Source organism: Jeotgalibaca ciconiae (assembly GCF_003955755.1).
Classification (GTDB): Bacteria; Bacillota; Bacilli; order Lactobacillales; family Aerococcaceae; genus Jeotgalibaca; species Jeotgalibaca ciconiae.
In genome coordinates this window covers 1,766,029-1,996,714 of record NZ_CP034465.1, presented here as the reverse complement: position 1 = coordinate 1,996,714, position 230,686 = coordinate 1,766,029, and the positions used below count along the sequence as shown (strand labels likewise).

Genomic DNA, 230,686 nt, shown 5'->3' with positions numbered 1-230,686 from the left:
AATTTTTCTACCTTCTGTATATTTTCGGTAGTCTTGAATAACATTGCACACTGATCGATATTTTTTACGATTATCTGCGGCAGCTGCGATTGATAGAATATATTGATAATAAATTTTTGCCACATCTTCAGGGTATGCCGTCACTAATAAATCTGCATAATTTCTTATCTCAAAAATTTTTGTTTGTATATAATTCAAAAGCTCTGGTAAATCATTTTCATGGAGTATTATTTTTAAGTAGATATTATTTCCCCACCCATGATTCTGTTTCTTTGTTTTTTCAATCAGGTAATTATAATCTATTTCACCAAGTTGTTTTAATTCAAAATAATAAGAAAAATCTCCTTCTAACAGCAATTTTTGGGCTAAATCTTTTTGTTTTTCAACAATTCCTAATACTTTAAAAGCTTTATAACGCTCATCTTGCCATTTTTTAACTAATCCTGGGTAGTTTTGGTCTTTCTTTTCTCCTTCTTCGGTAAGTTGAATAACCTCTTGGTATTTTTCTTCCTTCATATATCTTTTTATTAGAATTTCACGCATACTCGTATATTTGAGATTTTTCTTTAAGAAAGTTAGTATTTTACTTTCTGGTAAGAGATCTAGTTTTATTTTAAGAAGTTCATCTTGAACAAAGGAAGAATTATCTAGTGATTCGAGCAATTCCTCAATATTATTTAGTAAATGTTTTTTTGCTGTTTCTATATTTTTAAATTCTAAACATACTACGAGAAGTGCGATGCGATAATCCATCCATCCTTTCAGTGATTCGCCATTTGAGATATTAATGATTTTTTGAAAAAATTTCGTGCGTGTCTCTGTATCGATTTTATGGTTCCGGGCAAGTAGATTTATAAATTCTAGTGTCTCATCTATTAAGAATCCAAGTTCTCCGCTTGAGTCATCACTATTTTCAATTAGCACCGCTGATTCTTCCAGTAACCTTAAACTTATATCCAAGCTTTTTATCGGATTCGCTAAATTCTTCGCTCTTTCTAATACCATAGATAGCTCTTCGACAAGATCGCTCACTTCATAATAAGAAACAAATCCATCATCTCCCATATATTGATAAATAGTTTCTTCGATAAATTCAAAAGATGAATCTGCCTCCTCTTCCGGAGCATACTTCATCGTTAGCTTGCTATCGTAAGTGTCATCTGCATTCACACGGTCCTTAATTATTTCAATCAGTTGTTCTTTCGACAAACTTTGGAGTAGTTCTTCTAGTGAAGGTGCTTCATCTGGCATCGCACATCGCTTCTTGATTTCATAAAAAGCAGCTACTTGATGTTTACAAATTGGTCCCTTGTCATAAGGACAGTCACAGTCAGAAAAGAGAATGGTTCCTTTATTATCGAGTTCCACGAAAACCTGATAAGCATCCGTTCCCTCAACAACTACTATAAACTCATCTCCCTGTTGACTTACTTCCTTTACGAGTCCTCTCTCGTAATAACTGATCCCTCTGTCTACTATAATTGGGTTAATCTTATCTTCAAAATCACTCAGTCTCATTGGGATTGCTCCTTTCGATTTATACAATAATATTTTATCATAAGCATGATTTTAGTTGTCGAAAGTCATTTATTGATCCAGTTTTTCCTACGACACTCTTTTAACGATTTCATCTAGTGAGAAGGCTTTATGCTCCCACTGGATGAAAATAATGACTAATCTCATTTAGTGGGGATCCGGCGCGGTCTTCACTTGACAATATTAGCTGCTTATCTCATCCAGTGGGTACGAACTCTCTCGTCAGTAGATGAAATAACACGAATATGAGCTGTGAAAAGGCAGAAACCGATCTCCTTGTCTATTAAAAAAAGCAGAAATCCTCGCAAGGAATTCTGCTTTTCTACTATAATATATAATTAATGGTCGATTTCCAGTATTTCTCCTGTTTCACCATGGACATCAACTTCGCGATTGTCATTAGAAAATTCTATTTCATACACAGGAACATCTTGTCCGTTGTGTGTCTCTACTTCTAATTCCCATCCATCAAGGATAGCGTCCTCTCCAATTTCTTGAAGGGCAATTTCTACAGCTTCTGTGGGATCAATGATATTATCCAAATTCAGATAGCGATTGTTTTGATCCAGATCGTCTTCATCGCGGTCTACTATTTCTCCGCTTTCGGCATCGATCTCCAATTCATACTCTCGATCACCTAATGCACCGCTAATCTCATAAATCCATCGTCCATGCTCTTTCTCAAATTCAATCTCTTCTATTTGGGCATTCGGATATTCATTCAGATAAATATCAACGGCCTCTTGCATAGAAACATCTACTGTCGTCGAGTCAGCCGCTTGACTATTTTGTTCAGAGCTAGAAGATTCAGTTGTACTTGCACTACTCTCTTGTTGACTAGAAGCGGGAATGCTTTCTGATGAACGACTTTCACTTTCTTCTGCAGTTCCCTGCTGAACATCGCCATTATCATTACCACAGGAGGACAGTACAAAAATAGCCATACCTGACAACATCAGGTTTTTCCAATTTTTCATATTAACCACCTTTCTTCTATCCTTACCATACAAGAAACAAGATTAATCTTCCAACAAAGCGCTTTGGTGAACATTACTAGCTATTTTGAAAAGTAACTCTAAATCGATCAAGTGATTTCTTAAATTTTTTTCGAGCCAAGGCTGGCTTGTCCTGCTTTTTTCATTTGAATATATAAGACATTCAATACAAGACCTACTAAAGCAATCAGGATTGCCACATAGAATGCGTTCGTGAAATTACCATTGTTGGCAGAAGCCATGCTTGTTGCTACTCTAGGTCCGAACAAGGCAGCTGCAGAATAACCACAAAAGACAATACCATAATTGACTCCTTGGTTAAGAGCCCCAAAGTTTTCCATCACAAGTGGAGCAAAGACTCCCATGACACCACCGAAGCAAAGTCCCAGAATAATAATTCCAATCGCAAATCCTAGTGGAGAAGAGACAATTACCAAAAGAACAAAGGCTACGATAATCATGCCAAAGATGATGTTCAAGGTATTATTACGTCCAAGTTTATCAGAGATTGTTCCCCAAACCACACGCCCTGTACAATTGCTGAAAGAATATAAACTAACATAAAAAGCAGAGATAGCGGCGGTCAAACCAAACATTTCTTGGCCGATAACCGCTGCATTTGAAGCGATCATTAAGCCTGAAAAAGCTCCCGTAAATAACATAAAGAAAATCAAGTAGAAGTATGGCGATTGAAGCATCTGTTGCCAATTTTTGCTGCCTGTATTTTTCCCTTCTTGTACAGGCGGTGTCCAGCCTGCTGGTTGATACCCAATTGGTGCAGCTTTAATAAAGAAACTAGCTGCTGCAACAATGACAAGGTAAACAACTCCAAGAATACGGAAGGCAGAAGCAACATCGTATGATTCTATTAAATAATTTCCAATCGGTGCGGCAATAATTGCTGCGCCGCCCATTCCGGCTGTGATTATGCCCGATGCTAAACCTTTCTTATCGGGAAACAATTTAATGGTATTGCTAAGCCCTCCTGAATAAGCCAAACCTTGGCCGATTCCTCCAATTACTCCATATGTAAGATAGAGCATGGCTGGAGTGGTTGCTAATCCGGTCAAGAAAAATCCCAGACCAAATAGCAAACCGCCTAATGTAATGGTTGCTTTAGACCAACCTTTGTCTGTCAAAAAGCCGCCTAAAATCATGGGAATCGGACTGATGGCAGAGTTAATCGTAAATGCCAACATGATCTCCGCCATACTCCATCCCTTTAAAGCACTTAATGGTCCTGCAAATACACTAAAAGCATAGATTGCACCGGTACATAGCAGTACGGCTGTTGAGGCTGCCAATACTTGCCAACGATTTATGTTCTGATTCATGTTTTCCTCCATTTTCAAAGCGAATGCTTGGTTTATTTGTTGGTTCTTTCTTCAACGGCTGCTTTACCGGCGATTCGACCAAAAGTGAAAATATCTGTCAATGAATTCCCGCCTAGACGATTTCCTGCGTGGATTCCACCTGCTACTTCTCCAGCGGCATATAAACCAGCAATTTGTTCTCCTTTTCCATTAAGGACATGCGTTTTTGTATCTATTTTTAATCCACCCATTGTATGATGTACTGCTGGCTTTCTAGGTGTTGCGTAGAAAGGCGCTTTTTCTACTTTTAAGTCAAAAGCACTTTTACCAAAATCAGGATCGTTACCAGCATCCACATAAGAATTATACTTATCGATGGTATCTGTTAGGATGACAGGATCCATAGCCAATTGTTCTGCTAATTCTTCTAATGTATCAGCACGGAATAAAGTACCGTTTTCGACTTGTTTATCAATTTTTTCTTGGGTAGTATTATAGGCAGTCTTTTTGATTTCATCATCAGCAATTAGGTAGAATAACCCGCCATTATCAATGGCTGCTTGAGTCAAAGTATCACGACTTCCGTATTCATTCACAAAACGTTTTCCTTTTTGATTAACCATAACAAAGTTTTGAGGTGGTACTTGCAAACCACTGAATAACGCCCCTGTTTCTGGATCGGAGACCGGCATCATTTGAGAGAATCCCATCCCTACCAAATCTGCTCCTGCGCTTTGGCCAAGAATAATTCCATCACCTGTAATTGCTGGTGAATTAGAAGTCTTGATATCGTCTTCGATTTCAGTCCAATAGGTATTATATTCTTTTAACATTTTCGTATTTGCACCGAATCCGCCTGATGCCAAAATGACTGCATCTGCATGTACGGTTACTTTTTGACCGTTCGACCCTTCTCCGATCACTCCGCTCACACCATCTTCTATAATCAGTTCTTTAACTGCTGTATCGGTAATGATTTGTCCGCCATTCTTTTCCACGAAATTTTGTAAGGCTGAAACAAAAGCATAACCTTCATTTTTTAGCGGTTTATGTCCACGACGCCACAAAGCTCCAACCGGCATCGTCACTTCTTTTTTATCAAACTCTACCCCGATTGATTCCAACCATTTAACGGATTCAAGAGATTTTCCTGTCAATATTTTCACTAAATCATATTGTCCATAAATCATATTTCCTTCTTGGTCCGTACGCTTTCCTCCAAGATAAGTCTGCATCCGGTAGAACAGTTCAGAATCAAACAAGTAGCCTTTTTTTGGCTCATTCTCTGTCAGATAAGCCGTTATTTCTTCTTTTAACTTTTTAAAATCATCAAGGTATTCTGCATCAATTTCACTTTCGTCGATTGCAATCATTTCTTCTAATGTATGACGTTCTCCAGGTATTTCAGAAAAAGCATTTTGCCATTCTGGGTTCGCAGCATTCATAGGGCCGCCTGTACGAACCGTGTTACCACCAACTGCTGGGAACTTTTCCACTACGATTACTTTTTTTCCTTCTTGTAAAATGGTTGCTGCAGCTGTTAAGCCTGCTCCGCCGGCACCGACTACTACTACATCAGTGGTATATTCAATGTCTTCTGTGTCAGTTGCACTCGGAGCTTTTGGACGTTTACGCAAAATATCAGGATTTGCGCCAGCCAGTTTGACTGCTTTCGCAACGCCATCTATAACACCATTACTGGTAACGGAAGCGCCGGATAACACATCCACATTCAACGTTTGACCTTCAATGATTTGTTGAGGAATGCGGGTAAACACCACATCAGCGATTCCTTCCGACTCACCAGATGTATCGATTTCGATATTTTCAATGCGATCTTTTGATAATGTAACCACCATTGGCAAATCGCCATTGTGTCCAGGAGCGGTAACCGTAAAGTCCCCAGCTTCGAATGTTACTTCTTCGGGAACATTCAAAAGATTCGCTACTTTTGTGAAACGTAAAAAGCGCCAGAAACAGCTTTCCAAGAAATCAATCGTACGTTCATCCTTTAAATTTCCGTCCTTATCAAATGCTTGATGAGCACGCCCTAATAAAAATTCAGATCCCGGCATAACCGTTGCGTTCACTCCAGGTGCGTCCAGCACTTGGCGTAGATGAAGCTGCGCTCGCGAAGAACCTTGTACGTCGTAAGAAGCTCCAACAATCATCACTGGTTTCCCGTCAAATGGATGCAAGTTGAAAGACAACCATTCGAGAATACTTTTCAAAGCTGATGGGATAGAATGATTGTGCTCTGGAGTTGCAATAATTACCCCGTCTGCTTCCATAATTTTTGAATTGAATAGTTGAATAACATCACTATCCGTTTGATCTTCTGATTCATTAAACATCGGAACTTCTGTTAATTCCATGATTTCAATTTCCGCTTGTTTCTTAAAATGTTCTTTCATAAATTGCAAAAGCATTCGATTATAGGAAGTTTTAGCATTCGTTCCAACAATTCCAATAAATTTCATTCGTTATTTCCTCCATCCGCAGCCTGTTCCCAAGTAAACTTTTTCTTCTTGCTTGTTGTAAAATCGTGTTCTTCGAGTAATTGATTGGTTAATTTTACAAACATCAAAAATTCTTCAAAGCACTCCGTTAATTCTTGCTTTTTGTCTTCACTAATCATGTTTCCTGATTCATCAAAAGCAGCCAGAGAATTTCCTAGTAAGAACTCAGCGCTTGGCATGATACGAGCTTTCAATTCCGGTGCGTCCAAAATCTGACGTAGATGAGCTTGAGCTCTTGAAGAGCCTAATGAACCATGAGAGGCTCCCACTACCATTACTGGTTTGTCAATTAATGGACGGGTTGTATAAGATAACCACTCCAGGACGCTTTTTAGTGCTGCAGGGATCGTATGGTCATATTCCGGTGTACTAATGATGACACCATCAGCCGCTTCAATTTTATCGGATAATTTTTTTACCTCCGATGGGGCTGTGTGCTCCTTGGGTTCATTAAATGCTGGTAAATCTTTTATTTCACAAATTTCAATGTCAGCTTTTTCGGAAAAAGACTTCTGTATAAACTGCAATAACCTCCGATTAGTTGACTGGTTCGAGTTTGTTCCAACAATTCCGATTAATTTCATTAAAACCGCTCCTCTTATTGTGCGCTATCGCACAATGTAATCTAAAAAAAGATAAGATTGAATGTAGTTTTGGAAAATCTTTTCCGTGAATCTATCCACATAAAGGAATATTATGTTTTCAATCTTTATGATTATGATTGTATCCAAAAAAAGATACTTTGTGAAATATTTATTTAATTATCATTCGATAACTAATTTGTTATAATGAAGCAAAGAAAATAGGAGGATCGTTGGATGACCGAAATGAACTCGCCAGAGATGTTGCAATATTTAAATACCCTACTAAAACAAGGTAATTACACAAAAGCAGCTAAGGAATTGTATATTTCTCAACCTTATTTGACTCAAGTGATTAAAAGGGTCGAAAAAAATCTTGGGATTGCGATTATCAATCGCCAGTCATCCCCTCTCCAATTAACAGAAGCAGGAAGAGAATATTATCGTTATCTCAGTTCGTTAGAAAATGAACAAGATGTTTTTCGTAAACGGATTGCGAAATATTCGTCCACTGAACAAACTGTGATTCGCATCGGTATTCTCTCCAGTTTAGGAACTTATTTATTGCCTTTGTTTCTGCCGGAGTATCTAAAAGAGTATCCGCAAGTACACATCGAATTGCATGAAGAATTTCCTCACTATAACGAGCAAAAAGCTTTAAATGGTGAATTAGATTTTTTTATTGGTCAAAATCCCGAGGCACTATCACCAAATTTAACGATCTATTCACGTGGCAAACATCGCTACTTTGCGATTATTCCAGAATCTGCCAGCGTTTATCAAGAAGGAGAATATTTCTTAAATCCGCAAAGCATTTCTCTAAAAAAACTGCTTCAAGAGAAATTGGTGCTAACAACACATGGTTCTGCGATTCGTCGTCAAGTTGATTATCTGGTGAAAAAGTTGAATATACAGCCGGATATTATCTTGGAAAGTAATAATATCTTTACTGTTGCTGAACTGGCCAAAGAAAATCTTGGAGTTACATTTGTTCCAGAAAGTGTTCCTCTTGGTGAAACAAATAATCGCTTCAATATCTATCCGATGCCCTTAGACTTTATTTCTCTTGATTATTTTATCGCCCACTCTGCAAATAAAACATTGAATTCAGATGAGGAGAAGCTGATTGCAGCCTTTATGGATCATCTGCAGTTTAACTTACATGAGGATGAGTTAGATCAGTGAAGGAATGTGAAAAAGAGACAACACAAACGAATTTCTTACGCTGTGTTGTCTCTTTTTACTGCTTTGAGAAAGTACAGGGCAATTTTCGCTGCTGTACTTTACTTTTTGCCCTTTTTAGAAAGTACAGAGCGATTTTTGCCGCTGTACTTTATTTTTGGGGATAACTAGGTCAAATGCGCTGTCAAAAAAGATGGATGCGATCTACCAATCCTTTTGAGTAGGCTAGTTCTCCTTGCGTAGTAATGACAATCCCTTCAAGATCAGGAATCTGATTGATTTCCGCAATGATTGTCGTGGCCTTTTTCCCAAATAGACGAGTCGTCCAAATTTCTCCATCCAAAGATTGGTCAGAAATAATCGTGATACTGGCAAGATCTGTTTGAATAGGATAACCAGTCTGGCTGTTAAAAATATGGTGATAGGTTCGATTATTCCATTCAAAGCTGCGCTCGTAGATTCCTGAAGTTACTATCGATTGATTTCTAACATCGACTGCTGCTGCATAATTTCCTCTAGGTAAAAACGGATTTTGGATCCCTATTCGCCATTGGTGACTTTGAGTTGGGGTTACTCCATATGTCAGCACATTTCCTCCTAAATCAATAAAAGCTCCTCGAGCTCCCTGCTGTCTGAAAAAAGCAATTATGTTATCTGCAAAGTACCCTTTCGCAAGTGCTCCTAAATCAATGGCCATTCCTTTTTCTTCAAGAAAGACTGTTTGTTCTGTTTCAGAAAGTTGGATTTTCTGCGGATTAATAATTTTCAAAAGTTCTTGAATCTTTGAATCACCTGGATAATGAACATCTTGAAAGCCAATACGCCACGCTTGAATCAGAGGACCAATCGCAATATTTAGCGAACTTCCTTTAATAAGGCTCTGTCTCTTTCCGATAGAAATTAACTCAAACAATTCCTGATCCACATGAACCGGCGATACTCCGGCAGCTCGGTTCACTTTCATCAAATCAGAAGAGGAGTCATTGGCACTGAATCGCTGCTCATAGGAAATGAGTTTTTTTTCAGCCTCATCCAACAAATCCTCATAGTTCTCGTGACTTACCCAAAGTTGGATTTTTGTCCCCATTAATTGGAGTGTTCTTTTTCCTTCCACTATGCTTTCGCTTCCTTTATTTATCTTTTTCTATAGAATAAAGGATTTTCGCACATAAAGATAGAGGAGACCTTTTAGCCGAACACATTACTCGGTGATGTTTTTCAAGTTCAAATTCTTCCATTAAATATAAGAAAAGCGGACAAGTCCGCCTTGGCCTATGAAAAAATAGGAAATTTGACCCTGAATTGTCAGGAGACTTCACGCTTCAGCGGGTTAGTCGAATGATATGCGTTAGCGAGCAGCGAAGCGCGCAATGGGGCAAATTTATCTTTTTTTCACTAGGTCAGGACTTGGGAGCTAGACATTGATGGCTGAACTTATAATCCCCTAGTCTATGAAAAAGCATCAGAAACCAAAGCTTCTGATGCTTCATTTATTTTTCTCTATGTTTACAAAGGACGGTTTAAGTCCTCGTCTTCATCTTCTATACGAACATCTCCTGAAGAGTCGATATCCAATTCTTCTTTACGAACGGTATCAGAAACTTTCTTTTGTTCCGTAACTTTTTCTTTACGAACATCCACTTCTTCTACAACATCCGTATGTTTTTGGACGTTCACTTGTTCTTCCGTAACGGGGATTACTACTTCTTCTGTTCCATCAATATCCGTAATGGTCTCATCTGTTGAATGAGAATCTCTCACTGGATGTCTTTCCACGATTACTTCTTCGTGAGTTACTGGAACATCAATCGTTTCCGTTTCTTCGGTAACATGCTTGCCTAGGCGAACTTCTCCTGTTTGAACTTCTTGAGTACCTACGTCAAGACGTTCTTCTCTCAAACGAATCGTTTCTTCATTTTCGTCTGTAAGATAGTCATCGTCTAAAGGAGGTGCAGGAACTGTTGGATCCATATCCACATCTTCCGTTAACAGTGGATCTGTTGCATTCACATCTACATCCATGTCTTCTGTTAATAAAGGATCCGTAGCTCTTGTATCATCAGTTAAGGTCGTGTCTACAGTTGTATTCCTTGATGCATCCTCATCAATTAAAAGAAGAATGTTCCCTTGTTCGATATCACTTCTATATTCGAACAATGGGTCATCATCTGTATTGTATTCAGGGTCATCATAACGATTGACATCATAGTCATCATCCATCGTAAATGCATCTTTAATTTTTTCCCAGAGTGATCGATCATCGTCGTGTACGTTGTCTCTCATGTCCGTGTCTGTCGTTACTTCTGCATCCATCGTATAAGGAATGGAATTTCTCACACTTTCATTAGCAATGAGAGTGATGCTATTTTTGCTGTAGCCTTGGTCTCTCAACCGCTCTACTGCTCTCAGTGCATCGTCCACCCTTACATAACTTCCTTCTACAATTCTGTTCATAACACTATTTTCCTCCTTCTGATTATGAATATAGGAAACTTCTAGTACTAATTTTAGTATAACAGTAACGAATTTCACCTTCAAATAATAGCCCTTTCACAGCGAAGAAAATTCACTCTGTTTCTCTTTTTTCCACCACAATGTATTCTTTTTCAACAGGTGTCACTTCTACGTCCACTTTTTCTTCCTTCAATGGAATGGTAGTCGTTTTCTCTTCCCACTCTATTTCACCTTTTTTGTTTTTCACTTGATTTCTCTCTGTTACAATTAACTCTTCTTTTTTAATGGGTACTTTTATTTTCTTTATCTCTTTCACCGTTTTCTTTTTGATGATGATTTCTTCGGACTGGTTTTTATCTTCTTTTTTCTTCATTTGAGATCCTCCTTCCTCCGCATCTTGTTGCTTCTATTATAGTGAGTCAGGAGTTTCTATTACAAATGATAGCTTCTCTTTAGGCTAGTAGAAAAGCAGAAAATCTGGCTTGAGAGCTAGACATATTCAAAATTCTATCTGAACGTCTGTTTCTATAAACGCATCAATATTTGCAAACCAAAAATCTCATAGGAAAACACTTAGATTATTGGATCTATTTACCTGATAAAACTCCAAATAGTCATTTTTAGAAAAGCGGACAAGTCTGCCTTGGCCTATGAAAAAATAGGAAATTTGACCCTGAATGAGTAGCGAAGCACGCAATGGGGCAAATTTATCTTTTTTTCACTAGGCCAGGACTTGGGAGCTAGACATTGATGGCTGAACTTATAATTCCCTAGTCTACAAAAAAAAAGAGAATAAGGTTTCCCTTACTCCCTTCTTACCGTTCTAATCAATTGATTTCAAATAAATTTGTCTGCTTTGATAGTCTCCAAATAAATCTGGATCGATAAAAATCCCTTTGTACATCAGCTCGTCTCCGCCGAATACTCTTCCGTCATTCAATTGGTATTTCTTTTGTGTATCTAAACCAGTCAATTTTACTCGTTTACTTGCTTTGTTTGCTTTATCCATGATTTGGAAATACGTATAGATTGCTTCGTTCTGATCCTCGTCTACTACAATCCAAGCTGTATGATTTTTTCCATCAAATGGGCTTAGAATGCGGGAGAATGTCCCGAATTGAATCAGTCTACGATGTTTTTTATAAAACTTGATTTGTTCTTTCACTTCAAGCTTCTCAGCTTCCGATAGAGTTGTGATGTCTAGTTCGTAACCCAGATTCCCTGACATTGCAACATCTCCACGCATCTTAAGGCTCGTCATACGATTGACTTGGTGGTTTGGTATAGCTGACACATGAGATCCCATGGAGCTAATCGGCATAATCAAACTTGTTCCATATTGAATCTCCAAACGAGCAGCCGCGTCTGTATTATCACTTGTCCATGTTTGCGGCATGTAATAAAGCATTCCTGGATCATAACGTCCGCCGCCACCAGAACAGCTTTCGAATAAAATATTTGGATAAGCAGTTACTAATTCTTCCATTAACTCATACAGCCCCAACATATAACGGTGGGTCATTTCTCCCGATACAAGTTCTGTCATATTGCGGTTGTAGTCCCATTTAATGTAATCGATCGGAACTTCATCAAGAATTTTCTTCATTTGTCCAAGGATATTGTCGCGCACTTCTTTTCTGCTGAAATCCAATACATATTGTGTTCTGCCTAGAGAACGCGTCCGGTTCGGTGTGTGGATACACCAATCTGGATGTGCACGATACAATTCACTATCTTCTGAAATCATTTCTGGTTCAAACCACAATCCAAACTTCATTCCTAATTGATGGATTTCATCACTTAATGATTTGAGGCCATTTGGTAATTTTGCCTCATTCACAAACCAGTCTCCTAGCGATCGTTCATCATCATCTCGCTTTCCAAACCAGCCGTCATCTAGTACAAAGAGATCTACTCCTAAATCAGCTGCACTTCCAGCCATTTCCAGAATTTTTTCTTCGGTGAAATCAAAATAGGTTCCTTCCCAGTTGTTAATAAGTACTGGGCGTTCAAGATGTTGATGCTTTCCACGGACCAAATGGTTTTGATACAATTCATGCAGCCCATGAGACATCCCATTAAGCCCTTCATTACTGTATACCATAACAACTTCCGGTGTTTGGAAAACATCTGCCGGATTTAATTGCCATTCAAAGTGCTCCGGGTTAATCCCCATCTGAATGCGCGTTTGAGAATAAGAGTCAACTTCCACATTCCCCATAAATTCTCCGCTATATACAAAATGAATGCCAAACACTTCTCCTGATTGTTCGGTTGTTTCTGGTCTAGCTAACGCTAGGAATGGCTGGTAAGTATGACTGGTTGTTCCGCGTTTGCTGTCGATTTTATGAATACCGCGAACAATTGGTGAACGAACGATTTCTCTTTCTCGTCCCCATGAACCTGGTAATTGAATCAAATCATATTCGGAATCTAGAAAATCAACAGACATACTCAAGGCACGATTCAACTTCAACGCTTCTTGACTTGTATTTTTAAATTGAACCGATCTTGTAAGAATCGGTAAATCTTCAAAGATTGTATACGATAAAATTGCTTCCATACCTGTAATGTCATCCACAAGGGTAATCTCTAGCGTTTCAGCTTGGGACTCTTCAGTTACATAAGTTTGTGGTAATCCTTCAAGTTTTTTCTTGCCTTTTGTGATTTTGTACTCTTTATACTCTAATTGATTCGCTCGGTGGCCCTCTTTATCTGTATAACTATAAGCCGACTCTCGGTTATCGGCTATATCTGTTCCTGGAAATTCCTGTTGTAATACTCCTAAAGAAAATTGTCGATCAGTGACATGAGAAGGATTGGCAAAGAAAGAAGTGTTTTTTTGCGGATAGACCGTTCTAGTATGCACTTCGTTCAGTTTTTGCCCCCAGTATTGATGGGTCAAATATTTTTCTTCTTCAATTGCTAAAACATAACTGATTTTTCTATTTGATAAATGAAAAGTTTGTAGCTCTTCTATGTATTTGATTGCCATGTTTTTTCATCACTCCATTAGTATATTTTAAAGGTTTTGTCTGCTAAATTTGCTTCCAAGACAGCTTTTGAATCGCCATTTGTCCAGGTTATTTTTAGAAGGTGATCGAATGTAGTTTGAACATCCACAGTCCCATCAAAAGCTTTGGACTGATTTCTGAACTTCATCAAATCAAAGAGTTCTTGTACGACAGGACGTTCCAGTTCCTTTTCTATTTCTTCTAAAGAATAGTAATGACGATTGATGTCTCTTCCCTCTTTTGTTTGTTCAAGAAGCTCAATGTCATTTTCGCCTGCAAATAATCCAACATAGTAAACTTGTGGAATACCAGGAGCAAACATCTGGATAGCGCGAGCCAACAAATATGCTTGATCGTCATTCCCCAAGGCTGAATAATATGTACAATTTATTTGATAGATATCCAGGTTATTGTACTCTTCCGAACTGTATACGCGTTTAACATTGGCACCTTTTTCATACAAAGAGTTGACGGTGAACTCCACTTCTTCTTCCGTAAGCAAATCTTTTACATCTACCACACCAATACCGTCATGCGTGTCCAACGTCGTAAATTGTTTTCGCGGGCATGCCTTTAGCCAATGTGCTAAACGTTCGCTTCTGCCGCTGTATAAAGCATGCAAGACAAGCATCGGCAGTGCAAAATCATAAACGGGGTATCCTTTGTCAGCTATTTTTTCTTGGATTGTATAGTGTTCATGAATTTCAGGCAGTAGAACAATTTCATGTTTTTCCAGAATATCACGGCACCAATCTAACAGCTCCCAAATTTCCGGTTCGACAAAGAAGCAATTGGTATCCAGTTTTTTAATGGCGTAGGCAAAAGCATCTAAACGAATAATGGACGCTCCTTGCTGAGCAAGAAATTCTAATGTTTCTCTTACAAATTTACGAGTTGCTTCTGTCCGTACATCTAAATCGATTTGTTCTTCTGAAAATGTACACCAAACTTGGTCGGTTGAACCATCCTTAAAAGTCACGTCGATAAACGGCGCTTTGTCTTTTCGTTTATAGATCAAATCAATATCTCTTTCGGTCGGCCTGTTTTCCGGCCAATAATCAGAATAACGGATAAATAAATCTTTGTAAGGTGATTCCTCTTTCTTCTCGATAAAATCTTTAAAATAGACGGATTCTTTCGAAATATGGTTAATCATAAATTCGTACATGGTATAAAACTCATTACTGATTTCTCGGATATCTTCCCATGTACCAAAGGGTTCATCCACCTTTGTATAATCCATCGGAGCAAATCCTCTATCCCCTGATGAAGGATAAAACGGTAAAATATGAACTCCTCCCACGACCTCTTTTAAATGGGCTTCCAATACATACTTTAAATCTTTTAAATTCGACCCCAGACTGTCGGGGTAAGTGATGAGCATTACTTCATTTTTAATTTTCATTTCTGCACGGACCTTTCTATTTTCCACCTGTATTAGCAATTCCTTCAATAAATTGTTTTTGGAAAATAATATATAGAATAATCATTGGTAAAATGGAAATAACCGAACCCGCCATCAGTTCAGGATAATTCGTCATGAATTGTCCTTGTAAATTAGATAAGCCGGCAGATAGAGTCATTTTATCTTGTGAGATATTGACAATTAATGGCCACATTAGATCTTTGTAGGCAAAAAGAGCAGTAAAGATACCAAGTGATACAAGACCCGATCGCGCAAGCGGCATATAGATTTTCAAGAAAATCTGTCCGATATTTGCACCATCAAGTTTTGCAGCTTCCATCATGTCATCGGGCAGCTGCATAAAGAATTGGCGCAGCAAAAATGTTCCAAATGCCGAGACAATTCCTGGGATAATCAGCGCTGTAACTGAATTCAAGAGACCTAGTTTCTGTACTAGTAAATATTGTGGTGTGATAAAGATTTGAGACGGAATCATCATTTGTGTCAGTACTAACCAGAAAAATAAATTCTTCCCTGGAAATTCTAATTTTGCAACCGAGAAAGCTGCCATAGCACTAAATACGGTTGAAAAGAGAACTCTCCCTGCAATCATGAGTCCTGTATTCCAATAAAATTTAACAAATGGCAGTGCATTCCAAACTCTGGAATAATTTCCCCATTTGAAGTTTTCCGGGAAAATGGCAGGTGGAATCATGGTTGATTCTGCCTGTGTTTTACCTGACGTCAGGAACATCCAAAGGAAAGGAAGAATCATCGCAATTGCACCCACCATTAATGTGAGATGAATAAAAAATTTTGAAGTCTTTTTTGGCTCGTTAAGCATAGCTGTTTCCCCTCCTAGTCATAGTTGACCCATTTTTTCTGAACGATTAACTGGATTGCGGTAATAATCATGATAAAAATAACTAATACAACGACAATTGCTGCGCCGTACCCTCTACTATTTAGCACAAAAGATTCATTATAAAATTTGTAAACTAAGGATTGTACATGTCTAAGAGCTGGATTGGTTACATCAAACATAACAAAGATCAAGTCGAATACTTGGAATGCGCTGATAACGCTTGTGACCAGAACGAAAAAAAGTTGCGGAGTCAGTAAGGGTAATGTGACATAAAAGAATTGTTTCATCGGACCAGCTCCATCGACTGTTGCTGCTTCATAGTAAGATTTGGGAATCTCTTGTAATCCTGCCAGCAGTAAAATCATATTGTAACCAACACTCGACCAGACTCCCACGATAATAAGTGACCAAATCACCACATTCGGATTGGATAACCACTGGATATTTCCAGAAAATCCTATTTTTTCAAGCAGCACATTAATCAAACCGTATTCTGAGTTATACATCCATCTCCATACCATTGCTACAGCAGCTGGAGCGGCAATCATCGGCAAGAAATAAATGGTGCGGTATACTTGGATTCCTTTGATTTTTTTATTGACCAAAACGGCTGCTATGGTTGACAAGATAACCGTGACAGGTACTTGGACAATGCCATAAACGAATGTATTTTGTAAGGAAGCCCAAAATTCCGGATCCCCTAACATCCGTACATAATTTGCCGAGCCAATCCATGTAGAAACGCCAAAAGTACTGACGCTTTGAAAACTCATGATAAATGTTTGAATAACCGGCACGATGTTCAAAACGAGTAAGCCAATTGCTGTAGGGGCAATGAGTGCCCATCCCCAGAATGTCATGTTTCTCTTTTCTCTTTGTTCTTTTTTACTTGTTGTTTTCATTTTTCCGGCATCAGCTATTTCGCTCATAATAAACCCTCCTCATATATGAAGAAACTTCACTCATGATTGCTCATGAGTGGAGCGTCTGTTTCTAATTTTTTAATTTTCAGTTTCCAGTATCGCTTCTACAGATGTACTTAATGTCTCTGCTGCTTCTTCTACTGTTGAAGTTCCGTTAAATACAGGAATCAATGCATCATTTTCAGCCTTTTCCCAACTTGTTGTCAATTTTGAATAAGGTTTTATCACTCGGTAATCCATTTGATCAATGAATGCTTGCATATTGAATTGTGGGAATGCTTCCAAGTATGAAGTTTCTGTCCCTTTGAGTGCCGGAATTGCACTACCATTTTCTCCTTGAATGGTCATCCCTTCTTCAGATGATAAAAACTCCAAGAATCGCAAGGCTTCTTCTGGATGTTTTGTAGATGCTGAAACAGAATTCGCTAGGCCATTAAAGATCGATGCGCGTTCTTTCTCTTGAGGCAGAACTGTTACATCTGCATGCTCATTTGTATATTCATTTGACGCGATTTCTGCTGTCATCCATGTGCCGAACAACGCCATGGCACCGCGTCCTGATTGGAAGTAAGACATATTCGTATTGTCTGCAAATTGGCTAGAGCTTGGCGATACACCATGTTTCACACTCAAGTCAGCGTACCATTGTACAGCTTCAATTGTTGCTTGATCGCGAAAACCAGATTCTGTTTTATCATCCGAAAGAACTTGCCCGCCATTTTGATAAATAAAATTATGGTAGCCTTCTTGACGGTTTAAAGGTGCCAGAATGCCGTAGATTCCTGCCTCTTTGTCAGTCAGTTCTTGTGCTGCTGTAAGTAAATCATCCCACGTCCATGTATCATCTGGATACGCTAGACCTGCTTCATCAAATAATTCTTTGTTGTACCAGAGTCCCACTGTATCGAAATCTTTTGGAACTGCCAGTAATTGGTTGTCAACTGTATATAGTTCAACTAATTCATCCGGATAATCATCAAGTTCCAACGTTTCGTTTGAATTAAATTCTTCCGTCAAGTCCATCAAGACATTTCCTTCTGAGTATTTAGCGATTTCATTTGAATGCATCCAGAACACATCCGGCATGCTGCCCCCTTGAGCGGAAGACTCTAATTTTGTCCAATACTGATCCCAAGGTGTTACTTCCACATCGACATGAATATCAGGGTTTTGCTCATTAAATGCATCAGCGATCGCTGACATTCCTGGTTCTTGTCCTGTGTCCCAAATCATGTAGGTCAGCTCTACTTGCTTGCCGTTTCCTGCATTTCCACCATTTGCCGACTCTTCTCCACCACTTCCACCACAAGCTGCCAAGAATAGCGAGGAAGCCATTGTTAAAGAAAATCCTATTTTTTTCCATTTATTTTTTACCATTTCCATACCCTCTTTTTCTTTTTTTAAGCCTATTAGAAAGCGCTTTACATTTGTTGATATAATCATAACACCCTATGGCCGTTCATTAAATATCTTCAATCCAGTGAAACCCTACAATTTTGTTGATTGACTTTAATGCTGCACAAAAAGTGTAACCTTCAAGCAGCAAAATAGTGCTGAAGGTTACACTTTTTCGAAAATAGACACTTTCATAACTTTTTTCAGCTCTGAAGCTCCCACTTTCCCTAAAAGTGTAACTTTCACCGTTTTAAAAACCCATGAAGGTTACATTTTTTATTCACCCTGAACTTGGTAGCTAGACATGGATGGTGGAAAATTAAGAATGGCCCACTCGATAAAAAAGGACTGATTAGAATCAGCTCCTTTTGTCTTTTATCGTTGTTTTCGTGCTTTTTTGTATTCTTTGGGCGTCATTCCCATTGTTTTTTTGAATATTCGAGTATAACTGAGTGGATTTTTGTATCCTACTTTTTCTGCTACTTCCGCAATGCCACTATCTGTCGTTTCGAGATAGTCCCTACTTTTTTGTATACGATAGGCCATTAAATATTCGTGTAGCGTCTTGCCTGTTGTTTGTTTGAATACAGAAGCTAAATAAGATTCATTCAATGACAGTTCCTTTGAGATATCTCTTATTAAAAAATCAGTATCACTATATTTTTCTCGTATGATTTTTATTGCATTTTCTGTATACACTAAGCGCTTGTTCACTTTATCGAAGGGCTTCTCTTCATTCAACCGAACATGGTCATCATTGGCAAGCAAAGAAAATAGCTCGTATAACTTTCCTTGGAGCTTCAGCCTGGAAATGACCGTGAAGGGGTCCATGGAGGACATTTCTTCGATTACATATTTTGATTCATGAAAACTCTGGATTGAACCGATGGGCATCTCGGGTGTAATCCCAATTGTGGACAAGATTTTTTTTGCAACCTTTCCACTGAAACCAAACCAGATATACTCCCATGGATTTTCTTCATCTGCTTCGTAAAACGTTTGCTCGCCAGGAAAAATCATGAAAAATTGACCAGGTTCTAGAAGATATTTCGAATTTTTCGTGTGGAAAGCCCCCTTTCCATCAAGTACGATATGCAAGAGGAAGTATTCTCGTATCATAGGCCCGTAACTATGCTTCGGTGTGCATCTTTCTCTTCCTTTTGTGACATAATATAAATCGTGATACATATCACTCTTACGAAAAAAATCTTCATCCATCAAGAAATCTCCCTTTCCTCTTTTTAGAATTTTTATATACTTCTATTATAGCAGAGGACGCAAAAACGAGAGTATATTAGTTGTAGCGATTCAATCATTAATCACCCTTTGACATATAAGAAAAGCGGACAAGTCCGCCTTGACCTATGAAAAAATAGGAAATTTGACCCTGAATGAGCAGCGAAGCGCGCAATGGGGCAAATTTATCTTTTTTTCACTAGGTCAGGACTTGGGAGCTAGACATTGATGGCTGAACTTATAATCCCCTAGTCTACATAAAAAGGCTGACCTAAAGGCCAACCCCCTATTTTATATTTTATCATTTTTTCTTTTTCAAATATTAGCAAAACTGAGCTAGTGGTGCCTCAAAAACACCTTGCAGCTTTCTTACTGAATCTTACCCTTTCAGACCGCTTGTAGCATTTGAATCGGTAATGTAGCGTTGAAATACGATAAATACAAGCAACAACGGTATAATCGAAACAACGGATGACGCAATCAAGATCGTCCAATTGATATTTTCTGCACCAACTAAACTTCTTAAAGCAACCTGTATCGTATAATTTTTAGGATTATTCAATACGATTAATGGCCAAATATAGTCATTCCATCTCCATTGAAAGGAAAAAATACTGAGAGTCAGAATCACTGGTTTCGCGATGGGTAGCATAATATTGAAAAAGATACGACCGTCAGAAGCACCGTCCATTCGCGCGGATTCAACTAAATCATCCGGTATCGATACAAAAAATGTTCGGAACATAAAAATGCCTGTAGCTGTATTAATTGAAGGAATAATAATTCCTGCAAGACTGTCATAAAGTCCTAATTTCCGAATTACAATAAAAACAGGATTCATAATTACTTCCGTAGGCAACATCGTTGTTGCAATAATACAAACAAAGAAAAAACTCAGCCATTTCTGATCATATTTTGCAAATGCATACCCACAGGTGGCACTTGCGATAATGGTCAAAAAGGTCGTTACAACTGATGAAATTAGTGTATTTCCAAATAGACGCGGAAAATCTAAGCTGTTCCAAGCGTCGCTATAGTTTCCAGCCGTTGGATTTCTGGGTAAAACGCTTAGAGGATAAGCAAATAATTCTGAGCCGGGCTTAAACGAGCTAAGCACAAACCACACGAGCGGGAATAGGTAAAGTAGAGCTATAATGATCAATGCAGTTGTGAGTAAAACTGTGGATGTTTTATCATGCAGCTTTGAGATGTTATATGTTTTTTTATTCACCTTTATTCCCTCCTATCTTCATTTGTATAAGTCCTAGTATCAAGAGAATAGCGAATAGTACCATTGATGCGGCACTTGCATAGCCTACTCGCATTTTTTCAAAACCGGTTTGATAAATATACTGAACGATAAAAACATTGTCCGTTCCAGGACCACCATCTGTTAATGATTGTACGAGAGCGAATTCTTTCATCGAACCAATTGAAGCCAGTAGAATCACCATAAAGGACGTGGGCTTTATTGCCGGTAATGTAATATTCCAAAATTTCTGCGAACTATTTGCACCATCCATTTCCGCTGCTTCGTACAAAGAGGCAGGAATATTTTTAAGCGCGTTACTAAATTGGAGCATGTTGAAGGCTGTTCCGCCCCAAACAGCAGCCATAATAATAACAGCAAAAGCTGCATTTGCATTTGTGAACCATGGAACGGCTTCGCCGCCTGCGACTGAAATTATATAGTTAATAAATCCGAAATGCTCTCCAAAAAGCCATTTCCAAATAACCCCTGCTATGATCCCCGAGATTGTCCAAGGAAGGAAAATGATTATCTTTCCCAACACTTTCCCTTTTGCGTAATTGCTGTTCAATAATAAGGCAATTGCGAGTGACGATACATAAACAATAGGTACAAGTGTTATTGCATATCGAAAGGTTCGCAGCATTGCTTTATAAAAACTTGGATCTTGGAATAATTCTGTATAGTTTTCAAAACCAATGAAATTTGCTGTGGAGTAACCTTTATAGTCTGTTAATGAATAGTAAAAACCCAATATGGCTGGCAAAAAGAAAAACAAAAAAAATAAAATCATATTTGTTCCCGTAAAAATCAGCGGCCATTTATTTTTCTTTAGTTTAGATTGCATTTAGCTTCCTCCTTCATTTTCGATATCAGGAGTTCCTTCATAAGTTACAGTGGAACTTGTATTTCCTTCATAGATGATAAGCTAGATTCTACCTATCACGTGATAGGTAGAATCTAGCTTGTGCTTTATTTTTCTAGATAGCCTTCGTTGTAATCTTTGATTGTGTTTTCAATAACCGTATCGATATCAATTTCATCATTTAAGTATTGAACAACAGAATCTCTATAGCTGCCTGTTAATCCTGTGTATCCTCTCATTGTCTTTGTTACTTGGTCAGATGTTTGCTTTCCAGAAATTTCATCTGTTGCAGCAATTTCTTGAGTATAGATATCATATGCTTCTTGTCCACCTTCATAATTTACGGCAACATCTTCTAATGCAGGTAAGTAACCAGCATAAGTTGCAAGCTCTGTATAATTTTCAGGTTGATACAACCATTCAATAAAGGCTTTTCCTCCTTCAGAGTTTGAACTGTTTTCGAAACCGACCATGAAGTTTCCGCCCATATTTGTTGCTCTTACATCTTCAAAAGGCATATAGACGGCCTTCCAATTGAAATCAATATTTTCTGAAAAGTCTTTAATTTGCCAGCTGCCTGAAATATAAGCTGGAATCTGTCCACTCTTGAACATTGATGCTGCATCTTCTCCAGCAGTCCAAACTGATTTTGGCATCACTCCGTTATTGTTTAATTCATAGAATTTTTCAAGCGCCGAGATTGTTTCGTCGTCTGTTGTATAAGAAGTTTCGTCTTCATTTAAGAAAAAGTCTTTCCCGCCAAACTGATAAGTAAAAGCACGCAGGCGGTGATCTGAAGCATCCATCACAAATCCAAATCGAGCGTCAGTTTTTTCCATCACTTCTTCAATATCTGCTAAAAACTCATCCCACGTCCAAATCTCATCTTCAGACATCGGATAAGCAACTCCTGCTTCATCAAATAAATCGGTATTAATAAACATTCCTACGGCTGTTACATCAGTTGGTAGTGCTTTTACATTTCCTTCTTCATCTCTAATCGTCATCGATTCAATTGTTTTCGATTCTTCCGCAACATCAGAAAGATCCATTAAATATTCTGACCAATCTGGAACTACTCCCGATACTCTAGCTACATCAGGCGCATCATTCGATTGCACAGCTGTCGAGATTTTGGTTGTCAAATCTGCGTATGGAATGTCCGTTACTTCAACATGGACACCCGTCTCTTCTTCATATTTTTCAGCCATTTTTGAATAGGCATTTCCTTCTGTAACATCTCCTGAAACATACAAGGTTACTTGATCCGAAGAATTTCCTCCTGAATTTCCACATCCTGCCAACGTAAACAAACTAATTGTCATAATTGATGATAGTAGTAATTTCTTTTTCATTTTAAACCCTCCTGGTTAAGTAATTGATTTCTATTTTTGTAACGGCATAACTTCTATTATGAAGAAATTTATTATTTAGTGTTTCTACGTTTTTATCCACCTCACTTTTTATACCGCTTTCATTTTTTATGCTTTTTTTAGTTAAATACTTATAAATCATCTGATTTCGTTATCTGAAAGTACTTCGATAATTGGTAAGATAAATTGGTCAATTCCCATATCACGCGCTTTCTGTAATAATATTTGGGGCTCAGCATCATTTCTCTTCATATATTCCATAAGGACTTTCCCCTTTACTGTTTCATTGATTGAATAACGAGGATTTATCACATCACAGAGGGTGCGATAAATATCTGTTACAGGAATTTTGTTGCCATAAGCGGTCTCCACCATTACAATTTCGTCTTCTCCCACTATATCCCTGCTACGTATGACCTCCACTTGTTCTGGATAAATCGTTATCCTCGGATTATAGGAAGGCTCCACTTTTACCACATATTTTTTTGGGGGTACATCGGTAATGCCATGGTAATACAAAGCTGTTTCATGTCCAAATACAAATCTAGGATACTTTATATAGAAAATATAGGGTAAATCTTCTGGAATACTTTTTTTATTATACAGTCCTGTGGTAATTTTTTTATATCCTAACTGATGAAATAACCTTGCTGAGTGTTTAGTGAGAAATTCCTTCCATATCCTTGTTTTCTCATCTGCTTCGGTGAGTGGCAGTATCTCTTCATACAACGGAAAGTTGCTTATTTTTTTCAAAACGATATCAGGAAAGCTTTTTGTCAAAATATAATCCTCATTGTTAAGTATTTCTTGAAGAACTTGTAAACCATTTAGTCGATCGAATTGTAGATTGAATTCCTTAAGCAAGGAAAGTTGATGTGCATCTGTTACAAAGGTCATTCCCATACGATTTCGAACTTTTTGGACTAGCTGATTTAATAACTCTTCTTCTTCATCGGTCAGGTCTGCGTACCTGATTTCGTTTGTTTTTTCTTCTACCGTCAGCCGAGAAAGTTTCTTCATTCGCTTTGAAATGGACTTGTTTTGCTCTTTCATTTCATTGCTCAAACTTCTCCCTCCTTTCAATTCTGATTTTTTAATGGTAACTTTTATTGCTATTACTGTACCATATATAAAAGAGCTGTGGTACAAATAACCCTTTTATGTATACCATGTCTGCTTCAAAGTAAGAATGACAATGATTTTCGGAGCTTTGTTATTTTGTTACAGTACAATTATTGACAAACAGAGCCATGTTATTTTCCAGTCCCATACTCTAAAAGATGCTGGAGTTCCTGTTTGGAGGAGAATCCAGATGGAAGATTTCTCTTTTTATGAAACAAAAAAGTACTCTTAGGACGATTCGACTATCCTTCGCTCAAAAAACGAGCTGGAGCAGTATTTGCATACTTGCTCCAGCTCGTTCCTACTTCTTAAAATGGATAATCCAGTTTTTTTCTTTCACTGTCGCTTTCTTCCTCTAGAATTCTTTGCTCTTCTGCTTCTTCCCAGCTTGTACCATATGGAAATCCCCATGATGTATATCCAGCAATATAGAAAAAATCTTCATTTGATTCTGAATTAAATTCTAGCTTGGAATCTTTTCTTTTATTCTTTTTTCTCTTCTTAGCCACTCTCGTACCCCCTCATCACTCTCTATTCTCAAAAAAACATCAAAGAATAGCCGTTCCGATGGCATTAGACTATTCACTCTTGTTTGATCACAGCATTACTTGATTCAAGAATCATTTTGTGCCGGAAAATTATCATTCTATTATACCGTTCAATTGAAAAAAGCATCTCCCACAAATAATCATTGAGAAAGATGCATTTTAAATTAGTCTTGTTTTGTCAGAATCTTTGGACCATCTGCAGTGATTGCGATAGTATGTTCGAATTGGCAGCTTAATCCGCCATCTAATGTGCGGGCAGTCCAACCATTTTTGTCCATTTTCGATCTCCATGTGCCGGTATTAACCATCGGCTCAATGGTGATTGTCATGCCTTCTTTTAGTCGTAGACCTTTTCCTGCTTCGCCGTAATGTGGTACAGATGGACCTTCATGCATTGTTGGTCCGATACCGTGTCCAATGAATTCACGGACAACAGAGAAGCCTTCTGCTTCTACGTATGCTTGGATTGCATGGCCGATATCACCAATACGGTTACCTGGAATTGCTTGCTCAATTCCCAAGTACAATGCTTTTTCAGTTACTTCCATCAAGTGATTTACTTGAGGATCTTTAGATTCGCCGACAACGTAACACCAGCATGAATCTGCCATAGCGCCATTGTAGTTAACGACTGTATCAACTTTTAATAAGTCGCCATCTTTCAGAATTTCTTTTTTCCCTGGAAATCCATGACAAATTTCATCATTCAAGCTTGTACATGTCGCAAATTCATAGCCTTCATAGCCAATTTGTTCTGGAATAGCGCCAGCATCTTCGATTCTTTTTTGCACAAAATCATTTATTTCCATTGTGCTTATGCCTGGTTTAATAAAATCTCGCAAAGCAACATGAATATCCGCAAGAATCTTTCCTGCTTCTTCCATTGCTTCAATTTCGCGAGGTGATTTCAATGTAATCATATATTTGAGTTCCTCCAATATTTGTATATTCACTTAACTATTATACCACGCATGCAAATGATGTGGGGAAGAAAACACTTATGTCCTTTTACTCTTTGTAAACTATTTATATTGATTTACAAATGAGAGAGTCTGCTCATAACAAAGTTTCGCTTCTTTCGTACGATAATCAAACTGATATTCATGGTTGATTTGTTCAGGTGAATCTACAAAGAACAGTGAGCTGACTGATACTTGGAGCGATTTCAACTGTTCTTCCAATTCAATGCCTTGTTGTGGAAATGAGAATGCATTTCCATCAGTAATATAGGTAGGCGGAAAGTCTTCTGTTACATGACTGACCAACGACGCTTCTTGTAATTGGGGAGTATCCTGCCAATCTTTTTCGCCAATCAATGACCAGGCCACAGTCTTAACAAAGAAACGGAGAAATTTACTATCCGATTTTTCTTCTACCGTCTGCTTGAGGTTCACCGGCCCACAATAGGATATGGCACCTTTTATTTTCGTCTGTTGAATAGTTTGTTCCATATTCATCTGCTCCGCGTACTTTTTATTTGTTTGAATCGTTACATACTGCAAAGCAATTTGTGCGCCAGCAGAATCTCCACCGAAAAAAATTTGATCTAAGTCTATCATGGAGTATTCGTCTAAACTCTTTTCGATAAAACGATACGCATCATCAATTTGATTAATTTGCCCAGGATATTCTGAATCTGGAGCTAGTTCGTAGTTTAAGGTTATGACTGCCACATTCGCATCGGAAGCAATATTGGTCGCAAATTCAGTCACTCCTGATTTATCACCGCCAACATAACCTCCTCCGTGAACCCAAAAGATTACAGGAACTCTTTCAGTTGCACCTTTGGGATAATAAATATCGAAATTATTTCGTTCATATTGGGAATCATAGTCAATGTCTTCTATAACACTTACCTTCTTACTGCTTTCTTCATATTTTTCTTTGTCCGTTATTTCTATCGGACTATCAAACATTTTGTTGATGAGGTATGCTCCTGGGCGAGGTGAAATCTGAAATACAATAAGAATAAGGATAGCCGTACTTAGTATAATTGCTATTATCCAAGCGAAGATTTTCTTCATCAAATCGTTTGCTCCTTTAGCTGGTATTTTGTATTCAATAACTAATATTATAGCACTGATAAAATGATACTCGCCATGGATACTCATAAAGAAATAGAATTCAACAGTTGCAAGAAGAAAATGGTCTCCAACTGTCGAAAATTGCAAGAAAAGCGGACAAGTCCGCCTTGGCCTATGAAAAAATAGGAAATTTGACCCTGAATGAGCAGCGAAGCGCGCAATGGGGCAAATTTATCTTTTTTTCACTAGGTCAGGACTTGGGAGCTAGACATTGATGGCTGAACTTATAATCCCCTAGTCTACAAGAAAACCTCAGTTGCATGCTAAAAAACAACTACAACTGAGGAAAAAAGTCTGAATTCAACAGTTGCAAATGAATAATCGTTTTCAACTGTTGTTTTTCCTATCCATCTCCTTTATTACACATCTAGAAAAAGTTTCTCCAATCATATTTCCACACCAATCCTTTAATATCCGAGCTGTTAGCTTTTTACCGGGAAAAAGCAACTTAAATTCAGCAATACTTCTCTCTACTCCATCTATCTTTGGCTCAGTCTTCGAACATCCACTGCATTTTAAATAACGATGTTTATTAATCATTTTTGTAGGCTCACATTTGTCACACCAAATCCCCTTCTCAAGAGATTCATAATCATATTTATAATCTGATTTGTATAAATTTGATTCTGGACGGCTGTTTCTTATTAAGTGTGCAATCTTGTAATGGTAATTAGTCAAAGGAGCTGAGGTTTTCGCCATTTTCTCAAAGAACTCTTCTAGTTGGGGTAGAAGCAGGATTGGTACTTCGGGTTGATGACCATATAAAGTAAAGTTTCCATTTATGAAGACAAGTTTCCACTCAGCTGGAATCCGTACTCGATTAGCCCTCAAAATACCATCCAAAATATCAAAGTCATTTTTAGCCCGATTTAATGGATTTCGATCCAGCTTATAGTTATTTTTGATAAAGTCATCTCCCTTATGATGGATAGTTCCTTCAAAGTTTTTAATCTCAAAAAGATATATTCTTGTAGCCATAATTACGATGAAATCGATTTGAGCTGTGCCGCTTTTCTTAAGTAAAACATCATGCAGAACGATCATTGGAAATCCTTTCTGGCTTGTTAGGTCATAAAATTTCCGCTCTCCTTCATAACCCTTTCTAACAACAAAGTATTCCTCTGCCAATGCAGAATTAAATGGCATTCGTTTATACAATATTTCTACGACTTTTAATGACTCTGGTTTTTGCAAGCGCATTTCGTCTCCTCCTTTACTTAATAAATTCGCAAAGGAAGTTTTTTTGTTTATTCACTTTGTATGGTATAAAACAAAAAAGCATCTCATTATCGTGACCACGAAACTAGTTTTAAAAACCAGCCTATGTGGAAACTCATTTGAGATGCTTTCTTCTTACATCGAAATATCATCACTCTTTGTCACTCTCATAAAGATAAGCAGAGATATGACCGTAAAGATTGTTAGTATGGTAGAAAGTGCTGCTGCAATTCCGTAATTTCCACGAATTACTTCTGTATAAATTGCAACAGTCATGGTTCGTGTACGTACATTATATAGAAGGATTGAGGTAGACAATTCAGATAACATCGTGATCCAACTTAGAATTGCCCCTGCAATAATTCCAGATAGCATCATGGGCACGGTAATCTTAAAGAAGGTATTTACTTTTCCACTGCCCAGACTGGACGCTGCTTCCTCAATTGATCGAGGTATTTGCATTAACGATGCAACGGATGATCGAATGGTATAGGGTAAACGACGAACGGACATTGAAATAACCATAATTAACGCAGTTCCGGTAATTGCCAAGAAGCCACTTCCTCCGATACCTGTATTGAAAGAGGTCAGGAATGCGATACCCATTACTGTACCTGGCACGATATAGGGAATCATACTCAGCGAGTCAATGGTTGAAGTAACTACGTTTCTCTTACGCACGGCTAGATACGAAATAAAAATCGCAAAAATGACAACAATCACCATTGCCAACAAGGGAATTCGAATAGTGTTAAAAATCGCTGAACCCATTCGATTAAAGGCTTCTCGGTAGCTGTTTAAGGAATACCCCTCCTGAAATACCATCCCTTGTGTGTTTTTAAAGGAAGTAAAAATAAGATATCCTTGTGGTAATATCGCTAAAAAGACAACCCCATAGCAAACGATATAAACCAATATTTTTCTTAATCCAGTGACTGGTTTTGCGACAACTGGATGAAGTGAACTCATTGTAATCGATTGGCGGTTCGCAATATATCGCTGGCCGATAAAAATCACCAATGCAATAATGATTGCGATAATTGCCAATGCTGATGCGAAGGCCGCATTTCCTCCTACTTCACTCATGAACTCAGAATAGATCAGAACCGGGAAAGTACGATAGCCTTCCCCGATCAACATCGGAGTCCCAAAATCAGAGAAAGCACGCATAAACACAAGTAATGCTCCTGCTAATAAAGTTGGAATAAGCAAGGGTAGAATCACTTTAAAGAAGCGATCAAATCCTGTACTGCCCATATTTTCAGCCGCTTCTAGAATGGAGTTATCGATGCTTTTAAAAGCTCCATTTACATATAAAAAGATTAATGGAAATAGCTGCAAGGTAAATACCAAAGTAATCCCTGTAAATCCATAAATATCCGGCATTGTAAAACCAAATATATTGGAAAAGAAGCGCGTTATTACACCATTTCTCCCCAATAAGAGAATCCAAGAATATGCTCCAATAAAGGGCGCCGACATAGATGCGATAATAATCAGGATTCGTAATAATTTCTTCCCTTTAAATTGGTACATCGCAAAGCAATATGCTAAAACAACTCCAATAACTAATGAAAAAATTGTGGCGGTTAACGATACTTTAAAACTATTTATCAATGTCGTTGAATAGTAACTCTTTGAAAAAAAAGTAATAAAGTTATCAAAACCAAATCCGTTATCAGTAATAAGTGCTTGTATCAACACGTTGCCAACAGGATATACCAGGAAAATTAAATAAGTTGCTAAAATTAATAAGGAAGAGCTATTCCATATATCTAAAGAAAACTTTTTTTCTTTCATCCCGACACCCCCAAAAGATTTCGTGCTCCATCTTTTGTAAAGACATTAATTTTTTGGGTATTAATCTTTAATTTAATGTGGTCACCCGGATTTAAATTCTCGTGAAAGGTTGATTCTTCACTAATTTGAACTCTATTACCCGATTCCAGTTTTAAAAAGTATTCTGTATTTAATCCTAAATAGATACTATCTTGTATTTCTGCAGTAAAATCTTCATCGTTTTCCACACGTATAAATTCTTCCGGACGGATACTGATTCGTACGTTTTGTTCTTGTTCGGAGTTGAGGGATGGAAATGCTAACTGATACCCACTCTTAAATTCAAGATATGCCGTGCCGTTTATATGGATCAGTTTTCCTTCCAGAATATTTGTCCGTCCAATGAAGGTTGCCACGAACTCATTACTTGGACGATGGTATAATTCTTTTGGTTGCCCAATTTGCTGAATAATTCCATCCCGCATCACGGCAATTTTGTCAGAAATAGCCATTGCCTCTTCCTGGTCATGAGTCACATAAACAGTTGTAATCCCTACTTCTCTTTGAATTTCCCGAATTGCCTGACGCATATCGACACGTAATTTTGCATCCAAGTTGCTTAAGGGTTCATCCATCAATAGAACATCTGGATTAATAGCCAAAGCTCTTGCGAGCGCAACCCGTTGTTGTTGCCCTCCACTCAGTTGATCTGGCTTACGATCTTGGTACTCATCAATCTGCATTAATTTTAAATATTTATCAGCATTTTTCTTTACATCTTCTTTAGAAAGCTTTCGTTGCTTTAGTCCAAATTCAACGTTGTCTCGAACCGTTAAGTGCGGGAAAATCGCATAGTTTTGAAAAACCATTCCAATATTCCGTTTACTTGGATCTTTATCATTGATTCTGTTCTCATTAAAGTAAAAATCTCCTCCTTCAATGGAATTGAACCCCGCTATCATACGTAGCAGGGTCGTTTTTCCACAACCTGAAGGACCTAATAAAGTAAACAAAGTGCCATCTGGAATTGTCACCGAAAGATCTGGAATTACTGCATTTCCATGATACTCTTTTCGAGCATGGTTGATTATAATCTCACTCATATGAATGACCGCCTATCTGTTTGATTCAATATCAACGAAGATATCATTGTATTTCGAAACGATTTCGTCCTTATTTTCAATTACATAGTCCATATCCTCTTCAATCGTTTCAATTTCATCAAGTGGTTTCATATTTTCACTTGTCTCAGCATCTTTTCGAACCGGACGATTGGTTGTGGTCGTACCTAACACATTTTGTATTTCTTCTGAAATAACAAAGTCTACGAACAACTTTGCATTTTCTATATTCTGAGCACCTTTGATGACAGCAACACTCGCCGGCAAGAAGACGGTACCTTCTTGTGGATAAATAATTTCAACATTTGCTCCATCATTTAATAATTTCACAGTTGGATCTTCATAAGTGAGGCCTACTGCCATCTCACCATCAGCCACTGCTTTATAAACATTACTTGAACTGGAACTGATTTTCCCATCGATTAGTGTGAATAAATCATGTACGTATTGCCATGCTTCATCACTTTCATAACCGCCCTCTGCGGCTAGCATATTTGTCAATTGAGCAAATGCACTTGAAGAGTTTGCTGGGTCAGCTGTCGAAATTTTTCCTTTTAATTCCTCATTTAATAAATCTTCATATCCTGTGATGTCTATATCCCCAATCAAATCTGGATTGACAATGATAACGCTGCCGTCAATTGTATAGGGTGTATAGAAACCTGATTTATTTTGATATTCTTCTACTAATTGATCGTTTTCTTCTGGAATATACTCTTCAAATAAATCAGTACTTTGAGCATACTGAGAATAGGCTCCCCCGAAAATAACATCTGCAATAGGGGCATTTTTTTCACTTTCTAATTTTGTAAACAACTCTCCTGTCCCCGCTTGGATCAATTCTACTTTAATATCATACATTTCTTCAAATGCGGGTATTGTGGCATTAATCAAGCCTTCCGAGTTTGGAGAATAAATAACTAATGTATCGGAACTTCCTCCTCCAGTGTTATTACCACTGTCACTTGATTCTGTATTCCCGCCAGTTCCACATGCCGCTAACATTAATAAAGAAATACCTGCAACTGAAATCCATTTACCAAACTTTTTCATCTCCACCACTCCTTGTTATTTTCTTTATCGTACCAAATTTGAAATCGCTTTCAAATACCAAAAAATAACACTTTTGGGGAAAATCCTACTCTTTTATCAAATCCATGAATTCACTCGCACTCATATTGATATATTTCTTAAAGACTTTATTGAAGTACTTGTAATCACTAAAACCGCATTCCCCAGCGATTTCATAAAGCTTCAATTTATTCTGTTTCAAATACACAATTGATTTTTGAATTCGGTAACGATTCACATAATCATTAAATGTCATATTCATATAGTCTTTAAAACGATTATGCAAAAGTGTTGAACTATAACCAATTTCCTTAGCCACATCTTGGAATACAAACCGCTTATTAAAGTTTTGATTAACAAATTGAATCATTTCTCGAATCACTTCATCATGAACCAATTGCTTCTCTTTTTCTATTAACTGTATGTTCTTAATATCTGCTGATTTTTCTCGTTCTTGAATAAAACTCTGATTCACTTTACGTTGATATTTCGCTCGGGATATTGCTTCTGCTAATTCTTCCATATCAATGGGTTTTACTATGAATTCACTAACTCCGTACTTAATCGCTTTTTGTGCGTTTGAAAATTCATCATATCCAGAAATAATAATTGTACTATAGAGGTAATCCATGGTTTCTTCCAACATCTCAAAAGCATCTTTCACGGGCATGTTGATGTCCGTAATAACAATATCAGGATTCAGTTCTTTTATTTTCTCTATACCTTGCTGGCCATTATTTGCTTCTCCAACAATCACACAACCTGCTTTTTCATAATTAAATCCATAAATTAAACCTTTTCTTATAATATGTTCATCTTCAACAATCAATATCCGATACATTTCATGCTCCTCCTATTTCAATTTCAACTACTGTATACTCTTCTCTAATTTTCAGTTCAAATTTCGCCTTAGGATACATTAACTGCAACCTTTTTTTACTATTCAACAAACCATGGTGATTTCCCATGGGAAGATTATTTTGTAAAGAATCATTGATTTCCTGAGACTTTCTTTCCTCCAATGCGCTACCATTGTCCATCACCTGAAATTGATAATAGTTATCTTCTATTTTTTTGCTTATGATCGTGATTTGTAGATCTGGACGATTTTGAAAGCCGTATTTCAAGCTATTTTCAATTAAAGGGAGTAAGAATAGTTTTGGTACAGGTAATTTTAATGTCTCTTCGTTGATATCTAAAATATAGCTAAAGTCTTGAAAACGAATTTTACTTATTTCTAAATACTCTATCAAGTACGTCAGGTCCGTCTCAAAGGTAACTTCTGTATTTTCTTCATTGATGCTATAGCGAAGTATTTTAGTTAATCGAAGAATCAATTGATTAGCAATTTCCCTATCAAAAATAATTGATGCGCGAATTACTTCCAATGTATTGTATAAAAAATGAGGATTGAATTGAGCTTCGAGCTTTTTTCGCTCTGCCAGCAGATTTTCTTGCAGCAATGATATATTATTTTGATGAGCATTCGATAATTCTTCCAACATTATATTGATCCGTTTCGAAACAAGTTCAAATTCGTCATTCGTTTGAATCGACAATCGGTGGTTTGGATTTCCCTTCAAAACTTCCATTTCTTTTGTAAGCAACTCTACTGATTTCGCATTTCGCAATGAAATTCGCTTTGAAAAAGAGAGGGCAAAAGCAATTAATAAAAAAGACAATAGGGCTACGATCGAACCGCTTATTTTTAAGAATGAGGGATACATAATACTTCTTTGATACACGGTTAATGATAAATTCGGTGTTAGTGAGCTTCTTTCTGAATAATATAAATCATCGTGATAATTGAATCGGTTTTTGAATACAGTACCCTCTACTTTTTCTAGATTTCCTGAAATAAATAAATTCGAGCTTGATGCAAAAACATTATCAAATTTATCAGATATAATATATTGGTTCTGAAGTTGGTTTAAGTTTGATATTACTTCTTTTCCGTTAATCACTTGAACCGAATATCCTTCTGGTGATAAAGGATTACCAATTGTTGTCATTAATAGAAGATAATGTTCTCGGTCTTTATCAACATACAACCGTTGAACTACTTCTGTTTCCTCATCTATTTTAGGAGTAATAATCGATAAGAAATTCAAAAAAATTCCATCCTTGTTCCATCGACTGTTACTACTAAATTTCAAATTCATCGATTCATCTAAAATCAATAACTCACTTTTTAAATCCTGTTGAGAATTAAAGGTGTAATAATTGGAATAAATATTTGATTCAGATACCGTTTCATTTAAGTAATCTAAATACAGCCTTTTGCTATTTTGAGTAAGTTGCTCTTCGTATTGTTTGATATTTTTACTAATAAAATCCTGTACTACTTGTTCGGTATTATCTAACTGCATATTTATTGAAATTCCATTAAATGCAGACAAAATAAAACTTAGTATTAGAATGATTACAGCAATAAAAATAGCTGAATAAATTAAAATTTCTTTTCGTAGGTTCTCTTGAAACAGCTGTCTTTTCATTTTCATACTCCTAACTAAAACCTAGAGTGTAAACGATTGCATTTCTATTATAGCAAAATAAGTAATAATAGATACTTTACATTCATTCGTTCATTACTTTGAGTGAGAATTTTCTCCACAGAAAAAAGCCAAAATCAATACTGAATGATTTTGGCTTTTCGATTTTCTTATTCTACCAGCTCCACTTGCACAATCGACATACCAGGCAATTGCGGTGGTAAAGACATGGTCGTTGGTGCATTTTCAATTAAGACTACTTCTAAATTGTCGCCTTCTTTTAAGTCTTCGATTTGGATGTCTTCTCCAGTTGTTTTATTTGTTAAAGGAATAGCTTCGTTCATTAATAAAACAACCTCATCGAATCCGGGGATATCTTCTGTTTCAACAGGATTCATGTCTTGAACGAGTATGCGACCTTCATCCACTTCTTTTATCGTTGCTGTATATAGCACGGTATCTTCCTCCTCTGCACTAGTATCCGTATTTGATTGTGTATCCTCTTGCGAATTTGAGACGGAGCATGCTGAGAGAAAGAAAACTCCCAACAAGAATAGCAATATCTTTTTCAATTGATTCATTCCCTTTGTTATCTATTTTATAAATCCATTATACTAAATCGAAGATTAAAATCCTATTCATAACTAAAAATCTCTTCCTGGTAAAAATCACTCGCTTTTTACCAGGAAGAGATACTTTAATTTGGTTTGATATAAGAGGTCGTGGCAAATAGATTTCCGTCAGCATAAATTACTTCAACGGTTACGTTAAATATTTTATGAATTTCCCTATTCGTTTTTTTTATTAAAACAATCGAGAACTCGTGTATGCCCAACTCTGTAAAATCGATGGATTCAAAAATAACTGTCCCATTGCCGTTCTTTTCTCCTTTGACAACTAGTCTATCAGCAGTATCTACTAATTCAAAATCAAATTCTTCAGCTACTAAATTTGATTCAATCAATTCTTCGCTTCGATCTAATTGGATAGAAACTGCTATTGGGTTTGGATTATAGATATTAATAACGGATAATCCATTCTCAAATTTTGTATAGCCAGCAGGTGTATAGTTATTTCCTTTGACATCAACTTCTTGTACTGAATAGATATAGTCTACACCCTCAGGACTTCTTGCGTCTACTTTTTTCCATCTTACCTCAGTTGTCCAGGAAGCTAATGGCTTAATACATAGATTAGGAACTTCTTCCAGTGTCCCATTTTCTCCAGCTTTACGGAATAGTTTAAACCAAATCTCAGGACGATTATTGGGCCAATCATTTTTCCATTCTTTCGTTGCTCTCACAATCATTTTTTTAGCCATTCTTCTTCAATCCTTAAGTTATCTCATTATATAAATACATCTTTTGCTTTTTCATCAATTTTATTCTATCGTTCGAGTCTCAATAAAACAACAACTCATTGCATGTTCAGTTCTCCATAAACTGCACCATTAAGTGCAAGAAAAGCGACAAAAAATCCCTTCTTTGACTCAGTTACTAAAACCAAATCAAAAGAAGGGATTTTTTATTTTCGACTAGTCTCTCTGTTAATTAGTCTTCTTGTTTTTTTCTACTTTTAACAAATAGTGTTCCTAGACCGCTTAATACCAGGATTGAACCTATGATGTAAGATATCATGGATGCTTCTCTACCTGCATATGGTAGTTCTTTATCTTTTGATTCTTCCTTATCAGGTTTTTCCTCAGCTTCTTTTTCAGGAGCTTTTGGTTCTTCTGGTTTTGCAGAGTCAGTCGGTTCTTCCGGGTCAACCGGAACAGTTGGTTCTGAAGGTTCTTCTGGTTCAGCAGGCTCTCCTGGCTCTTCAGGATCGACTGGGTCAACCGGAGCTACAACAAATCCGAAGTCGAGGGTTGGATCATGCTCGCCATTTTTTGTTAAATGACGTGATGTCGCTTCCCATGTTGAAGAGTCAATGGAGATATCCAAGCCTACTTCTTGCAAGGTCGGTACATAGCCTTCCAATACTTTCGCAGATGCCTCACGATCAATTCTCACTGTATAACTGTGGTCAATCGGTAGATTTTCAAAGATATAGAATCCGTTCTCGTCTGTTGTGGTTGGTCCAACAGGATTACTATATACATCCGTTACTGGGTTTCCTTCTTCGTCTTCAATCGTTAGCACGATTCCTTCAAGTGGAATATCTGTTTCATCTTGTAAGCCATCTTTGTTTACATCAATCCATACATAGTCACCGACACTTACTTTGGCAGGTGTATAGGTATTTGTAAGAATAATGTTCCCTTTGTCACTGTCGTTGATAGTTGCTGTATAACTGTCCACTACAGTAACTTCTGAAACTGTATAAACAATGTCTTCGCCATTTGCTTTAGCAGCTAGTTCTGTCCAAATGTGTGTCCACTCATTCGCTTCAGATAATACAACTGGTTCCTCTATTGCTTCACCATCTGCATGTAATTGAACTTTGATACTCTTTGGACGGAATCCAGCTTTGTCATTGTTATCATCCCATGCTTTTGTGACTGTGACACTTGTTTCACCTGGCGTATAGCTGTTTGTAATGTTGTGTCCATTAATTTCTGAGGTATAGTTTTCTACTGAGTTCTCCGTAATAGTATAGAGAATTACTTCACCATTTTCGAATTTAGGCAGATTTGCAAAGCTATAGGCCCATTCTTCTTCAGCAGTCACTGTAACTGAATCGACTGGTAAACCATTCGCTAACAAGTTCACTGTAATCGATTCTGGACGGATACCATCTTGGTTATTCGCATCATCCCAAGTTTTATTTCCTGAAACCGTAATAACTTCTGGAACATGTGTATTTATAATATTCATTCCATCATACTCCACGGTATATCCAGTAACTTCATCTTCAGAAATAGTGTAGACAACTTTTTCACCATTCGCATATACTGGCAAGTCCTCAAATATGTATGACCAATCATCACTATCATCTGCGGTCACTTCAACCGAACGGAACAATTCTCCATCTTTCAATAGATTAACCATAATGGATTCTGGACGAATACCATCTTGGTTGTTTGCATCGTTCCAAACTTTTGTAACTGGAATACTAGTCATTTCTGGTTCGTGAGTGTTTGTAACTGTTATTGTTCCATCTACAATCTCACTAACTGTTGCTTCATATCCTTCTGGAACGTTCGTTTCAATAACCGAGTACTCAATCGCTTCTCCAGAAGCATTCACTGGTAAAGCTGTCCAAGTATGTGTCCATTCATTTTCAGCTTTTAATGTTATTGGCTCGCCAATTTTTTCATTATCTGCTATCAGTTGAACTGTAACATCCTTCGAACGAATACCGTCTTGGTTATTTGCATCATCCCATGCTTTGTTGACCGTCAAGTCGGTCACTGCTGGAGTGTAAGTATTGGTTACGATAATATTTCCATGATTTTCATCATTAATTGCTACTTCATAAGCTGTTGGAACATTTGATTCAACTACTGAATAGTTAATTGAAATGCCTGCTTCATTGAGTGCCAACTCAGACCATGTATGGGTCCAATTGTTTTCAGCATTCAATTCAATAGATTTTCCTACTGCTTCGCCATTTGCTGTAAGTTGAACTTCAATGCTTTCTGGTCTGTTACCGTCTTGGTTATTGCTGTCTTGCCAATTTTTTGTTACCGTTACGGATGTTTCTTCCGGCGTGTAACTATTTGTAATGACAAATCCTTCTGCAACAGTTCCTTCAATCATCGTAGAATAACCTTCCACTGTATCTTCAGTTACTGTGTAATTAATTATTGAGCCATCGTTATAGACTGGCAAGTTTTCAAATGTATGTGTCCACTCATTATCCGCAGATAATTCAATGTTGCCAATTGGATCTCCATCAGCTAATAAGTTAGCTGTAATCGTTTCTGGACGTACGCCATCCTGATTATCAGCATCCTCCCATACTTTTGAAACTGGGATATTTACAACTGCTGGTGTATGAGTATTGGTAATCGTTACGACACCGTCAACAATCTCACTCGTTGTTGCTTCGTATCCAGCTGGAATCTTCGATTCAACGACTGAATATTCAATTGGCTCACCTGTTTCATTCATTGGCAAGTTTGACCACGTATTTGTCCATTCGTTTGAATCATCTAGTTTGATTGTTTTACCAACAGTCTCTCCATCTGCCATCAATTGAACTTCAACTGATTCCGGACGCAGACCATCTTGATTGTTTGCATCATCCCATACTTTGTTCACCGTTACTTCTGTTACAACTGGTGTATAAGTGTTAGTAATGACAATATCTTTTGGATTTTCACTGTTGATATTGACTTCGTATCCTTCAGGAACATCTGACTCAATAATTTCATACTCTATTGCTTCGCCTGCTGCATTAACTGCCAAGTCAGTCCATGTGTGTGTCCAACTATTATCTTCATTCAATTCAACTGGTTCGGCAACAACATCTCCATCTGCTTTTAATTCTACAGTAATGTTTTCCGGACGAATACCATCTTGATTATCTGCATCGTCCCATACTTTAGAAACTTTTATGCTTGTTACTTCTGGTTCATGAACGTTTGTAACGGTAATTGTTCCATCTACAATTTCACTAGCTATAGACGTATAACCTTCAGGAACATTCACTTCAACGAGGCTATATTCAATCGCTTCGCCTGCTGCATTAACTGCTAAATCAGTCCATGTGTAAGACCAATTATTTTCAGCGTTTAATGTAACTGGATCGCCATATTCTTGATTACCAGCTATCAATTGAACCTCAACTGATTCAGAACGGATACCATCTTGATTATCTGCATCATCCCAGACCTTATTGACTGTCAATTCTGTAACAGCTGGTTCATAAGTATTCGTTAGGATGATATTTCCATGGTCTGCAGCATCTACAACTACTTCATAACCATCTACCTCTGTTATTTCTTCCACTGAATAGTCAATAGCCGTTCCCTTTGAATTTAATGCTAAACCTGTCCATGTGGCAGTCCAGTTATTCTCTTCATTCAATACCGCTGTATGGTCTGTAGCTACTCCATCAGCTGTTAATTGAACTTCAATACTTTCTGGTCTGTTACCGTCTTGGTTATTGCCGTCTTGCCAGTTTTTTGTTACCGTTACGGATGTTTCTTCTGGCGTGTAACTATTTGTAATGACAAATCCTTCTACAACGGTTCCTGTAATAGTTGGTGAATAGTTTTCAACTTTATTTTCAGTCACGGTGTAAACAATTTCTTTACCCTCATTATAAACCGGTAGATTTTCAAATGTGTGTGCCCACTCATTATCCGTAGATAGTTCAATGTTGCCAACTGAATTTCCATTGGCTAATAAGTTAGCTATAATCGTTTCTGGGCGTATGCCGTCTTGATTGTTCGCATCGCTCCATACTTTTGAAACTGGAATATTTACAACTGCTGGTGTATGAGTATTGGTAATCGTCACGACACCATCAACAATCTCACTCGTTGTTGCTTCGTATCCATTTGGAACAGTCGATTCAACGACTGAATATTCAATTGGCTCACCTGCTTTATTCACTGGTAAGTCTAACCACGTATGTGTCCATCCAGTTTCTGCAGTAAGTTCTACCGGTTCTCCAATTGATTCTTTGCCTGCCATCAGTTGAACTTCAATTGATTCTGGGCGCAGACCATCTTGATCATCACCATCATCCCATGCTTTGTTGATCGTCAAGCCAGTCACTGCTGGAGTATAAGTATTAGTCACGATTAAGTTCCCATTATCGTCACGATCTACAGTTGATACATATTCTTCTGGGACATTCAACTCAACTACAGAATAATCAATGAGAGTACCGTTACGATAAGCCGGTAAGTTTTCAAATGTATCCGACCAATTGTTATCTTTACTCAAAACTACCGTATTTCCAGTAGGAGAACCATTCTCTATCAGTTCTACTTCAACACTCGTTTTACGAAGACCATCTTGATCATTTCCATCGTCCCATACTTTGGTTACACTGACTTCGATTGGAGTTGCCGTATTTGTTACAGTTAATCCATCCTCAACTTTCGTATAGCCAGTTGGTGTAAATTCATTCCCTTCAGCATCAACTTCTTGCACGGAATAAGTGTAATCGATACCTTCCGGATTTTTTGCATCTACACCGTCCCATACTACTTGAGCAGTACCTGGAGCCAACTCTTTAAGTTCTGCTCCTTGAACTTCTTCAGCAGCATTATCCCCTGCTTGACGGAATAACTTAAACCAGATCGTAGGATGAGGATTTTCTCCTGCCCATATTTTATTCGCTGTTACACTGGTCTTTTGACGCTTATTTTCAACTGATAACACATCGTTGTCAATACGTATTGGATTTTGGAAGTTGCTGTCTGTGATATCCAGCACTGTAGCCCCATCTTCTGCATATCCGAGAATAAAATAGACCGGATCTCCTAAAATATAGTTTGGCAATGTCGTTTTTTCAGTTAAGATATAACGTCCAGATCTTTGTTTCGCTAATTCATAGTAACCATCTGTTAGTGTTTCAAAACTATCTACCAATGTTTGTGTATTATTAGGACCGGCTACCTTGTGCAACTCGAATGTAACGCCATTCAATGATGTACCGTTATCCGCATCTACTTTACTGAATTTCAGAGTTAAGGTGCGGCTTGATCCTCCACCACCAAAGTACCATTTTTCTGAATAAGTACTTTCTGAAACAGTTTCTTCTATGACTTTAAAGTCATGGCCTAAAACTTGAATTCTGTTACTTACCCATCTTGTTCCAATAATATCTTCTCGTAAGGAAGTATTGTACTTGAGTTTATAAGTGTAGTGGATGCCATTTTCAATTTCATTAGGTGTTACTTTGGTTGGCCCGTTAAAGGTGATTGTAAATGCTGGTTTTCCGTCTATCTCAGTTTCTGCGTAGGTGTAGCCATTTTCTGGAACCAATACATCTACCCCATTAATGACAGCATAAACTTCTAGAGCGACCACATATTCTAAATGTTCATCCAGAATATCACGAATCGTTCCATTTTTAATTGGTAACTTATTCGCATTCACGATTGCTTCCCATTTAATTAAATCATCTTCAGGATCTTGTTTTCCCGTTTTTGATGGGTTTTGTTGTTTATGTTCACTAAAGTAACGAGCAGAACTTGAAGCTGAAACTTTCTCTTCATTACTTCCACCTACTCCACCCTTGAAGTTAATTAAATCAACAGTATTGTGGTATCTTGACGGGTCGTTCACGTCATTTGACTGGAAATTGTAAATTACTGTTTCATACGTTAAGCTATGTTCTGCAGCCCCGTTTGGTAATTTCACAGTAAATGTATAATTATTTTCTTCTGGCGTCCCGGTCCATGTAGGCGTTATTGGTTCGCCATTTAATTTCATTGATCCTTCAACATAACGTTGGTCACTTTGAATAGTATCTTCAAAGACCGCATTTATTAAATGAACATAATTCGGTCCATCTGTATTTCCTGTGATTTCCCATGAAATAACAGCTGGCGTTATCTTGCCTTCTTCATCAATGGATACGCCTGTAACTCCTGTTGAAGCTTTTTGAACATTTAACATTGGTTTTGGAATTGTTTTAGAGCCTTCTTCGGTTCCACCTAAGAATTTAATTGTATACTCATTTTTAGCATCTTCCTGGTCTTCAACTGCATTATAGGAAGTACTGTAAGTCAATGAATATTCTACTGGTTCAGTTTGTTTTTCAAATTTTACAACAAACTGACCTTCTGTATAGCTAATCGTATAATCTGTACCTTCAACCAGATGAGTATCGTTATCTATATCTGTGATGACAATTGGATTAACAATTTTACCAGGAGAATAGGTATCCGTTAAAACTAAATTTTGGATAATACGTTTATTCGTATTAAAGCGAATATCCCACTCATTCTTCTTAAGTGTTACTCCGTCTTCTTCGTAGGCAACGGTGGATCCATTTTTGTATGAACCAGGTGTGTTTTTGCCCATATCCACATTTGCTTTGTCTTTTTCTTTGTGTCCTTGCCATTCTAGTTGAACAGTGTTTGTAGAACTGACATCATTTCCAGCTGGTATAGTTGTGTGGTATTCTACAACATATACTTGTGGTAAGGAGTTGTTAATGAACTGAACCTCAAAACCATCAGCTGTACGAGTGAAATGATAATCTATTCCTTCTACTAGCGTAGTATTAGCCGTTGTAATTTTAAAGGGACCTGCCACAATTTCTAATTCAGTTGGCTCAAATGTATCTACCAATTTTGGTGTTTCTAATACAAGTTTATTCGTATTAAATTCAATCTTCCAAGAAATTTCTTGGCGATTTACTCCATTGTCGTCTTTACCGACAACATAATTACCAGTCTTGTTAATCCCCGCAACAGGATGACCAACTTCCACTTCTGGTCCTATACCATTCCCATCCCAATCCCAATCGACTGTGTTGGAAGCATTCTCTTGTTTCAATCCTTCAGCTGTATAGTTGGTGCGATAAGTCAGTGTATAGACTTCTTTTTCTGAAGAACCTTCTAGTTTAAATGTAAATCCTTCTGTAGAAGGCGTCACATAATAATCCTTCCCTTGCGTTAAGGTGGCACCACCAGAATGCGTTAATACAAAAGAATCTTGAACTAATTCTAAGTGTTTATCGTTGAATGTATCGGTAAATTCAAACCCATCAAACACGACTTTGTTGGTATTAAATTGTACTGTCCATTCAATATAGGGAACACCGTCTTCACCATACTGAACTTTTCCTGATTTATTTCCGCCAGGTCTTGTGTCAACTTCTACTATATCTTCTCCAGGAGGTGTATTTGGATTGTTATCATCAATCGTATTTTTAACTTCTCCCACATAATTACCCGGAACGTCAGAAGCAAAGCGAATCACATAGGATTTTCCATTTGAGTTTGGAATATTGATAACCGTGGTGCCGTCTACAGTATCACTTGTAAACTCTTCTATGTTATTCCAACCAGTCGGATTACCATTACCATCAACACCCACTTCGAAAACCTCTACCGTAGAAAGATCCACAGTCCCTGTGTCAATTATATCTGTTAATGTTACTTCGCCTAAACTATGTGAAGCAAAATTATAACGAACTTCCCAATTGATTCTTGTCCTATCATTAGAGTTCACTGCCCCTGATTTAACAATTGGATCAAAATCATTCCCCCACTCTAAATCAATTGAATGGTCAAGTTCTGTTTCATTCCCATCTAAGATAATACGAGCCGTATTATTAATCGTCGTATTACTTTCAACAGTTTCATAATCAATATTCGTTCTATAGCGTATTTCATAAGTATCTTCAATACTACCAAATCCAATAGTGAAACTTGATGCATCAGACGACGAGGTATATTCTGAAGGATCTATTAAAACTGGTTCTCCAGTTACTTCTCCTGTTAAGTAGTTTCTCGGAATACGATAAATTTCAATACTGTCTTCAGCTAAAGTATGTCCTGTACTTAATGTGTCGACCACACTTGTATTTTCATATGACTTAAGGTTGTCATTAAAACGAATGGTCCATTCTGCATATTCAGGTCTGAAGTTTGTTTCTTCATTTTCTGCATTAAACGTATTTCCTGTCTTAACGTCCGCACCTTCCACACCATCTCGCGAACCTACTAACACAGCATGAAATTCTTCTCCATCAACATAAGGCACTTTCACTTCTACCTCACGCTTTTCTTCAAAAATTTCGACATCAATATTCGCTTGTAAATCTAAATGCATAAGTCGGTCATCGATATTCCAATCATCTGTAAATGTAAAAAGAATACGTCCATCAGCTGTCACTTCATAGTTTACTAACGGTCCATTAGTTGGTTGGACACTTCCAGTTCGAGCTGGTACATTCACAACATCAGGTAAACTGATTTCAAAGGTATCTCCTTCGTGAATATCCATATCATGAGGGAATTCAAAATCATAACCGAGATTCATATATTCTATCGTTGTTGGATCTATTTCGACCGTCTCGCCATTACCAACAGAAATTGGTCCTTCAGGGCCGATTAATTCAAATTTAAAGCCGCTAATAAAACTACCTTCTAATTCTGTCAATGGGGCAATATCAAAGAATTCAGCAACTTCTTCAACTTCTTCCGCTTGTTCTTCTTCAATTACCTGATCATCTTCATTTGTTTCTTCTCCATCATTTTCCTGCGCAGGGTCTTCGTCATCCGATTCACCAGAAGCTTCTTCAGAAGAGTCTTCCGCTTCTGTCCCTTCAGCTGCCGCAGTTTCTCCGGCTACTTGTGTTTCGGGAACAGGGGCTTCATATCTTCCAGTAATTCGTAGTGTATTTTTCGCTTGTGGTTGACTTTCAATCGCTTCGTTAAACTGAACAGATAACTTACCTCCAGTAGTTACTTGATAAGTTCCCACCGTAGTGTCCTCTTCTCCAATTAAATTACCCGCTTGTTCTTCGTAGGTAACCGTCTCATTCAATTGGATTTCTTCGGTAGTTTCTGAAGTGATTTCTTTTCCTTCTGCAGACCAATCCACAGTTGCGACAACGGGTCCGGTATAAGTATCAAAATCAACCGGTTGCTCATGTTCATCTAGATAGTTGATTTCAGAAAAAATACTTTCATCGTTGTTAATTGAAACTGCACTAACAACTGCTCCAAACGTATTTAAAAACGTTTGACCAAGTAACATAATAATTGCTATTAAACTAACTCGACGTCTCATTATTTTACTCCTCTCCTTTTTGACCTTTCATTTACACCATCATTCTCCAATAACACTCCTTAGCTCGTAATACCTCCTTTGGTTTTTCCAAACTTTATCCTTAAGCAATGGGTATGCTTTGTTGGCATATAAAAATCCATTTTATGCACAAAGCCCACCATCTTTTATTTGAACTTAAGTTCATGTTATCATTCGAATTCGAAAAGTTCAGCAATTCTTTGATATATAGGAGACTCAGATTTTGCCCTTATCTATGCAAATTCTGAATTTTGAATACGAACATTGCTCTTCCCAATCATTTAAACTTTTGTTTTAGGCGTTAAAAGGATAAACCGTTCGTGTAGTTAAAGGGGTTTCTCAAATTTAGCTATCTAAGAGGAAAAAAATGAATGAGTATATTTCTGTTTCCTATAATAAAATTCAGATACATAACAGAGTGGGTTTTCTTAGCTTTGAGGAGGAGATTTTTTTGAGGGAAATTCTTTCAAAACAACAATTGCGTCACTTAATGCTAATTGAGACACTATATTATATGGATGACTGGGTAAAGTTGAGCGAGTTGTCTCGAAAGCTTCATTGCTCCGACCGAATTTTAAAAGATGATATCGCGTTTTTTCGCGACAAACATACTTCCTTTAACATCGAAACTTCCAGTTATGGAATACGAATTGCCTTTCATGAGAATGTCAGTATCGATTTGATTCATCAGAATCTATTAAAAGAGATGGTTGAGTTTAAAATTCTAGAATACATTTTCTTTCATGAAAACCAAACAATTGACTCTATATCTAATATTTTTTTTGTTAGTAAATCTACTCTTTATCGTATGATTAAACGAATCAATCGATCACTGAAAAAACATTATCATATTGAGTTGGAATCGGGACCTCTTTGTATTGCAGGAGCCGAACGGGATATTCGTTATTTTTATTCCCAATACTTTACTGAGTGCTACGCTAACTTTGAATGGCCATTTGAAACGATCGATGAACCATCGTTTGTGGAATTTTTGTTGGCTTTTACGAAAATCTTACAGATACCAATGGACTATGGCACACTCTGCCATATAAAAATCGTAACAGCAGTTAATTTTATCAGACTGACGAATCATCATTGGGTGTCCAATCGTCAATCGAATAATCTGAATATTTTAAAATTTCTTTCTAAATCTTCAGACTTTAAAAAAATTGCTGTTAATTTTAAAGAACTTTATGGCTTTGATCTAGATTTGCCAGTACTTGAGCAATTATTTGTAGCTTTTGTACAAAAAGATTTCCACTTTGACTATTCTTCCTTAATTAATCAATCTAAGCTGGATGAACACACAAAAAAATCGACTAATTTTTTAGACTGCTTTTTAGATCAACTTGCCAGCTCTTATGGAATTACGTTAACAAATAAAGAATCGCTTATTCTTGATCTGCACAATACTTCTCACTTAGAAAAACAAACAATACAGTCAAATTACATTCTCTTTGATAAAAAGAAACATTTTGTTCAACAGCTACAAAATGAGTATCCTGAATTTTTCAAAAATGTTTATAACGGCATTAAAATGTATCGGAAACATATCAATCAGGAATCGAACGAAATTGTTTTAAATCATTTAGTTTATACCCTTTTTACTCATTGGGAACGGTTATTCTTTGAACTGGAAAAAAGGCAACAGCCCATATATATACTCGTTATTAGCGATTATGATCGACATCATGCAGAGATGATTGTAGAAATGATTGATCTTTACACTTCCAATCAAGTTATCGTAGAACGACACACCGATCTACACCTATCCTGCGACTCCTTGGCTCATTCAAAATATAACATCATCGTTTCGAGTTCATATATTGGGAAGATAGAAAATAAACATATTATTTATATAGAGAGTCTCATGACTACGAAAGTAATCTCAGAAATACAAAGAGTAGTAAAGTTATTGAAAGAGAAAAATTTGCAGGTAAGGAATACTCGCATTGGTTCCCTTGAAAACAAGAGACAGATCACTGAAACTCCCGCAGCCTCGCCTTTTTAACAGATGGGCTGAGAAAAGTTCGTTTTGAAAGAGAAATATACAGAAAAAGGACCTAACACACTATTCGATTAGTGAGTCAGGTCCTGTTTTTATTTTTTCAGAGATTCTACTGCTTTTTTAAATCGTTCTAATCCTGCTTTTAATTTTTCTCTTGAACAGCCTGCATTTAAGCGGAGGAATTGTTTGCCGTTTCCGCCATAAATCTCGCCGTTCATAATAGCCACTCGTCCTACTTTCACAAGTGCTTCTTGCAAATCTTCCATAGAATACGGCAATCCACTGATATCAATCCAAGCTAGATAGGTCGATTCAGGAACCGTAAATTGAACCTCCGGATACTCTTTTTGGAAAAACTCTTTTATATGGTAGAAATTTTCGTCAATATAGAGATTCAATTGCTTGAGCCATTCGCTACCTTCCTCATATGCAGCCATAAGAGAGACAATTCCAAAGATACTCGCTGAGGATAAGCCATCTCGATTTTTCAATAACACCGTAAAGTCATCACGAATATTTTCGTTTGGCAACAATAAGTAAGAACCACCCAAGCCAGGAGTATTGAAGGTTTTGCTGGCGGAAGAACAGAGTGCTATACGGTCGTAGTCTTGTTCAAAAAGAAGTACTGGATAGTGCTGTTTTCCTGGTCGGCGCACATCCATATGAATTTCATCGGAAATCAAGAATACATCATGTTGTTTGCATAATTGGACGATTTTTTCGATTTCCTCATAAGTCCACACTCTCCCTGTTGGATTATGCGGACTGCACAATAGGAAAACACGCGTTTCTGGCAGTGCTATTTTTTCCTCTAAATCTTCAAAGTCTAATTCATACCCTCCATCCTGGTAGCGCAAAGGATTTTCAATTAAAGACCGCCCCGAAGCAGAGATTGTTTTGAAAAAGGCATCATAAGCTGGTGTTTGAATTAACACTCCATCTCCTTCTTCAGAATGCAATTCAATCAATCGAGCTACGCTGTAAATAACGCTGGGACTATATAAAATCCAATCTACCTTTAGCTCTACTTGAAAATGGCGGTGGTACCAATTTTGAATGGCTGCTTTGTAATCCGTATGATTCCATCTTGTATATCCAAATACCTGGTGTTCCATTCTTTTTTGTAAAGCTTTCGTTACTTCTTCTGGAACTTCAAAATCAGTGTCGGATATGCTGAATGGAAGAAGTTCTTTATCCCCAAAGCGATCTTCGATAAAATCCCATTGCGTACAATACGTTCCTCTTCTATCAATTTTTTTGTCGAAATCATACGTTCTCATTTTTTCACTCCTACTAAACCATGTCTTCAAGTTGATTTTTCAAACTTGCTACTTTCGTTCCGATAATAACCTGCACATTTTCATCATCTAGCTTAACGACTCCAAGTGCTCCATTCTTTTTCAGGATTGTTTCATCAACTTGATCCACATCTTTTACCACCATCCGCAAACGGGTCACACAATTATCAAGTGATACAATATTTTCTTTTCCACCAAGCGCAGATAAGATCACTTCTGTATTAAAGCCGCCTTTTTTGGTATAGCTCACTTCTTCTTTTGTATATTCTGTATCCGCAATCTCTCTGCCGGGCGTTTTCAAGTTAAACTTTTCAATCGCAAAGCGGAAAACAGAGTAGTAAATCGCAAACCAAATCAGCCCGACAATCACGACTAGATACCATCTTGTCTCCGTTCCCTGCATCAAACCGAAGATAATAAAGTCTAAAATCCCTCCGTCTGTATTTCCGATTGTCACACCTAGTAAAGCCATTACCATGAAACCTAATCCTGTCATCACAACATGGAATAGATAAAGTAGTGGTGAAACAAACAAGAATAGGAATTCAATCGGCTCCGTAATCCCAGTTACAAAGGTCGCGATGACTCCCGAAATTAAAAGACCTTTTACCGCTGCACGATTTTCAGGTCGCGCTGTGTGATAGATTGCCAAAGCAACTGCTGGAAGTCCAAACATGAAAGTTGGCATTTTTCCTTGTGAAAGGAAAGCAGTTGCCTGTCCGCTGATTTCTGCTCCGCTTTGAAGTTGAGCATAGAAAATATTTAACGCACCTGATACGGTTTCATTTCCAACTAAAGCTGTTCCTCCTGCTTCAGTAAAACGAATCATCGAAACAAGAATATGATGTAAGCCTGTTGGCAGCAGTAGTCGCTCGCCTGCACCAAACAAGAATGGTCCAAAGAATCCTGCATTTTGTATCAGGCTTCCAATTCCATTAATCACCGTACTAAATAACGGCCATATAACAGGGATAATCAGACCAACCACACTCAATACAACAGATGTAACAATGGGTACAAAACGCGCACCACTAAAGAATGCAAAAGCATCACTCAATTGAACAGCGTAGAAACGCTTGTGAAGATCATACACTACAATTCCGGCAATAATCCCTCCAAGCACACCCATCTCGATGGTTTGGATCCCCATTACCATTCCTTGGCCTGCTTCACGAAGATTATCCGCATCCGCTAATGAATTTGTTTCGGTCAAATAAAAATTAATAGACAAGTTCATGATGACATAACCGACAAAACCAGAGAATGCAGCTACTCCTTTTTCACTTCGTGCAAGTCCTAATGGAATTGCCATTGCAAATAACACAGGTAAATAGGTAAATGCAAAACCGCCAATTGTTGACATGAATCGGAAAATGATTTGTAAAATCTCATTTCCTAAAAATGGAAATGCATCAATGGTTGCTGAACTGGTAAAGGAACTCCCTAATCCTAAAAACAGTCCCATGAATGCTAATAGCGCCACTGGCAGCATAAATGTTTTTCCTAAGCCTTGAAGAAATTCCATTGAAAATTTCTTTCTTTTTTTCTCCATCTTTTTTTGCCTCTCCTTCTTTTATAATTACCTTTAGATTACGAGAAGAATCAGCTCTTTACAACCGTTTACATAACGAATGTATTTTCTTTCATTTTTTGTATTCCCTTTCATTGAGGTAATCTAGAATTAATAAATCCAGAAGTAAGTTAAATGGAAAACGAGATGACATATCAATATCGTTTACATAGTAAGAATCTAGTGACGTGCGAATCGTAATCGTTGCTAATTCTTCCAGATGGCTGCTTTCCGTACCAACCATTGCAAGAATCGGAACTTGGTTATTGTATAGAATATTTGCATACTCAAGAACGTGCAAAGTCTCTCCACTTAGGGAAATGATTACGGCTAAGTCATCGGGCTTCAAAGTTTCTGCAACCACACGAAGTTCATCCCAATCAATTCTGGATGTGGCTAGCCGTCCTGCAAATGTGAATTTTCTAGCCGCCTCTTGCGCGATTGGCAGCGAGCTCCCTACGCCAAAAAACTCTAAATGTCTACTTGATTTTATTAACTTCGTGATTTTTTTCAGCGGAATATTTCGTAAGTAATTCAGATTATTCTCCATCTCCAGCTCAAAGCGCTTAATATGCTCATCTGCTGTCTGATTTTCCGTAATGGGCGATGCAACCGGCTTTTTCTTTTGGTAGTCATTCAGTGCGAATTTAAAATCTTGGAATCCAGAATAGCCCAGTTTTTTGAATGTACGGCTGATTGTGGCAGTTGAAACGAACATATCTTTCGACAGCTCTTCCAAGGTATGCGTTTCAACTTTTTCCGGCTGCTTCATGAAATAATCGAGCACCTGCTGCTCTAAATCGCTTAATGTGTTTCTTTGGTTTACGAGTCTTTTGAAAAAAATATCCATATTCTAGCTGTCACTCCTTTGGCTCCATCTCTTGCTTTAACTATACCTTATAGGAAGACTTCTGTGCAAAATGTGTTTGGATTTGGTTGGGATTGGGGAGCTTGTCGTCTAGTTGGGATGCAAATAGAGCTTCACTAGAGGGAATCGTACGAAATAGAAGAATCCGAGAGACTTATCAGGGAAAACAGGGATTTTAACTGCAGGCTTTCCTTGATATCGATCACTTATCAGGGAAAGGTAGCATTTAAAATCGAGCCTTTCCTTGATAAACTACTTTTATCAAGGAAAGACCGCCTATTAATGGATTCTTTTACCTGATAAAATCTATAATCATCCCAAAAGAAAAGCGAAAATGTATGGATTTCTTGTTCACCATTCCATATCTTCTGGATATTCCAATTTTAAACGAATCTCGTCGACTGAACAATTATATTTCTTGGCTGACTCTCTAATTTCGCTTGCGAGTTGCTGGTATTCATCGCTTTGCTCGGCTATTCGCTTTGCATAGACGGAGATATTTTTTAATCTTTTCTCTGCGTCCATATCGCTAAATTTTATATTTAGCAAGTCGATATATTGGGTGAAATAGTGAACGCCGCTCATACTTCTGCGATTCATTGTATTTATCAAGCGGGTGAAAGTGTGCTCCGTTACGGTCTCTTGGATACAGTCCGCTATAGCTGCTTGAAACTCGCGTATCTGTATATAAGTCCGGTCCCAAATTAGTTTGGGATTTGTGAGTAAATTATACATACTTTGATTCTTTGTAATTTTTTTAGCGTAGTGCAGGGAAAAATCATTGAGCGCCCATAAGACGAATAGCATTTCTGGCCATAAGACATAAATTTTTAAATAGATATTTTTATCAGAGGCGATAAAGCCTTGATATTTCTTTATCTCGTCAGTAAGGCCATTCTCAACGAATTGGTATTCCCTGTTTCCCATTAAGGCATGGCGGATATCATAACAAATTCCCAACACACGAATCCTGGCCGAAGAGAAATATTCCTCGTCCTCGACCATCATATGCAGAGCCTCGTATAAATATTCAAAGTCTTTTTGGTCGCCACAAAGAATGACTCCTAAATTATTTGGTGTATTTTCTGCAAACAGCATGGTTTTTCTCCTTTGTATTCTTTTTATTATCACTTTATCTAAACAACAAATCCTGCAAGGGTATGTCTACTCCACAATCTCAAATCCAAACCCTTCAATATGCTGCTTAAGAATTTCTAGGTATTCTTTTGCCAGAGGACTCAGTTCTAGCTTGTGGTGCTTCAGCCAGCCCAGCGTCATGGTGTCTTCTACTTTTAAAGGAATCGCTACTATTTTATCATCGTTCAATTCACTACTGATAATTCCCGAGCTGATTGTGTAGCCGTTGAGTCCTACCATCAAATTAAAAATAGTTGCGCGATCACTTACTTTAATATTCTTTTTTCGGTCTAATGTACTGAGGATTTCTTCTGAAAAGTAAAAAGAGTTCCGCTCGCCCTGTTCATAGGAAAGATAGGGATATTCTTCCAAATCTTCCAGCGTCACATATTTCTTCCCGATTAAAGGATTGTGAGCTCCTACAAAAACATGCGGTTGAGCAACAAATAATGGCGTAAATACTAAATCATTTTCTTTAAATAATTTCTCCAGAACCTGCTTGTTAAAGTTATTCAAGTATAAAACACCTAGTTCGCTTTTAAAAGCAGTTAAGTCTTCCAAAATATTCTGCGTTTCTGTTTCCCGCAAAGTAAATTGATATTCCTCCGTATTTACTCCGCGAATCAGTTCCACAAAAGCATGCACCACAAAGGCATAATGTTGAGCTGAAATCGACAAAGCTTGTTTTCTAGGGCTTTGTTTTTGATATCGCTCTTCTAATAAATGGACATTGTCGAGAATTTGGCGGGCATAAATCATGAACTCTCTTCCATCGTCGGTCAAAGAAACCCCTAGTTTACTGCGAACTAGAATTTGAATACCAATTTCTTTTTCCAGTTCTTTGAGGGCATTGGATAAGCTTGGCTGTGTCAAATAAAGATTTTTTGCTGCTTCATTTATCGAGCCTGTTTTGACAATGGCTTCCAAATACTCCAATTGTTCAATCCGCATGTGACTCCTCCTCTTATTGTATTTACCATTTATCTTACCCTATGTTATAGTCTTTAGCTATCACGAACGATTGTTTATCTCAGTTATCCAAGTCATTTTGAACGTGCTATCTTATTTGATAACAACAAAGGAGGATTCACTATGACTCAAACATCCATTATTGGTTTCCCCAGGTTGGGCGAAAACCGTGAATTAAAATTTGCGACGGAGAAGTATTTCCGAAACGAAATCAATGAAGAAGAATTATTCCGCATTGGAAAAGAGATCCGGCGCAAGCATTTTACACTAGTAAAAAAAGCAGGAATTGATTCTATTCCAAGTAATGATTTTTCCTTTTACGATCAGACCTTGGATGCTGCTTTTCTATTCAATATTCTTCCAAAAGAAGTCGAAAAAAGTGACTTATCTTCCCTAGATAAGTATTTTGCTTTAGCACGTGGTTACCAAGGAGAAAAAGGCGATATTAAAGCTCTCCCGATGAAAAAATGGTTCAATACGAATTATCATTATCTCGTACCAAAATTTGAAAAAGACACCTCTATTCAAATTAGTACGAGCAAAATTTTTGATGAGTTCTTAGAAGCCAAGGATTTGGGAATTGATAGCCGCCCTGTTTTAGTTGGGCCTTTTACTTTGCTTCAACTAAGCGAGTTTGAAGATGGCTTAGCTGCTCGTGACTTTGTCGCTGACTTGGTGAAAGGATACCAAGAAGTGTTTCACAAATTGAATGAAATCGGTGCAGAATGGATTCAATTAGATGAACCTGCTTTGGTAAAAGATGTTGATGAAGCGGAAAAGAAATTATTTGTAGATCTTTATGATTCCTTGCTTGCAGATAAAGCTGGCTTGAAAATCCTCATTCAAACTTACTTTGGTGATGTACGTGACGTGTATCAAGAATTGACTACCTTAGCAGTAGAAGGAATCGGCTTGGACTTTGTGGAAGGTACTAAAAATATCGAGTTGGTTCAAACTGCCTTTCCAGAAGACAAAGTTCTGTATGCAGGAGTCGTTAACGGAAAAAACATTTGGCGAAATGACTATTCGAAAAGCTTGGCCCTATTAGAGAGTTTGGGGCTGGAAAATTATGTCCTGTCTACTTCCTGCTCCTTGCTCCACGTACCATTCACAGTAGAAAAGGAAAGTTTTCCTGAAAAAATCAAGCGGCATTTCTCTTTTGCTAAAGAAAAGTTACAGGAGCTCGTTGAATTAAAAGAAATTCTTGATGGAGAAAGCAGTGCTGCTCTGGCTGAAAATAAAGACTTGTTTGCATCAGAAAGAATTGCGGTAAATACTGCTCTAGGGGAAAAAATCAATCAATTGTCCGAAGATGCCTTTACAAGAAAACCTGATTTTTCAAAAAGAGAGGCTTTGCAAAAGGACATTTTTAATTTGCCGTTACTGCCGACTACAACGATTGGTTCTTTCCCACAAACGAAAGATGTCAAAAAGACGCGTGCTCTTTTCAAACGAAAAGAAATCAGTCAAGATTCCTATAAAGAATTTATCGCAAACCGAACGAATGATTGGTTAGCTTGGCAGGAAGAAATTGGGTTAGATGTTTTGGTTCACGGTGAATTTGAGCGAAACGACATGGTCGAATATTTCGGACAAAACTTGGAAGGTTATCTATTTAGTAAAAATGGCTGGGTACAATCTTACGGCACTCGTGGTGTGAAACCGCCTATCATATGGGGAGATGTTTCAAGAGCGGCACCGATTACGGTGGAATGGTCTGCTTATGCGCAGTCACAAACAGATAAAATCGTAAAAGGAATGTTAACAGGTCCGGTGACCATTTTAAATTGGTCATTCCCTCGAGAGGATCTTTCATTGCGTGAATCTACTTTACAAATTGCTCTGGCGATTCAGGAAGAAGTATTGGACTTAGAAGCAAACGGCATTCGCGTGATTCAGATCGATGAAGCTGCTTTGAGGGAAAAGTTGCCATTAAGAAGAAGTGATTGGAATTCAGAATATTTGGATTGGGCAATCCCTGCCTTTCGATTGGTTCACAGCAAAGTGAAACCCCAAACGCAAATCCACACCCATATGTGCTATAGCGAGTTTACCGATATTATCCCTGCGATTGAGAATATGGATGCGGATGTCATTTCCTTTGAAGCGTCTCGTTCTAATTTGGAAATTTTGGATGAATTACAAAAACAAAACTTTAAAATTCAAGTTGGCCCCGGTGTTTATGATATCCACTCACCACGAATTCCTTCAGTGGAAGAAATTACCGAAACCATTCGAGCAATTTTAGCAAAGGTTCCAAAAGAGAAAGTTTGGATTAATCCGGATTGTGGTTTGAAGACTCGTGGGGAACGTGAAACAAAAGCGAGCCTGGAAAACATGACGCAAGCAGTGAAGGCGATTCGAAAGGAGCTGTAGGCAATGACCGATTCTCAAAGAGGAGGTGGCACTTCCCTATCTTTTGAAGTTTTTCCAGCGAATACCCAAGTTGGTACAAAAAAATTGATTCAGACCTTGAATGAACTACAGGATTTACAGCCGCATTTTATTAGCGTAACTTGCAGTAATAACAAAGCTAATATTGAAGAAACAACCGTCAAAATTGCTGATTATGTAACAAACACATTGAGAATTCCTACCATTGCACACTTACCGGCAGCTTATTTATCCAAGCAACAAGTATCTACCATCCTTGGACAGCTTGAAAAACTAGGAATCCGGCATGTGTTAGCTCTTAGAGGCGATATTGTTGAAGGAATTCCACCTAAAAGAGATTTTTCTTATGCGAGTGATTTGGTTACTTTTATTCAGGAACAAGCACCCTACTTTGACATTTCAGGTGCTTGCTACCCTGAAATTCATCCAGATTCAGACAACCGGATTTCTGATATCAAGCATCTGAGGAAAAAAGTAGAAGCTGGCTGCAGTCAGTTGATTACACAGCTTTTCTTTGATAATGAACAATTTTATCAGTTCAAGGAAGGATGCTCACTGGCAGAGATTGATGCCCCCATTTTGGCTGGAATCATGCCGATTATAAATCGTAAACAGGCTTTACGTCTAATTAAAGTCAGCTCTTCTCAACTACCGAAGAAATTTTTAGCTATTTTAGAAAAATATGAACACAATCCTGTTGCATTGCGTGATGCGGGACTTGCCTACGCCATTGATCAGATTGTCGACTTAGTCACACAAGGCGTGGCTGGCATTCATTTATATACCATGAATCAATCCGATACCGCTCGGCAAATTCATCAAGCAACAAAATCATTGTTTCAAACTACGGAACGCTTAGGCGTATAAAGAGCAAATTATATAAAGCAACAGCCTCCAGCATGATTTGCTAGAAGGCTGTTGCTTTAATTAGGATTTTTTATATACGATAAGTTATTGGGCAATTACATCAATATCCGAAACAGCAGGCTGCTCCGAAACAATTTTAATCAATAATCGATGAGGGATATTGATACTGGTTTCTCCAGGTTCTTGAATCCAACTCATTTTTACCGCTACTTGCTCTGGACTGTTGTCTTCTTTGTTACGTATTCTTTCCTTATCAATCTCGACAATGTTATATTGGCCGGGAGAAGGATAGTAAGTAATCAACTTGTGTTCTTCATTTCCCGTTAGTAAAAATCGGTCGACTTCCTCTCCATCAATTGAGATGACCGCATACACCTCATCTCCCTCTTGATACGGATTCATCACCATAAAAATGATTGAAGGAAGAAATGAGCCAACTATTAATGCCAACACTATTATTAGATCAAACGGACGTAGCATTTTAATATATTTTTTTACAATTTTCATTTTTCTACTCTTTTCCATGATTTTTCAAGTTTCATGCTTTTTCATATATTACATGAAAAAAATGGATTGGTAAAACGAAGAATAAAAATCAGTAAATGAAAAGTTCCGCAAGCCCTTATTGGCTATCTGCATTACTTTTGAAAGTTATTTTCGATTGGCAACTTACATTTTTCAGTTCTCTGTCAATTGAGATTGGTGAGCTTAAAAACATTGGCTCTATAATTCTTGATATGGAAGCCTCCGAAAATGCTTTTGAGAATGAATAGACTTGTTTGCTTTGTTAAGGGCCGGAAGAGGACTGTCCGAATAGTTCAGTTTGTCCCATAGGGCGTATTTTTTGTTTGAAAGGTACCTTTTTGATTTTTATCAGGTAAAAGTACCAATTAAAGTGGACACTTTCCCTGATAAAAATAACTTATCAGGGAAAGTCTTCTTTTTTACACGTCGCTTTCCTTTAACTTACCAACACTATAAATTATAGAGTCCTTTTTTCTTGCAAGAACTCTACAACTGACATTTTAGAATATAAAAAACCGAAATCGAGGTGTAATGAAGAAAACGCCTTAATCTCGGTTTTTATTTTTTAACGCACTATATTTTATCTAAATATGAAGTTCCATGCTGAGGCATCTTCACTCCAAAATACTCAGCAGCTGTCGCAGCAGTATCGGACATATTGTCACGTTCACCAATCTGCTTTCCTTCTATACCTTTTTTATAAATTAATAATGGTACGCGTTCGCGAGTATGTTGGCTATGACCAACAGTAGGATCATTCCCATGATCAGCTGTTACAATTAAAATATCTTCTTCATTCAAAACTGAAATTAATTCAGCGATTCTTTTGTCGCTTACTTCCAACCGATCTGCATAGCGGACCTCATCTTCTGCATGTCCTGCTAAATCTGTTTCCTGAATATTCAAACAGAAAAAACCATGTTTTATTTTTGCAACTTCAGAAATTAGATGGTTAAATAATTCGTCGCTATCAACACCCGGGAACAAATGATTGCTTTTCGTTTGAACGATGTCCGCAACTTTACCGATTAGTACCACTGGAATTCGAGCGTGGTCCAAAATTGTTGGAACTTGTACTTCTGGGTCTATTCCATATCCTAAGTGAATAACTTGATAGCCACTACGATAAACACCTGATTCAGGAGCATCTACTCCAGCGAATTTACTTTGTTTAACCTTTCGAGCATTCAACAAATCATCTACAGTTATATTATTTCCGCCAAATGCGATGACTCTAGATACTTTAACGACTTCACGTACTTTTCGTCCAAGCTTAGTTAATTCTTTAAATGACATCCTATCTAAGCAAGCCGATACATTAAATACTTGACCTAAATCTGTCTCCAAGTTATCTCCAACAGTAGCACATTCATTTACTACTAATATTTTTGGTTCATTATCAGCACCGACTTTTCGCACATGATAATTCTGTTCTACTAAATACTTTTCTACTTCATTAATTACATCATTGAAAGGCTGATTTAATGGAATTGGGGGAGTGGTTCCCATTATTTCTTGGTGGCCTAAAAACGAATCTGCTCCTTGATGACCTAAATTAGCCGTTCCCCAGTTTGCCTTTTCTGAATATTTCAGCCTAGATGTTTCTTTACCAATTGCATTCATTAATCCCAATTCTATTAAAGTGTCTATTTTGATATCCGGTTGTTTTTCGATAATGTGCATGGCAGTGTTACTTCCGATGTCAGCTGGACGAACTTCTGCAACATCTTTCATCGCACCAACGCCAAAACTATCTAAAACAATAACAATAAATCTTCCCACATTTTTCATCCCCTAAGATATTTGCCTTGGCTATCATAGATGCCAACTACTTCTAGGTTTCCTTTTTGAATTCCTTTTACTACTGCAATTTCACTACGAGTAACAAAGATCTGAGTGCGAAACGCCATAATTGCTGTTGCTCCTACAGGCTGCTCACCATCCACTTCCATATAATAATCAATATTTTCATCAGGTAATGGACGTATAATGGATTGCCACTGTCGGATACTATCAGCCAAAAGTACATTTTTCAGGTGTCCTCTCCGATACAATCCCCCGCCATACACATAAGCATTTTTCTGAAAATTATGTGAAACTTCACTGACATATACATAAGCAGGTATTTCCAACATTTTTTTCTCTGCATGCATGGGAGTAGTCCCCGTCAAGGCATGTCCAGGTTCCCCTTGTGTACCACCTATTTGTTTAATGAAAGGAAGTGTATAGCAGGACGTCGTTGAAGGCATATTTAACTCAGTAACTGGAAAACCAGCATTTATCAATATCTCTTTCGCTTTGATAATTGTACGTGCATTATTGGTTTCTTCTAATTTATCTTTTTCAGAATTGTATAAAAAACATGGGAAGGAGGTTACTGCGGCTACTTCCACATGATTCAACTCTTTTAGTTGTGGAAGTAAACTTTTTAATTCCATTAACTCAAAGCCAGCATATTGTCCTGGGTACAGTGCATCTCCTCTATCTACAATTCGTAACATTACTTTTTGTTTTATTCCTAACTCATGTGCTATTCGATTTATTTCCTGCATTTTTTCCAATGAATAAACGGTAATAAATTTCGTACCGTATTTCATAATTTTCTTTAATAAATGTTTAGGGACTTGTACAAGATGACCAACATTTCCCAGCGGAATGTTATTTTCCATCATTACAAGAGCTTCCCGGTAATCAACAACTACCGCTGCACTATACCCTACTTCCATTAAAAGTTTTGCGATTAACGGATTACGTCCAATTTGTTTAAGCATGAAAAAGAGTTCAACACCTTGTTGTTTTGCTTCATTTAGTATTGCCGATGCGTTCTGTTCGATTGCATCCATGTCCAACACATATGTATCCGGTAATATAATCCCTTTTTGATGAAGAGTAATTGCTGTCTTTATTAAATCAGGATTTTGTTCCTGGATTGCTTGCATAAACATTTTCAATCACTCCTAATTATTATTTTGGAGCATGGTTACTAAATGAAGATAAAAATAATCTTTTTCATTTTCTGGGAAAGTTATTGGTGACAAGTCCGTTATTTGCTCCCATAGCTCAACTGCTTGCTGAAATTCAGCTGCTTTTTCAATTTCGTTTTTAATTGTATCGTCGACAAAATCAATCGGTTCTTCCTCTTTTATTTGACGAGAAGTTGCCATTGCTAAATGTGTAATAAACGTATCTGATTCACTTTCTTCCTTGATTATTTCTTTATCTTTTAAGAGAGTTAACGTTTCTTGCATAAAAAGATATGTTTGCTCATCAATGACATTATTTTCCTTTAAAATAACTAATTTTTGCTGTATCATAATTGCCTCCTGATTAATAGCGTGGTGTAATTTCACCGTTTTTTACTTTTTCCTGAATATCTTGTACATTTTTTACCGAAACCATTCTTCTCAAGGTTGAAGGAATTAAACGATTATTTTTTTTGCAAATAATAACTGCTTCACTCATAGCTCGATGGTGTTCTTGAATTTCAATTTCAAGATACTGAACATCTTCATGTCCCTTATCTATGATTTCATCATAATTCCAAACGCCAACATCGATTTGTGATTCGCGAAGGGCGTAAATTAGTTGGTTACTCGGTAATTCGATTTTTTCAATATCGAAATCAGCGATTATCTCTTCTGTTAAAAGAACATGATCTAAGGAGTCCAAATCAATTCCAATTCGTAGTCCATCACGCATTTTCATCTCTAATCCGGTTCGAAAAATCAAAACATGTCGTGATAGATAAGAATTATCTCCAAATGACATGATGGTTTTAATCTCATGTCCTTTTTTAATCTGATATTCCGCTGCAAATCGCGATACCACTGCAAAGTCAAACATTTCTTGTTCAACTGCTCGTATTCTTTCTTCAGAACCACGAATATAAGCCATGTTTAACTTGATGTTTTTTTCTCGAAAGGCCAGATACAAGCCTGTTGCAAATCCTTCATACAAACGAGAATACGGTAGTGGCATTGTTGCAGATAATTGACTCGAAGAAATATAATTTTGCAGAATTTGGTAATTAATTTCTTTTAAATAAGTTCCTAAATGCCCTTTGCTCTCCGTCTTGATTGCTTTCTCTTCTTTTAAGAAATTTAATGCATTCTGCACAGTTCCTCTTGATAGAGAAAGTTCATTTTGAAAATCGCGGATATTGGGCATCCGATCTCCAACTTTTAACTGATAAAGTTCATTTGCGATATTCTCGATCGCTAATCCCTTTTTCTGATAAAATGTTTTATCCATCCGTAACCATCCTCTACTATCAACTACTTCTTCATTGCTTCTTTGAGAATACGTATAATCGTATCCGCTCCGGCACGCATGGGATTTATTCGAATCGTATTTCTTTCTACATCCGGTATTGCAGCTCGAAACGTCCCAGAAACACGATAGAACATTGGTACCATTTCATATTTTGACTCAGCTCCTACTGGGTTAGGGGCTGCTCCAAGTTTTTCTGCCTTATGAAGTACTTCAGCAGCAATCGGTGCATCAAAAGTTACTAAAATTACTTTCGACTGGGCATTTGCAACTCTTGCTTCTTTGACTCCTGTTACTTCTCCCTTATTCAGCCTTTCAGCTACTTCATCCGTTTGTTGAGCCGAAATTGCCAGAGCTACTGGAGCATAAACCATTCCTTTTAAAACATCTAAAGCTTCAAAACCTTGAACTTGTAAACCGCCCGAGTAGTTCTCTTTTCTAAGATTTTCAATATATGAGGTTTTCCCGACAATACAACCAATTCCCTCAGGACCTAATATTTTAAAAGTAGAGAAGCAAGATAGGTCTGCACCTTGTTCGACACCAATCTTTTTAATTTTGAGAACCGCATAATTATCATCCGTAATAATAGGGACATTCGGCGCGTATTCTTTGATTATTTGAATCACTGCTTCACTATCATAAGAGTCATTAGGTTTTTGTCGAGTTAATTGTACCAGAGCACCTTGGAAATTTCCCTGTTTCGCTGCTCTTGTTAATTCATCCTGATCATTAAAATTAACACGTATAACATTAATCCCTAGCATATCAAGAGAAACTTTGGTTGTTGGATAAATGGGTGCATCATGAACAAACAGGTTTCCTGCTCTAGGCAGTGTTGCATGAAGCGCCAATCGGATTGCCGTGGTGCCCGCGCCTCTTACTAACATAGCTGCTTCTGTGTCAAAAAAATTAGCCAGTATTTGCTCAACTTTATGAGTTGTAATAGGCTGATTAAAACCAGGAACTACTCCGAGATCACCACGACCTAATACTTCATGTCCTTCGAATACTGTAGAAATATGATCAATCAACTTAAATTGTTTTTGCATCGCTTGTTCAAGTGTGATGCTCTCTAAAGGATAAGTCTTCACTGAACGATCTCCTCCTTCTTCGCTTGAAAAAATTCTTTCGGATTATTAATCAACATTTTCCCTATAAACTGCTCCGTTATTCCACCTTCTCTTAATAGCGGAATAAATGAATCAAGCAAGAAACTATATCCCAATCCGCCTCTATACTCTAAATGAGACCTACGAGTAATATCCATCGATAAAAATACTCTATCTGTGTATCCTTCTTTTTCAATTGCGGCTAACATCTCTAAACGTGTACGGTCTGACATATAATTTTCTTTACCGACAGTATCGAATTCTACATATACACCCTCTCTTAATAAGTCTAAAACGTATTCCGTGTCTCCGGTTAAATCAACATGTCCAATAACAATACGTGACAGATTTGCACCTTGTTCTTTAAAGAACGCTACCTGTTCTTTCCCAAATGTTCCTAATGTCGTATGTGTTGTAATCGGGACTCCCGTTTGTTTTTGAGCAAGAACTGCTGCTTCAAAAACTTTTCGTTCCCTGTCAGTCATCTCATTTTTACTTGTTCCAATTTCTCCAATTAATTCTGCTTTAATGGAACTTCCATCTATTCCTTCTTCGATGTCTTTTATCATCATCTTTGCTAATTCTTCTACCGTTTTTTCGCTTATGTATTCCGGCAAAAATTTGTCCTGGTACCAACCAGTTGATTGGATAATATTTATGCCAGAAGCTTCTGCAACACGTTTTACATATTCTGGATTACGTTTCATTCCCCGCACGGTTACATCAATAATATTACGTACTCCTTTTTTATAGAGTTTTTGATACTCTTGAATCGTTTCTTCAAAACAATTTAAATTCGTATCTTCCGTTTGTTTTAGAGAAGATAGATCAATTGTTGTATGTTCATGTGCATAGGTTATTCCGTCTACTAAAGGCACTGCCTTTCCCTCATTTCTTTGATAAAAGATAAGGTGCCAAACCTCAATTGGTCTAGCACCACATTCATTTTTTACTAAGCAGCTGGTACAAACAGTCCTAATAAGTAAAGAATATTAACGATAATACCCAATGCTATCGCAGCGACTGGACCAACAGCCATATCAACTAGTGGTTTATTAGCTGTTTTATTTAATAAGTAAACCCCAAACACCCAGAAATAACCAATACCAGGCGCCATTTGCTCGCTTGCCACAGCACCACCGATTAACAAGGCAATCTCTAATACACGGTTCATTGCTGTTCTGATGTGTTCTCCCATCTCACGAACTCCAGGGAATCGATCCAATCCTTTTGCAGCTCCACTTAATAGATTTACTTCAATAAACATAATTACCGCTCCAGCTACAAAAGCTAGAATTGGATTTCCATGTAATAAAATACCCGCAGTATATACGAACGTTGTGCCAGCAGGACTATATACGCCTGTAACGATTGCAGTAGAAAATACAAGTGGTATAAAGCCGATTCCTCGAGCAAACGCGGCAAGAGCAGCTTCACCAAACTTACCTTCACCCAGTAAATTTAATGAAATTGGATCACCCGCTATAATGCTTAAGCTAGTAGCTGCAGATACTAACCCACCTGCAACAGATAATAAAATCCAATTCTTTTTAATTCTTTGAACCCGCTCAACGAAAATACTTACCAGTGTCTGATTTTCATCTGTTTCACCTTTCACCTGTACAGCGTAAACAATCATGAAAATCATTCCTACTAAAAGTGCAATTCCTTCAGCTGATAAAGTGAAAGAAGTTGTTTCGTTAATTTGAAATGTTCCAAAACGTTTCACTAAAAATAGTGCTAAAGTACTCCCTGCTAACGTAATGGCACCTTTTTTAAATCCATGCTGATAGGCAACTGCGACACCCGGAAACACAGCGAATCCTATTACAATCGGATTTCCTACCGCTCCAAGGGCATCCAGTACATTTACCGGCATCATTCCGAATAAATCAACTACAGCTTGTAAACCTAATGTTAACCCTATCCCATATACAGCGCCAATCACGCCTGCTATAATAATTCCTTTTTTACCATCTGGTGTCCACGTACCAATAATATCAGTCATCAACAATAAACTATGTACGAGAATAATGCTTGCTCCAATAGAAACGGGAATACCAAAACCAATAACTAAGCCAAAACTAACTGCAAAACTTGTCGCTGCTAATTCTTTTTTACCAATTTTTTTGTCCAAATATTCCGGAATAACGGGACGTAATCCATCGTTAAATACAGCAATACCAGTATTTGACAACATTGCCGCCAATGCTCCTAAAGCCCCAACAATAAGTAATTGTACAATATCCAATTTTCTTCACTCCTATAAGTTAGTGTGATAATTTCAGTAATTCATCCATAATGATTGGTATAATTTTTTCTTTGTGCTGCGCTGTAAAACCAAATGCTTTCTTGCCATCTGTTACTTGCTGTCTCATTTCTACTTCATCCATAATTTTCCCAGGCATTGAAACAGTTGCACAGTTTTCTCTCCCAATTAACGCAATCGCCATAGCTAATGCTCCGCCGCCACCTGTATTGCACGCTCCAAAATAATAATCTGCGGCTCCGCTTTTCATAGCCATAGCTGCATCCAAATCACTTTTTACTTCTACTTCAAACCTCCCATCTGCATATTTTTCAACTAATTGTGCAACTTCTTTTTTGTCAATCTGTCCTCCAACTACTATTTTCGCCATTTCCTTCATCCTTTCTTATTTTAAATTTTCAATGTACATTTTTTTGTACTTTGAAAAATAAGATAACGTTTTCTTGTTTTCAGTATAGAAGATATTTTTATTCATTGCAAGCGTTTTGTTTTTATGTAATATTTAGCTTGTTATAAAAAAACGTGAGGTGCTAGTCATGCAAACAAATGAAATTGTAGCCGCTGCAAATAAATCCTTTATCGCAATGAAGAATCCCTATGGAAGTATTGAAAAAGTCTTTCCTCGAATACTTGAAAAGTTTACTGCGGATAAACGCTATCGTTATTTAGGTGTTAAAAATAAAATACAAGTTTCTCGAGAATTAGTTAAAACCCTCGAACTTAACGGTGACTATCTACTACATACCATTGATAAAGCTAGCATGGGTGGTCGAGCTATTGATGTGACAATGGTTAATCCCATTAGTGGACGCCCAATGACAGGTTCCTCAAGCGGCACCGCTATTAATGTTTTATTAGGAATCAATGATTTGGGAGTTGGAACTGATGGCGGTGGATCTGTTTTAGCACCAGCTATGGCACTTAATCTATTTGGTTTTATTAGCAATTTAATTGATGAAGATTATCTCCAATCATTTTCTTCTACCTCGACCGATGGTATCTCTTTTTCACCTTCTATTGGATTTATTGCCCGTACTATGAAAGAAATGCTTCATGCAATAAATAGTGTATTGAATTTAGAAAATAGTGAAAGAATACAAAATCCAATAGTAGCCAAGTCAGAAAAGATGTTAGATATATATGGTTCCCGTGATCCTTTAATCAATTATCTTTCCAATGTCTTACCTACTTGTGATTTTTTAGTTTCTGAAGAAGGACCTATAGATGCTGTTGGCTTTGGTGACACTGTGTTCGGACATTTAGGTCAACAAGCTAGAGAAATCCAAAGAGCTTCGAATAAAGGGTTAATTCGAGTAGTAAATATGGTAAATGCCACAGCAATTGTCGTTCCTAAACAAGAATTCGCCTGTGCACATGTACTAATTTGTGAATCGAAGAGAGCAAAAATAAATGCCATGTTGCAATATGCTCAAAAAATTTCCCTTCCACAAGATGAATTACTCAAGAAGTATTTTCAAAAAATTGAAAATTATTTTCCTGATGAGTTTATTTAGAAGGGTCTAAATATACCTGATAGAAATACGGAAGTAGGAACAGCTATCTATTAGTAAAAAGAAACAGGAGAACTGTAGGAAAGTTCCCATGCTTCTTTTCTATATCTAGTTAAAAATCTTCTCCACCAATGCTTCCAAACCTCTTTCAAATGCTTCAAAAGGTGGATGAGTAATACCGGCACCAATCATGCCAATGCCTGCTTCTTTATGTGCAATAGCTGTATTGATGATTGGAAGGATTCCTTTTTCTATTACTTTTCTTACGTCGATTCCCGTCGGCACTCCCATAAAATCATGGATTGGAATGGTTACGTTCGGATTTGTTGTAGTGGTGATTTCCAACATTTCGGTTGAGTAATTTAAGGCTTCTTCTACGGTTCCACCAACTAAAGGTACGATTGCTGGAGCTGTTGCCATCGCAAAACCACCAATCCCATAGGTTTCGGTGATCGCACTATCGCCGATATCCAAACCGGAATCTTCTGGTTTATAACCGGCAAACATTGGTCCAATCACTTGTTGGGCCGGACCAGTGAACCAAGTGTTTCCTGGAACACCACTAATACGAATGCCGAATTCATAACCATTTCGACACATAGTAGTTACGACTGTACTGTTTTCAATTCCATGAGCAGCGTCCAGAGCACATTTACATAACGCCATCCATGTTGGACCTGAAAAATAATCACTACTTGCAACGAAATCAAAAACTTCCTTTTTCACTTCTTTTGAATAATCGGTCAATACAATATACGGGGTCAGTGCCTGTATTAATAGTGTCGTCCCAGCAATATTACGGTTGTGACATTCATCCCCCATATGCAAAGCTTGAGAAAGCAGCAAGCGCAGATCGATTCCTTCCGGATTCAATTTCATTGCGTCTCTCAAAACAGGACCTAATACGTCGCGCATCCAATTTAAACGGTCAATTACGCTCTGGTCGTTTGCTCCCATTCGTAAAATTTTGGATAGCTGTTCGCTCAAGTTCGTGTAGGCAATATTTCCATATTCCTTATTCTCAACAATATGCATAAACATGGAAGCAGAAGTTACACCAGCCATGGACCCGACACAATCATGTTCATGACAGGGCGAGAAGGTTATTTTTCCAGAAGCCGCAATCTCCTCTGCCTCATCTAAATCTTTCGCTAAACCTTCGAACACGATTGCCCCTGTGACGGCTCCTTTCATCGGGCCGCTCATATTTTCCCACTCAACAGGAGGTCCAGCATGGAGAATCGTTGTCTTCGTCATTCCCGGTACTACATTTATCGCTTGGTCAAATCCGATCAACACCGGACGGGACTGAATAATCCTTTTAACGGCTTCTTGATTTGCTGTTTCGATTTTTTTACGTATTTCCGGACGATCAAGTTTTTCTAATAGAGCTATCAAATGGCTGTCGCCTCTTGCCGGCGGAGCCCAGTCTACTTGAATCGCTTTTGCTCCCTGCTTTTGAATATCTTCACTAATAAATTCAATCCCCACCGTTACTGCCTGAAGTTCCTCTTGAAATAATTCATTGATTTTACTCATTTTGTCACCTCTTTCTGAACAAACCCACGCGCCAATAGCCCCGTATTTTGACTGCTACTGGAAATCGTTACGCCGACGTCTTCTAGCTTTTTAATTTGTTCAGTTAGATTCTGCTCGTCTAATTCTGTTCCTAATACATACCCAAGAATTTCCAGATGACGACCTTCTTCCTCCGCAAATGATTTGGCCTCTTCAATCGCAGGCAACATGACACCCACTGGATCTGGATGCGCACCATATCCCAAAACAAAGTCTAATATAATAACGCCGACCTCTGGATCTTTTGCTTCTTGAAGAAACCGATCAATTCTTGTAGATGGATCAATCATCGGATGAGGCTTCCCACTTGTAAACTCATCGGAGCCAAAATCAATAAAGGTATGCTCTTGACTGACATTGTTATTTTTCAGTTGGCGGTTTTGATCCGGATGAATATTGCTGTAGACATTGTCGAAATATTCCATAGCTGCAAACATCGCTTCATCACATAGCGTTCCGCCGCAAAACAATCCGCGGATATACTGTTGCTCTGGTTTTAATTTACCTTTGATTTCTTCAATTAAAGGTAAGTTAAGCGCACGTTTGTTCAGCGTTTCTTCGTCTATTCCTGCTAAGACAACGGCTTGGATGGCAGCTTCTTTGGAACGTTTGGCAAAATAAATACCTGGAACGGTCTCAGTATTTTCTACCTCTCCCAAGAAAAACACCACAACAGGCTTACTGATTTCTCCAGCAAATTTCAAAATTTTCTCGGCGACTTTTTTAGCAGGTGGTTTCGATATGAGCACAATGACATCTGTTTCTTCATCAGCTTCCAATGCTTGGATACCATCCATCATCATAATTCCGCCGACTTCTTCACTTAGATCTCTACCTCCAGTTCCGATTAATTGAGAAATACCACCGCCAAATTCTTGGATACGAACGCTTAGCTCTTGGCTGCCAGTACCTGAGGCACCGACGATACCAATGTTTCCACGATTCACTTTATTGGCAAAGCAAAGCCCAACATTATTAGGGGCAATGCGTGTGTAGACAAACTCTGCAGGAAAACCAACCGTAAAAATCAATAGACCAGCCATCGTGAAATAGTTCGTAAGATTATTAGCCAACAACCCAAAGTAGGCACCCCAATCTCCTTTTTGCCAACCTAACCATTCTTTCATATAAATCCCTCCAATCATTTTTTTTAAGAGAGATAAATTTCTGACTCTTCTTCTCTGTCCTTATCTCATCAAAAGAAAACCCTTACATCATCGGACAGATTATCTGAATATTTTCTATTCCTATTGGTTAATTTAACTAATAGAACTGGCACTATGCATTTTTATAGGTTATTCTATATAGGAAAACGTTTACTACAAGAAGAAAGGAGTACTTATGCTGACTGTAAAACAATTTGTTCAATTAGCTCCCTTTAATGAGATGGAAATCGTTGCTGGACATGCAGGACTGGATAATATTATTTCCAGCGTCAATATTATGGATAACCTGATGCTTTGGATTGGTTTTCAGTAGGAGAGCTACTTTTAACTTCTGGCTATTTCTTCAAGGACAGCATGGAACTTCAAGATCAAATGATGCGAAAATTAGACGTTCTTAACTGCCCTGCTCTTTGTATAAAGCTCACCGCTACTTTGGCACTATTCCTGAGAATATGATTGCACTTTCCAATGAACTTGGCCTCCCTCTTATCAAGTTACCGTATGGTCTTTCCTTTTCTAAAATCATGAGTCGATTAATGGAGGAATTATCGGATAAATTTGATTCATTGAATAAGGAGTCTTTAGATATTCATACACAATTCTTTAATATTTCTTTGCACGGCGGCGGCTTACAACAAATTTCGCTCACTTTAGCCAAACTTTGCAAATCTTCTGTTTTGCTGTTGGACCGTAATTGGGCTCTTTTACATTGGACCAACAATCCCGATAGACCGCACCAGTTAGCAGATTGGATTTCTCTAGAAAAAAATGAGATTCCTTTTTCAGAAGAATTTATCCAAAGTTTTCCGCCTGAATTTGAAAAACTACAAAAACCGATTGTACGCTTGTTCAGTATTGATGAAAATAAGCAAGAGTTTCAATGTACAGTGCTTTCGGTTTATTTTCAATCCAAACATTATGGATTCATTGTTCTTTGGGAACCGTCAGATAAACTTAACGAACATTCTTATATTGCTTTAGAAAATGGCGCCATGGCATTTTCTTTAGAACGCATTCGAAATGATGAAGTAGAACGAGCCCGAAATCGGATTCGCCGTGATCTCTTTGATGAACTGTTACTCGGTAAGATCACTTCCAAAGAAACATTGAGTAATTTGGCCGATCTACATGGCATTAATCTTGATCTTAACTACACTGCTATTGTTTTCCCGATTGTCTTTCTTGAACATAGAAAAGAAAAAGATCTTGTTCTCAGAAATCAACTAGAGAACGTCACCATGAAACAATTACTGAATTATTTTGACCATCTTGCAACAGAGACAAAAGAATCTGAAATTATTTTTAGTCGTAAGAAACACATTATTGTATTGGTGGGAAGTAAAACAAATATGAAAGTAACTTATTTAAAGAAGTACGCAGAATTCATTTTAAAGAAAGTTGAATCCGCTATTCCAACTATTTCTGCAACGGCTTCTATTGGAAAAACAGTCACTCATATCAGTCAAATTAATGAAAGTTTTCATCAAGCACAAGAAACCATGCGCCTTTCAGAAAACAGTCTCTCTACAAAAGAAAATAAAATCGCTCACTTCGATGATTTCATTGTGCAATACTTTTTGGTAAATAATATAAAAAAAGAAGAAATGAATCATTATTTTCAGCAAACTCTCGGAATTCTGTTTCAATATGACCGAAAAAACCAATCTGAATTAATAGAGACACTGGAAAGTTTGATTACTTATCGGTTCAATATTGCCGAAAGTGCGCGTGCATTATTTATTCACCGAAGTACTTTGCTCTATCGAATGGAAAAAATAGAAAGCATTCTCGAGATTGACTTGAAAGACGCAGAAGAAGTACTGAAACTACAGCTTGCATTAAAAATCTATCAACTGCTTGATTTAAAGAATATGTCCCGCTAATTTTTTTAAACAGCTCAAAAAAATAGTCGATTGAATCGTTAAATCCATCAATCGACTATTTATTTAATTTGGAATTGGTCAAAAATTGGCAGGATATCTTGGACGCAGATAAGTAATTCAGCGGGATTCCTCTTTTAAGATATTTATAAAAGAGTTTAATTTAGAAAGACTGACACCTTCATAGTCACCCTGCTCGCTGTAGCGATAAGAAACCTCGTTCCCACTTGTGGTAGGATCCTCATACCACCCTTTAAAAGAAGAATGCACTTGAGAAATTTTTGTTTCTGCTATTATTTTTAGAACGTTCTTCTCATTCACTCCTGCACCCACACAAATTTCTATTTTATCGCCGTACTTCTGTTGTAATTCTGCCAAGAGCTTCATCCCTTGTTCAGCACTCGACTGGAGGCCGCTAGTCAAGATACGATTGACTCCACAGGAAATCAGCGTCTCGATAGCATAGAATGGATCCGCTGTCCGGTCAAAAGCACGATGAAATATTGCTTCAACTTTATTTTTATGACACAACTCAACAAACTTCCTAGTAACTTCTACATCAATCTGCCTATTTACATCCAAAAATCCAAAAACAAGACCATCTGCTTGATGTTTAATCAGGATTTTTGCGTCTTCATACATCGTTGCTTTTTCATAATCATTATAATAAAATCCGCCTCCACGTGGCCGGACCATCGTAACGATGGGAATATTGGTTTGCTTTTTCGATTCAATGAGTGTGCCAATACTTGGTGTGAGACCGCCAAGATGTATGGCGTTATTGAGCTCAATGCGATCTGCTCCTGCTTGATTCGCATAAACACAATCCTCCAAACTTCCTGCACAAACTTCTACTTTTATGTCCTTTCTGATGTATGCACACAAAAAATATGCAAATTCTTATAGAGAAATAGAATAGATTCTTTCTTTTTTCTAGAATAACACAATTGTTTCACCAAATCACCAGCTGCTCCGATTCGGTTTTCAACGATAAAAATACAATTGATGAATGTCGTCCTTTATAGATAAAAATACAAAGATTCTAATAAATAGGCCTCCTCATACTTAACAGCTAGCTTGAATAACTGTCTTTTGATTGTTTGAAGGGAGCCTTTTTGATTACGGTATTTCTCACAATTTCTTATAAACGTTCTTTTCTCTCGAACAGTAGCTTGATCTTTAAAATATCCCCATACATGCTGGGCTGTATTTTCAGCTTCTCCAGGATTGGTTTCTTTTTTTTGTGCCTTTTCGATCAATTCATAAAATTCAATTACAGGATAATCTGCTTTATCTTTTAAGAGCGTTCGAATCATTTGATAGATTGCTGGTGATTTTTCGAGAATAAGATATTTATAGCGAGCCCATTCTCTTTCTAAAAGTACTATATTCTTCCTATCCGTGATGGCATTCTGACATTTAATAGCTGACAGGTTCTTATCTTTTACCTCCAACATAATATCAATCGTCGTGTCTGGGATTTTTTTATAGAACTCCAAGAATGTTTTGAGATAAATCGTGTCGGTATGAGCACCTAATCGCTTGTCTGGAGCTTGTTGCGAATAATGTATTTTTTGTTTGCCGTCTTCTTTTTTCCATGTCTTATTTGCTTCCGTAATCCAATAATTATCATCTTTATTCGTAGGGGAAGGATTAATAGCATTGTGTAAATTATCATAGACAACCGGTATTCCTATTCGTTTTGATAAAGCAAGGACATCTTCAATATGATAGAGGCGGTCATCATTTTCAATAATCAAACGAGCTTTCACACTCTCCGGGAGTCGCTGGAAATTTTGTACAAATCGTTCCATTGCCCCTTCTTTATCTCCGTAAACTCCTCCAACATGAAGAATCAGTTTATGAGAGGAATTTGTTCCCAGGCACGTTAGTATTTTTTCTTGATAAATGAGATCGTCAATCGCTCGATTAACAACCTCTTCACTGGGTGAATTTAATACGGTATATTGACCTGGATGAAATGAAACCCGCATCCCGCTTTCTGCAACTTTTTTCCCGATTCGTTCAAAAGCTTCTTGATGGATTTTATCCCAAGGCAATCTATTAATGGGGCTCGATCCAAAAGGAACTAAACCAGAGCTAATACGGTATAAACGGATATCGTTTAAAATATTATAGTCAATCATTTTTTCTAAGGCACTTAAATTATGAGCCGTTACCTCTGTTAGTTTTTCTTCTGTTGCATTTCGCTGTATGACCGTTTTTATATTAGTATTTGTCAACCCTATGTGTAAACATGCGTAGCCTATACTCACAATCATTCCCCTCTTCTCCGTATGAAAAAAATTCTTGCAACTCTTCATAATTTAGGCCACAAGAATACATTTCCTTAATCTCTTAATCTTAAGACGCCATCTTCCATGACATATACTTTGTCACAGTAGTCAATCAGACGTTCGTCATGGGTCACCATAATGGTAGCTTTGCTTTTATTTTTTGTTTCTCTCGCAAGAATTTCCACTACTTCAAATGCTTTTTCAGTATCTAGACTGGCAGTTGGTTCGTCAGCTAAAATCACAGAAGGGTTATGATACAAAGCTCTCGCGATTGCGACGCGCTGCCTCTCTCCTCCTGATAAATCACTTGGATATTTATCTCGAAGGTCAGTTATTCCGAGTTCCTCAAATAATGTATTAGCAGTTTTTTTGTCATATTTAGATTGGTCTACTTTATTCACTAAACGCATTTGATTTTCAACGGTTAGAAACGGCACTAAATTTGATGCTTGCAGGATAAATCCAATCTCTTCAAAGCGCATTTTACTGCGTTCTTTTTGACTAACTTCACTGAACTTTTGGTCACGAATCATGACCCTTCCTTCTGATGGCGTTTGAAGCCCGCCGATAATTGTCAAAAATGTACTCTTACCGGATCCACTTGGTCCAATAACAGCAACAAATTCACCGGATTTTACAGAGAAGTTGGTTTTTTTCAGAGCTTGAATTTCTTTCGTTCCATCATTAAATTTTTTAGATACGTCTTGTAATTCAATTAATTTCATGATGTCTCCTCCTATCCGATAGCTTCTAATGGGTCAATTTTAGCAACTGCACGCACTGAGAATAATGCCCCCATCACTGCAAAGAATACCAATAGAGCGGTAATTCCTCCTAAAAATAGCAAGTTTGTACGATAAGGAACTGTCGCAGGCAATATAAACGAAGTTCCTACAGTTAATAGTAATCCAATCCCTACTCCAATTGCTGCTAACAGAAACGTTTGAGCAACAACCGATTTAGAAATATAAAAAGTGGATATACCTTGTGCTTTCATTACGCCAAACATACTCGCTTTTTGTAAGGTCAATACATAAATGAATATCCCAATTACAACTGCTGCAATCACAATCAAAAAACCAATCATTAATCCAAATGTCAATACTTGAGCCGTATATCCGGGAATTTCATTAATATAATCTTTAATAGAATAAACTCGCAAGTTATCATTATCAACGGTTATATCATTCAAATCATCTTTTTCACTTTTTGCAATAATGGCGCTGATCCGTCCCTCTTCTGAATCATCTATTTGTTCAAACCGCACTTCCTGATAAGTTCCTACTGTCGTATAAAGTACTGGAGCTACATTGAATTTCGCATCTTCAGTAAACCCAACTACTTTTATCAGTAAATCGGTCCCAGCTAATTGCAGGTTATCGCCGAGTTCTACCCCGTATTCTTCTTGCATACTGATATCGGCAACTACTTCATTATCTTCAGAAAATGCTTCGCCTTCGAGTACTTCCGGCATAATAAAACTATCCGATTCAATTCCGAAGAAAGTAACGCTAATTTTGGCATCTTCAGATGTCGCTCCTTCTTTACGTACAACGTTTGGCGTTTGCCCTAAAATAGCGACCTCCAGAGCATCCACATCATCTGCAGCACTGCGGGGCATCATCGACATATTAATATTGGTATTGGATTCATCTGTCAAAATGATTGCATCTGCTCCCCACTTATCCACACTTGTTCTATTTTCTTGCGCCAGTCCATATGCGAGACCGACCAGAAAAAAAACTAAGTATGAGACGAGTACCATTACGCCAATAATTAATGCAAACCGTGTCTTTGAATACTTAATTTCATTCCACGCTAAAAACATTCTGCTTATCTCCTCTCTTTCATTTTTAATATCCTTTTTTAATCTGCTGAACGTCCCATTCACAATCGAGTAGCTTGCCTTATTATAATACAAGCGGTCAAAAAAAGAGAGGAAAGATGTCTCGCGGGTATGAGGATAGAAAAATTCGGTTGATAACTGGTTATTATCATGCCTAGTTGATAAGAAAAGCGGACAAGTCCGCCTTGACCTATGAAAAAATAGGAAATTTGACCCTGAATTGTCAGGAGACTTCACGCTTCAGCGGGTTAGTCGAATGATATGCGTTAGCGAGCAGCGAAGCGCGCAATGGGCCAAATTTATCTTTTTTTCACTAGGTCAGGACTTGGGAGCTAGACATTGATGGCTGAACTTATAATCCCCTAGTCTATAAAAAAGACGAGACTTTTTATCGTCCCGTCTTGTCGTTAAATTATTTAATTAATTTTGCGATGTCTACATACTCTTTATCAAGAGATTCTGCAACATCTTTGTTTGTTACTTTTCCTTTATAAACGTTGAAACCTGTCATGATGGTCATATCACTTTTTCCTGCAGCTTCATAACCTTCATTAGCAATTTTCACTGCATATGGAAGTGTAACGTTTGTCAGTGCAATAGTAGACGTTCTCGATACTGCGCCTGGCATGTTTGGTACTGCATAGTGAAGGACACCGTGTTTTACGTAAACTGGGTCATCATGAGAAGTTACGTGATCTTCTGTCTCGAAGATTCCACCTTGGTCTACTGCAATATCCACAATAACTGATCCCGGTTGCATACCTGCTACCATTTCACTTGTTACCAATGTTGGTGCTTTGCGTCCTGGAATCAATACAGCTCCTACAACAATGTCTGCATCTTTGATCGCATTCGCAATATTTACCTCATTAGACATTAATGTAATTACGTCAGCACCGTATAGTGCTTCAATTTCGCTCAGTACTTCTGGCTTCACATCTAAAACCGTACAATGTGCACCCATCCCTAAAGCGATTTGCAGTGCATTACGTCCCGAAACGCCACCACCGATGATAACAACTTTACCATTTTTTACACCCGGTACCCCGCCGATCAAGACACCTTTTCCGCCATATTGGCTTTCTAAAAATTGTGAGCCGATTTGAACAGATAAACGTCCAGCAATGACACTCATTGGGTTTAAAAGTGGCAAGTCGCCTGCTTCTCCAACCATCGTTTCATAACCGATTGCAATTGTTCCTGATTCTTCTAATGCCGTTGTTAAGGCTGGTTCATTTGCTAAATGTAAGTATGTGAAAATAATCAAATCTTTCCGGAAATATTGATATTCCGATTCCAAAGGTTCTTTTACTTTAATAATCATTTCTGCAGACCATACTTTTTCTGCAGAAGCTTCGACATTTGCGCCTGCTTCTTGATATTGCTCATCTGTGAATCCGGAACCAACGCCTCCGCCAGATTGCACCATTACTTGGTGGCCGTTTTGAACAAGCAATTCGACTCCTAAAGGTGTAATTCCAACTCGATTTTCGTTGTTTTTAATTTCTTTCGGTATTCCGATTAGCATAAAATATATTCCTCCAAATTTTTGTTTACAACTATCATTAAAATTCAAAAATAAATGACTTTTCGTATACATATTTACTCTAAATTTGTAATACTTTTTCTATACCCAGATAGCTGTTTTTGTCATTTTCTTTTATTATCATACCACTTTTCTGCAATCAATCAAAAGATGATGCATCATTTCTCTATTAAATTCCCATGAGAAATCGGTTCCTTTACTATTATATCACTCTTTAAAAAATTTGGAATTATTTTTCTAAATTTGGAATATTTACGAGTAAACCTGCTCTTTTTTGCTGCAATCGATAGCTAATTTCCGGGATGTTTTTGATTGCAAATTCTGCAACTTTTTCAGCTGAAACCGATTTGCCTTCTTTATCGACTACTTTTACACTGCCTTTTATTGGTTTAGTTCGAAAATGAGTCACATATTCGAACTCTTCTTTCTCCGACCAAATATAAGGAGTCGGCATAAAGCCAGCTGCAAAAATAATATAAAAGCCTTCTGCGGAGTACGGATCAGGAACGGATGTCTCAATTGCATTTATCAAGATTCGGACGTTTTTCAATAATTCTTGTGTACGTGCTGCAACTTCTTCATTTTGACTCATGTCTTCTACTAATCCAGCACGGCGTAAGCGTCGGTACTCTTGAATCGCAAACTGTGTGATTTGAACACTTTCATTGATTACAGGAGGTGTTGCCAAATGATCTGCCTCTGAGTAGCTCACTACATGTAAAAGCGGCGGGCTCTGCTCGTTACGCGGCTCGATATCGTCAATCAGAGCGGATACGGCAGCTAATTGAACGCGTGCCTGATCCAAGTCTGGCGAGAAGTAATCCAACCCGGCTCGCGGCTGTAGTAAAACTTTAAAATTTACATCTTCTAAAGGCTTGATTAATTCCAATGCTGCGCGTGCTTTCGCTAAATCTTGAATTCCCCATGTATAGCGAGGCGTGTTTAACATAATTTGCAAGATAAAGGTTTTGATACCCATTTTCTTTGCCAGCCTTGCAGCTAAATAAGCAGAAAGAACATAGGTTGAATCATCTGCTCCTCGAAAAGAGAAGTGATGCGGTGTATTTGGTTCAAATGGTTTATCTGTTGTTGCAATGTATTTCATTGTTTCGATATGAGCTTGTAAATTTTTATAGACATCATTAGGACCACGGCCGTCCATTTTATTAAACCACCACAAGGATAACGCATGCCAAGCGATATTAAGGTGATTCTCATAGACTTTAGCCATTTCCACCGTCCTCTGCGTACCCGAATATGTTCTTACAAGCATTGGGCTGGCAGCATCGGCAATTTTTTCAAATTCTTCCTTACTATTGACTGGTACACCGCCTCCATTCGGCCTGTCGCCCCAGTCTTCTCCAAAATTCGATTGGGAAAGCTGAGAACTCCCGATCGATAGAATGTCTAAATATTTTGTATCCGCTAAATGAGTACACCAATTCAAGAACTCTTTAACATTCTTTTCTCTGCTGACATTGGATGAAAAAGGTCCGACATGTGCCCGCATTAATGGATGGTAATTGTCGGTCATGGTTGCTTCCACTCTCTTGATGACTGTATCTTTTCGCGTACCAAAATCGGGATATAGCACTCTTTCTACCGGCTTGAAATCTAAATAAGCCTTTTTTCGAATAACTTCTTCTCCGAACTTGAGTAGATTTTCATCGTATTTACTCCCTTCTTTCATTTCAGCAGGAATACGTTCCTCCGGCACACCATACTTTTCCAATGTTTCTTGCGGTGTTTCACTTCCTTGGAATGTCAATACATAATTATTTGACTGTTGGCGGATTAACTTACATGAATGGGGCAAGCCGCCGAAAGATACGCCATTAATCGGCCCGCCTTGCTGAACGAGCATTTGATGGGAGCGAAGCGCATATAAAACATGTCCGACCATATCTACCGCGACGGTCTCATCTAAGCGGTAACTTAAGCCAATATAAGTAATTTTATTTTCCTTTAACCAGCTAATAAGTTTTTCCTGATTGGAGGAATAGCGAATATCGTTGATCACTTGAGAAATTTGAGTATCTCCTGTTTCCACTCGGTAGCCACAATCACGTAACAATTCAGCCGCTGCGTTTACTCCGAGGGTGTGTGCATCCAGTGAAGGCTTTAATAAAGCAAATACTTCGTTATCTTTTATAGTCATATTCCATCCTCCTTTAATTTAAGATACTTCGAAGTGATAGGTCTCTTGCATCAAACACTTCTCGTAAATTGCGACCTTCTTTGCGGAAATCAATATCTAATAAGGCGGACGCAAGATCGATAATAAGACCAATGTGTTTCATTTCAAGTCCTAATTCTTTTCCAACTGCTTCCAAGGGTACCAGACCTGTTGGTATGTCTTCCGTGATATACCGGTGCATCAGATTTTTAGGTCCTAAGATGGTGCGGTATGCTTCATTTTGCTGAATAACTTCATAAAAATTATCGCCTGCTAAATCGTAGGTTCGCTTCATCCATTCTTCGGCAGACTCAATCGGATGGCCTAACAAACGAGCGACTTCTTGTCTTTCACGGTCCATTTTCTCAATAAACACGGCAATTGTGGGACTTATTCCTTCTCGGTAATAACAAAAATCATGTTCGTCACTTTCAACCCATCCTGTATTTAATAAAATGGGAGCGCAGTGCATAATCATCCCCACATTTCCAATGGATGTCTCAATAATCGATTCAGCGGGAATAAACTTACCTCTTAAACAATGAGGCATCTTTTGAACCAATTCTGCATTATCTGTTCCATTTATCGTAGAAATTAAAACGTCATTCTTCAAGGCATACACTTCTACTTCGTTATCACTTGTTTTTCGACAAGTGTATAGAATGGTTTGAGTCTCCGCAATCAGTGGATCTATTGCGGCATTCCTTTGCTTGAATTCATGTCGAAATTCCATGGCACCGAATGTTCTTCCCGGGTTCAATATAATGGTTGTATTTCGCTTTAATGTTTGGGCGAATTGTTTTGCTAGTAACGCATGCGAAAACGCAGGCGTAGTAATAAATACGATTTCAGGGTTCTCTAAAGCTTCTGATAAATCATTGGTTACGCAAGCAATTTCTGCACTTCCTTCGATAATTCCAGAGCAATGAATAACGGGATAGTCTATCAGTATCTCTATATTCTTTTTTGTACGATTCCACAATGTCACTTCATTCCCATATAAAGTTAAATGGGCCGCCATTGCTAACCCTGAATTACCTGCTCCAATAACAGTTACTCTCATGTCCTCACCCTTCCTTTTATAATTATGATAGCGTTTCCATTCCTTCTAATTTAGTTATAGCACATAGACACTAATCCTGTCTAGTTTAGAATAATTAATCTCTGTAAAACGCTGATACATAGATGCTTTCAAGACTAATATCTCTTAGGATTTTTTGAGGAAAAGGAAAAGATACAAGATTTAAGCGTAAGAAAAGCGGACAAGTCCGCCTTGGCCTATGAAAAAATAGGAAATTTGACCCTGAATGAGCAGCGAAGCGCGCAATGGGGCAAATTTATCTTTTTTTCACTAGGTCAGGACTTGGGAGCTAGACATTGATGGCTGAACTTATAATCCCCTAGTCTATAAAAAAAGATATCCTTTTCATCGGATATCCTGTAATAAATTTAGTTCTTTAGTTGTCAATTTCGATAATGTCACCTGTTTCAGCATGAAGGGTTACGTCACGATCATCGGTTCCTTCAAATTCTATTTCGTATTCCGGACGATTTTGATCATCGTCTACATCTAAGTTCCAGCCTTCTAAGGTAGCGTCTTCCGCTACTTCTTGGCGTGCAATATCAATCGCTTCTTGTGGATCCATGATTGAATCGAAATTCAAATAACGATTATCATTATCCACATCATCTTCATCAACATTCATTATCTCTGAATTTACTGCATTGATTTCTACTTCATACTCGCGGTTATCAAAGACACCGGTAATTTCGTAGGTCCATTCGCCCCAATCTTTATCAAAGTCTACTCCTTCAATTTGAGCTTCTGGGTACTCTTGCCAATAGACATCCAACGCTTCATCTAGGGTAATTACATTTACAGTAGAATCGTCTGCACTTGATTCTCCTACGCTTTCGTTCTGATCAATTGGAGGCGCACTTTCAACCGCACTTGAAGTTTCATTTCCTGTGCCAGGATCAACGGGTGGTCCATCTACTTCAGCCGGACTGTTATTACAAGCTGCTAAAGTTAGTGCTGAAAATGCTGTAAAAGTTACTGTTTTCCATATTTTCATCATTTTTACCACCTTTACTTTTTTGAGATAACTCCTGTTATCTTCACTTATAATGGTATCGGAATTGAAAAACGATTACAAATAATACCTCTTTATTTTCGGTAGTTATCCTTCAGTAATTCATCAAAAATTTGAATCGTTCGAGCTGCTTGTATAGTGTTTGCTGGGCTTTTGCCTTTACCAAGTAACTCGTTTATGATTTGTTGGATATAAGCTAAACCAACATGTTCTGGATTTTCAAATTCAACGGCTTGTCCATTGACAATTAAATCCGTAACACCCGTTCCTGAAAAAGACATTTTTCCTTTTGTGCCCGTAACCGTTACTTCATCAAGATAATAATCAGCAACATAACACCAAGTTGCGGTACCCAATACGCCGTTTTTAAAACGGAAGGTTGCAACTGTGGTATCCTCTACTTCATAGAGGCCCCTTCTGTTTTCTGCGAAGCCTTTTACGGAAGAAATTTCACCAAACAAATAGCTTAAATAATCAAGTACATGAACTTGCGTATCAAGCGCTTTTCCACCGCCTGCTTCTGGACGGAGGCGCCAAGGCAAGTTAGTCCTGTCGTAATCCTCAGGTGCCGCTTTAGCAAAATGTCTGCTTTCTATGGTTAATGGAATACCGATTGTGTCTTTTTCCAGCAGTTCTTTTATCTTATTAATTTTATCTAATCCACGACGATAGAAATTGACATATACCGGTAAATTTTTCTCCTTGCCTCGTTTAATAATAGCTTGACATTGTTCATAAGTACTTGCCATCGGTTTTTCGATTAATGGAACTTTTCCAGCTTCTAAAATTTGAATGGCATAATCATAGTGACTTGCTGGCGGCGTTGCAATATAAACCGCATTTATTTCTTGATCTGCCAGCAATTCCTCTACGGTCTCGTAAACTTGACCATGGCCGTGACGTTGAACCCAGTCTTCAGCTTTTTCTTTTGTACGGCTGTAGACTGCTTTCAAACGAGAACCCTCTGCTTTATAAAGTGAAGGTGCTGTCTTTTTTTCCGTCACATCTCCGCAGCCAATCATTCCCCAAACAACTTCTTTCATCATACATCCCTTCTTTCTTTTTCATTTTTAACATTATAGCATTTTACCAACATTTCAATTTGTTTCTTCGTGTATAGATTCAGAAAATTTGGTATACTTTGGGAAAAGGTATAGTAGAAAGAAGGGGCAAAATGACACAGGCTTTAATTGTCTATGCAAGTTTGACAGGAAATACGGAAGAGATTGCTGATATTACAGCGGAATTATTTGAGGAAGCTGGTGTGGATGTTGACGTCGTTGAGTGCGTCCAAGCAGACCCTGCAGATTATGAAGACTATGATTATTGTATCGTAGCAAGTTATACTTATGGAGTCGATGGCGACTTACCGGATGAAATCATGGACTTTTACGAAGAATTAGAGGAATTTGATTTAACGGGAAAAGTCTTTGGTGTTGTAGGTTCGGGCGATACTTTTTATGAAGAATTTTGTACAGCTGTCGATGATTTTGAAGAGCAGTTTGCAAAAACTGGTGCTACAAAAGGTGCAGCAGGAGTAAAAATTGATTTGAATGCTGAAGAAGAAGATGTAGAAAATCTAAAAGCATTTGTTAAAGGAATGGTTGAAACATACGAATCTATGTTAGGTAACTAATACAAGGTGGTGAGTCAGATGGTCTTGATGGAGCAAGGAGGTATGCCTGTGGACTTAGGTATGGAATACGAGACGCTTCTATTGCAACTTGGTTCTCTTTCGCGCAGATATTATCTCGCTGAGGAAGCCTATAATGATCAGCAAGAGCAACTTAATAAGTCAATCGAACAATTAGAAAAGAAGTCAGCTAATTTAGAAAAATTAGAGAAAGAATCCTTTTCGAATTCTGTTTTAAAAATTATCGGCGCATACGAACAGCGCTACCACCGTGAGTCAGAGGAAAAACTAAGCGCCAAACTCGAATTTGATAAAGCTTATGTTTTGAAAATCAATGCTCACCGCCACTTAATTGAATTAGAAGAAGAGATGGCTGAGAAAAAAAATCGCCTTCGAGATGTAAAAGAAAATCTCTTGCGCCGAAATCCTGATTTGGTAAATGTGGTTTCTGAGCGAGAGCAAGATTTAATTTTAGTACAACATGAATATACACAAACAGTTGAAGCAGAAGAAGCTTCCTATCAATTATTGGAAACAATCAGTGATATTTTAACTACATTAGATTCTTCCGAAACAATTAACAGCTGGGAATTGATTACCGAAATTGATGTTTTGCTGAATTTTGTAGACCGTCATCAATTAGATGTAGCAGAAGCAATGATTATTGATTTAGAACGAAAAGTTTATGCGTTGGAGCGAGAACTTCAGGATTTGAATTATATTTATGAAAGCCAATATCGTCAAATCACCGAAGCTCGTCCAGTAATCAGCGACTTTTTTACCACTCTATTTTCAGAGTGGTCCACAAAAAATATTATCGAGAAAAATTTAGAGCAATTGATTTCCCTCCAGGAAAACGTGCTGCATATTGTGGACTTATTAACGGCCCGCAAGAAAGAGTTGGAGCGCCAATTCCTTGCTTGGTCCGAAACAAAAGAAGCTTGATTTTGGATTTTTTTATTCTTTCCTGATACAATGTACTAGTTGGAAAAAAGCATGCATGACTTATTTTAAATGCTTCTAATTATTTTGTTGCGTTTTATATAAATTGTTGTGTACTGTCATTTTATCAGGAGGTATGTATGAAAAAATTATCATTATTGTTTATAGCAAGCTTTACATTGGCGGCTTGTGCAGCCGAAAATAACTCTGACAGCTCAGAAGCTGTGGAATCTATGGAAACGATAGAATCTGAAGTATCAAGTGCTCCAGAATCGGTTGAAACTTCAGAGCATTCTTCTCAAGAATCAGAGACTGCTTCAGAAGATTTGGAGGGTGTCACAGAGGAAGAGTTGGCAAATGCTGAATCTGTTTCCGAATATGATTCATACGAAGAGCTGGTATATCAGGATGTATTCAATCCTGAGCAGTATCAAGGATCCATTGTCACTGACAATCAAGGAAAACGGATTTTTCTATTTAGTGACGGTCAAAATCAAATCTACAAAACCATCTATATCAAACATGATAACCGTCTTAAAATTATTGATCTTCAGAAAGATGATCTAGTTTACAATAAAATAATTCAATAAAAAAGCGGTTAGGCATTCACATTGTGGTGCTTACCCTTTTTTATAGTTCTATATTTCTTAGTGTAGGTAGAATACGCTGATCACCCTCCATTTTTTTCGGACACCACTACAGAAATAATAGAAGTTTTTTTCTTTTAGTATTTTGTTAATATGGTATGATAGAAAATAAGAAAACTTTTTAAAAAAGGAGCATATTACGAATATGGTATTACCAAACTTTGAAGAAAACTTGCAGAAATATGCAAAATTACTCGTTTCAAAAGGAATTAACGTACAAGAGGGCCATACAGTTGTGATCAACATCGATGTGGAGCAAGCTTCATTCGCTCGCCTTCTAGTAAAAGAAGCTTATGCTTTAGGAGCTGAAGAAGTAGTCGTTAAATGGGCTGATGATGTCATTACCCGTGAAAAATATCTACACACACCAGAAGAACGTTTAACAGATATTCCTCAATATAAAATTGATGAGTCTAACGACATGTTAGAACGCAAAGCAAGCCGTTTATCTGTTCGTTCCTCTGATCCAGATGCGTTAAATGGCGTAGATAGTAAAAAATTGGGTGCAGTTATGACTGCAACAAGTAAGGCTTTGATGGCTCAACGAATTGCTACACAAGCAAATAAAGTTTCCTGGACTGTTGCTTCTGCATCAGGTGCTGCTTGGGCTGCAAAAGTTTTCCCTGAATTGGAAACGGAAGAAGAACAAGTAGATGCTTTATGGGATGAAATTTTCAAAACTTGTCGCGTATACGAAGAAAATCCTATCAAAGCATGGGACGATCATGAAACTCGTTTGCGTTCAAAAGCTGACGTTTTGAATGAAGAACAATTTGACGCATTACACTACACTACTCCTGAAGGCACAGATTTAACGGTTGGTATGCCTAAAAATCATATTTGGGATTCTGCTGGTGCTATTAATGCACAAGGTGAAGAATTTGTCGCAAACATGCCTACCGAAGAAGTTTTCTCTGCTCCGGATGGCCGCCGCATTGATGGCGTTGTAAAATCTACAAAACCATTGAGCTATAGCGGAAACATCATTGATGGCATGACCTTTACTTTCAAAGACGGTTCTGTTGTAGAAGTAAGTGCTGAAAAAGGCGAAGATGTTCTGAAAAACTTGGTAGAAGATAATGATGGAGCACGCAGCTTAGGTGAAGTTGCATTAGTTCCACACAAATCTCCTATTTCTCAATCTGGCCTGGTATTCTTCAATACTTTGTTTGATGAAAATGCATCCAATCACTTGGCTCTTGGTTCTGCCTACGCATTCAGTGTTCAAGGCGGTACTGAAATGTCTCAAGAAGAATTAGCTGAAGCTGGTTTAAACCGCTCCAACGTTCACGTTGACTTCATGATTGGTTCTGAAACAATGAATATCGACGGAATCCGTAAAGACGGCAGCAAGATGCCAATCTTCCGCAATGGAGACTGGGCTTTCTAATTTAAAATTCAAACCGCACCCTCTGCTTTTTAGAGTTGGGTGCGGTTTTTTGATAGACTAGGGGATTATAAGTTCAGCCATCAATGTCTAGCTCCCAAGTCCTGACCTAGTGAAAAAAAGATAAATTTGCCCCATTGCGCGCTTCGCTGCTCGCTAACGCATATCATTCGACTAACCCGCTGAAACGTGAAGTCTCCTGACAATTCAGGGTCAAATTTCCTATTTTTTCATAGGCCAAGGCGGACTTGTCCGCTTTTCTTATTGGTTTTATAATTCAATGCTTTTATCAGGTAAAAGCAGTGCTCAAAATCGATTCTTTCCTTGATAAAAATAGTTTATCAGATAAAGGTTCGGCTTTAAGAGCGAGCTTTCCTTGATAAACAAGATATATCAAGGAAAGACAATCATAAAAGAGCCTACTTTCCTTGATAAAAGTTTTCTGTCCTTAAACATAATAAGTTGCTTTATTTTTCCCTATAGCTTGGAAGTTTTTCTTTAAGCAATACTTTATTCTATCTAATTTTATCTCTTCTCCACACCATCTATAAATCTGGCTAGTAGTTATTTTTTCCTCAGAAAATAAAATTCTATACTCTTCTACCGCTTCCAAAATACGCTGTATCATTATTTGTTGGTAGCTGCATTTTCTGCATGTGTATTTTCTTCTTCCGTACTCCAAATCAAACGAAAAACATTTTTTGCAATACAATCCCTTCTTCAAATCTTCAAAGGTATATGGAGGCAGCTCTTTATAAGGGTATTCCAGAACATGCTCTTCATGTAAAACTTGGATGATACGTTCTTGATTCTTTACTTTACAGCAAGTAGATTTTTGTATGTTATCGATGTGTTCGTGAATTTGGCTCGGTAAAATAAAAGATGGAATCTCAGGAAGGTTGTAAAGCGTGAATTCAGAATTGATAAAGATAATATATCCCTCGATTTGTAGATTTATCCCACGTGCTTTAAAAATCTCTCTGAGCCGATTCTTGGTTTTAACTAACTGATTTAAAGGATTATCTGGTTGATATTCTTTTTTGGAAGAAAAAAACTCCTCACCATAAAAATAGGAACCAGAAAATCCTTTAATTTCGTAAATAAAAGCAATATTCTCTTGGATAATCAATGAATCAATTTGAAAATAACGTTGTCCTGATTTAAACGTTAAATCATTAAAAACCATACAGTCATCTACCTTCCCATTGATTAACTTATCGTATAGGCACTCTTTCTCATAACCCTTTCTCAATGAAAAATAATAGTATTTGTCTTCGGGTTTTAGCTTCATCCTGCAGAATAACGACTCCATCATTATTAAATTTGTTGGTCTAGTGCGTTTTTTATAAATCATGTAAATCCCCCTTGTCCTCTCTTGCTAATAACATACGCAAAAATCTGTTTTATCTTTATTTTTCTTTCAGAGAGCCTTGCGGTATAATAAAAATGAATAAAAGGGAGAAAGATGGGTGAAATCAATTGGAAAAAAATACGGCTAGAAAAGCGTTAGAAAATATGAACCCGGATCCAGAAAAAGAATCTCCTCGCCGAAGCTGGATGTATATTTTTATTGGCATTATCTTAATTTTTGGGTTGACTTTTATTTTTCAACAGCTAAACGATTCCCCTAACGAAACGATTGATCCGTATAGTTTTGACCAATTAAAGGACCAAGTCCAAAGTATGCGTCAACAGCTTGATCAATTAGAAAAACAAAATTCTGCTCTTGAAGGACGCATCGAAGAATTGGAATCGTTAATTGAATAATCACCAGAAAGGAACCTTCATACTTTGTAAAGGTTCCTTTTAAATTTATTTTATTAAACGAAACTAGACATTGAACCCATTTTATGAAATAATAAATAATGTTTTGGTCCCGTAGCTCAGTGGATAGAGCACTCGTTTCCTAAACGAGGTGTCGGAAGTTCAATTCTTCTCGGGACTGTATAAAGCTTGCTATAAAAAGGCTACAAGTCTATTAAGGAAAAACTCTAACATCCTCAATTGAGGATGTTTTTTCATAGACTAGGGGATTATAAGTTCAGCCATCAATGTCTAGCTCCCAAGTCCTGACCTAGTGAAAAAAAGATAAATTTGCCCCATTTCGCGCTTCGCTGCTCGCTAACGCATATCATTCGACTAACCCGCTGAAGCGTGAAGTCTCCTGACAATTCAGGGTCAAATTTCCTATTTTTTCATAGGCCAAGGCAGACTTGTCCGCTTTTCTTATGTGTAAAATCTTTCCAAGGGTTTTTGTTTGACACTTTATTTACCATAGTTGTATTATTGTTTCTTAATAACTAATAATAGAGAGGTCGTGAATGAATGCTTCAAATGGAATCCTTTGAAAACGTCATACAAATTACGATTGAAAAAGAAAATAACTTATTTTTAGTAAAAGAAAACGATGGTTTTATACTGATAGATACAACGGTTGCATCAGATCAAATTGAAGAAGTAATTGAATTTATTCAAACTTCTGGGCTTCCTCTAAAGGCAATTGCAATTACGCATAGTCATGATGATCATTTGGATGGTTTTCCACAATTTCAAAAAGCTTTTCCAAATGCACCTGTTTATTTCCCAGAACGGGAGTATCAACTTATTTTGAAAAAAGAGTTGCTGCCTTCTGATAAACAAGTACCATTGAAAGAAGGGATTCCTGATTCACTTCCTTTCACGCCAGATTTGTTACTCAAAAGTGGAGATAAGGTTGGAGAGCTGGAAGTTCTATTTACTCCAGGACATACACCTGGTCATATTTGTTTCTTCCATCCAACACTTCGTTATTTATTAGTTGGTGACGTCTTGCAAACATTAGGAGGAGCTGCAATTTGTGGTGTGCATCGTGATGCATTTCCAAAACCAGCCCGCTTAAATTGGGATTTAGAACAGAGCATTCATGTAGTCGAGGATTTCTTAACATTAAACCCGACCTATGTCGGAACAGGTCATGGCGAAGTGATGCAAGATCCAATGAGCATTCTGCCAAAAACCATTGCAGAAGCAAAATCACTTGTGAACCTGTCTCAACCGCATTAATATAAAATAAATACGAAAGCAGCTACCCTATTTCAGAGTAGCTGCTCTTTTTATTTGACTAACTTTTCAGATCCTTACTCTATCATATGGTAGGTAGTACGTTGATTTTGTCAGGGGATCATAAAGATGAACTTTTTATTTAATTTGTTAATGAGGATCCATATGAAAGAAATAATTCTCAGTCTGTCCGAACCTAACAAGTGCTTTCTGCAACTGAACAATTTAAACATCCTCTACTGTATTATTCCTACTTTTTAAACACTTGTTTAAAAAGTAGGGGCAAGCCAGGATTTGCTTACGACTACATTATACTACCTCTCTTACATTTATGCGACTACTCTTTTTGTGAAAAAAACTTTTAACAAGAAGTTATATTGTTTAAATTTAGAGATATTTACGGTATATTATCATTAATTTGAAATAAAATTCTTGTTTTTTTAATCAATCTCTCATTATTTAAAATATAACTCAATAAAAAAAGATTGTTCTTCTAATTCCCAAATTAGGCAATTTAACACTAGTAAAAACTTTAAAAATCAGATTCATTCTTTTATATAACATTATTTATTGCATTTTTAGTTTAAAAATAAACATTTTAATATAATACGTTTAAAATCATTTGTTTTTTATTTTGCCAAATTGACAATTTTTAAACATAAATGAACTTCGCTTGAGACACTATTCAATTTGTAAACTTTTGTTTAAATTGACAATTTATGATTAAAAAGTCCCAGATTTTCTTAACTTTCCATTATTAAGAAAATCTGGGACTTTTTGTTATTTGATTGTGACTTTATCTGTCCAAGGATGGGCAGATTCGGCCACCGCTTGGTTTAGTTCTTCAATGTTGTTGCGTCCTTCCGTTTCTAACCATTCTTGCACAGCTTCTTTTCCATCGCGTGCATAGATCGCCACGGAATCCTTCCAGGTTGCACGGCCGCATAACACACCATTAAAGGTGGAACCGGCTTCCCTCGCAAAGCGGACAGTATCTTGGAACAACTGAGCGGATACGCCAGCGCTCAGGAAAATGAACGGCAGATGCGTTGCTTCCGATTGGTCTTGGAAGTGTCGCAAGGCTTCCTCACGAGAATATACGGTCTCTCCCTCCGTAAATCCTTCCACATAATTCATGTTGACCGGCACTTCCATCTTCAGTACATCCACGCCGTAGCGTTCTTCGGAGAAGATACGCATTGATTCATTCACTTTATGCGGTTTTACTTGAGCGTATTTTGCAGATTTTACGTCATCGTCAGTGGCATCATAAGTCACGATCTCCAGGAAGAAAGGAATGTCTTCTGCCATGCATTCGGATCCGACGCGTTCCACGAAGGCATGTTTCTGGTCATTGATGTCGTCACTCTCATCCACATCGTAGTAGAGTAGGATTTTCACAGCATCAGCGCCCAGTTCCTTGATGCGTTTGGCAGACCAATTTGGTAACAAGTCCGGCAGGCGTCCCACTTCCGTTGCATCGTAGCCCGTCTTTTCATAGGCGACGATCAGCCCAGCATCTGTAGCGCGTGCTTCCGCGGCTGGAAGGCCATATTCCGGATCCAGCAGGATCGACGAAGCATAAGGGGTCAACCCTTGGGAAATCTCGATTTTAAAATTAAGAATTCCCTCGTCCCCCACCTCTTGCGAACTATTGTCCGCAATCATTTTTTTCAGTGAGCCGCGTTGGTCGATTGCCAACGCATTGATACGCTTGTTCGAATCCGATAGTTTTTCTAGATATTCATATTTTTTCTTTGAAATTTTTAACATAGTTATGCTCCTTATTGTTTTGTTACTTGGACTTGGTCATAATAACCATCAAAAAGATTGGGGTTTACAGAACCTGTACTCTCTTCCATGGTGTTTAACATCCCAGCTGTCATAGCCGATTTGAGTAATTCAGCCGGCAACAGCCGCTCATCGAGCGCTTTCGCAATGCCAGCGACTGTGGCATCCCCCGATCCGACCGGGTTCACTACTTTTATGGCAGGTATTTCTACTAAATAAAAATCCTGTTTATACTTGGCAAAAGCTCCCTTGCTTCCCATTGAAACGATAACCCATTCGCAGTTCTGGTAGCGAGGGGACTGGAGGATTTCTTTCCAGTCTTCCGGGTTGTCGGACAAAGCCTGCCCCTCGATTGCACTTAATTCATCTCGATTCGGCTTGATTGCCGCCAGTTTTATGGTTGGATCATCCAGTATGCTTTGCAGGGTACTTCCCGATGTATCCAAAATTACCAGGATTCCTTGTTGATTTGCTATGGAAATAATTTTTCTATAGACATCGGCTGTCAATCCTTTTGGCAAACTTCCAGAAATACTTAATACAGATACTTTAGAATTTCTCAGCAGCTCTTCAAAATGTTTAAGAAATCCCCTACTCTCCTCTTCTGTTAAATTTGGTCCAGACTCTAGTATCTCTGTTTGTCTGCCCTCATGGAGAATAGCAATACAGTTTCGGGACTCCTGATCTATCTTGTAAAAATCATGTTTGATATCATCCGCTGTAAGCTGGTTGGTAATAAAGGTACCGATCGTTCCACCCAGAACTCCAGTTGCAGTAACATCCATTCCAAGCATATGAGCAACGCGAGTTACATTTAGTCCTTTCCCACCGGCTGTCTTGCTAGCTTGTTCAACACGGTTGACATCATCCAGTAAAAATGAATCCAGTTGATAAGAAATATCGACGGAAGGATTCATGGTTACAGTTAACAACATTTGTTTTCACCACCTCATTTGTAATCCTTTTATTGTATTGCGGCGTATCCGCATCCCCAAAGACTGAATACTCCCTTTTAAAAAGCAGAAGCGAAACTGCTTTGCGTAAAATGTTCGGAAGGGTATGCTCCTCTTTTCATTTTTTCGTTTCACAAGTTCGCTTCTGTTACTGTTGTTGTTAAAAAATTACCAAATTGATGGCCAAATTCCAAAACCGGATCCAATCAATCCTAAGATTAGCAAGAAACCAATTGCCTTTAAAGGTGTCCAATTACGTTTAATAAACATAAAGTATAGTAACAATGTCAATGTTAAAGGTATCAATTGCGGTAAAATACCATCCAGAATTTCTTGAATATTGATCAATACGGGAACTTCATCATATTCATTATAAGTAAGTTCAATTTGACCGCTGGATAATTCGCGAATTTCTGTTCCTTCTGCTAGTTTTGGTTGTCCTTCTTCCATAACTAGCGTGCCGCTTTCATCGTATTCATAAATCTGCTCATCGTAATTCGAGAGCGCATCTTCATCTATGATCATCGTTACTGGAACAGGATCAAAAGTCGTTCCATTTGGAATGTTTACGTTTACAGAAGTTGCTCCGTATAAGCTAGTTAACGATCCAACTACAAAGATTCCCAAAATACTTGCAGCGCGGGTAAATTCCTTTGCATTTGCTGTCAGAACACCGATTGCTTCCGTACCCATTCTGTAAGACCAATGCATCAAGATGTAACGAACCAAAAACTGAGCGACGTTAAAAATGATCAGAAAGATAAATGGTGCAGCAATGTTACCTGTTAAAGCCATATTCGAAGTAATACCTGCCGTAATCGGTACAAGCGTAAACCAGAATAAGGCATCTCCAATACCACCTAACGGACCCATCGCGGCAACCCGTACAGCACGAATCATTGGAATTTCTGATTTGTTTTGTTCAAGTGACAACACAATCCCCATTACGAATGTTACTAAGAATGGATGGGTATTAAAGAACTCCAAGTTATGTGACATCGACGTAGCTAAATCATCTTTATCGTCGTGAATTTTTTCTAGACCAGGAAGAATACCGTACAGCCAGCCTCCAGCCTGCATCCGCTCATAGTTAAAGGAAGCCTGCAAGAACAATGAACGCCAAACCATTTTATTCAAGGTTTTCTTATCAAGTTGAGCGGAAGGTGTTTGATTTTTATATGTATCAGGAATATTAAATGCCATCTTCGTAGTCACCTCCATCTACGTTAACTGAAGCAGTTTTGAATTTGGTCTGAACTTGGAAATCCCAGTAAGCAAAAGCAAAGCCTACTAAAGCAAGTAATAAGAGTGCAGAACCTGACAGCCCTGGAATTCCGGCTACGATGTTTGCTAACGCAAAGCCCATAAAGTAGAAGCCCCACATCTCGCGAGAAACCATTACTTTTAATAAAATTGCGAAACCGACATAACGCATCATTCCACCAGCAGCACTCAAGCCGCCCATTAACCAGTCAGGAATACTTTCAACAACTGTTCTACCAAACGTTGCTCCCCCAACAAAGAATAATGTAACGATGACACCAAAGATAAGTCCGAGTCCAGCCATGGCTGCATAGTTCATCCGTTCGATCTTTTTCGGATCCCCTTCGTGCGCTGCTTTATCGGCATAAGCCATAACAGGTGACATCAATGAAAATATCAAGGTTACGCCATATTGTCCTAATAATGAGAATGGTACAGCTGTTGCTACAGCTACTGTTGGACTTAATCCCAGTGTGATAGCAAGAACGGTTGCCATGATACCACCAATAACAGCATTAGGTGGTTGAGCACCTCCAACCGGCATATTTCCAATCGTCATTAATTGGTAGGTACCCCCTACAATTAGACCAGTCGTAACATCTCCCAAGATTGCTCCGATTACAGGTCCCATTACAATTGGTTGGTATAAAGATTCCAAGAAACTAAATTGGTCAATCGCAGCAATAAAGGTTACTGCGAAGACGAGGATAACTTGAATTATATTTACATCCATTACTTTTTACTCCTCTCGAAAACCAATATTAACTAAATAATTTCGACACATCTTCCTTTTGCATTGAAGGTACGCGTCTGATTTCTAACTCAACGCCCTTCTCTTGCAACTTACGAAAAGCTTCAACATCGGCTTCGTCAACCGCTACGGAAGTAGCAACCTGTCTCTTCCCTTCTGACATGTGCATATTTCCGATGTTGACTTTCTTGATTGGTACACCTCCTTCGACTAGTTTTAAAACGTCAATCGGATTTTCACAAATGATAAAAATCTTTTGACGGTCGGCTGCTTTATCAATTATTTCAATGGTCTTTTCCAATGTGAAGTAACGAGTCGCTACTCCGCTGGGTGCGGCCATATCCATCAGATTCTGTCTCATTTTATCTCCCGCAACTTTATCGTTCGCTACTAAAATCAGATTCGATCCAACAGAAGAATTCCATTGGGTAGCGACTTGTCCGTGGATGAGACGGTTATCAATACGTGTAAGTAATATATTCGGCATAGTAAGTTCCCCTTTCACTTCATAAACACTTATTTTTTAACAATTTCTGAAATCGCATAACGAGATACTGTCATGATGGCACCTGATTTTACTTGGATATCAACTGTATCTTTTTCAACAGATTGAACGAGTCCGTATATACCATTACTGAAAATAACGGCTTGTCCTTTCGCTAATGAGTTATGTAAATCCTCGAAATGCGTTTTTCTAGATGACATTCCTTTTTTGCTTATAAAATAGTAAACGATTACAATCAGGATAATCAAAACAATTAATACAACTGAAGATGCCAGGACCGCTGTCCAAAAAGAACTACTCATTAAATCCCCTCCATTTCATCTTCCTCTGTTGGTTCATCCGATGAAATGTTCAATTGTGGATTTTGGATTCCTTCTTTTCCAGTTTCGATTGCTTTTTTTGCTAACGCTTGGACATCATCTTCAAATGTTCGTAATAAACCAATTTCGATTAACATCGGTAAGTTCGTTCCTGTCAGTACTTCCACATTTTCATATGGTGCCGCTGCTACCATAGCGCTGCGAAAAGGAGTTCCTCCTAACAAGTCACTAAAGATCAGTACCCCTTCTGTTTCTTTTACCAGCGTCTCAATTGCTTGTTGTAAATTATTTTCAAAGCTTTCAAGCGGCTCTTCTTCTTGAAATGCCACAACTTGAAATTGTTCTTGTTTCCCTGCAATCATTTCGACTGCACGTGTCAGGCCCGGTGCAAATTCACCGTGGCCTGTTACGATACATCCAATCATTTAAATACCTCCCTTATTTTTGATAAGCAATTTCTCCGTTTAAATATGTTTTTTCCAACTTTAATTGATTATCTAACACGATGAAATCAGCAGCATATCCTTCTTTAATTTGTCCACATACGTCATCGATACCTACACTTTGTGCCGGCACAATACTTGCCATTTTTATCGCTTCTTCTGGCGTCGCAATTCCCCAATGAACAACATTTTGAACAGCTTCAATCAATTCCAATACACTGCCTGCCAAACTACCACTAGATTTCAAACGAGCAGCACCATCTTTAATAATCACTTCGAACTCTCCGAGTGTAGATTCTCCATCACCGATTCCGCCGCCACGCATACAGTCGGTCACGAACATGGTCTTGTCGCGTCCATGAGCATCCATCACAATTCCTGCAGAAACAGGATGTACATGATGACCATCACAAATCAATTCTGAAAAAGCTTCCTTCAAACTGATTGCCGCTCCAACTACACCCGGTTCTCTATGGTGCAATCCCCGCATTCCATTAAATGTATGTACGAAGATATTCGCTCCATGCTCAACGGCAGCTTTACATTGATCATAAGTTGCATCCGTATGAGCAATGGCAGTATAAACATCGTTCTCTTTTGCGTAATTAATGAATTCCAATGTTCCTTCTCGCTCTGGTGCAATGGCAATTTTTTTGACTTGCCCTTTTGCAAGCTCCTGCCATTTAGCTAATTTTTCAATGGATGGATCACCCATATATTTTGGATTTTGCGCCCCTTTGTACACTTCACTGAAAAATGGTCCTTCTAAGAAAATTCCTTGAATTTTTGCTCCACGAATGGTTGCTGCATTTTCGCCAATGGTTTGACACACATCATTCAATTGTTCAGTAGAAGCAGTCAAGGTCGTAGGCAAGAAAGATGTTACGCCTCCTTGAAGAATTCCTTCTGCAATCACATTTAATCCTTCTACATCATTGTCCATGACATCGTGTCCCTTGAACCCATGAATGTGGGTATCTACCAGCCCCGGTGCGATTTGTTTACCACTATAGTCAATGACTTCTGCGTCTTCGCTTGGCTTTTCTGTCGTAAACCTGCCAAATGTACCATGAGAAATCTCCAAATACCCTGGCCCTTCCGTTTTTTCTGGCAAATAAAATGTATCTGCATAAATATATTTATTCATTTATTCACTTCTTTTCTTAGATTTATGATTTATTCCGGTAAATTTTCGTGGATGATAACGCCCTTCACTACACGATTCACTGTTCCTGTCGGACTAGGATTATCGGGTTTATTTTCCACCTTAAGAGCTGTTAACAAGGAAACAACTTGGCCAAATACAGTGTAAGGCAAGGCTAAGTATGCATCTGGCAGCTCTTGGTACTTCGTATCGAACGAAAAACTCGTTCCTGAAAAGTTGTTCTCTTGAGAAACTTCAATACTATAAACCGTATTGGCAATTTTGTCTGCATTTAACTCTTCCAACATATCCAAGTCATATTGGCGCGTATACTCATCATTTGAAACAAATAGAAATGCGAGTGATTTTTCGTCAATGAATGATTTCGGGCCATGACGGAATCCTAATGATGTGTCAAAAGCAGTTGCTACTTTCCCGGCTGTCAGCTCTAATATTTTCAATTGTACTTCGCGAGATACTCCTGCAAGCGGACCTGATCCAAGATAAATCACACGGTTATAATCTTGGTCGACAACCTCTTGGATTTCTTCTTCACGGTCTAGTATTTGTTTCGCCATCTCAATCATATCTTTAACATGCGCCGCTTTTTTCTCGATTGATAATGGATCAAAAACGAGTGTGGCTGTTAGCGTCATACAAGTAAAGCTCCCTGTCATCGCAAAACCTTGGTCATTAGATTTTTCTGGCATCAACAACAGTAAATTGCTGGAATCTCCCGCCGCTTTTTGTGCCAACTTTCCTTCAGGCGCACAGGTAATTGTGATTTGATAAAAATTATCCACTAATTTTTGACCCAATTGAACACTTGCAAGACTTTCTGGACTATTTCCGCTGCGAGCAAATGACACTAAAAGCGTTGGGATTTCTTTTTTGAAGTAACTCTTTGGGTTTGAAACAATATTTGTGGTTGGAACTGCTTGAAAATCAAATGCCGTTTCATCAGCAACCTCTTTTAAATAAGGTAAAACTGTGTCGCCTACATAAGCAGAACTCCCCGCACCGGTAAAGATAACTCTTGTCCGTGAATGATTTTCTTTTATTTTGTTGATAAAATCTTGAATCCGTTCTGTCTCATTTTGGTAATAATCCAATGCTTCTTGCCATAATTCTGGCTGTTGTTTGATTTCTCTGACCGTTATCTCTGCACCTAATTTTTCTAATTCTTCAGTTGTTAGTTGAAACATCAATAAAAGCCTCCTCTTATTTTTTCACATGACGGATCTTATATGTAAACTGATCGCCACGAGCAACACTTATTGTATATTCAATTATTTTATTATCTTGATTATAGGTTGTTCGATAAATCCGTAAGCAAGCCGAGCCCACAGGAACATCTAATTGATCAGCTTCTTTTTTTTGAGCAACAGATGCAAAAAATTCTTCATCCGCGTATTTAATTTCTTGTTTATATGTCTTTGGATATAGTTCATACAGGGGCATGCTTTCTAACTGTGATAGTGTCAGTCCTTGAAAATAATTTGTCGGTATAAAGGTTGTCTCTACCATCATTTTCATTCCATCCGCACTGCGCAGCCGCCTTAATTTATAAACATCATCTCCTGGATTAATCCCTAAATTATCTGCGATGTAAGGAATTGCGTGAACTGTCTCAAAGCTCACAATATCGGTTGTTGGTTTTTTTCCTAGTTTTTTCATCTGTTCCGTAAAACTATATGATTCAGCTAAGTCCTTCATTTCTTTCCAAAGCCCTGAAACAAAAGTCCCTTTTCCGTGCCGTTTATAAATAAATCCCATCTCTTCCAGTTCATTTAGCGCTGCTCGAACAGTTGTACGACTTACATCGTATTTTACGCAAATTTCTCTCTCAGACAGCATTTTTTCATCGATATCCAAAGTCGTTTTTATATAATCCATCAAAACTGTTACAAGTTGATTATATAAAGGAGTCGAGCTATTTTTTTTTAGCAATCCCTTCACCTCTTTTCTGTATAAGAATGACTTGTTTTCTACTTGTCACTACTTGTCATTACCAGTTCATATATATCTTAATGGTTGCGGTTTCATTTGTCAAAGGTAGACTTTGCGGATTGGAAATATTTAGATAATGATTAGGTTGCAGTAACAATGATTAAGGGGGTTTTTGTTTTATATTGACTTGTTTTATTAGTTTACATTTTATATTTTCTCAAAAAACATCCTTAAGAAAAGCAGTATTTAGTCGAACGCATTTGTCAGGTAAAGTCTTCTTTTTTATACTCCTCTTTCCTTGATAACTATCATTTATCAAGGAAAGAGGGGGATAAAATTTCCTGTTTCCCCTGATAAGCAGTTCCCTTCTTCCATATTAAAAGGTGCTGATGAATCGATTTGATTCACCAACACCATAAATTATAGAACTTTTATAAGAGTAGATAAAAAGCCAAAATTTTCATTTTGGCTTTTTCACGTTTTTCATTTTTATAAAATTGTGTCGCCTTCACCGTAAGAGGTTCTGCCTGCTTCGATGATTGCTTGATTGGAGCTGTCTCCGTTATAAATGGAATTTTTAACTAATACATAGTCACATTTACGGATACCTGCAATGTCTTTCCCACCAGCATATGAAATGGAAGATTGTAAATCTTCATGCATTTCTTGAAGTGTATCAACAATTGTACCGCGGAATGGTGTAAGGATTTTCTTACCTTCCACATTCTTACGTTGTCCTTTTTGATATTCAGAAGCACTTCCGAAATATTCTTTGAATAATTGACCATTAATTTCTTTTACTTCACCAGGCGATTCGGTGTGACCTGCAAAAAGTGAGCCGATCATCACCATAGTTGCACCAAAACGGATTGATTTCGCAATATCTCCATTTGTTCGGATACCACCGTCTGCAATGATTGGTTTACGTGCTGCTTTTGAACACCAGTTAACTGCTGCTAATTGCCAGCCGCCTGTACCAAAGCCTGTTTTAATTTTTGTTGTACATACTTTACCTGGTCCAATTCCAACTTTCGTTGCATCTGCACCAGCATTTTCTAATTCACGAACGCCTTCTGGAGTACCAACATTTCCAGCAATCAGGAAAGTAGATGGCATGATTTTTTTCACATGTTTAATCATTTTGATTACTTGATCTGAATGACCATGTGCCACATCAATGGTTATGTATTCCGGAATTAAGTCTTTTTCAACCAATTCTTCTACAAATCCAAACTCAGCATCTTTAATACCTAAACTGATTGACGCGAATAATCCTTTTCCATGCATTTTTTCGATGAATGGTATACGTGCTGCTTCGTCGAAACGATGCATAATATAGAAGTATCCATTTTCAGCTAGTTTTTCAGCTAGCTCTTCATCGAGAATTGTCTGCATGTTAGCAGGAACCACAGGCATCTTAAAAGTGCGTCCACCTAACTCCACAGAGGTGTCGCATTCTGAACGACTTTGCACGATACTCTTATTGGGTATCAGTTGTACGTCTTCATAATCAAATATTTTCATTTTATAAATTCCTTTCTGTTAGTGCACCACCAGTGATGGCTTTACACAGATATCAGAACCCGAACGATTGAAGTAGTTTAGCTATTCAATGTCCTGTCCCTGTAGTACTTTACACTAAACACCCTCCTTTGTCAAAGTTACTTCCTTTTTTTAGGGATAAAAACACTAAGTTAATTTTTTACTAATTTTTTTACTTAACTATTGTGTTTTTCCTTTACAACGCTTACAATAGAAGAAAATAAAGAAGAGGAGTGTTAATTATGGAACAATTAAAAAATTTAAAAGAAGCATTTCAAGGTCATTTTCAAACAACTGCAACTCATTCATTTTTTTCGCCGGGGAGAATCAACCTAATTGGCGAACATACAGATTATAATGGCGGTCATGTCTTTCCTTGCCCTATTACATTAGGAACTTATGCAGTTGTCGCAAAAAACAATACAGGGAGCGTACGTTTATTTTCCGAAAACTTTCCGGAAACAGGAGTAATCACCTTCCAGTTAGATGATTTGGCTTTTCGTAAAGAAGATTCTTGGGCAAATTATGTCAAAGGTATGGCGAAATATTTAAAAGAAGATGGCCATAAAATCGAAGAAGGACTGGATATTCTAATCGAAGGAAATATTCCAAACGCTTCTGGTCTTTCTTCCTCGGCTTCACTTGAATTATTAGCGGGTATTATTTTCGAAACTATGGCTGATTTAAAGCTGGACCGCTTAGATTTAGTAAAAACTGGAAAAAGAGTGGAAAATGAATTTTTTGGCTTAAATTCAGGTATCATGGATCAGTTTGCTGTGGGAATCGGCGAAAAGGACTATGCCCTCTTGCTGGATACAAATACATTAAAATACGAAAAAATCCCGGTTAAGTTGGATCAGTATGTCATTGTAATTATGAATACGAAAAAACGCCGCGAATTAGTGGATTCAAAATATAACGAACGTTTAGAGGAATGCCAGCAAGCTTTGGCTGAATTACAAACGGTTGTCGACATCAGTTCATTAGGCGAATTGGATGAGGAGACTTTTGAGAAACATAAAAATGTTCTTTCTTCTGATACATTAGTAAGACGAGCTCGACATGCTGTAACAGAGAATCAACGTACTTTAATTGCTGCTGACAAATTGAAAGCTGGCGATTTACAAGCATTTGGAAAATTATTGAATGACTCACACATTTCTTTGCGTGACGATTACGAAGTGACTGGAACGGAATTAGATACATTGGTTGAAGCAGCTTGGGAGCAAGAGGGTCTTTTAGGTGCTCGCATGACGGGGGCTGGCTTTGGTGGATGCGCGATTGCAATTGTTGAACAAACACATACAGATGAATTTATTGCATCTGTTGGAGAAAAATATGAAGCTGCTATTGGTTATCCAGCTGAATTTTATATTGCTGAAATTGGGGACGGTGCTACTGAATTATGAAAATAACAATTGATCAAGCGATTCATGATTTTTTGGAAATTGCGATACAAAAAGGGTATGTGCATCCACTTGATCGAATTCTGAAGCAAAATCAGTTATTAGCGCTTTTGAATATGAACGAGTTTGATACATCAATCACTTCGAGTGAGCCTGCCCTTCTATCTGAAGCAAAAAAACTATTGCCTGTATTTATCGAATATGCTACGAGCAATGATATTATAGAAGACAATCAGACGGAAAAAGAAATATTTAGTGCAAAATTGATGTCTTTATTCACGCCTGATACTTCTATATTAAATCAAACTTTTTGGCAGCATTATACTGGCGTTGGGCCAGAATATGCGACACAGTATTTTTACGAGTTAAGTAAAGATAATGATTATATTCAAACAGAAGCGATTGCTAAAAACATTGAATTTAACTCTTCATCTCCGTATGGAACCTTGGAATTGACAATTAACCTTTCCAAGCCGGAAAAAGATCCAAAGGCAATCGCCGCAGCCAAAACAAGTGCAGCTTCCAGCTATCCAAAATGCCAACTCTGTTTAGAAAATGAAGGCTATGCTGGTCATTTACAACATCCTGCACGTTCAAATCATCGAATTGTACGTTTTCCGTTGAATAATGAAACTTGGGGATTGCAATATTCACCATATGCGTACTATCAAGAGCATTGTATTTTCTTATCAGAAGAACATCGCCCAATGAAGATTAACGGAAGAACTTTTGAAAATCTTTTTTCGATTGTGGAACAGTTTCCTCATTATTTTGTTGGATCAAATGCTGATTTACCAATTGTTGGTGGTTCGATTTTATCCCATGATCATTACCAAGGAGGCAATTATAGCTTCCCTATGGACAAAGCCCCTCTTATCGACACATTTGTTTTAGATGAGTTTTCTGGTGTGGATTTTGGCATTGTGAATTGGCCTTTATCCGTTATTCGCATGACAGCCAATGACAAAACTGCCCTAGAGAGAGCGGCCGTATATATTTTGGAAAAATGGCGCGGGTATAGTGATCCTGATGCGGATATTTTAGCTTTTACAAAAAATATTCCCCATAATACGATCACCCCCATTGCTCGTCGAGATGGAGAGGCGTTCGTATGTGATCTAGTGTTGCGAAATAATCGTACAACAGAAGAACATCCAGATGGGTTGTTCCATCCGCATGCAGATGTGCAACATATTAAGAAAGAAAACATCGGATTAATAGAGGTAATGGGTCTGGCGATTTTACCGCCACGATTGAAAGAAGAACTTGAAGAAGTTGAAAAATATTTACTCGGCGAAGAGAACTCAATCCAACCAATGCATTTAACATGGGCTAGAAAAGTTGCGGAATCAAATACAATTACAAAAGAAACCGTTAAAGAAACTGTAGAAACAGCTGTCGGACACGTTTTCCAGCGTGTATTAGAAGACGCTGGCGTATACAAGCTAACAGATGAAGGTTTAGCTGCATTCAAAAGATTCATTAGCGTGCTATAGCATATAGAAAAATCCTCTTACTCGCTTTTTAAAGTGAGTAGGAGGATTTTTTTAATCTAGATTTATTTAATAAATTCGTTGAGAATCTGCTGCACTTTTTCCAATAAATGATATTGATCAGCCAGAATCCCGCTCCATCAGTGTGGTTGAGAGCGAAACTTTTTTTGAAATCGTTCTTTCTGACTGCATACGATCCAATAATAAATCAATTCCTGTAGCACCAAGCGTTTCAGTTTCTACTTTTACAGTTGTTAGAGATGGATAGATATAGCGGGCAACATTGCTATCATTGAATCCAATGATGCTAACTTTTTCAGGCACTGAGATATTGGAGTCTTGCAGCTCGCGCATTGCGCCAATGGCAATCGAGTCATTTGCAGCAAAAAAAACAGCTGGTAATTCTTTCCCACATTCTTCAATCGCTTGCTTCATCATCTCTTGACCTGATTGAGTGGAAAAACTCCCTGTGTAAAAATACTTTTCATCATATCTTTTCAACAATTGTAAACTTTGGCGGAATAGTCTTTCACGAGGATCTTCTAGTTTGTGTGTGCGATCTTGTGTGTACTCCTGTCCACCTAAAAAGCCAATTGTTTCATAGCCTTTCAAGACAATATAGTCGATGACCGATTGAACAGCATATGCGAAATCTACTACTACACTATCTTCGCCCAAGTTCATTTGATCAGAATCAATAAAACAAAGTGGTTTTTCAAATGTTTTTAAATGATGAACTTGCTTAGAACTAAATTTTCCAATGGCACAAATGCCTTCTATTTCATCATCAATTTTAGCCGGAACTTCATGAAATGCTTTTACGATTTCTAAATTTTGTTCCTCTGCCCTTTTTTCAACAGCTAATCGAATCGATTGATAATATAAGTCGTCCAGCTCTTCTTCAGGACTGTACCATTGAATTAATAATATTTTTCGTTTTATCAATGTCTTCTTTGTTTTTTTATATTGCAATTGATCTGCAATTTTCAAAATTCTTTGACGCGTCTCCTCTCCAACCGACAAAGTCGCATCGTCGTTCAACACTCTCGAAACTGTTGCAGTAGAGACTTTTGCGCGCTCTGCAATATCCTTTAAAGTTGCCATAAAACCCTCTCTTTCTAGCTAGGTAAATATTTACTAATTTTTTATTAGTATACGTTTTATCAGTTGATTCGTCAACAATCCTGTAGACAAAAAATGTGGCTAAGTTAGCCTTGCCCTGTGGAAAACAAGGAATTTTGCTTGGAGAGCAATCCTTATACTATCCTAGTAAAATGCGCCGAATTATTAATGCGACGCGTTTTATGGTTTTTCTGCATGATTTCGTCTAGTAGGAATCTTTCTAGCGTTCACTGGAAGAGAATAACAGTGAATCACATCCAGTGGGTCCTGCTCAAGTCTCCACTAGACGAGAATCGGTATTTATCTCATCGAGTGAGGACCGACCTTACTGCTCACTGGATGGGATTACGGAAATAGCTCCATGTGTTTGAAGATTTCCTGCTTACACTTAGCGATTTTATACTGCGCATTCCTGAGAGACAGGCTTGGACTGCTAAACATTCATAGCTTATAGAATTCTACTCTATAAGAAAAGCGGACAAGTCCGCCTTGACCTATGAAAAAATAGGAAATTTGACCCTGAATTGTCAGGAGACTTCACGCTTCAGCGTGTTAGTCGAATGATATGCGTTAGCGAGCAGCGAAGCGCGCAATGGGGCAAATTTATCTTTTTTTCACTAGGTCAGGACTTGGGAGCTAGACATTGATGGCTGAACTTATAATCCCCTAGTCTATAAGAAAAGCGGACAAGTCCGCCTTGGCCTATGAAAAAATAGGAAATTTGACCCTGAATGAGCAGCGAAGCGCGCAATGGGGCAAATTTATCTTTTTTTCATTAGGTCAGGACTTGGGAGCTAAACATTGATGGCTGAACTTATAATCCCCTAGTCTACAAAAAAGGCCAGGAATATTCTCCCGACCTTTCAAAAATTTATAGTTTTATTTCTTTCTTGCACCTTTATTTTTCTGATCGCGGGTGCGGTTTTTCTTTTTTGCTTTTTTCACTTCTTTTTGTGGTTCAGTCGCAACAAAATTTGGTTTTACTTCTTTAGTTGTTGCTCTTGGTGACCTTTTCACTACTTCCTCATGCTGCTCTTCACTTTTAGGCAATTCCGTAACGACTTTCCCTCCGTACAGGAACACCTCTTTAAAGTCATCTGATTTTGGAACAAACTTTTTCACATCTCGTAAACTACGTTCATTCACTAAGGAAAGAACCGTTCCTTTTTTGCCCATACGTCCTGTTCTACCAGAACGATGCAAGTAAACTTCCTGTGTCAGTGGTAAGTCGTAATTGATCACATAGGGTAAATCCTCGATATCCATTCCGCGAGCGGTAACGTCCGTTGTTAAAAGGAAGGTTGCGCTGCCTTTGCGGAACTCCTCTAAAGATTTTTTCCGTTGATTCGTGCTGAAATCACTATGCATTACACGAACCGGAACTTTTTCAAAGTGCATTTTTTCGGCAAGATAGTCTAATTCCTGAACAGAGTTTACAAACACTAGAGCTTGCATATCTTTCACATGACCCAACCGACGTAGCATTTCTGCTCGTTTTCGGTTTTCAGCAAGAATATAGCGATGCGCTGTCTGGTCCATCATTCTGCCTTCTTTTTCTGCATCCAGATAGAGCGGATCTGTATTGAACCATCTGCTGACATTTTGCACTTCCTCGCTGCTTGTTGCAGAGAAAAAGGCAAGCTGTCGTTGTCCAGGCATTTTTTTTATTAACTCTCGCAATGTGCTCAAGTGTTCTTGATGCAACAGATAATCGGCTTCATCTAAAACAACTGCTTTCACTTGATGCAACTTCAGCTTTCGTTGGGAAGCGAGTTCCATCAACCTGCCAGGAGTCCCCACAATCACTTCAGGTTTTTCTTTTAATTTTTCAATTTGCCGTTTTACGTTAGCTCCTCCGATAATGGTTTGGACCTTCAAATCAAGCAAGGAAGCCCACTCGGTAATCACCCGGCCTACTTGGACTCCTAACTCTTGTGACGGGGTTAAAACAATTAATTGAATCCCTTGACCTTTTTCTACTCTTTCTAATAACGGTAATGCATAAGCTAAAGTTTTTCCTGTTCCAGTCGGAGACAATCCTACGACATCTTTTCCTTCGCGCAAAGGTTCAAATGCATACTCTTGAATAGGCGTAGGCAGTTGAAACCGTAATCCTTTCCAATAGCGTTGGAAGTTTGTGTCCATTTTCTCGATCATCATTTTTTATGACCATCTCCTTTATTTTTCGGTATCTGCGTCAAAAAAGATACCTGCTTGTTTTCTTAATTTTTCAATCCAGTAAGAAACGTCGTGACTTAGTTTTTTCCATGATTGATATTTTTCTTGATTTTCTTTACTTTCCGGATGGTTTATCACTTCCGCAAATGCTCTTGCTTCATCCAGCATCAAGTGTTCCGGTGGTTGAACTGCCAACTGTACATTTTCACTTGCGTCATCATGCAATTCGATGGAAGAAATCACACTTACGCCATCCATCAACAAGGTCTTTTTCCCACTGTGCACTTCAGACTGCGCAAATAAATTGGAAATTTTAGAAACATGTAAAATCGCATCATAATAAGGATAGTGTAAAATGATGGTTCCAGCTCCGTCTACGCCTGTATGAACTTTCTTAGGGAAATACTCCCCTGACTCCGGTTCGCCAAACCAGCTGATTGCTGCATAAATCAAATAAACACCTAAATCCATCAATGCGCCGCCTGAAAAACGCAAGGAAAATATATTTGGTTCCTCCCCTGCCAATACCTGATCATAGCGGGAAGAATACTTTCCGAAATGAAGAATGGCACTATCAATTTCTTCTAGCTTAGCAACCTCATTTTTGATAATTTGAAAATTAGAATCATGAATATGACGTGCTGCTTCAAATAAAAACAAACCTTTTTCTTCAGCTAACTGAAAAGCTTCTTCCCATTCTACCATGTTTGAAAATGCTGGTTTTTCAACAATTACATGCTTACCTTTATGTAGTGCAGCGATGGTTTGAGAAAAATGAAGACTGTTTGGGGATGCAATATAGACGACATCAAAATCCTTGCAGGACAAGAACTCTTCTAAATTATCGAAAAACAATTCTGCCCCATACACATTTCCAAAACTTTCTGCCTTAAAAAGAGTACGACTATAAACAGATTTTATTTGATATTCTTTTGACATGACTAACGCTTTTGCAAATTCATGGGCAATACTGCTGGTACCAACTATTCCTATTCCAAGCATGTTCATTCCTCCATTTATCTCTAAAATGATCTTGCAACTATTCCTTGTCTTCTACATTCTACTACACTTTCTTCATCGTTTAAAAGCTTTCATTTAGAAAAAGTTGTTGATCATGATTTCTTCGAAAAAAAGATTAATTAAAATACGGTACCAGCAATATATACTGGCACCGCAATTCCTTTCTTATAAACCTTTATTATCTGCGAGAACCATGGCGTTTATTTTGATTATTTCCACTTTTATCTTTCGCCACTGCTTTCTTCTCGTCTATATTATTTAAAACAGTGATGTCTTCATCCGTTAGCTCAAAATCAAAAATTTCTAAATTCTCTTTCATCCGTTCATCATGACTTGTTTTGGGAATGGGAACAACATCACGATCAACACACCATTTTAAAGCTATTTGAGCCGGAGTCTTATCATATTTATTCCCAATAGCAGCTAAATGTTTATTCTTGTTCACCTTGCCTGCACCGAGCGGACTGTAACCAACCGTAACGATATTGTTGCGGTAACAAAAATCATCCAAGTCTGCGTTCATATTACTCGGATTTACCGGAATTTGATTGACGGCCGGACGAATTCTACCTTCTTTAATCAACTCATTCAGCTCACCCCGATTAAAGTTTGAAACACCGATACTGCGAACCCTTCCAGAATCAGCTAAATCTTCCAATGCTTTCCATGTATCCAAATTTTTCCCTTCTTCAGAACTCGGCCAATGAATCAGGTACAAATCAATATAATCCAATCCCAATCGATCGAAACTTCGATCAAAAGCATCGGTTGCTTCTTGGTATCCCATCTCATCTTTCCAAGCTTTGGAAACAACAAAAATATCTTCACGAGAAATTCCAGCATTAATCGCTTTATTAATTCCTCGACCAACGCCTTCTTCATTTTTGTACCAACTTGCAGTATCGATCAAACGATAGCCGCGCATTATTGCTTTAAAAACTAATTCTTCTGCATCTCGGTCCGATATTCCTGAAGTTCCAAACCCAATTCCAGGAATCGTGTATCCATCATTAAGCGGCAAACGATCCATCAAACTTTTTACCATAGATTTCACACTCCTTCACTTGTTTCCCTCATTCTACCTTTTTATAAAGGTTAATACAAAGAAAAGTTATGCGCTTTCACCGTTCAGTTACTTTTTGTGAAGTGTGACAAAAACCACTTCAGGACGGTTATTTATCCTAAACGGAAAATGAGACGGACCTGTGCCTCGGCTGATTACTAGTTTTTTCGAAGGATCTTCTGCTAATGCATGGATGCCGCTTGTATGCTTGGGCATCCGCCCTTGACCGGGCGCAAACAAACCACCGACTGATGGTATACGAATTTGCCCGCCATGCGCGTGACCAGAAAAAGTAATATCGGGAGATTTCGTTTTATCTTGATGATATTTTTCGAAATATTCTGGATGATGTGCCAGCAGTAAACGTGTTTGCCCTGCCCAATCTGAACGGATGGTTATTTTTTTCAGTAAATCTCGTCTCTGTTTTTGTATGATTGATTCAGGTTCTGCTGCTCCCATGATAACGATTGGCTTGCGATCTGGTGCCATCACCGTATAAGCTTCATCTTCTAGCAAAGTAACACCGGATTTCCGATAAACATCCGGAATGTACTCAGCTAAAGGAGATTTCAAATCATGATTTCCATGTACTGCGTAAATGGGAGATATCTCGCTTAACTTTTTCAAAAACTGAACCGTCTCTTCCATATGAAATGGATGTGCCGCATCAAACTGATCGCCCGTTAAAAATATAAAATCTGGATTTTCCTCTTTTATTTCACTTACTAATTTTTTTAAATCAACTTGCGTATTGGGTAAATGTAAGTCTGAGAGATGCGCTATTTTTAAACCCTCGTTCTCTCTCGCTAATGCTTCCACTGAAATTCTGTAATATGTTTTTTGCAGCCAAGTGTTCTGTAAATACAAATAACCGGCAAAGCCACCCGCTGTCAGTACACCTTTTATTAATTTTCTTTTAAAGTTCATTATTTTTCCACTCCAAATCTATTTTGGATTTCACTCATGTTTCTTCTTATATTACTGTTAATTGTACTTTTTGAACTTGTTTTCGTCAAAATTTAAACTTTTCTTGAAGTTTTATCCCATATATTGACCAATCCTGTTACTGTTCATCGTTTTTTTATTATGTTATACTTAAGTGTATCAGCATATTTAGTATAATATCATGCTATTTTGAAAGGAGATAAGTTATGGAAATATTTATCGAAAAGGTAAAAGAGGTCTTGCAAGCGGTTTTGCCTATTACGTTTTTAGTAATCATTTTACACCTCACACTCACGCCCCTTCCTGGAATTGAATTTCCTCGCTTCTTAATGGGTGCTTTTATCATTATATTAGGGTTATCGATTTTCTTATTTGGAGTTGACATCGGGATTACTCCAATTGGTAATTTTTTGGGTAGAGGAATCGCTAGAAGCAACAGTTTGAAATTTGTTCTCGTCATGGGGCTGTTTCTAGGTTTCTTTATTTCAATCGCTGAACCAGATTTGATTATATTAGCCAACCAAGTAAGCGAGGTAACTAGTGATGCTATACCGAGCATGGTTCTGCTCGTTGTGGTTTCGATTGGGATTGGAATCTTGATGACCACGGGGTTATTCCGCATTGTTTATCAGTTTCCGCTGAATAAATCATTTACCATTATTTACGGTCTTATTCTTGTTCTCTCCGTTTTTAGTACAACAGATTTATTCGCAATTGCTTTTGACGCTTCCGGTGCAACAACGGGAGCACTCACCGTTCCCTTCATGTTAGCCTTAGCTATGGGGGTTTCTTCCTTAAACCACAATTCAAAAGCGAGTGAAGAAGATAGTTTTGGACTGGTTGGAGTTGCATCAAGTGGTGCTATTCTCGGTGTTTTAGTATTAGGTCTATTCACTGGAGAGAGAGGGTTAACAGGGGAATTGGTTGTAAATGCAACTGAATATACTTCCTGGATCAAACCGTTTACTGACGTTGTTCCTCATCTCGCACTCGAGACCCTTATATCTATCGCTCCAATTTTCGCCATTTTTATTGGTTACCAATTATTAGCGAAGAAAAAACTCTCCGTTCAAGAATTTAAACAAGCTTTGTTGGGGATAGTTTATCTATACATCGGTCTTGTGCTCTTCTTGACAGGTGTAAATGCTGGTTTCTTAAATGTTGGACGACAAATCGGTATGATGATTGGTGATTTAGAAAGCCAAATTCCAGTTCTGGTTGTTGGACTATTATTAGGATTAGTTGTTATATTAGCAGAACCAGCCGTATATGTTCTGACACATCAAATCGAGGATGTAACCCACGGCTCCGTTAAACGCAGCATTGTCCTGATATTTCTTTCCATTGGTGTTGGACTGGCAGTGTTCCTTTCCGTTCTTCGTATTATTGTTCCTGCTATCCAATTGTGGCATTATCTATTGCCTGGTTTTGCTTTATCGATCTGGTTATCCTACAAGGTACCAAGTTTATTCGTCGGCATGGCGTTTGATGCTGGCGGAGTCGCTTCCGGGCCGATGACCGCTACTTTCATCCTTGCATTCATTCAAGGTGTTGCTGAAATCACTCCTGGAGCAAATGTTCTTTTAGATGGCTTTGGAATGATAGCAATGGTTGCCATGATGCCGATTGTTTCGTTACAATTACTTGGAGCACTTTATCAACGTAAATCAAAAAAGGAGGCCGTCTAGATTGAGTGAACAGCCTATTAAAAAACCATATTTTGATATCATCATTGCCATTGTAAATATTGGTAAAGCAAGTAAAGTTTTAGCGGAAGCGAAAAAAATAGGAATTACTGGCGGGACTATCACACTCGGACTGGGTACAGTAAACAGCGGTTTGTTGCGAAAACTCGGGCTGCATGAAGTTCGAAAAGAAGTTCTTATGATGGTAAGTGAACGGAAAAACACAGTCAAAACGATTGATCACATTCATGAAACTTTCCATCTGGATCAACCAAACAAAGGAATTATTTTTTCCACGCCACTTTCAATTGTAGTAGGAACTCATGGTGAGAAATTGGGTCTTCATGAAACAGACCCAATTGAAGAAGCCACTCATGAGCTTTTCATTTCCATTGTGCCAGAAGAGGACGGCGATACTGTGGTCAATGCAGTTAAATCTGCTGGCGGCGCAGGTGGGACTATTCTATACGGTCTCGGTGCCTTTGCTGAAACAGTCATCAAAGTCTTTGGTATTGAAATCAGCTCTGAAAAAGCAGTTGTTCTTAATCTGGTAGATAAAAGTATTGCTGATCAAGTAGAACATGCTCTTGAAGAAAATATCAACTACTCAGATAAGGATTCCGGTCTTTTATTCAGTATAGATGCCCAACATGTTCGCGGCATTTACGAAAGAGATTTATAAACGTTTTTTAGACAGCCCCCTATGCGATGAATTTAATCCATAGGGGGCTGTTTATGCTAAAAATATACTTGTCAATTTTTTTAAAACAGTTTTTTGTATCTGTTTCAATATCATGGTAAAATAAGATTGCATTCATCCTGAAAGCGTGCTATGGTTAAAGACATATAAAAGCTTTGGAGGGGAAATGAAAATGTTTAACTTTAATAAAAAGTTGTTATTAAGCGGTTTGTCTGTTTTTTCAGCATTGACTTTAGCTGCTTGTGGGAATACAAATACAGATACCGACTCTGATGAAACAGTCGGATCCAAAACTACTGATACAGATGTAACAGAGACAGCTTGGGATCGTATTGAAGAGGCCGGTGTATTAAAAGTAGCTACTTCTGGCACTCTTTTCCCAAGTTCGTACCACGGGGATGACAACGAATTAACTGGTTATGAAGTAGAGGTTGTCAAAGAAGTTGCTGATCGTCTCGGTTTAGAAGTTGAATTCATGGAGATGGGTGTAGACGGAATTCTGACAGCTGTTCAAAGTGGTCAAGTTGATGCTGCAGCAAATGGATTTGACATTACAGAAGCTCGTCTAGAAGATTATAATTTCTCCGAACCTTTTAAATACTCTTTTGGCGGACTCGTTGTACGTGAAGAAGATAATTCTGGAATCGAAACCATGGAAGATTGGGAAGGCAAAAAGGCAGCGGGTGGAGCAACAACTGTTTACATGGCTCTAGCAAGACAACTCGGTGCAGAACCCGTAACTTATGATAATGCGACCAATGACGTTTTCTTCCGCGATGTAGCAAGCGGACGTACAGATTTCATTCCAAATGATTTTTATGTTTCAAATACTGCTGTACAATTCTATGCGGACTTAGGTGTAAAAATGTCAGATTTGTATTACAATCCAAGCGAACAAGCAATTGTTCTAAGTAAAGATGATACTTCTGTAAAAGAAAAAATTGATCCGATTTTAGCGGAATTAGCTGAAGAAGGAGTACTTACTGAACTTTCAAAAGAATTCTTCGGAGGAGAAGATGTTTCGAAAGAACTTGATAATGTCGATGATTTACCAGTTATCGAGATTGAAGAACAGTAACGAGCTGAAATTTTAAGGAGGAAGACCGGTGGATGTTACAGATGTAAAATGGGAATATATATTCAATCTTGAAATCGCCATTAATAATTTCGGTTATGTATTTTCAGGTATCGGTTATACATTGCTTATCTCTGGAATGGGTTTTTTATTTGGACTGATCTGGGGATTTGTACTGGCGCTATTACGCACATCGCGCTTCTTCTTTCTTAATAAACTCGCCACTCTCTATATATCATTTATGCGTGGAACGCCCACACTTGTATTATTATTTTTGCTGTATTTTGGCTTTCCTTTTATCGGCGTTTATTTTGACGCAGTACCCGCAGCTATTCTGGGCTTCAGTTTAAGTTCGTCTGCTTATATCGCTGAAATTATTCGTTCGGCTTTAGAAGCAATCGACAAAGGACAGTGGGAAGCTGGCATGTCGCTGGGGCTGCCGCGTGGAAAAGTATTACGCAAAATCATTGTTCCACAGGCTTTGCGAATTGCTGTTCCGCCTCTTTCGAATGTTATTTTAGACTTGGTGAAAAGCTCTGCTTTAGCCGCAATGATCACGGTCCCTGATATTTTTCAAAATGCAAAAATCGTCGGCGGCCGCGAAAATGATTATATGACCATGTATATTCTCGTAGCACTTATTTATTGGGCAATTTGTTCTCTTTATGAAGTGCTTCAAGGAAAATTAGAAAAACAATTTAGCTCATACTAGCATTTTTATGCTATGATGAAAAACGGAACAATTGGATTGTATTATCTCCATTGTTACCCTCACAAAACAGGGCTCGGATAAGTCCATAGCCCTGTTTCTTTTTACCATTAACTTGTGATTGTTTTCACACCTTCTAATCGCAGCAGTTTCTCTTTTACGTCAATCCCTCCACCGTAACCAGTCAGAGCGCCGCGAATGCCAATCACTCGGTGACAAGGAGTTATGATAGAGACGGGATTACGATTATTTGCTCCGCCAACTGCCCGGACTGCTTTTGGATTTCCGATTGCAACAGCGATATCTTTGTAAGAACGTACTTCACCGTAAGGTATATTTCTCAAGGCTTGCCAGACTTTTTCTTGAAATGGAGTGCCGTTTGTATCAAGAGGCAGGTCAAATTCTTTACGTGTTCCTTCAAAGTATTCTTTTAATTGTTGGCTTGCTTTTTCTAGTAATGGGGTTGATTTTTCCTCCATTGTTGCTATTATTGGAGAAAGATTTTCTAAGTCTTTCACATGTTCAACATAAGAAATTCCTTCTCCACTGTCAGAAATAAAGTAGGGACCGATGGTTGTGTCTATAATTTGATAGTACATTTACCTTCCTCCTTCTTTTTTGTTTTATTGTATCATGATTCTGAACGAATTTGATTTAATATAGGAGTTATCATCATGAAAAAAATCTTATTTATCACTATCGGTTCACTCTCTCTTGGATTAGGTTCAATTGGTGTAGTGCTCCCGGTATTGCCGACCACCCCTTTTCTACTACTTAGTGCTTATTGTTTTGCTCGAGGATCACAGCGTTTTGAAATTTGGCTAAAAGGAACAAAACTTTATCAACACTACGTTGCCGATTATATGGAAACCAAAACGATTCCCAAAAAAAGAAAAAGGAAAATCCTTCTCAACATTTACTTGCTGATGGGACTTTCCATTTATCTCGTTCCTTTCTCTATTATGAAATTTTTGCTAAGTTTATTAACTATTTTTATTACCGTCTATTTATTTTGGTTTATTCCTGACACTGTCGATTAATACAGCAAGTCTCCTTTTTTCAAAACTAACTTTTTATTTTCTATCTTCCAAATTTGATTGGCAGTTTTTTCTGTAAAATATTTATCATGCGATGTAAACAGAACTGTTCCCGGATAACTTTGAATGAACCCTTCTAGCGCTTCAATCGTTTGAATATCAATGAAGTTTGTCGGCTCATCTAATACCAGCACATTGGATGGCTTTACAAATAGAACCGCCATCGCAATTCGGGTAGCTTCCCCACCGCTCAAGGCAGCAAGCGGCTTGCTGATTTCTGTTTGCGTGAAGCCTAAATTGTTTAAAATTGCTCGTACAGTATTTTCAGGATATTCCGTTTGCTTCAAAAGATAATCTAAAACAGAATTCTCTTGAGAAAATTTATAATCCATCTGTTGGTACGTTTGAAAAACAACCTTTGGAGATAAAATGATTCCCTCTCCATGATTCAAAATATATTTCAATAGCGTTGATTTTCCTGAGCCATTGTCTCCCGTAATTGCAATTCTTTTCCCCAGTGGAAATTGAAAGTCAACTTTTTCTAGCAACCGTTTATCGCCTGCTTCCAAAGTCACTGATTCACCTCTAATCGGAAACCGATTATGCATTTCTAACTCCTCACTTGTGGGAAAAGAAATAGGCTTTAAATCCCCTTCTAACTCAACATCTCCAAGTTGCTTGATTCTACTTTCCAAAGCTTTAGCGGATTTTTGAACCGCCTTTTGAACAGTATCTTTTTGTTTGGACGATGAAAGACGGTCTGGTTTTATATTCCGTTTTTTATTTTTAGCACTAACAGTATTCATTTTAGCTGCTTGTTTTTTCTTCTGTTCAACTGCTTGTTCCAAGCGGTTTTTTTCTTTGGCAATTTTTTCAGCTTCACGGTTCGCTTCCAACTTCTGCTGTTCTTTTTGTTCAATGTAGTCACTGTAATTGCCTGTATATTCTGTTAATTGTCCGTTATCCACTTCCCAAATTTTGCTGACAAGTTGATCTAGAAAATAACGATCATGGCTGACGATAATCATGGTTCCATAATAGTACTCCAATTCATCAATCAAAAATTGGATACTCTTCTCATCTAGGTGCGTGGTTGGTTCGTCCATTAATAGACCCATTTGATAGTTCGACAAGATTCTGGTCAAACGTAATTTGGTCTCTTCTCCGCCGCTTAAAGATTGATCCGTATTTTGTGGCACTCCCATCCTGCTCATCATTTCAGCATCCAACTCGTCGTTAGCACTGACTTCCCTAAATTCTTCTATCTGCTTAAAGTAATTAAAAGTTACTTTTTGCTTTACGTCTCCATAGTCTGGTTCAATACTGCCGGCAATTAAATTTAAGAGAGTTGTTTTCCCCTGGCCATTTCTCCCGACGATCCCAATCCGCTCATTTTGATAAGCAGCAGCATGCTCAATCGACAAGATGGCCTTATTTCCAAATGACAACGCCATATTTTTTATTTCTAGTGTTAAATTTTCCATTTCTGTTTGCACTCCTTTAATGAGGCCGTGCAATGACAGATTTTGGGTACGCAAAAAAGAGATAGGGTCCCCTATCTCTTTTTGACATTTTTCTGATACGAAAGATTCGAAAAATGGGCAGACTGCTCCCTTTGTCTGTCAAAAACAGGACCTTTTGAATAGATATTAAATTATCGGTTCAAAAGGTTTGTACGCAATCTCATTGATCCCACCATCTTCTTATCTCTCCTTTTTGTTAATGTTTCCATGAGACATAATATCGAAAATTCTTTAAATAGTCAAATTTTCGGTTTTTAATTTCAATGAATCTTCATCCTTTATTCATATTTGTATTTTACAATAGTTGTGAATTAAAAGTATTGGAAGAAGAGGTGATGTAAGTGACAAATGAGGAACTATGCAGAAATCTTTGGCAATTGTTGAAATCAATTCATGAAGCAAAAGAATGGGTTTTTTCCCCCTTTTCTAGAGAATTTGGTATCACCCCATTGCAACTTCAAGCTTTAATTGAGATTCATGCCAACCACGAGATGGCTCTCAATCAGCTTGCCTCTGCTTTGGACATGAACAGCGGTAACACCTCCACAATGTGCAAAAAATTGGAACAAGAAGGTTTTGTTATTCGTCAAAGAAGAGAAGATGATGAACGTTATATTTCATTATTTCTAACTGATAAAGGTAATTCAACTTTAACGATTCTTGATGAACGTTTAGAAAAAAACTACCAACCCATTTTTAGCGAAATTAAAGAGGAAACCTTATTAGATTTTCATAAAGGAGTAAAAGCTTTACAACAAATAGTTGAGCTGATTGATGCTCAAAAAAGAGAGGATTAATTACTATTATGCCCGATAAAGATAAAAAAACTGATAAAAAACTGAATTTCCCATTTTCCAACCAACCAAATAATCGTAAGCCATGGATTTACTATTTTCTAGTTATCTTTTCATTTTTAACAATTTGGAACACACTTCTGTATCCTACGATTGAAAAGCGTCAAGTTGAAGAAGTTCCTTATAGTGAGTTTCTTGAAAAAGTAGATGATGGCAAAGTAAGTGAAGCAAAGATTGAAGCAAACCAGATTGTGTTCGTTGCAACGGATGAGTCTAACGCAAGACAAGTCTACAATACTGGAACAATTAATGATCCAGATTTAATAATTCGCTTAGAAGATAATAACGTCGTGTTCGCTCGGGATATCCCCGTTGAAGCTTCCCCTATTTTATCATTTCTGATTTCTTGGATTTTACCACTTCTCGCTTTTTGGGCGCTAGGTTCCTTCCTTTCTAGACAAATGATGAAACGAATGGGTGGAGGCGTAGGCGGTTCGGGAGGTGCTTTGTCTTTTGGAAAGTCAAATGCAAAAGTGTATGTGAAAGCTGGAGATTCGAAAACATTTGACGATGTCGCTGGACAAGATGAAGCAAAAGAAGCCTTGAGTGAAATTGTTGATTACTTGCATCAGCCTAAAAAATACCAAGCAATCGGGGCGAAAAATCCAAAAGGCGTTCTTTTAGTCGGACCTCCGGGAACTGGTAAAACCTTGCTGGCTCAAGCTGTTGCTGGAGAAGGAAATGTTCCTTTCTTTAGTATTTCTGGTTCCGAGTTCGTCGAAATGTTTGTCGGTCGTGGTGCAGCCAAAGTACGTGATTTATTTAAAGAAGCAAATGAAAAAGCACCTTGTATCGTCTTCATTGATGAGATTGATACCATCGGTAAAAAACGTGATGGCGCTGGATTTAGCGGAAACGATGAACGTGAACAAACCCTGAATCAATTGCTGGCTGAAATGGATGGTTTTGAAGAAAATAAAGGGGTGGTCATTCTTGCTGCCACAAACCGCCCTGAGTCATTGGATGCTGCTCTTTTAAGGCCTGGTCGTTTTGATAGACGTGTACCTGTAGAGCTGCCTGACTTAGCAGGTCGTGAAGCAATCTTAAAGGTTCATGCAAAAAAATATATTCTAGCTAATGACATTGATTTCAATACCATTGCCCGTGCAACAAGTGGTGCGTCTGGTGCAGAAATCGCAAACATCATCAATGAAGCTGCTTTACGTGCCGTTCGTGAAGGACGCAGCAAAGTAAGTCAAATGGATTTAGAAGAATCTGTAGAAACGGTTATCGCCGGCTACCAAAGAAAAGGCGCTGTAATCTCACCAAAAGAGAAAGAAATCGTCTCCTATCATGAAATTGGACATGCCTTAGTTGCTGCAAAACAAATTGATTCAGCTCCTGTCCACAAAATTACAATCATCCCGCGAACTTCTGGTGCATTGGGATACACGATGCAAATCGAAGAAGATGAAAAAAGCCTGATTAGTAAAGAAGAACTATATAATAAATTAGTTACACTGGCAGGAGGACGTGTTGCGGAAGAAATTATTTTTGGCAGCAAATCTACCGGTGCTTCCAATGACATCGAACAAATGACAAAAATTGCCCGCGCTATGATTACAAGATATGGGATGAGTGATACATTTGGTATGATGCAAATTGAGACTCAAACAAATCAATACTTAGGCGGCGATACCACCATGAACGTTTCTGCTGGAACAGCAGAACGCGTTGATCAAGAGGTAATGGACTTACTGCGTTCTGCTCATCAAAAAGCAGACAAGATCCTGAGTGAAAATCTAGACAAATTACACGAACTTTCACACCAGCTACTTGTAAAAGAAACGATTACAGGTCATGAATTCATGGAAATCTTGAATACCTAATTAATCCCTGGTACAGACAATAAAGCATCTCTTCTGAAGTTAAAATTCAGGAGAGATGCTTTTACGTTGTAGAATAAGAATTCGTTAAGCGGCGTTTTGCTAATTGGGAAATAATTTCCAATCAAGTCTGCCTTTTTCTTTGTCTTCTTCAAAACGGATGTTCACAACGCCACCTTTAGGAAACGGCGTACTTTGACCAGTAAGTTCTTTTGTCCAAGCACTCATAGCCGGTTCATGACCTACACACGCAATTACGAACTGAGAATCTTGTTTTTCTAACTCTTGAAGTAATCCTTCTAAATCGCCATTTCCCAAAAAGTCTTTTTCTTTCATTTCTGCAATTCCTAATGCTTCCTTAAAAACATCTGCTGTTTCTTTTGCCCGAATTAACGGGCTGGTCCAAACTTCCAACTGTTTTTTCGGCTCGAGCAATGGAACGACTTTCTTCATGAAGGTTTCAAATTCCCGCTTACCTTCTTCAGTCAACGTGCGATCAAAATCCGACTTGTCTAGCAACTTACTTTCAGCTTTTCCGTGTCGGACTAGTATTAATTCTCCAATCATACGTATTCCTCCTTGCCTTTTTTACAGTATACCATTTCATTAAGATTATTGTGAGATGCTTGCCTTGCCATAAAAACGTATTAGCTTCTCCTACATACTAACATGAAAAAAAATCAGACGAATCCGAGTTCTTTATCAAGGAAAACAAGCTATTTAAATGCAGACTTTCCTTGATAAACATGATTTATCAGAGAAAGGCAGTAATAAAAATCAATACTTTCCCTGATAAACTTCTTTTATCAAGGAAAGTACGCAAATTAATGGATACTTTTATCTGATAAAGCCCCAAATAGGCAATTTGGATAAATCAGACAAATTCTATGTTTTTCCATTTCCCTGAGCGGAAACGGAATTGGATGAGTACCCAACGGACAAATTGATCAATGATGATTGCCAGCCATGCTCCTGTAAGGCCTAGTGCAAAAACTCGTATAAATACGTTGGCAAGCACCACTCGAATTCCTAATACGCCTATAAAAGTAGAGATAAGCGGGAAACGTGTATCGCCAGCCCCTCGAAGCGAACCTGCTACAATCAATTGATTTGCTTGAAACGGTTGAATAATCGCTACCATCCGCAAAGCAGATGAAGCACTTTCTACAATCGCTGGATCTCGGGAATACAAGCTCACGAGGAATTCAGCTCCAAAAAATAAAGCAACTCCCAGGCCGAAGCCTGCCCAGCTTCCTAACAAGGAAGAATGATGTGCGTACTTTTCTGCATCATCTGGACTTTCCGCTCCAAGTGATTTCCCTACCAATGAAGAGGCTGATATCCCAAACGCTTGCCCAATAACAAAGGTAAGCGATAGTATATTCATACCGATTTGATGAGCCGCGAAAATTACGGTACCCAACCCAGAAACAACTTGAACAAACATGATAATCCCGACACGCATGACTAACTGTTCGATAGCAGATGGAAATCCGATCCGAATTAAGTTACCGATTGTCCTTTTTGAAAAATTAAATTTATTTTTAAATGAGAAATCAAGTTCACTTTTTCCTGACATTAGATACCGGGTCATCAACACACTTGCAACAAAGTTAGCAAATGCTGTAGAGATCGCTGCTCCGACGATTCCCAGTTTTGGTAGACCTAGTAGTCCATAAATTAGAATGGCATTTCCTAACACATTTAAAAAGTTCGTACGAATATTAATTCCCATTGGTACTTTTGTCTCGCCTATCCCGCGAAGCGCACCCGTTATCCCAAAGTTGTAGGATTGAAATAAATAACTAATACAAATCACACGGAAATAATTTTTCCCTATTTCAATGGTTGCCGCTTCTGCTCCCATAAATGCCATGATTTGCTCAGCAAAGAGAAAACCAAACAAAGCAATCGGAACAGCAAAAACCATGCTGATAATCATAACATGCTTGGTTACATTTTCCATCTTGTGTTTTTTTCCAGCACCATAATAACGAGCAACAATTGCTGTTCCTCCTACATTTAATGCTTGTACCACCGCTAAGCCAAGTAATAAGGGCTGGTTGGTTACTCCAACTGAGGCAACAGCTGAAGCAGCATATCCTGCGTCCGGAATATTTCCCAGCATCATCATATCGATCATTCCAAAAACAGAACTCAAAACAAGCTCAATCAACACCGGCCAAGCGATATTCATAATATCGTTGTATACGGGTTTCTTGAACTTAAACTTTTTCCTTTTTATATCGCTATCACTAGACATTTTTTAACACGATCCTTTTTATTTCTCTCACTAGACACTAAAACAGTGTACTACAATATTGATAGCTTATCAAACAAGTCTCTTTTCTAAAATAAGTAAATTTCCTTAAAAAAAGAAGCTGGAGCCGAAACACAACTTCTTCTTATTTTTTTACAATTTTGACCAAAATTTCTCTTTATACCGTTGATGTAGCAGAAAGATCACAGCAATTGGTACGATCAATAGACTGACAGACAAAATTTGTTGACCAAGCGGATTCAAAGCATTTAACAAAAAGCCTGCTCCTACAACAACCAAGACTCCAACAATCAATGCAGCAAATATTCGAATGGCGTAAATGAAATTTCCACCGCCTCGGCTAAATAACTCTGTTAAATTCTGCCAATCTAAATTCAATAAGCGATAATCTCTAGCAAAATAATGTTCAGACAGCCCTAGTATCCCGATCGTTAATCCAACAAAAAAGCTGATTGCCAATAGCCAATGAACTTTTGTAAATAGAATTAAAACAAAGGAGACAGCGAATGGCAGCAAAAGCTGGAAAACGTAAGCAAACCAAAACTTAACACGCAGGTACTCTTTCATTGAAAACGGTAATGACTTAATATACAAGAAGTTTTCACGTTCCAAAGAAATAATGACCCCTGCTGTAGACATCGGACCCATCGTCAAATAAGAATAAAGCAATCCAATAATAATAGCTACTCCCCACCATTTACTTGGTTCCAATACTTGGAAAAAATTATTGCCGCTTAACATTGGACCAAGCCAAATAACGGGAAAGATAATATTAGAGCTAATGTATTGCATCATAAGCGTTCCATCTAAAATCAAACTAATATTATACTTCAACAAGGTTCCTTTAACGGTCGGCGCCTTCACTTGTTTTTTAGTAATGGACGACTTTACTTTTTTAGAAGTGATTTGCTGTCCATCTGACTGCCTATAAAGTCCCGGTATGACTGCTTTGGTGACAATAAAAAGAAAAACAAGCAATAAACCTAGCCAGACAGCCATTCCTGTTATTCCTTCAATGCTAAGTGGACTCACCATCATCGAGTAGAACATTCCAAAAAACGGGACCACTCGAACATCTGGTAATATTTGTCCAGGAAGCATTTCAATGCTTGTACTCGATGAATTAGAGATAAACAAGATAGCCGCAATCATCCCCATACTTGAAACACTATACAAAACCGTCGTCATTATTTTCTTATGCTTTTGAAAAAGCGATAGACGACTAATCAGATGCACTAGTACAATTGCGAATAAAAACACGATTGTTGTTAAAAGAGTAAACAAGATTAGCGAATAAACAATATTTCCTAGCAACCCTATTTGTGCATCATGTCCCAGCAATAGAAACAAAGAAAAAACCGGCGCAATATAAGGGATAACATTTAAAACAATGACTGAAAGCTTCGCTAGAAATACTTCACTCGTTTTAAACGGTAAAGGTAAATAGTGAGCCAAGTCTTTGCTTTCATATAATAAATTGTAAATAATATAAAAACTTTGGAGGATGGTCATGACTACGAACATGGTTATATACAACGAAAAATACCCATGATAAACGGTAAAATCCAAGCCACGCAACATCATCGTGTATAATCCCAAGAAAAGAACTAAAATAAAAGAATTTTGCCAAAGCACAGACCGGACTGCCGATTGCATAGTATCCGCTTCCTGAATCGTCTTTTGACGTTTTTTCTCTAACAGTTGTGGATTCGCATAAAGAATATTTACTTTCGCTAATTCGACGATTTGTTTCCAACGCATCTTATACTCCCCTTTCTTCTAGAGGAGTGTCAAATGCAGTTCCTTCCTGTTGTTTGCTTCTATTTCGGCCTGCTAATTTTAGATAAGTCTCTTCCAATGATTCATTTTTATTTTCCAACAACAGCTCTTCTATTGTGCCATCATAGAGTAACTCGCCTTTCTTTAAAATGGCAATGTGGTCACACAATTGTTGGGCTACTTCTAATACATGTGTGGAAAATAAAACAATATTTCCTGCCTCTGCATGCTTCTTCATCAATTCCTTTAAATCAAAAGAAGCTTGGGGATCAAGCCCTGTCATTGGTTCATCTAAAATCCAGATTTCAGGATTTGGTAATAAAGCACCAATAATAAAAGTTTTCTGACGCATCCCATGTGAAAAGGAATCGATTACTTCCGATTGGTGTTCAGTCATGTCAAAAAGATCTGTTAATTCCCTCAAGCGTGTTCTTTTTTCATCTTCAGGAATTTCGTAAGCTACTGAAATAAAATTCCAATATTCAAATGCAGTCAGGCGTAAAAACATATCCGGAGAATCAGGTACATATCCTATCTTCTTCTTAATCGCTAATCGATTCTCAACCAAGTTCTCTCCATCAATCCAAATCTCGCCCTCAGTTGGTTCAATCACACTAACTAAAGACTTGATAGCAGTCGATTTTCCCGCACCATTATGTCCGATTAAACCAAAAATTTCGCCTGGGTGGATTCTCAAACAAACATCTTTTAATGCTTTTTTTATTCCATATTCTTTTGAAACATTTCTAAGCTCAATCATTCTATAAATCGCTCCTCCCTTTCGTCGGTCACTTTCTATAACTGTGAGTCATCAATTGCTTCTAATACATCAGCAATTGCTTTCACTACGTCCGTTAATGATCCCTCTTCAAATGGCGATTTTAAATTTGCAAGTTCCACTAATTCTAAGAAACTCTTCGTTCCGCCAACTTCACAGATTGCTAAATAATCGGACCAGGCATCCACGTCTTGATCGTGAATCGCGCGTTTCCAAAATTGGAAAGCAAGTACTTGTGCTAATGTATAGTCGATATAATAAAATGGTGTATCAAAAATATGTCCTTGACGGAACCAGAAAGTCCCTTGTTCTAAGAATGGACTTTCAGAGTAATCTTTATGCGGATTGTACATTTTCTCTAATTTCCGCCATACAGCTTTTCTTTCCGCTGGTGTCATTTCAGGTTTTTCATATACTTCATGCTGGAAATGGTCCACTAACACGCCGTATGGCAAGAATTGTAGTGCTCCCGCTAAATGACTGAATTTATATTTTTCTGTTTCTTCTTTAAAAAACAGTTCCATCCAAGGATAAGTGAAGAATTCCATACTCATCGAATGGATTTCTGCGCTTTCGCTTGTCGGGAAAACTAATTCAGGCTGTTTAATCCAACGTGATTGGAACACTTGAAAAGCATGCCCTGCTTCATGCGTCAGCACATCAATATCGCCGCTTGTACCATTAAAGTTTGCGAAAATGAAAGGAGAATCATACTCAGGAATAAAAGTACAATAGCCGCCACTCGACTTTCCTTCTTTTGTTTCTAAATCAAGCAACTCATGTTCATACATGTAATCGATAAAATGACCCGTTTCTGATGAAAGTTCGTGATACATTTTTTTGCCCATTTCCATAATGTAAGATGGATCACCTTTTGGCTTCGCATTTCCATTCAAAAACTCTAAACTCAAATCATAATATTGCAAATCATCCACGCCAATACGCTTTGCTTGGCGTTTATATAACTTGTTAACTACCGGAACAACTTCATTTAAGACTTGATTCCGATAGACTTGTACCATTTCGCGATTATAGTCATAACGTTCCATGCGAATATAACCCAACTCAACGAAATCCTTATAGCCTAGTTTTTTAGCAATCTGATCACGAACTTTTACTAATTGGTCATAAATATCATCAATTTTCTCTTCGTTTTCTTTGAAGAAACCAAAATTTGCTTCAAAGGCTTCTTTTCTAACTGCTCGATCAGTTGATTGTTGGTAAGGCCCTAGTTGAGACAAATTCAGCGTTTTTCCATCAAAGTCAATCTGGGCACTTGCAATTAGTTTATTATATGTACTGCCTAATTCGTTTTCTTTCTGTAATAAAGAAATTACTTCCGGGCTAAAGGTTTTCAAACGATATTCAGCCATTTTGAAATATTGTCCGGGAAGAACAGTTTCCAAACTTTCCCGATATTTTGAATCTAAAATAGCTTTGTAGTATTCACTGTTAATTTCTTCAAATAAGGGAGAATATTCATCCCAATAATTGATTTCTTTTTCATAAAATTCGTCTTTCGTATTGATTGTATGGCGAATATAAGCAATTTGTCCTTGCTTATCAGCATCAGAAATTAAGTTTGTCATTTGTGTAACACCACTTACTGCTTCGTCAGCGTCTTGCGCTTCAACAATTTTTCTAATTGCTTGTTGCGCATTCATTTTATAATTATCAAAACTTGGTCGATTGTATTCATATTCAGAAAACTTCATTCGTCGGTCACCTCTTCACATTTTATATAAATAGTATAACATTACTACTATTGAATTTAGCTATTTATTTAAAGTAAATTGCACCCACTTACTCTAAGAAATTTCTTTTGATACACACTATAAACAATAGTGTCAAACAGAAAAGCCTGCTTTCACTATTTCAAAAAAGTGAAAGCAGGCTTTTCTTATATGTTTCGTACGGAGAATAGGGGATTTGAACCCCTGCGCGCCTTACGACGCCTAACGCATTTCGAGTGCGTCCTCTTCAGCCTCTTGAGTAATTCTCCACAGAAAATCATACCACTTTTTTTATTGTTTCGACAAGTCTATTTTTAGTTCTTCGGCTTTTTTTATTACATTTCTTCTGTATGTATCTTTTTGTTTTTGAATACAACTGTGAATGAGTTCATCCAAAGTATTTGTATTTAGAGTAAGTTTTTTCCTATGAATAAAATAAACCGGTTGATCAATATCCATTAAAATAGTCGTCGTGGTTGCTAAAATATCAAAATTGTATTGAGCCAATGTTTCTTTTGTAATCATTTTTTCCTTATGAATTTCAACAGTAATCGCTCTTCCTAACAAAGATGATAATTCTTCTGCGATATTTTTAGCATGGTACAGATGATAATGACTGTAGAGAAGTATTTTACATGGATGAAACTTATAGAATAATGATGATGTCAATCCCTCCCATTTAGAAAGCAGCTGATGTACTAAATTTTCTATTGCCACAGAGGAAGCATCAATTTCTCTATTTCGGCATATTTTTTTAAATTGATTAGCTACACAATTATAAAATAAAGGATAATTATTTTTGAATTCTTCAACTAAAAAATAATCTCGGGGTTTAAAAAGAATGTATCTTTTACCAGCTCTTTGTAAAGAAAAACTAGCATAAAAATCAAGTGCGCTATTAATTTCCACAATCAAATAAGTATTCTCTCTTACAGGAAGTTCAAATAAATAACCAAGCATTTCAAGTAGATTTTTAATTTCAAGATAGTTTTCTTCTTCAACCGTCTCCGGATTATTTTGTTCATCTAGATTTTTTAATTTTAAAAGATATTTCCATGAACGCAATTCATTGAAATAAACTTGTAAATCTTCCGGGGAAGTTTTCGTTTTCACGGCAATTTCTTTTATATACTGGGAATACGTTTGGAACTGTCTATTCTGAGTTGCAGTAGATCGAGAGATGGAAGGTTTTTGTGGATACCCATTAAATGCTCGAGTGATACCTACCGCAAATAAGATTAATAATTGAAAAGAATCCGTTGAATCTGGGTTAGCATTATAATAATTAAAGCCAATACTAAGTATCTCACTTAACAAATCTCGGTTCACTCTTTCAAAAGGCCAATCGTTAATTGTATATCGCTCTTTAAAATAACTCGAATAAAAACTCCTTACTAGTTTCTCTTTTCCTACTACACGAAAAGGATTCATCTCTAACGAAAGTCCATATGAACCCAGTTCATTTTTTATTGTGTTCGTCAATCGACTTAAGGAAGAAGAGCTGATAAAAAGCATTTTTTCAATATCTTTATTAGAAAGTTGTTCATTAAAAAAAATAATTTCCAATAGCTGAAAACCAAGAGACGAGGCTAACAACTTACGTTGAAAAAAATCAATCCCCATGTAGGGTGGCAACTGCAAAGTAATCCCTTCAGGAGAAGAAATTATTTTTCCTTGTTGATTTTCTAGGTTTTTTCGTAAATCATCCAGTTCGTATTTAACTGTTCTTACCGAAGAATTGGTTTCATTTGCTAAAGTATTGATGGTTATTGGCTCATCAGAATTGTATAAAATTTCTATTATTTTATAACTTCTTTGATCTTTTGAAGAAATTAATCCCCACATGAGATATCACCTACCTATTGTTATTCAACATAGTTCATTATAACATTGAATAGTAATAATTTGGATAAAATATAATGACATCATCTAATTGAAAATATAAAAATATTTATAGCACTTACTATAAAACTGCTATGATAAATAGGCAAGAATAGAGATAAAATCTAAAGGGAGAACTTGAATGACCAAAAATTTAAAGTTTGCTGAATAAAACATTTGTTGGCTCTTTGAGTACCAAAATTGCTTTAGGGCACACCCGTTTGTATTTTTGCTAGAAATGAGTGATTTATCACTAGGCCGAGGCATGGGTGCTAGAACTTATACTAGCCTGAGCTAAAATAAAGATGATCAAGCTCATTTTACGGCTTGAACGTCTTTATTTTTTTAGAATAACGATGTTCAACCATAAATTTCCTGCTGAAGATCGTTATTCTTTGAAAATAAAGATGATCGGTCTCAAAATCTTATTTGAACGTCTGTTTCTATAGAAACAGGCTGCCCCAAAAGGTCAGCCTGTTTTTAGGATTTATTATATCTGGATTGATGCCTAAAAAGAAATCCTTTCTAGGATCGGTAGTTCCACGTTCTTCCAGACGTTCAATTTTAATCCCACTTTCCACTCATAAGGTCCATGCGGAAAGTTTGATTCCCTGTTGCATCAAATTGGAAAAGGGCTACTAGATTTGCGTGCTCTCCTTCCGGTGAATCTGCATAGAAATCATATTGATAAATATAATTCGAAGGATTACTTTCAATCACGAAGGAATAGTCTGGAATTTCATAGCTTGCCAAAATTAATTCTAATCCAACAGCTGCAGTTTCTTCCACATACCAAGACTCCATTATTTCAGGAGGAACAATCTCTTCCTCATCTCCAACGTCTTTTTGGTACATTTGATCATATGTTAATTCTTCGGATTCAACTTCTTCTGCCACTTCTGCAACAATGTCCTCATTTAATTCATTATCCACAAGCTCTTCATTTTCGTTTGTAATTATTTCTTTCACTATTTCTTTTTTAGTTTCTTCCGTTTCAACGATTACTTGTTCAGCTGAACTCTCTTCTTCGTAAACATAGTTCGTAATTGTTTCATATACTTCTTCCTGTCCGACAATTGAAGGCATCACAACATTTGAACCAGCAAACAATCCGTTGATTGTTTGACCGGACAAATGGCCGCCAGAAAATACAATTCCAATAAACGCGATAACTGCTGATATTTTTTTCATGCTGTTTCCTCCTATCGGAATATTCATTTATTCTGAAATTTACCATTGGTTCGTGTGAGCCCCCTTTTCTTGTTAAACAGGTTACAGAAACAATCGATTGCAACCGTTTTCATATTTCGGTAATGAGATTTTCCTTAGACTTTCTATCTCTATTATAAGCTATTTAAGTGAATCTGTCATTTACAGAAAATAAGAATCCCAAACACTAGCTTTTTCAGCATAGCGCTTGGAATTCTCTATGTTATTCATTCATCCTTTTGAAGCACCCACGTCATAATTCATCGAGCCTTTTTTAAGAACTCGATCGGACCTGAATATTTTATCCTATTTTATACGAAGTATTTCGTAAAATCTTCTCAATATTTAAGGCTGTCTCTTTCAAGAGGAGAATAGCTTTACTTTGGTCAGTTTTTTGGAGTCGATAGCTTGGTCCTGATAAAGTAACTGAACAATTTACTTTATTTTCATAATCACGAATCGGTACAGCTAACGCGACTACATCAGGAGTATACTCCCCTTCGCTTCTTGCATACCCTTCTTTTCGAATCATTTCCAACTCTTTACGTAAAGCAGCCGGACTCGTCATAGTCTGAGGTGTATATTGCGGCAGCCCTTCTTCGATCAGATCTGCTATAAACTCTTCTGATTGAAATGCTAAAATTGCTCGATAAGAAGCTCCTGGAAAAAGAGGTACGCTTGAGCCAATTTCTGCGCTGAATTTTACTTTATGAGCAGGTTCTTCTGCCATCAAGGTAATTCCTTTATTCCCCCTGCGAACGGTAAAGAAAACTGATTCATCCGTTTCTTCCTTCAGCTGTATTAAAGACGGCCGTACAAGTTCTTCTAAATTTAATGATTCATACATCGTTTGGCCTAATTGCCATAAAACAATACCCAAAGAGTATTCTTTGGATACCGAGTTGTAGGTAAGAAAATCACGTTTATGCAGAGTTTTTAAGATACGATAAATAGTAGCATAATTTTGATCCATAACACTTGCTAACTTTTTACCTGTCCATGAGTTATTCTCATTTGTAAATTTCATTAGTACCTGTAAGGTCAAATCAACTGTTTTCAGCACCTTCTATTCTCCTCTACGCCCCATATTGTATTAAACTTTATAATCATATTCTATCACAAATATAAGAAATCAATAATAGCTCCTGCATATACTTTGGCTGCTAAAATGACCTTATATACTTCCACTCGCTCATTATATCCATGAATTGTAGATAGAACTGCCGGCCCATATTGGAGTACAGGAATATTGTACTCTCGAAAATGACGAGCATCACTGGAGGCCCACTGCATTACACCATACGCCTCATGCTGTGAAATCTCTTGGATATTATTGACTACCGCTTCGCAAACCGGATCAGAAGGAATCGTATAGTTTGCTTCACTACGAATGCCAAAACGAGTTAATTCATATTGAATACCTAATTGATCTAATTCTTGTGTGATATATTGGGTTACTTCTTCTTCTTTCACACCAAATGGCAATCGACAGTCAACTTCAACTTTACAAGATTCAGGAACGACATTGGCTTTTGTCCCTCCTTCAATAACACCAATATTGCAGGAAATCCGATCTAAAATAGATTGAAACGGTTCTTTTTCAGTTTCCACTTCCCGCATGTAACGCTTGGATATTTCTACCAACTCTACTGCTTCTTCAGGAATCTCAACTTCTATATCATAAACTGTTTGAATACGTTCAAGTGCACGCATCATATCTACTATCGCATTTTGACCGATAATCGGCGACAAACTTCCATGCCCCGGTTGCCCAAACACTTCTAACGAGAACCAATAGGATCCTTTTTGTCCTAAGGTAGGATTATAGGGAGAGGAAGGTTCAGCAATTAGACAGCCATCTCCTTTTACCAATCCTTTTTCTAATAGCCACGGAACCCCATACTCTCCTCCAGTTTCTTCATCAGGAACAATGGCAAGAACCACTTCTCCTGGCAATTCAATATTCATTCGCTTCATTAATGCTGTAACAAAGATTAATCCTCCTAGACCTGCCTTCATATCAGAAGCACCGCGCCCTAGTAAAAATCCATCTTTTATTTCTCCGCTGAATGGATCAAAATCCCACTTATCTAAGTTCCCAGCTGGAACAACATCTGTGTGTCCACAATAAATTAATTTTTTCCCTATTGGATTTCCATATCTGGAAATAAGATTGAATTGTTTACTTGCTGCTTCATGCGTTTCCACTTCTAAGCCATATTGATTTAAATAGGTTTCGATAAAATGAGAAATTTCAGTAGAATCTCCAGGCGGGTTCTCACTATTAATCTGTATCAATTTAGAACAGAGCTCCAGTAATTCATCTTGCTTTTCTTCTACTGCCTGAATTACTTTTTTCTTTAATTCAGCTTTTTCTGCTTCATTCATTTATTGCTGCCTCCTTTTTACCTAATGTTTGGAAATGTTTCAAGGTTCCGTAAAGTTCTTGAATTCGTCCAAATTCTTCCACATCATAAAAGGCACAAGAATTGCTGCCGAATCGTTTTCCTACTTCGATTCCAAAACGGACAACCTCTTCCACATCAATCAGGTGACTTGCTCCTGATGCTGATCCTGCAACTGCAACTTCAGTAGTGATCGCTACTCCTACAACGGGCGCGTCTACCGCTACGCATGGTTGCATAATACTATTAATATGGAACAACCCATTACCATATGGCGTGATATCTTGCATGGTTATTGGCATTGTTACAGGAAGGATACCAGCCGTTTGTTGATAAATATCCAACAAATCATTGCTCATTCGTAAAATATACCCTTCCTTTACTGTTGGAGTAATTGCAAAACCACGATGATTCGTCACAACATTGCCTTTTGTTGTATCAATTGTCAATACCGCATCCATTTCATCCGAAACTTCATAGTGGTTCATCGTTAGAATGTCCACAGGAGAACCCATGAATGGCACTGGTTCATGAGGCTGCGTGGGCGCAACCGGGCAAATATGCGTGCTGATAATAATGTCTCCTTTTAGCCGATCTCCTTTTTTAGTCATACTTAATAGTTTTGCTGCGATAGAAACTGCTGCCAACGCGCCATCTCCGTCAGAAACAAATCCAATTACTTCCGGACGAGCACCAATACCGCCTAATCTTCCGATAATTCCTAGTGTTGGCGCCGTCCCTCCACCGCTCTTCCCATTTGTTCCCTTAATTTTAATTTTTATAAAATCAGTGGAACCTTTTTCTCCATAAACCGTTTCGACCGAAATAATTTCATCTGAAGAAATCTTTTCGAGGAATTCCTTGACATCCTTACCATCAACAAATTTATTATCCAGTAATTCATAAGCTTCCATAACGTATTTTAATGACATGGGTCTACTTCCTTCCTAATTCTGACTATTTCTTTTATTATGATGTGCGCTCATATGGGCTATTAATCGGAATAGCTTGCAACAAACTCTTTGTATATGCGTCTTTTGGGTGCGTGTATACTTCTTCAGCTGTTCCCATTTCGACGATTTTTCCTGAATGCATAACCGCAATTCGATCACACATATATCGCACTACGTTCAAATCATGGGATATAAAGATATAAGTCAAACCTAATTCTTTTTGCAGTTTATTTAATAAATTCAGGATTTGGGCTTGGACAGACACATCCAGTGCCGATACCGATTCGTCACAGATGATCACATCCGGCTGCAAAGCTACCGCTCGAGCGATATTGATTCGCTGTAACTGGCCGCCAGAAAATTCATGCGGATATTTATGCTCCGATGAAGTTGGTAAACCGACCATTTCAAGTAAACGATGAACGTTTTCTCGTCGCTCTTTAACTGTATCAATTCCATGAATTACATAAGGCTCCATCAACGAATAACCAATCGTTTTTCTGGGATCTAATGTTCCATATGGACTTTGGAAAATCATTTGAATACCACGGCGAAATTTTTTCATCTCGCTTGGCTTAGCAGCAGTAACTTCTTGCCCATGGAAGAAGATTTGTCCTTCCGTTGGATGAATCAAGCAATTGACTAGTCTGGCAATCGTAGATTTTCCACTTCCTGATTCTCCTACAATTCCTAATGTCTCCCCTTCATAGACATCAAAATCCACTTCATCTACTGCCTTTACATATTCTCGATTTCGTTGAAAAGGATTGGATTTGGGAATTGGATAGTACTTTTTTAAATTTTGAACACGAATAATTTTTTCTTTTTCCATCCGAATCGTCTCCTCCTATCTATACATATGCCGGTTCATCTACCGTAAATTTAGCTACCAGATGTCCTGATTCAACTTCTGTCATTTCCAGTGCTTCCTCTTTTTCCATATCTTGAACAAAGGCACCGTAAGGAATAGTCGGCAGTTCTTTCTCGTTAATCGTTCCCTGATTGATTTGAGAAAGCAACAATCCTTTCGTATATGGATGAACAGGGTTATCATAAATTTGCTTAGCAGTACCGCTCTCTACTACATGCCCTTTAAACATCACGATGACACGGTCACAAGTTTCCCAAACCACTCCTAAATCATGAGTGATCATAATAATGGAAGTCTCATGTTCCTTTTGCAATTTTTTCAAAAGGTTTAGAATCTGAGCTTGAATGGTCACATCTAGAGCGGTAGTAGGCTCATCTGCAATTAATAGCTTAGGATTACAAGCCAAAGCTATCGCAATCATCACTCGCTGCCTCATCCCACCAGAAAATTCATGTGGATACATTTTAATTTTTCGTTTCGGATCTTTGATACCAACTTTTTCGAGTATTTCTAAGGCCAAAATTTTTGCATCGTTTTTGGAAATATTTTTATGCGCTCGAATGGTTTCAATGATCTGGTTCTCAATCGTGTAAACCGGATTAAGAGTCGTTAAAGGATCTTGGAAGATCATAGAAATTTCATTACCACGAATTCTTTGATAATCTTTTTGACTCGCCCCTAAAAGATCTCGACCTTCAAATGTCATTTCTGCTGCTTCTACCTTCGTAGTCTTGGGGAGCAGTCCCATCAATGCTGTCGCAGTAACACTCTTACCGGAGCCGGACTCACCAACGATTCCAACCGTTTCGTTTTTTCCAATCACCAAGTCAATCCCTTTAATCGCATGATAATTTTTCTTTGAACTATCCTGAAAGGTGACGTGTAAATTTTTTACTTTCAATAAATCTGTCATCACTCGTTCCTCCCTCTAGTCATTCAATTTAGGATCCAATGCATCTCGGATACCATCACCTAGAATATTTATTCCCAGTACTGTAATCAGAATTGCTGCACCAGAAAAAGTAGCGATTTCCGGATTTAGGAATAAGAAGTCTTTGCCGTCCTTTAAGATTGCCCCCCACGAAGCGGTAGGTGGCTGAATACCCAATCCCAGAAAACTCAAGGATGCTTCCGAGATAATTGCACCAGCAATGCTCATCGTTCCATGCACTACAAGAGGTGCCATACTGTTCGGTAAAATATGCCGGAATAGTATGTGTCCGTGCCCAGCACCCAGAGAACGCTGCACTTCGATAAATTCTTCTTCTTTCACATTCAGGACTTGACCACGGACAATACGAGTAAATCCTGGGATATTTCCAATCCCGATCGCGAGAATAACATTTTGTAGTCCTTGACCTAGAATAGTCATTAAAAAAATCGCTAAAAGGATAAACGGAAAAGCAGAGAATCCATCCATGATGCGCATAATTATCGTATCAATTACTCCTCCAAAGTAACCGGCAACCAGACCAAAAATCGTACCAATCAACCCGCCAACCACAACCGCTGCCAGACTGACAATGATTGAAATCCTAGCACCATAAACGATTCGACTGAACAAATCTCTTCCATAATTGTCTGTGCCTAATAAATGTCCTGCTTCTCCCGGTTTAAGGAAAGCTTTGACAACATCAATACGATTTGGCTCATGAGTAGCGATTATCGGAGCAAAAATAGCAATTGCTATAATTATCAGAAGAATCAAAAGCCCCAAAATAGCCAGTTTATTTCGCATAAGTTTTTTTAAGAAACCGGGTTTTGTCTCAGTCAAACCAACATTCATTGTTGTTTGTTCCATTATTTAGCGCCTCCCTCATAAGTGATTTTTGGATTCACTACTTTGTATAAAATATCAATCATTAAATTTGTCAGTACATAAATTAAGGCAATGAAAATCACGACTCCTTGAACAACTCCGTAATCCCTGCGATCAATCGCATCTGTAATCAAACGTCCCATACCCGGCCAACTGAAAATTGTCTCAGTTAGTACCGAGCCACCCAATAAACCAGCAACTTGCATTCCTAAAACAGAAAGAATAGGATTCAAAGCATTTTTCAGGGCATGTTTCCAGATTACTACATGTTCTTTCAAACCTTTTGCTCGAGCAGTTCGAATATAGTCTTGTGATAAAACCTCTAACATACTAGAACGTGTTATTCGAGCAAAATTTGCCATAGGAATGGTTGCTAAAGTGATACTTGGCAGAATTAGGTGGCGAAAGAAAACATCTGGCCCTTCGCTCCAATTACCCATACCTGTCGCTGGGAGGATGCCCATGTTTACACTAAACACTAATACAAGCATCACACCTAGCCAAAATACCGGCATTGATACCCCTACCAGAGAAATCACCATTACGATATAATCTGTCATCGTATTTCGCTTGTAGGCAGATATAATGCCGGCAGGAATACCGATGAGCAACGCTATGAGCAGAGCTGATAGCGTTAAGACGATTGTATTAGGAAATCTTTGCATGATTAACTCCGAAACATTCATATTATATGCATAGGAATATCCCAAATCACCGACTAATAGATTCTTTAAATAAGAAGAAAACTGTTCTAAATAAGATTTATCTAACCCCATTTCGATTGTCATTTTTTCAATCTCTTCTATAGAAGCTTGTGGACCTAGTAGTGTAGCTGCAGGATTACCTGGAATTATTCTTGTAACTGCAAAAATAATAATGGCTACGATAAATAAAGTTGGCAGTAAATTCACTATTCTCTTCAAAATATATTTTGGCATAATATTTAATCTCCCTTCTCACATTTACACTATTTGAAATGATTTTACACATTTTGTAATGGGACTAGTTTACCATCAACTTTTCTTAATGTAAATATCATCTTTCTAATTTTATTTTCTTATCTTGCTGTTTACAAATACTACAAAATCAAACAAAATAAGCATTTATATGTTTACACATGCTTTTATTTATGCTACATTTTATTAAATATAAATGAGAGAAACAAAACCCTTCTCATTTCACTATTTGTAAATGTAATTCTTTTATTGTAAAACAGGAGGGAAATAACCATGAAGAAATCTACAAAAATGTTATTGTCACTGTTCGCAAGTGTTTCCTTGCTTGCAGCTTGTGGCGGTAATAATGAAACTGGTGAAAGCAGTGAGCCAACCAATGAATCAACCGTTACACAAGTCGGCGGCACTATCAAAATCGGTTTAGCAGCAAATCCGAATTCGCTTGACCCCACTGCTTATACTGGTCAATATGAATCGAACGTGATTCGACAAATAGGAGATACATTAGTTATATACAGTGATGACTTTTCTGAATTCAAACCTTCACTTGCAACTGAGTGGTCTGTCTCTGAGGATGGCCTTACATATACCTTTAGCTTACGGGATGACGTGAAGTTTCAAGCAGGGGAATATCAAGATGGTCGATCTATGACAGCAGAAGACGTAAAATATAGCTTAGAGCGCTCTGCCTTTGATTCAGCTCTGAATCGCTTGAGTGGTGTGGAATCGGTAGAGGTCTTAGGAGAATATGAAGTCGCTATTCACTTGACTAGTCCTAGTTCTGCTTTAATGGCAATGTTGACCGATTCAGGAAACATCATCGTTCCAAAAGAGGAAGTCGAGGGCTGGGGAGATCAATTCGGACAACATTTGGTAGGTACAGGTCCATTTTCGTTAGATACTATCCAATCTGGTCAACAAATCGATTTGAAACGAAATGAGAATTATTGGGGAGAAGCAGCGAACTTAGATGGAGTAATCTTCAAGGTTATCACAGACGCTAATATGATGATTAACTCCTTACTTTCAGGAGATATTGATTTGGCAACCGATATAAGAGGCCAAAACCGCGAAATCATTGAAAATGCCAATGGTGTCTCATTGACAAGTATTCCAGGCTTTTCTACTACTTATCTTGATATGAATATGATGGAAGGCCCTACAGCAAATGAGAAAGTCCGTGAAGCAATTTATATGGCTACAAATGTAGAAGAAATTGTGAACGGAGTGAACCAATGGGGAGGCGCAGAAGTTTCCTACTCTCCTCTTCCAAAAGCATCTTGGGGATATATGGAGAATGCTGAAGAGTTCGTTCCAGATTACGATCCGGAAGCAGCAAAAGCTTTGTTAGCAGAAACAGAGTATGCTGATGGATTCTCAATCGATATGTACTTATCTGATGCTCGCGTTCCGTATGCAACAATTTTCCAAGACCAAATGAAAACGAATTTGAATATCGATGTACAGATTCATCCACAAGAATGGGGTACTTATAGCGAGACTGTTTCAACAGGACAAGCAAGCATGAACATCGGTGCCTGGTCTTGGTATCCTGATCCGTATTTCTACCTAAACCAAGAGTTCCATTCAAATAGCATTGGTTCGCTCGGTAATGGACGTGGTTATAACAATTCAGAAGTAGATGCCCTTCTTGACTCTGCCTTAAGCGAAACTGACCAAGAAGCAAGAACGGATCTTTATCAACAAGCGTTAGAAATAATCATGGCTGACTATTCTCGGATTGAACTAGAACTATCTGAAACAGCTAATGGTATTTCTGATAAAGTAGTTGGTTACAATGTACTCGCTAATAATTCGATTACTTTAGTAAATAATGAAGGAACGAATGTATCTTTACAAGGTAACTAATTTTTACAAAACTGGATCACGTTCATTCGTGGTCCAGTTTTTCAATACAAGATGGGAGCAAGGAATATGAAAAACTTTAAAGAAGCAAGCAGCCTCTATGACTTAACCACATTATCTTCAACTATCCTTTCAGAAGATGAACAAACTTTATTTTATGTAAAAACGACAATTGACTCAGTTAAAGATGGTTATCAAGCTGCTATTTATGCAAAAAATCTTCAAAATGCTAGTGAAGTTTCCATTGTGGAAGATGGCTTTATTAATAACTGTCCCACCGTCAACGGAACGAAATTATTGTATTTATCGAATAAAACTGGAATAACTCAAGTTCACTTTTATGATTTAGTTAGTAAAGAAAACAGGCAGCTCACTTTTTCCCTCTCTCCTGTTATGCACGTACAATGGATTCAAAACAGCCAATCATTTTTATTTACAACACAGTTGGATAAATCGACAGAGAGCTTCTTTACATGGGATAAAAATTTTGCTGATATTACTACGAATACTGCACCATTTTACCGTATTAGTAATTTAAAATATCAAGCCGATGGCGTGGGATTCATTGATCCAGAAAAGACAACTTATCTTTGCGAACAAACGATTGATAATTTCGATGTAACCGTCATCTCCCCTCAAGCTACAGGTTATGGATTAAGACGTGTTGCTGATTGCAATACAGAAGGAACCATCATTTACTTTGAAAGGAATCTTGTTGAAGGAGACGACTACAACCATGATTCAGGTATTTTTGCTTATGACAGAAATTCGAAGCAAATACAGCATCTTACTCAATCTTTTGACACTGGTATTTTTGGTGAGGGAACCGTATCTCCTGACGGAAACTACTTAGTAATGGTGGGAAACTCTTTGCCTTATGAAACACCCAATCAATTCGGTCTATTTCTTTACGATTTTAAAACAACTTCTTTGAAAAAAATTACGGAAGGTATAGACATTCAATTCGCCGATAATAGCGTCTCTGATTATTATCAAAATGTTCGAAACCCGATTATTCACTGGCATCCTGATTCAAAAAAATTCTATGTGCAAACTTCTGAATATGGAAGCGTAAAGATTTATGAGGTCCTTTTGAATGGTGAAATGTTGAATATTGCCCCAGAACAAGCTGTAGTAAAAGAAGTGGTTATTTCTAAAGTTGGCGTACTGTATGCTCTAATTAGTAAACCAGATCGCCCACTGTTATTAGCTGTATACGAAGATGGGGAATGGAAAGAAATCTCAAATTCTGTTGAAGAAAGTTATCAAGATTATTCGTTTGCAAGTTATCAAGAAATCGAGTATACCGCAGCAGATGGAGGAGTGATTCATGGACTTATGGTCCTTCCAGCTGATTTTCAAGCAGATAAAAAGTATCCGCTCATTTTAAATATCCACGGTGGTCCCTATATGATGCATGCAATGAATTTTTATCATGAAACGCAATACCTTGCAGCAAATGGATATCTGGTTTTATTAGTTAATCCACGTGGAAGCTACGGATATGGACAAGAACATACTTATGGTGTTTATGAAAAATATGGTAAGGGAGACTATACTGATTTGATGACTGCCATTGATGGTGTAATAAATGATCATTCTTTTGTCGATGCTTCTCAATTGTTTGTTACTGGCGGAAGTTATGGCGGTTTCATGACAAATTGGATTATAACGCAGACCAATCGATTCAAAGCGGCTGTATCACAACGGTCCATGTCTAATTTCGTTTCTATGTTCGGAACTAGTGACATCGGTTATTACTTTTACAAGGACGAGACTGGTCACGATATATCTCGACCTGATAAATTGTGGGAGTCCTCTCCCCTTGCCTACGTAGAACAAGTTGAAACCCCATTGCTCTTAATCCATGCGAAAGACGATTTACGTTGCCAATTTGAACAAGCCCAACAATTTTATACAGGATTACGTTATTTCAATAAAACAGCAGAAATGTTGGTTTTCCCTAATTCTGGCCATGAATTATCCCGAACCGGCCGCCCTAGCTACCGAGTTGAACGATTAAAAGCAATTCTAGACTGGTTTGAGCGTTATCGTAGCAAATAGAAAAGTCACGGTTCACTCATCCGAGATATTCCTATGGCAAGTTTTTGCCAATTTCATCTAGTTGTAAGAATCTTGTGACTGCACTGGATGAGAATAATGGCTAATTTCATCCAGTGCAGTCTATGGCAGTCTTCACTAAACAATATTAGCTATTAATTTCATCTAGTCGGACCAAATCCATTGTTCAGTAAATGAAATAAGAGGGAGCCTATAAATCCCTTCATTACATATAAGCACCTTCAAGCTCTTTTTCCAGCCTGAAGGTGCTTATTTTTTAGAATAGGGAACTTCACTCTCTACTGAACGGGGCTGGGAAAAAACTCCCAACCTCTTTCCTATACCCAAATAATTTAGCGTAAATGTGCTCAAAAAGGCAGCCCCGACGTCCACTTCACGAATCATGCTCAGATGGTCTGCAACCATCTTGCGCTTATTCGCTCCAGTGATTCGGGGCTGAACGCCTTTTTTCCCACTCTCATTCAGTCTCAAAATTCCATCTAGATCTCTTTTTTCGTTTTCACTTTATCGCATCAAGCAGGGCTAACAATCGATATCTTCGCCTGCCCGCCACATCTCAATCGTTGTTTTTATAAATTCATCTATATTTGTATTCTTTAAATTGATTGATTTTGTGATCCGAATACAGCCTTTACCATAATTAAATGGCTTCAGCAATGTATGAGCGTTGTCAATTTTATCGATCGTTCCGACATACAAACTCACATAATTCTTTTGTGCATTCAAAGCGAATGGATACTCCTCGTCTTTGCCAAAATTCAACATTTTATAACGAATTGATTCTTCCAATTCTGGTCCATAAGCCAGAATCATTTGTCGTACCTCTAATAATTTTTCTTTTCGCCAATCTTCTTCTAATAGTTCAAGGTATTCTTTCGCATCCTTTGCATCGTATTGCATGAGTTCCCTCCTATAGCTATAGCAGCTTTAAATTCCAATCTTTTTCCTCATCTCGATAATAATAAAACTCACTCAAGATATCACTTTCAAAAACTTCAACCATCTGCTCAAAATCATTTGCTAATGGATAGTTCTTTAAATCCTCTCGGTTAATCCAATAGACTTCCCCTTCGTCGGAAGACGAAATCTCCCCGGAATAGTTTTTCGTTTTGTAAAACATCACTACATAGCGGGCATCTGATTTATCCTGGAATTGCTTCACACCGCATAATTCAGGATACTGAATCTTCAGTCCTGTTTCCTCCCACACTTCTCGAGTAACTGCTTCTACAAAGGATTCCCCTCGTTCCACGTGACCTCCAGGGAAGGTAATGCCTGGCCAATCTTTATTCCTTCGATCTTGTACAAGTATATTTCCTTTTTCATCGTAAATCATACACATATTTGTAAAAATTGCCGCTTCACTTCTTGCCATATTTTTTGTTCGCATCTCCTTGGTACCAATTTGGTATAATTTTTTGCATGTCAGCGTACCATTCTAATACACTTGCTGCTTGTCTTTTCATTGTTTCAACTTCTTTTTGAGAATATGACAGCGCCCATGGAAGAGCGTTTAAGGTATTCGTACAAATATATAATGCCAAGAGTTTAAAAAATTCCATGGGCGGTTTTCCTGAAAAATAACCATCGATTTGTCCCGTCGCGAATAAGGGGCTTACTTCCGCTGTAAAAACGATACGGTTAAACTCTTCCCAAGGATCTCCAAAATCAAAACGATTAAAATCAATCATTGCTAATTCATGATTCGGGGAAATAATCATATTCCCCGTATGGTAATCTCCGTGTTGAAAAGATGATGGTCGATTTTTAATCAAATGACGGTTTGCAGAAATAAATTGAAGGAGTTTTTCGTCTTTCTCGTAACTTAGTTCGCAGGATTGATATTTTTTTATATTTCGGTTAATTTTACGGCTGAAATAATGTTCCCATTTTTCAGTTTCTTTCAAAGCTGGAATGGAATGAATCTTCTTAAGTATTTCTCCTGACTCAAATCCTAGTTGATACTGTTCTTCTCCTGCTAGCTGAGGTAGTACGAGCCCGGCTTCCGTACCTTCCATCCATGTGAATAAAGAGTAGACTTTACCGTCGTATGGAACGAAATCTAATGGATGCGACATTGGAATGCCTAGCGCAGCTACTGTTTTCATATGCTCAAATTCGCTTCTTTTCCGTTCATAGGTATCTGCTTCAGACACGCGCAGTAGTAAGGCTTCCTCATCTTTTGTCTCTATATAGTATTTTGTATCCGAGGACCAGCCTTTATTTATTTCTTCAAATAAAACTGCTGCATCCTCGTCCAGTATCTGCCTTAGCTTCATAAGTACCTCCTAACGAATATATGAATTTGGATGACTGAACATATCAAAGAGAAAATGAATAAAACTTTCAAAATAAGGTACAAATCGACCCTCTTTAATCTTTGAAATAATTTCTTCTTTTGTAGCCCATTTAACATCTTGAACTTCTTCTTGCTGTAATGTTAGTTCCGCTAAATCTAGATTTTCCTCAATAATAAATACATCGTCGAAACCTCTGGTATAATGAATCGTAACGATTGGACGCTTTTTCTGTAAATTCACGATATATCCCAGCTCTTCTTTCAATTCACGTTCTCCTGCCATTTGGCTTGTCTCACCGCTTATTGCTTTCCCGCCGACAGAAAGATCCCATAAATTTGGCCATTGTTTTTTTGATGATTGTCTTTGTTGAATCAGCAGTTGACCATCCGAATTGAAAATACATAGATGAACAATCAAATGGTATTCCCCTTCGCCAAATTCACTTCCACTCACCATGGTTTCACCAGTATGTTTTCGATCTTTATCATATATATCCCAAAGTTCCATTTTTTCACACTCCTACTTTTCAGCTCTTTTTAAAAGTGTATCACATTGATGAATCGGCTGCTCCCTCCCATTTTTCATTCTTTATAAAGTATTTTACCATTGAAAAGAAATTCTCATGAGCACTTTCCTTTCCTTTCTTCCTACTCAAGTTTATTAGCTGTACAAACATTCCAAATAGCAAATTAAATAAGATTATAAGGGTTCTCAATCCCTGGAAAGCGAGTGACAATTTTGAATAAAAAATAACTTTTTAACGATGGACGCTTCTCTCTTTGTAAATGGAAATAATGAAATTCTATTAAAAGTTATCCACCAAAGTCCCAACATCCGAGAAACTCTGCAATTGATAAAAATACCACTCATGTGCGGTTCCAAGATGAAGCCGGTCAAGTGAATCAATTAATTGAGTTCACCGAATCCAATGGTTATGAAACAAGAACTTTTGACTTGGAATTAATAAAAGGAAAAAAGATGTTGCCGTTATTTTCTTGCCAGGCAGCCAGTTTGATTTTGCCTGGTTTCAATTTAAATAGAAAGATCGGAGGCCGGAATATTCCAGTCTCCGATTTTTTCTATTTTTTATGGTAAATCAATTGGATCACTCTCTTATTCAAATGTGTTTATGCAAGAAATTCTAGGAGGTAATAAAACGTTTGATTCTGCTGGAACGGTCCTCTTCTCTCACAAGCCAAATCGCATAGGTAAGAATCACTACTGAACCGATCCAAGCTAATGGATGGCTGAGAACAATTGCTGGGAAACCAAGTAAGCCAGTGAACAACAATGGCACGAACATACGCATAATCATTTCCATAAAGCCAGCTATTGTTGGGGCGACAGCTTTCCCCATTCCTTGCAAGGTATATCGGAAAACAAATAAGAGTGACAAAACCACGTACAACAAGCTTGTCATTTTAAAATAGCGTTCGATGTAGGCGATGCTCTCCCCATTTTCTGCATTAAATAATGCAATCGCTAAATCTTTCCCAAAGAAAAATAACAAACTACCAACTATGACACTATAGATAAGCGAAATCATTGAGCTTGCTCGCACTCCCCTCCAAATTCGCTCTGTGTTTCCGGCACCAAAGTTCTGAGCTGCATAAGTTGCGGTTGCCACACCAAAAGAAACTAATGGCATCGTTGCCATATTTTCAATTTTTGCGCCTATCGCATGTCCTTCTACGGCTGCAGCACCCAATCCATTCAGCTTTAATTGCAAAACAATTGAACCAATCGAAATAATGGATGATTGCATCCCTATCGGAAAACTAATATTCAAATGGAGATTCAACTCTCTTTTATCCATTTTTAAATCATTTCGGTTCAATTTAAATAGCGGAACCTTTCGAGATAAGTAATTTTGACAAAGAATTCCTACAATTAATTGTGATAGGATCGTTGCCAGCGCCACTCCTCTTACTCCTAAGGGAATAACGAGAATAAAGAGAAAGTCAAAAGCGATATTGAAAATTTGAGATAAAACGGTAAAAAATAATAATTGATGGGTATTTCCCATTGAACGAAGTGAGTTCACCAACAAACTGAAGAACATCAATCCGGCTAACCCTAACATCGTTGTAACGAAAAAATCTTTACTGTCTGAAAAAAGTTCCGGCGGAATATTCATGGCAGTCAACAATGGATTTGCGAACAAAATACTTGTGACAGTCAGTATGGTAACCATCGCAAGCGCTATCCAAACACTTGCTACAAAGCTGCTGTGAATACGCTCTTCGTTTCGCGTTCCAAAACGCTGCGCTAAAATAAGCGACAATCCTGAAGCGATTCCCAATATAAATCCTTGCACAAAGAAAGTAAGACTTCCCACTGCTCCTATTGCTCCAAGAGCGCTCAAACCCAGTGTACGTCCGACAATAACCGTATCGACTAAACTATATAATTGCTGAAAAATATTCCCCACTAAAAGAGGAATGGTAAAGTGAACAATCAATTTCAAAGGACTTCCAGTTGTCATATCTCCCATTTATCTTTTCTCCACAGTTCAAATTATGATTGCGGTTCCATTTTACTACATTCTGGCAATTAAGGAAGCCTCTTTTTCGATATTAGACAAATTAATTTATCAATTGAACAAAATGTTCTCTGATGGAAAGTAAGCAAGCATAAATCAGGAATATACCTTCTTAGATTTTTTTCACGTTTAACTATTTTAGCCATTTTTTATAGTAAATATCCTTCCAGGAAAAGTACAGAAGATAGGTGGCTGCTGTACTTTACTTTTTCGTTCGTTTTTTGAATCAGAACCTTTTATAAGTAAGAAAAGCGGACAAGTCCGCCTTGGCCTATGAAAAAATAGGAAATTTGACCCTGAATTGTCAGGAGACTTCACGCTTCAGCGGGTTAGTCGAATGATATGCGTTAGCGAGCAGCGAAGCGCGCAATGGGGCAAATTTATCTTTTTTTCACTAGGTCAGGACTTGGGAGCTAGACATTGATGGCTGAACTTATAATCCCCTAGTCTACCAAAAAAGCACAGGTATCCGGCTGTGCTTTCATTTGTTATTTTTCTAGATACGTGCGCTTCTTCGCTGGTAATGTTTATAAAGCGCTGCGAATCTTCCGCGGTAATTATCCTGCCATGGCTTATCTTTTCCGCAAAAATGGAGAAATACTGTATGATCCAGGGTCCAATCTAGGTCCCATTTTCCTTTGCTGATTACTTCATAGATTGGATGATATCTCGTATCATAATTATAAATTTGATCCGGTATCAGGAGAATTCGACTTCCATATAAGGCATTCAATACATCTTGATCTGGCAGTATTAAAGTGAATCGATTTTCAGAAATAAACTGGAAAATGTCATCTCTTTTTACCTCTTTTCGGATTTTTGTTAAATTCATCAGCAATACGCCTGAATTGAAATAGGCTTCTGAATCATAAGATTTTAGCCGTACTTTATTAATTGCAGTGTTCACTTTTATCAGTTGAAAATGACTGGATGCAGCGTATAAATAGTCATTCATATCCATCGAAAATAAATGTTCAACCTGATTGATGCATAAAATATCTGCATCCACATATAAAATCTTATCAAGTGATTCTGGCAAATATTCATGGGCTAATAAACGGTAGTAGATTGTTTCCGGATAGCGTTCTGACACAGGTGCCTCTTTAAATATCTCTTCTCCAATAATAATAGGATGATAAATAATCTGGAGCTGAGAACAAAACTTCTTTAACTTCTCTGTGTCTTCCAACTTATTTTTTTGCAAAACATACACATCAAAGGAACAATCTGGATTGTTTTCTACAATAGAATAGAGTGTCGTCTTTAATTGACTGGTAAAACGATCGTCAATTGAAAAAAGTAATGAGATTTTCTTCAATTTTATTCGCCCCCTTTTCTCTATTATAATCGTTTTTAATAAGAAAAGCGGACAAGTCCGCCTTGGCCTATGAAAAAATAGGAAATTTGACCCTGAATGAGCAGCGAAGCGCGCAATGGGGCAAATTTATCTTTTTTTCACTAGGTCAGGACTTGGGAGCTAGACATTGATGGCTGAACTTATAATCCCCTAGTCTATAAAAAATGCGTCGGATTAGTGATCCGGCGCATTCCTAAGATGTTTCTGCATAATTTCATCTAGTAGGGAGTTTTCTAGCGCTCACTGAATGAGAATAACAGTGAATCTCATCGAGTGACACATACTCAAGTTCTAACTAGACGGGAATCAGTATTTATCTCATCGAGTGGGGCCCGTCCCCGCTGTTCACTAGATGCGATTACGGAAATGGACCCAAGTATTTTCCGGCTTCCATTAAATCCTGACAAACTCGGCTTGCCCTTCTCGATAAATTACGACTTCATGGACACCATTTTCACGTAATAATTGTTTGCTTTGATCAAAATCCATTTCTAATTCTTCCGCTTTGTGAGCGTCAGAGCCAAGTGTAAACTGGCTGCCGCCTAGCGATTGGTATAACGGGATAATATACTCGTATAAATCATAATTCCCATAACGATACATGCTTTTGGAATTCAATTCAAGAGCCATTTTTTTGTCGATAATTGCCTGCAGTATTTTAATTAATTGTTGCTCGTATTTCTTGAGTTTCTCCACATTGAATTGGTGAATCCGAGTACCATAATCAAAATGAGCTAAAATATGAGCTTCGGGTATATTCACAATCGCTTGATACAATTGATCAAAATACTGTCCGACTGGATCGGTTAAAGCATCTTTTATCTCTTCATCCATGTAGTCATTTTGATTATTGTGATGGCAGCTCAGCAGAATCACATCAAATGGATAGGCTTTGATTTTTTCTTTGATAACTTCTTGCAACTCAGGAACATAACCTACTTCTACTCCTAATCGCAGCGTAACACCATTCTTTTCAGCCAGCTCTTTTTTCATTACAAGCAGCTGTTCAAAATCTGGAACGTCATCCTTAAAGTCCGTTACCGGATTGTTTAAGTCAAAATGATCGGTCAAAACTAATTCTTTCGTTTCAGCCGACAGGTAGTTTTCTGGTAGTTCTTCACAGTCAAAGGATAGATATGAGTGAACATGTTGGTCGTGGATTGTCATTTTCAGCCTCCAGTCTTACCATTTATCGATTTCTTTGCGTACTCGGTATACTTGCTTTTTTCCGTGGCGCTTTGCTAGTTGATTTTTAACATCTTCCAACGAGACACCTTGATACGCCAGTAAAACAAATAGATGATACAGTAAATCACTTGCTTCATCCACCAATTCGTTCGTATCTTGATTCTTTGCAGCGATGATTGTTTCCGTCATTTCTTCCCCGCATTTTTTTAGGATCTTATCAATCCCTTCTTCAACCAGATACTTGGTATAAGATCCTTCTTTCGGATGAGCAATTTTATCCTGTACTGTCTGGAAAAGTGTTTCTAAATTAAAAAATTCTTGCTCAAAGCAACTCTGCCTGCCTAAATGACAAGTTGGACCAGCTGGCGTAACTTCAATCAATAGTGCGTCTTTATCGCAATCCAGACTCATTCGTTCAACATATTGGTAATGTTTACTCGTCTCCCCTTTTTTCCAAAGACGCTTTTTGGTTCTCGAGTAAAACCACACAATATTTTCTTGGATCGTTAACTGGTAAGCTTCTTGATCCATAAAGCCATTCATCAATACTTGCTTTGTATTGTAGTCTTGCAAGATAACCGATACCAGTCCATTTCCTTTTGCAAAATCAGGTTTTTGTTCTGGAACCAAAGGGATGGCAGCTTCTTTTAGTTTCGCCTTCAAATCAGCAATTTGTACCGTTCCATTATGGAATATCGATGCTGCTAAACCAGCGGTTACCGATGTTTCTTCAAATAATTCAATAAAGTCTTCAATCGTTCCAGCGCCGCCACTTGCTACAATAGGAATATCCACCATCTGGCTTGCCTTTTTCAAGAATTCAATATCAAATCCATTTTGAACACCATCACGATCTTTATTCGTAATCAGTAATTCCCCAACACCTAATTTCTCACATTCCAACAGCCAGTCAAAAGCTTTCCATTCCGTCCTTTTTGTACCGCCGTGCGAATATACGTAAAAATCAGCCAGTTCTTCGTCGTATTGAATATCGATTGCAGCGACGATCTTGTTACTGCCATACTTTTCTGTTGCGGCACTTACAAAATTTGGATTTTTAATCGCCGCAGTTCCGATACTTATTTTACTCGCTCCGGCATTCAAAATAGCATCAATATCCTCGAGCGTTTGAATTCCACCACCGACAGTTAGTGGGATGGAAATCGCTTGAACGGTTTCTTTGATGACATCCAGCATCAATTCATGTCCGTCTTGCGTCTTAGAAATATCCAGAAAGACTAATTCATCAGCGCCAGCTTGATCGTAAAATTTTGCCAGCTCAACAGGATTTCCAATATCTTTCAAGTCTACAAAATTAACACCTTTTACAACTCGGCTATCTTTTACATCCAAACATGGAATAATACTTTTTACACTCATTGAATTCCCTCCCAGAATGCCGCTTGATGGCTCGCTTTTCCAACAACTGCTTGTGTGATTCCCTCTTTATCTAGTCGATTGAGATCAGCTTTATCCCGAATCCCTCCACTTGCTATCACGATATGACGAGTCAGTTGGTTGATGTATGCTGTTTTTTCGAAATTCGGCCCTTGGTTCATGCCGTCTTTATTAATATCTGTATAAATAATTCCAGCCAACTCAAGAGACTCGACTTGAGTAAGATAGTCTGTGATTGTAATTCCACTGTTTTCGGTCCATCCGTTAATATAAATATCTTCCTCTTTTGCGTCCATCCCTACAATAATTCGGTTTGGATATTCAGAAACTACTTCTTTCAACCATTCAATATCTGTAATCGCTCGTGTTCCAATAATAAAATAGTCAATCCCTGCTGCATCATATTTGGCTATGGTCTCTTTATTGCGTAATCCACCACCAATTTGCAGAGGTAATTGTGTTTGCTTTTTTAGTTCAGTAATCAAACTTGTTTCGACAGCTTCTTGCTTTAAGGCTCCCATTAAGTCCACAACATGAATTCGACATACTTGTTCGAACTGGCTGTAGAATTGGATGGCTTCTGCCGGCGTTCGTTTCATCATTGTCTTACTTTGGTAATCTCCTTTGGTCAGTCGGACATTCTGCCCGTCAATTAAATCAATTGCAGGGATAATATGAATCATTCAATCACTCCTTTTGAAGAAGGTACACCTGTATCGGTAGCAGTAAGGGCGATTTTCAAACTTTGTCCAAATGCTTTAAAGATTGCTTCAATCTCATGATGGGTGTTGCCGCCTTTTAATAAATCGATATGTAAGGTCGTTCCGCTGTTCATTGCGACCGCATTAAAAAACTCTAGAACTAGTTCTGTATCGAATTCGCCAACTTTTTCTCTTGAAAAATCTGCCTGAAAGTTTAGATGCGGACGTCCCGATAAATCCAACACCACTCGAGCTAAAGATTCATCCATAGGAATATACATGGAGCCATAACGTTTATATGAACCTTTTTCTACATAAATTTCTCGTATTGCTTGCCCTAAAAGGATTCCGACATCTTCCACTGTATGATGGAAGTCTACTTCTAAATCTCCATCAGCTTCGACCGATAAATAGAGCTGAGAATGAAAAGCAAATAAAGTCAGCATATGGTCAAAAAAGCCAATCCCTGTTTGAATAGTTGCTTCCTGGGTCACTTTTTCTTCCGCTACTTCTATTTTTATTGCGGTTTCAAGTGTTTTTCTCTCTTTTTTAATCAACTTATTCACTCCAATCTCTAATGGCTTGTTCGAGTTCTTCGTAATTTTCTAACGGAATAATGGAATAACGCACTGCGTTCGCTAAGAGCGGCTCTCGATATTGTCGGGCTTGAAATCCTTTTTTCAAAAGAAAGTCCGCTAAGCTTACTGCCTTTTCTCCATAGGTAAATAAATAATTCGTTGAAGAAGGATTAACATGGATTAAATGACGAACTTTTTGAAGAGACTTCTCTAGCAATCGTTTTGACTCTAATTGATAGTGAATAAGTTCTTCTAACTGGGTTTCATTACTGAATAATTCATTTGCTAAGTTTAATGATAAAGAATTTACCGGATAAGGATGGTTAAAACGAGTGATTTTTTCAAAGGTTTCCCCTTCCGCCACAGCTACCCCAATCCGAAGGCCCGCTAAACCATAGATTTTACTCAACGTACGTACGATAATGACATGTTCGCCGCTAGGTCGTTGATAATCAGAAGAAAACTCTACATAAGCTTCATCAATCACCAGGTATCCTCCTACTTTGGCCATTGCATCTGCTAATTGCTCGATTTCCTCTTCTTTAAATAATTTACCCGTTGGATTGTGCGGATTGGAAATCAAAAATAAGGAAGGCTCCTTCTCAGAAATTTGCTTGCTAATTTCATTGAAGTCAAAGCTGAAATCTGGCTTACAATCAACTTGGTAAAAGGGAACCGCCACTTGTTCTGTATACACTTGATACATAACAAAATCTGGATTTAAGCTCATTACACCTTTTTCTCCAAAGGTAAAAATAAACTTCTGCAGCCATTCATCCGAGCCATTTGCCAACTCAATCAATTCTGGATCAAAATTGTTTCGAGTTGCATATAATCGTTTAAAACGTTGTAACTCTTTATCGGGATACAAATTAATCAGCGTATTCTTCGTTGCTTTTATGATTTGTTCCTCACTCAAAGGAACGATGGGACTCGTATTTCTGTCCATGCTGACAATCGATTTAGCTTTCATTCCTTCACTTCCGTTCTAATCGCCAATGATTGGTAATGTGCATCCAAGCCTTCCTTCGCCGCGATAATTTTTGCGGGCTCAACAATCGCTTGATAAGTTTCTTTTGTCAAATTGATCACGGCGTGACTTGTCAGGAAGTCATTTACATTGAGACCGTGACTAAAGCGAGCGGTCCGATTTGTCGGTAGCACATGAGAAGGTCCGGCCGCGTAGTCTCCTATTGCTTCTGGAGCGAAATGCCCCTCAAAAACTGCTCCCGCATATTGAATTTCTTGAATGATTTCTTTTGCATCTTTGTGTTGAATGGAAACATGTTCCGGCGCAAGATCATTCAGCACTTTTAACAAGTTCTTGCGTGTATCAGAAATAGCATAATGATTGTTTCGAAGTGACTTTTTAATAATCTCACTGCGAACTTGTTGATCGACAATCTGATCTATTTTCTGTTGTACTCGTTCCAGAAGGTCTTTTGTTTCAGCTAATAAAAATGTACGAGCATTTCCATCATGCTCAGCCTGTGCAAAAATATCCGTCACAACTGCGTCCAATTCAGCGGTTTCATCAATATAGAGAAGGATCTCGCTCGGTCCGGCAATCATATCAATCCCTACTTCACCAAAGACGAGACGTTTTGCTAAAGCAACATAGGCATTTCCAGGACCAACAATTTTATCGACTTTCGGAATGGTCTCTGTTCCATAAGCTAGTGCAGCAATGGCTTGGGCTCCGCCTACTGTATAAACATCTTCAATGCCGCATAAATATAAAGTTGCAAAGGTAATATTCTGCTCTGTAAAAGTTGGTGTGACAACATGGATTTCTTTTACCCCGGCAACCATTGCAGGCACGACAGTCATTAGCACGCTTGAAGGATACAAAGCTGTTCCTCCCGGTATATAAACTCCTACTTTTTCCAGAGGACGATATACATAACGAAATTCGTTTAAATCTTGATCTTGATATTTTATACTCTTTTCATAACTCTCAATTCGTTGCTTGATTGTCTGCAGGGCTTCGCGAACTTCTGGCTCCAACGCTTCATAGCTTTCTTTTAAATAGGAAATTGGCACTTTAAAGTCCGCAATCCTTTGTTGGTCAAATATTTCGGTATAGTTTCGCAAAGCTTCATCTTTTTTTAGACGAACATTTTTTAATATTGCTGCTACATCTTCATAATAATCAAATTCTTCTTGAACTTGTTTTTCTTCAAATAATTTCATAAATTCTTGCGCATTCATTTAATCACTCCAATTTCGTTGAGAAAGTCAAAAATCTCATTTTCTCTCGTATAAAAGGTTTGTTTATTTGTTATTAAACGACCATGGATTTCTAAGATCTTTTCATATTCAATTAAGCCATTGTCGCGAAGTGTGTCCCCTGTTTGAACGATATCCACAATTCCATCTGCAAGACCCAATAACGGTGCTAGTTCAACAGAACCATGTAAGTGAATCAGCTCAACGTCCTGCTTTTTTTCTTTAAAATATTTAGCAGAAATATTGGTGTATTTGGATGCAACAACATTAAAACGTTCAATGCCTGGGGGACCTGCCAAAGCAAAATAACATTCACCAAAAGGAAGTTGAGAGACATTCAGAATATTAAAAGTATCCTCCATAATAATATCGGATCCTACGATGCCAATGTCAGCAATACCGTTCTCGACATAAGTAGGTACATCCGGCCCTTTCGCAAAAATGAACTTCACATTATCAATCTCGATAAAAAGAGAGCGGCTCTCTTCCTTCAATACCGACAAATAATGACGTAAATTTTGTGTATCTAAGTAACGAATAAAATCTTCTAATAAACGTCCTTTACTAAGCGCAACAGTAATCATAGCAAACCTCCATCCGACAGATTTAAGGCAATTCCAAATGCATTGTTGTTGTATTTCCCACCACTCAAAAGAGGATTGACATAATTTAGGAACACTTGAAAATAAAAGCCGTTATAGTATGTTTGGGGTGATCGGAAAGATAAATCCAGCATGAATTTCAAGTCATACTGTTTTATTTTTTCTTTTACCTCTTTGATGAATATCATTTCTTCACAATCTCCGAATTCTTCTTCTACTAAATTAAACTGCTGGCTGACTGGCGCAGTCATTAATTGGTAGATACGGTGATTGCTCCCCAGTACTTTGCTTAATTCTGAAAGATTTTTCTCGTAGATTAATTGGCGTATATCATGATTAAGTTGGTATTTTTCCAGATATAGATCTAGTAAATTATCATTATTCACCACAATCGAGTGAATCTTTTTATCTGTATTTTTTGCGACAAATGATAAATGCAACGCAATACTTCCTAGTATTTCTTCTTGAGAAGGATTGTATAATTCAACGCCTGCTTGATTAAATGAGTGGTAGTCTCGAATCACTTGACCAAAGTAGCCGAATAACCGTTCATCCAGTAAAAAATTTTCATTATAATTCAATAACGTTCGTGTCCAATCACTTCGAATCGAAAAGATTTGTTCATTTCTTTCAAAAATAATATTAGATGGTTGATCGTGTTTATCTTCTAACTGAAAAGGTTCAATCATATTCAAGTCAATCAGATGGTAGCCTTCACGATCAAGTAATTCCATATAATCTTTAACCAGATTGTATTGTTTTAAAATTTTTATATTCGACATTTTCTCACCTCTCGCACTTTACTACTCTATCACTTTACCTTAATAAAGTGTTGGTAATAAAATACCATACCATTCGGAAATAAACAATGTTTTCTTTAGTACTTTATTATGGTAAAGTAAAATTGCGAGAAATTTGAATTTTAAAAAGGAGTTTTTCTTAAGAAATGAATCATTTAAAAGATAAAGAAATGGATGAATTATTTGAAGGAATCTTGAAATTGGAAACAGTGGAAGAATGTTACCAATTTTTTATGGACTTATCTACAGTAAATGAGTTACTTTCAATGAAGCAACGTTTCCATGTAGCAAAATTAATCAGGGATGGAGAGACTTATTCTCATATTCAAGAGGTAACGGGTTCATCCAGTACAACCATTTCACGTGTAAAGCGTTGTTTGGATTACGGTACAGATGGCTACCATTTGATATTAGATCGTATAGGTGATAAAGAAACTAAATAGAATAACTCAATTGGTATAGAAAAAAAGCCTATTTTCACTCCATTTCTTTGGATGAAAATAGGCTTTTTGCTTAATTTTTTTGAAATGCCCTGCCGCTTGTATACGGTAATGATACTATTTGAGCAGTAGATGTGTAAAAGGAGTCACATTTTTCCGACAAGTAGCTATCTACATTTTTAATCTTTTACGCCAACAAGTAGGTTTCCAAATCTAAAGGATGAATGGATTCTTCCCCTTTAAAAATACGCATGTTTCCTCCGGACAACTCATCAATCAAAATAATATCGTTACTGTTTTCCAATCGTCCAAACTCTAATTTAATATCATAGAGTTCTAAATCTTTTGATGCTAATTCTTTCCTGATTCGGTTCGCGATTTGCTGGGTCTTTTCTTTAATAAAGTCGTATTCCCCTTCTTTTAAAATGCCAAGTAGTACTAAAGCATCTTCATTAATAATTGGATCTTGACGCTCATCGTCTTTAATTGTCATCTCCACATAACCATTTAAATCTTCACCCGTCTGAACATATTCCCCATAACGACGAACAAAGCTTCCGTATGCTTTAAAACGACAGATTACTTCTAAACCTTTGCCAAACATTACTGCCTTTTTTACATCCATCGTTTTTGCTTCAAGATTGGATTCTAAATAATGAGTTGGAATTCCTTCCCTTTCCAAAATTTCAAAGAAATACTTGCTAGCAGCAAGCCCAGATCTTCCCGAACCATCGACAATCAAACCAACTTGATTTTCTCCTGGATCAAAAACTCCATCTTTACCCGTCATGTCGTCTTTAAAAAATAAGCGAATTGTGCCGTCTTCCGTTACAAAAACATCTTTTGTTTTCCCTTTGTAAATACGTTCCATTGGACACCTCTTTATTTGTAAGTTTATATGAAGAGAATAACACAAAACATTCGTTTTTTAAACTATTTTTATTGATAACGAATGATTTCCCTCTCTTTATATGCAATAAACACGAACGATGCCAACATAATGATGTGTAAAGTATCTTTTTTCACTCCTTCACTTTTCTTGTTTAAGTTGTGAGTCAATTCTTTTCACTATATACTAGATTTATGGAAATAAAGGAGCGTGGGAATCATGATTAAAACAGCAACGGATGTCTTAGCTTTTTGGTTTGATCCTGAAAATACAGAGTATTTATTTGCAAAAAGTGAAGAATTCGACCATAAAATCTATTCAGAGTTTTACGATACTTGGGAAGCTGCCTGTAACGGTTTATTGTTTGATTGGCGAAAAACATTGGAAGGTCGCTTGGCTGAAATCATTGTTTTAGATCAATTTTCAAGAAATCTGATGCGTGATAACGAACTTGCTTTTTCACAAGATTCTATGGCTTTGGTCTTATCCCAAGAACTAATCAGCCAACCAGGATTTGCTGACCAACTTTCTTCTCAAGAAAAACAATTCGCTTATATGCCATTTATACATTCAGAATCTAAAGCTATTCATGTAATTGCTTTAGATTTATTTGAAAGTTTAGGGAATAAAGAGTCTTTGGAGTATGAAATTATGCATAAGCGCATTATTGATCGTTTCGGTAGATATCCTCATAGAAATCTTGTGTTAGGCCGACAATCAACGGATGAGGAGTTAGCTTTTTTGCAAGAACCAAATAGCAGTTTTTAATACAAGCTCGACTAAAAGCTGTTTCTTTTGCAATGATGGCTAATGATTGTTTAGGACATTTTCTAATATATTATACGAGCATCTTAAGGTCTCTTGATGGCCGTCACTCAGAATCTTGCTAATAGTATTTACTTAAGATAAAGTACAGCGCAGTTTTCGGCGCTGTACTTTCATTTTTTGAAACTATCTTGTCATTCTCTTTTATTGAAAGAATGTTTTTTTAACGTAATTCTGCCTGCATTTCTTGAACGTATTGGAATATTGGGTCCCTCGCCTCTTCGCCATACTTTTCCACTAAGCGAACGATTCCACTTCCGACAATCACTCCATCTGCAATTTTGGCATATTCTTTTACTTGGCCTGGTTTATTGATTCCAAATCCCACTGCTACTGGGATATTGATGACCTCTCTAATCTGATTGATGATAGCTGGAATATCTGTCGTAATTTCACTTCTTACGCCGGTCACCCCCATTGATGAGACAAGATAAATAAAACCTTCAGCATTTTCAGCAATTTTTTTGATACGTTCTTTTGAAGTGGGAGCGATAAGGGTAATAATTTGGATTCCGTACTTTTTTGCAACAACCTTTACTTCCTGCTGTTCTTCAAATGGCAAGTCAGGAATAATGATACCGGAGATTCCAATTTCACTACACTTTTTAAAAAAACGTTCGTAGCCATATACAAAGACCGGATTTAGATAGGTCATAAAAACGAGTGGTACGGTAATTTTCCCTTTTAATGAAGCTACCATATCAAAGACATGATTGAGTCGCACCCCTGAAGACAAAGCCCGCACGCTTGCATTTTCTACGACAGGTCCTTCTGCAATTGGATCGGAGAAAGGAATACCAATTTCAATTAAATCAGCCCCTGCTTCTTGTGCAGCAAGAATATTTTCAGCAGATTTTTCTAAATTTGGATCTCCTGCCATTAAATAAGTAATAAATGCTTTTTTATTTTGAAAAGCTTCTGCAATTTTACTCATAAATTTCCTCTCCTTTGTATCGAGCAATCGCTGCAACATCTTTGTCTCCTCTTCCCGAGAGACAAATTACGATAATTTCATCTTTACTCATCGTCTTTGCTAACTTTTTCGCATAAGCAACCCCATGTGCTGATTCAATTGCCGGGATAATTCCTTCTATTTTTGACAAATATTCAAATGCTTCCACTGCTTCGTCATCGGTAACCGGTACGTACTCTGCTCTGCCTATTTCATGTAAATGCGCATGTTCCGGACCAATTCCGGGATAATCAAGTCCTGCCGAAATGGAATACACTGGTGCAATTTGTCCAAACTCATCTTGGCAAAATAAACTCTTCATACCGTGGAAGATACCCGTTGACCCTTGTGAAATTGTGGCCGCATGCAGATCTGTGTCGACCCCTTTTCCAGCAGCTTCACAGCCAATCAACCGAACGTCAGAATCTTCAATAAAATTGTAAAATGCTCCAATTGCATTCGAGCCGCCACCCACACAAGCAATCACTGCCTTAGGAAGATTCCCTTCGATTGTAAGAATCTGTTCCTTTATTTCTTTACTAATAACACTTTGGAAATCTCTTACAATCATTGGATATGGATGTGGTCCCATCACTGAGCCAAGTACATAATGAGTATCTTCCACTCTACGGGTCCACTCTCTCATGGATTCGTTTACTGCATCTTTCAGTGTCTTTGTTCCTTTGGTTACACTATTAACTTTTGCCCCTAAAAGTTCCATCCTAAAAACATTTAACGCCTGTCGATCCGTATCCTCTTCTCCCATAAAAATCTCACATTCCATATTTAAAAGAGCCGCTGCCGTAGCTGTTGCCACCCCGTGTTGACCGGCTCCTGTTTCTGCAATTAACCGTGTTTTCCCCATCTTTTTAGCTAATAAAGCCTGCCCCAATACATTATTTATCTTATGAGAGCCTGTATGATTCAAATCTTCTCTTTTTAAATAAATTTTTGCGCCCCCTAAGTCATTTGTCATATTCTCCGCATAATAAAGTAAAGATGGTCGTCCTGCATAATTGTTAAGAAGATTTGTTAATTCCTTTTGAAAAGTTTCGTCTTCTTTATAATAGCTGTATGCTTTCTCAACTCTATGTATTTCAGTCATCAATGTTTCCGGGATATATTGCCCACCAAATTCTCCAAATCTTCCGTTACTCATTTCGTTGCCTCCTGAACTAATTTTACAAATCGTTTCATTTTCTCTTGATCTTTTTTCCCAGCTGTTTCCACACCGCTGCTCACATCGACACAGTAAGGATGTAAAGTTGAGACAGCTTGTGTTACATTTTCAGTTGTCAGTCCCCCTGCTAAAAAATAAGGCTTTTCTTGTTCGTTCGATAATAGTTTCCAATCAAACGTTTTTCCGCTCCCTCCACGTTCGACGGTGGCCGTATCAAAAAGCAAGAAATCTGCTTTTTCTGATTGTTTAAAAATCGTTTTTCCAACTGGAATAGCTTTAATAATTGGGTTGGGAAGCCGTTCTTTTAATTGTTGAATAAATCGTTCATCTTCTTCTCCATGAAGCTGAATTACGTCGATTACATTCTGATTGCATAAGTCGACAATATCCTGGATACTTTGATTGACGAATACTCCAACCGCTTGGATTTCTTCGCTTAACTTTCCCTTTAACTGGGCGGCAGTTGCTCGATCAATTTTCCGTTTGGATTTTTCTGCAAAAACAAATCCAATATAGTCTGGCAAGCAAACGTTAGCTGCTGCAACATCTTCCAAAGTCCGCAATCCGCAAATTTTTACTTTGGTCATTCCAACTCTCCTTTTAATTCTTTGAGTTTTGCTTTTTTATCCCTTTCTTTCATAAATGCTTCTCCAATTAAAACAGCGTCCATATGATTTTTTTCTAATACATCTATATCCTCAGCAGTTTGAATACCGCTTTCTGCAATGAATAGCGTCTCTTTTGGCGCTAATTTTCTTAAGCGGACACTATTGTTAATATCTACTTTAAAGGTATGCAAGTCTCGATTGTTTACACCAATCACCCTGCTCCCTGCTTCCAGAGCCATTTGCACTTCCTTTTCATCATGGGCTTCTGTGATAGCGGATAGACCCAGTTCATCAGCAAGTACAATAAATTCTGAAAGTTGTTGGGGGGACAGTATCGAACAAATCAGTAAAATCGCATCAGCGCCCAAGTGTTTTGACTGAACAATTTGATAAGGATCTACAATGAAATCTTTGCGAAGAATAGGTAATGAGACCACTTGACGAATAGCAGTAAGATATTCATTTTTTCCTTGAAAAAAGTCTGGTTCTGTTAAGACAGAAATCGCGGCAGCACCCGCCTCTTCATACTGCTTTGCGATTTGGGTGTAAGGAAATTCTTCCGCAATGACTCCTTTGGATGGGGAAGCTTTTTTTACTTCGCAAATAAAAGATATTTGTGACTCTTTTAAAGCTTTTTCAAAAGCAAAGGATGTGCTCTCCGGCATTTTTTGAGCAAGTAAATCTTCCAGAGGCAATCGTGTTTTTTCTATCTCAACCCGTTTTTTTGTAGCCAAGACAATATCATCTAAAATACTCATACTGAAGCCTCCTGCTGTGTCGCTTTGATAAATTCGTCTAGTTTACTTTTCGCTTTTCCACTATCCAATAATTCTTCTGCCATAACTACGCAATCCCGTAAAGAATGATTTTCTTTGCCCATGTACAAACAACAAGCAGCATTTAAAATAACGATGTCTCGTTTCGGTCCTTTTTCTCCATTTAAAATTCTTAATGCAATTTCCGCGTTTTCTTTTGGATCTCCGCCGATTAAATCTTCCAAACGGCCTCTTTTTAAGCCGAATTGTTCTGGTGTAATAAAATAACTGTTTAATTTACCGTCTGTTACTTCACAAATAGTGGTTGTTCCCGTATTGCTTATTTCATCCAGACCGTCATGTCCATGTACAACCATTGCTCGTTTTACCTGTAAATTATTTAATACGTTTGCCAACGGTTCGACCAAGTTTTCATCATATACACCGAGCAGTTGCATATTTGCGCCAGCTGGATTTGCCAATGGGCCGAGAACATTAAAAATTGTTCGTACACCTAATTGCTTTCGTACATGAGCAACGTGCTTCATTGCGGAGTGATAAGCTGATGCAATCATGAAACACATCCCTGTTTCTTCCAATATTTTTGCACTTTGCTCAGCTGTCAAATTGATGTTCACACCAAGTGCCTCTAACACATCCGCACTGCCGCATTTACTGGAAACACTTCGATTACCGTGTTTGGCTACTGGAACTCCTCCAGCTGCAACAACAAATGATGAAACAGTAGAAATATTAAAGCTGTTCAATCCATCCCCGCCCGTACCCACAATATCCAGTACATCAGTTTTTGATTTTAATTTGGTGCTTTTTTCGCGCATCACTGCAGCACTTGCTGTAATTTCATCGATGGTTTCACCTTTCATTCGCATAGCAGTTAAAAAAGCTCCCATTTGTGCATCAGTAACTTTTCCTTCCATCATTTGATTCATTACATTTCCTGCCAATTCAATTGATAAGTTTTGACCAGAAAAAATTTCAGCTATTGCCTGATTAATCATATCGTTTTCCTCCTATGCGAATAAAGTTCTCAATGATTCGTTCTCCTTGTGGCGTTAAAATTGATTCTGGGTGAAATTGCAAACCATATAAAGGATAATCTCTGTGTTTCACGCCCATCAGTTCGCCTTTGTCTGTTTCTGCAATGACAAGTAGTCCTTCAGGAAGACTTTCGCGTTCTGCAATCAATGAGTGGTATCTTCCGACATCTAGAATCGGCGGTAAGCCACGAAAAATTTGATTGCCGCTAGCAATATGAATCGTGCTTTTTTTGCCATGGACAAGCGGTTCTGCATAGCTTACTTTCCCGCCGTAAGCTTCACAAATTGCTTGGTGTCCGAGGCAAATTCCTAAAATAGGTATTTTATCAGCAAGCTGTTTGATTGTTTCGATGGTTATGCCTGCATCTGCTGGTCGGCCTGGCCCCGGCGAGATTATAATATGAGTGGGATTCAACCTCTCTAATTCAGATACACTCATTTCATCATTTCGAATGACCTTTATACCTTCTTGAGCATATTTTCCAGCGAGTTGATAAAGATTATAAGTAAAACTGTCATAGTTATCGATTAGTACGATCATGCATCATCACTTCCCTTCATATTTCAGTGCAGCCATTATTGCTTTGGCTTTATTTTGTGTTTCTTGAAATTCTTTTTCTGCTACGCTGTCTGCGACAATTCCTGCACCAGATTGGACGAATACTTTATTATTTTTGTGTACAGCCATTCTTATTCCAATACACATTTCCATATCACCCGTGAAATCGATGTAGCCGAGCGCTCCTCCGTATGGTCCTCTTTTTGTTCCTTCTAAAGAATCAATAATCTGACAAGCTCTCACTTTTGGTGCGCCCGATAATGTTCCTGCGGGTAGAGCTGCAGCTAGTGCTTCTAATGGTCCATATGCTTCTTTCACTCGTCCAATAACTTTGGAAGCGATGTGACTGACATGTGAGAATTGTTTAATTTCCCGATATTCCGTTACTTCCACACTACCAAACTCAGCAATTTTTCCAATATCATTTCGGGCAAGGTCTACTAACATGTCGTGCTCGGCTAATTCTTTTTCATCTGTTAAAAGTTCTTGGATAAGCACTGCATCTTCCTCTTCATTCTTTCCTCTTGGAACAGTTCCTGCTAAAGGAAATGAAGATGCGATACCATTGCGAACAGAAATGAGAGTTTCTGGCGACGCACAAGCAATTTCCATATCATCAAAATGAAAATAAACCATATAGGGTGACGGATTGATTGTTCGCAGAACTCGATAAGTTTGAAGCAAAGTACCTGAAAAAGGTGCTGTAAAACGGTTCGACACCACTGCTTGGAAGATGTCTCCTTCAACAATATGCTGCTGAACCTTTTTGATGATAGAAGAAAAACCTTCTTCTGTGAATGTTGGTGTAAATTTGCCACTTTGCTGGATTAACTCATTCGCCGGATCTTGTAATGGTTCTAAAATCATACGTTCCATATCCTTTAAAATCGTTGTTCCAGCGATGTAATTCGCTTCAATGTCTTGGGTATCGATATTGACAATCAAGACAATTTTTTGACGAAAATGATCAAATGCAATGACCCGATCCATTAACATAAAATGGTAATCACGAAACTCCTCAGGATTTTTAGCTTCTATATTCAAACCGGGTTCAAAATACTTGATACAGTCATAAGAGAAATATCCCACTAGCCCGCCTGTAAAAGGAGGCAAATAGTCAATTCGCGGACTTTTATATCCCGCCAGAATCTCTTTTAATTTCTCTATCGGATTCTCGGTTGTGACTGTTTCTTGAGTCGGACTTTTTACCGTAACTTCACCATCTGTACAATGAACTGTCAAAGTAGGATCATAACCCAAGAAAGAATATCTACTCCAATTGTCTTTATTTACAACACTTTCCAATAGATAGTAATGGTTGCTGCGATTTTTAATATTGCGCAACACCTCCATGGATGTACGGACATCCGAAAAGATTTCTAAAGCAATCGGTATAACCGTATTTCCTGGCGCAAGTTCTCTGGCTTCTTTTAAAGTTGGTCTGATCATGATTCTATTCTCCTTTTTATTTATTATTCATTATTTCGTCTAGTGAAGAACTCGATTGTGTCCAGTAGATGAGATTAGCAGTGATTATTGTCCAGTGAAGCTCGGGAGATCTCTTCACTAGATGAAATTGTTCGGTTATTTCTTCTAGTGAAGCTTTTCCTCCTGTTCACTGGATGAGATTAGACAAAAAAACACCCGCCCATGACTAATGAAAGTCAAGGACGGGTGTGTTGATAACATCCGCGGTACCACCTTGTTTTTACAGACAGTGATGCCTGTACGCTCTGCAGGATACGAACATATCCCTCACAACTGACGTATGCGTCACGTCACAGAATACTCGGAAACAAAAATGTTTCTTTTGACTGTGCCCTCGGTGGTCCATTTGATGTACTGCGTTGTGCGAGGCTCTCAGTCCCCCTCGCTCCCTGTAACTGCACGTTACACCGTTATCTCCACTTCTACGGTTTCAAAAAATTATTTGATTTTCACTTATTATACGTGAGATTTTAGAAGAGTCAACCATTTTGTTAAAATTAAATGAGCAAATGATTAAACAAAACTCATCCATCCTCTTTAGCTGTCGACGAAAAGCCAACTCTCATCCAAATTTTTCTGCTTGCGATATTCTTTTCCATGAACATCAATAACTGCATGCCACTCTTTGCATAGTTTCACGGGAACTTGTTCAGCTAGATGGATGAATTCTCTCCTCAGCTGTTCGTAATTCCGATATTCTCCAAAACCCAGCCGAGTGAATAAACGTGTGGCATATGTATCTGCAATAAAAACATTTCGTTCAAAGATATAGAGCAACATGGCATCTGCCGTTTCTGGACCAACCCCTTTAATGCCCAATAATTCCTTCCTAAGACTTTCAGTGGAGAACTCTTTGAATTTTTCAAATTTTCCTCCATGAGCAAGGAACCAATTCATCAATTCTTTTATATACACACTTTTTTGCTTGTAAAATCCTGCTGGCCGTATCAGCTTTTGTAACTCTTCCATTTCTAAATCAAGCAATGCTTCCAGACTCAAAAAAGGAGTGAGATTTACTAATGCTTTTTCTGCATTATTCTGTGTCGTCTGTTGAATCAGAATCATTGATACCCAATCGGCCATTCGATTCTCATCTTCCCACCAATGCTGATAACCGTAGTGTTCCACTAACTTGTTCAATACAAATAGTTTCTCTAAATCTTTTTTCATCTGTCTTAATCATCCTTACTACAATTACTTTTCATCCGTTAGCAGTATCTTTCTCTTATTATTCTAAGAATACTAAAAAAGCCATTCAAAAATGACTTTTTTAGTATTTATTCAAATTATTTCGCGAAAGAAATTTCCTTAATATCTTCGTTCGTTCCAAAAAAATCGGGCAATGCTTGCTCTCTTTTATCAATGACGATATTAGCATCACTGATATTCAATTTTCGTAGGGTTTGAATCATTTTTACTAGGAAAGGATCACTGCCGACAACGTAGTATAGTGCATCTTTTGTTGTAGTTAATTGTTCTATTTTTTGATAAAACTCATTCCTTGAATCGTACCAATAATTTTTGAAGCAATTATTTTCCAACTGGTTCAATTCTGTTTGATAAACAAATTCTCTGGAAGAATCGATATTGATATTTGCCAAAAAAGATAGATTCGGGTTCTTTTGTAACAAGCTTAAAATTAATGGCCTTGCCGTAGCGATTGCTACGCCCGTGGTTAACAATATAATTGGTTTTTCTGGATTTGGCTCTCTTAAATTCGAAACAGTTTTGAAAAGAACAAGTTCATCTCCAATGGTTAGCTGAGCTAATCTTTCTTTGAACTCTGAAGAGATCCTCGTCCTAGTTGTGAAGGCAATTTTGTTTTCATTTGGTAAAGTACAGATGGACATATGTCTCACCCAACCTTTGTTTGGTCGCTCTCCTTCATCAAAACCAACTAAGCCCACATGAGTCATTGCACCTGCTTCCCAAGTAAATCCTTCTGGTCTTTCCAGAATATAGGTTTTTGTTTCCGTGGTTTCCTCTATAATATCGACAATTTTTAGCCTGTATTTTATCATGTCAATCTCCTTTCAACCGTTGAAAATGAGAATTAAGTTAAATTAAAATCATAAATAGATTAAAATAGATTATAACAAATTTTCCAAAAAAAGGAAGTAGTATATTTTTGTTTCAGAAGCAATTAATCCTTATAATAGAATTGATAGACTTTTAATTGTATGGTCAAATTTCAAACATTTAGTAAAGGAAGGATGATATTATGGGATTATTAGTAGACGGAAAATGGCAAGATAAGTGGTATGACACTGAGAGCACGGGAGGACGGTTTGTTCGAAAGGATTCACAATTTCGCAGTTGGGTTACTGCAGATGGAAGTGCTGGTCCTAGCGGTGAAGGCGGGTTTAAAGCAGAACCGAATCGTTATCACCTCTACATATCACTGGCTTGTCCATGGGCAAGCCGTGTAATGATTATGCGTAGTATTAAAGGATTAGAAGATTTGGTTTCTGTTTCAGTTGTTAATCCTTTAATGGCAGAAAACGGTTGGACGTTTGAACCAGATGAAGGAGTGATTCCCGATCCAGTTATGGATGCGGATTATTTGTACCAAATTTACACAAAAGTAGAACCAGATTATAGCGGTCGTGTAACCGTTCCTGTTTTATACGATTTAAAACAAAATAAAATTGTTAATAATGAATCTTCTGAAATTATGCGTATTTTTAACTCTGCTTTTGACGAAATAGGCGCTAAGGAAGGCAATTACTTACCCGAAGAATTACTCACAGAAATCGATGCAATGAATGAAAAAGTATATGATGCTGTCAACAACGGTGTCTATAAAGCTGGTTTTGCTACCAAACAAGAAGTTTACCAGGAAGAAGTAACACAACTATTCGAAGTTTTAGATGAACTGGAAGAACTTTTGGCTGATAAACAATATCTAGTAGGAAATCAAATTACGGAAGCTGATTGGCGTTTGTTTACTACTTTAATCCGCTTTGACAGTGTTTATTATGGGCATTTCAAATGTAATATTAAGCATTTAACTGAATATAACAATTTATGGCGCTATACAAAAGAGCTATATAACGAACCAGGCGTTGCTGAAACAGTTAATTTTAAGCACATTAAAGAACACTATTATCGCAGCCACAAAAATATAAATCCAACGGGTATTGTGCCTGTTGGACCCGAACTCGATTTCTCTTTGGAATAAATAATAGAATGCGGCTTACAAGGTTCCTGCCTCGTAAGCCACATTCTTTTTTTATTATTGTGTATTATTCTAAATCAACTAACTGCAGCCCTTCTTCAGTCAATTCATAAATTTGATCACAAACTTCTTGTAAAAATAATCGGTCATGGGAAATTGTCACAATCGCACCTTCAAAATTCTTGAATAGATTACGAAGTTCCGGTTGAGACAATGGAGAGAAGTTCCTGGTTGGTTCATCTAATAATAATACATTCTGTCCCGATAAATCGATTTTTAAAAGTAACAGTTTTGCTTGCTGTCCACCTGATAAAGAGCGTACGGGATGATGCATTTCATCTGAAGTAAATCGCATGCTTCCAAGATACGTCATCACTTGGGTCAGTTCCTCACTATCTCCTGTTTCGCTGAGAAACTCAATGGGAGTTTCGTCCAAATTCAGATAATCAGCATAGTTCTGCGGCATATAACCCGCTTCAATATCTGTTCTGTTTTTCATTTCTGCCCACAAGCGTTTTAACCAGGTACTTTTTCCAATACCATTTTTACCAATAATTCCGACTTTTTGTGGACCCCTCATCAGTAAATGGATGGAACGCGCCAATACTTTATCGTCTCGCTTCACTTCCTGATTTTCTAAATGAATGATTGTTTTTCCAGCTGGCAGAGCTTTCGTATTCGAAAATTTCACTAAAATCGCATCTTCTTTAATCGGGATATCTTCAAATTCTTCCGATTCCCGTTCAAAGCGTCGTCCCATTGATTTGACAACGTGCATTTTCTTTTTAAGTAATCTACCGCCTCCCGGATTTTGGCGGGAAATCACTTCTTGTTCATGGTGCACACGATTTTCGATTTGGCGGTGCTTTTCCATTTTTTTCTGATATTCCTCGCGCTGCTTACTCGCAACTTCTGTCTGACGAACAAATCTTGCTGACTTTTGCTCGATATAATCTTTGTATGACAAATTTGAAACCGTGGCAACTGGAATCGTTTTATGACGTAATAATTCCAGCTGAATAACTTTAGTGGCGGTTGCTGCCAGGAAAGACTCATCATGGGAAATATAAATAACTGTCAGTGGCGTGGTTCTAATAAAGTTTTCTAACCATTGAAGAGTATCGAGATCTAAATCATTTGATGGCTCATCCAGCAGTAATAAATCCGGATTCGTAGCAAGCTGTTTTAGAAGCTGAACTTTTATTTTTTCTCCGCCGGATAAACTGCCTAACTTCTGCGCACTGGTTAATCGATCTGCATCAAACCCAAGTTGACCAACTAGTTGATAAAGCAAGGTATAATCCATTTCCATGACGTCGTCTTGACCAAAAAAATATTCATCGAGAGTTGTCTCAAAATATGGTGCAGGCAATGTTTGGGGCAAATAAACAGTCCGACTAAACTGATTAATAAGCTCTCCTTCAGCTTTAGTATATGAGTCAATACTTTTATCATCCAATATCCACTTCAATAAAGTTGATTTTCCATTTCCCTCTTCCCCAATAATGGCCACTTTTTCTCCTGGATTAACAGTAAAATTCAAATCTTGAATGATATTTTTTAAATCTGTTAAATGATGCAGTGTTAATTTTTTTACTTGTAACATACATGATTCCCCCTATCTATTTAAACAAAAAAGACCGTCAGCAAGTTTCTGCAGACAGTCATACTGGTTCATTTTAAACAGGCGGAATAAGGGCATATTCCCAGATTGTTCAAATGTTTTATCTAATAAACCGTCACAAAGAAACCTGCCGCTCTGACAGAAACGTTCCTTCTTCAATTACGATTAATTAGATAGTGTACATTCAGGCACAACCTTTCCCTTTTGATGATTTGATTATAACAACATAATACTTCCATTACAACTTAAGCGACATATCATTCAAATGTTTCACTTAAAATCTGTGCTTTCCACTATTTCAACATCAAAAATAGACATATACTCTTTCAAAGCAGCTTTGCTATCCTTTACAACAAAGTCAAATTCAACACCAGTAATCATTTGTTCACTCTTCTAATGTTTTTCAACTGCTTAGACCATTATTAGTGGAAGATATATTTGCCCGTGAGATGAGCATGAATGTAAACTGGTTTTATTCTTTTTCAGCAACCTTGTACCGCAAGACTGTCTTCAAGTTTTCTGGCTTCACTCTCCTGAAATCAGAAAGATAAATTTCTCGGTGTGTTAAAGAAATTCTTTGAAGATTATTTTCTTCTGTAAATTCATCCATTATTTTAAAAGTTTCAGATTCATTACCGTAAGGACCGACATGCAACATTTGAACACACAAGCCATCTTCTATGCTTTCAAATTTTACATCATCAAGATATCGTAATTTCTTCTTGTTTTTGACAGTTTCAAAAGCTCTTTCTACCGTTTCTTCATCCACAAACTCTGGTTGTCGAATCATGATGGTGTAGAGAAGCTCATCTTTGTCCAATGTATCTTGCTTTCTTCCCTCTTCCGTTAAATCCCATATGCCTTCTAATGGATAGACAGTGTATTCGAAATAATCTTCCGGTACATAGACGGTTTTATACATCATCCGAATAGCGTATGCGAGAGGATACAATGTTTCAATTCGTTCAGAAAATTCCGCATCATTCGGATTACCCTTCCCTTTTATTGTAAAAAATTTTTGTTCTGGTATTGTCACGATCTTTGGTTTTCTCTTCGGCATATACAAGGCTTTTTCATGCTTTCGCCATTCGTGCTTCATTTAGAATCTCCTCGTTTCTTCTTCCTTCCCTTATATTCTACTACATTTAAGAAAGGCGGGACAAGCCTACACTGTTTCGAAACGATATTATTTTCTCTCATATTCTATACAAAAAACCCGCAATCGCGGGCATGTTTGTTTTTATAAATATTGTAATAACTTCAGCACACCATCATTCAAGAACGATTCAATTCGCTGATTTTTTAGTAAGAGAACGTCAAGTCAGTAATCGTTGTAAGAACTTGGTAGTATCGTTCACTGAAGTAACGAGCCATCGGTAAGTTTTGATCAAGATAGTTACCGCAATCTCTTGCTGCCGCTCCAGGAATTTCATCATCAAATTCAGCTGTAAATTTGAATGTTTCTTGTAAAAGCTGCAAAAGGTCTGCTCCTTGAACTTTATCCGTTAGAATTAAATAAAAACCGGTACGACATCCCATTGGGCCGAAATAAATCACTTCATCCTTAAACTCAGGATGATTTCTTAAAAAAGTTGCCCCAATATGTTCAATCGTATGAATTTCTGCTGTATTCATAACGGGCTCGAAGTTGGGTGCTGTGAAACGTAAGTCATAAGATTTAATGGTTTGATTCCCTACTTGGTCCTCACGAGATAAGTAAAGTCCTGGTTTTAAATTTAAATGGTCAACGGTAAAACTTGCTATTTTTTCCATGAATTATTCTCTCCTATCATATCTTCTGCTGCTATTAAAAATTGTGCTTCTTTTGACCTCTAAATAGTGCTCTTTTTTTAGAAATTAGTGGCCGAATCATTAATATATATTTCTAATCAAAAAAATACCATCCCTTTGTTTATCATCTAATTGATAAACAAAGGGACGGATATTTTCCGTGTTACCACCCTCATTCATGGTAGTTTCCTAACTACCACCTCAGCGGTTCCACTTTTTTCAAAGTTGAAACCCGGCAATGTAACGGTTGCGTCCGTTTAAGCAGCGTGAACCACTCAAATACTCCGAGCCCATCTTCGCTGCTTCAATCTTCTACCCTTTCTCACCAGCCGGGCTCTCTTTAACAGATCTAGTCAGTTACTCTTCTCTTCATAGTAAATTTTTAAAATTTTTTTGATTAAACTTCAATTAATGATTGATGAAACTTTATCATTGTTTTTTCAGCATGTCAAGAGTTTGAAATATTTGAATTTACCCAAATTACAATGTGGAGAGAGAAATTGTTTAAATTCTATAAATATTCGCCCCATATTTTCTTTTCAATCGATTTTTCTCCTTTTCAGATACGCAAAATAGACGCACGAAACTGTGCGTTTTTTTATAGATTAGGGGATTATAAGTTCAGCCATCAATGTCTAGCTCCCAAGTCCTGGCCTATTGAAAAAAAGATAAATTTGCCCCATTGCGCGCTTCGCTGCTCATTCAGGGTCAAATTTCCTATTTTTTCATAGGCCAAGGCGGACTTGTCCGCTTTTCTAACTATGCAGTTTCTTCATTCAAAGCAATGAAAGCTGGTTGGAACGTTCCTCGATTCTATGAAAGTGACGGATTCCTGCGGAATCAAAGGACAGGATGTTGGACACCCCCGTATAAAACGATAAAGATAGAATTGGATGGTGGCGATATCGTTCTTTGAACGCGCCCTCTCGATAATCATTTTTGCCAGACCATTATTTTTCTCAATCATCATGGAATAATGCCCGATCAGGTAGTTCATGATGTGATACAAAATTTGTAAAGAATTCAGGAACAGGGTTCGAATTTTTTTCCAGTCCAAATTCTTGCTTTTGAACACGGAACAGCTCTTCTATTCGCCAGCGGGTAATGTATTCTTTTAGGACACGCAACACATCGGGCTTTCCCTTTATTTCCAAATTTTTCAGGAGTTTCATCGGTTTTTTTCCATATCCATAGACCATGTACAGAGGCGTATCTTTTAAAACCGGGAGTCTTACCTCTATATGGCTGGCTTTCAGGTCATAGTGTGTTCCTTTTATCGTGGTCGAAAAATTTATTTTCCCTTTTCGGCGGTTGGCAAGATCGGGCACTTTTATTCGTTTGTTTTTATGAAGGAGATAACGGCGGTCATTCAGTCGGGTAATGAAGTGATGCTTCTGATTCTCTATGTATTCGTATATTTTATTACTGTCATAGCCCCGATCTATGACGAGGGTGTACTGTTTTCCGTCAAACAAATGATTTACGTGATTAAAGCCTTTGGCCACCTCGACATTCATACTTTCAAATCCTTCGGCTTTGGCAAAACAAACCGAGTGGTAGAGGGGATGGATCGGTTCTTCCAAAGAACGGGCAATATCGGAAAGAAGCACGCTTTTTGCTTGATAGATTTCTGTCGAATTCATGGTAAAATGATATCAGCTCCTCCTGGATATTTTTGTTTTAGTAGACTTAATCATACTATGTAAAGGAGCTCCCTGAATCCACAGATTTCACTCTGTGGATTCATTAAAAGCCCGAGAAACCCATGTTTTCCACATGTGTATTTCTCAGGCTTTTTCCTTTTCGACCTTGGGTTAAGATTTTTGGGTAAATTCAAATTTGAAATATCAATTTATTTAAATTTCTCATCCAAATCAAGTTTTTATTTTTTCGCATCTATTACAAACATGGAGGCATCTTGATTCATAAAAATGTTCGTTCCATTGTAAAACGTTTTGGATTGAGTCTCTGTAAAACCTATTTCTCTCATTCGAATTGCTAATTTCTCCTGATCGAATCCATTGTGTACCAGACTAGAAACGATCTTATCGTTTTTATCAAAGTCAACGATGATTAAGTGCCCGTCTTCATTTAAAATCTCATAGAGTCTTGACAGAATATGTGCCGTATCTTTTATATGAAGTAGCACTTGCGACATAAAGATATAGTCAGCACGTACATCTATACTTATCTCTTTTTCGAAATCAAAATACAGTGTACTGGCATTTTTAATTTCGAAATCCTTAATCTTTCGGTCCATTTGATGAATCATATTTTGAGATGAATCGACAAAAAGAATGGATTCAAATTCCTCTAGTAAATTTATTCCTACAAGTCCCGTTCCACAACCAAAATCCATCGCTTGTTTATCTTTGCTATTCTCTAAATAGCTACGAATGGCATCCGCTGATTTTCGAGCAATGTTGATTCGTTCTTCCGTGTCGTAGCGACTAGCCATCTTTTCAAAAATATCTGTATTTCCCATTCACTTCACTCCAAAAAAATTATCGTCTCATTTGAGCAGGGATTTTTTTATAATTGGTTGATCTTTTTCCATTTGCGAATTTTAGTTCGAAAATTCGTAAATGGCGCTATCGTATTAATATGCACAAACTTATAAACAGGCCATACTGCTTTAGCTGTCGCTGCATCTGCCCATTGACGTTGATGAGGTTCAAATAATTCTTTTTCACTCATAGCGTCTAGCATGTGAACAATCATCTCCATGTTTTCTTTTAATTGCTTTCTTAATACTCTTAATGATTGGTGAGCATACTGTTGATAAAACCATTGGTACAACTCCCCTAATTGATTCCATTTGAAACCTTCAGTCGGCGTATGAATTTCTTTCCCCTCTTGCTCATCGCTCTCCCATTTGAGAAGCAGAGTTGTCCAACCAACTTGATAAGCTAAATTTTCAGCAGGAGTACGATCGACACCCTCTATGCGAACGTCTTTCATAGCTTCTGGAATTCCAATAAATTCTTGGTCATATTTCATATAAGCTTTATTTATCGCCTCTTTCAAAGCATTCTTTGACTTATAGCTTTTCATAATCCACCCCCTTCTATCAAAAGCTCTGGTTTAAAATAATTGTATAAAATTAACTTCCTTTATTACAAAGGATTTCAATCAATTTTTTAAAAGGTTTTGTTTCATACTTGCCTTTACTGAAGATAATATGATTCACACTTATCAGTTCCAAATCATTGACTTTTATTTCTACTATTTCTCCATTCCGGAGCTCATTTTCAACTTTCTGCCTCGGCAAGACACTGATTCCTAAATTTTGTTTTACTGCTTGAATCAAAGCTTGTGAATTTACGCTTGTCCATACTGGACTGACACTTACATTATGCAATAATAATGCACTATCAAAAACATCTCTAATTGCACTGCCTTCTTCTCTTAGTAAAAATGTTTCAGTGGTTAACTCATCAATATCTATAGGTTTTTCTTTCGCATACTTATGTTGAGGAGAACAAAGCACTAGCAATTCGGATGAAGAAAACCGGAAATTTTTTAATTCTTTGTTATAAACAACCCCTTCAACTAAACCAATGTCTACTTTGTTTTCACTCACCATATTCTCGATTGTCCTAGCATTCTCTACCACGACTCTAGTAGGGGTGTTTTTACAGGCTGTTTTAAACTTAGCCATTGCTTGCGGTAATATAAAATTAGCAATGGTTATACTCGATCCAATCTTGAGGACCGCATTCTCTTCTAAGTTTTTTGTGTTCTTTTCTAAATCATCATATAAGGCTAAGAGTTTTATAGTCTTCACCAAAAAAAGTTTGCCGGTTTCATTTAATTGTATTTTTCTAGAGACCCTGTCAAACAAACGAACACCTAAATAATTTTCCAATTCATTGACAGCAGTCGAAACAGCAGGTTGCGTTATAAATAATTTCTCAGAAGCTTTTGTAATACTTTCTTCCTCACATACAGCCTTAAAAATTCTTAAGTGCCTGATTTTCATATCTATCCCCAATTCATAACTAAACTATAATGTATTTCATAAAAATATGTGATTTTACTTATGTGCCTTCTATATAATATACTAGAAAAAGGCGAATTTCACAAAAAGGAGATGGATTTACTTTGCAATTAAATAAATTAAAAGTATATTTTTTGCTTTTTCGGTTTTCGTTTTCTATTAGTGCATTCACTTTTGGGGGCGGATATGTCGTGATACCGATGATGCGCAAATACTTCGTTAAGGATTTAAAACTGATTAGTGAACAAGAATTATTGGAGATGGCAGCCATTGCTCAATCAACTCCCGGGGCTATTGCTGTTAACATTGCAGTATTAGTCGGCTACCGTATTGCTGGACTGAAAGGAGCAGTAATTACTTGTATCGGAACCATTTTACCTCCCATAATGATTCTATCAATCATTTCATTTTTCTATCAATCTTTTAGGGATAACAACATTATCTCTTCACTCTTAAAAGGGATGGAAGCTGGAGTTGCAGCTACAATTGTTGATTTATTAATTGATATGTGGCAAGGCGTTCTAAAAGAAAAAAACTTATTATTAACATTAATGGCTCCTTTTGCATTTTTAGCTAATTTTGTTTTCAATGTGAATGTGCTGTATATCATTATCTTTTGTTCTGTCCTCTGTTTAGCTCAGTCCTTTATAAAAAACAAGCTGGGAGGTGTTGAAAGTGAATAATATTATCTTTATTTTATTTGTAAACTTCTTAAAAATCGGTTTATTTAGTATCGGCGGTGGGTATGCGATTATCCCCTTCATTCAAGAAGAGGTCGTAAATACTCATAACTGGCTATCACTACAGGAATATACAGATATTATTACCATTTCTCAAATGACACCCGGTCCTCTGGTAGTAAATACCGCCTCATTCGTAGGCATACGTATTGCAGGTGTATTAGGAGCTGTTGCTGCTACGGTAGGAAGCATTTTATCTGGATTTATTATTTCAATCGCTTTATACAATTTTTTTAAGAAGCATAAGGACATTGATAGTATTTCTAATATATTGAAAGGACTACGATCGAGTTCGATTGGGCTTATTGGATCGGCAGCCTCTACGATTATTTTGCTTGCATTTTTTGGAACTCCGTCATTTGATATTAATGAAATGAGCGTCAACATCACTGCGATAATTGTCTTTATGATCGCTCTATTTTTATTAAGGAAGTACAAATTGAATCCCATACTGATTATGGTTCTATCAGGTATCGCTGGCCTACTCTTTTATTGATCGTTACTTTCTTGCGAATAGTTCGGCATGCTAATTAGCTATCAGAAATTAAATTTAGAAAAAGCCAGAACGACTGTCCCAGCTTTTTCTAAATTTATCTGTTTACTCTATTATTTCTTTTACTCTTCCTACAATACCACCTTCAAGCATTACTTTGATGCCGTGATGATGCGTTTGAGAGTTTGTCAGAATTTTTGAAACCACACCTTCTGTTAATTTTCCAGAACGTTGATCTTGTTTCTGAACCACTTTTACCTGTTTTCCAACTTTTATATCATTTCTTTTCGTACCATCCATTTGGTTATCACCCTTTCAAGTCCTTTTTATTATACAGCAAAAACCTCAATCTATGATGTTTAAAGTAAATTATAGATAGTATATAAGAAAAGCGGACAAGTCCGCCTTGGCCTATGAAAAAATAGGAAATTTGACCCTGAATGAGCAGCGAAGCGCGCAATGGGGCAAATTTATCTTTTTTTCACTAGGTCAGGACTTGGGAGCTAGACATTGATGGCTGAACTTATAATCCCCTAGTCTATAAAATAAGCCCTGTAAAATAACTAGTTATTTTACAGAGCCTTTTTATCTTGTTATTGAATATCTATTTACTCTTTTTCAAATTTTTCTAGCTTGAAGTTCTCTACTTGTTCTTGTAAATTCACAGCAATTTTAGATAGATTTCCACTTGCTTCTGAAACTTCTGCTGATGAGCGGAATTGCTCTTGAGCGATTGCGGCTACCTCTTCAGTTGTTGCAGAGTTTTCTTCCGCAATTGCTGACAGATTCTGTACCACTCCAACCAGTTCCTCATTTTTATCCTTAATGTTATTTGAAGATTTTTGTAGTTTTTCTACTACTTCTTTATTTTTTACAATTGCCTCTGCAATATTATCAAATTTTGACATAGTATCTTCAACAATTTTTCCTTGTTGATCTAACATTAACTTTGTTTCTGACATAACTTCAACGCTGTTTGTTGAAGTTTCTTTCAGCTCTTTAATTACTTTTTTAATTACTTCGTTAAATCCTTTTGATTGTTCCGCAAGTTTTTTAATTTGTTGCGCTACAACCGCGAAACCTTTTCCTGCTTCTCCAGCTCGTGCTGCTTCAATTGAGGCATTCAATGCCAGTAGATTAGTTTGCTCGGATATAGATTCGACCATTCTACTTGCTTCTTCAATTTCTTTCGATTTTTGATAGGTTTCTTCAATTGCAGCATTCACTTGTCCGTTGATTAATGTAGTTAAATTAATTAGTTCAATCAATTCTTTTAATACTTCGAATCCTTCATCTTTTGTATTCTCTATATTATTTGTTGAACGGAGCAGTTCTATTAAAATTTCAAAATTTTCATCTACAAAATGGTTGATATTTTCTACATTTTCAGTCGCACTTTGTGTATCGATGGCTTGAGAAGTTGCTCCACCCGCAATATTCTCAATTGCTATTGCGATTTCATTCGCACTTGTCGCAGAATCATCTGCGGTAGAAGTCAGTCTTTTTCCAACGCTTACAACATCTTGAGAGTGCAGTGCGATTTCAGTAATTGTCTTCTTCAAATTTTCTTGCATGCTTTGTAAAGAACGAGCAATTTCACCTAATTCATCATTTTTATTTAAATCTTTTTCAGTCAAAGGGTTGCTATATAAAATCCCCTCAGAAATGTCATTTGCTAGTAAACTGCTGTGCATCGCCGTATCTCCCAGTTTCTTAGAATACAGATAAATCAGCATACTAACGATTAACAAAGCAACAATAGCTACAATTGAAAAAATCTGGATTAAGCCATTTAGAGATGCGTTTATATTCGCTACAGGAACATTAATTCCCATCAGCCAATCTGTTTGTGGTACATAATTGTAATAAAGACGGTAATCTTTTCCGTCACTAGTATAGTTATCATACCCATTTTCACGACTTGTGAGAATATCAGTAATCTTGTTCGAAAGATCTTTATTTGAATCTTCATTAAAATTCATTGTCATTATTTTTGATTCATCTTCAGCTGCCAAATAAATACCTGCTGTGTCGATCACGAAAGCTTGCGCATCAAAATCTAGTTCTGTCTCAGCTATCATTTCTTTAACGGCCGAGATATCTACGTCAACTGTAACAGTACCTAAAATAGACGAGTCTTCTCTGTACATCGGAACAGAAATCGTAACCATGGGAATGCTCGATACAGTATCCAGATATGAATTTGTCCATCCTCCATCCCCTTCCGTTCCGACGATATACCATTCACTTGTATGGATATCGAAGTCGCCTTCCGTATAATCTTTGCTAGCTATTACCTTGCCGTTTTCATTAACCATTGCATACGGAGCGAACTGAGCCATGTTTTTATATGTATTCGGAGCAAACCAAATTCCCATTCCAACTGTCTCAGGATACAATTCTGTGGAATCAATCAATAATCTTTCGAAATCTTCTTCTTCAAAGTCTTCATACATGTTTCCAACTGAACGAGCCACACTTTCAGCTAGAGCTCGTTCTTTTATCAGTATTTTATCAATCTGATTAACCGTTGAGCTTAATTGTAGTTCCATCTGCTCATCAAGAGAGTCAATAATAATATTCCTAGAATAATTAAAGGTCACCAAACTTATTGCAGTGATAGCAATTAGAATAGCAGGAATAATCAATAGCAGTAAATTTGAACTCAATCTTGGCAAAAATCTTTTCTTAGTCATTTCTTTTCTCCTTCTTATAACAATCAACTTGCATCCTCCTATCGTTCTATCGGAATTTTTCCATTATTTTTAAGTTTATATGAAAAATAAGAGGTCATCAGCCTACAAAAAAGACAACTCCCAATACGAGAATTGTCTTCATTAATTTTGCTATTTGTTTAGTAGAAATAAATATTCGCTTTATTTTTGCTCGCCACGTTTCTTATAATCTTTCTGGATTTCCTTATTCCAGCTTGGAGGTATTGAGGACTTTTTACGATATACGGCAACCGCATCGCTCATTACACGAAAGTTTAATTCTACTCCTTGACTATCTCCGTGATAGTTTTGGGCACGGTCGGGAGAAATGCCAAACCGTCCAGCTGCTTTGACAGCATCAATATTTGCACCGAGAAAAATAAACTCCCATTCATGCTTTATCTTTTGCTGTTCAATCAGTGCTTTGACTCTCTCTACTGAATACTCACGGCTAGAATTTTCTTCCCCGTCAGTGATAATGACAAACATGACATTTTCAGAACAGCATTCTTCGTTCATATCCTTTTGAATATGATCAACTTTATAAATTGTCATTCCAATTGCATCCAGTAGCGCTGTTGTACCGCCAACCTGATACTCTTTTGACGTAATTGGGCTGACTTCCTTTATATCGACGCGGTCGTGCAGCAATTCATAGCCATTGTTAAATAGCACCGTCGTGATGCGACAATCTCCTGCAAGCATTTTTTGTTTTTTAAGCATCGCATTGTAACCACCGATCGTATCTTCCTCCAATCCTCCCATCGAACCGCTTTTATCCAATATAAATACTAATTCAGTTTCTTTTTCCATTGAGATATCCTCCTTAAGTTTTCTGATAACTTAAGGATAGCGTATGGAGCTAAATAAATGGTCGCTTTTGAAACGACAAATGATTGATCGCTAAGATCCACCTAATAATGGCAGTCCATAATGAAATAACAGCTCGTTAATTTCAAATACGTCATACTTCTTGTTTATAATAAAATATTCAATAATGACATCAAACTTTTGGCTAGGTGATAGGGCATATCCCGCTCGTTCTAAAAGGTCGTCTGTTTCTTCAAGAGTAAGTTCTAAAGCTATAGCCAATGCAATGGCAGTTCGTTTACTCGGTGTATATCCTTTTCCTGTTCTAATTTTTGAAAAAAGTTTTCTATCAAGATTTGCACATTTATATACTTCAACATCTGATTTCCCTTTTTTATTAATGAGATAAAGGAGTGTCGTAGAGAACGAATCATCCAAATTGTCGAGCAATTCATCTACCCTTGTGGCAGATGATTCAATAGCTTTTTCCTCTAACTGAGACAATTGTGCACTGCTTCGAGTTCGTTCAGCATCAGTGAGCGCTTGATGTTCGATATCAAGAAGTTTTCGTCGAGAAAGTTTGTGTTTTTCAACATAGTTTTCATCAATGTAGCTCGCAACTTCAGTGAGAAGTTTTCTGCTTACAGCAAATGATTCCTTATCAAATATAGTAAGGTATATTTCCATCTCATTTTCAGCCAGAAAGTCCTGTATTGCTGAAGATGCTACTCGCAATGCTTCCTCTTTCGGATAGCCGTAAATCCCACTTGAAATTAGAGGAAACGCAATTGTTTCACATTTATTTTCAAGAGCAAGTTGCAGTGCGTTTAGATAGCTTAAGCGGAGCAGTTTCTCACTTTCCTCCGGATGCTGTTGCTGGTACACAGGACCAATCGCATGAATGATATACTTGGCATAGAGTGAAAAGCCTGGTGTAATGACTGCCTTGCCAGACTCAACAGGTTCAAGCTCATTACAAGCTGCTTGAAGTTTATCCACTCCAGCAGCCATAAATATGGCACCACATACTCCACCTCCCATTTTCAGTCTGCCGTTTGCCGCGTTGACAATCGCATCCACTTTCATTTTTGTGATATCTTGTCGGATAATAGTAAAAGTCAAATCGAAACACCTCTATTCTATAGTAAAATTTTTATCTTTATACATTATTTTAACATTTAGAATTAAAAGGCTCTCTATTTTTTAGTGTTGTTAGAATTATACAAGCCCCTATTGAAATTTCTTTTGAGGCACCAACACTAGAAATGATAGAGCCCATTAAAATCTCCTCAAAAAAGAGCGCCCATTCTACATAAGCACTCTCTTTAAAATCTCCTTATTCAACCTTACTCAACTTATAATATTCCAATGTTTGATAGTCAGCTAAGATGATATTATTATCGTCCATAAAGTTTATCAACAAGGTCAGCTCTGTCTCACTATCATAGGTCTGTCCGTCTATTGTTTCTGTTAAGTAATCAAGTTGGAGTAAAGCATATTCGGTATCATTCTCTGGATGGATAAGCGGAACAACATCCGTCACATCAATTAATAATACATTTTCTTCTTGCATGTTGCTGTCTTTATACCATTTTAATTCGCCTGCATTAAAGTGCAGGTAGCCTGAGTCGCCAGCATCCCATGTCCCATTAAGTACTGTATGAATCTCTTCTTTTGTTTTTGTCGGTTCATGACTGAAATCAGCCATGCCTAAAACTTCTTCTATTCGCTCGTTTGTGAGTGCAACTCTCTCTTGATCATTATATTCTTCTTTTGGAGCTGTTAACTTAAAGGTATAATTATACAACTCAAAACCAGAACGATAATAATACGTTTGATCAACTGATTGCAACTCTTCGCCGTCTGATTCGAAAGTTATTGGTGCTGTTTCAACATGAAACCATTCTCGATTGTTTATCGTTACCCTTTCTTCTTTTACAACTTCGGTAACGCTAAACTCCGTAAGCTCATCATCTTGCAGATAGTAATAAGGTAGGTAATCATAATCAAGCGGAACCAAACGATAACCAACATCTACAGTTGATAGCAGAGATTTTTCATCTGTAAACCAAAAATTATTGCGTATCTGAATTTCATCCCCCATACTAAACTCTTGATTTAATGTGGGTTGCAACAAATCCGACTCAAGAATCGGCATTTCATAGGTCAATGAATTCCCCAAAGTAAAGCTTTCATTTGTATATTCAACTTCATATTCTGTACTACATGCTCCTAAAAAAACAGCTAAGCCAGCCACAAGTAAAATCTTTTTCATAAGCGCCTCCTCTTTATTCATACTATTGTTTCTTATATTATACTGAATTAATAAAAAGGTTTCATTTGATAGGGTCCTGTAGAGCTTAAAAAAATAAAAAACTGTCTTCATGTAACAAAGAGCACTTTGCCTATGATGACAGTTTCCATATTTTTTTACTTTCTTATCACGAATCCGATAGGGGCTGCCATTTACGATGATGATCAAAATGAGCAGCTTCTTTTTGAGCTGATTGGATAATCTCGACAGGATAATCTAAAACTTTAAGCAAGGAAATCGCATTCCTTACTCGTGCAGGTCCTGATTTTAGCAGATAATCAAAAACGACTCCCTCTTCTTTCGTGACACTTTCAGCAAAATGAACATTCTTGCAACTTGTTTTTAATATTTCGGTCAATTCAATATCATGGGTCGCAATAAATGCCAGACTCGGAAAATTCCGAAGCCAATGAACGACACTTGATGAAGCAGCAATCCGTTCAATTGTATTCGTCCCTTTCAGAATCTCATCTATGAAACAATAACACTTCTCATTTGTTTCCACTTGTGTTAACAAACGCTTAATCGACTTGATTTCCGCAATAAAGTAACTATCTCCTTCAAAAATATTATCTTCTACCGCCATAGAAGTTATGACGTGTCCCGGGGCCAAAGAAAAGCTGGAAGCAAGAGCCGTTTGTATGGTCTGAGCAAGGATACAATTAATTGCAACACTTTTGATATAGGTAGACTTTCCAGACGCATTTGAGCCCGTAACCAAAGTATTCTTTTCCCAATGTAATGGATTAGTAACAGGTTCTTCTAAAAGAGGATGATAAATGCTTTCTGCAGTGACACCATCTTCTTGAAATTCCGGCTCACAACTCAACGGCATATAGGTCCGGAAATTTAGGATGGCAACTGCTAGCTCTAACTTCCCTAAAAGCTGCCAAACTTGAATCGCTTTTTTCTGATTTTTCTGCAAGCTGTTCAAAACAAAACTATAAGAAATAAAAGGAAGCATGACTACCATATTTAAATAATCGAATATCAAATCCGCTTCCGTATTGCCTTTTAAACGAAAAGCGAAGCCGAATTGAGGAATAGTTCGGAGTGGCTTTAATGCCTCTTGTAACGGTTTTTGCAAAGGTGTTTCAATCTTTGCTAGTTTGTTTGCAGTCGCAATCATCTGAACGAAATAGCGCATGCTGTTTAATTCCGTTTCAAGAGAAAGTTTTTTTATCATATAATAAATCGGATTTAAGACCGCACTAGCCAATAAAAAAAATCCCCCAGCTAGTTGTCCGAAAAGCAAAAGAAGTACACCGATAAAAGGGAATAAACCTAATGCTAGATAGATATACAAGTTACCTAGTTGATTTTGCGGCTTTGACAGATAGGCTGTTACTAAGTTATTATCTTGCTTTCCTAAACGTGCGAACTGATATTGTACTTTCTCTCTTGTTTGAGGATTTTCCTCATAATATTTTATTACCTTCTCCAACTGTTCATCTTTTTTAAAATGATAATTGCGAAGTTGACAGTATAAAGCCTGAGAGCCTATGCTGGAATAAGTAGCATTGATTGTTTCAAAAACGTCAAATAAATCCAGATCGTTCCAAGTAAGATCATCAATTTCAGAGTCCCATTCAGAAAAGTTTTTTTCAGTTTGCCAAGCTGTTTTCAAGCTTTTCTCCTTATCAAAACGAACTTGGTAGGGAGCTTCCCCCCACTGATTCCGTACTTTCGCTTTCAGTTTCAGGCGGCTGCGTATTTCCATGAAAATAATTACGCAACACACAGCCACTACGATACTTATTACTATATAACGATCCCCCATTGCTAACTCCCTCTATAAACCCTATGAGATTACTTCCTTTAAAATTCCAACTCAACTAAGAGCGGTGTGTGATCTTGACGAATTCCAGAATCAAGCATTTCCGACTTGACTACTTTATCTGCTAGCCGATTGCTTACTAGAGCATAATCAATTCTCCAGCCTGAATTATTAATTTTACTCGTCTTCACTCGCTGTGCCCACCAGGTATATACCCCTTCAATATCTCCATGCAAATGACGGAATGTATCAGTAAATCCCTGGGCTAATAGGTGTGTAAAGCCTTGTCTTTCTTCATCCGTGAATCCCGCAGAGAAATGATTGCGATCGGGATGAGCCAAGTCTATTTCCTCATGAGCAACATTAAAGTCTCCCACTGCCAGTACTGGTTTTGTTTGATCTAATTGGGATAAATATTCTGCGTATTTTTGATCCCAAATTTGGCGGTCTTCTAATCGTCCCAATGTATTTCCAGCATTCGGAGTATATACTTGTGTGACAAACAAATCTTCAAATTCCAAGGTAATGATTCTACCTTCTGCATCCATCGTTGTTGGTGCTCCAATTTCAGGAAAAGTAATTACCGGATTTAGAGCTTTCTTATATAAGAACAACGTCCCCGCATAACTTTTACGAGCAGGTTCAACAGCACTTCTCCAAGCAATCTCGTATTCCCAAGCGTGTTCGGCTAATATCTCTGCATGCTTCTTTGTTAATCCTTTTGCGGTTAGTTTTGTTTCTTGAATCGCAATGATATCGGGATTCAAAGCAAGTATATTCCTTAGTACCTCTCGCGTCAGCAGTGCACGATTTGAATCACTGGTTAAAGCAGCATTTAATGAATCTATATTCCATGAAATTAACTTCATTTCGTTTCGTTCTCCTATCTTTTTCCTTATTTATTCCTGTTTATTAATAGTACACTATTGTACCTTCATTCTTCAATCTAAGATCATTCGTTTCGTTTTTTCATTAATTTTTCGTAAAACACTTCGTTTTTTTGTTTCATCAAACTATTTTTTGGATAAATAAAATATAAGGGACGATTGATTAAAAAATCCTTTATATGTAGATAGCACAATTCACCTTTTTCGACTTCTTCTTTTGCAACTTCTTCATACATGAATGAGACAGCATCTGATTTCTTTAATATATTTTTTATAATTGAAAAACTACTGATTTCATGAATCTTTGAAACGGATAGCAGCGAATCATTTGTTTCATATAAAAAATTTTCGTAAATTTCTCTTGTTCCCGAGCCTTTTTCTCGTAAAAGCAAAGGATATTCATGTATATCGCTTATATTCACTTTGGAATTTTCCAAGGGGTGACCTTTTCTGCTTACGGGAAGAAATTTTGTGTTCTGAAACTCAAAATAATGAAACAACGATTTATCAAATATCCCTTCGATAAATGCACAAGATAATTCATTGTTCAGTAACATATCAATAATCATTTCTGTATTTTTTACAGACACAGAAATGACTTCGTCAGAATCACTTAAATACGCACTCAGATAATCTGGTAAATAGTAATCAGCGATCGACAATGTTGAACCAATCTTAATAGATGTCTCAACTCTCTTTATTTGATCGATTAATTGCTTCTCATTTGCAAGCTGAAAATTTGCATAACTGTATAGTAATTTTCCTTGTTCAGTTAAAGTCACTGTTTTCCCATCGATTATAATCAAACGACATCCATAATGTTCTTCTATTTTCTTTATATGCTGGCTAACAGCAGGTTGGGTTAAATTCAACGCATGAGCTGCTTTTGTATAGTTTTTATATTTAGCCACTTGAACAAATGTGAGTAGTTTTGTATCTAGCATGGAACCCTCCTTAATGTGATTTTTACTCCTTTTACTATAACACACCCTTATCGATGATAACAAATCATAATTGGATTTTATCGTTGTGCCCTTGTAAAATTACATTAGATTTATAAATTATTCTTAGTGGAAGGAGAAATGTATGAAAAAGCTATTAAATTATTTACCTGGTTTTTCTCTTGCTTTATTACTTGCCTTAGTCGCACGGTTCATACAGTCTTTATTGCCTATACCCATTGTTAGTGATTCTTTGATCGCACTATTTCTTGGGATACTTTTAAATAATTTTTGGAAACCTAGTAAAGAAGTAACGGTGGGGTTAACATTTACGTCTAAAAAAATACTTAAATTTTCAATTATATTATTAGGTGCTTCTTTAAGTATTGAAACCATTCTAACTGTTGGACGCTTATCTTTAATTGTCATGCTCTTTACTTTAGTAACCTGTTTTGGAGGAGGATACTTTGTAGGGAAATGGCTTGGTTTGGATTGGAAACTCTCTAACATGATTTCTGCCGGGACAGGAATTTGTGGTGGTTCTGCCATTGCTGCTCTCGCTCCTGCGATTGATGCGGAAGACAAAGATATTGCTTATGCAATGTCTGCAACCTTTCTTTTCGATGTAATTATGATTATCTCATTTCCTATTATGGGACGGGCGTTAGGTTTAAGCGATATCGCATACGGTTTATGGACGGGTACTGCAGTAAACGACACTTCAAGTGTAGTTGCTGCTGGATATGCATTCAGCGAAGCAGCAGGTGATTTTGCTACAATGGTCAAGCTGACTCGCACCCTATCTATTATTCCAACTGTATTGATTTTCTCTTTAATTAACACTTATTCAAATAGAAAAAACTCGGTTACTTTAAAAACAAAAAATGAAAAAGTAAATTTAATTTCTCTCTTTCCCTGGTTTATCATTGCATTTGTGGGTATGTCTGTGATCAATAGTATGGGATTCATTCCTCTTCCGTTCTCTAATGCATTGAAATTATTAAGCAAGTTCTTAATGGTTTCTGCTCTAGCCGCAATCGGTATGAATACAGACTTCAAAGAGATGAGAAAATCTGGTCTTAATCCCATGATTCATGGGTTCATTATTTCTACTCTAGTCGTGATTGTAGCAATCACCGTAGAATTTTTCATGGGAATAGTGTAATAATAAGAATCTCAAGCCAATAGCTACGATTCGTTTAATTTCCCGGAGGCAGAAAAAAACTTATATTACCCTACTCCATAAAAAAACAGATTTGAGTAAATTAAAAATACTCAAATCTGTTTTTTTCATTATACAACGACAAGGTGTTAACTTTTTTATGATAACATTTTGTCCTCAACCAAATACTTTTCCTCAAATTCATTTAACAATCCACGCACTTCATCGGTTGTCTCCGTATCCATTAATTGCAGTCTAAGATCGCTTGCTCCTCGAAACTCACGAACATAAATCTTAAAGAATCGGCGCAATGGTTTAAAGACACGCGGTTCCAGTTGTGAATATTTATCAAATAAATCTAAATGGTATCTAAAAAGATTGAGCAATTCTTTTGGACTATGTTCATTTGCTTCTTTCTCAAAAGCAAATGGATTATGAAACACGCCGCGCCCAATCATAACCCCATCAACACCATACTTTTCAACCAATTCCATACCCGTTTGGTAATTCGGAATGTCACCATTAATCGTCAATAATGTATTTGGTGCAATTTCATCACGGAGTTTCTTTATCTCAGGAATCAATTCCCAATGAGCATCTCCTTGACTCATTTCTACTTTCGTACGTAAATGAATCGACAGGTTTGCAATATCTTGTTTAAATAAGTGCGTCAACCAACCACGCCATTCATTGATTTCTGCATGTCCCAATCTTGTTTTTACACTCACAGGCAATCCTCCTGCTTTTGCTGCTTGAATCAGTTCTGCTGCAACTTCAGGACGGAGAATCAACCCAGACCCCCTGCCATGTTTAAAAACATTAGGCGCCGGGCAGCCCATATTAATATCAATCCCCCGGTAACCCATCTCGGCCATGCCAATACTCATTTGCCTAAAATACTCGGGCTTGTCTCCCCATATATGAGCAACAATCGGCTGTTCATCTTCTGTAAACGTCAAACGCCCACGGACACTTTCTTTTCCATTCGGGTGACAATAACTTTCACTGTTGGTAAACTCTGTAAAAAATACATCTGGGCTTGCTGCTTCACTGATTACATGACGAAACACAACATCTGTCACGTCTTCCATTGGCGCCAAAACAAAAAATGGACGCGGTAATTCTTGCCAAAAATTATCTTTCATGTTCGAATCCTTTCATATCTAATACCTATTTTGTTCAAAATGAAAAAGCAGCATTTACTGCCTGCTTTTCCAAAATAGAATCTATCATCATCTGCTACAACATTTCTTCAATGACTTATATTAGCATAACAAATGGTATTAGAACAGAAATAAGTTTCTTTTTATTGTTCTTTAACTTACTAAACTATTTACCCCAAAGTGCTCTTTACTGGAAAACAAGCTGTCAGCTTCTAAAATAAGTTTTCAATGAAAAAATAGAACATTCCCACTGTATATTGTTTTGTCCTAATCCTCTTTTAAGCATGATCATTTTTTCCATTCATACGCTTAAGCAAGCGATCAACTCTTTCTCTTGTTACAATCCGGTTAATGGCGAGCGCAAAAACCACACCAATTGCCGTATCAATCATTCTGTTGAAAGCATAATCAATATGATTTTCCGGTGTATTAAACATGATGATACAAAGAACAACTCCGCCGGGCTGAACAGCGCCCGGCCAACGAAAAGCAACCGATGACCAAATTAAAATAATTAATCCAAAGAAAACAAGCAGAACTTTAAGATAATAGTTGCCACTAGGGTATATAACATGTTCAAGCCAAAACATACTCATACCAACAAATCCACCAATGATTGTTCCAATAAGACGGTTTCCACCATTTAATCTTGAATCTTCCATATTGTTGCCCATTCCAAAAATGACACCAATGCAAGAAAAAGACGGATTTCTCTCTAATGGCAAATAAATTAGCGCAATAATAGCTGCTGCTAAAGCAGTCTTGATACTTCTCTGCCCTAAACCTGGTATTGCAGTATGAATTGGTTTGTGTTGATTCATCTTTCAGTAAACTTCCTATCTTTTTAGATATTTCAAATTCCGTTTGTTACCTTTATAACATAACATATTCTACAATTTTTAGCTGTTTTTTCTTCAACTATGAAGAAGATACTTTGCTGTAAACCAGTTCTGCAAACTGTCCGTATTGTTTTACCTCTTTTAAATAGAATCGCTTTAATTGTTCACTTTGTGAAAATAATGGTATACCTTCACCCAGTAAGACTGGCGCAATCTGGATGAACATTGAATCTACCATATCATGATCGAGTAGCGGAGCCAAAATGGTATTACCGTCCACAATCCAAATATTTTTGCCTGAGTCGATTTGCTTTATAAAATCAACCACATCGCCGCTCACCGAAATAAAACCCTTTACTGCTAAATCCGGAGCATGCGTAAAGACATAGTTTTTTGTTGTTGGATAAAAATCCTCGACATTCTCCATATCTTTAATTTCATCAAAAGTCCTCTTCCCCATAATTGTAGTATCCATACTCTGATAGAAATGCTCATAATCGGTTTCCTCGACACTACCCGATTGATGAAGCCAGTCTAGCTTGTGATTCTTATCCGCAAGATAGCCATCAATGCTGACGCAACCGTAGAAAAATATAGCCATGCTGTCTGTCTCCTTTGATTAATGAATTTTAATTTTATCCAAATGAAAATTATATCAATAAAAACGTCACCATGCTCTGCTTTTATTACCTAAATCAAAAACAGTCTTCCTACTGAACTGAATTCTAGCAGAAAGACTCGTTTTTTTTATAAATATCTATCTCAATCTCAGACTTGAATTCGGAAGTTTTTCACTTTTCCCCATTAGAGTCTGAAGAAAATTTACGACCTGTATTTTCAACTTCTTTCTTTTCTCTTTCAACGGCTTGCAATGCTTCTGTTTCACTTCCGGTGGTGGACCTAATTGAGAAAGCAACATTCACGATGTGGTCTGATATTCTTTGTAAGAAAAACAGAACAGAATAAATGGTTTTCGATACCTCGACAGGGTACATACCAGAACTTAGATGTACCACATGTTCATTCCGAGTAGAAGATATTAGTTTTTTGATTTCCTTGTGAAGTTTCGCGATTTTTCTAAAGTTTTCTGTTTTACGGGTCGTAAACGCATCAAACCCTAAATCGAACATTTCGGTTATATGCTCATAGATTTGGCTAAGTTCTTCTTTGGTCTGATCTAAAAATTGTACATCACTTTTCTTCATATCGCTGGCTCCATTAAATAAAAGTACCGCGTAATCACCCAGCCGCTCAATATCGTTGGTTACATGGTGCAATCCTCCGATCAGTTTTTCGTCTTCAGCAGATTTAGTAACCGATGAAATTTTTATATAATAACTTGTGAGCTCATTTGTTAAGAAGTTAATACGTTCTTCAACCTCGGCAATTTTTTTACTTTCGCTCATATCTTCATTGACCAAGGAAGCAAAGGATCGATTAAGGTTTTCCTTTGCGAGAGTCGCCATGTCGTACAATTCCTTTAATACTTGTTCAACAGCAATCGCCGGAGTTTTCAAGAAACGCTCATCAATGTATGTCAATTCTTCTTGTTTCTGTTGCTTCTCTTGTATCAATCTTTCCACTAGATTAACTAATGGATCAAGAAAGAAGAGTAAGACTAAGGTGTAAAGCGTATTATAGACCAGGTTAAATGTTGCAAGACTAAATTGAGGTTTTCCTGGGAATAGACTTTCAAATATATTAACAACGGGTGTTCTGAAAAGAATCAGAATAATCGTAAATGCTACGGATCCAATTATACTAGTAAGCAGATGGAATAATGCGATACGTTTGCCTTTAGCGTTCGTGGTCAAGGAAGCCATAATGCCATCGCTACAAGTTCCGATATTTGCTCCCATTATCAGGAAAAATGATTGATCGATATTTTTAATAACCCCTGTAGCTAAGAAAGCGATAAAAACACCAGTTGCGGCAGTGGATGACTGTATGATAGCTGTAAAGAAAATTCCTAATATCACCAGTAAAATAGGATTTTGCATGATTTCATATTTGAATACTTTAGAGAGTTCCATGCTCAGTGTCGAATCTGCTCCACCGATTGCCATTTCCATTACTTCCATCCCAATAAATAGCATTCCAAATCCAATTAAAAATGGTGCAATTTTATTCAGTGTTTCGTTCTCAGTGGAAAAAACAATCATGACACCGACAAACGCAAGCGCAGCAAAAACAGAGCTAATGCTAAAGCCACCTTTACCGATGCCTGAAAGGGCAAATATAAAAGCTGTAAGAGTGGTACCAACTTTTGAGCCCAAAATAAAACCTGCGCCTTGCTTGACAGTTACAATATTCGCATGTGCAAGACCAACCGTCATGATTGAAGTCGCAGAAGAAGACTGAACAAGTGCTGTGGCACCGATTCCGATTCCGTAATTAAAGGTTCTATTTTTATTGATTTTTTTAAAAAGATTTCGTATTCCTGGCCCTGCACTTTGTTCCAAACCGGAGCTCATCTGCTTCATACCAAACATGAATACGGCAACGCCACCTAGCATAAGCAGTAAATTCATTAAAATTTCCATTGTTTTTCTCCCAATTCTTATTTTTTGTCTCTTGCTTTACTTTAAATAGCAGACAACATGCGTAACGGATTTTGAGATGTCTTCATAGTTGTCAAAAATCAGGGATCTAAATTGATATTTATTTGCGGGAACATATCATAACTCTACATCCCTACTAACCTTCCATCAAATAATTCAATGTCACCATCATTATTAACAAACAAGTCAAAAAGTAAAAATTCTACCGCTTGGCTGTATTTCTTAACTTCCAGACACTTCTTCCAATCGGAAAAGCGGCTTCAGAAATCTTGGCAAACAAGATTACAACGAAATTAATATTACCAGACCAGGTAAACGGAATCAATCTATACTTTGTGCGCTTTTATATTCTGAGTAACCTTCTTAGTTTTTCCTAATACTTCTTCTTTGTTTCTTATTCTCTCTCTTCAAGTTTAGGGAGTACGGGATTACTCTAACAAATACTATTATAACCTCCTGTTCTATTCTTAGACTTCATAAGCATGCTGTTACCCAGAAATTGAGCTGTTCTTTCGTATTTACTTTATGGACTGTATCGTAAAAGAGCTGTGCCATTACAGAACTGTCACTCTGTCACTTTAAAAATCATACCTTTTTATATTCTGTTATTTATTTAATTAACTGCATAGTAAATTTTTCTGAAAATCATGTAGTTGGTCCTCAACAGTCTCCATACTATTATCACATTTTTTAAATCATAAAAACGAACTCCAATAAACTGAAGTTCGCTTCTCATAATATTCATTTATTTATTACAGCCATTCTTACTATTTTATTTTCGTCAAAGCCACTACCGTCTCCACGTGCAGAGTCTGCGGGAATAGGTCCACGGGTTGTGCTTGCTTCGCTTCATAACCATTGTCTGCAAATATTCGTAAGTCACGAGATAATGTAGCTGGATTACAACTTACATAGACAATGCGATCTGGATTAACGGTTAGAGCAGCTTCAATAAAGCCTGCATCCAAACCTTTACGTGGTGGATCTACAACAATCACATCTGCCTGGATACCTTCTTCTGCCCATTTCGGCATAACTTCTTCCGCAGCACCAATCTCAAAAGTAACATTTTCAATATTATTTTCTTCTGCATTGCGTTTGGCCATTTCGATTGCATCTGGAACAATTTCCATTGCATATACCTGTTTTGCTTTTTCAGCTAAAGCAAGAGAAATGGTTCCAATTCCACAATAAGCATCGATTACTGTTTCTTCGCCTGTTAATTGAGCTGCATCCAATGCTAATTGATATAACTTTTCCGTTTGAAGCGGATTTACCTGGTAGAATGATTTGGAACTAATTGCGAATTTGTGACCTAATAATGTGTCATGATAAAGGTCTTCACCATGCAAGATAATCGTTTCTTCTCCTAAAATAACATTGCTGCGTTTTGGGTTCACATTTTGAACGATGCTTACTACTTCTGGTAAAGCCTCTAAAATATCGGGAACAATTTTACTTTTTGGAAAGATTTTTGCTGTCCGAGTTACGAGGACGATCATCATTTCTCCTGTATAAGTTCCGCGACGGACCATAATGTGACGGATATTCCCAGTATGTTTCTTCTCATCATAAGCTTTTACGCCATACTCTTGTAAGATATCGCGAACTTTCACGATTGCTTCATCGATTTTAGGATCTTGAATATGGAAATTTTCCATTGGTACTAAATCGTGCGTATTTTTTCGGAAAAAGCCAGTTACTAATTTCCCATCTTTCGCTCGCACTGGAATTTGAGCTTTATTGCGGTAACCCCATGGTTGTTTCATACCAATTGTAGGAAGCACTTCTATGTCTGGTAATTTTGCAATACGTTTGAAATCTTGTATCACCATATTTTGTTTGAATTTTAATTGCGCTTCATAACGCATGTGTTGTAATGGCATCGTTCCTACTTGCGTGCCTAATACATCTGTGGTTGGAATTCGGTCTTCTGAAGATGACAAACGTTCTTCAATCCGCGCGAATCCATAAGATTTTCCAAGTTTTGTTACTTTGACAATTGCCTCTTCACCTGGAAGACCATCAATAACAAATAACGGATAGCTGTCTACTTTTGCTACACCTAATCCTTCTGATGTTAAGTCTTCAAAGGTTACTTTTATTTTTTCATTTTTCGACACGGGTAATGCTTGATTTTCGTTTTTCATATCGTTCTCCCTGCATATGCATTTTTGTTTATTATATCAGAAATAAATAAAATTCCTCTTTATCTGTGTAAATTATTATTCATCAGAGGAGAAGAAGTACCACCGCAGTAAAGATTAACATAGTACCAGATAAAAAACAGCTCTGTGCTGATGCCTTGCTTGATGGAAGTCCACCAACATCTTGTTGATCAATAGCATAAATGGTGGCTCCCCCTACTGCTATCATGACTGACATTGCGATGTACGACCAAGTTTGATAAATCCATGAATAGAGAACAAAATGAATCGTTAGTGATGCACTGAATACAAATGGTATGAGAGTATACTGTTTCTTTGCCTGCATGACAATGATTAAAGGGAGAATCAGCATTTGGCTCATAGCAATTGTGATAATAAGTTGTGTAAAGACTGCTCCTCCTGGCCTTTGAGAAAAAGCTCCCATCCAAAAAGATACTCCAAGTGCGAGTGGCAGAGCAACCGTCCCTTGAAACAACGTAACATATCCTGCTGATTTTTTTGATGCTTTCATCCAGAACAATCCACAAACTAACCACGTGATTCCAAATGAAAAAAGAAAAGCAACTCCAGAGCGATTCAAAAGGGTCAGTTGTTCTAATATCGACAATACATCCTTCGTTTCCAAAAGACCAGCTCCTTTTCATTTTTTGAGTTTGAAGTTTTCTTTTATTATGGTTTATCATAAGCTTTGCGTCAAAAAAATACTCCTTCGAAAAAAACTGTAAAATCCAGCATTTTTTCAAAAGAGTAAAAAACGAGTTTTATATCCCGTCATAAGGAAGACTATTATCCTCAATTTGATCAGGTGATAATTCTTCTAGTGCTTTCATAAAGTTTGCTTGTTTTTCGTGTGATTCAATTGGATCAGCAAACTCCGATATGTTTCCGATAATGGTAATGTGTTGTTGAAGATTGATAAAGGTAGTTGGTTCATCTCCGCCATATTCTCCATCTAAGTTAATCATCAATCTTTGGTCGTCTCGGGCTTCCGCTTTCACATAAGAGGTGTGTGTATATAAAACGTTTGGATGGTTAATATGTTTGCCATTTCTTAAAATGGAACCCAATATCTGTAAAATATCAAAAATATTAGCTGTTTTTACAATGAACAAAGTAAACTTCCCATCGCCTAAAAGTAAATTTGGATCAATCGGTTCAAATCCACCTACCGTATTCGTCAATGCCACAAAATACATGGAAGCCATCCCATCGAAGACACCTTCTTCGTATTCAATCCGCATATGAATGGGTTTTACACTGGGGAGTTTTTCTGCCCCTTTTGCTAAGTATGCTAGATAGCCAAAAACTGTTTTTAAACGAGTCGGAACCTCATAGGTAATATCCGATAAAAAGCCACCAGCACAAATGTTCATGAAATATGTATCATTTGCTTTTCCAATATCCATCGGAATTTCATGTCCTTCTGCAATAATACGTGCAGCTGCTAATAAGTCTGAACGAGGGATTTTCAAAGCGTGTGCATAATCGTTCGTAGTTCCAGCTGGAATAATTCCAACTTTCGGACGATTTTCTAGTTCAGCAATGCCACTAATAACTTCACTGACTGTGCCATCCCCTCCTGCAGCGACAATTAAGTCATATCCCGCTAATGCAGCTCTACGCGCCTCTTTTTTTGCAGAAAAGGGCTCAGGTGTCGTTTGAAAGGCACTCGTTTCATAACCTGCTTCCTCTAATATTTGTAAAATATCCACCAAGTTGCGTTTCACTTGTTCGCGTCCTGCTGATGGATTATAAATCACTCTTGCTCTCACAATTGTATCCCCCAGTTTCCCACATCTTCTTTTCATATTATACAATAGTTTATAGTGGGATATGTTGAAAACTTTCTTTTTAAAAATTTCTTACAGATAGGGCGTTTGTTGCAAAAATCCAAACAACTGATTTTCGTGAGAGTTATGTCCTGTACTTTACTTTTCCAATTCAGTCAGTTCTACTTGAACAGGTACTTTTGTTCCTCCAAATTCTTTTTCAATATAAGTTTGAACTTCTTCGCTGTGGTACAGTTCGCCAAGTTTTAAAATTTCTTCATTGTCGGCGTTTTTCGGTTGAGTAACGAGAATATTAATATTATTTTTTGTATCTTCCCCAACCTCTTCGTAGAATAAGGAATCATTTAACACATTCAAACCGCCTTCTAAGGCAATGGTGTTGCTAATCAATGCAATATCAACATCTGGCAAAATACGCGGGCCAGTTGTGTCATCAATTTCTATAAACTTCAAACTCTTGGGATTTTCAATAATATCTGACATCGTTCCTAAAGCACCAAAATCGTCCGGCAAAGTAATCAGCCCTGTTTTTTGGAGTAAGAGCAGCCCACGAGAAGCGTTGGATGGGTTGTCTGCAATGGCAATCTCTGCTCCATCAGGGAGTTCATCCAAAGATGTATATTTATCTGAATAGACTCCCATCGGCTCCAAGTATGTCGTCGCAAAAGCGGTTAGTTTTTCACCCGATTCAGCATTGAAAGATTCGAGATATGCCAAAGATTGAAATGCATTAACATCCACTTCCTCATCAACGGTGGAGATATTTAATTGTGGTCCACCGTCAATTTCTTCCACTTCAAGCACGATTCCTGCTTCTTTTGCTGCATCTGATTCAGCAATGAATCGCCAGATCTGAGCGTCCGATGCTTGTGATCCGACAACGATTACTTTGTCGTCGCTCTCTTCCCCAGCAACTCCTTCCGACTTCTCTTCGCAAGCAGCCAAAAACAAAGCAGCAACAGCCGTTAAACTTATTATCCATTTTCTTTTCCTCATTTTCTAATTCCTCCCTATTCTTAATGCATGGTCATTCCACCTGTTACGTTAATCGCTTGCCCTGTCATATAGGAAGACAAAGGACTCGCCAAGAAAAGCACCACGCTGGCAACTTCTTCCGATTCAGCTGTTCTTCCTAGTGGAACTTGTGAGCAATCTTCTGCATAAATTTCCTCTGCTGTCATCTGGCGAATCAGACCTCCTTCCACGCGTTCTCTTTTTTTCATCGCGGTTTCGACAATTCCTGGACAAATTGCATTTACTAAAATATTATCTGGCGCTAACTCTTTCGCCATTGTTTTCGTCAATCCGAGTACTGCGTGTTTCGATGCTGCATAGGTTCCCATCGCTGTATAGCCATTCTTCCCAGCTTGGGATGCAATTTGGATGATGCGCCCGCCTTGTCCCCTCTCTTGCATCCACTTCCCTACTTTTTTGGAAGTCAAAAAAACGCCTTTTGCATTTACTTCCATCACCCGGTTCCAGTCTGACACATTGCTCTCAACAACAAAATCCATGGTAGAAATCCCTGCACAATTCACTAAAATATCGACTCCGCCAAAATGATTCAAACTATTTTCCAACCAGCAATCAATCGATGTTTCTTCTGCAAGATTTACGTGAGCAGTTGCCAAAAATTATCTTTTGCTTGAAATTCTTCTGCATAGGCAAAGTCAGCAGAGACAACCTGCGCGCCGGCTTGCAGAAATATTTGAACGATGGCAGCACCAATTCCATTTTTCCCGCCAGTAACAAAAGCTGCTTTTCCGTTCAAATCAATACTAATCACATTGAACACCTCCCGAATTGTATACACAAAAAAAACGCCCTCAAACAAATAATCCAATCGATTATTTGCCTAAGGACGGGAAGTTGTATTGCTTCACGTGGTACCACCTTTGTTCGTGTTGCCTTTGCAGACAACACCTCACCAAGTACTCAAAGAATTACTTCTTTGAAGACTCTGTTACTGTAACGGGTACTCCCGTAGCTGTCTCAAGTCCATGCTATCTGAACATTCAACAACTCCACTCAAAGATCATTTTCCATTTTGCTTTTCTTCCCTCTTTTCAGCTTCCAAGGGTCTCTGGTAAATGCCGGCAAAAACGTACTTTTCTTATCACTGTGTTTTTATTTTACTCATTAAAATCTCATCTTATGAAACTATAACGTTGCAGGAGTGTTTTGTCAAATAATTTTTCATTCTCTCCTTAGAAACTACTTAACATTTCTTTTACATATTGGGTTTTTTTTCTTATAAAAGGCGTCGTCCTTTGTTTTCTGTTTTTTTCAGTATGCCTCACAACATTTTTTACTGGCTTTTCTATCAGATACCCCTTAGTATATATAGTGTAGATTTCAAATAGACAACACTATATATAGTGTTTTTCAATATATGAATGGAGTGATAGAAGTGGCAACAGAAATTTCATCCACTTTGAAAAAAGGTTTCGAAGAATTAAATCAAGATATTGAGAAGTTTGACGCTGTTTTCCCCATTACGGAAGATATGCAGATTACTTATAATGGTGTCGCTCGTTTGGTAATGTTAGACCGTTACTCTTTTAAAGATACAAAAAAAGAAACCTTAAAAGAAGGCGACTTTGTTCTTTTAACAGTAAAAGAAGATCCAAAATATCCTGCTCGTGGAACGGGTACGATTCTTTCTTTAGACTGGGACAAAGGAACTGCTCGTATTTTAGTTTCTGAAGAATATCGACAAAATATTGATACGTTCGGTATGGAAGAAGAAGGTATCGTTAGTCGTTCCATTATCACGCTTGATAAACCACTAGAATTATTCTATGAACAAATCGCCATGCGAAATGCACATGGATTAGCGGAAGTAGAAATTTCTCCTGAGAAGCGATACCAAGCTTTTGTAAAATTCTACGAAGAACAAAAAGTGAAAAATTTTATTCCTGCAGGACGTGTACTATACGGAGCAGGTTCTGGTACAGATGTTACCTACTTTAACTGTTACGTAATGCCTTTCGTTCCTGATTCACGTGGCGGAATCTCTGATCACCGTAAAGAAGTAATGGAAATCATGAGCCGCGGTGGCGGAGTGGGAACAAATGGTTCTACGTTACGCCCAAGACATGCACTTGCTCGAGGGGTTAACGGTCGTTCTTCTGGTTCTGTCTCATGGCTAGATGATATCGCGAAATTAACGCACCTTGTTGAACAAGGTGGTTCTCGCCGTGGAGCTCAAATGATTATGCTTTCTGATTGGCATCCAGACATTGCCGAATTCATTATTTCAAAAATGCAAAATCCGCGCATTTTACGTTATATTATCGAAAATTTTGAAGATGAACAAATTCGTACATTGGCGCATGACAAACTGAAATTCATACCATTTTCAGCGAAAGAAATTAATATGTACACAGGAATCGTGAACTATAAAAACATTGCTGGAAATGGCGGTTTCGATCAATCCGTTATCCGTGATGCAGAAGCAAAACTTCGCGACGGCGGTACTTATTCAGTAAATGACCCTGAATTCCTGACCGGTGCGAACATTTCCGTATGTATTACAGATGATTTTATGGAAGCAGTCAAGAGTGATTCCGATTATGAACTTCGTTTTCCAGATGTAGAGAATTATTCTGCAGAAGAAATGGCATATTATGATAAAGAATGGGCAAATGTTGGAGATGTACGTGAATGGGAAGCGCAAGGGCATGCGGTCCGCACCTACCGTACAATGAAAGCACGTGATTTATGGAAGTTAATTAATATCTGTGCAACTTATGCTGCTGAACCAGGAATTTTCTTTATCGATAATGCAAATAATATGACGAATGCTAAAGCGTATGGACAGAAAGTCGTTGCAACAAACCCTTGTGGCGAACAACCTCTTGCACCATACTCTGTATGTAATTTAGCAGCTGTAAACTTAGCTGAAATGGTTAACAAAGATTTACAAATGGTTGATTTTGCCAAATTAGAAAAAACGGTTCGTATGGGTGTCCATATGCAGGACAACGTGATTGATTCAACTCCGTATTTCTTAGAAGAGAACCGTAAGCAGGCGCTAGGTGAACGTCGCGTAGGTTTAGGAATCATGGGACTTGCAGATATGTTGATTTACTGTGGTGTCCGTTATGGTTCAGAAGAAGGCAATCAATTAATCGACCAAGTATTTGAAACGATCGCAGTTACTGCATACGATGAAAGTATTGAGCTCGCCAAAGAGCGTGGCAGCTTCCCATTCTTAGTCGGAGAAACGGGTAAAGAAACACAACAACTGCGTGAGAAATTTGTAAATACTGGCTATATGAAACGTATGCCAGAACATATTCGTGAAAGTGTCTTGAAATATGGTATCCGTAACTCTCACCTATTGACTGTTGCACCGACTGGTTCTACGGGAACTATGGCAGGAGTATCTACAGGCTTAGAGCCATACTTCAGCTTCTCTTACTTCCGAAGTGGACGTCTCGGTAAATTTATTGAAGTGAAAGCGGAAATCGTTCAAGAGTACTTGGACCGTCATCCGGACGCTGATCCGAATAACTTGCCTGACTTCTTCACTACAGCAATGGAACTTTCTCCAGAAGAGCATGTTGACGTACAAACAACGATTCAACGTTGGGTAGACAGTTCTATTTCGAAAACGGTAAATGCACCAAGGGGATATACTGTTGAACAAGTTGAGAAAATTTATGAACGTCTTTATGATGGAGGAGCAAAAGGCGGCACGGTTTATGTAGATGGAAGCCGTGATAGCCAAGTCCTTACTTTAAAGGCGGAAGAAAATACATTTGATGAAGAAGCAGAACAAGAAAAAGAAGCTGCAAAAGTGAATAAAGACAAAACCTTCCTTGTCGATTCCATTATTGATTTGGAAGCAACGGATGTCACAATTGGAAACGAGATTGGTGATACTTGTCCAATCTGTCGTATCGGTACAGTCGAAGATTTAGGCGGCTGCAATACCTGTAACAACTGTGCAGCTCAGTTGAAGTGCGGTTTATAATGAAAGTTTGGAGCCTGTATATCCCTAGTGGATGTACAGGCTTTTTATGGTAGTTTACGAGTTTTATTGGTGTGAAGATCCCTCTTTTCCGTTTCCAACTATTGATCCTTCACTCATCAGAATTTACGAACTCGTGTTATACTATATTTATCAGATTGTAAAGGATTGGAAAGTATGAGCAGAGAAGAAATAAATCAGAAACTGGCGATTCTACCTGAGTTGCCGGGCTGCTATATTATGCGTAACAAAGAGAATGATATTATTTATATTGGAAAAGCAAAAAACTTACGCAGTCGAGTAAAGTCTTACTTTCATTCAAAACATGAAGGAAAAACAGCTTTACTTGTAGCAGACATTGATCATTTTGAATTTATTGTTACAAAAACAAATAAAGAATCGTTATTATTAGAAATTAGTCTAATCAAACAGTATCAGCCAAAATATAATATAAAACTAAAACAAGGCAGCATGTATCCTTACTTGAAGATTACCAATGAAAGAGATCCGCAATTGGTTATCACTTCAACTGTTGAAGAAGACGGCGGGATTTACTTTGGACCTTATCCAAATGTTTATGCTGCAACAGAAACCCAACAATTTATACAGAAAGTTTATCCACTTAGAAAATGCAGCAAGAATCAAAAACGAGCTTGCCTTTATTACCACATGGGCCAGTGTATTGGTTGCTGCGACCATGAAGTATCGGTGGAAGAGTATGAACAACAAATCAGCAGGATTACCCGTTTCTTGAATGGGGAAGTGAAAGAAATCAAGCAAAACCTCGTGGAAAAAATGGGGAAAGCTGCAAGTGAAATGAATTTTGAACAAGCAGCTGATTACCGCGACCAGATTCGTTATATCGAAGCAACGGTGGAAAAACAAACTATTATGTCTCGTGATTATACAAATCGAGATGTCTTTGCCTTCCATATGGACAAAGGATGGATTTCGATTCAGGTTTTCTTATTACGTCAATCAACTGTAATCAAACGTGAAGCGGCTCTCTTCCCTAGTTACGGTAAACCAGAAGAAGAGCTTGTTTCTTTTATCGTTCAATTCTATCAAGAACAAAATCACATTTTGCCAAAAGAAATTTTAGTTCCTGACGGAGTCGACATCGAATTGCTTTCAGAAACACTAGATAATACAAAAGTGCACGTTCCAAAACGCGGCAACAAAAAGAGTATTTTGGATTTGGCCATTACCAATAGCGAGCTGGCTCTTAATGAAAAATTTATGATGATTGAACGCAATAAAAATAAGACTGTCGGTGCCATCCAAGAATTATCAGAAGCACTAGGAAGTACTTACTTGGAAACAATTGAAGCGTTTGACCACTCCAACATTCAGGGTACAAATCCAGTATCTGCAATGGTTGTTTATAAAGATGGCCAGCCTGACCGAAAATCTTACCGAAAGTATAAAATAAAAACAGTAGAAGGCAGTAACGAATTTGCGACAACGCAAGAAGTTATTCGCCGCCGCTATACACGCTTGCTAAGAGAACAGCGCCCTCTTCCGGATCTCATCTTGATGGATGGCGGAAAAGTCCAGATACGCGCCGCAAAAGAAGTGTTGGAAGATGAGTTGGGTATCTATATTCCAGTAGCTGGAATGGTTAAAAATAATAAGCATAAAACCGCATCACTTATGTTTGGTGATGAAAACGAACTTGTCGAACTGGATCCTAGAAGTCAAGCCTTCCATCTAGTTCAAAGAATTCAAGACGAAGTTCACCGCTTCGCTATTACCTTCCATCGCCAAGTACGTGGGAAAAATAGTTTTTCTTCGCAACTCGATCAAATCGAAGGTGTTGGGCCAAAGACACGAACAAAAGTATTGCGGCACTTTAAAACAATGACGAAAATTCGAGAAGCGAGTGTGGAGGATATTCAAAAACTAGGAATTCCTGAAAAAGTTGCAAGCAGTATCAAAGATGTCTTTCCGAAACAAGAAAAGCGGACAAGTCCGCCTTGGCCTATGAAAAAATAGGAAATTTGACCCTGAATTGTCAGGAGACTTCACGCTTCAGCGGGTTAGTCGAATGATATGCGTTAGCGAGCAGCGAAGCGCGCAATGGGCCAAATTTATCTTTTTTTCACTAGGTCAGGACTTGGGAGCTAGACATTGATGGCTGAACTTATAATCCCCTAGTCTACAAGAAAAAAATCCTTCTTCAGAAAAATAAATTACGTGCTATACTAAATGAAAAGATTTTTGAGAGGTTTAGGAGGAATTTAAATGAAAGTTATTGTTGATAGTGCTTGTGATTTACCATTATCCTATCTTCAAAATCATGAAGTAGATGTTTTGCCATTATCCGTCATCCTGGATGACAAAGAATATATTGATAAGTATGAAATTACGAATGAACAAATTTATTCGTTTATCAAAGAAGGCAAGCACCCGAGTACGAGTCAAGTTGCTTTAGAAAAATTTGACGCTGCATTCCGCAGGTTAGCGGAAAGTAAAGAATGTGGCATTTATATTGCTTTATCAAGTAACCTATCCGGTACTTATCAAGCTGCAGTTCTAGCATATACTCAAGTAAAAGAAGACTACCCTGAATTTGATTTACGTTTAATTGATTCTCAAAATGCTTCTTTAGGAATTGCTTTAATGGTTCGAGAAGCAGTCCAAATGAAAGAGGAGGGATTCACACTTGATGAAATTGAAGAACGGATCCATTTTATGGTAAAACATGTCGTATCGATTTTTACCGTTCAAGATCTAAATTACTTAGCTGAAGGTGGAAGACTTTCAAAATCAAGTGCATTCTTAGGAGGGCTATTAAATATTCATCCCTTGTTAGAAGTAGTCGACGGAAGACTAGAACCACAAGAAAAATTACGAGGTCGAAAAAAAGTACTGAATAAAATGTACAGCCGTTTAGAAGCTGAAGCACAGCAAATTGAAAAACAGACTGTTTTGATTGTCCATACAAATGAAGTTGAAACAGTCAAAGACATGAAAGAATATATTCAAGAAAATATCAAGCCAGCTGAAGTGATCGATTATCCAATCGGAGCGGTTGTTTCTGCACACACAGGTATGGGTACAATTGGGCTTTTCTATATGAATGAATACGAATAATTATAAAAAGGCTCTCTATTTTTAGTATTGGCAGAATTGTAAAAGGATCATCTTGAAATTTCTGACAGAATAGGGATTGCTTATAGCCACGTGGAGAATCCAACGCGGAATAGGGAGAGTTACGCTTCAGCGCTTACTCTCCCTTTGAGACACCAATACTAGAAATGTTAGAGCCTAAAAAACCATGAAGAAAATTTATTCTTCATGGTTTTTTTTACTAGGAAACTGGACGACGTTTGCGGATGTTCTTGGTTTTTCTTTTAAAGGACCTTCATTTTTCTTTCGTAAATGAATCGAAATCATCGTTTCATCTTCTTCTAAGTCATCCACCTCAACCTCAGCGTAAAGTACTTCCTCATTATCTAATAACGTTGCCAAAACCCGATTATCTGCTCTGGGGACATAACCGATAAGATAACCATTCTCTAAGGTGATGGCTATTGCAAAGCGATCATACTCATTCTCTTTTTCTCGTACGAGTTGAAGTATCTTTCCTTTCTTAATCAGTTCTTCAACAATTGATAAATCATGGTAGCTCATCCCCGCAATATAAGTATCCAATAATTTTTTATCAGTCACTGATTTTTCAGTTACAACATTTTTGACCGGGAGCGTTCTTCTTTCTTCCGTGAGCCCCTCACTTTCTTTTTGTAGCAACCGTCTTAATAAGCGGATATTTTTTTTGTTTTCTTCAAATTCAAATAAATCTTCTAACGCATCAAAAACTTCATCTTCGTCCCAATTTTCCTGATACTTTCTGAGTACCTGCAGCGCTAATCTACGAATTTTAGGATGGTAGTAATTTAATGCGTCCAAACACCAATCCATATCAAAAAGTTCTTTTTCCAACATCGTTTTGAGTAAAGTCTCCAGCCAAATGTTTACTTTAAACAAATCTCGCGACTCTTGTTCTGGTCCCTCATCGAACTTAAACGGCAATTCGAATAGCTGATCACTTAGCAAGTTCGATAAGTAGTCGCACACATCACTGAAATAGTGGTTCGCATGATTCGCTAGAAAGAAATCCAACAAATTCAAGCCTAGTGGATTTCGAGAAAGCCTCGTATAGAAGGCAGACATTTCTGGTTTCATTTCTAAAAATTGAAGAACGCTCACTATAAGATAATCTGTTTCTTTTGGTATGGTTAATTCATTTAAAGCAATTTGTTGCCATTTCGCTTTATTCAAAAACACTTCAATCATACGGATCATTTCTTCATAGTCTTTAAAGCGTTTATCCCAATACTCATTAACGTGCTCCGTTTGATCCAGCTGTTTTTCTAAATACGTGTAATCTTGTTTCCAGCTATCAATAATTTGCAACCAAATCATAACCAAGCCTGCTTGTTCAATAAAAGTCGTGGCATGTTCCCTTGCTTCAACTATTTTTCGCATGAACAAAATCATTTCGTCCGATAAATGCTCTTCCTCGTTTGGTTCACGATAAGCGAGTACATATAAAAAATCTTGATAGTTCTCTTTTGTAATCGCTGAATAAAATAAATAATGACGAATATCTGTTTTCTGAAGTGCGATGTTTACATATACACTTGAAAGAAAACCGCTTTTGATTCCCCTGTGGATAACCCATTTTTTTTGTTCCTCTAAGACAGGTTTCAGTAAAAACAAAGCTGCCAGCTTGCCATAACCATCCGTGTGCTGCAATAATTCAAAAATAAAACTGTTTTCTTTAAGAGAAGAATTTTTGATACTTTCCGCAACATAAATCGTAAAGTCACTGTGATAACCAACGATTCGCAAAATTTTTTGTGTTAAGTCATTGAGCGAAAAACCTAGTAACATAATCCCAAGTTTTACTTCTTCCAAATGATGACTGTTTCTCGTTAAACGCATCCCTAAATTATGCAGCTCTTGAACATCAAGCTTATCATGTTCAATTAAAACCTGTAATCGCTCTCGAAGCTCGATAAAAAAGAGTCTCATGGGATATTCTCCCAAAAAATCATTCAGTTTCTTTTTAGAAAGGTCATTCTTTTTTTCTACTACTTCTAGTAATATCTGACAACATTGCAAGGCGATTTCTTCTTTTTGTGTATATGATATCCCTTCTGTCATTAAAATGAACAAGGTGTCTTCTCTTCCGGCAGTCTCTGGATCTTGAAAAGTATACGGAAGGGTTGCGTCCTCTTCTCTTTTCCTTAAAATTTCTTCATAGATGCTCTTTTGCTTTTCCATTTGACCTCACCTTACCTCATTTACGCCATTTGTCTACTTATTATATACATCCATCATATCATAATTATGGTAAACAAAAAATGAGCATCAACAAAAATGTTTTTGCTCATTTTTCACTTTTTATATTTCTAATTCATTTGATTCTCGTTCTACCAGTTCCATGTAAAAAGCAGCGTGAGCAGAGTTTCTTCTTGGTTCAATAATGAATGCACAGACTAATGTAAACACGATCACAGCAACATACGCAAGAAGAAGCCAAGCCAAAAGAGCAAATCCGTAAGACGGTTCATTTCCGCCAACAAACATGAAATAAAGGATTCCACCAATAAAAATCGCGACTGGAATGAAATAGAAAATAAAGTAATAGAAATCCAATTTAAATAATTTCCAGCGATTCCCCCGCATTAATTGTTCACTTTCATCAAGAATCATTTTATTCGGCAAATCACGATGATCGTAGAAAACATATTCTGCCATTGCCCATGAATAACTTTTGAGAATTCCTGGAATAATGAATAATAGTGTCCATAATACAATTAATAATTGCTTTAAAAATGAAAAACCTACTGCTTTTAAAAAGTTTTCTTTAAATGGAAGAAATAAATGTCCTACTGTCATTCTTTCACCATCTTGTATATCTAAAAATCCCCAAGTAAATCCAAGAGCGAGCAGCGCGCTGATGAACGAAACGATTAACGTTACGATTGTCTGCCTCCACTCTCCTCCAGCTGGCATATAAGAACTGGTATAATCAAGCGGGAGCCCTGGGACTCCAAATAATCTACTTAGTAAACTTTGGACCAAAAAACTAAAAAATGAAATTAAAAACATATTTCCAATCGATATTAAATAATTCCCTCTTAAATTTTCTCTTCCAATTAATCGAATCTCTTTGTTACTTCTCACAGTACATTCCTCCTATAATTGACGATTTCCCTTTAGTGAAGCGGTTTTCCGCATTGCGGACAAAAATTTGAGCCAGAAACATACGGTCGTTTACAGTGTGGACAAATTCCTGTTGCTGGTCTGCCAGAATGATATAATTCTAAATCATCTTCTTCAATCCTGACCGGCTCTCTTTTTTCAATAGCTTTTCCTTTTTTATTATCTAGGAGGTAACAAGTATCACAACAAGTCATACGAACCATGTATTTTTTTCCAAAAATAAAAATAGGAATAAAAAATAATCGGAATCGATTTCCTATAATATATATCTCGTATCTTCCAAAATGACCACAATGATTACAAGTAATCGTTTGATTATACTCCAGTTGTTTTCTATATTGACTCACATCAAAAAATAGAAACATGGTTCGTCATCCTTCCCGATTAATTAATGATTAACAGACGTAGTTGCCCAATTTCCTCTTCATTTAATGTAATACCTTTCCCCATCTTTGTGTGATCTGGGCTCCATTCCCGAATATCATATTTCGGCTGGCCTTCATTCCAACTTACTACATTCAATTCTTTTGTCCATCCTTTTTTAGATGTGCTCAGTACACCAATATGAGCGACGATTTCAAATTTTATATCAGCCATATTCTTTCTCTCCTTTTTCTTCTATATTATTTTAATAATCAACGAATTCCTTTCTTTTCTTGAATCAGAATCAAGTGATTCGCTACTCTGTATCCTAAATAAAATATAAATACTGTAAAGACGATTAATAATGGTACATAGATAGCTTCTGGCATATTTTGAAAAAGGCCCGCAAGCAATTAGACCAAAATAAAACACACTATCCATGAGCAAATTTTCCTGGTTCATTAAGTATATAATACCTAAAACAGTAGAGATCCGACAAATATGAAGGGGCAAAGACTCTGAAATATTAATGTTGGTTTCTATAAGATACCATGAATAAAGAACTATTTGTTGTAAAAGGGACAGCCAAAAAATTACGATTCCCATATAAAGAAAATGATCTTTATTAAAAACTTCAATGTATCAAGCCTCCATAGCCCTTCCTCCTTCCATTTCAGTCTATTATTTTTCAAAGAAAATTGCAATTTTTTGTAACAGAAAAAGGCCTGCGCATTTCTGCACAGGGCCTCTCTTTTTCTATTAAAATGGTCCATAATTTGTGTAATACGCAATTACTAAGAAAACAACACCGATTAATAACCAAATCCCCATTAGTGGTCCTAAATACCGTACCCATTTATTGTAAGGTATTTTTGAAATAGACAACTGAGCCATCAACACACCGGAAGTCAGCATAATGGAATCCATAAATCCTGCCCCCAATTGATAAGCCATAACAGCAGTTTGTCGTGTAATACCAACTGCATCAGCTAATGGCACCATAATTGGCATCGTTGCTGCTGCCTGTCCAGAGCCAGATGGAATAATAAAGTTAATAATGATTTGAATAATATACATCGCAATTGCCGCAAATGCTCCTGGCAACCCTTGTACACTATTTGCCAAAAAGTTTACGATTGTATCGATAATCATTCCGTCTTCCATCACAATAACGATTGAGCGTGCTACTCCAACAATTAAAGCTGCAAAAATCATATCTTTTGCACCGGCTACAAATAAATCAGCAATTTTTGAGGGGTTGTATCCATAGGCAAATCCAGCAATAATTCCTGTCGTCATGAAGATTGCTCCAATTTCTTGGATATACCAACCATATTGGATAACACCAAAGGCAATGGTACACATACCAGCTAGAAAGATTAAACCAACAATAATGTGACGTTTATTCATTTCGATAAATGTGTTTTTTTCAACTTCTATTTCCTTTTTATAAGAGGAATAGACTAGACTGTTTGTAGGATCTTCTTTTACTTTTTTTGCATAGCGCATAATGTAAAAAGATGTGATTACCCACAATACAAGGAATAGTGCAATTCTCATTCCTATTCCAGAGAATGTTGGTAATTCTGCAATTCCTTGTGCAATCCCTACTGCGAACGGGTTCATAAATCCAGCACTAAAGCCAATTGCAGCTCCAGATGCAACAATACTCATGCCGACAATCGCATCATAGCCTAACGCAAGTGCTAATGAAATTCCCATGGGGATGAAGACAATTGTTTCTTCGGAAAAACCGAGTGTTGCTCCTGCAATCCCAAAAATCATTAAAAATACTGGAATTACTAAACTTTCTCTTCCTTTTAACTTTTGTGAAGCTTTATAAATCAATGCTTCTACCATTCCTGTTTCATTAATGACAGTAAAAGCACCTCCAATAAGAAAAATAAAGAAGGAAATGTCGGCTGATTCGGATAGTCCCCTAGGAATCGAATTAATAATATCGAAGAATCCCTGCGGTTTCTGATCAACCGAGTGCCAAGATCCCGGTAAAGAAATGGTACGACCACCTTGTTCAATTACTTCAAATTGCCCTGCTGGAATAATCCAAGTCAGCAATGCCATTATTAACATGACCCCTATTAACAATACATACGTATGAGGAATCTGGAATGTTCTTTTTTTCTTTTTCACAATTTACCCACCTAACTATATTTTCATTCCTTTGCAATCATGAAAAGCGAAAAAAGCTAAAAATAAGCACAAAAAATCCCCAATGAGCAAAAGGCTGTTGGGGATTATCCTTCTGCCCTCAATTAGGAAAGCACTCCTTAATAGTCTTTGGGCAAGGCTATCAGGCAGTGTCCGTCTTATTTAAACGGACCCCAACACAGAATTGACTGCATTTCGGCGAAAAACCCTTTCGAAACCTACTATTGTTTTTCGCATCCTCTTTCAAAATTGAACATGATTATCATCTGTACTATATTAACGTGAACAGTATGATAATACAAACAGAAATTGTCCTTTTAATCAATATTTCATTTTCGGGAATTTTTGTTTATTAATTCTACTATTTCTGTTTGTAATAATTCAAATTCTTCAAAGCCAAGTTGAGGGTTATGTTCAGAAAAGTACTGGTACGCTTGGTATACACGAACGAGATATGCTTCTGGAGAGATCGGTAACTGGTTCGCAACTTTCAAGCTCCCTTTTTCATTCATCATAAAGCGATCATTCAATGCATACAATACTTGATTCCAGCAACTGACCGTCCTAAAAAAACAACCATTTACATAATGAACGTCTCCTTTAAGAACCGCTTTTCTCGCAGTATCCATGGAAAATTGCGCTTCAAATAAAAATCTGTCAATGGATGCTTCTTTCATTTTAGAAGGGAGAGGACCTTGGGAATGCAGCTGATTCTTTAATTGGCTTATCGGTCGACTTTCTTTCTCCCACAAAATTTCAGCATAATGAACTTCCGCAGCATAAATGGTATTTACATATCCAAAAGGATGTCCGACTTGGTAATCAATCGTGATCGTACCATTTAAACATTCATTAATTTCTTTTTTTACGCGTTTGGTATCCCGTAAAATTACATCATAAGCATCCCCAGCAATTGTTAGCCATGCGCCTCCGTTTACCCATGGACCCCATTCTCCAGGCAGAAAAAGTACTTTCTCTCCTTCTCTTCTCTGTTCTGAAAGAGTCCTTAAAACCTCCTCGAATTCATCCCAATTTATTGATTCATGATAATACACACCAATATCTGTATCTGAATGAATGTCTGCTTCTCCTCTGCTTTTTGATCCGCCTAAAACAATACCGTCTATCCCATCAACTTCCGAGAGTACACTTATCCATTTTGATACATCCATTCTTCCACCTCAATTATTTTTCTTTAATCATATAGTAGTTTAGTCAACGATGCCAATAATTTCCAAGGGACAGTCTCATACCACTGGACATTGATGGCTGAAAGAAACTTCTTCTGGAAGATTGCTCCAACCATTCTATCAACACTAAATAATACGGAAGACAAAACGACTAATCAAAACTTTTAGAAAGATTTTGATTAGTCGTTTTTTCATTCTGTCAATTGTTGAGCTACCATATCATATAATGGCTCGATTTGTTTTTGGTTAATCCGTTTCATAAAGAATATACAAAATATCAAGGAAACCACTTCGGCAATTGGATAGGCCCACCAAATATTGTTTACATTCCCAGTAAGCGACATTGAATATGCTACTGGTAAAAGAACAAGAATTTGTCTAGTGAGTGAAACGACCAGACTGTATTTTCCATATCCGAAAGCTTGAAATGCCGAACTTAATACAATACTGACTCCTGCAATAATGTAATGAATACTGATAATGCGAAGAGCCGGAATTCCAATTTTAAGCATACCGTCCGAAGCATTAAAGAGTGCTAATAGCGCTTCTGGGAATAACTGAAAAATAACTGTTCCAATGAGCATAATGATTACTGCATACCTGACAGCTAACTTAATCGTATCTTTTATCCGATCTGGTTGCATTGCACCCAAATTATAACCGAGGATGGGAACCATCCCATTATTCATGCCAAAGACAGGCATAAAGACGAAGCTTTGCAGGCGGAAATACACTCCAAAAACAGCTGTCGCAGTTGCTGTAAATGATATTAAAATATTATTCATTGATAAGTTTAATACGGAACCGATCGCCATCATGACAATTGAAGGTATTCCAATTGCATAAATATCTTTGGCAATCTGAATACTCGGACGAAACTTTTTCAATGATAAACGAAGTTCCTTATTAAAATGTATATTAAAATACACCCCTAGTAATGCAGCTAACAACTGCCCAATGACAGTCGCAATTGCAGCCCCCTTTGTTCCCATCGCCGGCAGGCCAAACCATCCAAAAATAAAAATCGGATCCAGAATAATATTGGTAATGGCACCGGTTGCTTGGGAAATCATCGAATAGATTGACAAACCCGTTGACTGAAGCATCCTTTCAAAAGTAACTTGCATATAAAGTCCAAAACTAAATATTGTGACAATGTCCAAGTAATCTTTCCCATGACGCAGAATTTCCGCATTCGAAGTTTGAGCAGTAAAAAAAGCTCTTACTAGGAAAATGCCAAAAAGAAAGAAGAGAAAACTGTGAATAACATTTAAGAATATAGCATTTTCCGCTGTTTGATTGGCTTCTTCAAAACGTTTTTGCCCAAGTCTTCTCGAAACAAGAGCATTCATCCCCACTCCTGAACCAACTGCTAGAGAAATCATAAGTGTTTGAATTGGAAAAGCAAGCGATACTCCCGTCAACGCTTCTTCACTAATTTGTGCTACAAAAATACTATCAACAATATTATATAAAGATTGAACAAGCATCGATATCATCATTGGTACTGACATATTAATCAGCAAACGCTTGATTGGCATCGTACCCATTTTATTTTCTCTTTGACCGTTATTGCTCACAAAATATCTCCTCCATTAAACTTTTACATCTTTATTTTTTTCTTGAACGGGAATTAATATTTGCGTAAGGAAAAAATTTTCATCAACATTCTCATTTAAATAATTTTCTTCTGAAATCCCAGAAGTCTCAAAGGAATGCTCCTCTAACCACTGATCCATTTCTTTATAAACTGATGGAATTTTCCGATAAGGCCCTTGATGATAACAAGAAAGAAAAAGCCCTGCTGACTTTTCAGCTGGCTGTATCTCTTCTTCTCCATCCATCTTCCGATATACTGGAAAGCCAGCTTCCAGATCTACTTCTTTTTTGGAAAAAGAATAATATACGGCATAGAAAGCCCCTGCTGGATATTCATCAATCAATTTTAAATATGCGAAAACTTTGTTTCTTGCTTCATCCATCTCATTTTGTAAATCCTTTAATAAAACCGTTGATCGAACTGTTAAAGAAGGCTGTGTCTCACGTTTGATTAGTTGCCAATTACTAATTCTTCCCATCATAATCCCTTCTTTCTTATGAATTCTTCTTCATTAAAATAAGAATAGCATAATCAAAACGGTTTCACTACTTAATGGCACTCACACCTTATTTTTAATTTCTAACAGAATGAATGCGGTTTTGTTATAATAGTTAAATAGAAAGCAAACAATGAGGTGATCATCTTATGCGAAAATTCTTTAAAAAACTCCTCACAACTCTGCTGGTCATCTCGATATTATTCTATATTATTGACTCGGGATTACTTGTAACGACAATTCTTCCTTATCTTGAAAATTTCTTTCAAGTTGAAGAACCAAATGATGCTGTCTCTGTTTCCGAAGATTCTTCCAGTATGGAACACTTTATCATTAATAATCCTATTTCTCAGCCAGATTCAGTAGATGAAGGACTTATTCGTGATACAATCTTACAATTAACCAACCGATTACGAACCGAACAAAATGTTGGTACTGTACAACAAAATGATACTCTTCAAAGTGCAGCTGATATTCGAGCACAAGAGTCTGCAGAAAGTTTTTCTCATACGAGACCAAATGGGACTGAGTTTCACACAGTGTTAAACGAAGGTGGTCTGGAATATTTCTATTCAATAACTGGTGAAAATCTGGCAATGGCAACTTATCACTTAGATGATCCAGGTATGGCTGAATTTCTTTTTGAAGGTTGGGTTGAAAGCCCTGGGCACTACGAGAATATGATTGAAGCCGGTTTTGAGGAACTTGGGGTAGGCGTTTATTATGATGGTGAAATATTGTATCTTGTTCAGATATTTGGAAGTTCCTATTAATCAAAACTATTTTTACAGGACAAGAAAAGCGGACAAGTCCGCCTTGGCCTATGAAAAAATAGGAAATTTGACCCTGATTTGTCAGGAGACTTCACGCTTCAGCGGGTTAGTCGAATGATATGCGTTAGCGAGCAGCGAAGCGCGCAATGGGGCAAATTTATCTTTTTTTCACTAGGTCAGGACTTGGGAGCTAGACATTGATGGCTGAACTTATAATCCCCTAGTCTATGAACAAAAACAGCAAAGCAGATTTTTATCTGCCTTGCTGTTTTTTCTGGGTAGAACATTCAAAAAAATCGGACTATCTTATTTCGCTTTTTTACATTTTACTTGGTGCTTTAACGCCTAGTAGACGTAAGCTTTCTTGCAAGACTACCGTCGTTGCTTTTACAAGAACAAGACGTGCATTTCTTTGTTCATCTTCAATTAAAATTCTTGTATTGCCATAATATTTATTAAATGCTTGCGATAAATGTAATGAATATTTTGCAATAACGGAAGGTTCGAACTTCTCAAAAGCAGTCAACACGATATCTGGGAAACTATTGATTAATTTAATTACTTCCCAAGCATATTCATCATCCAAACTTAATTTTTCTTCTAGATCCAGCTCTACATCTGCTTTACGTAAAATACTTAGCGCACGCGCATTTGTATATTGAACGTAAGGGCCTGTTTCGCCTTCAAATTGAACGACTTCTTCTAGGACAAAGTCAAAGTTATTCAGACGATCATTTTTCAAATCATGGAAAATGACGGAACCAATACCAACTTGTTTGGCAACTTCTTCTTTATCTTCCAAATTAGGATTCTTTTCATTGATTTGTTCCATTGCTAGATTCGTTGCTTCGTTCAGTACTTCTTCTAGAAGAATAATTTTTCCTTTACGAGTTGAAAGTTTTTTACCACCTTGCGTAATCAACCCAAATGGAATATGATACATATCTTCTGCCCAGTCGTAACCCATTTCTGATAAAACAGCTTTTAATTGTTTAAAATGATTGGATTGTTCATTTCCCACTGCATACAAGGAAAGTGCGAAGTCATAGGTACGTTTGCGGTAGATTGCTGCCGCTAAGTCACGCGTAATATACAAAGTTGCTCCATCACTTTTCTTGATTAAGGCAGGATTTAAATTATACTTTTCTAGATCAACAATAGTAGCGCCACGATCAGTAGTCAACAGATTTTTCTCTTCTAATAATTCAACTACTTCATCCATTTTATCATTATAGAATGCTTCTCCATTGAATGAATCAAATGAAATATCCAACATCTCATAAATCTTCATGAATTCTTTCAAGGATTCTTCACGGAACCATTTCCAAAGCTCACTTGCTTCTTGGTCACCGTCTTCCAACTTTTTAAACCACTCGCGTGCCTCATCTTCAAGTTCTGTTTCTTCTTCAGCAACTTCATGGAATTGAACATATAATTTCAAAAGTTGTGCAATGGGATCAGCTTTTACATCAGCTTCATTGCCCCATTTTTTATAAGCCACGATCAGCTTTCCAAATTGAGTGCCCCAGTCACCTAAGTGATTGATTTTTACGGGTTTATAACCTACTTTTTCGACAATATTTGCTAAGGCATTACCAATTACCGTTGAACGTAAATGTCCCATTGAAATTGGTTTTGCAATATTTGGTGAAGACATATCGATAGGAACATTTTTTCCCTCGCCAATTGAAGCGTCCCCGAATGTATCCTTTTGTGTCGTAATTTCTTTTAAAACAGCGGAACTGATTTCATTTTTATTTAAAAAGAAATTCAAGTACGGTCCTACTGTTTCCGTTTTTTCAATAAAACTGTGATTGATTTTTTCTGCCAATTCATTGGCAATCATTTGTGGAGCTTTACGGAATACTTTCGCCAAAGAAAACGCTGGAAAAGCTACGTCCCCGTGGTCTGCATGTTTGGGATTTTCTAACAAATCGAATATTTGCTCTTCTGTTAAATGCTCCGCTACGTGCTGGTGAATTTCTTTTGCAATTAATAATTTATAATCCATTCTTCTTCTCCTTTGTTATATCTCTATCTAAGTACTTAGAGTTCACATGGTGAACAAAAAAAAGCGTCCTCTTTTGCCCTTGCAAAAGAGAGACGATTATCCGTGGTACCACTCTCGTTTGGCGCAAAATCGTGCTACGCCCTCTTTACCTGTAACGGAGCTACCCGAATAATCCTACTGTTTTCAGATCATTTTCAAAAGAAGTGCGGTTCATTTTTCTTATCGCTGTGGGCTTTCACCATCCCCACTCGCTCATAGCGTAAATGAAAAAGTACTCTCTTCTTCATAGAATCTCTATATCTATCATAATATAGCAAGAAAAGGTGCAATTGTCCATTGATTTTTACCCTATCTAGAAGAAAGTGTTTTGTTTTGAGTCTGCTTTCCTTTTTCAGTACACTATAACTACTAATAAGATTTGGGAGGAAAGATACATGCCTTGGACAGAACAGGATTATCCAAGTAGTTGGAAAAATTTAGATGTGAATACTCGTCGAAAAGCAATCGATATCGCAAATGCCATGCTAGCTGATGGATACAAAGAAGAAAGAGCTATCCCAATCGCTACATCCCAAGCCAAAAAATGGGCAGAAGACGCAACTGCAAAAGAGAAAAAAGAATTAAAAGAGAAAGATTTAACGAAACATGATTCTGATGGTGACAATAAAGGTCCAGAATATATTGAAAAAGACGTTCATGTTCGCTATATTGAAGAGGAAGAACATTGGGAAGTAAAAACAGAAGGTGCAAAACAAGCCTCGGATACTTATGACACTAAAAAAGAAGCAGAAAAACGCGCAAAAGAAATTGCTGAAAAACGAGGGACGAAAGTTGTTTCCCATAAAAAAAATGAATAAGTCTTTACTAGAAAAGCGGACAAGTCCGCCTTGGCCTATGAAAAAATAGGAAATTTGACCCTGAATTGTCAGGAGACTTCACGCTTCAGCGGGTTAGTCGAATGATATGCGTTAGCGAGCAGCGAAGCGCGCAATGGGGCAAATTTATCTTTTTTTCACTAGGTCAGGACTTGGGAGCTAGACATTGATGGCTGAACTTATAATCCCCTAGTCTATTAGAAAAGCGGACAAGTCCGCTTTCCCTATGAAAAAACAGGCAATCCGCCTTAGAGAGCAACGAAGCATGCAATGAGACAAATTTACTAGTCCCGAACCCAGTAGCTAGGCAGTGACGGCAGAACTTGTACTCGCTTAGCCTAAAATAACGATGTTCAAGTTCATTTTACGGCTCGAATGTCTTTGTTTTTCTAGAATAAAGATGTTCAAGGATAAATTTATTGCTGGACGTCGTTATTTCTAAAAAATAAAGATGTCCAGCATCGAAATCCTATTGGAACGTCTGTTTCTATAAAAACATCAAACTTTATAAAGCAGAACTTACGCTACCCTGATTTATGAAAAAACCAATCATTTTCAATTAATGATTGGTTTTTTGTTCGTTAATAAATTGTATAATTTCCTGAACCGTAATCCTTTGTTGCTCTTCAGCAGAAATGAGGGATTCTCCGTCGCCTTTTTGGATACCGTAGTTTCCAAATTGCGCATGATTCCCGCCTGCAATAATGATCTCATCATGATTTTCTGGCAGCTTTGAGCGATATTCTTCAACCTTCTCTTGATTCAATACATGGTCTTCGCTCCCATATAGGGACAAGACTGGTAAATGAGTTTGTGATAAATCAGCAGTTGAATAGGATGCTAATAAGATTAAGCCTGCTAACTCTTCTACCGCATTACTTGCAAAAATTGCAGCCATTGATCCACCTAACGAATGTCCTGCCACATACCACTGTGAAATTTCGGGATGCTCTGCCATGATGGATTCAGCTGCATTAATATCGAATACTGCCAATCCAAAGGGCATATCTGCCAAAAAAACTGCATATCCTTCTTCAGCCAGACTTTGCATCAAAGGTGCATAAGCTTCCTCCTCCACTTTCCCTCCAGGATAAAAAATAATTCCAATTTCAGCTTCTTCATTCTTGGGATAAAATCGAAGCGGATCTCCTTCAAAAACCGTTACTTTTTCATTTGATTCTAAAGCTATCAGAGCTTCATCAGTTGCATCATAGTCGTCATTTATATACCAAGCGAATAAGCCAATAAAAATAAAAAAGATGATGACCATCCCACTCAAGATTTTCTTCCAAACGGCCTTCATTTCTGATCCCTTCCTTCTTTTTTTAATTATGCTTCTTATTATAGTAGAACAACAGATAATAAGAAGTAGAAAGCAAAAAAAACCTAAGACTGTAGATTATCTCAGGATTTTTTTTTCCTCATATTATAAGCAAATGCAACTGTTACAGCAGGATTTGCTTTCTTTGCATCAACAAACACACGTAGTAATGCTTCTCCGTATCTACCTAGATTCTCTTTAATACGATGAGGATTCTGAATAATAATCATCCGCTTCGTAAAGTCGCTTGAGAGGCAGTCCCATAAGGCATCTAAATTCTTCCCATAATAGTCTGGAAGTTCCATTTTTTCTTGCAAAATAACATGTGCCGCTTCCTTATCTATAAAGCTGCTTCCATCTAAAATGATTTTTTTCATGACTGCTACTCCTCTCCATAAAGCTGTTCGAAAGTTTCATAATGATCATCCGTATAAAAAATCAAGCCATCATCAGAAAAAACAATTCGCTCCGCATTTCTGTATCCTCCCTGATAATTAATATCTGCTTCATAATAATCTCTGCCTTCTTTTTCGGGCAAGGCTCCTTCATAATTACCGAAGTAGTCTCCCCCAATTGACATTCCTTCTGCCACTTCCCAAAGGTTCCCTTTACTATTATCCCAACCTAACTCTCTTGCTTTTGATTTCGTTAAATAGTTGGGCGGAAGTTCTTCAAAAATATAGAGGTATTCAGCTACCTCTTCTTTGCTGGAATAAGCTTCTCCCTCCGTTACTTCTTTTTTCACAGTAGTTTCCGGGTAAGATTCTAAGTCCTCAAACTCTACTAAGGAACACGCTGTGAGCATTCCAAAGAGTAAAAACAGCAAAGATGGCAGTGTGATCCATTTTATTAATTTATTCTTTTTCATCATCTATATTCCTTTTACTAGCTTTTTTTTACAAATTTATTCCCACAAGAAGGACAAGTAATGGTTACTTTTCCCCTCCCTTTTGGAATACGTACTTTTTGACCACATTCGGGACATTTATAAAATCGGTGTGTTTTCTTTTGTTTCAATGTATTCTTTTTATTTTGAATGGTTTGCGTCTTCTTTTGGAAAAATTTCAAGAAGCGGTTTTTAAACTTCAAATAAGTTTGATTTTCTTGGTAATAACGTTGCTTGTCTTTTGAAAAAATACGTATATATAAAATGATAATTGCTGAAAAACCCAACCATAGTAATAATTTATTTGAAAATACTACTCCCAAAACTCCAATTATCACTCCGGCTTTTAATAAAAAACGTGAAAGATCGTCCGGGCGGTTTGATTGTTTCATAATATTCCCAATCCATTGAAAAAACTTATTCATATTTGCTTTCCATCCCCTCTAATTCTTGAAGTGAGCTTCCCACTCATTACAGTATAACGCAAAAGTATTAGAAGGAATACTGCACTAAAGTATGATATTTCGGTTTTACAGAAGAAATAAGATGATGTTGGACAGGCGTACACTTTTCTTTCGTATTGCTATTCTATTGTCGGTACAATAGAGAGACACTACTCCCCTCGATTAAACTGCAGGTCCCAATGAAAATGTTTGGCCTAAGTGAATATTCTTTTTGCATTCAAAAACAAAGAAGGTGTTGGTGAATCAAATTGATTCACCAACACCTTCAATTATCGAACTGTTTTTTCGCTCTCTACTTGCTTATTTATTTTGCAACTGCGTGAGTTTCAATTCGCTCTTTTATATAAGTCTGCACTTTATTAATCGGAATACCCAAAGCAATAGCAAACTCACTATAAAGTAAGTCTTCTGCTTTACGTAAATAGTGCTTGTCGGTTTGTCCAAGCTTTTTATTTTTCTTTTCTGCGATATCTTCTTTTACGTTAACCGTTTTAATTAATTGAATGAGTTCTTCACAATCATTTGCTAATAACATTTCTGTATATTTATTTTTTAGGAACGTAGCATTTGTCGGGCCATCAATTTCCGCTTGAATGGAAGGAATTCCTTCGATCAGGGTTTGAGCAGCCTCTTTGGAAATAACGGGTCTCATTGAAACTTTTGTATCGACAGGCGTGTATACTGTTCCACTTCGATAGATTGGTTGTAATACATAATAGACCTTCTCAACATTTGCTCCAGTAATATCAAGCTTTTCAATCGCCTCGATCTTACAGACACCCTCGTTACCATAGACAACATAATCTTCCACTTGATACAATGTAAGTCCCCCTTTTTAAATTATATGAAAAAAACAAACATCTGAATGTCTATTTTTTGCATATCACTATATATATATATTATAACAGAAAAACAAAGAAAATGTAAGGGGTACTAATTCAGCAGCGAAAACAAAGCTTTTTTGTGAAATTGCAAAGGTAAACAAGGTTATTCTTCTTTCTTTTTAATCGATTGCGTTTCAAAGAGTTCCATTTTTTTGAAAACAATTAGATAAATATTTTTATCCTATGGAAATTCAGAACAAGGAATATGAAACAAGTCATCTCTCAGTCCGCAGAACTTATAGTACCTCCTCTATAAGAAAAGCGGACAAGTCCGCCTTGGCCTATGAAAAAATAGGAAATTTGACCCTGAATGAGCAGCGAAGCGCGCAATGGGGCAAATTTATCTTTTTTTCACTAGGTCAGGACTTGGGAGCTAGACATTGATGGCTGAACTTATAATCCCCTAGTCTATAAGAAAAGCGTACAAGTCCGCCTTGACCTATGAAAAAATAGGAAATTTGACCCTGAATGAGCAGCGAAGCGCGCAATGGGGCAAATTTATCTTTTTTTCACTAGGTCAGGACTTGGGAGCTAGACATTGATGGCTGAACTTATAATCCCATAGTCTATAAAAAAAATCCCGATTCTAATAGCAGAACCGAGAATTTTTTATTTACTCCATTTCGTTGGTATCCAACTTATCAATCATATCTATAAATGCATCCCGATGTTCGGATGTATCAATGGGCTCTGCATAGTCTGATCGATTTCCAATAATTTGAATATGTTGTTGATGATTAATAAAGGTCGTTGGAGAATCTCCTCCATACTCGCCATCTAAATTAATCATGATTCGTTGGTTGTCTTTTGATTCTACCTTTACGAAACTTGTTTTAGTATATAGAACTTGCGGATGATTTAGATGTCTTCCTCCATTTAAAACTGCTCCAATAATTTGCAATATTTCAAATACATTTGCAGTTTTTAAAATGAATAAAGAGAATTTTCCATCGCCTAATACAATATCAGGATCCAGCATTTCAAAGCCGCCTGTTGAATTTGTCATCGCAACAAAAAACATGGAGCCCATCCCATCATAAACGCCGCCTTCATACTCAACGCGCATGTGAATGGGCCGTACACTTGGTAGTTTCTCTGCTCCTTTAACAAGATATGCCAGATAACCAAAAATAGTTTTCAATTTTGCGGGAACTTCATAAGTGAGATCAGTCAAGTAACCTCCTGCAGCGATATTAACGAAATATTGACCATTCGCTTGTCCCACATCCATTGGAATGACATGGTCGGCAGCAATCACCTCAGCGGCAGCCAGCAGATCCATTCGAGGTATTTTTAACGCCCGAGCATAGTCATTAGTTGTCCCTGCAGGGATAATACCAATTTTGGGACGTTTCTCTAAAGAAGCAATCCCACTAACAACTTCATTTATCGTTCCATCTCCTCCCGCAGCTACAAGCAAGTCAAAGCCTGCTAATGCAGCTCTTCTTGCTTCATTTTTAGCAGAATGAGGTTCTGGTGTTGTTGCATAGGTACTCGTTTCATATCCAGCTCTTTCTAAAATCCGCAAAATCTCTAACATATTTTTCGTTAGAACTTCTCTTCCTGCAGATGGATTATAAATCACTCTTGCTCGCATATTTATTTCCTCAACTTTCGATAATTCAATACGCAAGTCAGTATAGCACATTTTATTTTTTCTAGCTAAAAAAATCTTAGCAGTAAATTTCTGCCTCCACGCCGTAATGATCACTAACAATCGGACCGGCAACACCATCGAAAATGACTTTATAAGAAGCAACCTTCAATGGTGCGGTTATAAAAATATAATCAATTCGCAATGGTTGTTGGTTTCCTTTCCACCCATCTATACTTTTTTCTACTGTGTAGCTTCCACTTCTCTCTTCAGCCTCTTCATAAGCATCCAGCAGCTGAGGTGCCGTTGTTTTTAAATAATCATACCCTTCCCCTCTCACATCCGCTGCATTATTCAAGTCGCCCATCAAAATAATCGGGCTGCCATCTTGTTCAAGATAAGCGAGTGTCTTGTCCCATTCATAAGCAAATCCAGAGTCTTTTTCATCATTCCACCACGAATAGTGACTACTCAAGACCCGAACTTCCTGGCCTAAGAGTTGAGTTTTTCCGATTAAAATTTGTCGGGTATGGTAGTCTGCAAAATCATCTTCTAGCGAAACCAAAAAATGATCTGCCGCAATCGGAGCTTTCGATAGTATAGCCGCTCCTTCAGCATAACGGCCATAACCAATATGACTGGCTGTCCAAGACCAATAATAGTTTAAGCCCTTTTCTTTCAGTATTTCTATTAAAATATAAGCGAAGTTATCTTGATGAATATCAGCTTGGTCTGCCAGTGGCTGGAAAAAGAAATCGGTTGTCGTTTTTTCTGAATCCAACTCTTGGTTAACTTCTTGCAGGGCAATGATATCATAGTCAACTTCAGCTATTTGATCTGCTAGTTGCTGCAACTTTTTCTCCGCATCTTCTTCCATCCAACTGTGTGTATTCAACGTCATGATTTTAGACATATTATTTTCCTTTCTTTTGACACAAAAAGCTAGGAATAATTTCCCAGCTTCTGTGTTTTATTTTATCTGACTAGCTTTCAAAGTGTCCAATCACTGTTTTGGCAGCTTGCTCGCCCATTTTATTTAATTGGTAAGATTTAAGTTTGTCTGCATTCGTAAAGACAGTAACGATTGTAGTTTCTTTGCCTTCAACCTTAACAGATTCTAAGTCCATCTCCGCCAGCAAACTCCCAGCTTCAACTGTTTGTCCTTCGGTGACATATAACTTGAAAGCCTCATTTTTCAATTCAACAGTGTTTAATCCCATGTGAACCAGTACTTCAACCCCTGCTTCTGTTTGTAAACCAATTGCGTGTTTCGTTGGAAAAATTGAAATGACTTTAGCTGCAACAGGTGAGTAAACTATGCCATCGGTTGGCTCCACTGCAAAGCCATCGCCCATCATTTTACCAGCAAAAACTGGATCATTGACTTTTTCAATTTCTATAACTTCACCCTTTGCAACGTTTAATAAATCTCCTTTAGAAGCCGAAACTATTGATGATTCAACTGTTTCCTCTGTTGCTATTTCAGCTGAGGTATAAGCCGACAAGTCGATACCTGAATCGAGCAAATCTTGAATATCTGATTTCAATACATCCGCTTTTGGACCGTAAACAGCTTGAACGCCCTTGTCTTTGACAAGTAGTCCCATGGCACCCAGTTGTTTCCATTGCTGTTCTTGGGCAACCAATGTGTTTTCTTTAACAGTAACACGTAGACGTGTCATACATGCATCTACATCAACAATATTTTCACTTCCGCCCAACAAAGCAATAATTGAAGCTGCTTGGCTATTAATTGCACCTGGTTCTGTAGTAGCTGCCGGTGTTCCAGCATCCACTTCGTAGTTTCCATTACGCCCCGGCGTTGCAAAATTAAATTTACGGATCATAAAGTTAGCTACAAAGTAAGCCAATACTCCAAATGCGATAACAACAATTATAAAGTAAATCAAATCTGGTCCTAGACCCGCTTTAACCGCCAACGGTGTACGTGTCAGCAATTCAATATTACCAAATGAGTGCAAGCGAAGCGGCAAGATATCCGCCATAGCGAAAGCTGCACCTTGAATCAAAGCGTAAACGATATACAGAGGAGTTGCTGCAAACATAAACATGAACTCAAGCGGTTCTGTTACTCCTGTCAAGAACACAGCTAGTGCTGCTGAAATATACATCGATTTATACGCATTACGTTTGTCAATGTCCACATTTTTGAACATCGCAAGAGACAGTCCCATCAAAATACCTGAAGCACCAATCATTTGACCAACTTTAAAGCGAGCTGGTACCCAACCGTTCATCACATATTCATATTGTGATGCATCAACACCACGTAAATTTACTAAGTCAGTTGCCCAGGCCAACCACAATGGATCTTGGCCAAATACTTGTGTTCCAGCTTGAGCACCAGAAAGAATGGTGTATGTTCCACCCAATTGTGTATAGTTAATTGGAATAGTCAACATATGGTGCAAGCCAAATGGTAGTAACAAACGTTCCAATGTTCCGTATAGGAAAGGCGCTAAAATCGGTGCCGTGTCTTGTGATTGCGCAATCCATAGACCAAAGTTGTTAATTCCAGCTTGAATGTATGGCCAAAATCCTGCCAATACGAGTGAAATAATTGTTGACCATAAAATAACTACAAATGGTACAAAGCGTTTACCATTGAAGAATGATAAGGCATCTGGTAATTTACGGAAATTGTAATATTTGTTATAAGCCATTGCCCCTACAAAACCAGCAATAATCCCTACGAAGACCCCCATATTAAGAGCTGGTGCTTCCAAAACACTGGTGAAGAATCCATTTACCATAATTTTCGTCCCAAATAAAGTATGCGTAAATGCTTCAGAATCATTTAACATATCACTTGTTACGCCAAAAACCGATCCAGTTATACGATTAATTAAAATAAATGCGATACCAGCTGCAAACGTACCGCCAGCACGTTCTTTAGCCCAACTCCCACCTATTGCTAAAGCAAAAAGTAAATGAAGGTTACCAATAACACCCCAACCAATGTTTTCGATAACGCTACCTATTGTCATCAATAAAGATAAATCTTGGTTAATGAGCGGCAATGTTTTACCGATACTAATCATTAATCCAGCTGCTGGCATAACAGCAATAACAACCATCAAGGCTTTTCCAAATTTTTGCCAAAATTCAAAATTAAATATTTTTTTCAAATTCTCTCCTCCTAAAAAATCCGGCAGGTGGCGCAACCGGTTTCGTTAAAATCATTATAAACTCTCTTTCAAACTTTGTAAACCCTTTATAAAAATTCTTTATATTCTTTTTTTTCTATATAAAAATAAGAAAATCATGTATAGGTTGACTACGCAATCGGTTGCGTTTATTATAAGAGCATATAAATCTTTAGGAGGAATAAAATGAACAACATGCAACGTCTATTCCAAGTTGATCCTTGGAAAGTATATACAAACACACTTGATCGAGAAAATATACGTTTACAAGAATCTCTCACAAGTATCGGTAATGGTTACATGGGCATGCGAGGAAACTTTGAAGAATCTTACTCAGGTGATCACCACTCCGGAACTTATTTAGCAGGGATTTGGTACCCAGACAAAACCCGTGTTGGCTGGTGGAAAAACGGTTATCCTGAATATTTTGGGAAAGTAATCAATGCTGTAAACTTCGCAGCTATGGACCTTTATATTAACAACCAAGCAATTGACTTGGCAAAAATGGATCCAGAAGAATTTTATCTAGAATTGGATATGCAAACAGGGATTTTAAACCGCTACTTCACTGTAACGGTTGATGGTGTGACCGTTCGTTTTAACTTCGAACGATTCTTGAGCATTACGAAAAAAGAAATCGGTGCTTTCCGCTTAACGGCCGAAACTTTAGCTGGAAATGGTATATTAAAAGTTGTTTCTAAGCTTGATGGGAATGTTCAGAACGAAGACAGCAACTATGGTGAAATGTTCTGGGAAGAAATCGCTCGTGGTTTTGAAAAAGAAAATGCTTATTTAACAATGCGCACGATTCCAAATCCATTTGGTGTCGATCAATTCACTGTCACTGCAGCTATGTCTAACCGTACAACCGGAAGCAGTGAACAAAAACAAACGGCTTTGGTAACAGAAGAAAGTTTTACTTTCGATTTAATTGCTGGACAAATAACGCAAGTTGATAAGTTCGTTGCGATTGTAACCAGCCGTGATATCGAAGAAGCTAAACAAGTTGCTGGTGCAATGGCTCTCTTGAATGGTTTGACTGAAAGTTATGAAGTATTGAAAAAAGCTCATGCTGATGCTTGGATGGAGCGCTGGAAATTAGCTGACGTTGTGATCGATGGTGACGTCGCGGCTCAGCAAGGAATCCGTTTCAATCTATTTCAATTATTCTCAACTTACTATGGTGAAGATGAGCGCTTAAACATTGGACCAAAAGGTTTCACTGGCGAAAAATATGGAGGCGCAACTTACTGGGATACAGAGGCCTACGCTGTACCACTTTACTTGGCTTTATCTGATCCAAGCGTTACTAAGAATCTACTGAAATACCGTTACAATCAGCTAGATGGTGCAATCCATAATGCTCGTCAACAAGGTCTGGCGGGTGCTTTGTATCCAATGGTGACCTTTACTGGTGTTGAGTGTCATAACGAGTGGGAAATTACCTTTATGGAAATTCATCGTAATGGTGCGATCCCTTACGCAATTTATAACTACACAAACTACACAGGTGATGACAGCTATCTGAAAAAAGAAGGTCTGGAAATCTTACTAGAAATTTCTCGTTTCTGGGCAGACCGCGTTCACTTCTCAAAACGAACCGGTAAATACATGTTGCACGGTGTCACAGGGCCAAACGAATATGAAAACAATGTAAACAACAACTGGTTTACTAATACAATTGCTGCCTGGGTATTACGTTACACAGCTGAAAATTACAGAAAATACGAGGCTGAAGCAACAATCAATATCTCAACCGAAGAATTAGCGAAATGGGAGGATATTGCTGAGAACATGTATTACCCAATCGATCCAGAAACAGGTGTATTCGTTCAACACGATACATTCTTGGATAAAGACTTGATGCCAGTGACTGACTTAAGTGCTGCTGACCTGCCGCTTAACCAAAATTGGTCATGGGACAAAATTTTACGTTCATGCTTCATTAAACAAGCAGACGTCTTGCAAGGTATTTACTACTTCGGTGACCAATATAGTAAAGAAGAAATTCGTAAAAACTTTGAATTCTACGAACCAATGACCGTTCATGAATCTTCTCTATCCCCTTCTATTCATGCTATTTTAGCGGCAGAATTAGGCATGGAAGACAAGGCCGTTGAAATGTACCAACGTACTGCTCGCCTTGACTTAGACAATTATAATAACGATACAGAAGACGGTCTGCATATTACTTCAATGACAGGAAGTTGGTTAGCGATTGTTCAAGGCTTTGCTCAAATGAAAACTTGGAACGAAACACTTTCATTTGCACCATTTGTACCAGCTTCATGGGATAGCTATGCTTTCCACATTAACTATCGCAGACGTTTACTATTGATTACTGCTGATAAAGAAACAGTTTCAATTGAATTGCTAGAAGGAAGCCCGTTGTCTCTTGACTTATATGGCAAAACGGTTAAATTGACAGATAAAATTTCTGTTGCTACAAGGAGGATATAAAGGATGTTTGAAGCGGTCTTATTTGACTTAGACGGTGTTATTACAGATACAGCTGAATACCATTATCAAGCCTGGAAAGCTTTAGCGGATAGATTAGATGTTGAGATTGACCGTACTTTTAATGAGAAACTAAAAGGAGTCAGCCGTGAAGATTCTTTACGCTTAATCCTAGAACATGGTGGACAAACAGAACTCTATAGCGAAGATGAATTCCATGCATTCGCAAAGGATAAAAATGATTTTTACGTTGAATCCATACAAGCTTTTTCAGCAGATGATATTTATCCTGGTATCCTCCCTTTACTAAATGATTTGAAAAAAAATAATATCAAAATCGCTCTTGCTTCAGCAAGCAAAAATGGTCCTTTCCTACTAGAAAGAATGGGATTAACAGATTATTTCGACGCAATCGCAGATCCCGCTGCTGTTAAAAAAGGCAAACCTGCTCCTGACTTATTTTTACTGGCTGCGGAAAAAATTGATGCTGAAATCGAAAACTGCCTTGGTATCGAAGATGCTCAGGCAGGCATCATCGCGATTCAATCAGCTGGTGCCCTTCCAATCGGGGTTGGCTCAGTAGAGGATTTAGGCGAAGGAATCTCACTGGTTTCAGATACAAGCAAGTTATCTTACGCTTATCTTATTGAAGAATGGCAGAAGACAAGAGCTTAATTTAGTAGTATGATGAGATAAAGCTTATGAAGGAGGTAAAAGATGTCGATTACGGTTAAAGATGTGGCTAAAAGAGCCGGTGTAGCAACTTCTACTGTATCTCGGGTCATTAATGACCACCACAGCATTTCGCCTGCCACTAAGAAAAGGGTACGCAAGGTTATGGAAGAAATGGGCTATGTTCCAAATAAAACCGCTCAAAACCTAGGTAAAGGCTCTGCTAACGCAATCGGTGTTATTCTTCCTCCTCTTGATTCAAAAGAGCGGCTAGGGAATCCCTTCTATCTTGAAATCATTGAAGCAATCAATGAAGAAGTTCACCAGCACGGCATGGCTACCGCCATTGCTTCAGCACGAAATTTTGAGAACTTGCTGCATAATGTGCAACAGATGCATTTGCAACGGCAAGTGGACGGTTTTGTTTTGCTCTACTCGGATCAATCAGACCCGATAATTGATTACTTAACGGCTAACCATATTTGTTTTACTCTTATCGGCCAGCCCTATCGCGAAGAAGATAAAATTTCCTATGTCGATAATGATAATCAACTCTTAGGAAAACACGCCACTGATTATCTAATCAAAAATGGCCACAAACTGATTTTATTTGTTACCAACACAACTAAAGAAATCTTGTATTTTGAACGTTACTTTGGCTATCAAAAGGCCCTCATGTTGGCTGGTCTTGAGACCTTTCCAGCTGTTAAATTACAGAATCCTGAAGATTATATGCGATTTGGGGATATTCTAACCGAAACACAAGCAACCGCAGTCGTTGTTATTGATGATATTTTTGCTTTACGTGTTTTGCAACTCGCGCAATTGCATAATTATAAGGTGCCTGACGATTTATCTATAATTAGTTTTAACAACTCTATTTTCGCAACCTTGATGCATCCTTATTTAACAAGTATCGATGTTGCCATTCAAGAGTTAGGCCGTCGAGGTATTCAATCTCTTATTGATCAACTAAAAAATCAAGATCAACAGACAACTGGCGTTCGAATCGTCATCCCACACGAACTAGTGGAAAGAGAAACTGTTCGAGATATTAACGGGAACCAGACATAGAAAGCAGAACTTATCATAACCCAAGCCTATAAGAAAAGCGGACAAGTCCGCCTTGGCCTATGAAAAAATAGGAAATTTGACCCTGAATTGTCAGGAGACTTCACGCTTCAGCGGGTTAGTCGAATGATATGCGTTAGCGAGCAGCGAAGCGCGCAATGGGGCAAATTTATCTTTTTTTCACTAGGTCAGGACTTGGAAGCTAGACATTGATGGCTGAACTTATAATCCCCTAGTCTATAAAAAAAGTCATCCCCAACTCCTTCATGGAAGTTGGGGATGACTTTTTTAGGTTCTATATTTTTTAGTGCAGGTAGATCATGCTCGTCCATTGCAAAAAAAACTCTTTTCAGGAATTTCCACCATAAATGATAGAGTCTTTGTTATTAGCGTTTGTTTAGTTCTTCGGCTAATAATTTGTTTACGATACCAGGGTTTGCTTGTCCCTTCGTTTGTTTCATTATTTGCCCTACCAAGAAACCTTTTGCACGGTCTTTACCAGCTTTAAAGTCGTCGATTGATTGTTGGTTGGCATCCAACACACCATTGATGATTGGTAATAATTGTGCAGGATCAGAAAGTTGAACCATTCCTTCTTTTTCAACAACCTCTTTTGCATCTCCGCCTTTTGTTGCTAAGAGACGGAATACTTTTTTCGCAATTTTCGAACTGATCGTTCCGTCTGCAATTAACTGAATCATTCCAGCAAGATTTTCAGGGGTCAGTTTTGTTTCTTCCAGTTCCATCTTTTCGCTATTCAAATAGGCAGAGACTTCTCCCATCAACCAGTTTGAAGCTTGTTTTGGATCTGCTCCTGCTTCAATAGTAGCTTCAAAGAAATCAGACATTTCTTTTGATAAAGTTAACACCATCGCGTCGTATTCTGGTAAATCATATTCTTCTGTGTAAACGCGACGACGATCTTTTGGCATGGATGGCAATTCTGATTGTACTTTGTCAATCCACTCTTGTGCGATTTCCAATTCAGGAAGATCCGGCTCAGGGAAGTAACGATAGTCACTAGAACCTTCTTTCACACGCATTAGAATTGTTTCGCCGGTTGTTTCGTCAAATCGACGTGTTTCTTGTTGAATAACTCCACCAGAATTTAATACTTTCGCTTGACGTTTTTCTTCATGCGCCAAACCACGACGCACAAAGCTGAATGAGTTCAAATTTTTCAACTCTGCTTTTGTACCAAATTCTTCCTGTCCGTATGGGCGAAGGGAAACATTCGCGTCACAACGCATAGAACCTTCTTCCATTTTTACATCAGAAACACCTGTATACATGACAATTTCACGTAATGCTTCTAAAAAAGCATATGCTTCTTCTGGAGAACGCATGTCTGCTTCAGAGACAATCTCAATCAATGGTGTTCCTTGGCGGTTCAAATCAACATATGAGTAACCATCCGAACCATGGGTATTTTTACCTGCATCTTCTTCTAAATGCACACGTTCAATGCGGATTTTTTTCTTTTTCCCTTCTACTTCAATTTCAATCCAACCATTGTAGCCGATTGGTGTATCTAATTGTGAGATTTGATAAGCTTTGGGATTATCGGGATAAAAATAGTTTTTACGGTCAAAATAGGTGTTACGGTTAATTTCACAATTCAATGCAAGAGCTGCTTTCATACCGAATTCTATAGCGCGTTCGTTAATCACCGGTAAAACACCAGGGTAACCCCAGTCAATCACATTTGTATTTGTGTTTGGTTCTGCCCCAAAATGTGCTGGAGATGGGGAGAACATTTTAGATTCAGTTTTTAATTCAACATGGACTTCCAGTCCGATAACTGTTTCATAATTCATCTCATTTTCCTCCTACAGATTTGGGTATTTTGTATGATAGTCATTTGCTTGTTCAAAAGCATATGCTGCTTGGTATAATTTTTCTTCTTCAAAATAGTTTCCAATCAATTGAATTCCAATTGGCATCCCATTCGCAGCAAAGCCGCCAGGAACTGAAATTGCAGGGAGGCCAGCCAAGTTCGTTGATACAGTCAACAAGTCAGCCATATACATTTCAAGTGGATTATCACTCTTTTCACCTAAACCATAAGCAGTTGTCGTTGTTGTAGGTCCTAAAATGAAATCATACTCGTTAAAGATACGTGCAAAGTCACGTTTAATCAACGTACGAATTTGTCCAGCTTTTTTAAAGTGAGCATCATAATAGCCAGCACTCAAAGAGAATGTTCCCAACATAATACGACGTTTTACTTCAAGTCCAAACCCTTCGGAACGGCTGTTTACATACAGCTCCTCTAACGTATTAGCATTTTCAGAACGATAACCATAACGCACGCCATCAAAACGTTGTAAGTTAGAAGAGGCTTCTGATGAAGCAATGATATAGTAAGCTGGAATTCCATAAGAAAGGGTCGGCAGAGTAACTTCTTCTATAATTGCTCCCATTTCCTCATATTGTTTTGCAGCTTTACGGACTGCTTCTTGAATTTCTGCTGAAACACCTTCTTGGAAGTATTCTTTTGGCAAAGCAACTTTCATTCCGGCAACCTTTCCGTTTAAGTTTGCACTAAATTTCGGTACTTCAAGTTTCACGCTTGTGGAATCTTTTTTATCATATCCACTGATTGCTTCTAATAACAAAGCATTATCTTTAACAGTACGGCTAAATGGACCGATTTGATCCAAACTGGATGCAAATGCAATTAATCCATAACGAGACACACGCCCATAGGTTGGTTTCATACCAACAATTCCATTAAAAGCTGCGGGCTGGCGGATTGAGCCGCCTGTATCTGTTCCCAATGACCCAAGGATTTCTCCTGAAGCAACTGCCGCTGCAGAACCGCCTGATGACCCTCCAGGTACTTTTGTCAGATCCCAAGGATTTTTTGTGGTCTTGAAGTAAGACGTTTCTGAAGAACCGCCCATAGCAAATTCATCCATGTTGAGTTTCCCAACATTTACTGCCCCTGCTTCTTTTAATTTTGAGACAACTGTTGCATCATAAATAGGAACGAAATCTTCTAAGATACGGCTTGCCGCTGTAGTGGTAAGACCATCTGTAACAATGTTATCTTTAATCCCTAGAGGAATTCCGTTCAAGATATTTTCTTCCGTATACCCTTTTGCATCAGCTGCTTCAGCTTGCTTCAATGCTTCTTCTTCGTTTAAAGATAGAAAAGCTTCTACTTTACTATCTGTTTCAGCGATTCTTTTGAAAGTCGCTTTTGTTAATTCTACAGAAGAAAATTCTTTTTTGATTAGTCCTTCATGCAGATTGCTGATTGTTTCGTCAAAAATGTTCATGCGCCTTCCTCCTCGCCATCTAAAATTGCTGGCACTTGAATCATGCCGTCTTCCGCCGTCTTCACATTTTTAAATAATAGTTCGCGATCTGTTCCTTCTTCTGCAACATCTTCGCGCATAATATTTTTTAAAGCATATCCGTGTGTAGTTACAGGAACATCTGTTGTATCCACTTTTTCTAATTGTTCTACCATATCGATAATATCGCTCAATTCTTTTGTGAATTGCGAGGTTTCTTCTGGTTGAAATTCTAACTTTGATAATCTCGCTACGTGGCGTACTTCTTCTTCAGTAATTGCCATTGGTTTCCCCTCTTTCTTTTAACTATATTAATACTCTTAACTACTCTGATATATTTTAGCATAAAAAGACGAAGCTTCTGCTTTAATCTTTCAGCTTTCTAGTCTCTAATCAAAAATATGGAAAGTAAATGTCTGGCTACTTTGCTCTTTGGCGAGAAAAGCCTCCATTCCATCAATCGATTCAATCTTTATTTCAATTTGAGCATTTTGCGGTAAGTACTGTGTCGCCGCATCCGTTATATGCTGAGTGAAAGCAATCATTTCCGTTTCACCGTAAAATTGGGTCATAATATCGATTTCCAAGGAAAGGAGCTGGCTGTTACGATAATTACCTATTCCAGTTACTCCACTTAGATTCGGAAAGAATTCTTGAATTTCATTTTTAAAATTCGCGAAATGAGAAGCATCTTCTGATTCTTCATCCGTAGGGAACAACACCTTGTGATCATTTCTTTCGTTCCATTCTTCCACTCTTCCGCCAGTGGTAGATAATCCTTCATGTGTATAAACTCCCCCTGCCAGGCTGTCTTGTTCGGATTGCACAAAAATCCCTACCACAATAGGTATTTCTTCTAGGCCAGATACAGCACGCAAGCGACTAACAATTTCATTCCCATATTCTTTCGCACGCTCAATCACATCTGCTCGGTCTAATGGTTGTTCATAATTATTAATAAGCTCTTCTTCGTTTTTAACACTATAATAATCCGTTTCATTCATTGCCAAGCCAATTGCGATTCCGCCTAATTCAAAACCTGTTTCGGTTTGTACCATATAGTTCTGTTCTAAAATCTGCGATAAATATATCGGTACGCGTTTACTTGGATCTGTTTCATTATTACCTTCAGGATTTAGACCGTTCGGATTGTCTTCTGATTTTCGACTAATCCATTCTAATGCAGTACTAGCATCAATCACTTGTCCTTCTTGGAAATAATATTGGTCGATTGGAAAGACATTTTTCGAAATGTCTAATAGTTCTGATTCAAAGTCTTTCATGTTTATACTTGAATTTAAATTTAGACTAACTCCCCTGTTTTGACTACTCTGATATTTTCCGTCCACGATAAGCGCGCGGTAATAGTCATTTGATAATTGGTTGGAGGTCGCTTGAACCGGAACAGTATCTTGTGTTGTTTGAGTCGTTGGAGACTCTTGCTCTTCTAATTGCGTACATCCTGATAGAATCAGGAAAGATGCAACAACAAATCCAGCTGTCCAGTTTCTTTTATTGATTTTCACTTGTTTCACTTCTTTCTAAATGCTTCAGCATTTCTTCTTCGCTCCATACTGGGACTCCAAGTGACTGTGCTTTTGTTAACTTGCTGCCTGCCTCATCGCCTGCAACCAACCAATCTGTATTTTTTGATACACTACCGGTTACTTTCCCCCCTAGATTCTGAATCATCTCGGTGGCTTCCTGACGGGTATAATGGTGTAACTTTCCAGTTAATACCACTGTTTTACCCTGCCAAATTGATGGTGTATCAACCTTTTCTGCTTTTCTTCTACCTTTGTAAGTTAAATTGACCCCGTTATTGCGGAAAGCTTCAATTAGTTCATGAACCTCTTCTAACGAGAAGAATGCAACAACACTCTCCGCAATAATCTCGCCAAAACCTTCGATCGATTCAATTTCTTCTTTGGTTGCATCCATTAACCGATCAATCGTTTCAAACTCTTCGGCAAGCATTCTCGCTGCTTTAGAACCTACATTTCGAATCCCGAGCCCGAAAACCAACCGTTCCAACGAGTTTTCTCTACTCGCATCGATAGCCGTTAAAATGTTGGTTGCCGATTTTTCTTTGATTTTATCTAGTTTCAAAAGATCATCCATCGTTAAAGTATACAAATCAGAGAGATCGTTCACCAATCCTTTTTCATACATTTGACTAACGACACGTACCCCTAATCCAGTAATGTTCATTGCATTTCTGGAAACAAAGTGTGACAATCCCTCTTTCATTTGAGCAGGACACTTTGGGTTCAAACAACGTAATGCTACTTCTTCTTCTAAATGAGCCAACTTGCTGTCACAGGCTGGACAAAATTCTGGTATCGCATAAGGTTGACTATCAGAGTGACGCTTTTCTAGAACTACATGAAGAATTTCTGGAATGATGTCACCTGCTTTGTGTATCACTACGGTATCACCGATTCGTACATCTTTTTCTTCTAATAAATCTACATTATGCAAACTTGCTCGCTGTACTGTAGAGCCGGCAATAAATACGGGATCCATGACCGCTGTGGGTGTTACAACTCCAGTTCTCCCAACCGTCCACTCAATATCGCGCAAAATGGTTTCTTTTTCTTCAGCGGGAAATTTATAAGCAATTGCCCAACGTGGAGCTTTTACTGTATAACCTATTTCTTCTTGAGTCGAAAAATCATCTACCTTGATTACGATGCCGTCAATATCATAAGTTAGTTCGGTTCTTTTTTCTGTCATTTCCTCGATAAAAGACCAGACATCTTCCATCGAAGTAAATATGCGGCGTTCAGGGTTCGTTCGCAAACCTATATCCGCTAATTTTTCT

At 37.6% G+C, this 230,686-nt stretch carries 198 protein-coding genes, 2 tRNA genes, 1 riboswitch and 2 other annotated features (2 of these 203 running past the window's edge); of the genes, 39 read left to right on the top strand and 161 right to left on the bottom strand.

Translation table 11 applies throughout. The features are described 5' to 3' along the window. The 5 genes from EJN90_RS09335 to EJN90_RS09315 all read right to left on the bottom strand — a co-directional run. Positions 1 to 1,518, bottom strand: the 5' portion of a protein-coding gene (locus EJN90_RS09335) for an SWIM zinc finger family protein (RefSeq protein ID WP_126110601.1). The gene continues 75 nt to the left of window position 1, outside the view; the window shows 1,518 of its 1,593 coding nt (coding positions 1-1,518); it begins with the start codon at positions 1,516 to 1,518; the stop codon falls past the left edge of the window. Positions 1,519 to 1,874: 356 nt separating this feature from the next. Further along, positions 1,875 to 2,513, bottom strand: a complete 639-nt coding sequence (locus EJN90_RS09330) for a PepSY domain-containing protein (RefSeq protein ID WP_126110599.1) — start codon at positions 2,511 to 2,513, stop codon at positions 1,875 to 1,877. A gap of 119 nt (positions 2,514 to 2,632) precedes the next feature. Next, complete coding sequence (locus EJN90_RS09325; RefSeq protein ID WP_126110597.1) at positions 2,633 to 3,865, bottom strand: L-lactate MFS transporter; 1,233 nt, start codon at positions 3,863 to 3,865, stop codon at positions 2,633 to 2,635. Positions 3,866 to 3,897: 32 nt separating this feature from the next. Next, positions 3,898 to 6,324 carry a flavocytochrome c gene (locus tag EJN90_RS09320; protein ID WP_126110595.1) on the bottom strand — a complete coding sequence of 809 codons (2,427 nt, stop codon included), beginning with the start codon at positions 6,322 to 6,324 and terminating at the stop codon, positions 3,898 to 3,900. After that, on the bottom strand, positions 6,321 to 6,947 hold the full coding sequence (locus EJN90_RS09315) for an NADPH-dependent FMN reductase (RefSeq protein ID WP_126110593.1): 627 nt from the start codon (positions 6,945 to 6,947) through the stop codon (positions 6,321 to 6,323). Before EJN90_RS09315 ends, EJN90_RS09320 begins: the two co-directional genes overlap by 4 nt. A 234-nt stretch (positions 6,948 to 7,181) precedes the next feature. Here EJN90_RS09315 and EJN90_RS09310 point away from each other — a divergent pair, with 234 nt between their 5' ends. After that, complete coding sequence (locus EJN90_RS09310; protein WP_126110591.1) at positions 7,182 to 8,129, top strand: LysR family transcriptional regulator; 948 nt, start codon at positions 7,182 to 7,184, stop codon at positions 8,127 to 8,129. Between the two features lie 181 nt (positions 8,130 to 8,310). Here the strand turns inward: EJN90_RS09310 and EJN90_RS09305 are convergent, their stop codons facing one another. The 25 genes from EJN90_RS09305 to EJN90_RS09185 form a co-directional block, all read right to left on the bottom strand. Beyond that, entirely contained in the window at positions 8,311 to 9,243 is a 933-nt protein-coding gene (locus EJN90_RS09305) for an FAD:protein FMN transferase (protein WP_164544105.1), read from the bottom strand. 389 nt (positions 9,244 to 9,632) lie between these two features. Further along, positions 9,633 to 10,580: a YsnF/AvaK domain-containing protein gene (locus EJN90_RS09300; RefSeq protein WP_126110589.1), complete on the bottom strand. Its 948-nt coding sequence runs from the start codon at positions 10,578 to 10,580 to the stop codon at positions 9,633 to 9,635. Positions 10,581 to 10,692: 112 nt separating this feature from the next. After that, positions 10,693 to 10,953 carry a DUF2382 domain-containing protein gene (locus EJN90_RS09295; RefSeq protein WP_126110587.1) on the bottom strand — a complete coding sequence of 87 codons (261 nt, stop codon included), beginning with the start codon at positions 10,951 to 10,953 and terminating at the stop codon, positions 10,693 to 10,695. 450 nt (positions 10,954 to 11,403) lie between these two features. Further along, positions 11,404 to 13,575: an alpha-galactosidase gene (locus EJN90_RS09290; RefSeq protein WP_126110585.1), complete on the bottom strand. Its 2,172-nt coding sequence runs from the start codon at positions 13,573 to 13,575 to the stop codon at positions 11,404 to 11,406. Positions 13,576 to 13,592: 17 nt separating this feature from the next. Beyond that, the gene (gene gtfA / locus EJN90_RS09285; protein WP_126112406.1) at positions 13,593 to 14,999 is read right to left on the bottom strand and encodes a sucrose phosphorylase; all 1,407 of its coding nucleotides are present in this window, start codon (positions 14,997 to 14,999) and stop codon (positions 13,593 to 13,595) included. Between the two features lie 16 nt (positions 15,000 to 15,015). Further along, a complete protein-coding gene (locus EJN90_RS09280) occupies positions 15,016 to 15,843 on the bottom strand; it encodes a carbohydrate ABC transporter permease (protein WP_126110583.1) in 828 nt (275 codons plus the stop codon). A 14-nt stretch (positions 15,844 to 15,857) separates the two neighbouring features. Continuing rightward, positions 15,858 to 16,766 carry a carbohydrate ABC transporter permease gene (locus EJN90_RS09275; RefSeq protein ID WP_227872619.1) on the bottom strand — a complete coding sequence of 303 codons (909 nt, stop codon included), beginning with the start codon at positions 16,764 to 16,766 and terminating at the stop codon, positions 15,858 to 15,860. Between the two features lie 99 nt (positions 16,767 to 16,865). Further along, positions 16,866 to 18,164, bottom strand: a complete 1,299-nt coding sequence (locus EJN90_RS09270; RefSeq protein WP_126110579.1) for an ABC transporter substrate-binding protein — start codon at positions 18,162 to 18,164, stop codon at positions 16,866 to 16,868. Between the two features lie 393 nt (positions 18,165 to 18,557). After that, the gene (locus tag EJN90_RS09265) at positions 18,558 to 19,400 is read right to left on the bottom strand and encodes an AraC family transcriptional regulator (RefSeq protein WP_126110577.1); all 843 of its coding nucleotides are present in this window, start codon (positions 19,398 to 19,400) and stop codon (positions 18,558 to 18,560) included. Between the two features lie 397 nt (positions 19,401 to 19,797). Then, positions 19,798 to 20,649 carry a carbohydrate ABC transporter permease gene (locus EJN90_RS09260; protein WP_126110575.1) on the bottom strand — a complete coding sequence of 284 codons (852 nt, stop codon included), beginning with the start codon at positions 20,647 to 20,649 and terminating at the stop codon, positions 19,798 to 19,800. Further along, complete coding sequence (locus EJN90_RS09255) at positions 20,642 to 21,514, bottom strand: carbohydrate ABC transporter permease (RefSeq protein WP_126110573.1); 873 nt, start codon at positions 21,512 to 21,514, stop codon at positions 20,642 to 20,644. The genes EJN90_RS09260 and EJN90_RS09255 overlap by 8 nt, the downstream gene beginning before the upstream one ends. Before the next feature lie 125 nt (positions 21,515 to 21,639). Then, a complete protein-coding gene (locus EJN90_RS09250; protein ID WP_126110571.1) occupies positions 21,640 to 22,887 on the bottom strand; it encodes an ABC transporter substrate-binding protein in 1,248 nt (415 codons plus the stop codon). Positions 22,888 to 23,043: 156 nt separating this feature from the next. Further along, the gene (locus EJN90_RS09245) at positions 23,044 to 23,970 is read right to left on the bottom strand and encodes a type IV toxin-antitoxin system AbiEi family antitoxin domain-containing protein (RefSeq protein WP_126110569.1); all 927 of its coding nucleotides are present in this window, start codon (positions 23,968 to 23,970) and stop codon (positions 23,044 to 23,046) included. Between the two features lie 365 nt (positions 23,971 to 24,335). Continuing rightward, positions 24,336 to 24,536 (bottom strand): hypothetical protein, encoded by a 201-nt coding sequence (locus tag EJN90_RS09240; protein ID WP_126110567.1) that lies wholly within the window; start codon positions 24,534 to 24,536, stop codon positions 24,336 to 24,338. A 203-nt stretch (positions 24,537 to 24,739) separates the two neighbouring features. Further along, positions 24,740 to 25,495: a type I methionyl aminopeptidase gene (gene map, locus EJN90_RS09235; RefSeq protein WP_126110565.1), complete on the bottom strand. Its 756-nt coding sequence runs from the start codon at positions 25,493 to 25,495 to the stop codon at positions 24,740 to 24,742. A 102-nt stretch (positions 25,496 to 25,597) separates the two neighbouring features. Then, positions 25,598 to 26,599, bottom strand: a complete 1,002-nt coding sequence (locus EJN90_RS09230; protein ID WP_126110563.1) for an alpha/beta hydrolase — start codon at positions 26,597 to 26,599, stop codon at positions 25,598 to 25,600. A 387-nt stretch (positions 26,600 to 26,986) separates the two neighbouring features. Next, a complete protein-coding gene (locus EJN90_RS09225) occupies positions 26,987 to 27,859 on the bottom strand; it encodes a nuclease-related domain-containing protein (RefSeq protein ID WP_126110561.1) in 873 nt (290 codons plus the stop codon). 153 nt (positions 27,860 to 28,012) lie between these two features. Next, positions 28,013 to 29,677, bottom strand: a complete 1,665-nt coding sequence (locus EJN90_RS09220; RefSeq protein ID WP_126110559.1) for an ABC transporter permease — start codon at positions 29,675 to 29,677, stop codon at positions 28,013 to 28,015. Then, the gene (locus tag EJN90_RS09215) at positions 29,674 to 30,759 is read right to left on the bottom strand and encodes an ABC transporter ATP-binding protein (RefSeq protein WP_126110557.1); all 1,086 of its coding nucleotides are present in this window, start codon (positions 30,757 to 30,759) and stop codon (positions 29,674 to 29,676) included. The genes EJN90_RS09220 and EJN90_RS09215 overlap by 4 nt, the downstream gene beginning before the upstream one ends. Positions 30,760 to 30,771: 12 nt before the next feature. Next, positions 30,772 to 31,830 carry an ABC transporter substrate-binding protein gene (locus tag EJN90_RS09210; protein WP_126110555.1) on the bottom strand — a complete coding sequence of 353 codons (1,059 nt, stop codon included), beginning with the start codon at positions 31,828 to 31,830 and terminating at the stop codon, positions 30,772 to 30,774. A gap of 85 nt (positions 31,831 to 31,915) precedes the next feature. Then, positions 31,916 to 32,689 (bottom strand): response regulator transcription factor, encoded by a 774-nt coding sequence (locus tag EJN90_RS09205; RefSeq protein ID WP_126110553.1) that lies wholly within the window; start codon positions 32,687 to 32,689, stop codon positions 31,916 to 31,918. A 1-nt stretch (position 32,690) separates the two neighbouring features. After that, positions 32,691 to 34,343 (bottom strand): sensor histidine kinase, encoded by a 1,653-nt coding sequence (locus EJN90_RS09200; protein WP_164544051.1) that lies wholly within the window; start codon positions 34,341 to 34,343, stop codon positions 32,691 to 32,693. Between the two features lie 167 nt (positions 34,344 to 34,510). Then, a complete protein-coding gene (locus EJN90_RS09195) occupies positions 34,511 to 34,795 on the bottom strand; it encodes a hypothetical protein (RefSeq protein WP_126110549.1) in 285 nt (94 codons plus the stop codon). A 242-nt stretch (positions 34,796 to 35,037) separates the two neighbouring features. Beyond that, on the bottom strand, positions 35,038 to 35,661 hold the full coding sequence (locus EJN90_RS09190; RefSeq protein ID WP_126110547.1) for a Cna B-type domain-containing protein: 624 nt from the start codon (positions 35,659 to 35,661) through the stop codon (positions 35,038 to 35,040). A gap of 229 nt (positions 35,662 to 35,890) precedes the next feature. Then, the gene (locus EJN90_RS09185) at positions 35,891 to 44,995 is read right to left on the bottom strand and encodes a Cna B-type domain-containing protein (protein WP_126110545.1); all 9,105 of its coding nucleotides are present in this window, start codon (positions 44,993 to 44,995) and stop codon (positions 35,891 to 35,893) included. Positions 44,996 to 45,464: 469 nt separating this feature from the next. On the opposite strand from EJN90_RS09185, the gene EJN90_RS09180 reads away from it, so the two are divergent. Beyond that, positions 45,465 to 47,024, top strand: a complete 1,560-nt coding sequence (locus EJN90_RS09180) for a M protein trans-acting positive regulator PRD domain-containing protein (protein ID WP_164544050.1) — start codon at positions 45,465 to 45,467, stop codon at positions 47,022 to 47,024. Between the two features lie 89 nt (positions 47,025 to 47,113). On the opposite strand, the gene EJN90_RS09175 is transcribed toward EJN90_RS09180, so the two are convergent. The 5 genes from EJN90_RS09175 to EJN90_RS09155 all read right to left on the bottom strand — a co-directional run bounded on the left by EJN90_RS09175 (position 47,114) and on the right by EJN90_RS09155 (position 52,845). Continuing rightward, entirely contained in the window at positions 47,114 to 48,301 is a 1,188-nt protein-coding gene (locus tag EJN90_RS09175; RefSeq protein WP_126110541.1) for a MalY/PatB family protein, read from the bottom strand. A gap of 13 nt (positions 48,302 to 48,314) precedes the next feature. Beyond that, positions 48,315 to 49,871 carry a maltose/glucose-specific PTS transporter subunit IIBC gene (gene malX / locus EJN90_RS09170; RefSeq protein WP_126110539.1) on the bottom strand — a complete coding sequence of 519 codons (1,557 nt, stop codon included), beginning with the start codon at positions 49,869 to 49,871 and terminating at the stop codon, positions 48,315 to 48,317. A 91-nt stretch (positions 49,872 to 49,962) separates the two neighbouring features. Next, positions 49,963 to 50,739 (bottom strand): MurR/RpiR family transcriptional regulator, encoded by a 777-nt coding sequence (locus EJN90_RS09165; protein ID WP_126110537.1) that lies wholly within the window; start codon positions 50,737 to 50,739, stop codon positions 49,963 to 49,965. A 369-nt stretch (positions 50,740 to 51,108) separates the two neighbouring features. Continuing rightward, positions 51,109 to 51,855, bottom strand: coding sequence for a DUF6904 family protein (locus tag EJN90_RS09160; RefSeq protein WP_126110535.1), 747 nt, complete (start codon positions 51,853 to 51,855; stop codon positions 51,109 to 51,111). Positions 51,856 to 51,921: 66 nt separating this feature from the next. Continuing rightward, positions 51,922 to 52,845, bottom strand: a complete 924-nt coding sequence (locus tag EJN90_RS09155; RefSeq protein ID WP_126110533.1) for a LysR family transcriptional regulator — start codon at positions 52,843 to 52,845, stop codon at positions 51,922 to 51,924. A gap of 141 nt (positions 52,846 to 52,986) precedes the next feature. On the opposite strand from EJN90_RS09155, the gene metE reads away from it, so the two are divergent. Further along, positions 52,987 to 55,239: a 5-methyltetrahydropteroyltriglutamate--homocysteine S-methyltransferase gene (gene metE / locus EJN90_RS09150; protein WP_126110531.1), complete on the top strand. Its 2,253-nt coding sequence runs from the start codon at positions 52,987 to 52,989 to the stop codon at positions 55,237 to 55,239. Between the two features lie 3 nt (positions 55,240 to 55,242). Continuing rightward, positions 55,243 to 56,124: a methylenetetrahydrofolate reductase [NAD(P)H] gene (gene metF / locus EJN90_RS09145; RefSeq protein WP_126110529.1), complete on the top strand. Its 882-nt coding sequence runs from the start codon at positions 55,243 to 55,245 to the stop codon at positions 56,122 to 56,124. Positions 56,125 to 56,208: 84 nt separating this feature from the next. Here metF and EJN90_RS09140 read toward each other — a convergent pair whose 3' ends face one another. The 9 genes from EJN90_RS09140 to EJN90_RS09100 all read right to left on the bottom strand — a co-directional run bounded on the left by EJN90_RS09140 (position 56,209) and on the right by EJN90_RS09100 (position 64,669). Beyond that, the gene (locus EJN90_RS09140; RefSeq protein ID WP_126110527.1) at positions 56,209 to 56,631 is read right to left on the bottom strand and encodes a NusG domain II-containing protein; all 423 of its coding nucleotides are present in this window, start codon (positions 56,629 to 56,631) and stop codon (positions 56,209 to 56,211) included. Positions 56,632 to 57,222: 591 nt separating this feature from the next. After that, complete coding sequence (locus EJN90_RS09135; protein WP_126110525.1) at positions 57,223 to 58,431, bottom strand: phosphopentomutase; 1,209 nt, start codon at positions 58,429 to 58,431, stop codon at positions 57,223 to 57,225. Positions 58,432 to 58,436: 5 nt separating this feature from the next. Continuing rightward, positions 58,437 to 59,594 (bottom strand): YhfX family PLP-dependent enzyme, encoded by a 1,158-nt coding sequence (locus EJN90_RS09130; protein ID WP_126110523.1) that lies wholly within the window; start codon positions 59,592 to 59,594, stop codon positions 58,437 to 58,439. A gap of 12 nt (positions 59,595 to 59,606) precedes the next feature. Beyond that, the gene (locus tag EJN90_RS09125) at positions 59,607 to 59,963 is read right to left on the bottom strand and encodes a PRD domain-containing protein (protein ID WP_126110521.1); all 357 of its coding nucleotides are present in this window, start codon (positions 59,961 to 59,963) and stop codon (positions 59,607 to 59,609) included. Between the two features lie 13 nt (positions 59,964 to 59,976). Further along, a complete protein-coding gene (gene yhfZ / locus EJN90_RS09120) occupies positions 59,977 to 60,900 on the bottom strand; it encodes a GntR family transcriptional regulator YhfZ (RefSeq protein WP_126110519.1) in 924 nt (307 codons plus the stop codon). Between the two features lie 23 nt (positions 60,901 to 60,923). Further along, positions 60,924 to 62,012 carry an aminotransferase class V-fold PLP-dependent enzyme gene (locus EJN90_RS09115; RefSeq protein ID WP_227872489.1) on the bottom strand — a complete coding sequence of 363 codons (1,089 nt, stop codon included), beginning with the start codon at positions 62,010 to 62,012 and terminating at the stop codon, positions 60,924 to 60,926. Next, positions 62,009 to 62,908: a phosphotriesterase family protein gene (locus tag EJN90_RS09110; protein ID WP_126110518.1), complete on the bottom strand. Its 900-nt coding sequence runs from the start codon at positions 62,906 to 62,908 to the stop codon at positions 62,009 to 62,011. The genes EJN90_RS09115 and EJN90_RS09110 overlap by 4 nt, the downstream gene beginning before the upstream one ends. Before the next feature lie 74 nt (positions 62,909 to 62,982). Beyond that, positions 62,983 to 64,281 (bottom strand): YhfT family protein, encoded by a 1,299-nt coding sequence (locus tag EJN90_RS09105; protein WP_126110516.1) that lies wholly within the window; start codon positions 64,279 to 64,281, stop codon positions 62,983 to 62,985. A gap of 19 nt (positions 64,282 to 64,300) precedes the next feature. Beyond that, the gene (locus EJN90_RS09100) at positions 64,301 to 64,669 is read right to left on the bottom strand and encodes a DUF2620 domain-containing protein (RefSeq protein WP_126110513.1); all 369 of its coding nucleotides are present in this window, start codon (positions 64,667 to 64,669) and stop codon (positions 64,301 to 64,303) included. Positions 64,670 to 64,835: 166 nt separating this feature from the next. Between EJN90_RS09100 and EJN90_RS09095 the strand changes: the two genes are divergently transcribed. Next, a complete protein-coding gene (locus EJN90_RS09095) occupies positions 64,836 to 65,813 on the top strand; it encodes an amidase family protein (RefSeq protein WP_126110511.1) in 978 nt (325 codons plus the stop codon). Between the two features lie 105 nt (positions 65,814 to 65,918). On the opposite strand, the gene EJN90_RS09090 is transcribed toward EJN90_RS09095, so the two are convergent. Both EJN90_RS09090 and EJN90_RS09085 read right to left on the bottom strand, forming a co-directional pair. Beyond that, on the bottom strand, positions 65,919 to 67,349 hold the full coding sequence (locus tag EJN90_RS09090; RefSeq protein ID WP_126110509.1) for a YlbE family protein: 1,431 nt from the start codon (positions 67,347 to 67,349) through the stop codon (positions 65,919 to 65,921). After that, positions 67,346 to 68,515 (bottom strand): hypothetical protein, encoded by a 1,170-nt coding sequence (locus EJN90_RS09085; RefSeq protein WP_227872488.1) that lies wholly within the window; start codon positions 68,513 to 68,515, stop codon positions 67,346 to 67,348. The genes EJN90_RS09090 and EJN90_RS09085 overlap by 4 nt, the downstream gene beginning before the upstream one ends. A gap of 214 nt (positions 68,516 to 68,729) precedes the next feature. On the opposite strand from EJN90_RS09085, the gene EJN90_RS13890 reads away from it, so the two are divergent. Both EJN90_RS13890 and EJN90_RS09080 read left to right on the top strand, forming a co-directional pair. Beyond that, positions 68,730 to 68,867: a hypothetical protein gene (locus EJN90_RS13890; RefSeq protein WP_164544049.1), complete on the top strand. Its 138-nt coding sequence runs from the start codon at positions 68,730 to 68,732 to the stop codon at positions 68,865 to 68,867. A gap of 223 nt (positions 68,868 to 69,090) precedes the next feature. Next, positions 69,091 to 70,437 (top strand): PucR family transcriptional regulator, encoded by a 1,347-nt coding sequence (locus tag EJN90_RS09080; protein ID WP_164544048.1) that lies wholly within the window; start codon positions 69,091 to 69,093, stop codon positions 70,435 to 70,437. 117 nt (positions 70,438 to 70,554) lie between these two features. Here the strand turns inward: EJN90_RS09080 and EJN90_RS09075 are convergent, their stop codons facing one another. The 9 genes from EJN90_RS09075 to EJN90_RS09035 all read right to left on the bottom strand — a co-directional run bounded on the left by EJN90_RS09075 (position 70,555) and on the right by EJN90_RS09035 (position 81,438). Next, a complete protein-coding gene (locus EJN90_RS09075; RefSeq protein ID WP_227872487.1) occupies positions 70,555 to 71,319 on the bottom strand; it encodes a copper homeostasis protein CutC in 765 nt (254 codons plus the stop codon). A 134-nt stretch (positions 71,320 to 71,453) separates the two neighbouring features. Beyond that, the gene (uvsE, locus tag EJN90_RS09070) at positions 71,454 to 72,716 is read right to left on the bottom strand and encodes a UV DNA damage repair endonuclease UvsE (protein ID WP_227872486.1); all 1,263 of its coding nucleotides are present in this window, start codon (positions 72,714 to 72,716) and stop codon (positions 71,454 to 71,456) included. A gap of 68 nt (positions 72,717 to 72,784) precedes the next feature. After that, entirely contained in the window at positions 72,785 to 73,456 is a 672-nt protein-coding gene (locus EJN90_RS09065; RefSeq protein WP_126110502.1) for an ABC transporter ATP-binding protein, read from the bottom strand. A gap of 11 nt (positions 73,457 to 73,467) precedes the next feature. Continuing rightward, the gene (locus EJN90_RS09060) at positions 73,468 to 74,559 is read right to left on the bottom strand and encodes an ABC transporter permease (protein ID WP_126110500.1); all 1,092 of its coding nucleotides are present in this window, start codon (positions 74,557 to 74,559) and stop codon (positions 73,468 to 73,470) included. A 430-nt stretch (positions 74,560 to 74,989) separates the two neighbouring features. Further along, entirely contained in the window at positions 74,990 to 76,105 is a 1,116-nt protein-coding gene (ald, locus tag EJN90_RS09055) for an alanine dehydrogenase (RefSeq protein ID WP_126110498.1), read from the bottom strand. 247 nt (positions 76,106 to 76,352) lie between these two features. Then, positions 76,353 to 78,281: a cobalamin-binding protein gene (locus EJN90_RS09050; RefSeq protein ID WP_126110496.1), complete on the bottom strand. Its 1,929-nt coding sequence runs from the start codon at positions 78,279 to 78,281 to the stop codon at positions 76,353 to 76,355. Positions 78,282 to 78,294: 13 nt separating this feature from the next. Further along, positions 78,295 to 79,362, bottom strand: a complete 1,068-nt coding sequence (locus EJN90_RS09045; protein ID WP_126110494.1) for an NAD/NADP-dependent octopine/nopaline dehydrogenase family protein — start codon at positions 79,360 to 79,362, stop codon at positions 78,295 to 78,297. A gap of 394 nt (positions 79,363 to 79,756) precedes the next feature. Beyond that, positions 79,757 to 80,377, bottom strand: a complete 621-nt coding sequence (locus EJN90_RS09040; RefSeq protein ID WP_126110492.1) for a PepSY domain-containing protein — start codon at positions 80,375 to 80,377, stop codon at positions 79,757 to 79,759. An 89-nt stretch (positions 80,378 to 80,466) separates the two neighbouring features. Next, entirely contained in the window at positions 80,467 to 81,438 is a 972-nt protein-coding gene (locus EJN90_RS09035; protein WP_126110490.1) for a Gfo/Idh/MocA family protein, read from the bottom strand. 128 nt (positions 81,439 to 81,566) lie between these two features. Here EJN90_RS09035 and EJN90_RS09030 point away from each other — a divergent pair, with 128 nt between their 5' ends. The 4 genes from EJN90_RS09030 (at position 81,567) to EJN90_RS09015 (ending at position 85,004) form a co-directional block, all read left to right on the top strand. Next, positions 81,567 to 82,028, top strand: a complete 462-nt coding sequence (locus EJN90_RS09030; protein WP_126110488.1) for a flavodoxin — start codon at positions 81,567 to 81,569, stop codon at positions 82,026 to 82,028. Between the two features lie 48 nt (positions 82,029 to 82,076). Next, complete coding sequence (locus EJN90_RS09025) at positions 82,077 to 82,970, top strand: hypothetical protein (RefSeq protein WP_126110487.1); 894 nt, start codon at positions 82,077 to 82,079, stop codon at positions 82,968 to 82,970. Between the two features lie 137 nt (positions 82,971 to 83,107). Continuing rightward, on the top strand, positions 83,108 to 83,557 hold the full coding sequence (locus EJN90_RS09020; RefSeq protein WP_126110486.1) for a putative periplasmic lipoprotein: 450 nt from the start codon (positions 83,108 to 83,110) through the stop codon (positions 83,555 to 83,557). A gap of 202 nt (positions 83,558 to 83,759) precedes the next feature. Beyond that, positions 83,760 to 85,004, top strand: a complete 1,245-nt coding sequence (locus tag EJN90_RS09015) for an aminopeptidase (protein ID WP_126110485.1) — start codon at positions 83,760 to 83,762, stop codon at positions 85,002 to 85,004. Between the two features lie 445 nt (positions 85,005 to 85,449). On the opposite strand, the gene EJN90_RS09010 is transcribed toward EJN90_RS09015, so the two are convergent. Continuing rightward, positions 85,450 to 86,355 (bottom strand): nuclease-related domain-containing protein, encoded by a 906-nt coding sequence (locus tag EJN90_RS09010; RefSeq protein WP_126110484.1) that lies wholly within the window; start codon positions 86,353 to 86,355, stop codon positions 85,450 to 85,452. Between the two features lie 125 nt (positions 86,356 to 86,480). On the opposite strand from EJN90_RS09010, the gene EJN90_RS09005 reads away from it, so the two are divergent. From EJN90_RS09005 to EJN90_RS08995, 3 genes are all read left to right on the top strand, one after another. Continuing rightward, complete coding sequence (locus EJN90_RS09005) at positions 86,481 to 86,768, top strand: hypothetical protein (protein WP_126110483.1); 288 nt, start codon at positions 86,481 to 86,483, stop codon at positions 86,766 to 86,768. A 105-nt stretch (positions 86,769 to 86,873) separates the two neighbouring features. Further along, positions 86,874 to 86,946, top strand: a tRNA-Arg gene (locus EJN90_RS09000). Between the two features lie 380 nt (positions 86,947 to 87,326). Then, on the top strand, positions 87,327 to 88,043 hold the full coding sequence (locus tag EJN90_RS08995) for an MBL fold metallo-hydrolase (RefSeq protein ID WP_126110482.1): 717 nt from the start codon (positions 87,327 to 87,329) through the stop codon (positions 88,041 to 88,043). Between the two features lie 777 nt (positions 88,044 to 88,820). Here EJN90_RS08995 and lacD read toward each other — a convergent pair. From lacD to EJN90_RS08940, 11 genes are all read right to left on the bottom strand, one after another. Continuing rightward, positions 88,821 to 89,819 carry a tagatose-bisphosphate aldolase gene (gene lacD / locus EJN90_RS08990; protein ID WP_227872618.1) on the bottom strand — a complete coding sequence of 333 codons (999 nt, stop codon included), beginning with the start codon at positions 89,817 to 89,819 and terminating at the stop codon, positions 88,821 to 88,823. Positions 89,820 to 89,824: 5 nt separating this feature from the next. Next, positions 89,825 to 90,766 (bottom strand): hexose kinase, encoded by a 942-nt coding sequence (locus EJN90_RS08985; RefSeq protein ID WP_126110480.1) that lies wholly within the window; start codon positions 90,764 to 90,766, stop codon positions 89,825 to 89,827. Positions 90,767 to 90,952: 186 nt separating this feature from the next. Then, the gene (locus EJN90_RS08980) at positions 90,953 to 91,987 is read right to left on the bottom strand and encodes a PTS system mannose/fructose/sorbose family transporter subunit IID (RefSeq protein ID WP_126110479.1); all 1,035 of its coding nucleotides are present in this window, start codon (positions 91,985 to 91,987) and stop codon (positions 90,953 to 90,955) included. Then, entirely contained in the window at positions 91,977 to 92,780 is an 804-nt protein-coding gene (locus EJN90_RS08975) for a PTS mannose/fructose/sorbose/N-acetylgalactosamine transporter subunit IIC (RefSeq protein ID WP_126110478.1), read from the bottom strand. Before EJN90_RS08975 ends, EJN90_RS08980 begins: the two co-directional genes overlap by 11 nt. A 28-nt stretch (positions 92,781 to 92,808) precedes the next feature. Next, a complete protein-coding gene (gene agaV / locus EJN90_RS08970; protein ID WP_126110477.1) occupies positions 92,809 to 93,285 on the bottom strand; it encodes a PTS N-acetylgalactosamine transporter subunit IIB in 477 nt (158 codons plus the stop codon). Between the two features lie 29 nt (positions 93,286 to 93,314). Further along, a complete protein-coding gene (yajC, locus tag EJN90_RS08965) occupies positions 93,315 to 93,605 on the bottom strand; it encodes a preprotein translocase subunit YajC (RefSeq protein WP_126110476.1) in 291 nt (96 codons plus the stop codon). Then, positions 93,605 to 94,048, bottom strand: a complete 444-nt coding sequence (gene agaF, locus EJN90_RS08960; RefSeq protein ID WP_126110474.1) for a PTS galactosamine/N-acetylgalactosamine transporter subunit IIA — start codon at positions 94,046 to 94,048, stop codon at positions 93,605 to 93,607. The genes yajC and agaF overlap by 1 nt, the downstream gene beginning before the upstream one ends. 13 nt (positions 94,049 to 94,061) lie before the next feature. Then, entirely contained in the window at positions 94,062 to 95,213 is a 1,152-nt protein-coding gene (gene nagA, locus EJN90_RS08955) for an N-acetylglucosamine-6-phosphate deacetylase (protein ID WP_126110472.1), read from the bottom strand. 29 nt (positions 95,214 to 95,242) lie between these two features. After that, positions 95,243 to 96,415 carry an SIS domain-containing protein gene (locus EJN90_RS08950; protein WP_126110470.1) on the bottom strand — a complete coding sequence of 391 codons (1,173 nt, stop codon included), beginning with the start codon at positions 96,413 to 96,415 and terminating at the stop codon, positions 95,243 to 95,245. Between the two features lie 16 nt (positions 96,416 to 96,431). Then, positions 96,432 to 97,169, bottom strand: coding sequence for a GntR family transcriptional regulator (locus EJN90_RS08945; RefSeq protein WP_322348857.1), 738 nt, complete (start codon positions 97,167 to 97,169; stop codon positions 96,432 to 96,434). A 480-nt stretch (positions 97,170 to 97,649) separates the two neighbouring features. Then, complete coding sequence (locus EJN90_RS08940; protein WP_126110468.1) at positions 97,650 to 98,684, bottom strand: GMP reductase; 1,035 nt, start codon at positions 98,682 to 98,684, stop codon at positions 97,650 to 97,652. A 260-nt stretch (positions 98,685 to 98,944) separates the two neighbouring features. Between EJN90_RS08940 and EJN90_RS08935 the strand changes: the two genes are divergently transcribed. Continuing rightward, positions 98,945 to 100,111 carry a galactokinase gene (locus tag EJN90_RS08935; RefSeq protein ID WP_126110466.1) on the top strand — a complete coding sequence of 389 codons (1,167 nt, stop codon included), beginning with the start codon at positions 98,945 to 98,947 and terminating at the stop codon, positions 100,109 to 100,111. Beyond that, positions 100,108 to 101,604 (top strand): UDP-glucose--hexose-1-phosphate uridylyltransferase, encoded by a 1,497-nt coding sequence (gene galT / locus EJN90_RS08930; protein WP_265415833.1) that lies wholly within the window; start codon positions 100,108 to 100,110, stop codon positions 101,602 to 101,604. The genes EJN90_RS08935 and galT overlap by 4 nt, the downstream gene beginning before the upstream one ends. A gap of 117 nt (positions 101,605 to 101,721) precedes the next feature. Here the strand turns inward: galT and EJN90_RS08925 are convergent, their stop codons facing one another. The 5 genes from EJN90_RS08925 to EJN90_RS08905 all read right to left on the bottom strand — a co-directional run bounded on the left by EJN90_RS08925 (position 101,722) and on the right by EJN90_RS08905 (position 107,911). After that, positions 101,722 to 102,705, bottom strand: coding sequence for a LacI family DNA-binding transcriptional regulator (locus EJN90_RS08925; protein WP_126110464.1), 984 nt, complete (start codon positions 102,703 to 102,705; stop codon positions 101,722 to 101,724). Positions 102,706 to 103,602: 897 nt separating this feature from the next. Then, entirely contained in the window at positions 103,603 to 104,883 is a 1,281-nt protein-coding gene (locus EJN90_RS08920) for a DEAD/DEAH box helicase (RefSeq protein WP_126110462.1), read from the bottom strand. Positions 104,884 to 104,901: 18 nt separating this feature from the next. After that, entirely contained in the window at positions 104,902 to 105,903 is a 1,002-nt protein-coding gene (locus tag EJN90_RS08915; protein WP_126110460.1) for a Gfo/Idh/MocA family protein, read from the bottom strand. Positions 105,904 to 106,099: 196 nt separating this feature from the next. After that, complete coding sequence (locus EJN90_RS08910) at positions 106,100 to 106,966, bottom strand: aldo/keto reductase (RefSeq protein WP_126110458.1); 867 nt, start codon at positions 106,964 to 106,966, stop codon at positions 106,100 to 106,102. Between the two features lie 87 nt (positions 106,967 to 107,053). Then, positions 107,054 to 107,911, bottom strand: coding sequence for a metallophosphoesterase (locus tag EJN90_RS08905; RefSeq protein ID WP_126110456.1), 858 nt, complete (start codon positions 107,909 to 107,911; stop codon positions 107,054 to 107,056). Between the two features lie 224 nt (positions 107,912 to 108,135). Between EJN90_RS08905 and EJN90_RS08900 the strand changes: the two genes are divergently transcribed. From EJN90_RS08900 to EJN90_RS08885, 4 genes are all read left to right on the top strand, one after another. Next, on the top strand, positions 108,136 to 109,617 hold the full coding sequence (locus EJN90_RS08900) for a DUF1538 domain-containing protein (RefSeq protein WP_126110454.1): 1,482 nt from the start codon (positions 108,136 to 108,138) through the stop codon (positions 109,615 to 109,617). 1 nt (position 109,618) lies between these two features. Beyond that, a complete protein-coding gene (locus EJN90_RS08895) occupies positions 109,619 to 110,296 on the top strand; it encodes a P-II family nitrogen regulator (protein ID WP_126110452.1) in 678 nt (225 codons plus the stop codon). 190 nt (positions 110,297 to 110,486) lie between these two features. Further along, entirely contained in the window at positions 110,487 to 111,392 is a 906-nt protein-coding gene (locus EJN90_RS08890; RefSeq protein ID WP_126110450.1) for a transporter substrate-binding domain-containing protein, read from the top strand. A gap of 28 nt (positions 111,393 to 111,420) precedes the next feature. Continuing rightward, positions 111,421 to 112,101 carry an amino acid ABC transporter permease gene (locus EJN90_RS08885; RefSeq protein ID WP_126110448.1) on the top strand — a complete coding sequence of 227 codons (681 nt, stop codon included), beginning with the start codon at positions 111,421 to 111,423 and terminating at the stop codon, positions 112,099 to 112,101. A 107-nt stretch (positions 112,102 to 112,208) separates the two neighbouring features. Here the strand turns inward: EJN90_RS08885 and EJN90_RS08880 are convergent, their stop codons facing one another. Beyond that, entirely contained in the window at positions 112,209 to 112,697 is a 489-nt protein-coding gene (locus tag EJN90_RS08880) for a methylated-DNA--[protein]-cysteine S-methyltransferase (protein WP_126110446.1), read from the bottom strand. Positions 112,698 to 112,772: 75 nt separating this feature from the next. Between EJN90_RS08880 and EJN90_RS08875 the strand changes: the two genes are divergently transcribed. Continuing rightward, a complete protein-coding gene (locus tag EJN90_RS08875) occupies positions 112,773 to 113,138 on the top strand; it encodes a YbaN family protein (protein ID WP_126110444.1) in 366 nt (121 codons plus the stop codon). Here EJN90_RS08875 and abc-f read toward each other — a convergent pair. Beyond that, complete coding sequence (gene abc-f / locus EJN90_RS08870) at positions 113,135 to 114,619, bottom strand: ribosomal protection-like ABC-F family protein (protein WP_126110442.1); 1,485 nt, start codon at positions 114,617 to 114,619, stop codon at positions 113,135 to 113,137. The two genes, EJN90_RS08875 and abc-f, sit on opposite strands and share 4 nt — an antisense overlap. Before the next feature lie 380 nt (positions 114,620 to 114,999). Here abc-f and EJN90_RS08865 point away from each other — a divergent pair, with 380 nt between their 5' ends. Both EJN90_RS08865 and ftsH read left to right on the top strand, forming a co-directional pair. Further along, positions 115,000 to 115,455: a MarR family winged helix-turn-helix transcriptional regulator gene (locus tag EJN90_RS08865; RefSeq protein WP_126110440.1), complete on the top strand. Its 456-nt coding sequence runs from the start codon at positions 115,000 to 115,002 to the stop codon at positions 115,453 to 115,455. A gap of 8 nt (positions 115,456 to 115,463) precedes the next feature. Next, positions 115,464 to 117,341: an ATP-dependent zinc metalloprotease FtsH gene (ftsH, locus tag EJN90_RS08860; RefSeq protein WP_126110438.1), complete on the top strand. Its 1,878-nt coding sequence runs from the start codon at positions 115,464 to 115,466 to the stop codon at positions 117,339 to 117,341. Between the two features lie 99 nt (positions 117,342 to 117,440). Here the strand turns inward: ftsH and EJN90_RS08855 are convergent, their stop codons facing one another. From EJN90_RS08855 to EJN90_RS08785, 15 genes are all read right to left on the bottom strand, one after another. Then, complete coding sequence (locus EJN90_RS08855) at positions 117,441 to 117,905, bottom strand: SixA phosphatase family protein (RefSeq protein WP_126110436.1); 465 nt, start codon at positions 117,903 to 117,905, stop codon at positions 117,441 to 117,443. 307 nt (positions 117,906 to 118,212) lie between these two features. Beyond that, complete coding sequence (locus tag EJN90_RS08850) at positions 118,213 to 119,601, bottom strand: MATE family efflux transporter (protein WP_126110434.1); 1,389 nt, start codon at positions 119,599 to 119,601, stop codon at positions 118,213 to 118,215. 150 nt (positions 119,602 to 119,751) lie between these two features. Then, a complete protein-coding gene (locus EJN90_RS08845; protein ID WP_126110432.1) occupies positions 119,752 to 121,380 on the bottom strand; it encodes a hypothetical protein in 1,629 nt (542 codons plus the stop codon). Position 121,381: 1 nt separating this feature from the next. Further along, entirely contained in the window at positions 121,382 to 122,158 is a 777-nt protein-coding gene (locus EJN90_RS08840; RefSeq protein ID WP_126110430.1) for an ABC transporter ATP-binding protein, read from the bottom strand. 35 nt (positions 122,159 to 122,193) lie between these two features. After that, on the bottom strand, positions 122,194 to 123,891 hold the full coding sequence (locus tag EJN90_RS08835; RefSeq protein WP_126110428.1) for a M3 family oligoendopeptidase: 1,698 nt from the start codon (positions 123,889 to 123,891) through the stop codon (positions 122,194 to 122,196). Between the two features lie 199 nt (positions 123,892 to 124,090). Further along, positions 124,091 to 124,178: transfer RNA gene (locus EJN90_RS08830), tRNA-Ser, on the bottom strand. 22 nt (positions 124,179 to 124,200) lie between these two features. After that, on the bottom strand, positions 124,201 to 125,754 hold the full coding sequence (locus EJN90_RS08825) for a helix-turn-helix domain-containing protein (protein ID WP_126110425.1): 1,554 nt from the start codon (positions 125,752 to 125,754) through the stop codon (positions 124,201 to 124,203). A 600-nt stretch (positions 125,755 to 126,354) separates the two neighbouring features. Next, entirely contained in the window at positions 126,355 to 126,981 is a 627-nt protein-coding gene (locus EJN90_RS08820; protein ID WP_126110423.1) for a hypothetical protein, read from the bottom strand. 319 nt (positions 126,982 to 127,300) lie between these two features. Then, positions 127,301 to 128,062 carry an IclR family transcriptional regulator gene (locus tag EJN90_RS08815; RefSeq protein ID WP_126110421.1) on the bottom strand — a complete coding sequence of 254 codons (762 nt, stop codon included), beginning with the start codon at positions 128,060 to 128,062 and terminating at the stop codon, positions 127,301 to 127,303. A gap of 53 nt (positions 128,063 to 128,115) precedes the next feature. After that, positions 128,116 to 129,387 (bottom strand): M20 family metallopeptidase, encoded by a 1,272-nt coding sequence (locus EJN90_RS08810; RefSeq protein WP_126110419.1) that lies wholly within the window; start codon positions 129,385 to 129,387, stop codon positions 128,116 to 128,118. Then, positions 129,380 to 130,336, bottom strand: a complete 957-nt coding sequence (locus tag EJN90_RS08805) for a DUF1177 domain-containing protein (RefSeq protein ID WP_126110417.1) — start codon at positions 130,334 to 130,336, stop codon at positions 129,380 to 129,382. The genes EJN90_RS08810 and EJN90_RS08805 overlap by 8 nt, the downstream gene beginning before the upstream one ends. Positions 130,337 to 130,373: 37 nt before the next feature. Further along, positions 130,374 to 131,189 carry an ABC transporter ATP-binding protein gene (locus tag EJN90_RS08800; RefSeq protein ID WP_126110415.1) on the bottom strand — a complete coding sequence of 272 codons (816 nt, stop codon included), beginning with the start codon at positions 131,187 to 131,189 and terminating at the stop codon, positions 130,374 to 130,376. Between the two features lie 19 nt (positions 131,190 to 131,208). After that, a complete protein-coding gene (locus EJN90_RS08795) occupies positions 131,209 to 132,141 on the bottom strand; it encodes an ABC transporter ATP-binding protein (protein ID WP_126110413.1) in 933 nt (310 codons plus the stop codon). Positions 132,142 to 132,156: 15 nt separating this feature from the next. Further along, positions 132,157 to 133,029, bottom strand: coding sequence for an ABC transporter permease (locus tag EJN90_RS08790; RefSeq protein ID WP_227872485.1), 873 nt, complete (start codon positions 133,027 to 133,029; stop codon positions 132,157 to 132,159). Beyond that, positions 133,029 to 133,985: an ABC transporter permease gene (locus EJN90_RS08785; protein WP_126110411.1), complete on the bottom strand. Its 957-nt coding sequence runs from the start codon at positions 133,983 to 133,985 to the stop codon at positions 133,029 to 133,031. The genes EJN90_RS08790 and EJN90_RS08785 overlap by 1 nt, the downstream gene beginning before the upstream one ends. A 291-nt stretch (positions 133,986 to 134,276) precedes the next feature. Here EJN90_RS08785 and EJN90_RS08780 point away from each other — a divergent pair, with 291 nt between their 5' ends. Then, positions 134,277 to 135,872 (top strand): ABC transporter substrate-binding protein, encoded by a 1,596-nt coding sequence (locus EJN90_RS08780; RefSeq protein WP_126110409.1) that lies wholly within the window; start codon positions 134,277 to 134,279, stop codon positions 135,870 to 135,872. A gap of 66 nt (positions 135,873 to 135,938) precedes the next feature. Continuing rightward, the gene (locus EJN90_RS08775; protein ID WP_164544046.1) at positions 135,939 to 137,933 is read left to right on the top strand and encodes a S9 family peptidase; all 1,995 of its coding nucleotides are present in this window, start codon (positions 135,939 to 135,941) and stop codon (positions 137,931 to 137,933) included. Between the two features lie 540 nt (positions 137,934 to 138,473). Here the strand turns inward: EJN90_RS08775 and EJN90_RS08770 are convergent. The 14 genes from EJN90_RS08770 to EJN90_RS08705 form a co-directional block, all read right to left on the bottom strand. Beyond that, complete coding sequence (locus EJN90_RS08770) at positions 138,474 to 138,851, bottom strand: iron chaperone (protein ID WP_126110405.1); 378 nt, start codon at positions 138,849 to 138,851, stop codon at positions 138,474 to 138,476. Positions 138,852 to 138,867: 16 nt separating this feature from the next. Next, positions 138,868 to 139,326: an 8-oxo-dGTP diphosphatase gene (locus EJN90_RS08765; protein WP_126110403.1), complete on the bottom strand. Its 459-nt coding sequence runs from the start codon at positions 139,324 to 139,326 to the stop codon at positions 138,868 to 138,870. Next, positions 139,313 to 140,230: an aminoglycoside phosphotransferase family protein gene (locus EJN90_RS08760; RefSeq protein ID WP_126110401.1), complete on the bottom strand. Its 918-nt coding sequence runs from the start codon at positions 140,228 to 140,230 to the stop codon at positions 139,313 to 139,315. The genes EJN90_RS08765 and EJN90_RS08760 overlap by 14 nt, the downstream gene beginning before the upstream one ends. A gap of 9 nt (positions 140,231 to 140,239) precedes the next feature. Next, positions 140,240 to 140,758 carry an NUDIX hydrolase gene (locus tag EJN90_RS08755; protein WP_126110399.1) on the bottom strand — a complete coding sequence of 173 codons (519 nt, stop codon included), beginning with the start codon at positions 140,756 to 140,758 and terminating at the stop codon, positions 140,240 to 140,242. A gap of 634 nt (positions 140,759 to 141,392) precedes the next feature. Then, positions 141,393 to 142,745 carry an MATE family efflux transporter gene (locus EJN90_RS08750; RefSeq protein ID WP_126110397.1) on the bottom strand — a complete coding sequence of 451 codons (1,353 nt, stop codon included), beginning with the start codon at positions 142,743 to 142,745 and terminating at the stop codon, positions 141,393 to 141,395. Between the two features lie 544 nt (positions 142,746 to 143,289). Beyond that, positions 143,290 to 144,117 carry a glycosyltransferase family 8 protein gene (locus EJN90_RS08745; RefSeq protein WP_407657538.1) on the bottom strand — a complete coding sequence of 276 codons (828 nt, stop codon included), beginning with the start codon at positions 144,115 to 144,117 and terminating at the stop codon, positions 143,290 to 143,292. 426 nt (positions 144,118 to 144,543) lie between these two features. Beyond that, the gene (locus EJN90_RS08740) at positions 144,544 to 145,317 is read right to left on the bottom strand and encodes a PHP domain-containing protein (RefSeq protein ID WP_126110393.1); all 774 of its coding nucleotides are present in this window, start codon (positions 145,315 to 145,317) and stop codon (positions 144,544 to 144,546) included. A 15-nt stretch (positions 145,318 to 145,332) separates the two neighbouring features. Then, positions 145,333 to 146,718 (bottom strand): imidazole glycerol phosphate synthase subunit HisF, encoded by a 1,386-nt coding sequence (gene hisF, locus EJN90_RS08735; RefSeq protein WP_126110390.1) that lies wholly within the window; start codon positions 146,716 to 146,718, stop codon positions 145,333 to 145,335. Then, positions 146,715 to 147,419: a 1-(5-phosphoribosyl)-5-[(5-phosphoribosylamino)methylideneamino]imidazole-4-carboxamide isomerase gene (gene hisA, locus EJN90_RS08730; RefSeq protein ID WP_126110388.1), complete on the bottom strand. Its 705-nt coding sequence runs from the start codon at positions 147,417 to 147,419 to the stop codon at positions 146,715 to 146,717. Before hisA ends, hisF begins: the two co-directional genes overlap by 4 nt. Further along, positions 147,416 to 147,994 carry an imidazoleglycerol-phosphate dehydratase HisB gene (gene hisB, locus EJN90_RS08725; RefSeq protein ID WP_126110386.1) on the bottom strand — a complete coding sequence of 193 codons (579 nt, stop codon included), beginning with the start codon at positions 147,992 to 147,994 and terminating at the stop codon, positions 147,416 to 147,418. The genes hisA and hisB overlap by 4 nt, the downstream gene beginning before the upstream one ends. A 1-nt stretch (position 147,995) precedes the next feature. After that, on the bottom strand, positions 147,996 to 148,988 hold the full coding sequence (locus EJN90_RS08720; RefSeq protein ID WP_227872483.1) for a pyridoxal phosphate-dependent aminotransferase: 993 nt from the start codon (positions 148,986 to 148,988) through the stop codon (positions 147,996 to 147,998). Further along, positions 148,985 to 150,226 (bottom strand): histidinol dehydrogenase, encoded by a 1,242-nt coding sequence (hisD, locus tag EJN90_RS08715; protein WP_126110384.1) that lies wholly within the window; start codon positions 150,224 to 150,226, stop codon positions 148,985 to 148,987. The genes EJN90_RS08720 and hisD overlap by 4 nt, the downstream gene beginning before the upstream one ends. Next, on the bottom strand, positions 150,223 to 150,828 hold the full coding sequence (gene hisG / locus EJN90_RS08710) for an ATP phosphoribosyltransferase (RefSeq protein ID WP_126110382.1): 606 nt from the start codon (positions 150,826 to 150,828) through the stop codon (positions 150,223 to 150,225). Before hisG ends, hisD begins: the two co-directional genes overlap by 4 nt. Further along, positions 150,825 to 151,628 carry an ATP phosphoribosyltransferase regulatory subunit gene (locus EJN90_RS08705; RefSeq protein WP_126110380.1) on the bottom strand — a complete coding sequence of 268 codons (804 nt, stop codon included), beginning with the start codon at positions 151,626 to 151,628 and terminating at the stop codon, positions 150,825 to 150,827. Before EJN90_RS08705 ends, hisG begins: the two co-directional genes overlap by 4 nt. Positions 151,629 to 151,792: 164 nt before the next feature. Here EJN90_RS08705 and EJN90_RS08700 point away from each other — a divergent pair, with 164 nt between their 5' ends. Then, complete coding sequence (locus EJN90_RS08700; RefSeq protein WP_126110379.1) at positions 151,793 to 152,089, top strand: YerC/YecD family TrpR-related protein; 297 nt, start codon at positions 151,793 to 151,795, stop codon at positions 152,087 to 152,089. A gap of 184 nt (positions 152,090 to 152,273) precedes the next feature. On the opposite strand, the gene EJN90_RS08695 is transcribed toward EJN90_RS08700, so the two are convergent. Next, a complete protein-coding gene (locus EJN90_RS08695; protein WP_126110377.1) occupies positions 152,274 to 152,957 on the bottom strand; it encodes a phosphoribosylaminoimidazolesuccinocarboxamide synthase in 684 nt (227 codons plus the stop codon). Between the two features lie 237 nt (positions 152,958 to 153,194). Here EJN90_RS08695 and EJN90_RS08690 point away from each other — a divergent pair, with 237 nt between their 5' ends. Then, positions 153,195 to 153,743, top strand: coding sequence for a DUF924 family protein (locus EJN90_RS08690; protein ID WP_126110375.1), 549 nt, complete (start codon positions 153,195 to 153,197; stop codon positions 153,741 to 153,743). Between the two features lie 220 nt (positions 153,744 to 153,963). On the opposite strand, the gene trpA is transcribed toward EJN90_RS08690, so the two are convergent. From trpA to EJN90_RS08645, 9 genes are all read right to left on the bottom strand, one after another. Then, the gene (trpA, locus tag EJN90_RS08685; RefSeq protein WP_126110373.1) at positions 153,964 to 154,734 is read right to left on the bottom strand and encodes a tryptophan synthase subunit alpha; all 771 of its coding nucleotides are present in this window, start codon (positions 154,732 to 154,734) and stop codon (positions 153,964 to 153,966) included. Continuing rightward, positions 154,727 to 155,911, bottom strand: coding sequence for a tryptophan synthase subunit beta (trpB, locus tag EJN90_RS08680; protein ID WP_126110371.1), 1,185 nt, complete (start codon positions 155,909 to 155,911; stop codon positions 154,727 to 154,729). Before trpB ends, trpA begins: the two co-directional genes overlap by 8 nt. Further along, entirely contained in the window at positions 155,908 to 156,519 is a 612-nt protein-coding gene (locus EJN90_RS08675; protein ID WP_126110369.1) for a phosphoribosylanthranilate isomerase, read from the bottom strand. Before EJN90_RS08675 ends, trpB begins: the two co-directional genes overlap by 4 nt. Next, complete coding sequence (gene trpC, locus EJN90_RS08670; RefSeq protein ID WP_126110367.1) at positions 156,516 to 157,298, bottom strand: indole-3-glycerol phosphate synthase TrpC; 783 nt, start codon at positions 157,296 to 157,298, stop codon at positions 156,516 to 156,518. The genes EJN90_RS08675 and trpC overlap by 4 nt, the downstream gene beginning before the upstream one ends. Next, positions 157,295 to 158,314, bottom strand: a complete 1,020-nt coding sequence (gene trpD, locus EJN90_RS08665; protein ID WP_126110365.1) for an anthranilate phosphoribosyltransferase — start codon at positions 158,312 to 158,314, stop codon at positions 157,295 to 157,297. The genes trpC and trpD overlap by 4 nt, the downstream gene beginning before the upstream one ends. Further along, positions 158,307 to 158,894 (bottom strand): anthranilate synthase component II, encoded by a 588-nt coding sequence (locus tag EJN90_RS08660; protein WP_126110363.1) that lies wholly within the window; start codon positions 158,892 to 158,894, stop codon positions 158,307 to 158,309. The genes trpD and EJN90_RS08660 overlap by 8 nt, the downstream gene beginning before the upstream one ends. A gap of 6 nt (positions 158,895 to 158,900) precedes the next feature. Beyond that, on the bottom strand, positions 158,901 to 160,361 hold the full coding sequence (locus EJN90_RS08655; protein ID WP_126110362.1) for an anthranilate synthase component I family protein: 1,461 nt from the start codon (positions 160,359 to 160,361) through the stop codon (positions 158,901 to 158,903). Positions 160,362 to 160,937: 576 nt separating this feature from the next. Continuing rightward, on the bottom strand, positions 160,938 to 161,570 hold the full coding sequence (locus EJN90_RS08650; RefSeq protein WP_126110360.1) for an endonuclease III domain-containing protein: 633 nt from the start codon (positions 161,568 to 161,570) through the stop codon (positions 160,938 to 160,940). 116 nt (positions 161,571 to 161,686) lie between these two features. Continuing rightward, positions 161,687 to 162,421, bottom strand: a complete 735-nt coding sequence (locus EJN90_RS08645) for a ferredoxin--NADP reductase (protein WP_126110358.1) — start codon at positions 162,419 to 162,421, stop codon at positions 161,687 to 161,689. Positions 162,422 to 162,621: 200 nt separating this feature from the next. Between EJN90_RS08645 and EJN90_RS08640 the strand changes: the two genes are divergently transcribed. Further along, positions 162,622 to 163,581, top strand: coding sequence for a glutathione S-transferase family protein (locus EJN90_RS08640; protein WP_126110356.1), 960 nt, complete (start codon positions 162,622 to 162,624; stop codon positions 163,579 to 163,581). A 64-nt stretch (positions 163,582 to 163,645) separates the two neighbouring features. Here the strand turns inward: EJN90_RS08640 and EJN90_RS08635 are convergent, their stop codons facing one another. The 7 genes from EJN90_RS08635 to EJN90_RS08595 all read right to left on the bottom strand — a co-directional run bounded on the left by EJN90_RS08635 (position 163,646) and on the right by EJN90_RS08595 (position 170,975). Next, positions 163,646 to 165,184: an ATP-binding cassette domain-containing protein gene (locus EJN90_RS08635; protein WP_126110354.1), complete on the bottom strand. Its 1,539-nt coding sequence runs from the start codon at positions 165,182 to 165,184 to the stop codon at positions 163,646 to 163,648. A gap of 490 nt (positions 165,185 to 165,674) precedes the next feature. Next, entirely contained in the window at positions 165,675 to 166,301 is a 627-nt protein-coding gene (locus tag EJN90_RS08625; protein WP_126110352.1) for a GyrI-like domain-containing protein, read from the bottom strand. A gap of 203 nt (positions 166,302 to 166,504) precedes the next feature. After that, complete coding sequence (locus EJN90_RS08620) at positions 166,505 to 166,975, bottom strand: S-ribosylhomocysteine lyase (RefSeq protein ID WP_126110350.1); 471 nt, start codon at positions 166,973 to 166,975, stop codon at positions 166,505 to 166,507. Positions 166,976 to 167,952: 977 nt separating this feature from the next. Further along, entirely contained in the window at positions 167,953 to 168,636 is a 684-nt protein-coding gene (locus tag EJN90_RS08610; protein WP_126110346.1) for a transposase, read from the bottom strand. A 239-nt stretch (positions 168,637 to 168,875) separates the two neighbouring features. Next, a complete protein-coding gene (locus EJN90_RS08605; RefSeq protein ID WP_126110344.1) occupies positions 168,876 to 169,478 on the bottom strand; it encodes a class I SAM-dependent methyltransferase in 603 nt (200 codons plus the stop codon). 47 nt (positions 169,479 to 169,525) lie between these two features. Further along, complete coding sequence (locus EJN90_RS08600) at positions 169,526 to 170,047, bottom strand: ClbS/DfsB family four-helix bundle protein (protein WP_126110342.1); 522 nt, start codon at positions 170,045 to 170,047, stop codon at positions 169,526 to 169,528. Between the two features lie 49 nt (positions 170,048 to 170,096). Then, positions 170,097 to 170,975, bottom strand: a complete 879-nt coding sequence (locus EJN90_RS08595) for a LysR substrate-binding domain-containing protein (RefSeq protein ID WP_126110340.1) — start codon at positions 170,973 to 170,975, stop codon at positions 170,097 to 170,099. A 122-nt stretch (positions 170,976 to 171,097) separates the two neighbouring features. Between EJN90_RS08595 and EJN90_RS08590 the strand changes: the two genes are divergently transcribed. Further along, positions 171,098 to 171,676, top strand: coding sequence for a chromate transporter (locus EJN90_RS08590; protein ID WP_126110338.1), 579 nt, complete (start codon positions 171,098 to 171,100; stop codon positions 171,674 to 171,676). Beyond that, positions 171,669 to 172,229, top strand: a complete 561-nt coding sequence (locus EJN90_RS08585; protein ID WP_126110336.1) for a chromate transporter — start codon at positions 171,669 to 171,671, stop codon at positions 172,227 to 172,229. The genes EJN90_RS08590 and EJN90_RS08585 overlap by 8 nt, the downstream gene beginning before the upstream one ends. A 102-nt stretch (positions 172,230 to 172,331) precedes the next feature. Here EJN90_RS08585 and EJN90_RS08580 read toward each other — a convergent pair whose 3' ends face one another. From EJN90_RS08580 to EJN90_RS08545, 8 genes are all read right to left on the bottom strand, one after another. Continuing rightward, positions 172,332 to 172,526: a YwbE family protein gene (locus tag EJN90_RS08580; RefSeq protein WP_126110334.1), complete on the bottom strand. Its 195-nt coding sequence runs from the start codon at positions 172,524 to 172,526 to the stop codon at positions 172,332 to 172,334. Between the two features lie 308 nt (positions 172,527 to 172,834). Further along, positions 172,835 to 174,922, bottom strand: a complete 2,088-nt coding sequence (locus tag EJN90_RS08575; protein WP_126110332.1) for a methyl-accepting chemotaxis protein — start codon at positions 174,920 to 174,922, stop codon at positions 172,835 to 172,837. A 180-nt stretch (positions 174,923 to 175,102) separates the two neighbouring features. Beyond that, the gene (locus EJN90_RS08570) at positions 175,103 to 175,753 is read right to left on the bottom strand and encodes a vWA domain-containing protein (protein WP_126110330.1); all 651 of its coding nucleotides are present in this window, start codon (positions 175,751 to 175,753) and stop codon (positions 175,103 to 175,105) included. A 90-nt stretch (positions 175,754 to 175,843) separates the two neighbouring features. Continuing rightward, positions 175,844 to 176,872 (bottom strand): macro domain-containing protein, encoded by a 1,029-nt coding sequence (locus tag EJN90_RS08565; protein ID WP_126110328.1) that lies wholly within the window; start codon positions 176,870 to 176,872, stop codon positions 175,844 to 175,846. Between the two features lie 214 nt (positions 176,873 to 177,086). Continuing rightward, the gene (locus EJN90_RS08560; RefSeq protein ID WP_126110326.1) at positions 177,087 to 178,025 is read right to left on the bottom strand and encodes a hypothetical protein; all 939 of its coding nucleotides are present in this window, start codon (positions 178,023 to 178,025) and stop codon (positions 177,087 to 177,089) included. 166 nt (positions 178,026 to 178,191) lie between these two features. Beyond that, on the bottom strand, positions 178,192 to 179,844 hold the full coding sequence (locus EJN90_RS08555; RefSeq protein ID WP_126110324.1) for a MutS-related protein: 1,653 nt from the start codon (positions 179,842 to 179,844) through the stop codon (positions 178,192 to 178,194). Between the two features lie 38 nt (positions 179,845 to 179,882). Then, complete coding sequence (locus EJN90_RS08550) at positions 179,883 to 180,710, bottom strand: exodeoxyribonuclease III (protein WP_126110322.1); 828 nt, start codon at positions 180,708 to 180,710, stop codon at positions 179,883 to 179,885. A gap of 83 nt (positions 180,711 to 180,793) precedes the next feature. Next, the gene (locus EJN90_RS08545; protein ID WP_126110320.1) at positions 180,794 to 181,672 is read right to left on the bottom strand and encodes a LysR family transcriptional regulator; all 879 of its coding nucleotides are present in this window, start codon (positions 181,670 to 181,672) and stop codon (positions 180,794 to 180,796) included. 142 nt (positions 181,673 to 181,814) lie between these two features. Here EJN90_RS08545 and EJN90_RS08540 point away from each other — a divergent pair, with 142 nt between their 5' ends. After that, positions 181,815 to 182,834 carry a YeiH family protein gene (locus tag EJN90_RS08540; protein ID WP_126110319.1) on the top strand — a complete coding sequence of 340 codons (1,020 nt, stop codon included), beginning with the start codon at positions 181,815 to 181,817 and terminating at the stop codon, positions 182,832 to 182,834. Positions 182,835 to 182,989: 155 nt separating this feature from the next. Here the strand turns inward: EJN90_RS08540 and EJN90_RS08535 are convergent, their stop codons facing one another. The 10 genes from EJN90_RS08535 to EJN90_RS14030 all read right to left on the bottom strand — a co-directional run bounded on the left by EJN90_RS08535 (position 182,990) and on the right by EJN90_RS14030 (position 193,138). Beyond that, positions 182,990 to 183,976: a tRNA dihydrouridine synthase gene (locus EJN90_RS08535; protein ID WP_126110317.1), complete on the bottom strand. Its 987-nt coding sequence runs from the start codon at positions 183,974 to 183,976 to the stop codon at positions 182,990 to 182,992. A 296-nt stretch (positions 183,977 to 184,272) separates the two neighbouring features. Beyond that, positions 184,273 to 184,815 carry an FUSC family protein gene (locus tag EJN90_RS08530; protein ID WP_126110315.1) on the bottom strand — a complete coding sequence of 181 codons (543 nt, stop codon included), beginning with the start codon at positions 184,813 to 184,815 and terminating at the stop codon, positions 184,273 to 184,275. A 97-nt stretch (positions 184,816 to 184,912) separates the two neighbouring features. Further along, a complete protein-coding gene (locus EJN90_RS08525; protein ID WP_126110313.1) occupies positions 184,913 to 185,434 on the bottom strand; it encodes a dihydrofolate reductase family protein in 522 nt (173 codons plus the stop codon). Positions 185,435 to 185,624: 190 nt separating this feature from the next. Next, positions 185,625 to 187,376 (bottom strand): Na/Pi cotransporter family protein, encoded by a 1,752-nt coding sequence (locus tag EJN90_RS08520; protein ID WP_126110311.1) that lies wholly within the window; start codon positions 187,374 to 187,376, stop codon positions 185,625 to 185,627. 785 nt (positions 187,377 to 188,161) lie between these two features. Then, positions 188,162 to 189,544 carry a 23S rRNA (uracil(1939)-C(5))-methyltransferase RlmD gene (gene rlmD, locus EJN90_RS08515; RefSeq protein WP_126110309.1) on the bottom strand — a complete coding sequence of 461 codons (1,383 nt, stop codon included), beginning with the start codon at positions 189,542 to 189,544 and terminating at the stop codon, positions 188,162 to 188,164. 82 nt (positions 189,545 to 189,626) lie between these two features. Further along, positions 189,627 to 190,187 carry a DUF7010 family protein gene (locus EJN90_RS08510; RefSeq protein ID WP_126110307.1) on the bottom strand — a complete coding sequence of 187 codons (561 nt, stop codon included), beginning with the start codon at positions 190,185 to 190,187 and terminating at the stop codon, positions 189,627 to 189,629. 136 nt (positions 190,188 to 190,323) lie between these two features. Beyond that, positions 190,324 to 191,337: a diacylglycerol kinase family lipid kinase gene (locus EJN90_RS08505; protein ID WP_126112390.1), complete on the bottom strand. Its 1,014-nt coding sequence runs from the start codon at positions 191,335 to 191,337 to the stop codon at positions 190,324 to 190,326. A gap of 153 nt (positions 191,338 to 191,490) precedes the next feature. Continuing rightward, positions 191,491 to 192,348 (bottom strand): MetQ/NlpA family ABC transporter substrate-binding protein, encoded by an 858-nt coding sequence (locus EJN90_RS08500; protein ID WP_126110305.1) that lies wholly within the window; start codon positions 192,346 to 192,348, stop codon positions 191,491 to 191,493. Between the two features lie 20 nt (positions 192,349 to 192,368). After that, complete coding sequence (locus tag EJN90_RS08495; protein ID WP_227872482.1) at positions 192,369 to 192,983, bottom strand: SDR family NAD(P)-dependent oxidoreductase; 615 nt, start codon at positions 192,981 to 192,983, stop codon at positions 192,369 to 192,371. Beyond that, positions 192,965 to 193,138, bottom strand: a complete 174-nt coding sequence (locus tag EJN90_RS14030) for a hypothetical protein (protein WP_227872481.1) — start codon at positions 193,136 to 193,138, stop codon at positions 192,965 to 192,967. The genes EJN90_RS08495 and EJN90_RS14030 overlap by 19 nt, the downstream gene beginning before the upstream one ends. Positions 193,139 to 193,206: 68 nt before the next feature. Further along, positions 193,207 to 193,481 (bottom strand) — a binding site (T-box leader). Positions 193,482 to 193,786: 305 nt separating this feature from the next. Between EJN90_RS14030 and EJN90_RS08490 the strand changes: the two genes are divergently transcribed. The 3 genes from EJN90_RS08490 to EJN90_RS08480 all read left to right on the top strand — a co-directional run bounded on the left by EJN90_RS08490 (position 193,787) and on the right by EJN90_RS08480 (position 199,426). Next, the gene (locus EJN90_RS08490) at positions 193,787 to 196,333 is read left to right on the top strand and encodes a vitamin B12-dependent ribonucleotide reductase (protein WP_407657537.1); all 2,547 of its coding nucleotides are present in this window, start codon (positions 193,787 to 193,789) and stop codon (positions 196,331 to 196,333) included. Between the two features lie 174 nt (positions 196,334 to 196,507). Beyond that, a complete protein-coding gene (uvrC, locus tag EJN90_RS08485; RefSeq protein WP_126110301.1) occupies positions 196,508 to 198,325 on the top strand; it encodes an excinuclease ABC subunit UvrC in 1,818 nt (605 codons plus the stop codon). 249 nt (positions 198,326 to 198,574) lie between these two features. Further along, positions 198,575 to 199,426, top strand: coding sequence for a DegV family protein (locus EJN90_RS08480; RefSeq protein ID WP_126110299.1), 852 nt, complete (start codon positions 198,575 to 198,577; stop codon positions 199,424 to 199,426). Positions 199,427 to 199,621: 195 nt separating this feature from the next. Here the strand turns inward: EJN90_RS08480 and EJN90_RS08475 are convergent, their stop codons facing one another. From EJN90_RS08475 to EJN90_RS08435, 9 genes are all read right to left on the bottom strand, one after another. Then, positions 199,622 to 201,622: an HIRAN domain-containing protein gene (locus EJN90_RS08475; protein ID WP_126110297.1), complete on the bottom strand. Its 2,001-nt coding sequence runs from the start codon at positions 201,620 to 201,622 to the stop codon at positions 199,622 to 199,624. A gap of 120 nt (positions 201,623 to 201,742) precedes the next feature. Further along, positions 201,743 to 202,528: a DUF975 family protein gene (locus tag EJN90_RS08470; RefSeq protein ID WP_126110295.1), complete on the bottom strand. Its 786-nt coding sequence runs from the start codon at positions 202,526 to 202,528 to the stop codon at positions 201,743 to 201,745. Between the two features lie 32 nt (positions 202,529 to 202,560). Then, entirely contained in the window at positions 202,561 to 202,932 is a 372-nt protein-coding gene (locus tag EJN90_RS08465) for a zinc-ribbon domain-containing protein (protein ID WP_126110293.1), read from the bottom strand. A 19-nt stretch (positions 202,933 to 202,951) separates the two neighbouring features. Then, positions 202,952 to 203,164: a YdbC family protein gene (locus tag EJN90_RS08460; protein WP_126110291.1), complete on the bottom strand. Its 213-nt coding sequence runs from the start codon at positions 203,162 to 203,164 to the stop codon at positions 202,952 to 202,954. 21 nt (positions 203,165 to 203,185) lie between these two features. Continuing rightward, positions 203,186 to 203,536 (bottom strand): TMEM164 family acyltransferase, encoded by a 351-nt coding sequence (locus EJN90_RS14185; protein WP_126110289.1) that lies wholly within the window; start codon positions 203,534 to 203,536, stop codon positions 203,186 to 203,188. Positions 203,537 to 203,689: 153 nt separating this feature from the next. Then, on the bottom strand, positions 203,690 to 205,081 hold the full coding sequence (locus EJN90_RS08450) for a YfcC family protein (RefSeq protein ID WP_227872479.1): 1,392 nt from the start codon (positions 205,079 to 205,081) through the stop codon (positions 203,690 to 203,692). 120 nt (positions 205,082 to 205,201) lie between these two features. Next, positions 205,202 to 205,350: riboswitch (Lysine riboswitch) on the bottom strand. Between the two features lie 78 nt (positions 205,351 to 205,428). Next, positions 205,429 to 206,271, bottom strand: a complete 843-nt coding sequence (locus EJN90_RS08445; protein ID WP_126110287.1) for a nucleotidyltransferase domain-containing protein — start codon at positions 206,269 to 206,271, stop codon at positions 205,429 to 205,431. Between the two features lie 209 nt (positions 206,272 to 206,480). After that, entirely contained in the window at positions 206,481 to 207,869 is a 1,389-nt protein-coding gene (locus EJN90_RS08440) for an MATE family efflux transporter (RefSeq protein WP_227872478.1), read from the bottom strand. A gap of 15 nt (positions 207,870 to 207,884) precedes the next feature. Then, positions 207,885 to 208,367: a GyrI-like domain-containing protein gene (locus EJN90_RS08435; RefSeq protein ID WP_164544045.1), complete on the bottom strand. Its 483-nt coding sequence runs from the start codon at positions 208,365 to 208,367 to the stop codon at positions 207,885 to 207,887. Between the two features lie 167 nt (positions 208,368 to 208,534). Between EJN90_RS08435 and EJN90_RS08430 the strand changes: the two genes are divergently transcribed. Next, positions 208,535 to 209,158, top strand: coding sequence for a CAP domain-containing protein (locus EJN90_RS08430; protein WP_126110284.1), 624 nt, complete (start codon positions 208,535 to 208,537; stop codon positions 209,156 to 209,158). A gap of 319 nt (positions 209,159 to 209,477) precedes the next feature. Here EJN90_RS08430 and argS read toward each other — a convergent pair whose 3' ends face one another. Then, positions 209,478 to 211,169, bottom strand: a complete 1,692-nt coding sequence (gene argS, locus EJN90_RS08425; RefSeq protein WP_126110282.1) for an arginine--tRNA ligase — start codon at positions 211,167 to 211,169, stop codon at positions 209,478 to 209,480. Positions 211,170 to 211,254: 85 nt separating this feature from the next. Continuing rightward, positions 211,255 to 211,465, bottom strand: a binding site (T-box leader). A 138-nt stretch (positions 211,466 to 211,603) separates the two neighbouring features. Here argS and EJN90_RS08420 point away from each other — a divergent pair. Next, positions 211,604 to 212,026, top strand: coding sequence for a DUF2188 domain-containing protein (locus EJN90_RS08420; protein WP_126110280.1), 423 nt, complete (start codon positions 211,604 to 211,606; stop codon positions 212,024 to 212,026). Between the two features lie 577 nt (positions 212,027 to 212,603). Here EJN90_RS08420 and EJN90_RS08415 read toward each other — a convergent pair. The 8 genes from EJN90_RS08415 to EJN90_RS08380 all read right to left on the bottom strand — a co-directional run bounded on the left by EJN90_RS08415 (position 212,604) and on the right by EJN90_RS08380 (position 220,342). Continuing rightward, positions 212,604 to 213,347, bottom strand: coding sequence for an alpha/beta hydrolase (locus EJN90_RS08415; protein WP_126110278.1), 744 nt, complete (start codon positions 213,345 to 213,347; stop codon positions 212,604 to 212,606). 101 nt (positions 213,348 to 213,448) lie between these two features. Further along, positions 213,449 to 213,742 (bottom strand): barstar family protein, encoded by a 294-nt coding sequence (locus tag EJN90_RS08410; protein WP_126110276.1) that lies wholly within the window; start codon positions 213,740 to 213,742, stop codon positions 213,449 to 213,451. Positions 213,743 to 213,747: 5 nt separating this feature from the next. Beyond that, on the bottom strand, positions 213,748 to 214,233 hold the full coding sequence (locus EJN90_RS08405) for a ribonuclease domain-containing protein (RefSeq protein WP_174919280.1): 486 nt from the start codon (positions 214,231 to 214,233) through the stop codon (positions 213,748 to 213,750). 17 nt (positions 214,234 to 214,250) lie between these two features. Further along, the gene (locus EJN90_RS08400; RefSeq protein ID WP_126110272.1) at positions 214,251 to 214,676 is read right to left on the bottom strand and encodes a zinc ribbon domain-containing protein; all 426 of its coding nucleotides are present in this window, start codon (positions 214,674 to 214,676) and stop codon (positions 214,251 to 214,253) included. Positions 214,677 to 215,019: 343 nt separating this feature from the next. Then, on the bottom strand, positions 215,020 to 215,526 hold the full coding sequence (locus EJN90_RS08395; RefSeq protein ID WP_227872617.1) for a CarD family transcriptional regulator: 507 nt from the start codon (positions 215,524 to 215,526) through the stop codon (positions 215,020 to 215,022). A gap of 686 nt (positions 215,527 to 216,212) precedes the next feature. Next, positions 216,213 to 217,196 (bottom strand): diacylglycerol kinase family lipid kinase, encoded by a 984-nt coding sequence (locus tag EJN90_RS08390; protein ID WP_126110268.1) that lies wholly within the window; start codon positions 217,194 to 217,196, stop codon positions 216,213 to 216,215. A 76-nt stretch (positions 217,197 to 217,272) separates the two neighbouring features. Then, on the bottom strand, positions 217,273 to 218,106 hold the full coding sequence (locus EJN90_RS08385) for an endonuclease/exonuclease/phosphatase family protein (RefSeq protein ID WP_126110266.1): 834 nt from the start codon (positions 218,104 to 218,106) through the stop codon (positions 217,273 to 217,275). 70 nt (positions 218,107 to 218,176) lie between these two features. Then, the gene (locus EJN90_RS08380; RefSeq protein ID WP_126110264.1) at positions 218,177 to 220,342 is read right to left on the bottom strand and encodes a PTS transporter subunit IIBC; all 2,166 of its coding nucleotides are present in this window, start codon (positions 220,340 to 220,342) and stop codon (positions 218,177 to 218,179) included. A 204-nt stretch (positions 220,343 to 220,546) separates the two neighbouring features. Here EJN90_RS08380 and EJN90_RS08375 point away from each other — a divergent pair, with 204 nt between their 5' ends. The 3 genes from EJN90_RS08375 to EJN90_RS08365 are packed head-to-tail and all read left to right on the top strand — an operon-like array spanning position 220,547 to position 224,563. Beyond that, positions 220,547 to 222,820 carry a glycoside hydrolase family 65 protein gene (locus EJN90_RS08375; RefSeq protein WP_126110261.1) on the top strand — a complete coding sequence of 758 codons (2,274 nt, stop codon included), beginning with the start codon at positions 220,547 to 220,549 and terminating at the stop codon, positions 222,818 to 222,820. Between the two features lie 3 nt (positions 222,821 to 222,823). Beyond that, a complete protein-coding gene (gene pgmB / locus EJN90_RS08370; RefSeq protein WP_126110259.1) occupies positions 222,824 to 223,492 on the top strand; it encodes a beta-phosphoglucomutase in 669 nt (222 codons plus the stop codon). A 42-nt stretch (positions 223,493 to 223,534) separates the two neighbouring features. Continuing rightward, positions 223,535 to 224,563 carry a LacI family DNA-binding transcriptional regulator gene (locus EJN90_RS08365; RefSeq protein ID WP_126110257.1) on the top strand — a complete coding sequence of 343 codons (1,029 nt, stop codon included), beginning with the start codon at positions 223,535 to 223,537 and terminating at the stop codon, positions 224,561 to 224,563. Between the two features lie 383 nt (positions 224,564 to 224,946). On the opposite strand, the gene gatB is transcribed toward EJN90_RS08365, so the two are convergent. The 5 genes from gatB to ligA form a co-directional block, all read right to left on the bottom strand. After that, the gene (gatB, locus tag EJN90_RS08360; protein WP_126110255.1) at positions 224,947 to 226,377 is read right to left on the bottom strand and encodes an Asp-tRNA(Asn)/Glu-tRNA(Gln) amidotransferase subunit GatB; all 1,431 of its coding nucleotides are present in this window, start codon (positions 226,375 to 226,377) and stop codon (positions 224,947 to 224,949) included. Positions 226,378 to 226,389: 12 nt separating this feature from the next. Beyond that, the gene (gatA, locus tag EJN90_RS08355; protein WP_126110253.1) at positions 226,390 to 227,844 is read right to left on the bottom strand and encodes an Asp-tRNA(Asn)/Glu-tRNA(Gln) amidotransferase subunit GatA; all 1,455 of its coding nucleotides are present in this window, start codon (positions 227,842 to 227,844) and stop codon (positions 226,390 to 226,392) included. Further along, positions 227,841 to 228,146 (bottom strand): Asp-tRNA(Asn)/Glu-tRNA(Gln) amidotransferase subunit GatC, encoded by a 306-nt coding sequence (gene gatC / locus EJN90_RS08350; RefSeq protein WP_126110251.1) that lies wholly within the window; start codon positions 228,144 to 228,146, stop codon positions 227,841 to 227,843. The genes gatA and gatC overlap by 4 nt, the downstream gene beginning before the upstream one ends. Before the next feature lie 105 nt (positions 228,147 to 228,251). Continuing rightward, entirely contained in the window at positions 228,252 to 229,388 is a 1,137-nt protein-coding gene (locus tag EJN90_RS08345; protein WP_164544044.1) for a CamS family sex pheromone protein, read from the bottom strand. Beyond that, positions 229,375 to 230,686, bottom strand: the 3' portion of a protein-coding gene (gene ligA / locus EJN90_RS08340; RefSeq protein WP_126112384.1) for an NAD-dependent DNA ligase LigA. It continues 725 nt past the right edge of the window; only the last 1,312 of its 2,037 coding nucleotides appear in the window; the start codon falls outside the window, past its right edge; the stop codon is at positions 229,375 to 229,377. The genes EJN90_RS08345 and ligA overlap by 14 nt, the downstream gene beginning before the upstream one ends.

What these genes read in the sequence shown, in the direction of transcription:
- EJN90_RS08785 (WP_126110411.1), bottom strand. Translation starts at nt 133,985, where the DNA reads ATGCCAAAATATATTTTGAAGAGAATAGTGAATTTACTGCCAACTTTA.
- nagA (WP_126110472.1), bottom strand. Translation starts at nt 95,213, where the DNA reads ATGAATAAATATATTTATGCAGATACATTTTATTTGCCAGAAAAAACG.
- EJN90_RS08800 (WP_126110415.1), bottom strand. Translation starts at nt 131,189, where the DNA reads ATGGAAAAAGAAAAAATTATTCGTGTTCAAAATTTAAAAAAGTACTAT.
- EJN90_RS08575 (WP_126110332.1), bottom strand. Translation starts at nt 174,922, where the DNA reads ATGACTAAGAAAAGATTTTTGCCAAGATTGAGTTCAAATTTACTGCTA.
- EJN90_RS09040 (WP_126110492.1), bottom strand. Translation starts at nt 80,377, where the DNA reads ATGATGAAAATATGGAAAACAGTAACTTTTACAGCATTTTCAGCACTA.
- EJN90_RS08720 (WP_227872483.1), bottom strand. Translation starts at nt 148,988, where the DNA reads ATGAAAGCTAAATCGATTGTCAGCATGGACAGAAATACGAGTCCCATC.
- galT (WP_265415833.1), top strand. Translation starts at nt 100,108, where the DNA reads ATGAAAATAACAATTGATCAAGCGATTCATGATTTTTTGGAAATTGCG.
- EJN90_RS09020 (WP_126110486.1), top strand. Translation starts at nt 83,108, where the DNA reads ATGAAAAAATTATCATTATTGTTTATAGCAAGCTTTACATTGGCGGCT.
- EJN90_RS09270 (WP_126110579.1), bottom strand. Translation starts at nt 18,164, where the DNA reads ATGGTAAAAAATAAATGGAAAAAAATAGGATTTTCTTTAACAATGGCT.
- metE (WP_126110531.1), top strand. Translation starts at nt 52,987, where the DNA reads ATGACTCAAACATCCATTATTGGTTTCCCCAGGTTGGGCGAAAACCGT.
- EJN90_RS09140 (WP_126110527.1), bottom strand. Translation starts at nt 56,631, where the DNA reads ATGAAAATTGTAAAAAAATATATTAAAATGCTACGTCCGTTTGATCTA.
- EJN90_RS08765 (WP_126110403.1), bottom strand. Translation starts at nt 139,326, where the DNA reads ATGGCAAGAAGTGAAGCGGCAATTTTTACAAATATGTGTATGATTTAC.
- gtfA (WP_126112406.1), bottom strand. Translation starts at nt 14,999, where the DNA reads ATGAAAATTAAAAATGAAGTAATGCTCATCACTTACCCCGACAGTCTG.
- EJN90_RS08740 (WP_126110393.1), bottom strand. Translation starts at nt 145,317, where the DNA reads ATGACAATCCACGACCAACATGTTCACTCATATCTATCCTTTGACTGT.
- EJN90_RS09200 (WP_164544051.1), bottom strand. Translation starts at nt 34,343, where the DNA reads ATGAAAAGACAGCTGTTTCAAGAGAACCTACGAAAAGAAATTTTAATT.
- EJN90_RS08915 (WP_126110460.1), bottom strand. Translation starts at nt 105,903, where the DNA reads ATGCTTGGAATAGGAATAGTTGGTACCAGCAGTATTGCCCATGAATTT.
- EJN90_RS08655 (WP_126110362.1), bottom strand. Translation starts at nt 160,361, where the DNA reads ATGATCAGACCAACTTTAAAAGAAGCCAGAGAACTTGCGCCAGGAAAT.
- EJN90_RS08445 (WP_126110287.1), bottom strand. Translation starts at nt 206,271, where the DNA reads ATGGATGTATCAAAATGGATAAGTGTACTCTCGGAAGTTGATGGGATA.
- EJN90_RS09015 (WP_126110485.1), top strand. Translation starts at nt 83,760, where the DNA reads ATGGTATTACCAAACTTTGAAGAAAACTTGCAGAAATATGCAAAATTA.
- yhfZ (WP_126110519.1), bottom strand. Translation starts at nt 60,900, where the DNA reads ATGGATAAAACATTTTATCAGAAAAAGGGATTAGCGATCGAGAATATC.
- pgmB (WP_126110259.1), top strand. Translation starts at nt 222,824, where the DNA reads ATGTTTGAAGCGGTCTTATTTGACTTAGACGGTGTTATTACAGATACA.
- gatB (WP_126110255.1), bottom strand. Translation starts at nt 226,377, where the DNA reads ATGAATTATGAAACAGTTATCGGACTGGAAGTCCATGTTGAATTAAAA.
- EJN90_RS08880 (WP_126110446.1), bottom strand. Translation starts at nt 112,697, where the DNA reads ATGTACTATCAAATTATAGACACAACCATCGGTCCCTACTTTATTTCT.
- rlmD (WP_126110309.1), bottom strand. Translation starts at nt 189,544, where the DNA reads ATGAAAAACGAAAATCAAGCATTACCCGTGTCGAAAAATGAAAAAATA.
- EJN90_RS09265 (WP_126110577.1), bottom strand. Translation starts at nt 19,400, where the DNA reads ATGGATGAAGATTTTTTTCGTAAGAGTGATATGTATCACGATTTATAT.
- EJN90_RS08415 (WP_126110278.1), bottom strand. Translation starts at nt 213,347, where the DNA reads ATGAAGGCCGTTTGGAAGAAAATCTTGAGTGGGATGGTCATCATCTTT.
- agaV (WP_126110477.1), bottom strand. Translation starts at nt 93,285, where the DNA reads ATGCCGAATATATTACTTACACGTATTGATAACCGTCTCATCCACGGA.
- EJN90_RS08610 (WP_126110346.1), bottom strand. Translation starts at nt 168,636, where the DNA reads ATGAATTCGACAGAAATCTATCAAGCAAAAAGCGTGCTTCTTTCCGAT.
- hisA (WP_126110388.1), bottom strand. Translation starts at nt 147,419, where the DNA reads ATGATTCATATTATCCCTGCAATTGATTTAATTGACGGGCAGAATGTC.
- trpA (WP_126110373.1), bottom strand. Translation starts at nt 154,734, where the DNA reads ATGAGTAAAATTGCAGAAGCTTTTCAAAATAAAAAAGCATTTATTACT.
- EJN90_RS08550 (WP_126110322.1), bottom strand. Translation starts at nt 180,710, where the DNA reads ATGAAGTTAATTTCATGGAATATAGATTCATTAAATGCTGCTTTAACC.
- EJN90_RS08650 (WP_126110360.1), bottom strand. Translation starts at nt 161,570, where the DNA reads ATGAAAAAAGATTTAGAGAAACTATTTGTATTGAACAAGTTAGTGGAA.
- EJN90_RS08635 (WP_126110354.1), bottom strand. Translation starts at nt 165,184, where the DNA reads ATGTTACAAGTAAAAAAATTAACACTGCATCATTTAACAGATTTAAAA.
- EJN90_RS09030 (WP_126110488.1), top strand. Translation starts at nt 81,567, where the DNA reads ATGACACAGGCTTTAATTGTCTATGCAAGTTTGACAGGAAATACGGAA.
- EJN90_RS08775 (WP_164544046.1), top strand. Translation starts at nt 135,939, where the DNA reads ATGAAAAACTTTAAAGAAGCAAGCAGCCTCTATGACTTAACCACATTA.
- EJN90_RS08385 (WP_126110266.1), bottom strand. Translation starts at nt 218,106, where the DNA reads ATGTCTAAAATCATGACGTTGAATACACACAGTTGGATGGAAGAAGAT.
- EJN90_RS08975 (WP_126110478.1), bottom strand. Translation starts at nt 92,780, where the DNA reads ATGGATGTAAATATAATTCAAGTTATCCTCGTCTTCGCAGTAACCTTT.
- EJN90_RS08595 (WP_126110340.1), bottom strand. Translation starts at nt 170,975, where the DNA reads ATGAAAATCAGGCACTTAAGAATTTTTAAGGCTGTATGTGAGGAAGAA.
- malX (WP_126110539.1), bottom strand. Translation starts at nt 49,871, where the DNA reads ATGGAGAAAAAAAGAAAGAAATTTTCAATGGAATTTCTTCAAGGCTTA.
- EJN90_RS09185 (WP_126110545.1), bottom strand. Translation starts at nt 44,995, where the DNA reads ATGAGACGTCGAGTTAGTTTAATAGCAATTATTATGTTACTTGGTCAA.
- EJN90_RS08900 (WP_126110454.1), top strand. Translation starts at nt 108,136, where the DNA reads ATGGAAATATTTATCGAAAAGGTAAAAGAGGTCTTGCAAGCGGTTTTG.
- EJN90_RS09290 (WP_126110585.1), bottom strand. Translation starts at nt 13,575, where the DNA reads ATGGCAATCAAATACATAGAAGAGCTACAAACTTTTCATTTATCAAAT.
- EJN90_RS08695 (WP_126110377.1), bottom strand. Translation starts at nt 152,957, where the DNA reads ATGGAACGTATTTACAAAGGGAAAACAAAAGATGTTTTTGTAACGGAA.
- EJN90_RS09080 (WP_164544048.1), top strand. Translation starts at nt 69,091, where the DNA reads ATGGAGGAATTATCGGATAAATTTGATTCATTGAATAAGGAGTCTTTA.
- EJN90_RS08520 (WP_126110311.1), bottom strand. Translation starts at nt 187,376, where the DNA reads ATGGAAATTTTAATGAATTTACTGCTTATGCTAGGTGGCGTTGCCGTA.
- EJN90_RS09130 (WP_126110523.1), bottom strand. Translation starts at nt 59,594, where the DNA reads ATGTTTATGCAAGCAATCCAGGAACAAAATCCTGATTTAATAAAGACA.
- EJN90_RS09310 (WP_126110591.1), top strand. Translation starts at nt 7,182, where the DNA reads ATGACCGAAATGAACTCGCCAGAGATGTTGCAATATTTAAATACCCTA.
- EJN90_RS08560 (WP_126110326.1), bottom strand. Translation starts at nt 178,025, where the DNA reads ATGAAAAAGATTTTACTTGTGGCTGGCTTAGCTGTTTTTTTAGGAGCA.
- gatC (WP_126110251.1), bottom strand. Translation starts at nt 228,146, where the DNA reads ATGGCAATTACTGAAGAAGAAGTACGCCACGTAGCGAGATTATCAAAG.
- EJN90_RS09325 (WP_126110597.1), bottom strand. Translation starts at nt 3,865, where the DNA reads ATGAATCAGAACATAAATCGTTGGCAAGTATTGGCAGCCTCAACAGCC.
- EJN90_RS09175 (WP_126110541.1), bottom strand. Translation starts at nt 48,301, where the DNA reads ATGAGAACGTATGATTTCGACAAAAAAATTGATAGAAGAGGAACGTAT.
- yajC (WP_126110476.1), bottom strand. Translation starts at nt 93,605, where the DNA reads ATGAGTAGTTCTTTTTGGACAGCGGTCCTGGCATCTTCAGTTGTATTA.
- EJN90_RS08500 (WP_126110305.1), bottom strand. Translation starts at nt 192,348, where the DNA reads ATGAGGAAAAGAAAATGGATAATAAGTTTAACGGCTGTTGCTGCTTTG.
- EJN90_RS08920 (WP_126110462.1), bottom strand. Translation starts at nt 104,883, where the DNA reads ATGATGATCGAGAAAATGGACACAAACTTCCAACGCTATTGGAAAGGA.
- EJN90_RS09010 (WP_126110484.1), bottom strand. Translation starts at nt 86,355, where the DNA reads ATGATTTATAAAAAACGCACTAGACCAACAAATTTAATAATGATGGAG.
- EJN90_RS09065 (WP_126110502.1), bottom strand. Translation starts at nt 73,456, where the DNA reads ATGAAATTAATTGAATTACAAGACGTATCTAAAAAATTTAATGATGGA.
- EJN90_RS08850 (WP_126110434.1), bottom strand. Translation starts at nt 119,601, where the DNA reads ATGTCTAGTGATAGCGATATAAAAAGGAAAAAGTTTAAGTTCAAGAAA.
- EJN90_RS08750 (WP_126110397.1), bottom strand. Translation starts at nt 142,745, where the DNA reads ATGGGAGATATGACAACTGGAAGTCCTTTGAAATTGATTGTTCACTTT.
- EJN90_RS08405 (WP_174919280.1), bottom strand. Translation starts at nt 214,233, where the DNA reads ATGAAAAAGAATAAATTAATAAAATGGATCACACTGCCATCTTTGCTG.
- EJN90_RS09085 (WP_227872488.1), bottom strand. Translation starts at nt 68,515, where the DNA reads ATGAAAGAATGGTTAGGTTGGCAAAAAGGAGATTGGGGTGCCTACTTT.
- EJN90_RS08980 (WP_126110479.1), bottom strand. Translation starts at nt 91,987, where the DNA reads ATGGCATTTAATATTCCTGATACATATAAAAATCAAACACCTTCCGCT.
- hisG (WP_126110382.1), bottom strand. Translation starts at nt 150,828, where the DNA reads ATGATTACTGTTGCGCTTAGTAAAGGACGTTTATTAGAAGATTTTATT.
- EJN90_RS09035 (WP_126110490.1), bottom strand. Translation starts at nt 81,438, where the DNA reads ATGATGAAAGAAGTTGTTTGGGGAATGATTGGCTGCGGAGATGTGACG.
- EJN90_RS09220 (WP_126110559.1), bottom strand. Translation starts at nt 29,677, where the DNA reads ATGAAAGAAAAAAAGTTTTCTTTAGATATATGGAATAGCTCTTCCTTA.
- EJN90_RS09300 (WP_126110589.1), bottom strand. Translation starts at nt 10,580, where the DNA reads ATGAACAGAATTGTAGAAGGAAGTTATGTAAGGGTGGACGATGCACTG.
- EJN90_RS09060 (WP_126110500.1), bottom strand. Translation starts at nt 74,559, where the DNA reads ATGTTTTTAGCGTGGAATGAAATTAAGTATTCAAAGACACGGTTTGCA.
- EJN90_RS08465 (WP_126110293.1), bottom strand. Translation starts at nt 202,932, where the DNA reads ATGTTTCTATTTTTTGATGTGAGTCAATATAGAAAACAACTGGAGTAT.
- EJN90_RS08795 (WP_126110413.1), bottom strand. Translation starts at nt 132,141, where the DNA reads ATGACAGATTTATTGAAAGTAAAAAATTTACACGTCACCTTTCAGGAT.
- map (WP_126110565.1), bottom strand. Translation starts at nt 25,495, where the DNA reads ATGATTACATTGAAATCACCTCGCGAAATTGAAGCAATGGAAGAAGCA.
- EJN90_RS08600 (WP_126110342.1), bottom strand. Translation starts at nt 170,047, where the DNA reads ATGAAAAGCTATAAGTCAAAGAATGCTTTGAAAGAGGCGATAAATAAA.
- EJN90_RS08475 (WP_126110297.1), bottom strand. Translation starts at nt 201,622, where the DNA reads ATGGAAAAGCAAAAGAGCATCTATGAAGAAATTTTAAGGAAAAGAGAA.
- EJN90_RS08640 (WP_126110356.1), top strand. Translation starts at nt 162,622, where the DNA reads ATGGGATTATTAGTAGACGGAAAATGGCAAGATAAGTGGTATGACACT.
- EJN90_RS08625 (WP_126110352.1), bottom strand. Translation starts at nt 166,301, where the DNA reads ATGAAGCACGAATGGCGAAAGCATGAAAAAGCCTTGTATATGCCGAAG.
- EJN90_RS08675 (WP_126110369.1), bottom strand. Translation starts at nt 156,519, where the DNA reads ATGACCAAAGTAAAAATTTGCGGATTGCGGACTTTGGAAGATGTTGCA.
- EJN90_RS08985 (WP_126110480.1), bottom strand. Translation starts at nt 90,766, where the DNA reads ATGTTGTTAACTGTAACCATGAATCCTTCCGTCGATATTTCTTATCAA.
- hisD (WP_126110384.1), bottom strand. Translation starts at nt 150,226, where the DNA reads ATGAATGCGCAAGAATTTATGAAATTATTTGAAGAAAAACAAGTTCAA.
- EJN90_RS08790 (WP_227872485.1), bottom strand. Translation starts at nt 133,029, where the DNA reads ATGGAACAAACAACAATGAATGTTGGTTTGACTGAGACAAAACCCGGT.
- EJN90_RS08540 (WP_126110319.1), top strand. Translation starts at nt 181,815, where the DNA reads ATGAAAAAGCTATTAAATTATTTACCTGGTTTTTCTCTTGCTTTATTA.
- uvsE (WP_227872486.1), bottom strand. Translation starts at nt 72,716, where the DNA reads ATGATTGTGAGTATAGGCTACGCATGTTTACACATAGGGTTGACAAAT.
- EJN90_RS09095 (WP_126110511.1), top strand. Translation starts at nt 64,836, where the DNA reads ATGCAAACAAATGAAATTGTAGCCGCTGCAAATAAATCCTTTATCGCA.
- EJN90_RS09205 (WP_126110553.1), bottom strand. Translation starts at nt 32,689, where the DNA reads ATGTATCGGATATTGATTGTTGAAGATGAACATATTATAAGAAAAGGT.
- EJN90_RS08755 (WP_126110399.1), bottom strand. Translation starts at nt 140,758, where the DNA reads ATGGAACTTTGGGATATATATGATAAAGATCGAAAACATACTGGTGAA.
- EJN90_RS08950 (WP_126110470.1), bottom strand. Translation starts at nt 96,415, where the DNA reads ATGTTTCAACTAACAACTGAAGAATTAGAAAAATTAGGTGCAGAGATA.
- EJN90_RS09215 (WP_126110557.1), bottom strand. Translation starts at nt 30,759, where the DNA reads ATGAGTGAGATTATAATCAACCATGCTCGAAAAGAGTATCATGGAAAT.
- ftsH (WP_126110438.1), top strand. Translation starts at nt 115,464, where the DNA reads ATGCCCGATAAAGATAAAAAAACTGATAAAAAACTGAATTTCCCATTT.
- EJN90_RS08810 (WP_126110419.1), bottom strand. Translation starts at nt 129,387, where the DNA reads ATGAATGAAGCAGAAAAAGCTGAATTAAAGAAAAAAGTAATTCAGGCA.
- EJN90_RS08365 (WP_126110257.1), top strand. Translation starts at nt 223,535, where the DNA reads ATGTCGATTACGGTTAAAGATGTGGCTAAAAGAGCCGGTGTAGCAACT.
- EJN90_RS08690 (WP_126110375.1), top strand. Translation starts at nt 153,195, where the DNA reads ATGATTAAAACAGCAACGGATGTCTTAGCTTTTTGGTTTGATCCTGAA.
- hisF (WP_126110390.1), bottom strand. Translation starts at nt 146,718, where the DNA reads ATGAGTGTAAAAAGTATTATTCCATGTTTGGATGTAAAAGATAGCCGA.
- trpC (WP_126110367.1), bottom strand. Translation starts at nt 157,298, where the DNA reads ATGAGTATTTTAGATGATATTGTCTTGGCTACAAAAAAACGGGTTGAG.
- EJN90_RS08660 (WP_126110363.1), bottom strand. Translation starts at nt 158,894, where the DNA reads ATGATCGTACTAATCGATAACTATGACAGTTTTACTTATAATCTTTAT.
- EJN90_RS08905 (WP_126110456.1), bottom strand. Translation starts at nt 107,911, where the DNA reads ATGAACTTTAAAAGAAAATTAATAAAAGGTGTACTGACAGCGGGTGGC.
- EJN90_RS08530 (WP_126110315.1), bottom strand. Translation starts at nt 184,815, where the DNA reads ATGAATCAACACAAACCAATTCATACTGCAATACCAGGTTTAGGGCAG.
- EJN90_RS08460 (WP_126110291.1), bottom strand. Translation starts at nt 203,164, where the DNA reads ATGGCTGATATAAAATTTGAAATCGTCGCTCATATTGGTGTACTGAGC.
- uvrC (WP_126110301.1), top strand. Translation starts at nt 196,508, where the DNA reads ATGAGCAGAGAAGAAATAAATCAGAAACTGGCGATTCTACCTGAGTTG.
- EJN90_RS08875 (WP_126110444.1), top strand. Translation starts at nt 112,773, where the DNA reads ATGAAAAAAATCTTATTTATCACTATCGGTTCACTCTCTCTTGGATTA.
- abc-f (WP_126110442.1), bottom strand. Translation starts at nt 114,619, where the DNA reads ATGGAAAATTTAACACTAGAAATAAAAAATATGGCGTTGTCATTTGGA.
- EJN90_RS09125 (WP_126110521.1), bottom strand. Translation starts at nt 59,963, where the DNA reads ATGATACAGCAAAAATTAGTTATTTTAAAGGAAAATAATGTCATTGAT.
- EJN90_RS08705 (WP_126110380.1), bottom strand. Translation starts at nt 151,628, where the DNA reads ATGTCGAATATAAAAATTTTAAAACAATACAATCTGGTTAAAGATTAT.
- EJN90_RS08555 (WP_126110324.1), bottom strand. Translation starts at nt 179,844, where the DNA reads ATGGGGGATCGTTATATAGTAATAAGTATCGTAGTGGCTGTGTGTTGC.
- trpB (WP_126110371.1), bottom strand. Translation starts at nt 155,911, where the DNA reads ATGAGTAACGGAAGATTTGGAGAATTTGGTGGGCAATATATCCCGGAA.
- EJN90_RS14185 (WP_126110289.1), bottom strand. Translation starts at nt 203,536, where the DNA reads ATGGGAATCGTAATTTTTTGGCTGTCCCTTTTACAACAAATAGTTCTT.
- EJN90_RS08700 (WP_126110379.1), top strand. Translation starts at nt 151,793, where the DNA reads ATGAATCATTTAAAAGATAAAGAAATGGATGAATTATTTGAAGGAATC.
- EJN90_RS08580 (WP_126110334.1), bottom strand. Translation starts at nt 172,526, where the DNA reads ATGGATGGTACGAAAAGAAATGATATAAAAGTTGGAAAACAGGTAAAA.
- EJN90_RS09330 (WP_126110599.1), bottom strand. Translation starts at nt 2,513, where the DNA reads ATGAAAAATTGGAAAAACCTGATGTTGTCAGGTATGGCTATTTTTGTA.
- EJN90_RS08890 (WP_126110450.1), top strand. Translation starts at nt 110,487, where the DNA reads ATGTTTAACTTTAATAAAAAGTTGTTATTAAGCGGTTTGTCTGTTTTT.
- EJN90_RS09050 (WP_126110496.1), bottom strand. Translation starts at nt 78,281, where the DNA reads ATGACTATAAAAGATAACGAAGTATTTGCTTTATTAAAGCCTTCACTG.
- EJN90_RS09275 (WP_227872619.1), bottom strand. Translation starts at nt 16,766, where the DNA reads ATGAAAACAACAAGTAAAAAAGAACAAAGAGAAAAGAGAAACATGACA.
- EJN90_RS09295 (WP_126110587.1), bottom strand. Translation starts at nt 10,953, where the DNA reads ATGAAGAAAAAAGAAGATAAAAACCAGTCCGAAGAAATCATCATCAAA.
- EJN90_RS08835 (WP_126110428.1), bottom strand. Translation starts at nt 123,891, where the DNA reads ATGAAGTTTTCTGAATATGAATACAATCGACCAAGTTTTGATAATTAT.
- gatA (WP_126110253.1), bottom strand. Translation starts at nt 227,844, where the DNA reads ATGAACATTTTTGACGAAACAATCAGCAATCTGCATGAAGGACTAATC.
- EJN90_RS08840 (WP_126110430.1), bottom strand. Translation starts at nt 122,158, where the DNA reads ATGATTGAGCTTAGAAATGTTTCAAAAGAATATGGAATAAAAAAAGCA.
- EJN90_RS08400 (WP_126110272.1), bottom strand. Translation starts at nt 214,676, where the DNA reads ATGAATAAGTTTTTTCAATGGATTGGGAATATTATGAAACAATCAAAC.
- EJN90_RS08855 (WP_126110436.1), bottom strand. Translation starts at nt 117,905, where the DNA reads ATGATTGGAGAATTAATACTAGTCCGACACGGAAAAGCTGAAAGTAAG.
- EJN90_RS08435 (WP_164544045.1), bottom strand. Translation starts at nt 208,367, where the DNA reads ATGGGAAGAATTAGTAATTGGCAACTAATCAAACGTGAGACACAGCCT.
- EJN90_RS09100 (WP_126110513.1), bottom strand. Translation starts at nt 64,669, where the DNA reads ATGGCGAAAATAGTAGTTGGAGGACAGATTGACAAAAAAGAAGTTGCA.
- EJN90_RS09280 (WP_126110583.1), bottom strand. Translation starts at nt 15,843, where the DNA reads ATGCTTAACGAGCCAAAAAAGACTTCAAAATTTTTTATTCATCTCACA.
- EJN90_RS09155 (WP_126110533.1), bottom strand. Translation starts at nt 52,845, where the DNA reads ATGCGGATTGAACAATTGGAGTATTTGGAAGCCATTGTCAAAACAGGC.
- EJN90_RS08940 (WP_126110468.1), bottom strand. Translation starts at nt 98,684, where the DNA reads ATGAAAATATTTGATTATGAAGACGTACAACTGATACCCAATAAGAGT.
- EJN90_RS09045 (WP_126110494.1), bottom strand. Translation starts at nt 79,362, where the DNA reads ATGAGAGTAACTGTTATTGGAGCAGGTAATTCAGGGTTAGCAATGGCG.
- EJN90_RS08480 (WP_126110299.1), top strand. Translation starts at nt 198,575, where the DNA reads ATGAAAGTTATTGTTGATAGTGCTTGTGATTTACCATTATCCTATCTT.
- metF (WP_126110529.1), top strand. Translation starts at nt 55,243, where the DNA reads ATGACCGATTCTCAAAGAGGAGGTGGCACTTCCCTATCTTTTGAAGTT.
- agaF (WP_126110474.1), bottom strand. Translation starts at nt 94,048, where the DNA reads ATGATTGGATGTATCGTAACAGGCCACGGTGAATTTGCACCGGGCCTG.
- EJN90_RS08375 (WP_126110261.1), top strand. Translation starts at nt 220,547, where the DNA reads ATGAACAACATGCAACGTCTATTCCAAGTTGATCCTTGGAAAGTATAT.
- EJN90_RS08770 (WP_126110405.1), bottom strand. Translation starts at nt 138,851, where the DNA reads ATGCAATACGATGCAAAGGATGCGAAAGAATACCTTGAACTATTAGAA.
- EJN90_RS09230 (WP_126110563.1), bottom strand. Translation starts at nt 26,599, where the DNA reads ATGAAGAAAATCTTCGCTTGGATAATAGCAATTATACTAAGTACGGCT.
- EJN90_RS09255 (WP_126110573.1), bottom strand. Translation starts at nt 21,514, where the DNA reads ATGCAATCTAAACTAAAGAAAAATAAATGGCCGCTGATTTTTACGGGA.
- EJN90_RS08645 (WP_126110358.1), bottom strand. Translation starts at nt 162,421, where the DNA reads ATGATAAAATACAGGCTAAAAATTGTCGATATTATAGAGGAAACCACG.
- EJN90_RS08935 (WP_126110466.1), top strand. Translation starts at nt 98,945, where the DNA reads ATGGAACAATTAAAAAATTTAAAAGAAGCATTTCAAGGTCATTTTCAA.
- EJN90_RS09160 (WP_126110535.1), bottom strand. Translation starts at nt 51,855, where the DNA reads ATGCTGTTTGCAGAAAATACACCAAATAATTTAGGAGTCATTCTTTGT.
- EJN90_RS09315 (WP_126110593.1), bottom strand. Translation starts at nt 6,947, where the DNA reads ATGAAATTAATCGGAATTGTTGGAACAAACTCGAACCAGTCAACTAAT.
- EJN90_RS13890 (WP_164544049.1), top strand. Translation starts at nt 68,730, where the DNA reads ATGCTGACTGTAAAACAATTTGTTCAATTAGCTCCCTTTAATGAGATG.
- trpD (WP_126110365.1), bottom strand. Translation starts at nt 158,314, where the DNA reads ATGATTAATCAGGCAATAGCTGAAATTTTTTCTGGTCAAAACTTATCA.
- EJN90_RS08545 (WP_126110320.1), bottom strand. Translation starts at nt 181,672, where the DNA reads ATGCTAGATACAAAACTACTCACATTTGTTCAAGTGGCTAAATATAAA.
- EJN90_RS08995 (WP_126110482.1), top strand. Translation starts at nt 87,327, where the DNA reads ATGCTTCAAATGGAATCCTTTGAAAACGTCATACAAATTACGATTGAA.
- EJN90_RS08780 (WP_126110409.1), top strand. Translation starts at nt 134,277, where the DNA reads ATGAAGAAATCTACAAAAATGTTATTGTCACTGTTCGCAAGTGTTTCC.
- EJN90_RS08760 (WP_126110401.1), bottom strand. Translation starts at nt 140,230, where the DNA reads ATGAAGCTAAGGCAGATACTGGACGAGGATGCAGCAGTTTTATTTGAA.
- EJN90_RS08925 (WP_126110464.1), bottom strand. Translation starts at nt 102,705, where the DNA reads ATGGCAACTTTAAAGGATATTGCAGAGCGCGCAAAAGTCTCTACTGCA.
- EJN90_RS08525 (WP_126110313.1), bottom strand. Translation starts at nt 185,434, where the DNA reads ATGGCTATATTTTTCTACGGTTGCGTCAGCATTGATGGCTATCTTGCG.
- EJN90_RS08410 (WP_126110276.1), bottom strand. Translation starts at nt 213,742, where the DNA reads ATGAAAAAAATCATTTTAGATGGAAGCAGCTTTATAGATAAGGAAGCG.
- ald (WP_126110498.1), bottom strand. Translation starts at nt 76,105, where the DNA reads ATGCTAATCGGAATACCGAAAGAAATTAAAAACAACGAAAATCGAGTT.
- EJN90_RS08605 (WP_126110344.1), bottom strand. Translation starts at nt 169,478, where the DNA reads ATGGGAAATACAGATATTTTTGAAAAGATGGCTAGTCGCTACGACACG.
- EJN90_RS08845 (WP_126110432.1), bottom strand. Translation starts at nt 121,380, where the DNA reads ATGCGTTGGAAACAAATCGTCGAATTAGCGAAAGTAAATATTCTTTAT.
- EJN90_RS09165 (WP_126110537.1), bottom strand. Translation starts at nt 50,739, where the DNA reads ATGGATATTTTTTTCAAAAGACTCGTAAACCAAAGAAACACATTAAGC.
- EJN90_RS08420 (WP_126110280.1), top strand. Translation starts at nt 211,604, where the DNA reads ATGCCTTGGACAGAACAGGATTATCCAAGTAGTTGGAAAAATTTAGAT.
- EJN90_RS08910 (WP_126110458.1), bottom strand. Translation starts at nt 106,966, where the DNA reads ATGGTAAAAAGTTTGATGGATCGTTTGCCGCTTAATGATGGATACACG.
- EJN90_RS08820 (WP_126110423.1), bottom strand. Translation starts at nt 126,981, where the DNA reads ATGAAAAAAATATCAGCAGTTATCGCGTTTATTGGAATTGTATTTTCT.
- EJN90_RS08430 (WP_126110284.1), top strand. Translation starts at nt 208,535, where the DNA reads ATGCGAAAATTCTTTAAAAAACTCCTCACAACTCTGCTGGTCATCTCG.
- argS (WP_126110282.1), bottom strand. Translation starts at nt 211,169, where the DNA reads ATGGATTATAAATTATTAATTGCAAAAGAAATTCACCAGCACGTAGCG.
- EJN90_RS09250 (WP_126110571.1), bottom strand. Translation starts at nt 22,887, where the DNA reads ATGAAAAAGAAATTACTACTATCATCAATTATGACAATTAGTTTGTTT.
- EJN90_RS08570 (WP_126110330.1), bottom strand. Translation starts at nt 175,753, where the DNA reads ATGGAAAAAGAAACTGAATTAGTATTTATATTGGATAAAAGCGGTTCG.
- EJN90_RS09190 (WP_126110547.1), bottom strand. Translation starts at nt 35,661, where the DNA reads ATGGCTAAAAAAATGATTGTGAGAGCAACGAAAGAATGGAAAAATGAT.
- EJN90_RS08805 (WP_126110417.1), bottom strand. Translation starts at nt 130,336, where the DNA reads ATGTCATTAAAATACGTTATGGAAGCTTATGAATTACTGGATAATAAA.
- EJN90_RS09210 (WP_126110555.1), bottom strand. Translation starts at nt 31,830, where the DNA reads ATGAAAAAGTTTGGTAAATGGATTTCAGTTGCAGGTATTTCTTTATTA.
- EJN90_RS08825 (WP_126110425.1), bottom strand. Translation starts at nt 125,754, where the DNA reads ATGTGGGGATTAATTTCTTCAAAAGATCAAAGAAGTTATAAAATAATA.
- EJN90_RS08535 (WP_126110317.1), bottom strand. Translation starts at nt 183,976, where the DNA reads ATGAAAGATAATTTTTGGCAAGAATTACCGCGTCCATTTTTTGTTTTG.
- EJN90_RS09320 (WP_126110595.1), bottom strand. Translation starts at nt 6,324, where the DNA reads ATGAAATTTATTGGAATTGTTGGAACGAATGCTAAAACTTCCTATAAT.
- EJN90_RS08390 (WP_126110268.1), bottom strand. Translation starts at nt 217,196, where the DNA reads ATGCGAGCAAGAGTGATTTATAATCCATCTGCAGGAAGAGAAGTTCTA.
- EJN90_RS09090 (WP_126110509.1), bottom strand. Translation starts at nt 67,349, where the DNA reads ATGAGTAAAATCAATGAATTATTTCAAGAGGAACTTCAGGCAGTAACG.
- EJN90_RS08620 (WP_126110350.1), bottom strand. Translation starts at nt 166,975, where the DNA reads ATGGAAAAAATAGCAAGTTTTACCGTTGACCATTTAAATTTAAAACCA.
- EJN90_RS09225 (WP_126110561.1), bottom strand. Translation starts at nt 27,859, where the DNA reads ATGCGCTTGCAAAAACCAGAGTCATTAAAAGTCGTAGAAATATTGTAT.